General features: G+C 61.8%; 215 protein-coding genes and 8 pseudogenes (2 of these 223 running past the window's edge). 131 read left to right on the top strand and 92 right to left on the bottom strand.

Annotated elements, in window-relative coordinates:
- The 5 genes in view from JJB99_RS24800 to JJB99_RS24780 are tightly spaced (at most 24 nt apart) and all read left to right on the top strand, a layout consistent with a single transcriptional unit that may run on beyond the window.
- Positions 1-6,542 carry the 3' portion of a DUF4082 domain-containing protein gene (locus tag JJB99_RS24800; protein WP_246774983.1) on the top strand. Its footprint begins 367 nt before the window's first position, so 6,542 of the gene's 6,909 nt are visible here — the last part of the coding sequence; the start codon falls outside the window, past its left edge; its stop codon occupies positions 6,540-6,542.
- Between the two features lie 10 nt (positions 6,543-6,552).
- Entirely contained in the window at positions 6,553-6,873 is a 321-nt protein-coding gene (locus JJB99_RS24795; RefSeq protein WP_200494895.1) for a hypothetical protein, read from the top strand.
- Complete coding sequence (locus tag JJB99_RS24790) at positions 6,851-9,070, top strand: peptidase domain-containing ABC transporter (RefSeq protein WP_246774982.1); 2,220 nt, start codon at positions 6,851-6,853, stop codon at positions 9,068-9,070. The genes JJB99_RS24795 and JJB99_RS24790 overlap by 23 nt, the downstream gene beginning before the upstream one ends.
- Positions 9,067-10,494, top strand: coding sequence for an HlyD family type I secretion periplasmic adaptor subunit (locus tag JJB99_RS24785; protein WP_246774981.1), 1,428 nt, complete (start codon positions 9,067-9,069; stop codon positions 10,492-10,494). Before JJB99_RS24790 ends, JJB99_RS24785 begins: the two co-directional genes overlap by 4 nt.
- Before the next feature lie 24 nt (positions 10,495-10,518).
- Positions 10,519-11,691: a hypothetical protein gene (locus JJB99_RS24780; protein WP_246775328.1), complete on the top strand. Its 1,173-nt coding sequence runs from the start codon at positions 10,519-10,521 to the stop codon at positions 11,689-11,691.
- A gap of 16 nt (positions 11,692-11,707) precedes the next feature.
- On the opposite strand, the gene JJB99_RS24775 is transcribed toward JJB99_RS24780, so the two are convergent.
- Positions 11,708-12,595, bottom strand: coding sequence for a glycosyltransferase (locus JJB99_RS24775; protein WP_200494894.1), 888 nt, complete (start codon positions 12,593-12,595; stop codon positions 11,708-11,710).
- Between the two features lie 195 nt (positions 12,596-12,790).
- On the opposite strand from JJB99_RS24775, the gene JJB99_RS24770 reads away from it, so the two are divergent.
- From JJB99_RS24770 to JJB99_RS24715, 12 genes are all read left to right on the top strand, one after another.
- Positions 12,791-13,585, top strand: coding sequence for a WecB/TagA/CpsF family glycosyltransferase (locus JJB99_RS24770; RefSeq protein WP_200494893.1), 795 nt, complete (start codon positions 12,791-12,793; stop codon positions 13,583-13,585).
- Positions 13,586-13,588: 3 nt separating this feature from the next.
- Positions 13,589-14,713 carry a non-hydrolyzing UDP-N-acetylglucosamine 2-epimerase gene (wecB, locus tag JJB99_RS24765; protein ID WP_200494892.1) on the top strand — a complete coding sequence of 375 codons (1,125 nt, stop codon included), beginning with the start codon at positions 13,589-13,591 and terminating at the stop codon, positions 14,711-14,713.
- Positions 14,706-15,968 carry a UDP-N-acetyl-D-mannosamine dehydrogenase gene (gene wecC, locus JJB99_RS24760; protein WP_200494891.1) on the top strand — a complete coding sequence of 421 codons (1,263 nt, stop codon included), beginning with the start codon at positions 14,706-14,708 and terminating at the stop codon, positions 15,966-15,968. Before wecB ends, wecC begins: the two co-directional genes overlap by 8 nt.
- Before the next feature lie 39 nt (positions 15,969-16,007).
- On the top strand, positions 16,008-17,072 hold the full coding sequence (locus tag JJB99_RS24755) for a Gfo/Idh/MocA family protein (protein ID WP_200494890.1): 1,065 nt from the start codon (positions 16,008-16,010) through the stop codon (positions 17,070-17,072).
- A 52-nt stretch (positions 17,073-17,124) separates the two neighbouring features.
- On the top strand, positions 17,125-18,600 hold the full coding sequence (locus JJB99_RS24750; RefSeq protein WP_200494889.1) for an oligosaccharide flippase family protein: 1,476 nt from the start codon (positions 17,125-17,127) through the stop codon (positions 18,598-18,600).
- A 33-nt stretch (positions 18,601-18,633) separates the two neighbouring features.
- Positions 18,634-19,152, top strand: a complete 519-nt coding sequence (locus JJB99_RS24745) for an acyltransferase (protein ID WP_200494888.1) — start codon at positions 18,634-18,636, stop codon at positions 19,150-19,152.
- A gap of 93 nt (positions 19,153-19,245) precedes the next feature.
- On the top strand, positions 19,246-20,418 hold the full coding sequence (locus JJB99_RS24740) for a DegT/DnrJ/EryC1/StrS family aminotransferase (protein WP_200494887.1): 1,173 nt from the start codon (positions 19,246-19,248) through the stop codon (positions 20,416-20,418).
- Positions 20,415-21,413: an NAD-dependent epimerase/dehydratase family protein gene (locus JJB99_RS24735; RefSeq protein WP_246774980.1), complete on the top strand. Its 999-nt coding sequence runs from the start codon at positions 20,415-20,417 to the stop codon at positions 21,411-21,413. Before JJB99_RS24740 ends, JJB99_RS24735 begins: the two co-directional genes overlap by 4 nt.
- Complete coding sequence (locus tag JJB99_RS24730; RefSeq protein ID WP_246774979.1) at positions 21,410-22,549, top strand: DegT/DnrJ/EryC1/StrS family aminotransferase; 1,140 nt, start codon at positions 21,410-21,412, stop codon at positions 22,547-22,549. Before JJB99_RS24735 ends, JJB99_RS24730 begins: the two co-directional genes overlap by 4 nt.
- Positions 22,550-22,646: 97 nt before the next feature.
- On the top strand, positions 22,647-24,017 hold the full coding sequence (locus JJB99_RS24725) for a class I SAM-dependent methyltransferase (RefSeq protein WP_246774978.1): 1,371 nt from the start codon (positions 22,647-22,649) through the stop codon (positions 24,015-24,017).
- On the top strand, positions 24,014-24,745 hold the full coding sequence (locus tag JJB99_RS24720) for a class I SAM-dependent methyltransferase (RefSeq protein ID WP_200494883.1): 732 nt from the start codon (positions 24,014-24,016) through the stop codon (positions 24,743-24,745). The genes JJB99_RS24725 and JJB99_RS24720 overlap by 4 nt, the downstream gene beginning before the upstream one ends.
- Positions 24,742-25,728 carry a glycosyltransferase family 2 protein gene (locus tag JJB99_RS24715; protein WP_200494882.1) on the top strand — a complete coding sequence of 329 codons (987 nt, stop codon included), beginning with the start codon at positions 24,742-24,744 and terminating at the stop codon, positions 25,726-25,728. Before JJB99_RS24720 ends, JJB99_RS24715 begins: the two co-directional genes overlap by 4 nt.
- A 122-nt stretch (positions 25,729-25,850) precedes the next feature.
- On the opposite strand, the gene JJB99_RS24710 is transcribed toward JJB99_RS24715, so the two are convergent.
- The 3 genes from JJB99_RS24710 to JJB99_RS24700 form a co-directional block, all read right to left on the bottom strand.
- Positions 25,851-27,170 (bottom strand): O-antigen ligase family protein, encoded by a 1,320-nt coding sequence (locus JJB99_RS24710; protein WP_200494881.1) that lies wholly within the window; start codon positions 27,168-27,170, stop codon positions 25,851-25,853.
- Positions 27,171-27,204: 34 nt separating this feature from the next.
- Positions 27,205-28,323, bottom strand: coding sequence for a glycosyltransferase family 4 protein (locus JJB99_RS24705; RefSeq protein ID WP_200494880.1), 1,119 nt, complete (start codon positions 28,321-28,323; stop codon positions 27,205-27,207).
- Between the two features lie 494 nt (positions 28,324-28,817).
- A complete protein-coding gene (locus JJB99_RS24700) occupies positions 28,818-29,768 on the bottom strand; it encodes a glycosyltransferase family 2 protein (RefSeq protein ID WP_246774977.1) in 951 nt (316 codons plus the stop codon).
- A gap of 286 nt (positions 29,769-30,054) precedes the next feature.
- On the opposite strand from JJB99_RS24700, the gene JJB99_RS24695 reads away from it, so the two are divergent.
- The gene (locus JJB99_RS24695) at positions 30,055-30,726 is read left to right on the top strand and encodes a class I SAM-dependent methyltransferase (RefSeq protein ID WP_246775327.1); all 672 of its coding nucleotides are present in this window, start codon (positions 30,055-30,057) and stop codon (positions 30,724-30,726) included.
- 112 nt (positions 30,727-30,838) lie between these two features.
- Positions 30,839-31,948 carry a hypothetical protein gene (locus JJB99_RS24690; protein ID WP_200494879.1) on the top strand — a complete coding sequence of 370 codons (1,110 nt, stop codon included), beginning with the start codon at positions 30,839-30,841 and terminating at the stop codon, positions 31,946-31,948.
- A 91-nt stretch (positions 31,949-32,039) separates the two neighbouring features.
- Here JJB99_RS24690 and JJB99_RS24685 read toward each other — a convergent pair whose 3' ends face one another.
- The gene (locus JJB99_RS24685; protein WP_200494878.1) at positions 32,040-32,333 is read right to left on the bottom strand and encodes a hypothetical protein; all 294 of its coding nucleotides are present in this window, start codon (positions 32,331-32,333) and stop codon (positions 32,040-32,042) included.
- 253 nt (positions 32,334-32,586) lie between these two features.
- On the opposite strand from JJB99_RS24685, the gene JJB99_RS36335 reads away from it, so the two are divergent.
- The 4 genes from JJB99_RS36335 to JJB99_RS24665 all read left to right on the top strand — a co-directional run bounded on the left by JJB99_RS36335 (position 32,587) and on the right by JJB99_RS24665 (position 40,191).
- Positions 32,587-35,388 (top strand): Ig-like domain-containing protein, encoded by a 2,802-nt coding sequence (locus JJB99_RS36335; RefSeq protein ID WP_246774976.1) that lies wholly within the window; start codon positions 32,587-32,589, stop codon positions 35,386-35,388.
- Between the two features lie 272 nt (positions 35,389-35,660).
- Positions 35,661-37,418 carry a type I secretion system permease/ATPase gene (locus JJB99_RS24675; RefSeq protein WP_200500282.1) on the top strand — a complete coding sequence of 586 codons (1,758 nt, stop codon included), beginning with the start codon at positions 35,661-35,663 and terminating at the stop codon, positions 37,416-37,418.
- Positions 37,415-38,728, top strand: a complete 1,314-nt coding sequence (locus JJB99_RS24670; protein ID WP_200494877.1) for an HlyD family type I secretion periplasmic adaptor subunit — start codon at positions 37,415-37,417, stop codon at positions 38,726-38,728. Before JJB99_RS24675 ends, JJB99_RS24670 begins: the two co-directional genes overlap by 4 nt.
- Positions 38,729-39,576: 848 nt before the next feature.
- Positions 39,577-40,191, top strand: coding sequence for a transglutaminase-like cysteine peptidase (locus JJB99_RS24665; protein ID WP_200494876.1), 615 nt, complete (start codon positions 39,577-39,579; stop codon positions 40,189-40,191).
- 147 nt (positions 40,192-40,338) lie between these two features.
- Here the strand turns inward: JJB99_RS24665 and JJB99_RS24660 are convergent, their stop codons facing one another.
- The 3 genes from JJB99_RS24660 to JJB99_RS24650 all read right to left on the bottom strand — a co-directional run bounded on the left by JJB99_RS24660 (position 40,339) and on the right by JJB99_RS24650 (position 48,442).
- The gene (locus tag JJB99_RS24660) at positions 40,339-46,023 is read right to left on the bottom strand and encodes a DUF4082 domain-containing protein (protein ID WP_200494875.1); all 5,685 of its coding nucleotides are present in this window, start codon (positions 46,021-46,023) and stop codon (positions 40,339-40,341) included.
- Positions 46,024-46,353: 330 nt separating this feature from the next.
- Entirely contained in the window at positions 46,354-46,596 is a 243-nt protein-coding gene (locus JJB99_RS24655; protein WP_200494874.1) for an acyl carrier protein, read from the bottom strand.
- On the bottom strand, positions 46,583-48,442 hold the full coding sequence (locus tag JJB99_RS24650) for an HAD-IIIC family phosphatase (protein WP_246774975.1): 1,860 nt from the start codon (positions 48,440-48,442) through the stop codon (positions 46,583-46,585). Before JJB99_RS24650 ends, JJB99_RS24655 begins: the two co-directional genes overlap by 14 nt.
- 148 nt (positions 48,443-48,590) lie before the next feature.
- Between JJB99_RS24650 and JJB99_RS24645 the strand changes: the two genes are divergently transcribed.
- Both JJB99_RS24645 and JJB99_RS24640 read left to right on the top strand, forming a co-directional pair.
- On the top strand, positions 48,591-49,214 hold the full coding sequence (locus JJB99_RS24645; RefSeq protein WP_200494872.1) for a GNAT family N-acetyltransferase: 624 nt from the start codon (positions 48,591-48,593) through the stop codon (positions 49,212-49,214).
- Positions 49,215-49,324: 110 nt separating this feature from the next.
- Entirely contained in the window at positions 49,325-49,765 is a 441-nt protein-coding gene (locus JJB99_RS24640; RefSeq protein WP_200494871.1) for a VOC family protein, read from the top strand.
- On the opposite strand, the gene JJB99_RS24635 is transcribed toward JJB99_RS24640, so the two are convergent.
- A complete protein-coding gene (locus tag JJB99_RS24635; RefSeq protein ID WP_246774974.1) occupies positions 49,746-50,846 on the bottom strand; it encodes a hypothetical protein in 1,101 nt (366 codons plus the stop codon). The genes JJB99_RS24640 and JJB99_RS24635 overlap by 20 nt on opposite strands.
- A 439-nt stretch (positions 50,847-51,285) precedes the next feature.
- On the opposite strand from JJB99_RS24635, the gene JJB99_RS24630 reads away from it, so the two are divergent.
- Positions 51,286-51,507 carry a hypothetical protein gene (locus tag JJB99_RS24630; protein WP_200494870.1) on the top strand — a complete coding sequence of 74 codons (222 nt, stop codon included), beginning with the start codon at positions 51,286-51,288 and terminating at the stop codon, positions 51,505-51,507.
- A gap of 60 nt (positions 51,508-51,567) precedes the next feature.
- Here JJB99_RS24630 and JJB99_RS24625 read toward each other — a convergent pair whose 3' ends face one another.
- Positions 51,568-51,912, bottom strand: a complete 345-nt coding sequence (locus JJB99_RS24625; protein ID WP_200494869.1) for an H-NS family nucleoid-associated regulatory protein — start codon at positions 51,910-51,912, stop codon at positions 51,568-51,570.
- Positions 51,913-53,049: 1,137 nt separating this feature from the next.
- On the opposite strand from JJB99_RS24625, the gene JJB99_RS24620 reads away from it, so the two are divergent.
- A complete protein-coding gene (locus JJB99_RS24620) occupies positions 53,050-53,748 on the top strand; it encodes a LuxR C-terminal-related transcriptional regulator (protein WP_200494868.1) in 699 nt (232 codons plus the stop codon).
- 301 nt (positions 53,749-54,049) lie between these two features.
- Here JJB99_RS24620 and JJB99_RS24615 read toward each other — a convergent pair whose 3' ends face one another.
- The gene (locus JJB99_RS24615) at positions 54,050-54,838 is read right to left on the bottom strand and encodes a Crp/Fnr family transcriptional regulator (RefSeq protein WP_200494867.1); all 789 of its coding nucleotides are present in this window, start codon (positions 54,836-54,838) and stop codon (positions 54,050-54,052) included.
- A 179-nt stretch (positions 54,839-55,017) separates the two neighbouring features.
- A complete protein-coding gene (locus JJB99_RS24610) occupies positions 55,018-55,281 on the bottom strand; it encodes a hypothetical protein (RefSeq protein ID WP_200494866.1) in 264 nt (87 codons plus the stop codon).
- 386 nt (positions 55,282-55,667) lie between these two features.
- Between JJB99_RS24610 and JJB99_RS24605 the strand changes: the two genes are divergently transcribed.
- Positions 55,668-55,961 (top strand): hypothetical protein, encoded by a 294-nt coding sequence (locus tag JJB99_RS24605; protein WP_200494865.1) that lies wholly within the window; start codon positions 55,668-55,670, stop codon positions 55,959-55,961.
- Between the two features lie 184 nt (positions 55,962-56,145).
- Positions 56,146-56,436, top strand: a pseudogene (locus tag JJB99_RS36330) (hypothetical protein); the annotation flags it as partial.
- Between the two features lie 2,288 nt (positions 56,437-58,724).
- Here JJB99_RS36330 and JJB99_RS24595 read toward each other — a convergent pair.
- The 3 genes from JJB99_RS24595 to JJB99_RS24585 form a co-directional block, all read right to left on the bottom strand.
- A complete protein-coding gene (locus JJB99_RS24595) occupies positions 58,725-59,231 on the bottom strand; it encodes an NUDIX domain-containing protein (RefSeq protein WP_200494863.1) in 507 nt (168 codons plus the stop codon).
- Positions 59,232-59,554: 323 nt separating this feature from the next.
- Positions 59,555-60,166 carry a protocatechuate 3,4-dioxygenase gene (locus JJB99_RS24590; protein WP_200494862.1) on the bottom strand — a complete coding sequence of 204 codons (612 nt, stop codon included), beginning with the start codon at positions 60,164-60,166 and terminating at the stop codon, positions 59,555-59,557.
- Positions 60,166-61,155 carry a Bug family tripartite tricarboxylate transporter substrate binding protein gene (locus JJB99_RS24585; RefSeq protein WP_200494861.1) on the bottom strand — a complete coding sequence of 330 codons (990 nt, stop codon included), beginning with the start codon at positions 61,153-61,155 and terminating at the stop codon, positions 60,166-60,168. The genes JJB99_RS24590 and JJB99_RS24585 overlap by 1 nt, the downstream gene beginning before the upstream one ends.
- Before the next feature lie 118 nt (positions 61,156-61,273).
- Between JJB99_RS24585 and JJB99_RS24580 the strand changes: the two genes are divergently transcribed.
- Positions 61,274-62,221 carry a LysR family transcriptional regulator gene (locus tag JJB99_RS24580; protein ID WP_200494860.1) on the top strand — a complete coding sequence of 316 codons (948 nt, stop codon included), beginning with the start codon at positions 61,274-61,276 and terminating at the stop codon, positions 62,219-62,221.
- Positions 62,222-62,398: 177 nt separating this feature from the next.
- Here JJB99_RS24580 and JJB99_RS24575 read toward each other — a convergent pair whose 3' ends face one another.
- A complete protein-coding gene (locus tag JJB99_RS24575; RefSeq protein WP_200494859.1) occupies positions 62,399-62,809 on the bottom strand; it encodes a hypothetical protein in 411 nt (136 codons plus the stop codon).
- 308 nt (positions 62,810-63,117) lie between these two features.
- On the opposite strand from JJB99_RS24575, the gene JJB99_RS24570 reads away from it, so the two are divergent.
- The 4 genes from JJB99_RS24570 to JJB99_RS24555 all read left to right on the top strand — a co-directional run bounded on the left by JJB99_RS24570 (position 63,118) and on the right by JJB99_RS24555 (position 68,479).
- Positions 63,118-64,992, top strand: a complete 1,875-nt coding sequence (locus tag JJB99_RS24570) for a caspase family protein (protein ID WP_246774972.1) — start codon at positions 63,118-63,120, stop codon at positions 64,990-64,992.
- Positions 64,993-65,285: 293 nt separating this feature from the next.
- The gene (locus JJB99_RS24565) at positions 65,286-66,596 is read left to right on the top strand and encodes an adenylate/guanylate cyclase domain-containing protein (RefSeq protein ID WP_200494858.1); all 1,311 of its coding nucleotides are present in this window, start codon (positions 65,286-65,288) and stop codon (positions 66,594-66,596) included.
- Positions 66,597-66,754: 158 nt separating this feature from the next.
- The gene (locus tag JJB99_RS24560; protein ID WP_200494857.1) at positions 66,755-67,864 is read left to right on the top strand and encodes an MBL fold metallo-hydrolase; all 1,110 of its coding nucleotides are present in this window, start codon (positions 66,755-66,757) and stop codon (positions 67,862-67,864) included.
- A gap of 15 nt (positions 67,865-67,879) precedes the next feature.
- Complete coding sequence (locus JJB99_RS24555) at positions 67,880-68,479, top strand: SCO family protein (protein WP_246774971.1); 600 nt, start codon at positions 67,880-67,882, stop codon at positions 68,477-68,479.
- 213 nt (positions 68,480-68,692) lie between these two features.
- Here the strand turns inward: JJB99_RS24555 and JJB99_RS36800 are convergent, their stop codons facing one another.
- Positions 68,693-69,100, bottom strand: a complete 408-nt coding sequence (locus JJB99_RS36800) for a DNA-directed RNA polymerase subunit alpha C-terminal domain-containing protein (RefSeq protein WP_200494856.1) — start codon at positions 69,098-69,100, stop codon at positions 68,693-68,695.
- 684 nt (positions 69,101-69,784) lie between these two features.
- Between JJB99_RS36800 and JJB99_RS24545 the strand changes: the two genes are divergently transcribed.
- Together JJB99_RS24545 and JJB99_RS24540 are read left to right on the top strand one after the other, a co-directional pair.
- Positions 69,785-71,092 carry a hypothetical protein gene (locus JJB99_RS24545; protein WP_200494855.1) on the top strand — a complete coding sequence of 436 codons (1,308 nt, stop codon included), beginning with the start codon at positions 69,785-69,787 and terminating at the stop codon, positions 71,090-71,092.
- Positions 71,093-71,426: 334 nt separating this feature from the next.
- Complete coding sequence (locus tag JJB99_RS24540; RefSeq protein ID WP_200494854.1) at positions 71,427-71,642, top strand: hypothetical protein; 216 nt, start codon at positions 71,427-71,429, stop codon at positions 71,640-71,642.
- Positions 71,643-72,027: 385 nt separating this feature from the next.
- Here JJB99_RS24540 and JJB99_RS24535 read toward each other — a convergent pair whose 3' ends face one another.
- Positions 72,028-72,267, bottom strand: coding sequence for a hypothetical protein (locus JJB99_RS24535; RefSeq protein ID WP_200494853.1), 240 nt, complete (start codon positions 72,265-72,267; stop codon positions 72,028-72,030).
- Between the two features lie 624 nt (positions 72,268-72,891).
- Here JJB99_RS24535 and JJB99_RS24530 point away from each other — a divergent pair.
- Complete coding sequence (locus tag JJB99_RS24530) at positions 72,892-73,086, top strand: hypothetical protein (protein ID WP_246774970.1); 195 nt, start codon at positions 72,892-72,894, stop codon at positions 73,084-73,086.
- 287 nt (positions 73,087-73,373) lie between these two features.
- Here the strand turns inward: JJB99_RS24530 and JJB99_RS24525 are convergent, their stop codons facing one another.
- From JJB99_RS24525 to JJB99_RS24510, 4 genes and pseudogenes are all read right to left on the bottom strand, one after another.
- Positions 73,374-73,631, bottom strand: coding sequence for a hypothetical protein (locus JJB99_RS24525; RefSeq protein WP_200494852.1), 258 nt, complete (start codon positions 73,629-73,631; stop codon positions 73,374-73,376).
- Positions 73,632-74,122: 491 nt separating this feature from the next.
- Positions 74,123-74,533, bottom strand: a pseudogene (locus JJB99_RS24520) (hypothetical protein); the annotation flags it as partial.
- A gap of 407 nt (positions 74,534-74,940) precedes the next feature.
- The gene (locus JJB99_RS24515) at positions 74,941-76,596 is read right to left on the bottom strand and encodes a recombinase family protein (protein ID WP_200494851.1); all 1,656 of its coding nucleotides are present in this window, start codon (positions 76,594-76,596) and stop codon (positions 74,941-74,943) included.
- 267 nt (positions 76,597-76,863) lie between these two features.
- Positions 76,864-77,202, bottom strand: a pseudogene (locus tag JJB99_RS24510) (hypothetical protein); the annotation flags it as partial.
- Between the two features lie 545 nt (positions 77,203-77,747).
- Between JJB99_RS24510 and JJB99_RS24505 the strand changes: the two are divergent.
- Positions 77,748-77,858: pseudogene (locus JJB99_RS24505) on the top strand (Ku protein); the annotation flags it as partial.
- Here the strand turns inward: JJB99_RS24505 and JJB99_RS24500 are convergent.
- The 5 genes from JJB99_RS24500 to dctP form a co-directional block, all read right to left on the bottom strand.
- Positions 77,852-78,340, bottom strand: coding sequence for a tripartite tricarboxylate transporter substrate-binding protein (locus tag JJB99_RS24500; protein ID WP_246775325.1), 489 nt, complete (start codon positions 78,338-78,340; stop codon positions 77,852-77,854). The pseudogene JJB99_RS24505 and the gene JJB99_RS24500 sit on opposite strands and share 7 nt — an antisense overlap.
- A 222-nt stretch (positions 78,341-78,562) precedes the next feature.
- On the bottom strand, positions 78,563-79,480 hold the full coding sequence (locus JJB99_RS24495) for an SMP-30/gluconolactonase/LRE family protein (protein WP_200494849.1): 918 nt from the start codon (positions 79,478-79,480) through the stop codon (positions 78,563-78,565).
- A gap of 13 nt (positions 79,481-79,493) precedes the next feature.
- On the bottom strand, positions 79,494-80,801 hold the full coding sequence (locus JJB99_RS24490) for a TRAP transporter large permease (protein WP_200494848.1): 1,308 nt from the start codon (positions 80,799-80,801) through the stop codon (positions 79,494-79,496).
- Positions 80,798-81,325, bottom strand: a complete 528-nt coding sequence (locus JJB99_RS24485; RefSeq protein WP_200494847.1) for a TRAP transporter small permease subunit — start codon at positions 81,323-81,325, stop codon at positions 80,798-80,800. Before JJB99_RS24485 ends, JJB99_RS24490 begins: the two co-directional genes overlap by 4 nt.
- A 33-nt stretch (positions 81,326-81,358) precedes the next feature.
- Entirely contained in the window at positions 81,359-82,357 is a 999-nt protein-coding gene (gene dctP / locus JJB99_RS24480) for a TRAP transporter substrate-binding protein DctP (protein WP_246774968.1), read from the bottom strand.
- A 209-nt stretch (positions 82,358-82,566) separates the two neighbouring features.
- Here dctP and JJB99_RS24475 point away from each other — a divergent pair, with 209 nt between their 5' ends.
- The 3 genes from JJB99_RS24475 to JJB99_RS24465 all read left to right on the top strand — a co-directional run bounded on the left by JJB99_RS24475 (position 82,567) and on the right by JJB99_RS24465 (position 86,099).
- On the top strand, positions 82,567-83,754 hold the full coding sequence (locus JJB99_RS24475; protein ID WP_200494846.1) for a CaiB/BaiF CoA transferase family protein: 1,188 nt from the start codon (positions 82,567-82,569) through the stop codon (positions 83,752-83,754).
- 92 nt (positions 83,755-83,846) lie between these two features.
- Positions 83,847-84,995, top strand: a complete 1,149-nt coding sequence (locus JJB99_RS24470) for an acyl-CoA dehydrogenase family protein (RefSeq protein WP_200494845.1) — start codon at positions 83,847-83,849, stop codon at positions 84,993-84,995.
- 12 nt (positions 84,996-85,007) lie between these two features.
- Positions 85,008-86,099 carry an acyl-CoA dehydrogenase family protein gene (locus JJB99_RS24465; RefSeq protein WP_200494844.1) on the top strand — a complete coding sequence of 364 codons (1,092 nt, stop codon included), beginning with the start codon at positions 85,008-85,010 and terminating at the stop codon, positions 86,097-86,099.
- Here the strand turns inward: JJB99_RS24465 and JJB99_RS24460 are convergent.
- Entirely contained in the window at positions 86,096-86,926 is an 831-nt protein-coding gene (locus JJB99_RS24460; protein ID WP_200494843.1) for an IclR family transcriptional regulator, read from the bottom strand. The two genes, JJB99_RS24465 and JJB99_RS24460, sit on opposite strands and share 4 nt — an antisense overlap.
- A gap of 369 nt (positions 86,927-87,295) precedes the next feature.
- Here JJB99_RS24460 and JJB99_RS24455 point away from each other — a divergent pair, with 369 nt between their 5' ends.
- The gene (locus tag JJB99_RS24455; RefSeq protein ID WP_200494842.1) at positions 87,296-88,501 is read left to right on the top strand and encodes an ABC transporter substrate-binding protein; all 1,206 of its coding nucleotides are present in this window, start codon (positions 87,296-87,298) and stop codon (positions 88,499-88,501) included.
- A 91-nt stretch (positions 88,502-88,592) separates the two neighbouring features.
- The gene (locus JJB99_RS24450) at positions 88,593-89,783 is read left to right on the top strand and encodes a CaiB/BaiF CoA transferase family protein (protein ID WP_200494841.1); all 1,191 of its coding nucleotides are present in this window, start codon (positions 88,593-88,595) and stop codon (positions 89,781-89,783) included.
- Between the two features lie 287 nt (positions 89,784-90,070).
- On the opposite strand, the gene JJB99_RS24445 is transcribed toward JJB99_RS24450, so the two are convergent.
- Entirely contained in the window at positions 90,071-90,877 is an 807-nt protein-coding gene (locus tag JJB99_RS24445) for an enoyl-CoA hydratase-related protein (protein ID WP_200494840.1), read from the bottom strand.
- 106 nt (positions 90,878-90,983) lie between these two features.
- Between JJB99_RS24445 and JJB99_RS24440 the strand changes: the two genes are divergently transcribed.
- From JJB99_RS24440 to JJB99_RS24385, 12 genes are all read left to right on the top strand, one after another.
- Positions 90,984-91,763, top strand: coding sequence for an IclR family transcriptional regulator (locus tag JJB99_RS24440; RefSeq protein ID WP_200494839.1), 780 nt, complete (start codon positions 90,984-90,986; stop codon positions 91,761-91,763).
- 180 nt (positions 91,764-91,943) lie between these two features.
- The gene (locus tag JJB99_RS24435) at positions 91,944-92,648 is read left to right on the top strand and encodes a dienelactone hydrolase family protein (protein ID WP_246774967.1); all 705 of its coding nucleotides are present in this window, start codon (positions 91,944-91,946) and stop codon (positions 92,646-92,648) included.
- An 84-nt stretch (positions 92,649-92,732) separates the two neighbouring features.
- Positions 92,733-93,890: an ABC transporter substrate-binding protein gene (locus JJB99_RS24430; RefSeq protein ID WP_200494837.1), complete on the top strand. Its 1,158-nt coding sequence runs from the start codon at positions 92,733-92,735 to the stop codon at positions 93,888-93,890.
- A 37-nt stretch (positions 93,891-93,927) separates the two neighbouring features.
- Positions 93,928-94,803: a branched-chain amino acid ABC transporter permease gene (locus tag JJB99_RS24425; protein ID WP_200494836.1), complete on the top strand. Its 876-nt coding sequence runs from the start codon at positions 93,928-93,930 to the stop codon at positions 94,801-94,803.
- Positions 94,775-95,842 carry a branched-chain amino acid ABC transporter permease gene (locus tag JJB99_RS24420; RefSeq protein WP_200494835.1) on the top strand — a complete coding sequence of 356 codons (1,068 nt, stop codon included), beginning with the start codon at positions 94,775-94,777 and terminating at the stop codon, positions 95,840-95,842. The genes JJB99_RS24425 and JJB99_RS24420 overlap by 29 nt, the downstream gene beginning before the upstream one ends.
- The gene (locus JJB99_RS24415) at positions 95,823-96,608 is read left to right on the top strand and encodes an ABC transporter ATP-binding protein (protein WP_246774966.1); all 786 of its coding nucleotides are present in this window, start codon (positions 95,823-95,825) and stop codon (positions 96,606-96,608) included. The genes JJB99_RS24420 and JJB99_RS24415 overlap by 20 nt, the downstream gene beginning before the upstream one ends.
- Positions 96,598-97,311 carry an ABC transporter ATP-binding protein gene (locus tag JJB99_RS24410; protein WP_200494834.1) on the top strand — a complete coding sequence of 238 codons (714 nt, stop codon included), beginning with the start codon at positions 96,598-96,600 and terminating at the stop codon, positions 97,309-97,311. Before JJB99_RS24415 ends, JJB99_RS24410 begins: the two co-directional genes overlap by 11 nt.
- A gap of 37 nt (positions 97,312-97,348) precedes the next feature.
- A complete protein-coding gene (locus JJB99_RS24405; protein ID WP_200494833.1) occupies positions 97,349-98,572 on the top strand; it encodes a CaiB/BaiF CoA transferase family protein in 1,224 nt (407 codons plus the stop codon).
- 13 nt (positions 98,573-98,585) lie between these two features.
- Positions 98,586-99,656 carry an acyl-CoA dehydrogenase family protein gene (locus JJB99_RS24400; protein WP_200500277.1) on the top strand — a complete coding sequence of 357 codons (1,071 nt, stop codon included), beginning with the start codon at positions 98,586-98,588 and terminating at the stop codon, positions 99,654-99,656.
- Between the two features lie 11 nt (positions 99,657-99,667).
- Positions 99,668-100,825 carry an acyl-CoA dehydrogenase family protein gene (locus tag JJB99_RS24395; RefSeq protein WP_200494832.1) on the top strand — a complete coding sequence of 386 codons (1,158 nt, stop codon included), beginning with the start codon at positions 99,668-99,670 and terminating at the stop codon, positions 100,823-100,825.
- A gap of 26 nt (positions 100,826-100,851) precedes the next feature.
- On the top strand, positions 100,852-101,628 hold the full coding sequence (locus JJB99_RS24390) for an enoyl-CoA hydratase/isomerase family protein (RefSeq protein WP_200494831.1): 777 nt from the start codon (positions 100,852-100,854) through the stop codon (positions 101,626-101,628).
- Positions 101,629-101,635: 7 nt separating this feature from the next.
- Complete coding sequence (locus JJB99_RS24385; RefSeq protein ID WP_200494830.1) at positions 101,636-102,496, top strand: amidohydrolase family protein; 861 nt, start codon at positions 101,636-101,638, stop codon at positions 102,494-102,496.
- 21 nt (positions 102,497-102,517) lie between these two features.
- Here the strand turns inward: JJB99_RS24385 and JJB99_RS24380 are convergent, their stop codons facing one another.
- The 6 genes from JJB99_RS24380 to JJB99_RS24355 all read right to left on the bottom strand — a co-directional run bounded on the left by JJB99_RS24380 (position 102,518) and on the right by JJB99_RS24355 (position 109,001).
- Positions 102,518-102,973: a PaaI family thioesterase gene (locus JJB99_RS24380; RefSeq protein WP_200494829.1), complete on the bottom strand. Its 456-nt coding sequence runs from the start codon at positions 102,971-102,973 to the stop codon at positions 102,518-102,520.
- Positions 102,974-103,080: 107 nt separating this feature from the next.
- A complete protein-coding gene (locus JJB99_RS24375) occupies positions 103,081-104,250 on the bottom strand; it encodes an NADH:flavin oxidoreductase/NADH oxidase (protein ID WP_200494828.1) in 1,170 nt (389 codons plus the stop codon).
- A 169-nt stretch (positions 104,251-104,419) separates the two neighbouring features.
- Positions 104,420-105,631, bottom strand: a complete 1,212-nt coding sequence (locus JJB99_RS24370) for an ABC transporter substrate-binding protein (protein ID WP_200494827.1) — start codon at positions 105,629-105,631, stop codon at positions 104,420-104,422.
- A gap of 73 nt (positions 105,632-105,704) precedes the next feature.
- A complete protein-coding gene (locus JJB99_RS24365; protein ID WP_200494826.1) occupies positions 105,705-106,877 on the bottom strand; it encodes an NADH:flavin oxidoreductase/NADH oxidase in 1,173 nt (390 codons plus the stop codon).
- A gap of 51 nt (positions 106,878-106,928) precedes the next feature.
- Positions 106,929-108,140, bottom strand: a complete 1,212-nt coding sequence (locus JJB99_RS24360) for a CaiB/BaiF CoA transferase family protein (protein ID WP_200494825.1) — start codon at positions 108,138-108,140, stop codon at positions 106,929-106,931.
- 15 nt (positions 108,141-108,155) lie between these two features.
- Positions 108,156-109,001: an amidohydrolase family protein gene (locus tag JJB99_RS24355; RefSeq protein WP_200494824.1), complete on the bottom strand. Its 846-nt coding sequence runs from the start codon at positions 108,999-109,001 to the stop codon at positions 108,156-108,158.
- A 435-nt stretch (positions 109,002-109,436) separates the two neighbouring features.
- Between JJB99_RS24355 and JJB99_RS24350 the strand changes: the two genes are divergently transcribed.
- On the top strand, positions 109,437-110,174 hold the full coding sequence (locus tag JJB99_RS24350; protein WP_246774965.1) for an IclR family transcriptional regulator: 738 nt from the start codon (positions 109,437-109,439) through the stop codon (positions 110,172-110,174).
- A 388-nt stretch (positions 110,175-110,562) separates the two neighbouring features.
- Here JJB99_RS24350 and JJB99_RS24345 read toward each other — a convergent pair whose 3' ends face one another.
- Positions 110,563-111,150, bottom strand: a complete 588-nt coding sequence (locus JJB99_RS24345) for an ANTAR domain-containing response regulator (protein WP_200494822.1) — start codon at positions 111,148-111,150, stop codon at positions 110,563-110,565.
- Positions 111,147-112,322: a transporter substrate-binding domain-containing protein gene (locus tag JJB99_RS24340; RefSeq protein ID WP_200494821.1), complete on the bottom strand. Its 1,176-nt coding sequence runs from the start codon at positions 112,320-112,322 to the stop codon at positions 111,147-111,149. The genes JJB99_RS24345 and JJB99_RS24340 overlap by 4 nt, the downstream gene beginning before the upstream one ends.
- 409 nt (positions 112,323-112,731) lie before the next feature.
- On the opposite strand from JJB99_RS24340, the gene JJB99_RS24335 reads away from it, so the two are divergent.
- From JJB99_RS24335 to JJB99_RS24295, 9 genes are all read left to right on the top strand, one after another.
- Entirely contained in the window at positions 112,732-114,132 is a 1,401-nt protein-coding gene (locus JJB99_RS24335; protein WP_200494820.1) for an amidase, read from the top strand.
- A 17-nt stretch (positions 114,133-114,149) separates the two neighbouring features.
- A complete protein-coding gene (locus JJB99_RS24330) occupies positions 114,150-115,145 on the top strand; it encodes an acetamidase/formamidase family protein (protein WP_200494819.1) in 996 nt (331 codons plus the stop codon).
- A gap of 33 nt (positions 115,146-115,178) precedes the next feature.
- Complete coding sequence (locus tag JJB99_RS24325; RefSeq protein ID WP_433995730.1) at positions 115,179-116,420, top strand: urea ABC transporter substrate-binding protein; 1,242 nt, start codon at positions 115,179-115,181, stop codon at positions 116,418-116,420.
- 89 nt (positions 116,421-116,509) lie between these two features.
- Positions 116,510-117,376, top strand: a complete 867-nt coding sequence (locus tag JJB99_RS24320) for an ABC transporter permease subunit (RefSeq protein WP_135169740.1) — start codon at positions 116,510-116,512, stop codon at positions 117,374-117,376.
- Between the two features lie 12 nt (positions 117,377-117,388).
- The gene (locus tag JJB99_RS24315; protein ID WP_200494818.1) at positions 117,389-118,456 is read left to right on the top strand and encodes a branched-chain amino acid ABC transporter permease; all 1,068 of its coding nucleotides are present in this window, start codon (positions 117,389-117,391) and stop codon (positions 118,454-118,456) included.
- 2 nt (positions 118,457-118,458) lie between these two features.
- Positions 118,459-119,178: an ABC transporter ATP-binding protein gene (locus tag JJB99_RS24310; RefSeq protein ID WP_200494817.1), complete on the top strand. Its 720-nt coding sequence runs from the start codon at positions 118,459-118,461 to the stop codon at positions 119,176-119,178.
- Positions 119,168-119,893: an ABC transporter ATP-binding protein gene (locus JJB99_RS24305; protein ID WP_200494816.1), complete on the top strand. Its 726-nt coding sequence runs from the start codon at positions 119,168-119,170 to the stop codon at positions 119,891-119,893. Before JJB99_RS24310 ends, JJB99_RS24305 begins: the two co-directional genes overlap by 11 nt.
- Before the next feature lie 46 nt (positions 119,894-119,939).
- Complete coding sequence (locus JJB99_RS24300) at positions 119,940-120,701, top strand: SDR family NAD(P)-dependent oxidoreductase (protein ID WP_200494815.1); 762 nt, start codon at positions 119,940-119,942, stop codon at positions 120,699-120,701.
- Between the two features lie 85 nt (positions 120,702-120,786).
- Positions 120,787-122,190, top strand: a complete 1,404-nt coding sequence (locus JJB99_RS24295) for an amidase (protein ID WP_200494814.1) — start codon at positions 120,787-120,789, stop codon at positions 122,188-122,190.
- Between the two features lie 120 nt (positions 122,191-122,310).
- Here JJB99_RS24295 and JJB99_RS24290 read toward each other — a convergent pair whose 3' ends face one another.
- Both JJB99_RS24290 and JJB99_RS24285 read right to left on the bottom strand, forming a co-directional pair.
- The gene (locus tag JJB99_RS24290; RefSeq protein WP_246774964.1) at positions 122,311-122,754 is read right to left on the bottom strand and encodes a tripartite tricarboxylate transporter substrate-binding protein; all 444 of its coding nucleotides are present in this window, start codon (positions 122,752-122,754) and stop codon (positions 122,311-122,313) included.
- A gap of 225 nt (positions 122,755-122,979) precedes the next feature.
- The gene (locus JJB99_RS24285) at positions 122,980-124,659 is read right to left on the bottom strand and encodes a DNA polymerase/3'-5' exonuclease PolX (protein WP_200494813.1); all 1,680 of its coding nucleotides are present in this window, start codon (positions 124,657-124,659) and stop codon (positions 122,980-122,982) included.
- 186 nt (positions 124,660-124,845) lie between these two features.
- Here JJB99_RS24285 and JJB99_RS24280 point away from each other — a divergent pair, with 186 nt between their 5' ends.
- On the top strand, positions 124,846-125,133 hold the full coding sequence (locus JJB99_RS24280) for a hypothetical protein (protein WP_200494812.1): 288 nt from the start codon (positions 124,846-124,848) through the stop codon (positions 125,131-125,133).
- Positions 125,134-125,492: 359 nt separating this feature from the next.
- Here JJB99_RS24280 and JJB99_RS24275 read toward each other — a convergent pair whose 3' ends face one another.
- The 5 genes from JJB99_RS24275 to JJB99_RS24255 form a co-directional block, all read right to left on the bottom strand.
- On the bottom strand, positions 125,493-126,218 hold the full coding sequence (locus JJB99_RS24275) for a type II toxin-antitoxin system VapC family toxin (protein WP_200494811.1): 726 nt from the start codon (positions 126,216-126,218) through the stop codon (positions 125,493-125,495).
- Between the two features lie 3 nt (positions 126,219-126,221).
- Positions 126,222-126,719 carry a hypothetical protein gene (locus tag JJB99_RS24270; RefSeq protein WP_200494810.1) on the bottom strand — a complete coding sequence of 166 codons (498 nt, stop codon included), beginning with the start codon at positions 126,717-126,719 and terminating at the stop codon, positions 126,222-126,224.
- A 2-nt stretch (positions 126,720-126,721) separates the two neighbouring features.
- The gene (gene ligD, locus JJB99_RS24265) at positions 126,722-128,536 is read right to left on the bottom strand and encodes a DNA ligase D (protein WP_200494809.1); all 1,815 of its coding nucleotides are present in this window, start codon (positions 128,534-128,536) and stop codon (positions 126,722-126,724) included.
- Between the two features lie 331 nt (positions 128,537-128,867).
- Positions 128,868-129,473: a protein-L-isoaspartate(D-aspartate) O-methyltransferase gene (locus JJB99_RS24260; protein WP_200494808.1), complete on the bottom strand. Its 606-nt coding sequence runs from the start codon at positions 129,471-129,473 to the stop codon at positions 128,868-128,870.
- Positions 129,474-129,976: 503 nt separating this feature from the next.
- Positions 129,977-130,174, bottom strand: a complete 198-nt coding sequence (locus tag JJB99_RS24255; protein WP_200494807.1) for a hypothetical protein — start codon at positions 130,172-130,174, stop codon at positions 129,977-129,979.
- 120 nt (positions 130,175-130,294) lie between these two features.
- Here JJB99_RS24255 and JJB99_RS24250 point away from each other — a divergent pair, with 120 nt between their 5' ends.
- Both JJB99_RS24250 and JJB99_RS24245 read left to right on the top strand, forming a co-directional pair.
- On the top strand, positions 130,295-130,477 hold the full coding sequence (locus tag JJB99_RS24250) for a hypothetical protein (protein ID WP_200494806.1): 183 nt from the start codon (positions 130,295-130,297) through the stop codon (positions 130,475-130,477).
- A 113-nt stretch (positions 130,478-130,590) separates the two neighbouring features.
- Complete coding sequence (locus JJB99_RS24245; protein ID WP_200494805.1) at positions 130,591-130,758, top strand: hypothetical protein; 168 nt, start codon at positions 130,591-130,593, stop codon at positions 130,756-130,758.
- Between the two features lie 15 nt (positions 130,759-130,773).
- Here JJB99_RS24245 and JJB99_RS24240 read toward each other — a convergent pair whose 3' ends face one another.
- Together JJB99_RS24240 and JJB99_RS24235 are read right to left on the bottom strand one after the other, a co-directional pair.
- Positions 130,774-131,022, bottom strand: a complete 249-nt coding sequence (locus JJB99_RS24240) for a hypothetical protein (protein WP_200494804.1) — start codon at positions 131,020-131,022, stop codon at positions 130,774-130,776.
- 24 nt (positions 131,023-131,046) lie between these two features.
- Positions 131,047-131,226, bottom strand: a complete 180-nt coding sequence (locus JJB99_RS24235) for a hypothetical protein (protein WP_200494803.1) — start codon at positions 131,224-131,226, stop codon at positions 131,047-131,049.
- A gap of 89 nt (positions 131,227-131,315) precedes the next feature.
- Here JJB99_RS24235 and JJB99_RS24230 point away from each other — a divergent pair, with 89 nt between their 5' ends.
- Positions 131,316-131,555, top strand: a complete 240-nt coding sequence (locus tag JJB99_RS24230; protein WP_200494802.1) for a DUF6894 family protein — start codon at positions 131,316-131,318, stop codon at positions 131,553-131,555.
- Between the two features lie 188 nt (positions 131,556-131,743).
- On the opposite strand, the gene JJB99_RS24225 is transcribed toward JJB99_RS24230, so the two are convergent.
- Positions 131,744-132,625, bottom strand: a complete 882-nt coding sequence (locus JJB99_RS24225; protein WP_200494801.1) for a sigma-70 family RNA polymerase sigma factor — start codon at positions 132,623-132,625, stop codon at positions 131,744-131,746.
- Positions 132,622-133,176 (bottom strand): hypothetical protein, encoded by a 555-nt coding sequence (locus tag JJB99_RS24220; protein ID WP_200494800.1) that lies wholly within the window; start codon positions 133,174-133,176, stop codon positions 132,622-132,624. The genes JJB99_RS24225 and JJB99_RS24220 overlap by 4 nt, the downstream gene beginning before the upstream one ends.
- Positions 133,177-133,487: 311 nt before the next feature.
- Here JJB99_RS24220 and JJB99_RS24215 point away from each other — a divergent pair, with 311 nt between their 5' ends.
- The 3 genes from JJB99_RS24215 to JJB99_RS24205 all read left to right on the top strand — a co-directional run bounded on the left by JJB99_RS24215 (position 133,488) and on the right by JJB99_RS24205 (position 136,851).
- A complete protein-coding gene (locus JJB99_RS24215; RefSeq protein ID WP_200494799.1) occupies positions 133,488-133,943 on the top strand; it encodes a GFA family protein in 456 nt (151 codons plus the stop codon).
- A gap of 800 nt (positions 133,944-134,743) precedes the next feature.
- Positions 134,744-135,343, top strand: a complete 600-nt coding sequence (locus JJB99_RS24210; protein ID WP_200494798.1) for a hypothetical protein — start codon at positions 134,744-134,746, stop codon at positions 135,341-135,343.
- Positions 135,344-135,891: 548 nt separating this feature from the next.
- The gene (locus tag JJB99_RS24205) at positions 135,892-136,851 is read left to right on the top strand and encodes a sensor histidine kinase (protein ID WP_246775324.1); all 960 of its coding nucleotides are present in this window, start codon (positions 135,892-135,894) and stop codon (positions 136,849-136,851) included.
- Between the two features lie 16 nt (positions 136,852-136,867).
- Here JJB99_RS24205 and JJB99_RS24200 read toward each other — a convergent pair whose 3' ends face one another.
- On the bottom strand, positions 136,868-137,047 hold the full coding sequence (locus tag JJB99_RS24200; protein ID WP_200494796.1) for a hypothetical protein: 180 nt from the start codon (positions 137,045-137,047) through the stop codon (positions 136,868-136,870).
- Positions 137,048-137,289: 242 nt separating this feature from the next.
- Here JJB99_RS24200 and JJB99_RS24195 point away from each other — a divergent pair, with 242 nt between their 5' ends.
- From JJB99_RS24195 to JJB99_RS24175, 5 genes are all read left to right on the top strand, one after another.
- Entirely contained in the window at positions 137,290-137,472 is a 183-nt protein-coding gene (locus JJB99_RS24195) for a hypothetical protein (RefSeq protein ID WP_200494795.1), read from the top strand.
- A complete protein-coding gene (locus tag JJB99_RS24190; RefSeq protein WP_200494794.1) occupies positions 137,462-137,869 on the top strand; it encodes a response regulator in 408 nt (135 codons plus the stop codon). Before JJB99_RS24195 ends, JJB99_RS24190 begins: the two co-directional genes overlap by 11 nt.
- Before the next feature lie 508 nt (positions 137,870-138,377).
- Positions 138,378-138,695 carry an ArsR/SmtB family transcription factor gene (locus JJB99_RS24185; RefSeq protein WP_200494793.1) on the top strand — a complete coding sequence of 106 codons (318 nt, stop codon included), beginning with the start codon at positions 138,378-138,380 and terminating at the stop codon, positions 138,693-138,695.
- Positions 138,692-139,177, top strand: a complete 486-nt coding sequence (locus JJB99_RS24180) for an SRPBCC family protein (protein ID WP_200494792.1) — start codon at positions 138,692-138,694, stop codon at positions 139,175-139,177. Before JJB99_RS24185 ends, JJB99_RS24180 begins: the two co-directional genes overlap by 4 nt.
- Positions 139,178-139,211: 34 nt before the next feature.
- A complete protein-coding gene (locus JJB99_RS24175) occupies positions 139,212-139,634 on the top strand; it encodes an MAPEG family protein (protein ID WP_200494791.1) in 423 nt (140 codons plus the stop codon).
- A 36-nt stretch (positions 139,635-139,670) separates the two neighbouring features.
- Here JJB99_RS24175 and JJB99_RS24170 read toward each other — a convergent pair whose 3' ends face one another.
- The 4 genes from JJB99_RS24170 to JJB99_RS24155 form a co-directional block, all read right to left on the bottom strand.
- Entirely contained in the window at positions 139,671-140,786 is a 1,116-nt protein-coding gene (locus JJB99_RS24170; protein WP_246774963.1) for a GGDEF domain-containing protein, read from the bottom strand.
- A 57-nt stretch (positions 140,787-140,843) separates the two neighbouring features.
- The gene (locus JJB99_RS24165) at positions 140,844-141,092 is read right to left on the bottom strand and encodes a hypothetical protein (RefSeq protein ID WP_200494790.1); all 249 of its coding nucleotides are present in this window, start codon (positions 141,090-141,092) and stop codon (positions 140,844-140,846) included.
- 189 nt (positions 141,093-141,281) lie between these two features.
- Complete coding sequence (locus tag JJB99_RS24160; protein WP_200494789.1) at positions 141,282-142,433, bottom strand: YihY/virulence factor BrkB family protein; 1,152 nt, start codon at positions 142,431-142,433, stop codon at positions 141,282-141,284.
- Between the two features lie 129 nt (positions 142,434-142,562).
- A complete protein-coding gene (locus JJB99_RS24155) occupies positions 142,563-142,907 on the bottom strand; it encodes a response regulator (RefSeq protein ID WP_246774962.1) in 345 nt (114 codons plus the stop codon).
- Between the two features lie 222 nt (positions 142,908-143,129).
- On the opposite strand from JJB99_RS24155, the gene JJB99_RS24150 reads away from it, so the two are divergent.
- Positions 143,130-143,351 carry a hypothetical protein gene (locus tag JJB99_RS24150; protein WP_200494788.1) on the top strand — a complete coding sequence of 74 codons (222 nt, stop codon included), beginning with the start codon at positions 143,130-143,132 and terminating at the stop codon, positions 143,349-143,351.
- A 388-nt stretch (positions 143,352-143,739) separates the two neighbouring features.
- Here JJB99_RS24150 and JJB99_RS24145 read toward each other — a convergent pair whose 3' ends face one another.
- Positions 143,740-144,717 (bottom strand): LysR family transcriptional regulator, encoded by a 978-nt coding sequence (locus tag JJB99_RS24145; protein WP_200494787.1) that lies wholly within the window; start codon positions 144,715-144,717, stop codon positions 143,740-143,742.
- A gap of 117 nt (positions 144,718-144,834) precedes the next feature.
- On the opposite strand from JJB99_RS24145, the gene JJB99_RS24140 reads away from it, so the two are divergent.
- The 3 genes from JJB99_RS24140 to JJB99_RS24130 are packed head-to-tail and all read left to right on the top strand — an operon-like array spanning position 144,835 to position 147,259.
- Complete coding sequence (locus tag JJB99_RS24140) at positions 144,835-144,999, top strand: hypothetical protein (RefSeq protein WP_200494786.1); 165 nt, start codon at positions 144,835-144,837, stop codon at positions 144,997-144,999.
- Between the two features lie 14 nt (positions 145,000-145,013).
- Positions 145,014-145,994, top strand: coding sequence for a tripartite tricarboxylate transporter substrate-binding protein (locus JJB99_RS24135; RefSeq protein WP_200494785.1), 981 nt, complete (start codon positions 145,014-145,016; stop codon positions 145,992-145,994).
- 56 nt (positions 145,995-146,050) lie between these two features.
- Positions 146,051-147,259, top strand: a complete 1,209-nt coding sequence (locus JJB99_RS24130; protein WP_200494784.1) for an FAD-dependent oxidoreductase — start codon at positions 146,051-146,053, stop codon at positions 147,257-147,259.
- Between the two features lie 124 nt (positions 147,260-147,383).
- On the opposite strand, the gene JJB99_RS24125 is transcribed toward JJB99_RS24130, so the two are convergent.
- Both JJB99_RS24125 and JJB99_RS36315 read right to left on the bottom strand, forming a co-directional pair.
- Positions 147,384-147,875, bottom strand: coding sequence for a pyridoxamine 5'-phosphate oxidase family protein (locus JJB99_RS24125; RefSeq protein ID WP_200494783.1), 492 nt, complete (start codon positions 147,873-147,875; stop codon positions 147,384-147,386).
- A 138-nt stretch (positions 147,876-148,013) separates the two neighbouring features.
- Positions 148,014-148,181: pseudogene (locus tag JJB99_RS36315) on the bottom strand (DNA ligase); the annotation flags it as partial.
- A 109-nt stretch (positions 148,182-148,290) separates the two neighbouring features.
- Here JJB99_RS36315 and JJB99_RS24120 point away from each other — a divergent pair.
- The 4 genes from JJB99_RS24120 to JJB99_RS24105 all read left to right on the top strand — a co-directional run bounded on the left by JJB99_RS24120 (position 148,291) and on the right by JJB99_RS24105 (position 149,574).
- A complete protein-coding gene (locus JJB99_RS24120; RefSeq protein WP_200494782.1) occupies positions 148,291-148,482 on the top strand; it encodes a DUF3606 domain-containing protein in 192 nt (63 codons plus the stop codon).
- Positions 148,483-148,562: 80 nt separating this feature from the next.
- Positions 148,563-149,048 carry a hypothetical protein gene (locus JJB99_RS24115; protein ID WP_200494781.1) on the top strand — a complete coding sequence of 162 codons (486 nt, stop codon included), beginning with the start codon at positions 148,563-148,565 and terminating at the stop codon, positions 149,046-149,048.
- 89 nt (positions 149,049-149,137) lie between these two features.
- Complete coding sequence (locus tag JJB99_RS24110) at positions 149,138-149,311, top strand: hypothetical protein (RefSeq protein WP_200494780.1); 174 nt, start codon at positions 149,138-149,140, stop codon at positions 149,309-149,311.
- Positions 149,312-149,346: 35 nt separating this feature from the next.
- The gene (locus JJB99_RS24105) at positions 149,347-149,574 is read left to right on the top strand and encodes a hypothetical protein (protein WP_200494779.1); all 228 of its coding nucleotides are present in this window, start codon (positions 149,347-149,349) and stop codon (positions 149,572-149,574) included.
- Here JJB99_RS24105 and JJB99_RS24100 read toward each other — a convergent pair.
- Entirely contained in the window at positions 149,534-150,001 is a 468-nt protein-coding gene (locus JJB99_RS24100; RefSeq protein ID WP_200494778.1) for an MAPEG family protein, read from the bottom strand. The genes JJB99_RS24105 and JJB99_RS24100 overlap by 41 nt on opposite strands.
- Positions 150,002-150,166: 165 nt before the next feature.
- On the opposite strand from JJB99_RS24100, the gene JJB99_RS24095 reads away from it, so the two are divergent.
- A complete protein-coding gene (locus JJB99_RS24095; RefSeq protein ID WP_200500457.1) occupies positions 150,167-150,367 on the top strand; it encodes a hypothetical protein in 201 nt (66 codons plus the stop codon).
- On the opposite strand, the gene JJB99_RS24090 is transcribed toward JJB99_RS24095, so the two are convergent.
- The 5 genes and pseudogenes from JJB99_RS24090 to JJB99_RS36960 form a co-directional block, all read right to left on the bottom strand.
- Positions 150,364-150,633 (bottom strand): hypothetical protein, encoded by a 270-nt coding sequence (locus JJB99_RS24090; protein ID WP_200494777.1) that lies wholly within the window; start codon positions 150,631-150,633, stop codon positions 150,364-150,366. The genes JJB99_RS24095 and JJB99_RS24090 overlap by 4 nt on opposite strands.
- 126 nt (positions 150,634-150,759) lie before the next feature.
- The gene (locus tag JJB99_RS24085; RefSeq protein WP_200494776.1) at positions 150,760-151,482 is read right to left on the bottom strand and encodes an SOS response-associated peptidase; all 723 of its coding nucleotides are present in this window, start codon (positions 151,480-151,482) and stop codon (positions 150,760-150,762) included.
- 6 nt (positions 151,483-151,488) lie between these two features.
- The gene (locus JJB99_RS24080) at positions 151,489-152,028 is read right to left on the bottom strand and encodes a hypothetical protein (RefSeq protein WP_200494775.1); all 540 of its coding nucleotides are present in this window, start codon (positions 152,026-152,028) and stop codon (positions 151,489-151,491) included.
- Positions 152,025-152,507, bottom strand: coding sequence for a hypothetical protein (locus tag JJB99_RS24075; protein WP_200494774.1), 483 nt, complete (start codon positions 152,505-152,507; stop codon positions 152,025-152,027). Before JJB99_RS24075 ends, JJB99_RS24080 begins: the two co-directional genes overlap by 4 nt.
- Before the next feature lie 11 nt (positions 152,508-152,518).
- Positions 152,519-152,919 (bottom strand): annotated as a pseudogene (locus JJB99_RS36960) (hypothetical protein).
- A 135-nt stretch (positions 152,920-153,054) separates the two neighbouring features.
- Between JJB99_RS36960 and JJB99_RS24065 the strand changes: the two are divergent.
- Together JJB99_RS24065 and JJB99_RS24060 are read left to right on the top strand one after the other, a co-directional pair.
- Positions 153,055-153,999 carry a Ku protein gene (locus JJB99_RS24065; RefSeq protein ID WP_200494773.1) on the top strand — a complete coding sequence of 315 codons (945 nt, stop codon included), beginning with the start codon at positions 153,055-153,057 and terminating at the stop codon, positions 153,997-153,999.
- Positions 154,000-154,151: 152 nt separating this feature from the next.
- Positions 154,152-154,634: a LysR substrate-binding domain-containing protein gene (locus JJB99_RS24060; RefSeq protein ID WP_200494772.1), complete on the top strand. Its 483-nt coding sequence runs from the start codon at positions 154,152-154,154 to the stop codon at positions 154,632-154,634.
- Here the strand turns inward: JJB99_RS24060 and JJB99_RS24055 are convergent.
- The 9 genes and pseudogenes from JJB99_RS24055 to JJB99_RS24015 all read right to left on the bottom strand — a co-directional run bounded on the left by JJB99_RS24055 (position 154,563) and on the right by JJB99_RS24015 (position 161,923).
- Positions 154,563-155,338: pseudogene (locus JJB99_RS24055) on the bottom strand (SDR family oxidoreductase). The gene JJB99_RS24060 and the pseudogene JJB99_RS24055 overlap by 72 nt on opposite strands.
- Positions 155,339-155,386: 48 nt before the next feature.
- Positions 155,387-156,247 (bottom strand): VOC family protein, encoded by an 861-nt coding sequence (locus JJB99_RS24050; protein WP_200494771.1) that lies wholly within the window; start codon positions 156,245-156,247, stop codon positions 155,387-155,389.
- Between the two features lie 16 nt (positions 156,248-156,263).
- A complete protein-coding gene (locus tag JJB99_RS24045) occupies positions 156,264-157,130 on the bottom strand; it encodes a VOC family protein (protein ID WP_200494770.1) in 867 nt (288 codons plus the stop codon).
- The gene (locus JJB99_RS24040) at positions 157,127-157,807 is read right to left on the bottom strand and encodes a TetR/AcrR family transcriptional regulator (protein ID WP_200494769.1); all 681 of its coding nucleotides are present in this window, start codon (positions 157,805-157,807) and stop codon (positions 157,127-157,129) included. Before JJB99_RS24040 ends, JJB99_RS24045 begins: the two co-directional genes overlap by 4 nt.
- A gap of 1 nt (position 157,808) precedes the next feature.
- Positions 157,809-158,123 (bottom strand): non-heme iron oxygenase ferredoxin subunit, encoded by a 315-nt coding sequence (locus JJB99_RS24035; protein ID WP_200494768.1) that lies wholly within the window; start codon positions 158,121-158,123, stop codon positions 157,809-157,811.
- A 10-nt stretch (positions 158,124-158,133) separates the two neighbouring features.
- On the bottom strand, positions 158,134-158,895 hold the full coding sequence (locus JJB99_RS24030; RefSeq protein ID WP_200494767.1) for an SDR family NAD(P)-dependent oxidoreductase: 762 nt from the start codon (positions 158,893-158,895) through the stop codon (positions 158,134-158,136).
- A gap of 13 nt (positions 158,896-158,908) precedes the next feature.
- Positions 158,909-159,394, bottom strand: a complete 486-nt coding sequence (locus JJB99_RS24025; protein WP_200494766.1) for an aromatic-ring-hydroxylating dioxygenase subunit beta — start codon at positions 159,392-159,394, stop codon at positions 158,909-158,911.
- A 14-nt stretch (positions 159,395-159,408) separates the two neighbouring features.
- The gene (locus JJB99_RS24020) at positions 159,409-160,680 is read right to left on the bottom strand and encodes an aromatic ring-hydroxylating oxygenase subunit alpha (protein WP_200494765.1); all 1,272 of its coding nucleotides are present in this window, start codon (positions 160,678-160,680) and stop codon (positions 159,409-159,411) included.
- Positions 160,681-160,711: 31 nt separating this feature from the next.
- A complete protein-coding gene (locus JJB99_RS24015; protein WP_200494764.1) occupies positions 160,712-161,923 on the bottom strand; it encodes an NAD(P)/FAD-dependent oxidoreductase in 1,212 nt (403 codons plus the stop codon).
- A 189-nt stretch (positions 161,924-162,112) separates the two neighbouring features.
- Between JJB99_RS24015 and JJB99_RS24010 the strand changes: the two genes are divergently transcribed.
- The 3 genes and pseudogenes from JJB99_RS24010 to JJB99_RS24000 all read left to right on the top strand — a co-directional run bounded on the left by JJB99_RS24010 (position 162,113) and on the right by JJB99_RS24000 (position 165,005).
- Positions 162,113-163,099: an amidohydrolase family protein gene (locus JJB99_RS24010; protein ID WP_200494763.1), complete on the top strand. Its 987-nt coding sequence runs from the start codon at positions 162,113-162,115 to the stop codon at positions 163,097-163,099.
- An 8-nt stretch (positions 163,100-163,107) separates the two neighbouring features.
- Positions 163,108-163,587 (top strand): hypothetical protein, encoded by a 480-nt coding sequence (locus JJB99_RS24005; RefSeq protein ID WP_200494762.1) that lies wholly within the window; start codon positions 163,108-163,110, stop codon positions 163,585-163,587.
- A 207-nt stretch (positions 163,588-163,794) separates the two neighbouring features.
- A pseudogene (locus JJB99_RS24000) lies at positions 163,795-165,005 on the top strand (ABC transporter substrate-binding protein).
- A 53-nt stretch (positions 165,006-165,058) separates the two neighbouring features.
- Here the strand turns inward: JJB99_RS24000 and JJB99_RS23995 are convergent.
- Complete coding sequence (locus JJB99_RS23995; protein ID WP_200494761.1) at positions 165,059-165,961, bottom strand: LysR family transcriptional regulator; 903 nt, start codon at positions 165,959-165,961, stop codon at positions 165,059-165,061.
- A gap of 237 nt (positions 165,962-166,198) precedes the next feature.
- Between JJB99_RS23995 and JJB99_RS23990 the strand changes: the two genes are divergently transcribed.
- From JJB99_RS23990 to JJB99_RS23980, 3 genes are all read left to right on the top strand, one after another.
- Complete coding sequence (locus JJB99_RS23990) at positions 166,199-167,179, top strand: phosphotransferase (protein ID WP_200494760.1); 981 nt, start codon at positions 166,199-166,201, stop codon at positions 167,177-167,179.
- Between the two features lie 65 nt (positions 167,180-167,244).
- On the top strand, positions 167,245-168,540 hold the full coding sequence (locus tag JJB99_RS23985; protein ID WP_200494759.1) for an MFS transporter: 1,296 nt from the start codon (positions 167,245-167,247) through the stop codon (positions 168,538-168,540).
- Positions 168,541-168,708: 168 nt separating this feature from the next.
- A complete protein-coding gene (locus tag JJB99_RS23980) occupies positions 168,709-169,713 on the top strand; it encodes a DUF7064 domain-containing protein (protein WP_200494758.1) in 1,005 nt (334 codons plus the stop codon).
- Between the two features lie 52 nt (positions 169,714-169,765).
- Here JJB99_RS23980 and JJB99_RS23975 read toward each other — a convergent pair whose 3' ends face one another.
- Positions 169,766-170,632, bottom strand: coding sequence for a MaoC/PaaZ C-terminal domain-containing protein (locus tag JJB99_RS23975; RefSeq protein WP_200494757.1), 867 nt, complete (start codon positions 170,630-170,632; stop codon positions 169,766-169,768).
- A gap of 67 nt (positions 170,633-170,699) precedes the next feature.
- A complete protein-coding gene (locus tag JJB99_RS23970; protein WP_200500456.1) occupies positions 170,700-171,080 on the bottom strand; it encodes a hypothetical protein in 381 nt (126 codons plus the stop codon).
- Here JJB99_RS23970 and JJB99_RS23965 point away from each other — a divergent pair.
- Genes JJB99_RS23965 through JJB99_RS23945 form a run of 5 tightly spaced genes read left to right on the top strand, consistent with a single transcriptional unit; the run spans position 171,021 to position 175,512 of the window.
- Positions 171,021-171,827: a branched-chain amino acid ABC transporter permease gene (locus tag JJB99_RS23965; protein ID WP_246775323.1), complete on the top strand. Its 807-nt coding sequence runs from the start codon at positions 171,021-171,023 to the stop codon at positions 171,825-171,827. The two genes, JJB99_RS23970 and JJB99_RS23965, sit on opposite strands and share 60 nt — an antisense overlap.
- Before the next feature lie 41 nt (positions 171,828-171,868).
- Positions 171,869-172,873, top strand: a complete 1,005-nt coding sequence (locus JJB99_RS23960) for a branched-chain amino acid ABC transporter permease (protein ID WP_200494755.1) — start codon at positions 171,869-171,871, stop codon at positions 172,871-172,873.
- Position 172,874: 1 nt separating this feature from the next.
- Positions 172,875-173,573 carry an ABC transporter ATP-binding protein gene (locus JJB99_RS23955; RefSeq protein WP_200494754.1) on the top strand — a complete coding sequence of 233 codons (699 nt, stop codon included), beginning with the start codon at positions 172,875-172,877 and terminating at the stop codon, positions 173,571-173,573.
- On the top strand, positions 173,570-174,265 hold the full coding sequence (locus JJB99_RS23950) for an ABC transporter ATP-binding protein (RefSeq protein ID WP_200494753.1): 696 nt from the start codon (positions 173,570-173,572) through the stop codon (positions 174,263-174,265). The genes JJB99_RS23955 and JJB99_RS23950 overlap by 4 nt, the downstream gene beginning before the upstream one ends.
- Positions 174,266-174,300: 35 nt before the next feature.
- On the top strand, positions 174,301-175,512 hold the full coding sequence (locus JJB99_RS23945) for an ABC transporter substrate-binding protein (RefSeq protein WP_200494752.1): 1,212 nt from the start codon (positions 174,301-174,303) through the stop codon (positions 175,510-175,512).
- Between the two features lie 50 nt (positions 175,513-175,562).
- On the opposite strand, the gene JJB99_RS23940 is transcribed toward JJB99_RS23945, so the two are convergent.
- Positions 175,563-176,582: a zinc-binding dehydrogenase gene (locus JJB99_RS23940; protein WP_200494751.1), complete on the bottom strand. Its 1,020-nt coding sequence runs from the start codon at positions 176,580-176,582 to the stop codon at positions 175,563-175,565.
- Positions 176,583-176,787: 205 nt separating this feature from the next.
- On the opposite strand from JJB99_RS23940, the gene JJB99_RS23935 reads away from it, so the two are divergent.
- From JJB99_RS23935 to JJB99_RS23890, 10 genes are all read left to right on the top strand, one after another.
- The gene (locus JJB99_RS23935; protein WP_200494750.1) at positions 176,788-178,440 is read left to right on the top strand and encodes an AMP-binding protein; all 1,653 of its coding nucleotides are present in this window, start codon (positions 176,788-176,790) and stop codon (positions 178,438-178,440) included.
- The gene (locus JJB99_RS23930; protein ID WP_200494749.1) at positions 178,437-179,198 is read left to right on the top strand and encodes an SDR family NAD(P)-dependent oxidoreductase; all 762 of its coding nucleotides are present in this window, start codon (positions 178,437-178,439) and stop codon (positions 179,196-179,198) included. Before JJB99_RS23935 ends, JJB99_RS23930 begins: the two co-directional genes overlap by 4 nt.
- Positions 179,199-179,208: 10 nt before the next feature.
- Positions 179,209-180,003: an SDR family NAD(P)-dependent oxidoreductase gene (locus tag JJB99_RS23925; RefSeq protein ID WP_200494748.1), complete on the top strand. Its 795-nt coding sequence runs from the start codon at positions 179,209-179,211 to the stop codon at positions 180,001-180,003.
- Positions 180,004-180,024: 21 nt separating this feature from the next.
- Complete coding sequence (locus JJB99_RS23920) at positions 180,025-181,269, top strand: acyl-CoA dehydrogenase family protein (RefSeq protein WP_200494747.1); 1,245 nt, start codon at positions 180,025-180,027, stop codon at positions 181,267-181,269.
- A gap of 5 nt (positions 181,270-181,274) precedes the next feature.
- Positions 181,275-182,324 (top strand): phosphotransferase family protein, encoded by a 1,050-nt coding sequence (locus JJB99_RS23915; protein ID WP_200494746.1) that lies wholly within the window; start codon positions 181,275-181,277, stop codon positions 182,322-182,324.
- A gap of 10 nt (positions 182,325-182,334) precedes the next feature.
- Positions 182,335-182,997, top strand: coding sequence for a nitroreductase (locus JJB99_RS23910; protein WP_246775322.1), 663 nt, complete (start codon positions 182,335-182,337; stop codon positions 182,995-182,997).
- The gene (locus tag JJB99_RS23905) at positions 182,972-184,225 is read left to right on the top strand and encodes a 3-hydroxyacyl-CoA dehydrogenase (RefSeq protein ID WP_200494744.1); all 1,254 of its coding nucleotides are present in this window, start codon (positions 182,972-182,974) and stop codon (positions 184,223-184,225) included. Before JJB99_RS23910 ends, JJB99_RS23905 begins: the two co-directional genes overlap by 26 nt.
- The gene (locus JJB99_RS23900; RefSeq protein WP_246774959.1) at positions 184,222-185,373 is read left to right on the top strand and encodes a CaiB/BaiF CoA transferase family protein; all 1,152 of its coding nucleotides are present in this window, start codon (positions 184,222-184,224) and stop codon (positions 185,371-185,373) included. Before JJB99_RS23905 ends, JJB99_RS23900 begins: the two co-directional genes overlap by 4 nt.
- 174 nt (positions 185,374-185,547) lie before the next feature.
- A complete protein-coding gene (locus JJB99_RS23895) occupies positions 185,548-186,144 on the top strand; it encodes a histidine phosphatase family protein (RefSeq protein ID WP_200494743.1) in 597 nt (198 codons plus the stop codon).
- Positions 186,145-186,222: 78 nt separating this feature from the next.
- Positions 186,223-187,200 carry a Bug family tripartite tricarboxylate transporter substrate binding protein gene (locus JJB99_RS23890; RefSeq protein ID WP_200494742.1) on the top strand — a complete coding sequence of 326 codons (978 nt, stop codon included), beginning with the start codon at positions 186,223-186,225 and terminating at the stop codon, positions 187,198-187,200.
- Between the two features lie 30 nt (positions 187,201-187,230).
- On the opposite strand, the gene JJB99_RS23885 is transcribed toward JJB99_RS23890, so the two are convergent.
- Positions 187,231-188,079 (bottom strand): MaoC/PaaZ C-terminal domain-containing protein, encoded by an 849-nt coding sequence (locus JJB99_RS23885; RefSeq protein WP_200494741.1) that lies wholly within the window; start codon positions 188,077-188,079, stop codon positions 187,231-187,233.
- A gap of 121 nt (positions 188,080-188,200) precedes the next feature.
- On the opposite strand from JJB99_RS23885, the gene JJB99_RS23880 reads away from it, so the two are divergent.
- The gene (locus tag JJB99_RS23880) at positions 188,201-189,487 is read left to right on the top strand and encodes an ABC transporter substrate-binding protein (RefSeq protein WP_200494740.1); all 1,287 of its coding nucleotides are present in this window, start codon (positions 188,201-188,203) and stop codon (positions 189,485-189,487) included.
- Between the two features lie 24 nt (positions 189,488-189,511).
- Here the strand turns inward: JJB99_RS23880 and JJB99_RS23875 are convergent, their stop codons facing one another.
- From JJB99_RS23875 to JJB99_RS23860, 4 genes are all read right to left on the bottom strand, one after another.
- Entirely contained in the window at positions 189,512-189,955 is a 444-nt protein-coding gene (locus JJB99_RS23875) for a MarR family winged helix-turn-helix transcriptional regulator (protein ID WP_210347627.1), read from the bottom strand.
- A gap of 208 nt (positions 189,956-190,163) precedes the next feature.
- Positions 190,164-191,270 carry an acyl-CoA dehydrogenase family protein gene (locus JJB99_RS23870; protein ID WP_200494738.1) on the bottom strand — a complete coding sequence of 369 codons (1,107 nt, stop codon included), beginning with the start codon at positions 191,268-191,270 and terminating at the stop codon, positions 190,164-190,166.
- Between the two features lie 61 nt (positions 191,271-191,331).
- Positions 191,332-192,417, bottom strand: a complete 1,086-nt coding sequence (locus JJB99_RS23865; RefSeq protein WP_200494737.1) for an acyl-CoA dehydrogenase family protein — start codon at positions 192,415-192,417, stop codon at positions 191,332-191,334.
- Positions 192,418-192,427: 10 nt separating this feature from the next.
- On the bottom strand, positions 192,428-193,042 hold the full coding sequence (locus tag JJB99_RS23860) for a histidine phosphatase family protein (protein ID WP_210347626.1): 615 nt from the start codon (positions 193,040-193,042) through the stop codon (positions 192,428-192,430).
- Positions 193,043-193,327: 285 nt separating this feature from the next.
- Here JJB99_RS23860 and JJB99_RS23855 point away from each other — a divergent pair, with 285 nt between their 5' ends.
- Complete coding sequence (locus JJB99_RS23855; RefSeq protein WP_200494735.1) at positions 193,328-194,518, top strand: CaiB/BaiF CoA transferase family protein; 1,191 nt, start codon at positions 193,328-193,330, stop codon at positions 194,516-194,518.
- A 103-nt stretch (positions 194,519-194,621) separates the two neighbouring features.
- Positions 194,622-195,374, top strand: coding sequence for an enoyl-CoA hydratase/isomerase family protein (locus JJB99_RS23850; protein ID WP_246775321.1), 753 nt, complete (start codon positions 194,622-194,624; stop codon positions 195,372-195,374).
- A 75-nt stretch (positions 195,375-195,449) separates the two neighbouring features.
- Here JJB99_RS23850 and JJB99_RS23845 read toward each other — a convergent pair whose 3' ends face one another.
- The 8 genes from JJB99_RS23845 to JJB99_RS23810 all read right to left on the bottom strand — a co-directional run bounded on the left by JJB99_RS23845 (position 195,450) and on the right by JJB99_RS23810 (position 203,289).
- A complete protein-coding gene (locus JJB99_RS23845) occupies positions 195,450-196,664 on the bottom strand; it encodes an enoyl-CoA hydratase-related protein (RefSeq protein ID WP_246775320.1) in 1,215 nt (404 codons plus the stop codon).
- Between the two features lie 138 nt (positions 196,665-196,802).
- A complete protein-coding gene (locus JJB99_RS23840; RefSeq protein WP_200494732.1) occupies positions 196,803-197,732 on the bottom strand; it encodes a 3-keto-5-aminohexanoate cleavage protein in 930 nt (309 codons plus the stop codon).
- 17 nt (positions 197,733-197,749) lie between these two features.
- A complete protein-coding gene (locus tag JJB99_RS23835) occupies positions 197,750-198,991 on the bottom strand; it encodes an acetyl-CoA hydrolase/transferase family protein (RefSeq protein WP_200494731.1) in 1,242 nt (413 codons plus the stop codon).
- Between the two features lie 17 nt (positions 198,992-199,008).
- Positions 199,009-199,803, bottom strand: coding sequence for an enoyl-CoA hydratase-related protein (locus tag JJB99_RS23830; RefSeq protein WP_200494730.1), 795 nt, complete (start codon positions 199,801-199,803; stop codon positions 199,009-199,011).
- 74 nt (positions 199,804-199,877) lie between these two features.
- Positions 199,878-200,639, bottom strand: coding sequence for an SDR family oxidoreductase (locus JJB99_RS23825; protein WP_200494729.1), 762 nt, complete (start codon positions 200,637-200,639; stop codon positions 199,878-199,880).
- A gap of 16 nt (positions 200,640-200,655) precedes the next feature.
- Positions 200,656-201,144 (bottom strand): MarR family winged helix-turn-helix transcriptional regulator, encoded by a 489-nt coding sequence (locus JJB99_RS23820; RefSeq protein WP_200494728.1) that lies wholly within the window; start codon positions 201,142-201,144, stop codon positions 200,656-200,658.
- Between the two features lie 63 nt (positions 201,145-201,207).
- The gene (locus JJB99_RS23815; RefSeq protein ID WP_200494727.1) at positions 201,208-202,380 is read right to left on the bottom strand and encodes an acyl-CoA dehydrogenase family protein; all 1,173 of its coding nucleotides are present in this window, start codon (positions 202,378-202,380) and stop codon (positions 201,208-201,210) included.
- A gap of 30 nt (positions 202,381-202,410) precedes the next feature.
- On the bottom strand, positions 202,411-203,289 hold the full coding sequence (locus JJB99_RS23810) for an SDR family oxidoreductase (RefSeq protein ID WP_200500272.1): 879 nt from the start codon (positions 203,287-203,289) through the stop codon (positions 202,411-202,413).
- A gap of 43 nt (positions 203,290-203,332) precedes the next feature.
- On the opposite strand from JJB99_RS23810, the gene JJB99_RS23805 reads away from it, so the two are divergent.
- Genes JJB99_RS23805 through JJB99_RS23775 form a run of 7 tightly spaced genes read left to right on the top strand, consistent with a single transcriptional unit; the run spans position 203,333 to position 210,505 of the window.
- Complete coding sequence (locus tag JJB99_RS23805) at positions 203,333-204,859, top strand: hypothetical protein (RefSeq protein ID WP_200494726.1); 1,527 nt, start codon at positions 203,333-203,335, stop codon at positions 204,857-204,859.
- Positions 204,860-204,861: 2 nt separating this feature from the next.
- On the top strand, positions 204,862-206,061 hold the full coding sequence (locus JJB99_RS23800; protein WP_200494725.1) for an acetyl-CoA acetyltransferase: 1,200 nt from the start codon (positions 204,862-204,864) through the stop codon (positions 206,059-206,061).
- A 12-nt stretch (positions 206,062-206,073) separates the two neighbouring features.
- Positions 206,074-206,529 carry a MaoC family dehydratase gene (locus JJB99_RS23795; RefSeq protein ID WP_200494724.1) on the top strand — a complete coding sequence of 152 codons (456 nt, stop codon included), beginning with the start codon at positions 206,074-206,076 and terminating at the stop codon, positions 206,527-206,529.
- Positions 206,487-207,389, top strand: a complete 903-nt coding sequence (locus JJB99_RS23790; RefSeq protein ID WP_349628976.1) for an HpcH/HpaI aldolase/citrate lyase family protein — start codon at positions 206,487-206,489, stop codon at positions 207,387-207,389. Before JJB99_RS23795 ends, JJB99_RS23790 begins: the two co-directional genes overlap by 43 nt.
- A 31-nt stretch (positions 207,390-207,420) precedes the next feature.
- A complete protein-coding gene (locus JJB99_RS23785; RefSeq protein WP_200494723.1) occupies positions 207,421-208,599 on the top strand; it encodes an acyl-CoA dehydrogenase family protein in 1,179 nt (392 codons plus the stop codon).
- A gap of 17 nt (positions 208,600-208,616) precedes the next feature.
- Positions 208,617-209,519 (top strand): SDR family NAD(P)-dependent oxidoreductase, encoded by a 903-nt coding sequence (locus JJB99_RS23780; protein ID WP_433995729.1) that lies wholly within the window; start codon positions 208,617-208,619, stop codon positions 209,517-209,519.
- 35 nt (positions 209,520-209,554) lie between these two features.
- Positions 209,555-210,505 (top strand): NAD(P)H-dependent flavin oxidoreductase, encoded by a 951-nt coding sequence (locus JJB99_RS23775; protein ID WP_200494721.1) that lies wholly within the window; start codon positions 209,555-209,557, stop codon positions 210,503-210,505.
- Between the two features lie 98 nt (positions 210,506-210,603).
- On the opposite strand, the gene JJB99_RS23770 is transcribed toward JJB99_RS23775, so the two are convergent.
- The 3 genes from JJB99_RS23770 to JJB99_RS23760 are packed head-to-tail and all read right to left on the bottom strand — an operon-like array spanning position 210,604 to position 213,316.
- A complete protein-coding gene (locus JJB99_RS23770; protein WP_200494720.1) occupies positions 210,604-211,719 on the bottom strand; it encodes a hypothetical protein in 1,116 nt (371 codons plus the stop codon).
- Positions 211,720-211,733: 14 nt separating this feature from the next.
- Positions 211,734-212,219 carry a hypothetical protein gene (locus tag JJB99_RS23765; RefSeq protein ID WP_200494719.1) on the bottom strand — a complete coding sequence of 162 codons (486 nt, stop codon included), beginning with the start codon at positions 212,217-212,219 and terminating at the stop codon, positions 211,734-211,736.
- Positions 212,216-213,316, bottom strand: a complete 1,101-nt coding sequence (locus tag JJB99_RS23760) for a phosphotransferase family protein (protein ID WP_200494718.1) — start codon at positions 213,314-213,316, stop codon at positions 212,216-212,218. Before JJB99_RS23760 ends, JJB99_RS23765 begins: the two co-directional genes overlap by 4 nt.
- Positions 213,317-213,463: 147 nt before the next feature.
- Between JJB99_RS23760 and JJB99_RS23755 the strand changes: the two genes are divergently transcribed.
- The 4 genes from JJB99_RS23755 to JJB99_RS23740 all read left to right on the top strand — a co-directional run bounded on the left by JJB99_RS23755 (position 213,464) and on the right by JJB99_RS23740 (position 216,404).
- Complete coding sequence (locus JJB99_RS23755) at positions 213,464-214,345, top strand: enoyl-CoA hydratase/isomerase family protein (protein ID WP_200494717.1); 882 nt, start codon at positions 213,464-213,466, stop codon at positions 214,343-214,345.
- A 53-nt stretch (positions 214,346-214,398) separates the two neighbouring features.
- On the top strand, positions 214,399-215,556 hold the full coding sequence (locus tag JJB99_RS23750) for an acyl-CoA dehydrogenase family protein (protein ID WP_200494716.1): 1,158 nt from the start codon (positions 214,399-214,401) through the stop codon (positions 215,554-215,556).
- Positions 215,557-215,619: 63 nt separating this feature from the next.
- Positions 215,620-216,060: a hypothetical protein gene (locus tag JJB99_RS23745; protein WP_200494715.1), complete on the top strand. Its 441-nt coding sequence runs from the start codon at positions 215,620-215,622 to the stop codon at positions 216,058-216,060.
- Positions 216,057-216,404 carry a DUF3363 domain-containing protein gene (locus tag JJB99_RS23740; protein ID WP_246775319.1) on the top strand — a complete coding sequence of 116 codons (348 nt, stop codon included), beginning with the start codon at positions 216,057-216,059 and terminating at the stop codon, positions 216,402-216,404. The genes JJB99_RS23745 and JJB99_RS23740 overlap by 4 nt, the downstream gene beginning before the upstream one ends.
- Before the next feature lie 5 nt (positions 216,405-216,409).
- Here JJB99_RS23740 and JJB99_RS23735 read toward each other — a convergent pair whose 3' ends face one another.
- Positions 216,410-217,759 (bottom strand): GSU2403 family nucleotidyltransferase fold protein, encoded by a 1,350-nt coding sequence (locus JJB99_RS23735; protein ID WP_200494714.1) that lies wholly within the window; start codon positions 217,757-217,759, stop codon positions 216,410-216,412.
- Between the two features lie 424 nt (positions 217,760-218,183).
- On the opposite strand from JJB99_RS23735, the gene JJB99_RS23730 reads away from it, so the two are divergent.
- The 8 genes from JJB99_RS23730 to trbL all read left to right on the top strand — a co-directional run.
- Complete coding sequence (locus JJB99_RS23730) at positions 218,184-220,211, top strand: conjugal transfer protein TraG (RefSeq protein ID WP_200494713.1); 2,028 nt, start codon at positions 218,184-218,186, stop codon at positions 220,209-220,211.
- Entirely contained in the window at positions 220,208-220,774 is a 567-nt protein-coding gene (locus tag JJB99_RS23725; RefSeq protein WP_200494712.1) for a CopG family transcriptional regulator, read from the top strand. The genes JJB99_RS23730 and JJB99_RS23725 overlap by 4 nt, the downstream gene beginning before the upstream one ends.
- Positions 220,767-221,750: a P-type conjugative transfer ATPase TrbB gene (gene trbB, locus JJB99_RS23720; protein ID WP_200494711.1), complete on the top strand. Its 984-nt coding sequence runs from the start codon at positions 220,767-220,769 to the stop codon at positions 221,748-221,750. Before JJB99_RS23725 ends, trbB begins: the two co-directional genes overlap by 8 nt.
- 117 nt (positions 221,751-221,867) lie before the next feature.
- The gene (locus tag JJB99_RS23715; RefSeq protein ID WP_246775318.1) at positions 221,868-222,137 is read left to right on the top strand and encodes a TrbC/VirB2 family protein; all 270 of its coding nucleotides are present in this window, start codon (positions 221,868-221,870) and stop codon (positions 222,135-222,137) included.
- A complete protein-coding gene (locus JJB99_RS23710; RefSeq protein ID WP_171711385.1) occupies positions 222,137-222,394 on the top strand; it encodes a VirB3 family type IV secretion system protein in 258 nt (85 codons plus the stop codon). The genes JJB99_RS23715 and JJB99_RS23710 overlap by 1 nt, the downstream gene beginning before the upstream one ends.
- Positions 222,388-224,979, top strand: a complete 2,592-nt coding sequence (gene trbE / locus JJB99_RS23705) for a conjugal transfer protein TrbE (RefSeq protein ID WP_200494710.1) — start codon at positions 222,388-222,390, stop codon at positions 224,977-224,979. The genes JJB99_RS23710 and trbE overlap by 7 nt, the downstream gene beginning before the upstream one ends.
- 27 nt (positions 224,980-225,006) lie before the next feature.
- Positions 225,007-225,759, top strand: a complete 753-nt coding sequence (gene trbJ / locus JJB99_RS23700) for a P-type conjugative transfer protein TrbJ (RefSeq protein WP_200494709.1) — start codon at positions 225,007-225,009, stop codon at positions 225,757-225,759.
- A gap of 11 nt (positions 225,760-225,770) precedes the next feature.
- Positions 225,771-226,592: the 5' portion of a P-type conjugative transfer protein TrbL gene (gene trbL / locus JJB99_RS23695; RefSeq protein WP_200494708.1), read on the top strand. It continues 342 nt past the right edge of the window; the window shows 822 of its 1,164 coding nt (coding positions 1-822); it begins with the start codon at positions 225,771-225,773; its stop codon lies off the right edge, out of view.

Raw genomic sequence — 226,592 nt, 5'->3', positions numbered from 1 at the left:
CTGTGGCAAACGAAGGGACGCCGCCGAGATCATCATCGGTTTCGAGCTCAGGCACCACCCACTGGGCTCATCCGAGCGACGGAATCTGGAATGTCGCTACGAACTGGAGTGCCGGCGTCCCAGGCATCATTGACTCGGCGTTCCTCGATGCAGCCGGAACGTATATCGTCACGAGCACGGCCAGCGTTGATATCGGGAGCCTCGTTCTTGATGCGGGAGCGACGCTTTCGTTCGGTGCCGGGACGCCCTTCATCATCGAAGGCGATGTCCTGAACAATGGGACTGTCGAAGCCGGGACGTTTCTTGGCGATCGCATTGCGACAGGGGACTTCAAGGGCGACGTCAGCGGCACGGGATCTTTCGAAATTTCAGACAAGGCGGTCCTGGAGATCGGAGGCTCGGTTTCCGGCCAGTTCTTGAATGGATCGTTCTCCGGCATCACCGTGTCGTTCGACACGGGGGTTGGCGCGCTTGTCCTCGATCAGTCGGCCAAGTTCCACGGGTTGATCGCAGGTTCGTCGCCGGGGGCACCGCTTTCGCCAGGAAACCTCATCGACTTGAAGGATCTCCCCTTCACATCGTCGATGTCGGCGACCGTCCATTACGACAATAGCTCGAACATCAGCACAGTCGATTTCAGCAATGGTGCGGCCAATGTCACCTTGCTGTTTTCGGGGATGGACCTGAACTGGAATTTCAAAAGCGATGGGCAGGGAGGCACCATTGTCTCCGATCCACCCACGAATTCGATCGTGCTGGAAAACCAGAAGCCGGGCACGCCGAGAAGTGTCTGGGAGATCCAGCCGGGCGACAATTCGACTCTGACCCAGGGATTTGCGACAGCAATCAGCACCAATGTCGGCGGGACAGTCCAGTTCAAGATCAACAACCTGACCGGCAACCCCAACTATCACGTCGATGTTTACAGGTTGGGATATTATGGCGGCAATGGTGCCAGGCTGGTTACGAGCCTGCAGCATCAGGCCGGAGCTGCGGTCGTCCAACCGGCTGCACTAAGTGACCCGTCGACCGGTCTCGTCGATGCCGGCAACTGGAGCGTAACCGATTCCTGGAGCGTGCCAACCGATGCGGCCTCGGGCGTCTACATCGCCAACGTCATCAACGGCACCGAGATTTTCCAGATCCCGTTCATCATAAGAAACGACGCTTCGCACAGCGACGTCGTCCTGCAGACAAGTGATGAGGACTGGCAAGCCTACAACGGCTGGGGAGGCGCCAACCTTTATTTCGGCAACGGCCCGGGCATCAACGGATCGGCCTACGCGGTCAGCTACAATCGCCCCCTCGTGACGCGAGACGGCACCGGAACCTTCTCCGAGGGGGGAGACTCTCCGTTCACGGCTGAGATTGCGGCCATCTATTGGCTCGAGCAGAACGGTTACGATGTTTCTTACATTTCCGGAATCGATGCTGCGACAAATGGCTCGTTGTTGCTCAATCACAAAGTCTTCATGGACGCGGGGCATGACGAGTATTGGACCGAAGCTCAGCGTGCCAACGTAGAGGCCGCAGCGCATGCCGGCGTGAGCCTTGCGTTTCTCACGGGCAACGAGATCTTCTGGAAGACAAGGCTGGCACCCAGCATCGATGGCAGCGGAACAGCCAACCGCACACTCATCAGCTACAAGGATACGCACGCAAATGCGTTGCTTGATCCAACAGGACAAGCGACCGGCAACTACTCCGACCCGCGGTTCGGTTCGACGCCTCTTCCCTCGAATGAATTGACCGGTACATTGTTCGCGGTCAACGCATTTCGGTACGATACGATCACGATACCGTACTCAATGACCCAGTTGCGCTTCTGGCGCAATACGGCCGTCGCGCAAACGGCCCCCGGACAGACCGCCTCGCTCGTACCTGGCCTATTGGGCGTTGAATGGGACGTCGCGCCGGACAACGGATTCCGTCCGGCTGGGTTGGTCAGTGTCTCGTCTTCAACAGTCAATGTGGACGGAAAGTATCTGCTTGATTACGGCAACACGTTCGGAGCAGGCACGGCGACCCACAATCTCGTGCTGCATCGGGATCCCGTCAGTGGCGCACTGATATTCTCGGCCGGCTCAATCAACTGGCCGTGGGCGCTTGCCAGCAACCACGACGGACCTGCGACTCCGGTGGACCCCAATGTCCAGCAGGCGATGGTCAACCTTTTCGCCGACATGGGGGTACAGCCAGCGACGCTGCAAGCGAGCCTGACGGCCGCGATCCAGTCCAGCGACACTACGGCGCCGACTTCTGCGATCACTAATCTCTCGGCTGCCAGCGTTGTCGAGGGGCAATCGATTACGGTGATGGGGACGGCTGCTGACGCGGCTGGAAAGATCGCCGGAGTCGAAATCTCCACGGATGGTGGAACAACCTGGCATCCAACCAACACCAACGTCGGCGCGGCGAACGCGACGTGGTCATATACGTTCGTCACAGGCGCGCAGGGGACATATCGTCTCAAGACTAGGGCGGTCGACGACAGCCTGAACCTGGAGACACCTAGTGCGGGCACGACTTACACGGTCACGCCGTCTTCCAACCTGACACTCTTCAGTCCGACTGATACGCCCGCGGTGATCTCAAACAGCGATTCCGGCGCAGTTGAGCTCGGCGTCAAATTCGTCCCCGCAGTGTCGGGCAAGATCACGGGCATTCGTTTCTACAAGGCATCTGATAATACCGGCACCCACATCGGTGATCTCTGGACCACCAGCGGGACGCTGCTTGCTAGCGCCACGTTTAGCAACGAAACAGCGAGCGGCTGGCAGCAGGTTGATTTCGCGACTCCTGTCAATGTGCAGGCGGGCGTCACGTATGTCGCTTCTTATCACACGAACACTGGCCACTATTCCTCGACCGACTACTACTTCATCGACTATGACGGTCTTACGAAAGGTGCGCTCACCGCGCCCGGCAGCAGCCTCAACGGCGTCTATGCCTATGGCAGTAGCCCGGTCTTCCCCAGCAACGCTTCCTCTATCGACGCCGCGAACTACTGGGTCGACGTCGTTTTCAGCGATTCAGGCCTGACCTCGCCGCAAGCTCACGACGACGGTGGCTTTACGGTTAGCCAAAATGGCGTGCTGAACATTGCGGCATCAACGCTGCTCGCGAACGACACCAACCCGTCCGGGCTGCCTTTCTCGCTTACCAGCGTCGGTAGTCCGCTCAATGGAAGCGTAAGCTACAATTCGCAGAACCAGACCGTGACCTTCACGCCCACCAATGGCTATGCCGGGGCGGCGAGCTTCACCTACACGATCACGGACACGAGCGGCCAGAGCGGATCCGGCCAGGTGTCGCTCAATGTCAACTATCCGGTCTCCGCACAGAGCCTGTTCGGCACCAATGATGCACCGAGCGTCGCCAATTCCGGCGACACCAGCCCCGTCGAAGTCGGAGTCAAGTTCACCGCATCGGTGAACGGGACAATAACCGGCCTGCGCTTCTACAAGGGATCGTTGAATACGGGTCCCCATATTGCGGATCTCTGGAACTCCACCGGAACCCTGCTTACAACTGCCACGTTCACGAACGAGACAGCCAGCGGCTGGCAGCAGGTCAATTTCTCCAATCCCGTTGCCATTACGGCAGGCACCACCTACGTCGCGTCCTACCACACCAACGGCAACTATTCCGGTACCCAGAACTATTTCGCGACGTCGCTCACCAACGGCCAGTTGACGGCTCCGGCTGGCAGCAACGGAGTCTATGCCTACGGATCCGGAAGCGCGTTCCCGACGAATACGTTCAAATCCTCCAACTACTGGGTCGACGTCGTCTTCAACGGATCCGCCGCCACCAGCACGCCGCAAGCTGTCGCCGACAGTGGCTTTACGGTTAGCCAAAATGGCGTGCTGAACATTGCGGCATCAACGCTGCTCGCGAACGACACCAACCCGTCCGGGCTGCCTTTCTCGCTTACCAGCGTCGGTAGTCCGCTCAATGGAAGCGTAAGCTACAATTCGCAGAACCAGACCGTGACCTTCACGCCCACCAATGGCTATGCCGGGGCGGCGAGCTTCACCTACACGATCACGGACACGAGCGGCCAGAGCGGATCCGGCCAGGTGTCGCTCAATGTCAACTATCCGGTCTCCGCACAGAGCCTGTTCGGCACCAATGATGCACCGAGCGTCGCCAATTCCGGCGACACCAGCCCCGTCGAAGTCGGAGTCAAGTTCACCGCATCGGTGAACGGGACAATAACCGGCCTGCGCTTCTACAAGGGATCGTTGAATACGGGTCCCCATATTGCGGATCTCTGGAACTCCACCGGAACCCTGCTTACAACTGCCACGTTCACGAACGAGACAGCCAGCGGCTGGCAGCAGGTCAATTTCTCCAATCCCGTTGCCATTACGGCAGGCACCACCTACGTCGCGTCCTACCACACCAACGGCAACTATTCCGGTACCCAGAACTATTTCGCGACGTCGCTCACCAACGGCCAGTTGACGGCTCCGGCTGGCAGCAACGGAGTCTATGCCTACGGATCCGGAAGCGCGTTCCCGACGAATACTTTCAAATCCTCCAACTACTGGGTCGACGTCGTCTTCAACGGATCCGCCGCCGCCAATAATACGCCGCCAACCGCGGTTGCTGACGTCGCGGACGCCACCGAGAAGGGCGGCGTAAACAATAGCACTGGTGGTTCGCCCGCCACCGGCAACGTGCTGGCCAACGATACCGATCCCGATGCCGGCGACACCAAGACCGTCACTGCAGTCAGCTTCGGCTCGGCCAACGGGACACTCGGTTCAGCTCTCGCGGGCGCGCACGGCACCCTCGCGCTCAGTGCCTCGGGTGCTTTCACCTACACGGTGAACGAGAACGATGCAGCCGTTCAGGCCCTGCGGCAGTCGACCGATACGCTGACCGATGTCTTCAACTATACGATGCGGGACGCCGCCGGCGCCACATCGTCGACCACCCTTACTGTCACCATTCGCGGCGCCAACGACGCGCCGGTGCTGGCGATCCAGACCGGCAGCCAGGCTGCGACCGTGGGCTCGGCGTTCTCTCTGACGCTGCCCGCCGGCACTTTTACGGATGTCGATGCCGGCGACGCGCTCAGCTACACCGTAACTTCAGCTCTTCCCGCCTGGCTCACCTTCAATACTCAGACCCGCACCTTTAGCGGCACGCCGACGTCTGCGGACGTTGGCACGCTCAGCGTTACGGTCTCTGCTGCTGATCTCGGTAATCTCACCAACAGTGAGACATTCAACATCGCCGTGTCGGCAGTGCCTTCAACGGTGAGCCTGTTCTCGAGTTCGGATATCCCCGCAGTTCGGTCGAATGCGGATACGTCTCAGGTCAATCTCGGAGTGCAATTCACATCCTCCATGGCAGGCACGATTGCCGGCATCAAGTACTTCAAGAGTGCAAATGACCTCGGCACTCATACGGGCTCGTTGTGGAGCAGCACCGGCGCGCTGCTGGCGACCGCGACTTTCACCAACGAGACCAGCAGCGGCTGGCAGACCGTCACGTTCAGCAGTCCCGTGTCCATCACGGCCGGCGCCACCTATGTCGCGAGCTATCACAGCAACGGCCATTATGCCTCCACCACCAGCTACTTCACCACCGCTCGCACCAACGGTCCGCTCACGGCTCCTGCGAGCGTCAATGGCCTCTACACCTACGGAACGGGCAATCTGCTCCCGACCAGCAGCTATAGCGCAAGCAATTACTGGGTCGATGTCGTGTTCAACAGCTCGAGCGGCGGCGCCAACCAGTCGCCTGTCGCGGCGAACGACAGCGGCTTCCACGCCACGCAGAACGTCCCCTTCGCGATTCCGGCCACGGCACTGCTTGCCAACGACACCGATCCGGACGGCAATGCGCTCACGATCACGGGTGCGAGCGGCGGTACGAACGGCGTCGCCAGCTTCAACGCCCAAAGCAACAGCGTGAACTTCACTCCCACGACCGGCTACACAGGACCGGCGTCCTTCAACTACAGCATCTCCGACGGCCATGGTGGCACCGCCAGCGCACTCGTCTCCCTCGATGTGAACGTTGCGTCTTCGACGACTGTGCGCCTGTTCAGCGCAAGTGATGAGCCCAGCATTGTGGCGGCCAATGATCCACAGTCGGTGGAACTTGGCGTCAAGTTTCAGACGTCCACCCCAGGCGATGTTGTCGGCATTCGCTTCTACAAGGGCCCATCCAACACGGGCACCCACGTCGCGGATCTTTGGAGCAGCACCGGGACTTTGCTGGCAACGGCGACCTTTACCAACGAAACGGCCGACGGCTGGCAACAGGTCAATTTCGCCACGCCCGTGACGATCATGCCGGGAACGACCTACGTCGCCTCCTATCACACCCCCGGCGATTACGCGTCTGATCCAGGCCTGCTCGCCAACGCGATTACCAACGGACCTCTGACGGCTCCATCCTCGGCATCGATCGGCGGCAACGGTGTGTTTGCGTACGGGACGGATAGCCTATTTCCGACCAATACCTTCAACGCGACGAGCTATGGCGTTGACGTAGTTTTCAGGCCGCAGCTGGCAGCATAGGAGACGTAAGATGCACGCCGAACTCTACACCGATGGAATCGAAGAAATTACTGTCAGCGGCACCATCGTCCGCGTCGATCTGGTCAGTCTTTCACCGACGGAGCGCGACGCGAACAATGCCCCCAAACGCGTGTTTTCGCAGCGGTTGATCTTTTCGGTCGAATCCTTCGCCAATTCGGTCGATGTGATGCAGAAGGCGCTTCAGGGCCTGGTTGACGCGGGCGTGGTCCGGAAGAACCCGCCAGTTCAGTCGCACAACGGTGCGTCGGGAGTACATGATGCGCTCGCGCCCAACACACGGTCTCTGAATGTCTCTTCGAATTTCCGCTGAAGTCGACGCCGCTGGCGGCGCGAAGGACCAGGTTGCGGATGCCCCCGCGCCCGGATTGGCAACGCAGACGGCATTGGAATGCCTGTCCAAGGTTTCAGGTCACCATGGCATAGATCTGCCGGTCGAGCGGTTGAAGCATGCCTACGCGGTAGCCGGGCCGCTCTCGTTGAATCTCCTGTTGCGCATGGCGAAGGATGCAGGCCTGCGCGCGAGAAGCACGAAACTGGATTGGGGCGCGCTGATTCGTCTCGGAGAGGCCTATCCGGCGCTGGCGAAGCTCGCGAATGGCAACTGGATCGTTGTCCTTGGTGCGGGACGGCGAGCCGACGGCACCGAGGTCGTCAGCATCTTCGACCCGCTCGCCGACCGCAAGCACGAGGTCTTGGTTGTCGATCGCGACCGCTTCTGTGCCCATTGGGCCGGCGACACGATCCTGATCAAGCGCGAGCAGTCGACGCAGGACGGTCGGAGGAGTTTCGGTCTGCGCTGGTTCGTACCGGAACTGCTTCTTCAATGGCGCCTGTTCAGGGACGTCGCCATTGCCGCGATCCTGCTCTATGCGTTGGGCCTCGTCGTCCCGATCTTTTTCCAGCTCGTCATCGACAAGGTTCTGGTTCACGAGAGCTTCACCACGCTCTACGTCCTCGCGGCTGGGGCGGCCGTAGCGCTCGTCTTTGACGCGATATTTGGCTTTCTGCGGCGCTACCTGCTGCTGTATGCGACCAACAGGGTTGACATTCGCGTTGCGACAAAGACGTTCGGTCATCTCCTCGGGCTGCCGGTCACGTTTTTCGAGCATATGGCCGCGGGGGTGCTGGTCAAGCACATGCAGCAGGCAGCGCGGATTCGCGAGTTTCTGACCGGGCGCCTATTCTTGACGACCCTCGACGCGCTCTCGTTGTTCGTCTTCCTGCCGGTCCTTGCGCTCTACAGCGTCAAATTGACTTTGATGGTCCTGGCCTTCACCGCCGCGAGCGGCGCTGTTGTCGGCCTGCTCATGGGCCCTTTCCGGCGACGGCTTTACGATCTTTACCAGGCGGAAGGTGCGCGGCAGGCTCTCCTCGTCGAAACAGTCCACGGTATGCGCACGGTGAAGACGCTGGGGATGGAGCCAGCGCAGAGCAGGGTTTGGGATAGCCGCTGTGCGCAGTCCGTGACCATGCGATTCGGTGTCGAGAAGATTTCCGCAGGCGCCCAGGCGCTCACCGGATTTCTTGAGAAGATCATGACGCTTGGAATCATTTCTGTCGGAGCACTCGATGTCTTCGCTGGAGAAATGACAATCGGCGCGCTCGTCGCTTTCAACATGTTGGCCGGCAGGGTCTCCGGACCACTGGTCCAGCTCGTGACCATGGTGCACGAATACCAGGAAGTTGCTCTTGCCGTGAAAATGCTCGGCGAGGTCATGAATCAGAAGCCTGAGCGTGATGGTCGGAAAGATGGGCTGCGGCCCGACCTTGCCGGCAAAATCGAGTTCGACAGTGTCTCTTTCCGATACGGAGCTGAGGGAGCGCCGGCACTTGACGATGTCTCCTTCACCATCGAGCCAGGCTCGATCTTCGGAATCGTGGGCCGGAGCGGCTCCGGCAAGACGACGCTCACAAGGCTGATTTCGGGCATGTATCCGGTGCAGCAGGGATTGGTGCGTATCGACGGATATGATTCGAGAGAGTTCGACCTCGCACACCTGCGTCGAAATCTCGGAATCGTCCTGCAAGACAATTTCCTGTTTCGCGGGACGGTTCGCGACAATATCGCGTGCGTCAAGCGTGACGCGACCTTTGCCGAGGTCGTCGCTGCGGCGCAGCTCGCAGGCGCCGACGAGTTCATCGAGCGGTTGCCCCGTGGCTTCGACACCATGCTCGAGGAAGACGCCTCCAACCTGTCCGGCGGGCAGAAGCAGCGGCTGGCAATTGCGAGGGCTCTGATCGTCAATCCACGGATCTTGATTTTAGATGAAGCGACGAGTGCCCTCGATTCCGAAAGCGAAATGATCATCAGGCGCAATCTCCGCCGTTTGGCAGCTGGGCGTACCGTCATCATCGTCTCGCATCGGCTGTCGATGCTGACCGAGGCAAGCCAGATCCTGGTGATGGACCGCGGCCGAATCGTCGACGTGGATCGCCACGACCATCTCCTGTCGAAATGCACCATCTACAGGCATTTGTGGAACCAACAGATGAAGCAGATTGCATGAAGGAGACAAGGCAATCACGCGCGGATGCGAAGCCGAACGGTCTCGTTCCGGCCAGACCGGTCGAGCGCCGGCGAAAGCTATTCAGGCCAGGGCCGAGGCGCGCGCCAGTCATCGCTGAGTTCCAGTCCGATGCCACCGAGGTGGAGCAGCAAGCGCCGCCGCGGCTCGCGCGTCTCACCCTCTACGGCGTACTTGCGCTGATTGCCTTCGCGGTCACCTGGGCATCCGTTTCGCAGGTGGAGATGATCGTCACGGCGCAGGGGAAATTGACCACGACGCGTCCCAACATCGTCGTGCAGCCGCTGGAAACGTCGGTCATACGCGAGATCCACGTCAAGGCCGGTGATCGCGTCAACCGCGGCGACGTTCTGGCTACGCTCGATCCGACTTTCTCGCAGGCGGATTTCGATCAATTGCGCGGCAGAGTGGCTGGTTTCGATGCGTCGATCGATCGCCTGGGCGCCGAATTGAATGGAATAGAGTACGCCGTCAAGGAGCTGACGAATGCGGATCAGGTCCTGCAAGGCAAGTTGTTCGTGCAGAGGAGAGTTGCCTACGGGGCGCAGATCCAGAACTACGACGCGCAGATCGCCTCCGCTCGAGCCAATCTCAAGACAGCGCAGGACGAAGAGGCGGTTCTCCTTCAGCGGCTCGACACGATGCGTTCGATTGAAGCGATGCGCACCACGCTGATGGACAAGGAGGTCGGTTCGAGGCTGAACTTCCTACTGTCTCGCGATGCACGGCTTGAGGTCGAGAGCAATCTGGCGCGTGTTCGTGGCAGTATCGCCGATACCACGCATCGGCTGGAAAAGGCCCGCGCTGACCAGAAGGTATTCGCCGAGGAGTTTCGTCGCACCACCTATCAAGAACTGGTGGAGACGCTGCCGAAACGCAATAGCGCAGCAGAGGAATTGAAGAAGGCCGAGCTTCGGCGACAGTTGATCGTCCTGCAGGCGCCGGCCGATGCCGTGGTGCTGGATATCGCGAACCGGACAGTCGGCTCGGTGGTTCGCGAAGCGGAAACGCTGTTTGTCCTGGTTCCACGTGACGTGCCGCTTCAGGCGGAGGTCAACGTCGAGGGGCGGGATATCGGTCAGGTGGCGCTTGGACAACCGGTCCGGATCAAGTTCGAAGCGTTTCCTTTCCAGAAGTATGGAACTTCAACGGGAGAAGTCCGCGTCATCAGTCAGGACACGTTCTCGCCGGATACGAAGGCCGAAGGTGCGCGCCGCGCGCCAGCTCCCTATTACCGCGTACTGGTCGATTTGTCTGACACGCACCTTCGGCTGCCGGCTGAGCGCATCCAACTGATTCCGGGTATGGCGGTGACGGCCGAACTGAAAGTCGGCAAGCGCACCGTGATCTCCTATTTCCTCTACCCGTTGCTACGCGGATTGGATGAAAGCATCCGTGAATATTAACCCGGCTTGGGATGGCGATTGACCATGATCATTAGTCCGAATTTTGGGGTGAAGCTTCTGGTGCCCACGGCGGCGAGTAAGCTCTCGCGGAATTCGCCGCTGGTGGACTATGCGCTCAACGGGCTGGAACGTTGTTGGCTACCTGAACATCGCCGGTGGTCCCATATCTACCATCTCGATGGACGTGCTTCACCAAACGAGTCCGTACCTGGCAGCGACGTATTTTATACGCTCAACGTTTTGCTCGGGATGTCGCGCGTCGCCGGAATTCCAAGTGGCATTGATCTGCCCGAAACATTCCGTCGCAATGCTCTGCAACTCACGCAGCTCCCGGTGCGGAAGTACGCCTTCGGTATGGCGCTATGGAGCGCCGCCGAGCTCGGCGTCGAAATACCGGAGCCGGTCAAACACGAGCTGAGAGCCATCCTTTCCGATGAATCCGGGTGGAGAACTTTCCGGGCGCAGGATCTTGGCATGCTGCTCACGGGAGTCGTGGCGCAGGCGAGGGCAGGCGAGAACGAATGGTGGCGCTACGCCAGGCCGCTTTATCGTTTCTTGAAGGAACGCTTCCACAGCGGATCGGGATTGTTCTTCGACGCGCCGTTCGGCCTTCGGCGCCGCTTTTCGTCATTTGCGACGCAGACCTATCTCTCGATCGCCTGCTATCAATATGGCGAATTCGCCGGCGATGCGTCCGCGCTTGTCATGGCCGATACTTGTGTGCGCAATCTGATAGCGCTTCAAGGCCCACAAGGTGAATGGCCCTGGTTTTTCGACGCGATGAGCGGCCGCGTCGTTGATTTCTACGAGGTCTATTCGGTTCATCAGTATGGAATGGCGCCGGCACTGCTGGAATGGGCGGAGCGCTTTGGGCAGAGGGAATCGCGGGACTCCCTGGTCAAGGGATTCAATTGGGTGCTCGGCCAGAATCAGCTGGGCCGGTCCATGCTCGTGCCTGAACTGAGCCTGAGCCTTCGCTCGCAGGTTCGCAAGGGTGAATTGACGACCAAGGCGCCGCGAGTATTGCGCGCACTCAAGAACGCCTGGCTCGGAAACGGTGAGCGGCTGATTGACGGCTCTGACGTGGAAGTCCGGCTTGAGTGCCGTAGCTACGAACTGGGCTGGATTCTGTGGTCGTTCGGCCGGCGTACCGACTTGCCGGAGCTGACCAACAACTGTGCCTTCGGCGGCGCCTGACTGAATTGCCGTTGCACTAACGATTCCAGGCTACTGCCCGCCGGCCACGCAGGTGCGAGAGCATCGTCATGGCGCGGTGCGCCCGGACAGCACATAATACGGCAATAGCTTTGAGGCGGGCGCCGCTACCATGGAGGCGGTCGCTGGTCAGCACAGTCACAGCGTTTGGCGCGAGAGACGCGAAGACGAGCAACGCTTGCGCGAGCCAGCGCAATTGCCACACAGGTTTGCCTTCCGCCATATTGCGATAGTGCGCGATGTGTCGATCCCATTTGGCGTAGAGCTCCTGGAGAGAGCTCCGGGCCGGATGGAAGACGATCATCTCGGGGGTGTATCGAAATCGAAGTCCCGCGCGCAACGCACGCTCTCCCCACTCCATGTCTTCGGCGACCTCAATACCGGCAAAAGGGCCGACGCGATCGAAATCGCGACGAAACACCGCCATATTGCCAGTGCCGGAATAACCGTGGCGCTCAATATAGAGCTTGAACCGATAGGCGAAGACGCTCTCGTAAGCCGCAATGGCGTCGAGCTCCGCACTTTCCGGGTGCCAAATGCGAACGTCGCCCCCGAGCACTGTGCCAGCCGGCGACAAGTTGAACCATTTCATCACGCTGCTCAGCCAATCCGGATGGGCTCTGCAATCGGCATCGATGAAAGCTAGGATTTCGCCGTTGGCCGCGACGACGCCCGCGTTTCGCGCCGGGCCGGGACCCGGATGCGGTTCGTGCTGCAGCCGTACACCAGGATGGCCGGCGACGATGTCCGTTGGGGGCGCTGCCGAGCCGTTGTCCACCACGATGATCTCGAATGCGTGCCGAGGCAGGGCCTGCGCGTCCAGGCTGCGCAAGCAGGCTTCCAGCGCGTCGGGCTGGTTGAGATGCGGAATAATGACCGAAATCATCAGTTAAATCCTCCATTTAATTGGCTCCGGACTTGCCGCCCGCCTCTTGCGCGTAGGGGCCTGATATTCCACTGTCTGGCAGCAGATTCTGCCCCCATTTAAACCTTGCAATTAAATATCCGCTGCGTATTATCTAGATAATAAGCTTAAATGCAAACTTAAATAGGTCGTATTTTTTTTGGGAGGTAGGTTTCAATGCGCGCCTCATTTCTGGGATGTCCCGTCGACCTGCTGACAATGGCAGAAACCGTCGATCTGGCGCGCGGGGCCATGCACAGCCGGAGTAGGCTGCAACATGTGGCGCTGAACGTCGCCAAATTCGTCAATATGAGGTCTGATCCCGTGCTCGCGGCCGATGTCGCCAACAGCGATATCGTCGGCCTCGACGGCATGGGGATCGTTTGGGGCGCTCGAGCGCTGGGACTCCCGGCCACCTCGCGCGTCGCGGGCGTGGATCTCCTCGCCGAGTTGCTCGCGGTATGCGCGCATGAAGGCTTCAAGCCCTATTTCCTGGGAGCGACCCCCGGCGTGCTGCAGCAGGCGATGCAGAGCGCGCGCGAGAGGTATCCCTCACTTGTCTTTGCAGGCTGGCACGACGGCTACTTCAATCGCGAGCAGGAGAAGGACGTCGTGCGGGACATCCAGTCCAGCGGGGCCGATTGCCTCTTCATCGGCATGCCGACGCCCCGGAAGGAGCGTTTTTTGGCCGCTCACCGCGATGATCTCGGCGTACCTTTCATCATGGGCGTGGGTGGCACATTCGATATTCTGGCAGGCGCCGTTCGGCGCGCGCCGGTTCAGTTCCAGAAACTCGGCCTCGAATGGCTGTACCGCATCTACCAAGAGCCGGGACGGATGTGGTGGCGATACGTCAAAACGAACACGTTGTTTGCGGGCGTGCTGGCGCAAGCGCTCATGAGGCAGGCGCTTCGGCACCCGCTTGGTGCGCCCGGCGCCGTTCCCCGTGGTCCGAGCCGGATCGGGGGTTGAAGCGTGCGCGAGCATTTTTTCATCCTTCTGGGAACCCGGCCGGAAGCAATCAAGCTCTTTCCTGTCATCAATCGGCTCAAGGCCGAGAAGCACAAGGACATCGCCGTAACGATATGCGCGACCGCACAGCATCGACAGCTGCTTGATCAAGTCCTCAAGTTGGCCAATGTGGTCCCGGATTTTGATCTCAACGTCATGACGACAAATCAGACACTGGATCATCTGACCGCCCGGCTGCTCGGACAAATCGGCGAGCTCCTCGAAAAGGTGAAGCCCACTAGGGTCATTGTCCAGGGCGACACGGCAACTGCCATGACGGGTGCATTGGCATCCTATTATCACCGCATACCGGTCTCGCACATTGAGGCCGGACTGCGCAGCGGCGACATCTTCGCTCCGTGGCCCGAGGAGGTGAACCGCAAGATCGTCGGCTCGATCGCCGATCAACATTTTGCCCCGACAGAACGCGCGGCCCGTGCGTTGCGTTCTGAAAACGTGGCTGATGACCGCATTCACGTAACCGGAAACACGGTGGTGGACGCTCTCATCCTCGCGAAAGCCATGGTCGAGTCCGATCCGGGACTGGCATGCCGCTGGGACGGCATCAAGAAGCGTCACGGCAATCGGCGCATCATCCTGGTGACCTGCCATCGCAGGGAAAATTTCGGCGGTGGCGTCACCAACATCGTGAATGCATTGGAGACCATCCTGCAGCGGGAGGATGTCGCCGTGGTGCTCCCCGTGCATCCGAATCCGAATGTCCGAGACCTGTTTGCGTCTCGGTTGTCGGATCACCCGCGGGTCGTTCTCATTTCCCCTCAGGAATACACGGATTTTGTGAGTCTGCTCTCGTTGTCATACCTGGTCCTGACGGATTCAGGCGGCGTCCAGGAAGAGGCCCCGACTTTCGGTAAGCCGGTCCTGGTGATGCGCGATACGACCGAGCGTCCCGAAGGGGTGGAAGCTGGCACGGCACGCCTGGTCGGTGCCAACTACGACAGGATCGTTGGCGAGACATTTCGTCTCCTCGACGATGACGAGACTTATGCTGCCATGGCGCGTTCGCACAACCCGTTCGGTGACGGGCACGCGAGCGAGCGGATTGTGAAGGTGCTTCTCGATGCCTGAATTCCAAAAGATAAATGTCATTGGGCTTGGCTATATCGGGCTGCCGACCGCAGCGTTGATTGCGAGCCGTGGGCTGCAGGTGGTCGGCATCGATACAAATGAGCGCATCGTCGACACCGTTGCATCTGGCAAAATTCACATCGCCGAGCCCGATCTGGACGGTCTCGTCTCCAAGGTCGTGTCAAGCGGTGCGCTCACGACGTCGAGAAAGCCGCAGCCGGCGGATGTGTTCATCATCGCGGTGCCGACCCCGATCGACCACGATAACCGCCCGGACCTGGCAAGCGTTCACGCCGCGGTCGACAATATCGTGGATCTTCTCGCGCCAGGCAATCTCGTCATTCTTGAATCGACATCGCCGATCGGGACAACCGAAGCCATCGCAAAGCGGATCGTTGAACGCAGGCCGGAGTTGCACATTGGCGTCAACGGCCGGGAGGATGGAGCGATCTACGTCGCATACTGTCCCGAACGCGTGTTGCCGGGGCGGATCTTGACAGAGCTTATCAACAACGACAGGTGCATCGGCGGAATAACGCCAACCTGCACGCGCCGTGCGCAACGCTTCTACAAGATGTTCGTTCGCGGTGCTTGCGTCGGCACGACGGCGCGCGCGGCCGAGTTGGTCAAGCTGACGGAAAACGCCTTCCGCGACACCAACATCGCATTTGCGAACGAGCTCTCGTTGATTTGCGACAGGTTCGACATCAACGTCTGGGAGGTGATCGATATCGCCAACCGTCACCCTCGCGTAAACGTTCTGCGGCCGGGACCGGGCGTGGGCGGGCACTGCATCGCGGTCGACCCCTGGTTCATCATCGACTCAGCCCCCGACCTTGCGCGCGTGATGCGGACAAGCCGCGAGGTGAACAACGCCAAGACGCAGAAGATCATCGAGCACGCAGAGGCGCTGATCGACGATCATCCCTATGCGAACGTTGCCTGTTGCGGATTGACGTTCAAGGCGAATGTCGACGACGTGCGTGAAAGCCCGGCCTTGGAGATTGCCACGCATCTCGCGGCCAAATACGGCGAACGGATCAAGGTGGTCGAGCCGAATCTGCGCCGTCTGCCGCCTCAGTTGGCCGATTATCGCGTCGCGTTCATGACCATCGATGAAGCCCTGCGCAGCTGCGAAATTGCGGTTCTGCTTGTCGATCATGACGAATTTAAAATGGTGCCGTTAGCGGAGCGCCGGCACCTCGACGTCATCGACACGCGCGGGATATGGCAGGATATGCCGGCGCGCACCTAACGGACGGAATCGTAGTTCCCCGAATGGATCGAGGTCAGTATGCGAGATAGTCAGCTGGGAATCGGGGTCGTGGGCTACGGCTATTGGGGGCCCAATCTCGTTCGCAATTTCTCGATGAATCCGGCCGCCCGCGTTGTCAGCGTGAGCGACCTCGATCCAGGGCGGCTCGGGGCCATAGCACAGCTATACCCCGCGGTGGCAACGACCACGCATTATGACGATCTGCTGAAGGACTCCTCGATCGATGCAATCGCCATCGCTACGCCGGTGCACACGCATTACGAGCTGGCAATGGCGGCGTTGAGAGCTGGCAAGCACGTATTGGTCGAGAAGCCCCTTGCGACGAGCTCAGAGCAGGTGACGCGCCTGATCGACGAAGCGGATCGGCGCGGACTGACTTTCATGGTCGATCACACCTTTCTCTACACGCCGGCGGTTCAGAAGATTCGCGAGCTGTTGCTGAAGAGAGAGCTCGGAGACGTCTATTATTACGATAGCACGCGCTCGAGCCTCGGGTTGTTCCAGAAAGACGTAAATGTGATCTGGGATCTGGCGGTGCACGACATCTCGATCATCCACCATATCCTCGATGAAGAGCCGGTTGCGGTCTCGGCGACGGGCTCGTGCCATGTTGTCGGCTCGCCGGAAAACATGGCCCATATCACCTTGTTCTTTGCCAACGCATGTGTGGCCCACGTCAGCGTCAACTGGCTCTCGCCTGTCAAGGTGCGCCAGACGTTCATTGGCGGCAGCAAGAAGATGATCGTCTATGACGATCTCGAGCCGACCGAAAAGATCAAGATCTATGACAAGGGAATTACGCTCGACAGGCCCCCAGAGAGTGCACATCAATTCCGGATCGGTTATCGCGCCGGCGACATGTGGGCTCCGCATATCTCGCCCAAGGAGGCACTGCAGACCGAGATTGAGCATTTTATCGATTGCGTGCGCACCGGGACGCAGCCGATTTCCAGCGGAATGTCTGGGCTGCGAGTGATCGAGGTGCTTGAGGCTGCTTCGCGATCCATCGCCGAACAGGGCAAACCAGTCGCAATCAGGCAGCTGCCGGGCAGGCTACCGGAGCGGGCTCGGGCCACGGCTTGATGGGCGGTTTGGTCGTGCCTGTTCACCAGCCGCGCCCAGCGACGGAGTCGCGATGAATTCAGTGCAGCGTTCGGTCTTGTTTTCGGCGGTGGACCGCTATGCGGGTCTTGTGCTGTTTTTCGTCTCGACCGCGGTGCTTTCGCGTCTGCTCACGCCGAGCGAGTTTGGGGTCTTTGCGGTAGTCAATGCGCTTACCACCGTCATCGCCTCCGCTTTTCAGGAATTTGGCGGGGCGAATTACCTGATTCAGAAACATGAGCTGTCGCGCGGGACTATTCGCACGGCGTTCACTGTCACGTGGGTGATCTCGCTGGCAGTTGCCCCGATTCTGTTTGCCTCGGCCGACGTCGTATCGCAACTCTTTGGGCAGGACAGCCTGAGGCGAGGTATCCAGGTTTCTGCGCTAAATCTTCTCCTTCTGCCGGTCTCCGGAACGCTAATCGCCTTGTTTCGCCGTGGCATGCAGTTTGGGACGCTCGCGATCTGCAATCTTGCAAGCAACATGGCGGTTGCGCTGGTTTCGATCGGGCTGGCGGTATTGAACTTCAGCTACATGGCTCCGATCTGGGGTGGGGTGGCAGGAAGCATCGTTCTCACCGCCATGCTGCTAATCTCGTATCGGGATTTCGGCGTGCTACGCCTTTCGCTCTCCGAATACCGAGACGTCCTCAGATTCGGTCTGTTCTCCAGCGGTGTCAGCGTCATCAATATCTTCTACAACCTTGCGCCCCAGCTCTTTCTTGCGAAGATTCTCGATTTTACGGCAGTCGGTCTCTATAGCCGCGCGATCAACCTGACCCAGGTATTTGACAGGCTCGTCACGCAGGTGCTGAACCCGATCATCATGCCGGCGATTGTGTCCAGGCGTGCAGCCGGGACGGATCTGAAGGGCGTATATCTGGACGCGGTCCAGCTGCTTTCCGCCGTGCAGTGGCCATTTCTCACGTTCGTGGCGATTATGGCAAAGCCGATCGTTTTGATCTGGCTTGGTGGCGCCTGGCTGGAAGTAGTGCCGTTGGTGCGCATTCTTTGCCTTGCAAATCTGGCGCTGTTCGCCGCGTGTCTGACCTATCCCGTGTTCCTGGCAGTTGGACGCGTGCGCGACGCGCTTGTCTCGTCCTTCATCTCGTTGCCCCCCTCGCTTCTTGCCCTCTTTTGTGCGTCCTTTCTTGGCGTGGAGGCAGTCGCAGCATGCGCGTTGCTGACATTGCCGTTCCAGGCGGCGGTGGCGATATACTATCTCAGTCCGAATCTGGCACTCCGGCCAAGCGAGTTTGGCCGGGCCCTGCTGAAGAGCGGTGTCGTCACGATGGCGACCGCTTCGGGCGTAGCCGCCTGTGCGGTGTTGATCGAGGCAGGAACTCTCAATTTCGTTGTAGGCCTCATATCAGCGTTTGTGGTGGCCGCCTTCTGCTGGTGGTGGGGACTGATCGTGACAGGGCATCCTCTGCTGCAGCACCTTCGTCAAGCGGCAGCGGGTCTCGTCGAGATGGCGCCCAGGCTGCGCCCGTCGCGTTCCGTACTGTAGGGACTTACCTGACTGTGGAAACGGGAAACTGACATGCCAATAAAGGACACCGAGCTTGGTCGCGATGTCCGCATCCTGCACCCGGACCTCGTCAACCTGTATGGTTGCATCGTCGGTGACGAGAGCAGGATCGGAACCTTCGTCGAGATCCAGGCCGGAGCAGAGATAGGTGCGCGTTGCAAGATATCGTCGCACAGCTTCATCTGCGAGGGCGTCACGATCGAGGACGAGGTGTTCGTCGGTCATGGCGTGATGTTCACGAACGACAAATATCCGAAGGCAACGACCGCGGACGGTCGTCCTCAGCAGGCTTCGGACTGGACGCTGCAGCGCACCCGGGTCGGTCGGGGCGCTTCGATCGGCTCGAACGCCACCATCCTGTGCGGGGTGACGATCGGAGCGGGGGCCTCCGTAGGCGCGGGTGCGGTGGTGACGAAGGACGTTCCGGCCGGCGCCATTGTCGCGGGAGTGCCCGCCCGGGTTCTGTCCGCTTCTGAAGCCGCCATTCCGAGCGATCGTGGTCCGTCAGAGGCGCTTCGCAGGCCACTTTAAATGCGATATAATCGAGAATTTAATGCTTGATTAAATATGTAACGCCGATTAATTGTTTTATATAATCCTGATCCAAAACCAAGGTCTCGAATCTTGATACCCTTCCTGGATCTAAAAGCCCAATATAGCCAGATCAAGCCGGAAATCGACGCCGCGGTGGCCAGGGTCATCGGTAGCGGGCACTATGTGCTCGGGCCGGAGGTGACTGCCTTCGAGGGTCGCTTTGCGGATTATTGCCGGACCGCCCATTGCCGCGCGGTGAATACCGGAACTTCGGCGCTCCACCTTGCCTTGCTGGCGGCGGGCGTCGGGCCCGGTGACGAGGTCATCACGGTATCCATGACCTTCGTTGCGACAACCGCGGCCATTCTCTACAGCGGCGCCAGGCCGGTGTTTGTCGACGTTGACCCTGTCACGTGGACGATGGATCCCGGCTTGATCGAAGCTGCGATAACACCTCGAACCAAAGCCATTCTGCCGGTTCATCTCCATGGGCTGATGGCCGACATGGATCCCATCATGGAGATCGCGCGTCGTCACGGCCTGGTCGTCATCGAGGACGCCGCACAAGCGCACGGAGCGGAATACCGCGGACGTCGCGCCGGCTCGATCGGCGATCTCGGATGCTTCAGCTTTTATCCAGGCAAGAACCTGGGGGCGTGCGGCGAGGGCGGGGCCCTCGTCACCGACAGGCCTGAATTCGCGCGCCGCGTGTCCCTGCTGCGCGATTGGGGCCAGGAGGCGAAATACGACCACGTCATCGCCGGATACAACTATCGCATGGACGAAATCCAGGGCGCGATACTGAACGTCAAGCTGGACTACATCGAGCGCTGGACGGAAGCGCGCCGGTCGCTGGCCGAGCGATACGATGCACTGCTGTCTGATCTGCCATTCGCGCGTCCCCGGCCGCCCCGGCACGCCCGTCACGTCTATCACGTCTATGCAGTCAGATTGCAGGGCCGCGATGATGCACTGGCGCGATTGCGTGATGCCGGAATCGGCGCCGGAATTCACTATCCCGTTCCGGTGCATCTGCAGAGAGCCTATGCGGAACTCGGCTATCGCGCCGGTGATTTCCCCGTCACCGAGATGCTTGCGAGCGACTTCCTCTCCCTGCCCATCTATCCGGAGTTGCTGCCGGAGCAGGCGGCCGAAGTTGTCGCCACATTGAGGAGCGCGGTGTGGCCCGGTGTAGCCGACAGCGACCGAGCGGAGCATCCACAAAGCGTCATGACATGGTCCGACAACAGGAGAGCGTCTTGATTGATCTCAAGGGTAAACGCGTTCTGGTCACCGGTGGGGCGGGATTCATCGGCTCCCACATCGTTGATCTGCTCTGCGACGAGGGCTGCATCGAAATCGTTGCCCTCGACAATATGGTCAGAGGCCGGCCTGAAAATCTCCGGCGCGCGCTCGGGCGTGGGCCGGTGAGGCTGGTTCATGGCGACATTCGCGATCGCAAGCTGATGGAAGCATTGGTCAAGGCGGCCGACATCGTGTTCCACCAGGCTGCGCTCCGCATCACGCATTGTGCGGCCGAACCGCGCCTCGCCAAGGAGGTCATGGTGGATGCCACCTACGACCTGCTGGAGCTGTGCATCAAGCACGATATTGAGAAGATCATCGCGGCGTCCTCGGCATCCGTCTATGGCATGGCCGAGGAGTTTCCGACGACCGAGCGGCAGAATCCGTACAACAACCGAACTCTCTATGGCGCCGCCAAGGCGTTCAACGAAGGGCTGCTGCGGGCCTTCAACGATGTAAGCGGCCTCGACTATGTGGCATTCCGGTATTTCAACGTCTACGGCAGCCGGATGGACATCCACGGACGGTACACCGAGGTCCTGATCCGCTGGATGGAGCGGCTCGAAGCCGGATTGCCTCCCATTATCTTTGGTGACGGCCGTCAGTCCATGGATTTCGTCCACGTCCGCGACATCGCGCGGGCCAACATCCTTGCGGCCAGGTCAAAGATCACCGATGAGGTCTTCAACGTTGGAAGCGGCACAGAAACCAGCCTGACGGAGCTGGCTACGGCGCTTGCGACTGTGATGGGACGCCGCGGCCTGACGCCCGAATTCGCCCCGGAACGGTCGGTCAATCCGGTGCCGCGACGGCTGGCATCGACGGGCAAGGCGGAGCGTTTGCTGGGTTTCCGCACTACGGTTTCGCTCGAGCAGGGCCTCGCCGATCTCGTGAAATGGTGGCGATCCGAACGCGAGCTCGCTTCGGATCAGCGGCAGGCGGCGGCATCGTGATCCCGATCGCGACGCCGCTGCTTGCGGACGAAGAGGCTGACGCTGCGCGCGCGGCCGTGCTGTCGGGCTGGGTGTCGCAAGGTCCGCAGGTGGCCGCGTTCGAGCGCGAGTTCGCCGCACTTGTCGGCGCTCCGCACGCCTGCGCCGTCGCGAATTGCACGACCGCCCTGCAGCTCGCCTTGGCGGCATTGGACGTCGGCGCCGGCGACGAAGTGATCACGGTCAGCCACTCCTTTATCGCGACCGCCAACGTCATCCGATACCAGGGCGCCACTCCGGTTTTCATCGATATTGATCCGGAGACATACAACCTGGATTGCGCCCGGCTGGCCGAAGCCATCACCGAGCGCACGCGTGCGATCATCGTGGTTCATCAGATGGGCATGCCGTGTGATATGGCCGCGCTCATGGCCGTGGCGCGGCGCCACGGCATCGCCGTGATCGAGGATGCGGCCTGTGCCGCCGGATCGCAGATCCGGATGAACGACGTATGGGAACCGATCGGCAAGCCGCATGGAGACATTGCCTGCTTTTCCTTTCACCCGCGAAAGGTGATCACGACAGGCGAGGGTGGAATGCTCACCACCGCGGACGCCGAGCTCGATCGCAAGTTCAGGCTGCTGCGCCAGCATGGTATGAGCGTTCCGGATATCGTGCGTCACGGGTCGCAGCGTGTCATTTTCGAGGAATACGTCCTCGTCGGCTACAACTATCGAATGACCGATATGCAGGCTGCGATCGGGCGCAAACAGCTCGAGCGGCTGCCGGAACTGGTGACGCGGCGCCGCTCGGTGGCGGCCAAGTATTCCGAGCTACTCGGCAATCTGGAAGGGCTGCGATTGCCCACGGAAGCGAGTTGGGCCAGATCGAACTGGCAGAGCTATTGCGTGCGTCTCCCAGACCGCCTCGACCAGCGCATCGTCATGCAAAACCTCCTCGACAAGGGAATCGCGAGCCGCCGCGGGATCATGTGCTCGCACCGAGAGCAGCCTTACGCCGAGACGAGGCAACGGCACGACCTTCGTCAATCTGAACTTGCGCAAGACAGGTCGATCTTGCTGCCCCTCTACGCGCAGATGACGGATGCGGACCTGCTGAGCGTTGTCGCGGCGCTGAAAGCCGAGATAGCCAAATGATGAGTGCGGCACATCTATGAGAATCCTGGTCGCAATCGCCAGCTACGGCCATGCAAATGACCGGTACTTGGATCGGGTGATCAATGAATACCGATCCATGAAGTTCGATGTCGACGTGGTGGTTCTCTCAAATATCGAAAAGGCCGTTCCGCCCGCTGTCGAGTGTCTCGTCGGACTCCCAACCAAAGATCCCTGGTCTCTCCCGTTTCTGCACAAGAAGCTGTTCCTCGAGCGGCTCAATTTGTACGATCTGTTCATCTACTCAGAAGACGACATTCTAATAACCGAAGAGAATATCCGCGCGTTTCTGGACGTTGAGTCTGACCTGAACGAAGACGAGATCGCCGGATTCTTGCGGGTTGAATATGGTCCGAATGGTGAGCGCAACTTTCCCGAGGTGCATGGTCATTTCCGCTGGGATTGTGAATCGGTCAGAGTTAGGGGGAGCTATACGCTCGCCCATTTCACGAACGAACACTCAGCCTGCTACATACTAACCCGGCAACAGCTGGCGAAAGCGATTGCTTCAGGCGGCTTCCTGGTAGAACCGCACGAGGGAGAGTACGATCTTCTCTGCAGCGCCGCCACTGACCCGTATACCCAATGCGGGTTCAGAAGACTCATTGCCGTCTCGCACGTAGAGCAATTCTGGGTGCATCATTTGCCGAACAAGTATATCGGCCGTTTTGGTGTCGACCAACACGAACTAGGCTCTCAAATATCGGCGTTGTTGCAGATCGCCTCTCAGGAGCAAAAGCGTTGTTCGCTGCTGAATACCGAGACCAGCTTGTGGCACAAGATGTATTCGAAGGATTACTATGAACCGATCAGAAACGACGTCTTGAGCCTGATCCCCAGGAGTGCCGAACGGATCCTGTCGATCGGGTCAGCTTCCGGCGCTAACGAACTTCGGTTGCTCGAGACCGGAAAACGGGTGGTAGCGGTACCGCTTGATGACGTCATAAGCAGCGAATCGGCCGCACGTGGGCTTCAGGTGGTGTCAGGAGATTTCGATACCGCTCGGGCAAAGATTGGCCCAATGAGATTTGACTGCATCTTGTTTCTCAACGTTTTGCAATTCGTTCATCGTCCTGAGCATTTGCTAAGACTGTTTGCCGATGCTCTCTCGCCAGGAGGGGCAATCCTCATTACGGCACCGAACAGGCCGTATGTCCGTTATCGGTGGCGGCGGAAGGGCGGCAGTGGGCTGCGCCATGGTCGGCTTAGCTTTGAAACGACGAGAATTCACAATACATCGACCTCGGTAATCCGACGCTGGTGTGCCGAGTCGGGACTCTCGATGGAGAGGACATCGAAAGTCGCTTCGACCCGAGCCAACGGATCCAAGCAAAATCGTTTGTTCTCCCTTTTTGCCGCGGATGTCGTCGCTCTGGCAAAGAGAGTGGATGATCCGAATGAACGCAGAGGTTCGACGAGAAACGGTGGAAACGCGGGCGAGCCGCTATGACAAATCGAAGAGACGGTCGCGCTTGTGACTCGGAACGTACCGAATACTACAGGCATTCACGCGAAGAAATTAGATCGCTCTTGCCAGATGGAGCATCGAGGATCTTGGAGGTCGGGCCGGGCGGCGGTTACACGCTGCGTTGGCTGAGATCGATCTATCCGAACGTCACGACCGTGGGGGTCGAGGTCAACCGCGAGCTGAAGGAAGAGTTGGAGGAAAACGCGGATATCGCCGTTATCGGCAATATCGATGATTGTGCATCCGACCTGGGCCAGTTCGACCTCGTCTTACTTCTTGATGTACTAGAGCACCTGCCGGATCCCGGGAGGACACTTCGATCGATCAGCGGGCTTCTAACGGAGGGCGGCCGCATCATCGTTTCGGTGCCGAACGTCGCGCATTTGAGTGTAGCGCTGCCGCTGCTCTTCCGGCGGAAATTTACATATCGGGATTCCGGGATTCTTGACCGTACGCATTTGAGGTTCTTTGTCGAAGGAACGGCCGTCGAACTTCTGAACGATGCTGATCTGATTGTCACAGATGGTTTGCTTGCGGGCATCGAAGGACCAAAATCGAAGCTGATTGACTGTCTCTCACTCGGAGTCCTTCGTCACCACCTGGTCAAGCAATATATCATGGCCGGGCAACGACGCGGCGATGCCCCGGCACAACCCAAGATCGGTTGGAGGAGAGCAGACCACGTGCGCGCAACGGAGGGACGCCGGTGAGCTCCATAGATGTCATCATCCCCTGCTATCGGTATGGGCATTTTCTAAGAGATTGCGTCCAAACTGTTCTGACGCAATCCGGGGTGACGTCGCGCGTGCTGATTATCGACGACGCGTCACCAGACAACACGGCTGAAGTTGCGCAAGAGTTGGCTCGCGAGGACTCGCGGGTCAACGTTCTCAAACACGCATCCAATCGGGGGCACATCGCAACGTTCAACGAAGGAATCGCCTGGGCGGCGGCCGACTACATGGTGCTGCTTTCTGCGGATGACTGTCTGTTGCCTGGTGCCCTCGCGAGATCAGCCCGCCTGATGGATGATCACCCGTCTGTCGGTCTCGTTTTTGGTCGAGCGATCGTACAACAGGATGATCGAAGGGAAGACGTCGCTGCTCCCCCAGGTTTGGGGCGGGGAACACGGATATTATCCGGACTTGAGTTCATCCATCTCAGCCGTGCCAAGAACATCGTGCTCGCGCCTACAGTCATGGTTCGGACGAGCCTACAGAAAAAGGTAGGCGGATATTCAGCGCAACTGACGCACAGTGGGGACATGGGCATGTGGTTGCGATTTGCAGCGTACGCCGAGGTCGGATTTATTGACCAGGCTCAGGCTATTTATCGACGGCATACGGCCAACATGTCAACGACGTACTCGCCGGAGCAGGATCTCGCGCAACGAAAGGAGGCATTTGAAGTCTTCCTTAGCAGTTGCGCTCCCGTGCTTGCAAACGTTGATGAGCTTCGGACCTGGTTCGTCCACGAACTGGCGCTTGACGCGGTGAAAAGTGCGAGCCGTGCCTTCAACGAAGGCGCAACGGGACTTTCCGATCGGCTTTGTGACGCTGCATTGAAAATCGACCCAAAGGTCGAAGGAACGCCGTCGTGGTTGGCTCTGGCTTGCAAACGGCGTTTGGGCCGTCGTGCGTGGCGGCTTCTGCGGCCGGCCGCCGATCGGGTACGGCAGATGATCGTGCGGTAGTTGGTAAAGCCCGCTCGGCCCTTGTGCTGGCGGACGCGCTGCGAGCGCAGTTCTCTCCGATTTGACGGAAGCTTGCGGGCATAGCCCGTCACGAGGGGCCGTCGCGCCTCATTCAGGCGCGCTTATGGTCGCGCGTGAAGTAGGGAAATGTCAGAGGTCATCAACGGCATCGGCTCGTCCGCGAGCATCCGGTATTCGGTCATAGATGCCTCGCGAAGAGACGCGCGAATCCCCAGACAAAGACCCCAGAATATCCAAAGAAAGTGCCAATAATGAACGGTCAGGCCGGTGAGCATCGTCAGTACGAGCGCGGTCGTAAATCCCCAATGTAGCGGATCGCTAGCGACCTTGCTGGCGTTTCGCCTGGCCGGCAGAATAGCTGCAATGTTGGTGAGGACCACTAGCACAATCATGGGAATGCCGAAGCGCAACGCCAGCTGCAGCCACACGCAATCGACGGTGTAGTCTAATATTTCGTTGTGCAATGGGTTAAAGGCAAATCCGGTCCATGGTTCTTGGTCAATTTTCATTAGAGCCAGATCCCAGATCATCAACCTGAAGTAACCTGATACTGGATCGAGTGTCAGATGGGAGATGATCCAGCCGATCGGATGATTGGCAACGAAGAAGATCGCCAGTATGCCCACCCCAACGGCAAACCAGAACACGCTCCAGCGCCATGAATAATTCCTCATGAAGCATTCGTATGTGAAGGCCACTATGCCAACGATGAACGACAGCAAAGGTGCAGAGGACATTGATAATATGCATCCAAGAAGGCACACCCCCACCCACAATGTTCGCTTTGCACGGTTCTGCTCGTAAGACATCAGCAATGCGCCGGTCAGCGTGCAAAACGTGCCGAATAGGATGGGGTGGTCAAAAGTGGATGCAGTCCTCAGCAGGTCCGCGCGAAAATCAGGCTGTAGCAGGGGGGCGCTGTGGAAAATTCCGGCCAGAGTTGTGTGCACCATAAGTCTTCCGGTGATGCTGTCTGCGAGCGCCAGGAGCACGACGACGATCAGGAATTTCTTTAGCACTTGAATGAATGTGGAAACGGCGGGTCCGAAAAACAGCCCTCGGGCTACAAAGTATCCTCCGACGTACTCCAGGCACACTGCCACCGCAGATGACACGCTGCCGTCGCCTCCGACATGAGCCGCAGCCCCGACCATCCAGATGCCGGTTAAGGCCGCCAGATAGTCACTTGCTATGAAATGACGATCAGCCTTTGTAAGTTTAAAAAGGGCCGGGATGAGCAGTATCAAGACGGCGATCCTGCCGACCGTGAGTTTGGCGCCAGCCGCATCGACGGCAACGAGACCTCCAGGAAGCAGGATTGCCAGGAGGGCAATGTAACAAGCGATGGCGCCTTTATTTCGAGGCTTCGGCCGCAGTTGTTCGCGATTGACAGGTGCCGAATAGGATAGCGTTGACTTCATTGCTCTCGCGTCCAAGGTTCTGGATAAGCTGCCATCAGGATGCAACGGCCTGTTCGAGAACTTGCGCGTACCGCTGGATACACGCCTCTGTGTTGAAGCGGACCTTCGCCTCACTTGCGAGAGCCGCGCGAGAAGCCGTCCAATACTCGCGATTTTCGATGATCGAAGTCATCGCTGAGACAAGGGCGGCTCTGTTGCGCTGAGGCCGGAATCTCTCACGCGCAACTCTATCCCATGTTACGGTTTCGGGATTTTCCAGGGGATTGGGCACGAGGTGGCCATGTCTTCCTTCCAGACCAATTTGCTCGCGGGCCCCCCCGACATCGCTCATCACAACGGGGAGGCCTGCGCAAAGAGCCTCCATTGGGGCGAGGGGCCATCCCTCAAAGAAGGAGTTGAGAACGAAGCAATCGGCCGCTGAGAGCAGTGCGGACGGGTTGGAAAGATTGTCGCGAATATGGATTCGATGGCGCTCGGGGATCTTTCTGTGAAGGAGCTGGAGCTGCTTCATATAGACGGGATCATCCGCGCGACCCGCCAGGACAAGATGCGCATGCGGGAACAATTTTGCGACCTCCGCAAAGGCGACCAGCAGGCCGTAGGCGTTCTTCTGCATGACGTGACGGGCCAGCGACACGAACAGAAACTCATCTTGAAGACCCAGCCACTTCCTTGCCGCGGTTCGGTCAGTCATCTGCCGATGGGTAGAGTTGAAACCGTTGGGTATCGTGTGAATCGCATCGGCGCTGAACGCCGGGTTGCCACGCAAGTATTGCCGTCGTACCAGGTCGCTTACGGCAATCAGAAAGCGAATATTGCGACTTCTCGGTTCCTCTGCTTGCCAATTGGTCCCTATCGGGGTCGGAGCGGCGTGCAACGTCTCGACCACCGGTATTCCCAGCTCGTGGGCCGCCTGGAGCAGCCAGTCTGGAGGTGCATGAGCGCTGATAACGTCAGGCCGTTGTTCCCTGAGCCACCCGGGGCTTTCAGATGGGGATTTATGGATGACCTCAATCCCCTCTTCTTGCAGCGCGCGCATGAGGCGCCCTCCGGTCGCAGCCGGCTCCGTTACCATGACCGTGGATCTGATGCCGCTGTCGGGCAGCCGCCGAGCAAGAAATGCCACGAACTCATCAATACCGCCGGCGTCCAAGACGCTCGTCGAAATCAAGCAGGATAGGCGTCGGTCAGGTCGGTTTGGCCGATCAATACGTGAGGGGAGGCACGTGGCGGCCTGGTTCAAGTCAATTGCGTGACGGGCGCTGTTCGAAATCATTCCCTCGCGGACGATCAGCGGCGAATTCCAACCTTCGACAGGTGCAGGACCCCCCTGAAGACGCGAGAGCATGCTGAGTCCTGCTTGCCTCAGGACGCGAGGAATGAGCCAGGAGCGGCGCTGTGCCCAGAGAGCGGTCGTGACCACGGGGGAAAAGCGGGATGCCGAAAATTGCCTCACAATTGGCTCCTGGACCGGGAAAATCCTGCCTCGCCATTTAAAATAGCGTCCGTCGATTTATAGCAAGTATTAAATATTTAATAAATCGACTTTTGGCCGTGCCGCTGGCCGATGAATAAACATGAACAACAGACCTATCGTGACAAAGCTCGCCGGCTGATGCGGAAGCACCTCTCGCGGCAAGCGCCTCGTCAATCGAAGGAGATTTCAGGCCGACCTGTTCTGCCGTTTATTCCATGCCACAAGCCGGCGATCGTCAGCCTGGCAGCCGCCGGAGCACCGAGCAGAAGGTATCTCAGTGCGTACAACATCCAAATCGCGGAGTGGAAGATCCAGCGCCACCCGGCCCGACGCCGAGAATAGAGGATACCGTTCCGGGCGGACAGGTAGACCGACAAATGGGACTGGTCTCTTGGATCGACAGCCGATCCTATGGTCGTGCCTCCCACGTGACGTATCAGCGCCCCTTCAGCGACCCCGATCCGGTGGCTGGCCCGCCGCCGGCCCCAGTCAAGGTCCTCCATATAGAGGAAGTAATCGTCCATCATTAACCCTACATCAGCGATGAAGTCTCTCGTTACCAGCACACAAGCGCCGCTAATCGCATCGATCCTTTCAACCATTTCCGGTGTAAGGCGACGCCCCGCAGGCGAGTTTCGGCCGACGGCTGTCACGCGCCCTGTCAGAGTGGACCATCGAAGCCCATAATTGGCGACCTTGTTCGGGGAATCGTCGAATACCAGAACCCCGCCAACCATTCCGTATCCTTCGGCGGCTTTGGCCACCAACTGTGAGAGGCACGTCTCAACGACCTCGGTGTCCGGATTGAGAACGAGCGCAGCGTGCCATCCGGGTTGGACGAGCAATTTCTCGAGCCATGCGTTAACTCCGCCGCCGTAGCCGAGATTATCAATTGCGAGCGCCACCCTGACCAAATTGGAGCGAGATCGGAATCGACATTTCGCCACGCGGGCCAGTCGCCCTCCCGGTCGGTCCAGTTGATGCGAACAATCTTCGATTTGCTGCAATGTGCCGCGTTCGTCTGCAATGACCTTCATCAAAGACACATAAGCTTCCGGTCCGCCATTCTCACAGATGAAAACATCAAAATTCTCGAAGTCGGACCGGGCAAGTGACGTCAAGCAGCGATCCACGTCGCCAGGGTTTCCGTACGATACGATGAGGACCGCTATCCTTGTGGCGTCGGGCCCGGTATTTGACATCGCTCCCTCGCTCGGATGATGACGGCCGTCGCAAACCTCGACGTGGCCCGTCATGGGTCGAATTGCGGCCCCTGCGCCGCCGGCCACGTTAAATAACTTAATAAATTAAATCCTTTTGGCAATCAATATAATGTTGAAGTGATTAAAGTGACGATTTATAATCACCTGGAGATTGCGCGTCATACGGAACTGGCGATTGATTGAAGTGTCACAGGCCATTGAACATAGCGGGTACGAGAAGGCTGCGTCGAGCAGCTTCCGGCTGGCACGATTTTCGATCTTTCTCGATCTAGTGAACTCGATCCCCAGGACCGAGCGTCCGTTGCGTATTCTCGATATTGGCGGAGTCGAAGCCTATTGGTCGGACAAGCGGCACCTGATGGCCCGACCGACGGAGATAACGCTACTCAATCTGGATGGGGGCGGGCCGCCGAAGGCGGGCTTCACATTTTGCCAGGGCAACGCCTGCCATATGCCGGAATTCCCGGACGACAGCTTTGACGTGATCCATTCGAATTCGGTCATTGAGCACGTCGGTCAATGGTCGAGCATGATGGCCATGGCAAACGAGATCCGGCGCATCGCTCCCAATTATTTTGTGCAAACGCCGTACTACTGGTTTCCGATCGAGCCGCACGCGAGAACGCCATTTCTGCATTGGCTTCCCGAGTCGCTGAAGTTCCGGCTTGTGATGGCTCGGAAGTGTGGTCCTTACTGGTCCAAAGCTGCGACCGTCGACGAGGCGATGAAGACGATACAAAGCTCGTCCCTGCTGGACAGGCGCATGTTCGGCGCATTGTTCCCCGACGCGTCGATCATCCCCGAGAAAATCCTCGGCGTAACCAAATCTCTGATGGCTGTACGAAAGCGCTCTTGACTTGTGAGGGAGCGCAAAAGAGCGGTCATCCTCATCCTGGAGAGGGGCCGCGCTTGGCGCAAGAGAACTTGAACAGCGCCGCGGGGTCTGATGGTCGCTTAGAATGAAATCCTTGCTCTATTTGGTGGCGGCGCTGGTGATGGTCGCATCTTCCGATGAAGATGACGTCCGCGTCGCGCAAGAGAGGAGCGGCAAGGGTGAGTGCACGGCCAACCGCTGCGATGCCAGCGACCAAAGGACTTCACCTGCAGCACCTCAGTATCCGGAATTGCTAAGACGCTATGCCGTGCGGCCGGGCTGGAGCGTCGCCGGCGTCGATTATGCGGTCGGGGCGGCATCGACATCGCTCAAGGATCCGGCATCGATCTCGATGGCGGGCGTTTCGATAGACACGTCGAGCCGCACGGTCGCGATCAGCGGAAACAACCTCACGCTCGATGGGTATGACTTCTCGCTTCACGGCGGATATCAGGTGACCGTCGCAGGAGCGAATGCGACGATCTCGAACAGCAATTTTGCGATTGGCGCCAACCAGGGATCATATTTGATTTACGGGAGCTCGGCGGCGTCCAATCTGACCATCGCGTATAATACCTTTGACGGCAGCGCCATCGGTAACGCGACATCGTTCATCGGCTTCGCCGGTTCGGGCCAGGTCACGATGGAGTACAACTGGTTCAGGAAGTTTCCGCAGCACGTCGTCGAATTCACGCAGGCAAACGGCAGCCCGAGCTTCTCCGTCGTCTACAAATATAATCTAGTCGAGCAGGGGGCGATCCAAGACGGCGCCCATCTGAACTTCCTGCAGTTCGGCGGCGGTACCGCGAGCTCGGTGGATGTCGAGTTCAACACCACCTATCAGACCCCGCAGGCGTCGGGAGGCGAAGGCTTCCAGTTCTACAGCAATACGCAGGGCGGAGTGATCCAGAATGCCACCATGGCATACAACACGATGATCGCGGCCGGCGGATCCGCCGGGTCAGCGATGTCGTATATGGTTCATGCCGATTCCTATAACGACGACAGTTCTGCCCACAGTGGCAGCGTGCATGACAACTTCTTTGATCTGCAGGCGGCGTGGGGGGCGTTCTACTCCGCTCCGAGCGGCTGGTCGTTCTCCAACAATATGGATATGCGCACCGGTCAGGTGGTCAATTCGAACAATGCGAGATCAGCCGCTAAATTAAATAAGGCATCGCGACCGCGGCCAGCTTCTCGCTGATGGTTCGTTTTGCGTGTCTCCGGCAACGACTGCCGAATCCGGTCCGTTTCAAAGTCGCGGCATAGGTTGCACTGCATCCCGCGAGACGAACTTACAGGGTGCTTTTCCGGCTCTTTTTTGGGCCGCCTCGATCCCGGTCGAGCCGGTGCATTGGATCAGCGCCCAATGGTGCGCCTTCCGCCTGTTGTAAGGCCTCTTCTGTCAGCTGCGACATTGTGCGCCAGATGCGAGCTGGTTCGGCTGCCATCATTTCGCTGGGCATAACTAAATTCAGATTCTTTCGCGCGCAGCTTTCGTCAATTTCCGTCCCATGCGAATTCGTAAAACTAACGTCTTGTACTTGAACGCGAATGATCGGAATGGTCGATGTGGAATAGATAATCAAATCCTACCCCAGTATGTTTATATTTTCCGGTGGATAAGTATGAAAGCGGAGTCACTGCTTTAGACCGCTGAATTACCTTTGCTGAGTCGTGTTGTTGTCCAAAAAAAGCCTTCGGTGATGAGCCATACCGATGCCGCCTTGCATCCGGGCTTGGCTCTACATGACCTGCAATCGCTGCGTGACTTCAAATGGGGTTATTTGAGCGCGCAGTGCGTGGCAGGTCAGATTAAACTCGAATAGGGGACCTTCCTTAATGGCAACTTCGCAACTTCCGAACCTGCTTGACGGCTATTCAACCCGGCCGAGCTGGAATGTGGCCGGCGTCGATTATGCAGTCGGGGCGACGTCGACATCGCTCAAGGATCCGGCATCGATCTCGATGGCGGGCGTTTCGGTAGACACGTCGAGCCGCACGGTCACGATCAGCGGAAACAACCTCACGCTCGATGGGTATGACTTCTCGCTCCACGGCGGATATCAGGTGACCGTCGCAGGAGCGAATGCGACGATCTCGAACAGCAATTTTGCGATTGGCACCAACCAGGGATCATATCTGGTCTACGGAACTTCGGGTGCGTCCAATCTGACCCTCTCGCATAATACCTTTGACGGCAGCGACATCGGTAACGCGACATCGTTCATCGGCTTCGCCGGTTCGGGCCAGGTCAAGATGGAGTACAACTGGTTCAAGGAATTTCCGCAGCACGTCGTCGAATTCACGCAGGCAAACGGCAGCCCGAGCTTCTCCGTCGTCTACAAATATAATCTAGTCGAGCAGGGGGCGATCCAAGACGGCGCCCATCTGAACTTCCTGCAGTTCGGCGGCGGTACCGCGAGCTCGGTGGATGTCGAGTTCAACACCACCTATCAGACCCCGCAGGCGTCGGGAGGCGAAGGCTTCCAGTTCTACAGCAATACGCAGGGCGGAGTGATCCAGAATGCCACCATGGCATACAACACGATGATCGCGGCCGGCGGATCCGCCGGGTCAGCGATGTCGTATATGGTTCATGCCAATTCCTATAACGACGACAGTTCTGCCCACAGTGGCAGCGTGCATGACAACTTCTTTGATCTGCAGGCGGCGTGGGGGGCGTTCTACTCCGCTCCGAGCGGCTGGTCGTTCTCCAATAATATGGATATGCGCACCGGTCAGGTGGTCAATTCGAACAATACCGCATCGGCGCCGACATCTGCTCCAGTGGTGGTGCCGGCAGGAGCCGATGGCTCTTCGGGCAGCCCGTCGTCTGGTTCCGGTTCGAGCGGCGGTTCTACTCTGCCGGCCGCTCCCGTCATCGCGTCGTTCTCGACCGACAGCGGCACCGCTGGCGACAAGATCACCAACGACAATACCATCGAGCTCAAGGGTTCGGCTGCCGCCGGCAGCACGGTCAAGGTCTACGATGGTACGACCCAGATCGGTTCGACCACTGCAGACTCGAGCGGCGCCTGGGACTACATCACAAAGGTCCTGACTGACGCCAAGCATACGCTCACCGCAACGGCGACCAACTCGGCGGGGCAGACCGGCGCGGCGTCGTCTGCGTTGGCAGTCACCGTCGACACCCAAGCGCCAGTCGCGCCGACCGTTGCCAGCCATACGGTGAACAGCGCCAATCAGGTGGTGATGTCGGGCAAGGCGGAAGCGAGCAGCGTCGTGAAGGTGTTCGACGGCACGACCCAGATCGGGACCGCGACCGCCGACAGCAGCGGCGTGTGGGGCTATACCACCAGCGCCCTTGCGGCCGGCTCGCACAGCCTCACCGCGAAGGCAACGGACGTGGCGGGGAACACCGGCACGGCGTCCACCGCGTTCGCGGCCAGCATCAGCGGCTCGACGGCTCCGAGCGCACCGACCTCGCCGACGTCACCATCGCCGCCGACCTCGCCGACGTCTCCGACTGCCGGTACGGTAGTCGAGTCGGCTGGTGCGACAACTCTCGTTCAGAGCGGTGGCAAATATTACCTCAACGGCAGCACCGGATCGGGCCCCACGCTGAAGGATAACGGTGTGGAGTTTGTGAACGGGTCGGATGGCACCTGGACACCCATAGCCGCGGAGAAGACGGCGACGGGCTATGAGGTTGCCTGGAAGGAGACCAGCACCGGTCAATACACGGCCTGGAACACCGACAACAACGGCAACTACGTTTCCCATGTCGACACTCTGACCGGGTCAACGTGGGGCGGCTCCGTGTCGGGTACGGACTCCGGCCTGAAATCGCTGGAGACGACCTTCCATCAGGATCTGAACGGTGACGGTCAGATCGGTACTTCCACTGCAACCACACCGACGTCGCCTGCGCCGACCACTGGCAAGGTCGTCGAGTCGGCTGGTGCGACAAGCCTCGTTGAGAGCGGTGGCAAGTACTACCTCAACGACAGCACCGGATCGGGCCCCTCGCTGAAGGACAACGGCGTGGAGTTTGTGAACGGCTCAGATGGCACCTGGACTCCCATCGGCGTGGAAAAGACGGCGACGGGCTATCAGGTTGCCTGGAAGGAGGCGAGCACGGGTCAGTACACGGCCTGGAACGTCGACAGCAACGGCAACTACGTCTCCCATATCAGCTCCCTGACCGGCTCCACGTCGGGCGGCTCCGTGTCGGGTACGGACTCCGGACTTAAGTCACTCGAGACCGGCTTCCATCAGGATCTGAACGGTGACGGGCAGACCGGTACTTCCACCGCAGCTACGTCGTCCACTGCAACCAGCAGCACCGCTGCTGCTGCGGGCAGTACGTTCGTCGCCTCGGCAGGCAATACGACCCTAAAGAGCACTTCAGGCGATGACACCTTCGTTGGCAGCAGCCAAGCCGACACTTTCGTGTTTGGCGCGAACTTCGGCAACGACGTCGTCAAGGGTTTCGTTGCCCGCGGTCCTGCGCACGACACGATCGAGTTCAGCAAAAGTGTGTTCGACAGTTTTGCGAGCGTTCTCTCCCACGCGACCCAATCGGGTACCGACGTCGTGATCGCGACGGGGAGCGATACGCTCACGCTGAAGAACGCCAAGCTCGGCGCGTTGACCAGCAACGACTTCCACTTCGCGTAGGGGACGGGTCAACCACACGGACTAGTACTCAACAACTGCCTCGGGGGATCTCTTGGGGGATCCCCCGACACAGGCATGATTCAAGGGCGGGTGCCATGACTGACGTTGGACGGCGGGGGGTGATCCCTCTGCCTGCGAATCTTTATCGAATCCCACTTATGCATTTGTCAGGACTATTGTCGGCCGGACGACAGTGGGCGGGTGACGCCGAACTGCGGACGCCGCGACTGATCGGCTGGGCAAGGCTCGCGGTCGAAGCCCTTCGGCAACGGATGTTCGCTGGTCGCCCCCGGCCAGTGGATCACTATGAAGAGTCGCAGTCGGAGTTGTCGGCTTTCCTGCGATCTTGCCGCCGGATTTTCTGGGCACTCGCGGCCTTCAGCGGGATGAGCAATCTGCTCATGCTCACCGGCTCGTTTTTCATGTTACAAGTCTATGATCGGGTGCTGCCCGGACGCAGCATACCGACGCTGGTCGCCTTGATGGTTCTGGCCACGGTGCTTTACCTGTTCCAGGGCGGGCTCGACCTCGTCAGGAGCAGGATCAGCGCCCGGGTCGGCCGGTACCTTGATGAAAGTCTGGGCGTTCGCATCTTTGACGCGCTTGTTCGCTTGCCTTTGAAGACCAGAGCGGATGGCGATGGCCTGCAGCCGGTGCGGGACCTCGATCAGGTCCGCAGCTTCCTGTCGAGCGGAGGGCCGACGGCGCTCTTCGATCTGCCCTGGATGCCGATCTATCTTGGCGTCTGCTTCCTCTTTCACTTCTGGATTGGCGTCACTGCGCTGGTCGGCGCGCTGGTGCTGGTCGGCGTTACGATGCTCACGGAAACGCACACCCGAGGGCCGGCAAAGGCGAGCTCGCGTCTCGCCGTTTCGCGAACTGCCCTCGCGCTCGAGGGACGGCGCAATGCCGAGGTTCTGCAGGCCATGGGCATGCGGCACCAGGCGGCCTTGCGTTGGCGAGATGTCAACGCGAAATACCTCGCGGCCCATGAGCGAGCCAGCGATGTCGCAAACGGACTCGGTGGTGCTTCCAAGATTTTCCGGGCGATCTTGCAATCGCTGGTTCTTGCCGTTGGCGCCGTCCTCGTCATCAACCAGGAATCGACGGCCGGCATCATCATTGCCGGATCGATCCTCACCGCGCGGGCCCTGGCGCCCGTCGAAATGGCCATTGCGAATTGGAAGGGATTCGTCGCCGCGCGACAATCGGGACAACGGCTCGATCACTTGCTGAAGCTTCTGCCTCACGAGGAGGAGCGGTTGGCATTGCCTGCGCCTGTTGAAACCCTCACCGCCGAGAACCTCTATATCGGTGCGCCGAACGCCGAAAGGCCGACGCTCAGCGAAGTGTCGTTCCAGCTGCGGAGCGGGCAGGCGGTTGGAATCATTGGTCCGAGCGGATCCGGCAAGTCGACGCTGGCGCGCGCGCTGGTGGGAGTGTGGCCGTGCATTCGAGGCCGGATCCGGCTCGACAATGCCGCCCTTGATCACTGGTCTTCGGACGCTCTCGGCAAGCATATCGGTTATCTGCCCCAGGACGTCGAATTGTTCGACGGCAGCATTGCGATGAACATTGCACGATTCGACCCGCACGCTACCGCCGCCGCTGTTCTGGAAGCCTCGCATGCCGCAGGTGCGCATGACCTCGTCCTCTCCCTTCCGGACGGCTACAGCACGAAGATCGGCGAGGGAGGGTTGGCGCTGTCGGCGGGTCAGCGGCAGCGTATCGGGCTTGCGCGCGCCTTTTACGGCAAGCCCTTCCTGGTCGTGCTTGATGAACCCTCTTCCAATCTCGATGCCGAGGGCGAGGAGGCCTTGACCGAGGCGATCCTGAACGTGCGGCGCCGCGGTGGGATTGTCGCCGTTGTCGCGCATCGGCCGAAGGCGCTGGAAGGCGTGGACCATGTCTTGTGCCTCGGAGAAGGCAGGGTCCAGTCCTTCGGCAAGAGAGAGGAGGTTCTCAAGCGCGTGTTGCGGAATCCGGTACCGCTCAAGGTCGTTGCGGAAGCTCATGGAGGCGGCCGATGAACGGTCAGGTGGCGCCGGCGTTGCAGTCCATTCAGCGTTACATGATCGTGGGAATGATCATGTTCGCCCTGGTGACCTTTGGGGTCGGCGGTTGGGCGACAACGACTCAATTGTCGGGCGCAGTGATCGCCCAAGGCGTAGTCGTGGTGGATTCGAGCGTCAAGAAGGTCCAGCACGCCACTGGCGGGATCGTGGGAGAGTTGCGCGTTCGGCAAGGCGACCGGGTCAATGCAGGGGACGTTTTGATCCGCCTCGACGAGACCCAGACGCTCGCCAATGCGACGATCGTCACCAACAGCATTGATGAGCTGTTCGCGCGGCAGGCTCGACTGGAGGCCGAGCGCGATGGCGCCGAGCAGGTCGTGTTTCCCAAGGTGCTGCTCGATCGGGCCAAGGATAGCAACTCCGAGGCTAATCGTGCAATCACCGCGGAGCGGAAGCTGTTCGATCTGCGTCGTCAGGCGAGGAACGGCCAAAAAGCGCAGTTGCAGGAGAAGAGCGCGCAGCTGGAGAACGAGATCAAGGGCTACACCGGCCAGACCGAAGCCAAGCAGAAGGAAGTCGAATTCATCCGCCAGGAGCTGGAGGGCGTGCGCAGCCTCTGGCAGAAGAATCTGGTGCCGATCACGCGGCTCAATGCCCTTGAGCGCGACTCCGCCCGCATCGAAGGCGAGCGGAGCCAGCTCGCGGGAATGATTGCTCAGTCGAAGGGCAAGATCTCGGAAATCGGACTCCAGAGCATTCAAATCGACCAGGACCTGCGGACGGAAGTCGGCAAGGACCTGATCGAGACGCGTTCGAAACTCTCCGAACTGGGCGAGCGCAAGACTGCGGCGGTCGACCAATTGAATCGGATCGAGATCCGGGCGCCCCAATCCGGCCGCGTCCACGAGCTCAGCGTCCACACCGTTGGGGGTGTGATCTCTCCCGGCGAGCAGATCATGCTGATCGTGCCGGATGCAGACTCGCTTGCGGTCGAGGTCAAGATCGCACCGCGCGATATCGACCAGGTCTATGTGGGGCAGATCGCGACAATGCGGTTCGCAGCGTTTAACCAGAAGACCACGCCCGAAATCGACGGGGAGGTCAGCATGGTCTCGGCAGACATTACCCAGGACCAGCGCGCTGGCACGAGCTACTACACGGGCCGCGTCCTGCTGAAGCCGGCGGAGCTGGCGAAACTCGGGTCGGCCAAGCTGCTGCCCGGCATGCCGGTCGAGGTCTTCATCAGGACGGCAGGCCGGACCGCGCTGTCCTACCTGCTCAAGCCGCTGCAGGATCAGGCGGGCCGCGCGTTCAAGGAGCGCTGAGTCTTCGCGGAAGAAAGCAGCCACGACCGCATGCATTCGGCGCCGGCGCCCTATCTCTGGGCGCTGGCGTTGCGGCCAGCCTCTGAAAGCAGGGCTGGGCGGCCGGACGCATCGGCAGCGGGTGTGCCCGGCCGCCGCGAGCGCATCACGCGCCGGAACGGAGTCTGTGGTCTGGTTTGAACGCCCCACCGCAGCGCTCTGGTGATGATAGGTCGCCGCAGGAGATTTCGTGGGGGGAACGCGAACGTAGCGAGGTCGCCCCACCTCCTGATCAGCCGCAGCAGATCGCGCGGCTTCCGGCGAAGCGACCGTAACGGATGCTTGTTGCCCATGGGCGAGACCACCGATCGCTCGAACGAGCGTCCGCTCAGAACATCCATTCGCCTGGCGTACAGGGTCATCGCGGCTACGAAGGCAAGTATCGTAACTTCAGCCCCCAGAATGACGAGCAACTCATCCTGCATGTGAAATCCGTCCTGCCCGACAAGCGCAATTTGAAGATTGGGCCTCGGTGAATAATTCAATCAACAATCAAAATTATATGTGGCGTTAAGAAGTTGGTTGGCACGCTGATACGCACATGTCCGGCCTTTTCATCGGTACGTCCGAGAGGATCGGAACTTTTCGCTTCATTTCAGTCTCCCCCATTCTTCCTATCGGCCGGCCGCGGCATCCGACGGCTGTCTGCGTGCGACATCTGCGCTGATTTAATGTTCCATTATTATTGCAAGTTAATTTTAATTAGTATTAAATAATATAATGCAGGCGGTTGATCATCCCCACGACCGGGCGGCCGCGCTGAGCAGTGAATCCGGGCCCTGGTTTGGCGTTCGCAGGAGGATCGGCACATGCAGCGAACCTCGGGATCAGTCGTCGCGGCAGCTCTGGCTGTCATGATCGGAGGCGTTCAGTGGGCGGGTGCGGCATTGCTGACCGCACCAGGGACTCCGCAAGCGGCTCTTGCGCATATCGAGCGGGGACGCCCGACGCTTGCGCCCTTCAGCTATACGATGTTTTGCGTGCGCTATGAGGCCGAATGCCGCCCCCGGCGCGCCTTCCGCGGCGGGCCGGTCCGGTTGACGAAGGAACGATGGGCAGAGCTGAAAGCGGTCAATCGCGTCGTGAACCGCGCCATTGCTCCGCAGCCCAATGAACTCGGCCTCGCCGGTGAGCAATGGATCGTCAACCCCGATCGCGGCGATTGCAACGACTATGCAGTGAGCAAGCGTCATGAGCTGCTGCAACGCGGGTGGCCCGCGCGGGCCCTGCTATTGAGCGAGGTGGTCACCGGTTCTGGAGACCATCACCTTGTGCTGGTGGTGCGCGCCAGGACCGGCGATCTGGTGCTCGATAATCTGGCGCCCGAGATCAAGTCCTGGTCGCAAGTGCCATATGGCTGGGTCCGGATGCAGATGCCGAGCGACAGCCGGCTGTGGGCGACGATCGGCCGCCCGGGAGCATGACTCCTGTCATGTGGCCGGAATCATGCTGAGCTGCGCTGGCGGGACGACCTGTCACAATCATGCCAGCGCGCTGAGGGCATCGGCTCTGTCGTGCCCCACTGACGATACAAGTCACAAGTGGGGCTCCTTCTCGCGGCGCACCCGCCGTCATGACGCCGCGAGGCCCACGTTGCCGGCGGCCGAAGGGTCCACCCAACGCCGGATCGTGCCATCATATATATCGGCACCATAGAGCCAGCCGTCGGGGCCCTTCTGCAAGTCCACAATGCCCGATACGTTGTCAACCAACTGAACGCTTGCGACCTGCCGGCTCGCGTTCAATGTCGCCGCGTAAATCGTTCCGTTGTAGACGTCGTCGAAGAACAAGGTGTTCTGATTGTAGAAATCTCCCCCGGTGATCACGTGGGCGTTGTCCGGAGCCCCATGACTTACAGGTAAGATCGGAAACACGGCAGGCGGGTCGGACACGTTGTTGCGGTTGCCATTGTTGTAGAAGGTGATCGCCTGGTCGAGGTTCTGGTAGCTGGCGGTTTTGTCGGGGCCTTCAAAGTAGGGCCATCCGAAGTTGGAGCCGGCGGGGCCCGTATCGATCTCTTCCCAGTTATTCCAGCCAACGTCTCCAAGCACAGGTAGATTCGTGACGGGATCAAAGCTGAAGCGGTACGCGTTGCGAACACCGTAGTAGAACACTTTGGACTGATTGCTGTTGGGGTCGCTAGCCTGATAGTACGGATTGCCAGGCGCTCCCTCGCCCGTCGCAGGATCGATCCGCAAGAGCTTGCCCGAGAGATTGTGGATGTCTTGGACTCGTACTGCGCGCGGATCGACGAAATTGTACGATGTGCCATCCCCGACCGTGAGGTAGAGATAGCCATCGGGGCCAAAATGAACGGCACCTATCGAATGCGAATCGCTATCGGTCGCAAGATAGTCACGGATGTTCTGGTTCTGAATGCCGGGCCGGTCCGGGTCATTGTCCTGCGATCCAACCTCGATCTGACTTGCGGGCGCAGTGACCGTGGTGCCGTTGACGATCCCGGAAGGAACGATGCTGGGATCGCCGCCGCTGTTCGCATCGGGACGGCTGATGTACTCCCAGATGCTGTTCTTGCCGACGAGCACTGTTTCACTGGCTGGGTCGGCGATCATTGTGGTGGGATCGACCGTGACTCTCACCAGACGACACGGCCGATTGCCGCCCTGATCGGCCGCGGCCAGACCGCTCTGTCCTGCCGTCTCGGGCGGATCGTAAGTGTAGAGCAGGTAGACATAGGGATTGCTTGCGAAATTTGGGTTGACGGCGATTCCCAGTAGCCCGCGATCGCCGAAATCGTTCACCTCGCTCGAGAGGTCGATGAGTGGGGTCGACCGCAATGTGCCGTTGTCCACCACGCGCACCACGCCGTCCTTCTCTGCGACGAGCAGGTAGCGGCCGTCGGGAGTCCAGTCCATCGCAGCAGGTTGGTTCAACCCCGTCACGGCTGTCTCGCCCACCAGATTGCCCAGAGCGGGGTTGTCATTATCCAGGATCTTCACGGTCGTTGTCGCCTGAGCTCCGAGAGTGGCGCCTGTCGGATTGCTCAAGGTGACGGTGAAGGTCTCGTCGCTCTCCGGCGTCGTATCATTGATGATGGGCACCGAGATGGTCTGGCTCACCTGGCCAGCAGCAAAGGTTACCGTGCCGGACGAGGTCGTGTAATCGGATCCTGCGAGTGCGCTGCCGTTGCTGGTCGCGAAGTCGACCGTGGCTGCTTGATTGGGGTTCCCGCTACGCAGCAGCGTGATCCTCGCGCTCGGGCTACTCTCCGCAGCGCTCACCACGAGGTCCGCCATTGCAATACTAGCGGGTGAGTCGTCGTCGATGATGGTCACGAGGACGGTGCGTGGAGCTCCGAGGGATCCGGCGCCGGGATTCTGAAGGCCGACAGCGAACGTTTCGTTGCCCTCGGCCAGTTGATCATTGACGATGGGGATGGTGAAGCTCTTGGTGCTCTCTCCGGGCCCGAAGACGATCTGGCCGGTGTTCGTCCGACCGTTGAAAGTGGGTTGGATGAAGTCCGATCCAGCTGTCGCAGTTTCGGCCGTGCCGATTTCATTCGTCGTGTACTCAATGGTGTTTTGAGACTGGAGGTCGCCGGAGCGTGTGACAGTGACGGTGGCCGTGCCGGCCGCTTCACTGACGTAGATCGTAGAAGTGTTAAGGAGCGCGATGACGTTTGATGGGGCGAACACGACGTCGCGGAAATAGTTTGTATTCTGATAGGCGGCGGTGGGGAAGACGCCCGCGGTGTAGTCGAAGACGCCTGCTCCGACCGGAGCGTTCAGGCCGCCGTTGCTGGTGCTGAAGGCGAAGCCCTGGGGGGTGGAGACGTAATAGCTGTTGATGTTGACCGAGACCACGTAGGTCGTGCCGGCCGCGATGGTGAGGGGCGTCGCGAGGGCCTGCTGCTGCCAGCCCGATGCGCCTTCGTTGGTGAACGTGACCGTTGCCAGCTCCTGGCCGGTGGCCGACCAGATGTGGCCGATATGGGTGCCGGTTTCGTTGGAGGCCTTGTAGTAGCGGATTGCCTGGATCACGCCGGACGTGTCGGCGGTGAAGCTCATCCCCAGCTCATAATCCGCCCCGGTGCCGTCGCTGGCATTGGTGATGGAGGGTGTCTGGGTGGTGAACAGAGTGGTGCCGGCATTCGCGGTAACCGCCGCCGTGGCCGTGCTGGTTGTGTTCTCGCTGGCGCCGAGCAGGTCGGTGTAGGTGGCGTTCACCCGGATCTGCTTGCCGAGCAGGCTGCTGTCGAGGGTAAGATTCGAGGTCGTGGCCGAGAGATCCGTCCAGGTGGTGCCGTCGGTGCTGCTCTGCCAGCGATAGGTGATGTTCGCCGGGACACCGTCAGGATCGGCGACGCTGGCAGTCAGCGTCTGGTTCTGGGTCGCCGTGCCGCTGATCGTAACAACACCGACGTCGTTGACGTTGGCCACTGCCGTGCTGGTCGCGGCGCTCACCGGGGTCTCGCTGCTGCCCAATAGGTCCGTATAGAAGGCGGTGGCACGTATGAAGCTGCCGACCTGGGCCTGCGCGAGGGTCAGTGTGCTCGCCGTCGCACCGGTGATGTTGCTCCATGTGGTGCCGTCCGTGCTTTGCTGCCACTGATAGGTGACGGCGGCCGGCACGCCATCGGCATCGGTCACGGTCGCGGTCAAGGTCTGGTTCTGCGTCGGCGTCCCGCTGACGCTCACTGTACCGGGGTGATTGTTGGGCGTCGATGAGCCCGCAGCGAACACGACGTCGCGGAAATAGTTTGCATTCTGATAGGCGGCGGTGGGGAAGACGCCCGCGGTGTAGTCGAAGACGCCTGCTCCGACCGGAGCGTTCAGGCCGCCGTTGCTGATACCGGAGGCGAAGCCCTGGGTCGTGGAGACGTAGTAGCTGTTGATGTTGACCGAGACCACGTAGGTCGTGCCGGCCGCGATGGTGAGGGGCGTCGCGAGGGCCTGCTGCTGCCAGCCCGATGCGCCTTCGTTGGTGAACGTGACCGTTGCCAGCTCCTGGCCGGTGGCCGACCAGATGTGGCCGATATGGGTGCCGGTTTCGTTGGAGGCCTTGTAGTAGCGGATTGCCTGGATCACGCCGGACGTGTCGGCGGTGAAGCTCATCCCCAGCTCATAATCCGCCCCGGTGCCGTCGCTGGCATTGGTGATGGAGGGTGTCTGGGTGGTGAACAGAGTGGTGCCGGCATTCGCGGTAACCGCCGCCGTGGCCGTGCTGGTTGTGTTCTCGCTGGCGCCGAGCAGGTCGGTGTAGGTGGCGTTCACCCGGATCTGCTTGCCGAGCAGGCTGCTGTCGAGGGTAAGATTCGAGGTCGTGGCCGAGAGATCCGTCCAGGTGGTGCCGTCGGTGCTGCTCTGCCAGCGATAGGTGATGTTCGCCGGGACACCGTCAGGATCGGCGACGCTGGCAGTCAGCGTCTGGTTCTGGGTCGCCGTGCCGCTGATCGTAACAACACCGACGTCGTTGACGTTGGCCACTGCCGTGCTGGTCGCGGCGCTCACCGGGGTCTCGCTGCTGCCCAATAGGTCCGTATAGAAGGCGGTGGCACGTATGAAGCTGCCGACCTGGGCCTGCGCGAGGGTCAGTGTGCTCGCCGTCGCACCGGTGATGTTGCTCCATGTGGTGCCGTCCGTGCTTTGCTGCCACTGATAGGTGACGGCGGCCGGCACGCCATCGGCATCGGTCACGGTCGCGGTCAAGGTCTGGTTCTGCGTCGGCGTCCCGCTGACGCTCACTGTACCGGGGTGATTGTTGGGCGTCGATGAGCCCGCAGCGAACACGACGTCGCGGAAATAGTTTGCATTCTGATAGGCGGCGGTGGGGAAGACGCCCGCGGTGTAGTCGAAGACGCCTGCTCCGACCGGAGCGTTCAGGCCGCCGTTGCTGATACCGGAGGCGAAGCCCTGGGTCGTGGAGACGTAGTAGCTGTTGATGTTGACCGAGACCACGTAGGTCGTGCCGGCCGCGATGGTGAGGGGCGTCGCGAGGGCCTGCTGCTGCCAGCCCGATGCGCCTTCGTTGGTGAACGTGACCGTTGCCAGCTCCTGGCCGGTGGCCGACCAGATGTGGCCGATATGGGTGCCGGTTTCGTTGGAGGCCTTGTAGTAGCGGATTGCCTGGATCACGCCGGACGTGTCGGCGGTGAAGCGCATCCCCAGCTCATAATCCGCCCCGGTGCCGTCGCTGGCATTGGTGATGGAGGGTGTCTGGGTGGTGAACAGAGTGGTGCCGGCATTCGCGGTAACCGCCGCCGTGGCCGTGCTGGTTGTGTTCTCGCTGGCGCCGAGCAGGTCGGTGTAGGTGGCGTTCACCCGGATCTGCTTGCCGAGCAGGCTGCTGTCGAGGGTAAGATTCGAGGTCGTGGCCGAGAGATCCGTCCAGGTGGTGCCGTCGGTGCTGCTCTGCCAGCGATAGGTGATGTTCGCCGGGACACCGTCAGGATCGGCGACGCTGGCAGTCAGCGTCTGGTTCTGGGTCGCCGTGCCGCTGATCGTAACAACACCGACGTCGTTGACGTTGGCCACTGCCGTGCTGGTCGCGGCGCTCACCGGGGTCTCGCTGCTGCCCAATAGGTCCGTATAGAAGGCGGTGGCACGTATGAAGCTGCCGACCTGGGCCTGCGCGAGGGTCAGTGTGCTCGCCGTCGCACCGGTGATGTTGCTCCATGTGGTGCCGTCCGTGCTTTGCTGCCACTGATAGGTGACGGCGGCCGGCACGCCATCGGCATCGGTCACGGTCGCGGTCAAGGTCTGGTTCTGCGTCGGCGTCCCGCTGACGCTCACTGTACCGGGGTGATTGTTGGGCGTCGATGAGCCCGCAGCGAACACGACGTCGCGGAAATAGTTTGCATTCTGATAGGCGGCGGTGGGGAAGACGCCCGCGGTGTAGTCGAAGACGCCTGCTCCGACCGGAGCGTTCAGGCCGCCGTTGCTGATACCGGAGGCGAAGCCCTGGGTCGTGGAGACGTAGTAGCTGTTGATGTTGACCGAGACCACGTAGGTCGTGCCGGCCGCGATGGTGAGGGGCGTCGCGAGGGCCTGCTGCTGCCAGCCCGATGCGCCTTCGTTGGTGAACGTGACCGTTGCCAGCTCCTGGCCGGTGGCCGACCAGATGTGGCCGATATGGGTGCCGGTTTCGTTGGAGGCCTTGTAGTAGCGGATTGCCTGGATCACGCCGGACGTGTCGGCGGTGAAGCGCATCCCCAGCTCATAATCCGCCCCGGTGCCGTCGCTGGCATTGGTGATGGAGGGTGTCTGGGTGGTGAACAGAGTGGTGGTGGTAGCCACGTTGGTTCTCTCCCGGGCTAGTCAGCGTACTTGGCGACGACCTAGATTCGTCGGCCGACCGGTGCCGGTTGCAGCGTCAGCCGGCTGCGGTAGTGCTCGTGATAATAATATTAAACCATAAAAATAATTAAATAAAAGAGATTAATTCTGCTGTTGGAGAAGTCACCCTCGTCAACTTCAGTTTGACATTCAAAGGGGGGCGGGGTGGATCAGGGGCCTCGTGCACCAGCTCCGCGTCTTCGACCCACACAACAAGAGCGCCAAAAATTGAAATGAAGCGGACTGCGCAACTCGTTCGCCCCGCCTCGACAAGCTTGCAGCGTGCAGCTCCTATGCCTCAATCCGCTTCGCGATCAAATCGGCGAACTCGCCCAGATTCCGGGCCGCTTCAACTTCGCCAACGCGGAATCGCACCCGAAACTTCTGCTCGATGGCGATCACCAGTGAAATCTGCATGAGCGAGTCCCACTCCTCGACGTCGGCCGGCGACAGCTCGGGCTTGGCCGCGACCTTCTCAAGGAAGATGCCGTCGAACACTTCCTGCATCTTCGCCAGTACTTCAGCTTGCTTCATAAGCCCTCCTGCTCACGCGGATTTTTGTCAAACGCGTCTGATACTTCTCAAGCTCGAGTTCGAATTCTTTTCGAGCGGCGGAGTCTTCCGTACGCTTGAAGCCAAACTCCTCGTAAATTCCGGCGACGATGCCGTTTTTGGCCGTAGGAAGATAAAGGCCGCGCACTTTCGCGCAGCCGGCGGCGCCCGCGAGCCGGAAAATCTCATTCATGATCTCGTCCTCGACCTGGCGTTTAAGCACGCGGCAGCTCATGAGCCATGTATCGACAACGAGGGCGTCGCCCTCGATCTTTGCAATGACCACGGAGATCAGCCCGGAATCGCCGAACCGATCCTCGAGCCGCATCGTGAAGCACAGGTAGTCCGGCCTTGCCAGGAGCCCTTGGAGTTCCGTTTCGGAGCGACGGATTGTCGTCAGGTTGAACTGATTGCTGCGCGCGATCAGTTGGGCAATGCGGGGCAGGTCGAGCGAGTCGAACTCCTTGATCGTGCCCCGCATCTCAAGCGAGGCGAGGTAGGCCGGCATGTCTGTTACGCTCGCCGCGAGCTCCGTGCGTCGCCGTTCCTGCCGATATTGCGCCGTCCGCCCGAGATCCTCCTCGGTGATGTTCCGTGGCTCAAAATGGCGCCCGGCCTGGAGGCGACTGATGAATTCGGCGGGATCCGGCCCGAGGAGCACGCCTTCGACCTGGGGCTGAAACTGGCGCACGATCTCGATCTCCGCCGGGTTGTCGTCGGCGAAGACGAAGCTATCCAGACCGAGGCGGAGTTCATCCGCGATCCGCTGCAGGTTGTCGGATTTGGGCTCCCAATTGGCTTTGAACGCTGCGAAGTGCTCCAGCCGGAGAACCATCTCGGGATGCTTCTCGAATACCTCGATCGCGCGCGCGTGGTCGTTCTTGCTGCATACCGCAAGCAGGACGCCGCGTTCGGAGAGGGCAAGGAGGTACTTCTGGAAGCTCTTGAAGGCCTCGCCGCGAGGAGACGAGTCGCCAAGTTCGATTCCCTCGATGCCGTCCTCCGCGATCACGCCGCCCCAGAGCGTGTGATCGAGATCGAGCACCAGCACCTTTTTGGGCCCCTGCCTACGGGAGGCGATCAGATGGCTTAGCTCTTGCGCGACATCCACCAGAAAATCAGGTGAGCCGAGCTGCTTCGATTCATACCACGCTCGCGCATCCTCTGCGGCCGCGATCCCGCGGCGTGCGGAGAGGAACTCGACGTCGCAGATTTGCACCTCGGCTGGAGCCCGGAGCCCCAGCTCGAGGTTGACCGCTTTGCGGAAACTCCAATCGGCGCCAAGCGTGCGCGAACGGAACGAGCCGAGACCGAGTTCGCCGGGCAGGCCAAGATTGGCGAGAATGACCGCCGCACCTGAACGTACGATGAAGGTCCGCGCCAGGTTGAGGAGGTGTTCCGCGGCGCCAACTGCGGCCTGGCGCTGACGTTCCACGGCATCGAGCAGCGAGCCGGAAAACCGGCAGCGGCTTCCGTTCGGCAGAATGAAGGCGATATCCGGCTTGAAGGCGTATAGCGGGCTGGAGCTGTCGAGGACCTCCGAGACGTAATTATCGTATTCGCCGAGGAAGCGTTCGCACTCGATGCCACGAATGGTAAGGAGATGTTCGACCAGCTCGTGCAACGGATAAAGGTTGTAGCCGCCGACGAAGGCAAGGCGGAGTCTTGGCTGGACGCTCTCGGTCGCCACCCGTCTGGCTTTTTTCCGAAGCGTCGACAGAAAGAACAGTTCGGAAAAGCTCTCCGCGTGTCGCGAGCGGGCGGCGAGATACCCCCAGAACGCGGTGTCGCCGGACAGCGCCAGGGACTTGAGTTGGGCGTCATTCACGGTTCGGTCCGGCAAAACGGGTACAGCAGCGAGAATAGTAGGTCTCCCAGCGAAAGTGGCATCGGTGGATTGCCGCCAAAATTAAATCATGATAAAGCGTGGGTCAATTAAAGATATTTAAATTTTAAAAATTGGATAACGCAGATAAATGACCGACCATGCAGAAGTGAGGCCATCGAAGGCGGACACTCTTTCCACCAAGGCTGAGAATCTCAAACGGCTTCCCGAAGGGAACAACCTGGTCCTCCGCGAAGTCCGGCTGGACGACTCCGCGCAAATCATCGCTTGGCGGAACGACCCCGTACTCGGCAAGTTCATGACCCGAGAAAAGCTGACCTTAGCCCGGCAGGAAGAGTTTTTCCGAAACTATCAAGCCATGGCCGACGACTACTATTTCATTGCCGAGTTCAAGCGTTCGCGAAAACCGGCCGGCTGCATCGCGTTAGCGAACCTGGATTTCGCGGCGAAACGCGGCGAGGTGGCGCGGTTGATCGTCGATCCGGGCGCGCGGCTCTTTCTGGCCGAGATCTTCGACCTGCTTCTTGCATTTGCGTTCGTGCAGCTGGGCCTTTCGGCCGTCGTTGCCAACGTGCAAAGCAGGAACCGGCCCGCAAAGAACTTCCATATTCGTCTTGGATTCCAGATCCAGCAGATTGCGCCGAAGGCTTGGTGGAATGGCGACGACGTGATTACATTTCGCATGTCGCGTGAGGATTATCCGCGGTTGAAGCAGGCTTGGTCGGCGCTGCTCCTCGATGCGCGGGAATGTTGACTCGGGGCGGCTGACCGGAAGCAGTAGCAGTGTATCGCGCTTCCGGAGGCGACGGATTTCGCGCCGGAATTGGACGTTGTCTGTCCTCGAGGGCACCTCAAGGACAGCGCGTGGACCACGGACGCTTGCGGCAAGGGAAAGAGGACTGGCAGATGGAGTTGCATTTTCATCATGTGGGAATGGCGTGCCGGAAGATCGCAGCGGAACTGCCGGAGCTCGCGACAACTGGCTACAGTCCTGAACGACCACTCTTCGACGACCCGATCCAGCAGGTTCGGATTCAGTTCGTGTCGGGCGGCGGTCCCCGCCTGGAACTCATTGAGCCGGCCAGCGCACAATCGCCCGTTGTGGGCATTCTGAAGCGCGGCAGCAAATTCTATCATCTTGCCTACGAAGTGGCCCGCTTCGACGATGCGATCGCTTACTTCAGGGAGCGGCAGTATCTTCCCGTATCGTCACCCGCGCCCGCCGTCGCGTTCGACATGCGTCGCATTGTGTTTCTCGCCTCCGCCACGCTCACGCTCATCGAGCTCATCGAGGCGAAGGCCTAGCATGAATTGGCGGTTGACCGGAATGCTGCGCAACGATTTGCGCGAGTCCGTCAGACGAAACAGTTCCGCTGCGCCGAACCACCCACTCGGCAGCGCGTAGCCCGCCTGCCTGCAGTCTCACGATCGGTTCAGGGCCGATCTCCGACAGCAGAATGCCCATGTGTCCAAGTCCTGGAGGTGCTGTCGGCCAAACGCCCAGGCCATTTGCTGACAATACGGTTCGATCCATATCGCCCCAAAACTGCACGACAACGGCACCAGCGGGCGCGCACGTAGCGAGGTGAGCTGCTTCCGGCGAACCGATACGAGGCTCAGCCGCCGGTCGCAGCGCGACGATTATTGCATCCCACTGGTCGCGATACACGGCCTGGACATCGTTGAAGACTTCCACCCTCGCTCCGGAGCTCGCGAGACCGGAGCGAAGCGAGCCAATAAACTCATTGTCACACAGCAGAGCAATGCGATTCTTGTAAACGGATAAACCGCAATCATGCAGGTGCTTCACGCACAGCGGACCGAGAAACGAGAACACATCGACTGTCGGGTGGCGCTCGTTTACGCCGACTATCGGAATTCCGCGCCGTAAGCATGCTTCCATGTCGAGGTCCTCGGGACGAAATTCCCAAGCCTCAAACATCAGGGCGATGACGGCCTCCCTCGGTAACTCGTCAATGAGCGCAGCGGTAAGCGGCCGAAGATGGCCGCTGTTGGTTACGATATCCGTTTGATGGAGGATATCCGGGGTGATCTGTTCCAAGACATCGATGCGATCGGCCACACCAACCGAATCGGCAAGCTCCAAAGTCTGTTGCCTGGCGTCAGCTGGTGTTCCGTGCCGTGTAGGTCTCGTGAAGGCGTAGACGTGCCTGGCTCCGGCCATCGCTGCGAGGACGGCCGTCACGGCATACGCGCCGGTCGCAGCCTCAGTGAGAACCGTGAGTTCCGAAAGGTCCAAGAGCGTTTCCGAAAGGGCTCGGCGCATCAGGGCTCCCAGACGCGGCAGGGAGAATCCCGGTCGCAAGGCCGCGTCGAAGCCAGACTGCAATTGCCTGAATGCTGCTCCGGCCTCGGTTGCGATCATGAACTGCCCTTTCGCCTTTGCCACTTGGGAATAGCGATGCTTTCGTGCGCCGCATATTTGGTCGAGCTGCCCTGAGCTCGTTGCGCGGTGAACAGACTTATGAAATGAAGCCAATCCTAGCCAATTAAGATATTTAATTATAATAGGTCTAATTTAATGTCAAAGGGGTTTACTGCCAAGCAGGGCGGACCAGCACGCGGTATGCCGAGACGGGATAGGTCGCGGCCGCCGGTTACGCGCCTCAGCGGGACTACGCAAGATAGTGCAGCCGTAATGCTCGTGAAGGGGCTGCGACCGGCGTTTTGTTCAATAGCCGACAGCGAGGGCTGCGCCGCGCCAGACAGGTCGGAAATTTTAAATTTTAGAACTAACATATTTAACTTGCGGCACGTCTATTCTGGCCTACTTTCATCACCCCGACGAGTGCAGGACGATTCCTATGACCCATATAGATACAGACGGCGAAGATCGCCGAGAATTCCTGAAGAGCTGTGGAAAGTTCGCCGTTGTGACGCCTCCGGCGATGACGCTGTTGCTGTCCACCTCTCTGAGCTCGACCGCGATAGCACGCTCGGGCAGCCAAGTTGTGCATGGCAACAATGGCTATGGCAACGGCGGCAACGATGGTAGTCCTAATGGCAAGGATGATAGCAATCGCTGACGGATCGAGCGCCGCCGAAGCGCATTGTGCGGTGCAAGGACATCACTGAATTCGGTCGGCCTAGCCGGTCCGGCGCCGCCTCTGCCCGGATGGTCGTTCGATCAGCAAATCATCCAGCTTTTTGCCCGTTCGAAGCTGGGCTTTGAGCCATCGCGGCTGTTTGCCGCGACCGGACCAGGTTTCAGCTGGGTTCTTAGGGTTCTGATATTTCGGCAGAACCGGCGGGTAGGGGCGACGCACCCGTTCCTCAGGGCGCGGGCTACCGGCAGTTCCCTCTATCTTGCGCAGCCGCTCCTCAAGCTTGGCTTTCTCCGCAGCCATCCTCCGACTGAGGACCTTCGTTATCCCGTCATAGAGCTCCCACAGTTCGGCCGTGCTCTTCGATTCCCAGTCGTCTCTGCCCATGGAAGCCGTCCCCACCACTCCCTATCCGAAGGGCAGGGCATTATCAGGTCGAGCCGGGGTCGGGCAAGCACGATCCACTTGAACCGACCCACTGGGAGGGCGCCCGGCGACAACGCGAAGCTTACCTAGGCTAGCGGCAGGAGTCGCCTTCGACCAAGCCGATGCCTCCCAAGTCCCGTTCGCCTCTTGCCTCGTCTCCTTGCGCCGACGATCCGTTGCTCGGCCTCCAGCACTCGTTGACGCAAATTCTGCAATTCAGTGAATTGAACGACCAGAGCTTGATGCGTGCGGCGCATACTAACTGAAGAATACATGTGGCAACCTACTCGTTACGAACGATCACACGGTACTCACTGAAGTTGGCCTGCTGGCTGAGCGACGATCTTGGATCCAGCTTTGCCGATCATAAATTTCATCAGTGCTAAGGTTGAAGCGGCAATTGAACAAGCTAACGTAGGATGTGTCCGAGACCTCTCTGGCCGGGACAACTTGCAACGGAGCGTCTGGTTGAGAAAGGATCCTGCCGCCTCATTGAGCCTCCCAGCAAAGACGCGATTGAATTGAAACGAGATCGGAGTCCGGCATTTTTGGAGTCCGGAATTTCTATTCTTGAATCACCGTCCACGTTAATGACGGTCCAGGTCTTGTGAATAGTCTTACTTTTCGATCACCTCCTCTACCCAAGAGCGGCGCAAGATTGCTTTCACTGTGTCAAATCTTAGATTCGAATTCAAAATGTCCATATATATCCTTGGTAATAAGTCGATGGACGACCAAGAGATGGATGTCGATCGTAATAACAAGGAGCCAACCGGTACGCCCGCCGCATCCTTTACGTGAATGTTACGAGGTGACTACCAAAAATCGAAGATTGCACCGTCTTTTTCTCGGACGAAATTCGCCTTCTGCACTTTTGAACTGGCCGGATTCTTACGGTGCTGCACGCCTGCTCAAAGCAAGCTACGGTGATGCGGCTATCAAGCGTTGCCGGAAGCAGGCAGCGTAGTATGAAACGTTTTTGATGGCCCGATTTGGTATATGGTTAGTGTGCCCGTGCAGGTTCGAGAAGACGTTGTCGAATTATCGGACTAATCTAGGGGCCTGCGGGGTTTGAGTTGAAAAATGGGCTGAGGAAGCATGCACCGCACGAGAGTGATCATCGCGGACCGACACCCCATCGTGCTGCAAGGCATCAGTAGCATCCTCGCGGCGCAGCACGACTTCACGATCGTTGCGTCCTGCGGCGACGGTGCAAGCTGCATTGAGGCAATCCGTCTTCTTGTGCCCGACGTCGTGCTGCTCGATGTCGCCATGCCTGGCATCAGTGGGCCGGAAATCCTCGCACTTGTAAACGGCGAAAGCCTGGGCACGCGTGTGGTGTTCTTCATTGGTTTAGCCGGAGACCGCGACCTGACAAGGCTGGCTGCGGAAGGCGCTCATGCCGTCCTTACGAAAGACGCGACACTGGATACACTGGTCGGGGTCTTGCGGCAGGTCGCGCAAGGCCAGAGACCGCTGCCGCTCGCGCCCACCAATCACGAGATCGGTCAGCAGGATCCTGCGACTGAGGCGAAATCCCTGACGCAGTTGACGGACCGGGAGCGGCAGATCATGCGGCTCGTGTCTGAGGGGCTATCTAACAAGGAGATTGGGCGTCGCCTGAATACTGCTGACGGCACCATCAAAGTTCATCTTCACCACATCTTTCAGAAGCTCGATATCAGCAATCGCACAGTTCTCGCAGCATTGGCGATTTCGCGGAATGAGGTACGTGCCGCGACGCGCGACGTCGCCGCTCCCGGGCCGCCGCCACGGGATCCGGCTGGCGTGAAATGACGGGGATATTCGCGGTCCAATAGGCCTGCGGGCTTGATCCGCTGGCCTCTCGTCAATCATAGCGTCGAGCGAGGGCTCGGCGATCGGGCCGCCCCCGCGGCCGACTAGTCTGAGCCCATTTTAATTTGGTGCGAGCGGCCGCTGCGACTTTGGGGACGCCGAACTCTCGCGCATCGTGTGATCGAAGAACCGCTTTTGCCCCAAAGCCAACTATGACCGAACTTGCTGGAAATTCGCGGCCGGAACGGCGTTGCAGGATCTGACGGCGAGGCACGAGTGGCTCGCGAAAAAAGTCCTGGGTCTACGAGACCGTCTTGGTGGAGCTGGCATACCGCGCCCGGTGGTCTTCAGCCGAGGCAGCGTGGCGAAGCCGCTCGGTTTCCACCGAAACGATCCGATCGATCCTGCGGCTCATGACGTTGTAGCACTCGCAGGCGACGGCCTCGATCCGCGGCCTGTCAATTTCGAGCTCGCCGCGCCGATTTGATTTCACGGCTCTCGAGGCCCGAAGTGCGCTCACGACATGCGTGACCGTCGTACGCCGGACACCGAGCAATTCTGACAGCGTCTCGTGGGTCAACGGCAGGAAGTCACCGCCTTCCATCCGGTCGTCAATCTGAAGAAGCCAGCGCGCCAGGCGAGCTTCGACGGAGTGCAGCGCATTGCAGGCCGCGACGTGCTGGAATTGCGTCAAAAGCGACCTCGTGAGAATTTGGATCATGGTCGCGATCGCGGAGCTGCGATTAAGCGAGGCGCTGAATCTCGCCGGCGAGATCTGCAGCGCGGTCCCGGGTACGCGGACGATCGCCGTCATGGGCGACCGCGAGGAGCCGAGCGCCGACATCAGCCCGATGGAGCCGTCATTGCCCACAACTGCCGTGGCGACCGTCTGCCCGTTCGGCAGGTCCATGATGAATGCGATCGCGCCGCTGCAGGGAAACAGGAGATGTTCGATTCGATCGCCTGATCGGATCAGTACCTCGTCACGTTCGAGCGGCACTTTCCGGAGATGGGGCGCAAGCAAAGCAAAGTCGGCCGGCGGTAGTGCAGCAAGCAATCGGTTGCCGACTTTGGTTGCGCGCTCCATCATGGGAGCCTTCCCTTGATGGACGGGCAACCGGCTTCGCCAGACATGGTTCCAATGATGGACTGGCGATTGCAACTGCCAGCTTCCCATTCCTTTTCGGGAAGCGCTCCATTGCGCGGGCTTTGCGTGCGGCGGTATGCGGGTGGTCGACTGAGCCGGCTGCGTCCGGCCTTCCCACTCGGCTAGCGGAGCTCGGTTAATGCGGCCAGATGCTCAACGACCTTGTCGCAGGCCTCCTCAGCCTCGGAAAAGGTCCGGAAGGGCGAGCCGCTGACCTTGATCGCGCCCCTGTTCTCATAAAGGGGGCGCCAGGTTGCTAAGTAGCCGGGTCGACCGTGAAAGCCGGGACCGCTTACGCTTTCGAAGCTGATCACGAACGAGAAGCCGTCGCAGTTCGCGCTCCATATTTCCATGTTCTCCAGAGACCGGTGAAATTGTAAGCCCATACGGATGATCCAGTTGCGCGCCGTTGCTCCGGAATATTAAAGTTAAATTTAAACTGAAGTAAACACTCCCAACTCTCGCGCTGTTGGTCAACCCTCGAGCTACAGCTAGCGCAGAAAGCGCGGGGCAGGGCTTGCAAGAAGCGGTTCGCACAGCTAGGCCGCCCCTTGAAAGTGCTGGCGCGCGCTTCTTTGGCTGTTTTAGCCTGCCCCACGGTGGCGCGCGCTGCAATGTAATGGGCGCATCGGGGGCGAAGCGGGACAATTTGGCCCTTGACGTCATAGCTATGATATATTTTAAATCGACGTTGTATTTAATTGTGTGGGGCGCGAACGATTGGTTCACTCGAGCGGTTCGCAAAATTTGAAACTCGATCAGGGGGATTCCGATGCGCGTGTTTCCCATTGCCTTCATCGCATTAATAATCTCGCCCGCCCAGGCTCAACTTGCGGCCCAGGACACGTTCAGAAGACCGGAATCTGGCGTCAATAGCGGCTGCAGCTACACCATCAAAGGGTATCTCCATGAGGTGCCAGGCGGCGTGAATCTTTGTTGGCGCGCGCCGTTCCCTTATTCATCGACGTACGGGTTGCTGCGCTGCGATCCAAAGTTTCTGTTTCAGGAAATCACTTTGGTCACGCGTGGCGACCCTCGCTGCGACCGATACGAGTACCGGCAGTAGCAAGACTATACTGGTCGGATTGAGCGTCGGCCAAGCGCCGCTCGTCCTCTTCGCACCTGCGCGGAAGCAAAAAATCCGGGAGGAGACCGACCATACACGCTCCTGCCGATTAAATCGAAATGGTGGTTGAAATATATTTAATGTGTATTATACATAATATGTAAATTAAATCTGGAGCAGGGCGATGTCCGCCGGGGACAGCAATGAGGACGAAGATCGCAGGACATTCTTGAAATCCTGCGGAAGATTCGCCGCCATCACCCCTCCCGCCATAACCTTACTTCTATCGACGTCGCTGACCTCGAGAGCCATCGGGCGTTCCGGCGGAGGCGACGGAGGAAGGCACGGCGATGACGGGAAGCGGTCATTCTTCGACAATGATCATCCGTCCACGACTTCCGCAGGAACATCTGGCGGTAGTTCATTTGAAGGTCTCAGAGGCCCTGGTGGTCGGGGTGGTGCTACGTCGGGCGGCGCAGGAGGGACATCTGGTGGCGGTTCGCCCCATGGTGGCGGAGGCTCTCCCACGAGCATCGCGAGCTCTGGAACCTTAGGCGCATCTGGAGATGGCGATTGTGCGGAGGAAGAAAATGACAAATGGAGGCGCAAGGTCGAGTGTACACTCGCCGACCTCAAGGCTTCGAGCTCAAGCGAGTCGGAGCATTAACGCCTGCCTCTCGCTGCGCATGGCATGAGAGGCGGAAATCCGAAGTGCCATGGGGAGTCTCTCGGACTACGAGGGCTCATTGTTCGCCGGACGATCGAGAGCGGGCTACTCCGCTCCATAGATGCTGTGTTGGCCTGCGATAAGCCGACATGACGGGCGACAGCGCTTTGGGTTAGTGGACGCTCGAATATGGCGGGTGAGGCGAGACCGTCAGCTTCGGCAGAGCGCGCCGCGCATTAGGTACGTGTTCAAAATGCAACTCGTCATCGGTTTCGGACTCTGAGTGTCGGATACCAGACACTCTTGTGGCGCCGTCCAGGTTACGCTGAACACGCCGGCGTTAGTTGATTGTCAACGGCATTGACTTTCGAATCTGGTCGCCGCGCGTTCTATTTTGTTGCGAGCTGCTCTTCGTTGATGGATATGTCGCTGCGATCAAATTTCTGCAATGGACCGCAATCCGAATTTTGAAGTGCCGCGCTGTATCGCGTGCGATAAGCAGCGAAACTTGATCGGCAGCGAGCCGGCGGCGAAGCGTTACGAGATCCGCTCGTATGAATGCCCGGCCTGCAAGAGTGTGCTGCGGTTGGTAGAGCGCACTGAGCCGAGCATGTTTCCGCGCTGATAACGAGAGCGGAGTCTAGTTACTTGGCGGCTTTGGTCCCCACCGACCATCAAGTTTGACGGGCGTGCCGGTCAATTTGGGAACTGCTGCGAGCTGTTCGATTCTGAAGAAATGGCCCGGCGCTCCAGCAGCACCACAACGGCTCTTCCGAGAGAATCCCGAGCACTCCGCCAACAATCTTTTCGGAAACATCAATCTGCCGTGACGATCCGGCGGCAGCGTTTGCAGGAACTCCAGCACAACAGCGCTGCCCCGAACGAAACTGCAAACAAATCTCATCCGCTTGAGACAAGCTGCCAAAATGCGAGCCTGTCCGCCAATCTTTTTCAATTATCGTGCGCTAAGTGTGCAATGAAAGGGTCAAAACCGGTGTGCAATTTCGGCTAGTTTGGAGGCACGGGTTTTCAGCCTATTGCGGATAGGGTAAATCGTTGAACTTGCAAGACTATCGCTTTTCCGTGGCCCCCATGATGGATTGGAGCGAGAGTTCAGGTTTTTCAATCGGTTAGGATGCGTCGTGTGCATGCCGTGTGCACCGGGAGATCAAGAAAAATCGTGCGACAGCCAAGGTGAGCAAGCCTTGAAGGACGGTGGGGCCGCCGACCAGCTCGCGCACCTGCACGACCAAAGTTTTCGTTTGGCGGGCTTTTTTTCTGCAAATGCGCCCCCTGAGGGAGTACTTGCCAGTTTCAGAATTAACTTGGTCGCGGTCGCTTAACTTTGGACTTGAGAGGCGCCGCCGAAAAGCGGATCTAAAGTTGAGGCACGAGGAAACGTAGTTCGCTCAAAAGCAAAGCGCGGCGAAGCTTTTCGATCCAGAGCTTCATGCTCGATATGCCGAGATCCTTCACTTGCGAGACCAGATCAGGAAGGCGATGAGGGAGCCGAAGAAGCAAACGCGATCCCGATCCCTGAAGTGAGTCGGACGGAATCCTGATCGAGTGGACTTGGAGCCGGTTCCACCCCGAAAACACGCACCGAAGGGCTAGCAACGAATTGCTTTCTCCCCCGTTGCCGCTTTTTCCTGAGTGCGCATGGGGTGTAACGGATGAATGCAGTTAAGCCCGCGGCGAATGCACCACCTAAGGGGAGATCGGCAGAGTTAGCTGTGGGTGTCGCCTACGGTGCGGTCGTGCTGATAGCTATGGCCGGATGGCTGTACTTTTTGCTGCGTGTTCTAATCTGGTCGGCGGCATTGGTCCTATCCTAGGCCGTGTACTCTTAACAGGAATGTCGGCTCCTGAGGGCCGAGCGGAAATCTTCTTATCAGCGAGAGCATTACTGCGTGTGACCCGATTCAGATATGGGCGCCCGATCTTTGCTGTGCGCACAACAAAGCCTCTCATGTAAATGATGTCGTAGAGTAAGGATGTCGCTCCCAAGCCGTGCCAATGACATTCGTACCATCGGCCGCCATCCGCTGCCGTAGGTCGGAAGCTTTCAGCTCATGAACATTGCAGTAGCCTTGCGGTTACTCTGAACGGCAGCCCGGCGCAGTCGTCCTGCCAAGATAGACGCCGACCGGCCCGGTCAGCGCCATGCCGCGCAACTCGCTCGGCGATATCAGCCGTGCGCCGATGATCTCGCGGTTGTCGAGCTGTAACTCGGGCAGCCGATCCAGTCGTAGTTCAAAGAAATGCACTTTATCTTTTCGCCCTTCCCAGAGGCCCCGGGCGTCGCCCACGGCGACCAGCGGGAATGCTCCGGCGAGGCCGATCTCTTCTGCCAGCTCGCGGCGAACCGCTACTTCAGGCGTCTCACCCTGCCGGACAGTGCCGCCGGGGAAGTTCCACTCCATCCTATAGGAGGAGCGCACCAGCAGCAGCGCCTGACCGACGTAGACAGCCACAAGTGCCCCTTCATGCTGCTGGTGCCGCAGTCGCCACCAGATGCGGGCAAGCGGGAAACCGACGCGATATGCTGTCCGCCAGGCAGCGTCGAGAAGCGTGGAACGTCGAGTTTGTCCGAGGTCTGACATGGATCAACCTCTACTACCTTGGCGGCTAAGAGGACAGCTCTTCCCGGTACCTGCTCTAGGGCTGTTGTCCCAGCTACATCGTGCGGTGACCCTGAAGCCGAGCCCTCGACATTCGAACGATGCCCACCTCCATATTGGTGCGAGCCGACCAGGTGATCGAATCGCACCTGCGTGCTGCAGCGCATGAGCCTGCCTTGGCCGTTACCGTCGGAACTCAGTCCGCACCGCGGCGTCAGCTCTCTGGAGAAGACAGGACGTGGTCGCGCTCATCCCAGATCGACGCAAATGACCCATAGCCGACTTGGAGGCCGCCCACACTCTCATCATCCGCTGGCCAAGACTATGTCAAAATGCGCGATCATCGCGTGTTTCTCGAGATGCGGCGGAGGCTCTTGCAAGTTGACAATCAGCCGGTCGGGGTGCGGGGCCGCGTTGAGCCAGCGGTCGGTTAGGTTTTCGGCTTCGCCAGCGAAATAGAGCTGGGTCACCAGGCGATCAAACCGGCCCTCCACGGTAAGGTGAATGTGGGGCGGCCTGATTTCGCCTTCTGCCGTCGGATAGCGGCCCGGTTTTATCGTACGAAAACTGTAGCGGCCGGACGCGTCTGCGGTGAGGCGCGCGAAACCCTTGAAATTGGGATCGAGTGGCGCCGGGTTCATATCGCTCGGATGACGATATTTTCCTGCAGCATTGGCTTGCCAGATATCGATGAGCGCATGCGCCACCGGCTCTCCAGAACGAGTGAGCACGCGGCCCGTGACATAGATGAGCTGACCCTGTGCCTCGGCGGCGCTGCCCAATGGGCGCGCCAGATCGCTTGCCAGATCGGGACGCTCCCGAATTGGATAGAACGGGCCGACGATCTGCGGCGGCGTGATCGCAAATGCTGCTGTATCGCGGCGACCCGTCGGGCCTTTGCATCTGGCATCGCTCATTAGGGCAGCTTAATATCCGCGGCCTTGACGATCTTGGCCCAGTGGGCGACATCGGACCGGATTCCGTCGCCAAATTCTGCGGCGGTGCCGCCGACCGGTACGGCTCCTATCTTGTCGAGCGAAGCACGGATTTTAGGCTCGGCAAGAACCTTGTTGATCGCTTTGTTGAGCTGGGAGGTGATCTCCGCAGGCGTGCCCCGTTTCGCGGCAAAGCCGATCCAATCGGCCGTCACGAGATCTGGAAAGCCTGCCTCGGCTACCGACGGAACGCTCTTGAGAGCGGCGATCCGCGTAGGCGCGGTGACGGCAAGAGCGCGCAGCTTGCCCGTTTCGATGAGATCGATGACCGGAAGCGTTGTGACGAACATGTATTCGACGTTGCCGCCGATCAGATCGGAGATGGCCTGCGAAAACTGCTGATAAGGTACGTGGGTGGCGTGCACGCCGGCCTGCAATGCGAACATCTCGCCGATCAGGTGCGAAGGTGTGCCGAAGCCAGCGGATGCGAAGTTGAGCTTCCCGGGCTTGCTCTTGAGCAGCGCGACCAGCTCGGGCAGGGAATTGACGGGCAACGATGGCGTGGTGACGAGCACGGTGTAGGATGTCGATATCTTGACGACAGGATCGAAATCCAGGTCGGGCCGTGTCTCTGCCTTCGGAAGCAGCGTCGGAGTCACCATCATCGGCAGACTCATGGTGAGCAGCGTATAGCCGTCCGCCGGATGTCCGCTTACGTCGTTCATTGCGATAGTCTGCAGAGCGCCCGGCCGATCTTCCACCATGAGCCGCCAACCTTCGTTGGCCGCAAGTCCATCGGCCACCATGCGGCTGATGATGTCGGGCGGCGTGCCGGCGCTCGTCGGGACGACAATTCGAATGAGGTTAGAAGGATACGGTTGCGCGGCGACCTGACGGGGCGATAACGATGCTGCGAGCGCCCCCAGCAGAAACGTGCGACGGGGCAGGCGGAAGTGCGGTGTTTCCGACATGGTGCTTGCTCCAAATCTCGCCAGTGAGAAATCACTCTCGATTTGCAGCTTGTTCCCGATCCCTATATAAGAAAAGTTCTGTTTTCCGATCCTTCTATTCCATTTCAGAAAGGGTCGCATGCTCGACGCATCCCGGATCAGCCAGCGTATCAAGCTGCGGCAACTGAGTGTCTTCGTCGCCGTCGTCGAGCACGGGAGCATGGCCAAGGCGGCCGAGCATCTCTCGATTTCCCAGCCCGTCATTTCCAAGATGATCACGAGCCTCGAGCAAACGCTCGGTCTTCCGCTCCTCGAGCGAAGTCGTCTCGGGGTGGCACCCACGCTCTATGGCGAGGCGTTGCTCAAACGTAGCATCGCTCTGAGCAACGATTTGCGAAGTGGCGTGGACGAACTGCAAGCGCTGGCCGATCCGGCAACCGGCGAATTGCGCATCGGCAGCACGGAACCTGTGATGGCTGGCCTGCTGCCTGTCATCATCGATCGGCTATCCCGACAATTTCCGAGGCTCGCGCTCCATATCATCGAGGGCGAACCGCCCGAGCTTCAGGACCGGCATCTGCGCAATCACGATATCGATCTGATGATCGGACGGCTGCCGAGCCCGACGCCGGCTGCTGACACCGATGTGCGGGAGCTATTGCACGAAAGCGGCGTGGTCGTTGCAGGCTTGAACAATCCCTGGGTGCGGCGGCGCAAGATCCGCCTAGCCGAGCTGGTCAACGAGCGCTGGTGCCTGCCACCGCGCGAAAGCTTTCCGGGCGGGTGGATCGCCAAAGCATTTCACGCTTCCGGAGTCGAAGTGCCGCGGGCCAGCGTGACGGTGTACTCAATCCTCATGCAGTCGGCATTGTTGTCGTCGGAGCGCTTTCTGAGCTTCCTTCCCGCATCGATGCTGCATTTCAGCGCCAAGCGGCTGTCGATGAAAGTCTTGCCTGTCGAAATGCCTGCGCAGATGTGGCCAATCGGAATCATCACGCTGAAGGGCCGAACTCCCAGTCCCGCGCGGCGGCTATTCATCGACTGCGCGCTTGAAATAGCCAAGCCGCTCGCAGGCCGAACGCCCTGACTGGCGAATCCAACCGATGCACTTCCGCTTTGCCCCTATTGAGACTTCCCCGTCGGGTCTGATGATGCCCGCTCATGAGGGTAGAGCGGAAGGTCTCGAGTGAAGAGCAAACCGACCCGAATGACCCATTGCGGACTTCGAATGCCGAAACAGCGTTAATGCGCTAATCCAGGTTCCTCACTCCTTACCGATCTGGCCGTAGGCCCAACTGCCAGAAAAGAAGGTTTCACCAGCAATCGGCTGAAAACGTCCGGCGATGAAGCCGGTGCGTCCAACATCGCTCTGATTGAGTCCACCGCCGCATGAGCTTCGCTCGGCATAGATATCGACGGTTTGCCCATCCGAAGCACCTCGGACCGATTGCAGGACGCGTGCACGGGCCACATGAAAGGGGCGCAGTCCTGGTAATTCGCGGACGTGCACCTCGAGAATTTCCACCCGAGCGATAACCTCGCTCTCCTTCGCTACTGGCGGGACAGCATCGAGTAGGATCGTCCTTTCATTTATCCAGCCCCGGCAGGCAAAGGCCGGAGCATCGGTAGCCAGCAGCGCAAAAAGAATACCTGCGAGACCTGCTCCACGGATCATAGCCCTGACCTCAAGCTCCATTCTGAGACAGTGGAGGAGGGATGTTAACGGAATACCAAGCTAAACGTAAACGCGTGCTCGGAGGTCGCCTTCTGGCCCTTAGGCGAACCACCGTGTTGCGGACGTGCTGTCGGCCGTCGACGGCAGAGCGGACACGGGAGGGCGCTGGTGCGAACCGCCGCTCGTGACCCAAAGCGGTTCCAAGTGACTTTCCACCTGCCTTGTACTGTAACTCTCGTCACAAACCCATTTACGTGCCAGAAGGCAAGCTCTGAGTCACTCTGACGGCATTGCGTTTTGGGGCTGCGATGGGCGTATTTCGATTCCTGCTCTTCTCACTGTTTCTGGTCTGGTTTGGCTGCGGCTCGGCCTTTGCCGAGAAGCGCATCGCGCTGGTGATCGGCAATTCGGCCTACAAAAGTGTACCGAGGCTCATCAACCCCGTGAACGATGCCGCTCTTGTCGGCGGTATGTTTAAGAACGCGGGATTCGACTGGATCGACATCAAGACGGACCTGAGTGCCTCCGAGATGCGCAAGGCCCTGCGTGAGTTCGGAGGACGAGCGCGAGAGGCCGAGGTGGCTGTTATCTACTACGCCGGTCATGGCATCGAGCTGGACGGGACCAACTATCTCATCCCGACCGATGCCAGCCTGGAGACGGACAGCGACGTTCTCGATGAGACCGTGGGTCTCGACCGTGCGCTGTTCGCTGTCGAGCCAGCAAAGCAGCTTCGGCTGATTATCTTGGATGCCTGCCGCGATAATCCCTTCGCCAAGACGATGAGACGTACTGTTGCTGCGCGGGCGATTGGACGCGGCCTTGCCAAGATCGAGCCGACGAGCCCGAACACAATGATTGCATTCGCCGCGAAGGCGGGGTCAACGGCTTCGGATGGCGATTCCAAGAACAGTCCGTTTGCGACGGCGCTCGTCGAACGGCTGCCGACGCCCGGGCTCGATCTCCGCAAGGCCTTCGGCTTCATTCGAGACGATGTGCTCAAGAACACCGGCTACAAGCAGGAGCCCTATGTCTATGGGTCGCTCGGCGGCGACGACGTGTCGCTCGTTCCTGCGAAGCCGGTGGCAATTGGACCCCCGGCAAACCCCGATAACGAGATCCGGCGGGATTACGAGTTGGCGCTTCAGCTTGGGACCCGAGAAGGATGGGCTGCCTTTCTCAATCTCTTTCCGAGTGGCTTTTATGCCGAGCTTGCCAAGGGGCAATTGAAGAAGATCGCGGCTGAAGAAACCCGCGCCGCTGCCGCAAACAAGGCCCGGCAGGCTGAGGAGGAAAAGACACGGCTCGCGGCGGAGCGAGCTAGGAAGGCCGAGCAGGACAAGGCCGCCGCAGCGGCCAAAGCCGCCGAGGATGCGCGCCTCGCTGCCGAGAAGGCCAAGCAGATCGAGGACGCAAAAGCCGCAGCCGCGGAGCAGCGAAGATTGGATGCCGAGGCGGCCATTGCGAAGGCGCTCGCCGAAAAGCAAGCTGCCGACAAGCTCGCGGCCGACAAAGCGGAGACTGAGGCCGCTGCGAAACAAGCCGCCGAGAAAGAGGTCGGCAAGGGCACGGAGCAAAACGTTGCAGCTGTCGCGCCTGCGTCGACCCCGTCGGCGATGTCACCGCAGGAAACGACGAGGCTGGTGCAGTTGGAGCTCCGTCGTGTCGGTTGTCTGGCCGACGCGGCGGATGGTGACTGGAACGCGGCCTCGCAACGCTCGCTGACGCGCTTCAACAAATATGCCGGTACTAAATTCGACGCCAAGCTCGCGAGCTTGGAGGCGCTTGGCGCGATCAAGGCCAGGACAGGGCGCGTCTGCCCCCCAGTTTGCGAGCGCGGCTTTGAGCCGATCGGCGATCGCTGCGTCAGACTCACGTGCCGTGGCGGACAGACCCGGGACGAGAAGGGCGAGTGCATCTCAAGGGATAGGAACGAGAGGCCAGCGCGAATACCCGACCGTCCGCTTGCCTCCAGGCCGGAGACAATGGATTCCAAGTCGACGGAACGACGCTCGTCCAGTGGGGGGCGCTGTGTCAGCACCAGTCAGCGATGCGCGCTGGAAATCGGTGGACGCTGTGATCCCGCGACCGGCAAATGGGAATATGGGCGTAATGGTGCCGGTGGGAATACCCAGGCTTTCAATGCCTGTCTTGGGCGAACGATGGCTGGCCGTAACCATTAGCTGCTTGGTCCAGAGCCAATATCCGCTTCTGGCCCATGGCTGACTTAGAGCCCGGATCGCGGCGGAGTCAGCTTGGGAGAGATGAGCTGACCAGGTTCATGGAGAGCAGCTTTTGATCCGAAGCCGACTTCCGAAAGGCTCCGGCAGGGGTGCGCCGCGGACCCTCAGCGAACAGGGGCCAGCCTGAGGCGACGGCCACACGCCATGAGCCTCTCGTTAGCCTCTCGCTGCTCGATTGCACTGTGTGGCCGTTTAGCCGTAGGCTACCCAGTGACCCAGAGTGGCGGGAAGCCATGGTTGTCGAGACGCGCTATGTGACCAGCGGCGAGGTCTTCGTCGCGTACCAAATATCCGGACAGGACGGTCCGGATTTGCTCATGACGCCGGGCTTTGTATCGCATCTGGAGCTGTCGTGGGAGAATCCCAACGCCGCGCGGTTCCTTAATGATCTCGGCTCGTTCTCGCGACTGATCCGATTCGACAAACGCGGCACGGGTCTCAGTGATCGTGGCGTCGGTGTCCCGCATCTCGATGAAAGGATCGATGATATCCGCGCCGTCCTCGACGCCGCGGGTTCCAAGAGAGCCTACTTGTTCGGTGTCTCGGAGGGCGGGCCGATGTCGATTCTGTTCGCAGCGACCTACCCTGAACGGGTCGCCGGCCTTATCCTGTTCGGCACGTATGCGCGCACGGTTGGCGCCTCCGTTCCGTTTGACGATTTTGCGGGACTCGAGCGTGATATCCGGTCCAACTGGGGTTCCGGCAAAAGTCTGCCAAGTTTCTCCCCATCGGCAGCCGCAATTCCCGGAGCCATGGAGCGCTTCGCCAAGTTCGAGCGCTCCGCCGCCAGCCCGTCTGATGTGATCAATCTGATGCGTATGAACCGCGAGATCGACGTGACCGCCATCCTGCCGTCGATCCGTGTTCCTACGCTTGTCATGCACCGGTGCGACGACGTACGGATTCGTGCACTCGCCGGGCGCGAGCTTGGAGAGAGAATTTCTCAGGCGCGCTACATCGAACTACCGGGTAGCGATCACCTCGCATGGTCAGGAGATCAGGATCGACTTGTCGAGGAGATCAGACAATTCATGGGTGTTTCCGCCACTGCCTTCGACGTTGATCGCGTCCTCTCGACTGTGCTGTTCACCGATATCGTCGATTCGACAAGGAGGGCCTCGTTGGTGGGTGACCGGCAGTGGCGTTCAACTCTGGAAGCGCATCATGCGACGGTGCGTTCGGAATTGGAGCGGCATCGCGGACGCGAGGTTAAAACTACAGGCGACGGATTTCTGGCGCTGTTCGACGGCCCGGCGCGCGCTGTCCGCTGCGCCCAGAGGATTGTCAGCGCGGTGCGGCCGCTCGATCTCGAAGTGCGGGCCGGCGTCCATACCGGTGAGGTTGAAATGATGGGAGACGATGTGGGCGGCATTGCTGTGCACATCGCAGCACGAGTAGCTCAGCATGCGAAAGCAAGCGAAGTTCTGGCCTCAAGCACGGTAAAAGACTTGGTGGCAGGTGCTGGCCTCAAGTTCGTCGATAAGGGACCCGCTGAGCTTAAGGGTCTCGCCGAGACAATGCGTCTCTTCGCAGCCGTCACCTGAATAAGTTCCGGAGCGTCGATTCCGCCCCGACCCCCGCTTGTGACCCACAACCGACGTCAGCTGAGACGATCCCCTATTGCGTTGACAGCGGAATAGATTGCGCCTGTAATTGAGGGATAATCTTCGCCGGCCGGAAAATGCCGAATGGAGAATTGGTCATGATAAATTTCAGCCGACGTGATGCTTTAAAGTTTTCTGCTGGGCTGACGCTTACGGCCGCGACAGGCAGCTTTTCCTGTTGGGAGGTGGCCAAGGCGGGCTCGATCGAGATCCCAACGGTCGACAAGCTCACCGTCAGGGTTCTCGTCGACAGCGCGAGCGACATCTTCTTTAAGCCGCAAGATGTGAGCGGGGTGAGGACCGAGCCCGGCCGATCGACCGATCCGAAGCGGCCATTGCATAGCGAATGGGGGTTGTCGCTGTACCTGGAGCCGCAGCGCGGCAATGAGAGGAAAACTTTCCTTCTCGATTTCGGTTGGACACCCGAAGCGATCAACGGCAACATGGAGCTTCTCAGGCTCGATCCTTCTAAAATCGACGCGCTGATCATGAGCCACGGCCACTTTGACCATTGGGGCGGCCTGCTCGGCTTCCTGGAGCGGCACCGCAAGGATCTACCGGTTGACCTCACAATGTATGCCGGCGGCGAGGACAATTTTTGCCCGCGCTACGTTAAGATGGGTGCCGGAGGCGACCTCGCCGACTTTGGCACTCTCGACCGCCGGGACATTGTCAAACAAAACGTGAAGGTTGTGCTGTGCGAAGCTCCAGTCGTGATCGGAGGTCAGGCCTTCACCACCGGCAAGATTACCCGCAGCAGCATCGAGAAAGTGCTTCCGAACAGCTTGGTGGGATTTCAGATCAAGGACGGTGCCGGCTGCAATGCCAGCCACTATTTGCCGGCAGAGATGGAAGGCAAGGTCGTGCCCGACGAACATATCCATGAGCACGCGACCTGCTTCAATCTGAGAGACAAGGGCCTAATCGTCATCTCTTCCTGCGGCCATGTCGGCATCGTCAATTCGGTGCGCCAGGCGATGGCAGTGTCCGGTATTGACAAGGTTCATGCCATCATGGGCGGCTTCCATCTCGGGCCGGCACCGGCTGACTATCTCACGAAGGTTGTCGCTGAGATCGCCAACCTTAATCCTGACGTGGTGATCCCGATGCACTGTAGCGGGCTGAACTTCATCCAGGAAGCGCAGCGCCAGATGCCGGGCAAAGTGCTCACTACAACGACGGGCACACGGATAACGTTCGGTATCTGATTAACGGGACGCGCGATGACCAAGCTGGCGGCGTGCGTGTTTGTTGTGGCAGCGTCGGTTATTGGCGCTGCGATGGCGATCGCCGAGCCGCAACCCTCGGCCGCGGAGATGATGGACGATCTGATGTACGCCCGGGGGCCAATCGGTGGAACGTTCAGCCTATCTGACCAGCACGGAAAGATACGCAGCGACACCGAGTTTCGTGGCAAGCTGATGATCATCTATTTTGGATACACCTTCTGCCCTGACGTCTGCCCGACCGACCTAATGGCAATCACGCAGGCGCTGGACGCGCTCGGTTCCAAAGCCGAAAGCATTCAACCGATCTTCATTACGATCGACCCCGAACGTGACACGGACGTGCTTGCGGACTACCTTGAAGCGTTTCACCCCAGCTTCATCGGGCTGACTGGATCTTCCAAAACAATCAAGGAACTCGCCAATTCCTACAAGGCGTACTACGGGAAGATGGAAGACAATCGGAGCGGCGAGTATTCCATCGATCACTCGGGTGTCATTTATTTGATGGGACGGAACGGCGAATACCTCGGCTTCATGCCGCCGCAGACGGGGCCGGATCGGCTCATCGAAATCCTTCGCAAGTATCTCGATTGACGCGCCGGACCTCCCGCTCCTCATTCATGATAGCAGCAATAAGGCGTTCGATGCTCAGTCTGCTGTTGGCCCATCGCGACATACTGTGCTGCTGCACAAACTTGGTCGCTAAACGAGCAATTCGACGTAGGCACCACTCACATGACGCCGCCGGGTTTATAGGTACACGGCCTGATGCGCAGGCAAAAGCTGTCCGAGATAGACTCGCAAGTACTATCGGCAGGGTCTCACTCCTTCTGTCGAAGGCAGGCCGAGGGTGTCGCGCAGCTCCGATACTGACTTCTTACCGAGATCTTGCAAGCTCACTAGCGTTTTGTCAGTCGCATCGCGGACCTCCCCGACCGTTTTGAAGCCGGCGGCCCAAAGCGCGTTTTGTACACGCGATGGCAGACGCACGTTTGCAAGAGGCGTGTCGTCGGGCAATTCGGGAGTTGGGGCCAAATGGGTGGGAGCCACCGCCTCACGGGCAAGCCGCTCGTCCCGGAGCCGCTCCCGATTAGCGCCGAACGCTTGCTGCGCCTTTATGTATTCTGAAACCTCGGGTTCAGCTTGGCGAAACATCTTTTCTGCCGCTAGTTGAGCGGCGCTGGCCGGCTTGGAAATAGAGTTGTCGTTCATCATCACACTAGATCCTGGACGGCTGCCGTGTGCCTTTCGAGGCAATAACGGGCGTTGTTGAAAAAATAAACTCAGTCTCGATTTTCTGACGTCGGATGATGATGCACCTCAGCAACTTGCGGGCCGGCGACCTCGCCCCCTATAAGCAATGCAAGAAGTAGCGCTGCTGCAACCAAGCAGCCAGCCACGAACCCGTAAAAGCGCCAGTCGCTAAAGCTCATCATAACTCCTGAGCATCAACGAGGCTGGAGCCTCCACGTTCCGCCGGGGCGGACCCGATGGGCCTTAACCTCTGTCCTTCTTGGCGAGCTGAACGACCGGGAGCGAGACCCCGCCGAATCCGCATTGGCGATGCTGATGGGCTGCTGGAACAGGCCACCCAGGACAGGCAGCAAGGCGGGATGGCATGAGCGGCCTGCATGCCTGCAGTCCTCCTGCGACTCAAATGCTGTTCGCGCTGAATGAGAAATCCTGATGGCTGCGGCGGTCGCTGCGCCGCCGCGAATCAGGACTCGGCTCCGGGGTGCGCATTCTGCTTTTTCTCAACAGGAGACAGTCATGATGCAACAGTGTCGTCGATGTGAGCAGAACTTACCGCTGTCCAGCTTCGGTTATGGGGGTCGTTCTCGTCCTCGCAAGTTTTGTCACGGCTGCTTTTCCGCAATAGTGAATGGTGAAGTGTTCACCATGAACCCGACCGAAGCTGACACGTTCATGGCGAGGCTAGAAGCCGGCCATTCGCTTCGGATGCTCACGGGCGGCGCCGGCGAACCGCCGATTTGCTCGGCCGATGCGTTCCGCAAGCACTGCGAGTTGAATCCGGAATGGGGCGCGAAAGCACTTGCACTTGTGGAGGCAAACAGCAAGTCCCGAATCCAGGATGGGATCGTCAAACGCACGACAGATCGCACGGCTTGCAATCAAGGGCATCCGCTGTCGCCCGAGATTATCGCTCGTATGCAGGCGGAGCGCAGGTACGACCATCGATGGTGCGAAGCTTGCGCTCGGAGGTGGCAGGGGGTCGGCCGCTATTTTGCTGAGGAAGCAGACGTCATTGCGCCGCCTGCGAATGTTGAGCGGTTGACTTTGTCAAGCGGGTCCCGATTCCTCTCGGCCGACGACATTGCGCTGATCGAATCTTGGCTCATCAAGGGAGCTTCGCTGAGAAAGCTCCTCGGTGCATGGGATGCGATCCGCTTCAGGCTTGCCCTAAAAAACAATCCAGATTTGGAGTCGAGGCTCAGGCCCATCATTGAACGCAATGCCAAGGTTGCCGTCGTGGTCGCGTCTCGAAAGCGACGGATCAGCCATTGCAAATACGGTCATGAGCTCTCCATCGAGAATACCGGTATCAAGCCATCGAATGGTTCTCGATTCTGCCTCACGTGCAATCGCACATTCGCGGGCGCGCCTGTCACGCCTCAAATGCTGGACAACGTGGAGCGTGGGTTGCTGACAGGGATGAGCGTCGGCGATCTGACGACGCCAAGAGACGGCAAGAGACCAACGATTACGTACGCACAATGGAGAACGGTGCGTCGAACTCGACCTGACATCAACGAACGCTTTATGCGTGCCCTGCGGAATCCGGCGACGATACGAAGCTTCATGAGCGGCAACACTATTGCTCGCGTGCCAGGTCTCACGCTCGCCGCCCCAGCCGACTTTGTCCGCAGCGATGTCCCGCTTTACATCCCGCAAGAGGGCGACACTGAGTGGCTTCTTAGCCTCACTCCTCACCACTGGTCGGATGCGGATCGAATGGACGTCGTCGGCAATATCTTTCTGGCTCTTGTGGACCGCAAGCTTCGGCGGGAGGATGTCCCCGTTCGCATGAAGGAGTTCAAGAAGCAGCACAACGATATGTTCTCCGATAAGGACTATGGCAGCGCCCGGGCGCCGCTGTCGCTCGACGTGCCCATTTTCGCTGAGGGGAGGACGACGCGGGGAGAGACGATCAAGACAGGCCTGTGGTCACCGGAGTCGATCTATTAATGACGTTTTCGTTCGCGCCCGCGGTCAGAAACCGCGTCACCGGCGAGACGACGAAATCGCGCGCACGGCGGAAAAGCGCGTGCCATCACGCCCGGCGGTCTGCCGCGAAGGATCGTCCGCTCGCAGGAAAAAGGAGCAATTATTGAGAAGTCGAACGATGAGCACGCGCGTCCGAAGAAATGAAGACCACGCTGCGGCTGATCGGGAAGATCAGGCACAAAGTCAAGGCATCGGGCGCGCAAGAGCCGCGGCTTAACCTTTGCTGCAAGGAGTGTTTGTACCCTCCTGTCGGAACGGCTTACTATAGTGGCGATGTCGCCTTCGGAGATGGGGCATGGACCAATTCGATGATCGCACTCGGGCGAACATGGACGTCGTACTCGAAGAGGTCTGTGCTGAGCTGCCACACGGCGGTGACCACGAAAGCCGCAAATATATTGCGGAGCGGCTGATCGAAGCCGCGCGAGGTGGCAAGGTTTCGCTCGGCGAGCTGACGTACGTCGGCCGGCGAGCTTTGGTTCATCTGCTGAACCGGCATAGATCAGCCTAAGATCTTCGGCAGGTCGTAAAAAGAAGCACGCCTACCACCTTCCGAGGCAGCGTGGCCACGGTATTCGCATCCACAGCGCGTGCGAACTCCGCGCCGATCACGCTGCATCGGGGCGAGGAGCTGCCGGACGAGTGAGGTGGCATGGCATGAGCCAGGCACTGGCCTGTTTCCGACCTCAGTGGCCCTATTTTGTTCTGGAGCGAGATTAACAAAGGTTAGATTCCAAGAAACCAGATGGGCTTTCTTCGGTTGGACATCGATGGATGATGCCGCACTGAAAGCCCGCAGCGAACAAGCCCTTGTCGTAGTGACCTTCAGCACGGCAACGGTGATCGCATGCGTTGCCCTCTTGGTTTCGCAATTGTAGGCGGCCTTAGTCGGTGACTTATTTGCCCCCTGCGATCACACGGAAGCGGGGCGCAGCCAGTTTTTCTGGTGGAACCGAGCGCGATGTGAACTTCGTTTCAGTCCGCTGAGCGCGTTTGCAATTTGGGCAGACGAAGAGGTGAGCGATCATCACCGGCGTGTCTCGCACCAGCTCTGATCGAAACCACCTCATGTTGACGTGGCAGTCGGGACAAATCGGCGCTTCGAGCTCTCCCAGCGCGTTCTTCAGATTCTCCATGCTTTGCCCCCGCGGTCTCGGGAGAGTAGCAGGATCCATGGGCGCGCAACGTATCAAAAGTTACACAACGGCCGAATTTAGACGTCCTCTCGCGCTCAGTCGGTCCTCAGCCATGCCGCGCTCTCTTCCCTAACGAAAAAGTGTATATACCAGATTTTCCCGGAAGGGTTACGATACAACCTGTTTTAGAATTGTGTATTGGGACCTACCCGTTGGCAACAAGCATTGAATCGATCGTTTCGGCTTACGTGCGCCTGAAGAACCGTCAAGCCTTGGAGAATATGCGAGAGCTCCGGCGCCAGTTGCTCGAAGAGCTAGAGTCCACATCGGGCGTTGACCCGGCTCATTCAAGAGATGCTTTACTTGAGGACCTCCGAGTGATCGAGGGTGCACTGGAGCAGCTACAACCGCCGCAGCACGGCTGAGCCACTGACAAGCGGCCCGGCGGTTCACGCTGGGGAGCCTCTGTTCTCGTTTCCCGGAATGTTCCTATGCGCAGGAAAGAGACAGCTTGGCTGCTGTGCTACACTTCGTGATCAAAGCTGCGCATTATTTTATTTATAATCTGGATAAATAGTTTAATTATAAGCCGTTGAAAATATCCAGAGCACATGGAGTGATACCATGTCTGAGATGGAAGACAACGATCGGCGAGAATTTTTGAAGATCTGTGGGAAGTTTGCAGCCGTAACGCCTCCAGCCATGACTGTGCTGCTCTCGACGTCGTTGACGTCAGGCGCGATCGCATCATCCGGTGGTCGCGTGGTGCATTCCGACGGCAATCAGAATGATCAAGGTCAGAATAACAACTCGCAATGAGCCGAGTTGCCAGTTTTTCCTGGCACCGTAGTTTCACGCCGCCTCAGCGGGCGGCCTCTTTGCCTGCTCTGAAGCGGCCGTACTTGATGCTGAACCGAACAGAGGAACGCCGTGATGGCGGGATAAGGTGGCAACGCTTGGCGATCCCATTACCGCCCGAGCACCTCCAACGGCCCTGGCCCTCTCACACGCCCAAGAACCCCCAGGGTCGGGGCCGTCTTTTGGGGATCCAAGCTTGGGCGTGTCATCCTCTTATTGATCTCTCTTCAGCTTGCGGGACCAGGACATCAGCGCCTTGCTGGCCCGATGCTTGAGGGCTTCCCGTGCAGCGCGGTCCGATCCCCGGTGATTTGCTCGGCATAGTCGTCGATCGCATCGATCAGCGGCCGGGTGTGGCCGAGCCCGCCTTGCATGAGGTATCGGCGGAATAGATCCAGCTCGCCGAGCTCTGCCTCGACCGCTTTGGCGCGCGCCTCTTCGCTGATCTTGCGCATCCGCTCCTGGTGATACGCCTTGGCGGCCGCTCGGTTCTCTGCCTTGGTCATGCCGCCATCGAAGCGCGGCGCCGGCGAGAGTCAAATTGTCGATTACTGGTGGCTCAGACCACGCGCGAGCTACTGCATTGTCGGTAGAAAGAGCACAGGTGAGGATTCGCGCTGGCGTCAGGTATCCGAGGAACGGCTCCAGCATCCGTCCCCTGCTTCAGCGCCCCAAGGATGCGGGAGCCGTTTCTTCGAATGGTCGAGGCGCATCATGCAGCCCCGAAGCGACCCGGTGCAACTCTGGATTCGTAGTCGTCGGCCGACCGGCGTGCGACACTGATCCATATTCGCGTTTCGGAGGAGAAGCCCGATGCGCCTAGCATTGCCTTACCTGGGAATTGGTCTTTGCGCGTCGCTGGCGGCGTGGATGTCGCTGATGCTGCTTTACTGAGCGGGCAGCAATCCTGGACCTCGATGCCCGCAGCGAGCTCGATCAGCTTGCGCGCTGCGGCCTCTGGGCTGGAATATGGCCCTTGGTCAGTCAGCTTCATTTGACGCTCCCCCGGCCACCAAACAGAAGGCGGATTGCTGGTGGAAATCTTCGTGGTTCGCAATGCCACAAGATGACTACGCTTGAATGGGCGCTCCTGAAGTTCTGAGCATCGCTTGCAGCGCATATAACGCTCTAGCTCATGGATAGGGGTGGTCTTCGGCCGCCGCACGATGTCCAGCGGGACTGTCTGGTGCGTGTCGCACCCGAGGCACTTTACCTCAAGATAGCGGTAGCCCGCGTTCAGGGCACCGCCAAGGGCTGGGGAGGGCTGGGCAGGTCCCTGGAAGCCAAGCATTCGCGCGTTCCAGGCCTGACAAGCCAAGGTGTCGGCATCCTTGCGAGCGTCCCGCGCACGTTCGGCGAGGATCCGGACCGTCGCCCCGAATAGGTATTCTCGCGACTTGGTGCCCATCTCGGATGATTCCGCGGGAGGAGCGCCGAAGCAAGCCGCTAGCTTTAGAACCGCCTTGTGGAGAAAAGGCCAGCTCTTGGTCAAGGGTCGCGATTGGCCTTGTTGATCGACTACGCGCAACGCTTTCAAAATTAGGAACCGGACGAACTCGCCGGCAGGAGCCCAATACATTGATGCGGCTTGCGTGCTCCGTCCAAACAAAATTTTCGATATACCGAAATTTCCACTTGCTCCGTCGGGCAAAACAGTGGTTCATAGGGTGCTGGCTCTACCCACATTCGAAGGAACCAGCGTCATGGCGGATGAAGTCGAGGTCTCTTCCGAGCTGTCGAAGATTGCGAAACTCAATGGAGACTTTCGAAGAAACTACGGCCCTCTACTCGGTGCATTCCTCTACCTGCGTTCGATCAGTGCCGCGCGGGGCCGTTCTTGGCTTTGGGCTGGGCTACTTTCGGTAGCTTGCTCATCGGGGCTGGCATGGCTCGGGAAGCACGGTTTTTCTTGGTTAGCCTCCGGGTGATTGCGCGCACGAGAGCGTCGGGTGTTTTGAATGAGACAATTGAGCGACGTTCGCGGGCCGCCTCCGAGAATCTGATGGTTCGCTTCACTCTGCCATCTGTCGGCAACAACACATAGTCCAGTACAGCCTCATTATGCTCAGATAGCCTGATGGCAGCAATCCACCCAGCAGGCACGTGCGCGTCGCATTGAATGGTCCAATGCGGCGAATGAGTTTCCTCCTTTCCCGGAGTCCAGCGAGCCGCCCTAACCGAAACACAAGTGGTACCATTCACACGCAACGAATCTGTCCAGCCTCCCGTACTCGTACGACAGCCCGCCTTTCGCACGGCCGCGCCAATCCCAGCCGCGAGTTCTACTTTTTGCCCCGACCAGAGAGGCCGCAATTCCAGAAATTCATAGTTCCGCTTGGGCGTGTAGCCGAGCAAGCGATAGAGATTCCGCATGCTGCCGAAATGGGTCTGACAAGTCGCCACACAGGGTAGGCCCGGCGTACGGTCGATAATGCTGATGCTTAACCGCCCCTCCTTGTGCAGGGTTCGGCGTAACCGCACAAGCATCTCATCCTCGGTCAGATCGACGCGCCGCTCTTGGATGAACTTAGAAACTCTTGTGAAGACAGCGCGCTCGATTATCGGCTCAAGGCAGTTTTCAGCCCTGATCCACTGTTCAGGAGGATTGTACGAGCGGATTTGACGCAGCTTCCATGAGCGGCGGTTGAAAACGAGATTGCCGATGTAACTCTCGTCTCTGAGGATCGCGCCGACCATCACGCGTGTCCACGGCTTCCCCGTGCGAGTTGGCACCTTCCGCTTGTTCAGCTCCCAAGCTACTACCGTCTCACACTTCACTTCCAAGAACCGACTAAATATCCATCTGACAGCAGCCACCTCCTTCGGGGGACCGGGGCGCACTCGGATGTGATCAGTTGCAAGATACTTGCGCTCTCCTTTCTTCAGCGCGCCCTTCGATTGCTCTTTCTCGTCAACAAGCTCCCGAACCAGACCATAGCCAACCTTGCCGCAAGGTTTGTAGCCGAGCCGAGCGAACCGACATTGACCGGCATAGACCTTGGCCGAAAGCTCCCGGCTGTACTCGGCCGCCATGACTCGTTTGATGTTCTTGACGATGCTGGCGAGCATGCTCCCGTCGTTGTCGAATTGCTCAGCACAGTAGGCCACTCTGATGCCGGCTCGTTTGCAGAGAAACTCGTAGTGCGCACTTTCGTCCACATCCTGAAAGCGGCCCCAGCGGCTCACGTCATAAACCAGGACATGAGCAAAATCGGCCTCTCCCGCTTGTACGTCTTCTAGAAGTTGAATGAGACCGGCTCGATTCTTGATCAGGAGACCACTCTCGCCCTCGTCTCTGTAGGTTCGAACAAGCGTCAGATTGTGCGCGTGCGCATAAGCGGCGATCACCGCAGCTTGGTTCTGGATCGAATACTGCTGCCGTTCGGTAGACATACGAACGTACTGGGCGGCTCTACACACTTTTTGAGCCGCTGGAAGGCTGGACTTTCGAACGACGAGTTCGTTGCCCATGGATGCTCTCGAAGCCTGCGCCCGCCACGATCAGACGCCTGTGCGAGTCTCTCAGCAAGCGCGTTGACGGGTTCTCGTCATGAAAATGTGGTGACATCGATCTCGTCCACTCGAACGGCGCCATACAATACGTCCCGGACGCAATCGTACCATCAAGGCCCTCTGTTCGGCGCGACCGGCCGCGATGATGCCTCCAAGCCAGAGATCCAAACATCCTTTCTGAGTGACAATGGACCTGGAGGGCTAAGGACCTCGACGGAAAAGCTAGTGAAATACCAGCGTAATTGGTTGACTCAGCGCAGCCAAGTCCACGTCCCGCTTCGTCTTGCAGCGCGAGCACTCAATCTCGAGCCAGGAGTATCCGCCGTTCACGGCTTGGTCGATGGTGGGGGACGGATCGATCGGTCCTCCATCGGCCCACATCTTTTCGTTCCACGACTCGCAAAGCAGCTTGTCGGCCTGACGGATGAGTGCCTCGCCTTTGGCGCGGGCTTCAGCCGACTGCGAGCCGAGGATCGCGGTCATCACACGGGCTCTGCTGAGCTCCTTCCCGAGAGCCTTTCGGCCGCTCCCGGAAAGGGGTGTTGGATGGTGCTTCGGGGCCATTCGCCGTGCCTAGTCGAACGTTGGCCAACAGCCATCCTCTTCGTAACGCCCTGTCCGATGCGTACAGGTATTGTCCAATAGCCGCCTGCCGACCTCCTTCCAGATCGCGTCTGCACCGTACACACGTGTGGCGTCTACCTTCTGGATCTCGACCAGCCTGCCGCATCGGCGGCATCCCACCCGCAAGACATGTTGAGGAATTTGACTTAGCCGCAGCGCTCCGGGGAAGGGAGGAGCCGGCCCTGTTTCGACGCGAGCGTCTTCCAGAAGAGCCTGCCAGTATTCCGGCGGAAGATCGGCGTCAGGAGCCAATCCAGGGAGCCGCATCGAATGTCGGCGGGCAACAGCGGCCATCTTTTCCATCTGCTTCGGATTGGGCATGCGCCAGCTCGCGGGTCGATCAGACATACCCAATTAGAACATAACAGGAACGAAAGAGTCGATACCCCTTCCGTAGAAAACATGCGGTGGGCTTTCTGGCTTGTCGGAACCCGGCGCCTCCATTCGTCTTGAGTCAGGTATTCCAAGATCGGAGTTCTGCGTACATGGCACCGCGCGCCAATTGGAAGGGCTTTCTGCGATTGTCTCTGGTGACCTGCCCGGTCGCGCTTTATCCCGCCACCTCGGAGAGCGAGAAGATTTCCTTCAATCAGCTCAGGCTGACCATTCCGATATCGAGATGGCTGCCAAGGACGTCGGTCCTCTGTGCCGCAGTTCCGCGGTAGGAAATCTCGTTCGGCTCGACGCCTGCGGCCTTCGCGAGCATGCGGATGGCCAGATGGCCGTTGGTGCCCGCGCCGTTATGGCCAAACGTGACCGAACCCGGCTTCTTGCGCAGCGCATCGAGCACGCTCGCGAGAGTCGTGAACGGGCTGTCGCTGCGAACGACGATCACGCTGGGATCGTCGACCACGCGGGCGACTAGGCGGATCTCGTCCATGGTGTATTGGGTCTTCCGCGTCATCGGCAGAAAGTTGTAGCCGGGCACGTTGACCACGCCCATCGAGTACGCATCGGGAGCGGCGCGCGCGATCGCGGCGAACGCGATCTCGCCGCCGGCACCGGGCTTGTTGAGGACGACAAACCGCGCATTCCCGCCGAGCCGCTTCTCGACGAAGGGAAGCAGCTTGCGGGCCATGACGTCGGTGCCACCACCCGCCGCGAAGCCAACGACGACCTCGACCGGCTTGTCGTCGGGCCATGCGGCCATCGCTGCGCCCGAGGCGGTCAGGCCGAGCATCAATATAACTGTTCGAACCTTCCTCAACATGAAGGTTATCCTTTCATCTTCGTAACAAACAAATTCCGGCCGGTCTGTCGTGATCTGCTGGTTCCGATCCCTCGCCAACCTCTTCTCGTACTATCGATGCGATGCCATGACTCGTCCAGCAACAGGAAGTCGCGCGACCAACACACAGCCGGTCTCGGATTCCGTGATGTAGAGATTCTTGTTGTCAGAGCCGCCATAGGCCAGGTTGGTGGTGGCGAGGCCCTGACAGGACCGTGCCCGATAGAGCGGCTCACCGAGGCGGCTGAAGATCCAGACGGTGCCGAGGCCGGCGTGAGCGATGGCGAGGTTGTCCTGCTCGTCCATCGCAAGGCCATCGGGTCCGCCGAGGCTTCCGGATAGCTGGATGAAGATGCCGACCTTCGATGCCGTGCCGTCGGGCATCAGTGGGATCCGCCAGATCGCATTACCTCGGGTGGCGGCGACGTAGAGGATGTGTTCGCTGCCGTTGAGCACGAGGCCGTTCGGGCTGGGGACGTTGTTGACGATCTGGTCGAGCGCTCCGTCCACGCGCAGGCGATAGACGCGGCCGGTCGGGTCGTGCATGCCGGTCTGGCCCTGGTCGGTGAAATAGACGTCGCCATTGTCGGCAAAGACCAGGTCGTTGACGCCCTTGAAACGCTCCGACCAGCGCCGCTCCAGCATCGAGGTGACCTTGCCGCCGGCCGGATCGAGCGTCAAGAGCCCATGACGATAATCCGTAATGACGATCCGCCCGTCGCGCGCGATTTTCAATCCGTTTGGCTCGCCATCATATTCGGCGACCAGTGTGAACTCACCGGCCGGCGAGATGCGGAAGATTCGTCCGTAAGGAATGTCGACGACATAAAGATTGCCGTCGCGGTCGAACGACGGACCCTCGATGAAGGAATCTGCCACCAGTCCGCGGCGGTTCACCAGCGACCAGGCGTTGTCGGGATCCTTGCGGCGGAACTTGTCAGGCAGGCGGGCGAAGACCTCGGTCTTGATCTCTTCGGGTGGTGCGTACATCGGGGCAACTCGCTCAGGGAACGGCAGTGACTTGTGAAGGCAGCCACATTGCAATTTCAGGGAAGATCACCAGCAGGCCGAGCAGCGCGAACATGATCAGGTGAAACGGGATCGTGCCCGCGACGACGTCGCTCAGCTTGCCGGTCCAGATGCTCTGGATCACGAACAGGTTGATGCCGATCGGAGGCGAGATCTGGCCCATCTCGATGAAGAGCACCAGGATCACGCCGAACCAGATTGGATCGATGCCGTACTGGACCAGAACCGGATAGAGCAGCGGCACCGTTACCACGATCATGCCGAGGCTTTCGACTAGGCAGCCCAGCACCGTGTAAAGAACGAACAGGGCGAAGAAGAACTCCAGCTTGGAAAGCTTCAGATTGACCAGAAATTGCGTGATCTGCTCGCCGACGCCGGCATAGCTGATGGCGTAGGAGAACAGGAACGCGGCGTAGACGATGAACAGAATGTTGCCGCACACGCGCACGGTGGTCTGCAAGGCGTGCCAGAGGATCGCGACGCTGAGTTCGCCCCAGAACGCCGCGATGATCATCGCCAGCACGCAGCCGATCGCCGCCGCCTCAGTTGGCGTGACCAGCCCCGAATAGATGCTGCCGATGGTGCCGCCGATCAGCACCATGAACGGGATGACGTCGAGCAGGGCCGCGAGCAGTTCTCGACCCGAACGAGCGCCAACCTCGCGCGGAGCGGTCCCGGGTCTGAACCACGCATGCATGGCGATATAGCCCATGAACATCGCGGTTAGCAGCAGGCCCGGCATCACGCCGGCCACGAAAAGTTTGGCGACGGAGGTCTCGGTGAAGGTGCCGTAGACGATCATCGCGATGCTCGGCGGAATTAGGATGCCGAGTGTGCCGCCCGCCGCCAGCGAGCCCGCCGACAGGCGCGGACTGTATTTGCGCTTCTGCAATTCAGGCAGCGCGACCCGGCCGATCGAGGCGGCGGTGACCACGCTCGAACCGCTGATGGCCGCGAAGATCGCGCATCCCGCGATGTTGGTTTGCAGCAGGCCCCCCGGGATCCAGGACACCAGCTTGGACAGGCCATGATAGACCCTCAAGCTCAGGCGGCTCTCCTGGAGAATTTCGGCCATCAGGATGAACAGGGGGATCGCACTCAGCGTGAAGCTGTTCATGCTGCCCCAGCTGACGAGGCCGATGCCCTTCAGTCCGGGTAGACCCGCATGCAGGAGCAGATAGAGGACGGATGGCACCGTAATCGCAAACGGGATCGTGGTCCCCACGCACAATAGGCCGATGAAGATCGCCAAGACAAAAATCAGTTCGACCCCGGGCGTCATGGCTGCGTACTCCCGCGAAGGCGGCGAACCTTGGTCAGGATCGTGCGGGCGAGGGCGAGGCAGAGCAGGAACATGCCGATCGCCATGGTGGTCTGCGGCATCCACAGCGGCGTCTGCAGCGGCGTGGGCGCCACGTCCTCCGAGCGCCACGAGTTCATGACCAGGCGCATCAGGTGCCAGGTAATCAACGCGGAGGCGACCAGCGACATCACGTCGAAGACGATCTGCGACGCCAGCCGGGCGGATTGTCCGAGGCGGGCCTGAACCAGTTCGACCCGGTGAAATGCGCCATGGGCTTCGGCGACCGACATGCTCAGGAAGGTCATGGCCACGAGCAGATAGCCGCCAATCTCGTCTGTGATCTGGAGCGATGTCGCAAACAGATTGCGTGCGATCGCCTCGGCTCCGATCAGGATGATCATGGCCATTAGGAAGAGCGCGCAAATCGCTTCCGAGGCGTTCTCGACCGGGCCGGGGCCCGACGAGACGTTGTCGATGAAGTGGACGGTGCCGTCAGGCGCCACCTCCTTGATCTCCATGCTGCCAGCCATGATCGATTACCGGCCAAGCGCCGCACGAACCTGCTTGAGCGCGGCCGCAGCATCCGGCCCCTTCGATTTTGCCCATTCATCCCAATAGGCCGAAATCGCCTTGGTGCCGACGTCGAGATCGCCGGGTTGCGGCTCGGTCACCGTCATGCCGCCTTCGGCGAACTTCTTGCTGAGGCTGTCTTCCTCATCCGCCATCGCCTTGGTGATGAGCGGCATGTTGTCGGCGACGGCCTTGCGCACCTTGACCTGGATCTCCGGCGACAGCTTGTTGAAGCGCTCCTTGTTCACGATCACGACGGAGTTAAAATAGTTGATGCCGAGCCGGTAGTTGAACTTGAGCAGGTCCTTCCAGGTATTGCCGCCCCCGGTGTTCGCGGTCAGCACGCCGTCGACGATGCTGCGGTCGAGCGCGGAGGGAACTTCCGGGGCGCCGAGCGTGACAGGCACGCCGCCGAGCCGCTTGATGAACTCGCCCTGCTCGGGCGATGTCACGCGGATCTTCTGGCCCTTGATGTCGGCCAGCGCAGTCAGCTTCTTGCTTGAGAACGCGACCTGGTAGGGATAGAGGTACTGGCCGAGGACCAGCACGCCCTTCTTCTCGAAGGCTTTCTCCAGGTACGGCGCCATGATGTCCGCCGCCTTCTCGTACTCATCCAGCGAGCGGATCAGCATCGGCAGCCGCAGGACGCCGCCGATCGGCACGTTGCCGAGGAAATAGCCGTCGTCGCCCATCTGCACGACGTCGTCGCTGACGGCCTGGGTGATGGTGGTGGTGTTGATAGGGAGCGAGCCCCCGAGGTGCAGCCGGATCGACAGCTCACCGCCGGTGTCCTTTTCGATTTGTTCGGCGACGGCGCTCATGCCCTTGGCCGCTGCCACCGTGGCCACGGGATTGTAGATATAGAGATCCCATCTCTCGGCGGCTGCGGCTGGCGCTGCAAGGCCCGCCAATGCAAGTGCCCAAGCGATCACGCCCACAAATTGGCGACGGCTCGTCGATATCATTGTTTTCTCCCAAGTCTTTTTGTGGTTGGGCGAAACTATGTTTGATCGCGTTCCCGCCAGCAAGAGAGCGAAGGGGCGTAATCAATCGCATATGTGATAATTGGCGCGATCGTGCCGAAGCGTATTGATCGGATTTCAATCACGTAGAAGTTGGACGTCCCGCGCGGCACGCGCCAGCCGCGGCGGCCAATGAACGAGAGAGCTTCGGGATGGACACAACCCCTGCAGATGGCCCGTTGGGCGGAATTCGCGTCGTCGACCTGACCAACGTGATCATGGGACCGTTTGCGACCCACATCATGGCCGATCTCGGCGCCGACGTGATCAAGATCGAGAGCGAAGAGGGCGATTCTTTCCGGACTTATCGGCCCAATCGCCATGAAGGCATGGCCGGCGGCTTCCTTCATCTCAACCGCAACAAGCGCAGTGTCATGCTCGACCTGAAGCGGTCGTCGGAAATGGATGCCCTGCGCAAGCTGATCGCGACAGCCGACGTGTTCGTCCACTCGCTGCGCCCTAAGGCCATCGCCAAGCTCGGGCTCGGCTATCAGGCGGTCCGCGCCATCAAGCCCGACATCATCTATTGCGGCGCCTATGGATTCAGCGAGAAGGGACCCTACCGCGACAAGGCTGCCTATGACGATATCATCCAGGCCGGCTCCGGGCTCGCTGCATTGCATATGGCTGCGCGCGGCGAACCGGCTTTCATGCCGACGGTGCTGTGCGACAAGCTGTCCGGGCAGGCGATGGCCTATTCGGTGATGGCGGCGCTGTTCCAGCGAGAGCGGGGCGGCGGAGGTCAGGCGATCGAGGTGCCGATGTTCGAGACCACGGCGGAATTCGCCTATGTCGAGCATCTGCTCGGCTTCGCCTTCGAGCCGTCGCTCGGCAATCCCGGCTACAGCCGTGTCGTCAGTCCGCGCCGAAAGCCGTTCCGCACGGGCGACGGATATATGTGCATCCTGCCCTATTCGGATCGCAACTGGCGCGACTTCTTCGACTTCGTCGGCCGCCCTGAGCTGAAGTCGGACGTCCGCTTCTTTCCGCTGGTCGAGCGGGCGGCCCATCTCGAGGCGCTCTATGAGATCATCGAGGAGGAAGCCCCCAGGCATTCCACCGCCGCCTGGGTATCATTCTGCGACGATGTCAGCATTCCCTGCATGCCCGTGCTCGGCCTCGCCGATCTGCCTGACGACGAGCACATGAAGGCGGTCGAAATGTTCAGCAGGGCCGAGCACCCGTCGGAGGGAGCGTACAAATCAATCCGGGCGCCGGTGTCATTCAGCTCGGCACCGTTCCGCCTCCGCCGTCATGCGCCGCGGCTCGGCGAGCACACCGCCGAGGTCCTCGCGGAAATCGGCATGGACGCGGCTTCTGTCAGCAGGAAGAGCAAGTGAGGCAAGTTATGTCGGGCAGCGTAAACTACGAGCAGGATGGCGGGCTCCCTGGAGTTCAGCCGAACGACGCCCTTCGATCGATGGAGGCTTGAATGCACGCATTCCGGTTCGAATCCCTGACCTTGCCACCTGAGGCCGAGGAGATGCGGCGCAAGGTCCGCGCGTTCCTGCAGGAGGAGCGTGACACCGGCCGTTATGCGGCACATCGGACCTCCTGGTCGACATTTGATCCGGAGTTCAGCAAGCGCGCCGCCAAGGCCGGCTTCATCGGCATGACTTGGCCGAAGCAATATGGCGGCGGCGAATACTCCAACCTGCAGCGTTTCGTCGTCACCGAGGAGATGCTGGCGGCCGGCGCGCCGGGCGGCGCGCACTGGATCGCGGATCGGCAGTCCGGCCCGCAGATCCTCAAGCACGGCAGCGAGCGGGCGCGGCAGCTGATCCTGCCGAAGATCGCGGCGGGTGAGTGCTATTTCGGCATCGGCATGAGCGAGCCTGATTCCGGCTCCGACCTCGCGGCGGCCCGCACCAAGGCCGACAAGGTCGAAGGTGGCTGGGTCATCAACGGCACCAAGATCTGGACCTCGAACGCGCATCGCGTCCATTATTTGATCGTGCTGGCCCGCACCGAGCCGCTCAGCGAGAATCGCCACGCCGGGCTGTCCCAGTTCATCGTGGACACGAGCTCGGAAGGTATCGAGATCAGGCCGATCATGAACCTGTCGGGCGGGCACGAGTTCAACGAAGTCTTCTTCAAGAGCTGCTTCGTTCCCGACGACATGATGATCGGAAAGCCCGGAGAAGGCTGGACGCGCGTTACGGGCGAACTGGCGTTCGAGCGCGCCGGCCCGGACCGATTCATGTCGGACATCAGGCTCCTGGTCGAGCTTGTCGACAAGATCGGGCGCGAGCCGAACGAACGGCAGGCGGTCGAGATCGGCCGGTTGGCGGCTCACTTCGCCACGCTGCGCCGGATGTCGTCGTCGATCGCTGGCCTTCTGGAGCGCGGCGAGAGCCCGGTCACGGAGGCCGCGCTGGTCAAGGACGTCGGCACGGCGTTCGAACGGGAGGTTCCGGAAATGGTGCGGAAGCTGTTGCCGATCGAGGCAAGTCTCGATGACGACGACGAATATTCGCAGGCGATGGCGCATGTGTTGCTGCACGCGCCTTCGTTCACCATTCGCGGCGGCACGCCGGAAATCCTGCGCGGGATGATAGCCCGCGGTCTTGGCCTGCGCTGAGGAGGAGACGCCATGGAAGACATGTCCGCCATTGTGCTCGAACAGGCCGATCGCCTGTTTGCGCAACACATCGACAAGAAGGTTCTGTCCGCGGCCGACGCCGGGCAGTGGTCTGATGCGCTCTGGAGTGCGATGGAAGATGCCGGCCTGCCGCTGGCACTGGTGCCCGAAATGAAAGGCGGGGCGGGGCTGGCCCCGGACGTTGCGGCAAACCTGATCCGCCGGTCGGCATTTCATTCCGTCCCGCTGCCGCTGGCAGAGACCATGATTGCCAACGCGCTCTGGACCGACGCCGGCGGCGAGGTGATCGCGGGAGCGGTAACGCTCGCGCCGGTTAATCCGCACGATCGCATCACGCTCGCATCGAACAGAACGGGCGCAACATTGCAGGGCATCGCGCGGCATGTTGCCTGGGGCAAGCAGGCGCCCATTGCTCTGGTCCTCGCGTCCGACGCAAATGGCAATGCCTTCCTCTGCCGCGTGCCGACCGGCAAGGCGCGCTCGAACAAGACACGGCGGAACGTGGCCTATGAGCCGCGCGAAGACGTCGATTTCGGCGGCGTGCAACTGGCCGCGAGCGACTTCTTGCCGGCGCCCGCCTGTCTCGACGCCGATGGCCTGATGCCGTTTGGCGCCGCAATCCGCGTCCAGCAGATGATCGGCGGGATGGAGCGGTGCATGGACTACGCACTGTCCTACGCCAATGAGCGCGTGCAGTTCGGCCGGCCGATCGCGAAGTTCCAGGCGATCCAGCATATGCTGGCGATTGCGGCAGGCCATTTTGCTGCGGCGTCGGCGGCAGGCGACGCGCTGACGGAAACGCCGCGGCTGGGTGATAACGCGCTGGCCGTGGCGATTGCAAAATCCCGGTGCGGGGAATCTGCCGGGCAGGTTGCCGCCCTCTGCCATCAGGTCCACGGCGCGATGGGGTTTACTCAGGAGCATCCGCTGCACTACGCCACCCGCCGGCTCTGGTCGTGGCGCGACGAATGGGGGGCCGAACCGTGGTGGCAGGAAAAGATCGGCCGGATGATCTGCGAGCAGGGCGGCGACGGTTTTTGGCCGCTGCTGGTCGACCCGCCGGCAACCGCCGGTGCGGCCTAGCTCGAGGACGACGGGCGAAGATAGCGCTGCACTACATCGTTGAGCAGCGCGACGATCTCCGTCTGCCGCCGCGTGATATCTTGAAGAGGACCTGATACGGCGACGGCAAGCGCGCGGTTCCAGCCGTCGATGCCCTCGGGCAGGGGCAGCGCGATCGACCCCGCGCCAGGCGTGACGAGCCCCGCCGAGAAGAAGAAGCCGTCACGCCGCGTGCGCTCGACGTTTTCCAGCACCTGATTAATGTCGATCCGCGATATGTCGAGCGCCGCTTCCGCGTTGGTGCGTGTGCACACGCTGCGAATCTCCTTGTCGCTGCTCGACGTCAGCAGTGAAAAACCAGTGGCCGACCACACCACGAGGCGCCTGGATCCGGGTGGGACGTGGAAGCGCATCGTGGCCCGGGCCTGCAAAACGTGAATATATTGCGCGTAAATTCCGCTCCGTGCGGCGATGATGACGGTGTCGCCCGTTTTCTGAGACAGCTCTTCGAGCATCCGCATCAGGCTGCCGTTTCTGACGGGGCCCTTGTCGAGCCAGGTCCCGAGCAGGGTGACGCGCGGCGAGGGCAGGAAGCTGCGGCTTTCCTGCAGATAATCCATGTAACCGAGCTCGACGAGGCAATTGAGCAGGATCGAGGTCGACGATTGCGGAAATCCCAGCCGCTCGGCAACTTCGGCGACGCGCGCGTCGCGCTGGATCTCGTCGAAGAACTCCAGAATTCGAAGCACGCGTCCCGCCGACTTGACCGATCCCGCCGCCGGAGGGCCGTAGCTCGTAGCTTCCGTGATGTGGTCATCTGCCAACGCTTTCTTTATTGTCCTAGGCATGTCTGTACCCATCGAAATCTGATCGCGGCGTTATGATTAGGGCGTAATTAATGCCCTCCTGAAGGTCAGGTCCAGTCATTAGCACGGACTTGTCCATGCCACCTCAGCTAAGCGGATCCGAAGAAAATGCCGTCCGCTTGAGCGACGCTTCATTTAGGTGAATTGTAAGGATGCGCGCCGCAAACAGAGCGGTTGCAAGTTGCGCATAAGCGTCTGACATCTCCGCTACATCTCAAACAGCAAAATGCGAGTATAACGTCACCCGCCGATGTCGAGACTATTGCGGCTTAGGACAAACAAGAACAAACGATACAAGCCGAGTGGCGCATGAACTCGCGGCCATGGTCTTGGCGGGAGGAGAATCTGAAAATGCAGAGAAAACAATTCGTCCTTGGCGCTTTCGCTCTATTCACAAGTTTCTGTGCCGCTTCGGCTGCAATCGCCGGAAACTACGATACGGGTGCGACGGACACGACAATCAAGCTCGGCCAGACAATGCCGTATTCGGGGCCGGCCTCCGCCTATTCCGCGATCGGCCGCGCCGAGATCGCCTATTTCAAGATGCTCAACGACAAGGGCGGCATCAACGGCCGAAAGGTCGAGCTGCTCAGCATGGACGACGGCTATTCGCCGTCGAAGACTGTCGAGCAGGTTCGGCGCCTCACCGAGAGCGACGAGGTGCTGGCGATGTTCTCGATGCTCGGCACCGGCCCGAACATCGCGGCGCAGAAATATCTCAACGCCAAGAAGATCCCGCAGCTGTTCCCATCGAGCGGAGCCAGCCGCTGGAACGATCCGCAGCATTTCCCCTGGACCACCGGCTCGCAGCCGACCTACCGCACTGAGGGCCGAATCTACGCCAAATGGATTCTGGCCAACAAGCCCGATGCCAGGATCGCAGTCATCACGCCGAACGAGGATCCCGGCCGCGACTACCTCGCCGGCTTCAAGGAAGGTCTCGGCGAGCACGTCAACCAGATCGTCTCGGAAGCGGTGTACGAGACGACGGACCCGACCGTCGATTCCCAGATCGTCAAGTTCAAGGCCGCCGGCGCCGACGTTGTCTTCAACGAATGCACGCCGAAATTCGCGGCGCAGGCGATCAAGAAGATCGCCGAACTCGGCTGGAAGCCGCAGATCATCCTTCCCGCCGTCTCCAATTCCGTCGGATCCGTGCTGGTACCGGCCGGGCTCGAAAATTCCGTCGGCATCGTCACCGGCGCCTTCCAGAAGGATCCCGGCGATCCTCGCTGGGAGAATGACGCTGGCATGAAGGCGTGGCGCGAATGGATGAAGACCTACAATTCCGGAGCGGATCCTGCCGACATCTTCAACGTCACCGGCTACACCATGGCGCAGATCATGGAGCTGGTGCTGCAGCGCGCCGGCAATGATCTGACGCGCGCCAATCTGATGAAGCAGACGCAGTCGTTCAAGGATGTCGAGCTGCCGATGCTGCTGCCCGGCATCAAGCTCAACACCTCGGCCGAGCAGGTGACGCCGATCCGTCAATTGCAGATGGCGCGCTTCAATGGCAAGTCCTGGGAGCTGTTCGGCGACGTGATCGGCGAATAGCATCGACGCAACGCAATGGGCGGGCAGGGCGGCAGTCTTGCCCGCTCGAACTTGCCCCCGTGACCGTTCCTCCAACCACAGTGAAGAGACGATGGCACCAACCGGCCCCCTCAGCGGTATCCGCGTTCTCGATCTGACGAGCGTGCTGTTCGGTCCCTATGCTGCGCAGATGCTCGGCGACTGGGGCGCCGATGTCATCAAGGTCGAACCGCCTGGAGGCGACACCTGGCGCTACACCGGGGTGTTTCGAAACCGCGGCATGAGCGGCCAGTTCATGGCGGTCAACCGCAACAAGCGCAGCCTCGCGCTCGATCTGAAGCATCCCGAAGGCAAGGCCGCGCTGGCGAAGCTGATCCCGACCGTGGATGCGCTCGTTACCAATGTGCGGCCAGCCGCGATGGCGCGGCTCGGGTTCGGCTATGGTGATTGCGCAAAACTCAATCCACGGCTGATCTACGCCGCGGCCACGGGCTTTGGCCAGGACGGCCCGTGGGCAGCGCGCCCCGCCTTCGACGAGATCATTCAGGCTGCCTCCGGCCTTGCATCCTCGATCGGATCGGACGAGGAGCCGGAATTCGTACCGAGCCTGATCGGGGACAAGATCTGTGCGATGGCGATGGCTGGCGCCGTCTCTGCCGCCTTGTTCCGGCGCGAGCGCAGCGGGCAGGGGCAGATGGTCGAGGTGCCGATGCTGGAGACCATCGCCGGCTTCAACAGCATCGAGATGCTGGGCGGCCACGCCTTCGATCCGCCGATCGGGCCGACCGGCTACAAGCGGATGAAGAACCGGCGCCCGGTGCGGACGAAGGACGGCTGGCTGACGATGCTGCCTTACTCCGGGGACAATTGGTGCGCTTTCTTCGAGGCCGTCGGCCGGCCTGAATTGAGCGACGAGCTCGGCGTGCGCGATCCCGTGCTGCGCTCCCAGAACATCGACAAGATCTACGACCGCATGAGCGAGATCGGCCGGACCCGCACCACCGCGGAGTGGGAGGAATTGCTGCTGCGGCTCGACGTGCCGCACACCGCCTTTGCCCGCCTCACCGAGATCGGGGAGCAGCCGCATCTTGCCGCCGTTGGGCTGTTCGCAGACATCAATCACCCAACCGAAGGACGCATCCGGCAGGCGCGGCCGGCGACGAAATTCTCGGAGAGCCCGGCCGGCATCCATCGCGTCGCGCCGCACCTCGGCGAGCATTCGCGTGAGGTGCTGCGCGAGGCCGGCCTGAGCGAGGCCGAAATCCAGGCTGCCATCGACAGCAAGGCCGTCACTGCCGCATAGCCATCCAGATCGGCTCAAGCGTGTCCGCTGGCCTTGCGTTTCCGTCGTGTCCGCCTGACGATGGTTGGCCCATTGCGAATGACTCGGAGACTTGCCGACTGCTGTTCGAGTATGTCGAGACAGCAGTGTCCACACTAGCAGCTCACTAGCAGAACATGTGATTGACCAACCGGTCCGCTGCGCTCACAATATTGCCCCCGCCGAGCCGAGCCCGGCCGCCTCGATGATCGGGGGGCAGGCGCTCAGCGCGGACTTCACATCAATTGAAGACGCCCACGACCTCGCGTTTACTTGCCGGTGAAGCGCGGCGCCCGCTTTTCGATGAAATGGGCAACGCCCTCCTTGAAGTCTTCCGTTCCGCGGCAGATCGCGACTTCCCTGTTTGCAAGCTGCGTGGCTTCGGCCAGGGTTTGCCGGGGAGCTGCCGCCAGTTGCTGCTTAATGATGCGCATGGACCGGGGAGAGCAGAAATTGGCGAAATCCGACGCCGTCTGCTGCACGGTCTCGCGGAAAGTGTCCGCCGGCAGCATCCTGACCAGGCCGAGCCGCTCGGCTTCCGCGGCTTCGACCACGCGCCCCGACAGCAGAAGGTCCGCGGCATTCATCGGTCCGATGAGCTGGCGCAACATCCAGGCGCTGCCGTGCTCCGCGATCAGGCCGCGCCGGGCGAAGGACGTGGTCAGCTTCGCACCTGCGGCCATGAAGCGGAGATCGCAATACAGCGCGATGCAAAGACCAACGCCCGCGATCGCGCCATTGATGCCCGCAATGATCGGCTTGGGAACGGCGAGCAGATAGCTGTATCGCTGCGCCAGATCGTCGTCGCTCTCCGGGGGAACGACCGGTGCAGCGGCGGCCGCGCTTCCCAACGAAGCATCGGACAGGCGGCCCATATCGGCGCCGGCGCAGAAGCCCCGGCCGGCGCCGGTGATCACGATCGCGCGCACGTCGTCGTCCTCGGACGCGATCGCCATCAGGCGGCGTAGCTCGCTCTCCATGACCGGCGTCCATGCGTTCATCTTGTCCGGTCGGTCGAATGTGATCGTCGCGACGCGATCGGACACTTCGAACTTCATCTGCTCGGCAGAAACCATGGGCGACCTCTGTTGGCGAGCCTTCTAGCAAACACGAGGATTCCGCGAAATAACTTTCGTCCACGGGAAAACTTTTCTATCTATGTGAAAAAGCGAGCGAGGAAGCATGTCCAAAGAGGTCATCAAGACGGCCAAGCGGCTGTTCGAGATCCTGGAATATTTCGACGAAGTGCAGCGGCCATTGAGTCTCAAGGAGGTCGCGCTGCGCTTCGGCTATCCCGTCTCCAGCGCTTCCGCGGTCCTCAAGAGCATGGTTGTGCTCGGCTATGTCGACTTCGACCGGTATTCGCGGACCTACATGCCGACCATGCGGATCGTTCAGCTCGGGCACTGGGTGCAGGGCGCGCTTTTTGGCGAACGCGGAATTTCGGCGCTAGTCAACCACCTCAACAAGGAAACGGAAGAGACCGTCAGCATCGCGACCCAGAGCGACCTCTACATGCAATACATCCACGTTCAGCCTTCGCCGCGCACGATCCAGTTCTCGATCAGGCCCGGGACGATCCGGCCACTCGCGCGCTCGGGCCTCGGATGGATGCTGCTGAGCGCGCGTTCGGACGAGACCATCGAGAAGCTCGTGCGCCGCATCAATTTCGAGGAGGAAGACCGGCGGAAGAAGGTCGATCTCAAGGAACTGATGCAGAAACTCCGTAAGATCCGCAAGGATGGCTACGTCATCTCCCTTCACACCGTGACGGCCGGGGCTGGTGTCATCGGTATGTTGTTGCCCGAACGGCGCCACGGCCGCATCCTGGCGATCGGCGTCGGCGGCCCAGTCGAACGGCTGGTATCCAAGCGAACGCAGATCCTGAGATCACTTCGCGAAGGCATCGACAAATTTGTTTCGCGAGAGGATCGAGCGCCGGCGACAAAAGCCCGCAATTGAGCAAATTCATTTTCACATATCTGTAAATAGGCACGCATATCTGTAATGCTCTGGCTTTCAGCTTCGGCCCGGCACATTCTCCTGCCCACCCCACGCCAGAAACGCGCGGGGATACAAGATGGCTAAACGGGTGGGGTCGTGCAGGAGAAGGTCGTCGATTTGAAAACCAAGGATGGGGTGATGAACACGTATGTGTTTCACCCGGACCGTCCAAGACCGTTCCCTGTCGTCATCTTCTATATGGACTCGGTCGGTATACGCGAGGAGCTGTCGGACATGTGCCGGCGTCTCGCAACGGTCGGCTACTACGTCATCATGCCGAACATGTATTACCGCATGGTCCGTTGCGTCGATCTCGACGCCAATCGGCTGTGGGATCCCGCTTGCGCAGACAAGCTGGAGTTGATGTGGAAGCTCAACCGCCACCTCACGAACACCATGGTGATGGAAGACACTCAGGTGATGTTCGACTTCCTCGCCAATGAGCCGGCGGCACGGCAGGGCAAGACGGGATGCGTCGGCTATTGCATGAGCGGCCGCTACGTCTATCGCGCGATGGGCGTGTTTCCCGATCGCATGGCTGCTGGTGCATCCGTCTACGGCGCGCGCCTCGTCACCGACCAGCCGGACTCCGCGCATCTCGTCACCGACAAGATCAAGGGCGAGATCTACTTTGCTCTCGCCGAACATGATCACTACGCACCGCCCGAGATGCTCGAGCAGGTGTCGCAGGCGATCAAGACGACCGGTGTCAACGCACGGATGGAATACTATCCGGAAGCCGAGCATGGCTTTGCGTTTCCGACCCGGCGCCTCTACCACAAGGCCAGCACCGAGCGGCATTGGGAGCGCCTCTTCGATCTCTTTCAGCGCAATCTGAATTGAGCTCGAAGGCCTGAGCCGTCCAGCCGATCAAGCGCCGCCGCGGCATTGCCGTATGCCGGCCAGTCACAATGACAGGGGAAACCGATGAAGACGACCAATCGTTGGAAGATATTCGTTGCGGGTGGCGCAATCGTCGCCGCCGCTCTGGGGCTCGCTTGCGCGCCTGCTGCCGCGGTCGACACCATCAAGATCGGCCTGGCGCTGCCGCTGAGCGGCGCCGCGGCCAGCTACGGCCAGGATTCGCAGCGCGGCGCCAATTATGCCGCCGAACTCATTAATCAGCGCGGCGGCATCCTCGGAGGCCGCAAGGTCGAGCTGGTCTATGAAGACGAGAAGGGAACGCCGCAGGGCGGTGTCGCCGCCGTGCAGAAGCTGATGTCGGTCGGGCGCGTCAAGGCGATCACGGGCGGCACCAACAGCTCGGTCGTGCTCGCGGAATCCTCGGTCACGAAGAAGCGCATCCTGCAGGTGAATGCCGCCGCGCAGGCCGACGCCATCACCGACCAAGGAAGCCCCTGGCTGTTCCAGGTCAACAACACGGTCTCGCTCAACTCTGAAGCGTTCAACCACTACATCGTCAAGACGCTGAAGCCGAAGACGGTCGCCTACATGGGCGAAAACTCCGAGTTCAACAAGACCGTTCTGGAGAAGCTCAAGGAAAGCCTCAAGGCCGGCGGCATCGAGCTGGTGAGCGCGTCTACCTACGACGCCGAGACCAACGACTTCACCTCCATTCTCACCAAGATCAAGGCCAGCAACCCGGACATGATCTACGTCGCCGACGCCTATCCGGCGCGCGCGGCGCAGCTGTGGAAGCAGGTACGCCAGCTCGGCGGCTTCAAGATCGAGGTGATGTCGCCGGGCGTGGTGACGCCCGGCATGATCAAGCCATCGGAGGGCGCCATGAACGGCGTCATCACGGGCGAGATCTTCATGGCCTCCGACCCGGGTCCCGAGGGCAAGGAGTTCGTCGAGAACTATCAGAAGAAGTTCAACGTGCTTCCCGGCAAGGGCGAACTGGTGATCTTCGAGTCCGTCAACCTGATCGCCACTGCGATGGACAAGGCCGGCACCGACAGCGACTACGACAAGATCGCCAAGGTCATTCGAGAGAACTCATGGCCGACTCCGCGCGGCATGCTCAAGTTCGACGAGAAGGGACGTGCGCGTGCGCCGTATTTCTACATCCAGCGCATCGACAACGGAGCCCTCATCCAGGTCGAGCGTGTCAGTTCGAACTGACGATCGCGCGGATCAAACCTAGAAGGTACGTACGGCTTTGGAACTTCTGGCTCAAACCCTGGTCAACGGATTGGTGCTGGGCGCCGGCTATGCCGTCATCGCCGTCGGCCTGACGCTGATCTTCGGAATCGTAGGCATCGCAAACTTTGCCCATGGCGCGTTCTTCGCCATGGGCGGCTACGCCTGCTATTTGCTGACGTCGCAAGGCCTGAACTATTTCGTCGCTGTGCCGCTCTCGGTGCTGATCGTCGTGGTCATCGGTGCCGTGACCGAATGGATCGTCATCCGGCGCAGCCTGTATGGTGACTCGCACCACGGCTCGCTCATCGTGACCTTCGCACTTGGGCAGGCCGCGGTGGCCGGCTTGATCCTGATCTTCGGGCCGGATCCGCTTCCCGTGACGTCGCCGCTAGGCCAGACCACGATGCGCTTTCTCGGAATCTTCGTGGCCTCGCAGCGCGCATTCATCTTCGTCTGCTCGGTGCTCGTGCTCGGTGCGCTTGGTCTATGGCTCCGTCTGAGCATCAAGGGCCAGCAGGTCGTCGCCGTGGCCCAGAACGCGCGCGGTGCGCTCTATTCCGGCATCGACGTCCCCTGGATACGCGCGCTGGCCTTCGTGCTCGGGGTTGCCGCTGCGGGCCTGGCCGGCGCGCTGTTGGCGCCGATCTCGACGATCTATCCGACCATGGGATACAGCGCGTTGATCGTTGGCTTTACGGTCGTCATCCTCGGCGGAATGGGCAGTATCCCCGGCGCGATGCTGGGGGCATTGCTGATCGGCGTCGCCAACGCCCTGTTCGAGACCTTTGTCTCGGTGTCGTGGACCCCCGCATTGGGGTGGGGACTCGTAATCGCCACGCTACTGTTCCGCCCTCAGGGACTGCTTGGCCAAGTCCAGCAGCATCGGCATTGATATGGCGATCCAGGATTTCGGCACTGTGATGGACAGGAAGCAGCAGACTGGCGCCATGGCCGGGGACAAGCCCGGGCGCGCGGCGCGAGAGACAATTTATGTCGGATGCGCCGTCGTGGCCATAGTGGCGTTCGCTGTCACATTCACCGACCCGTTCATAGTGACCCTTGCCGGTTATACCTGCGCATTCGCTCTGTTCGCTCTGAGCATCAACATCATCCTCGGCGGTGTTGGCGAGGTGCCGCTCGGCCAGTGTCTGTTCTTCGGGGTCGGCGCTTATGGCGCGGCGATCGGAATGGGCAAAGTGGGGCTGCCCTTCGAGCTCGCGGTGCTCATCGCGCTCGTGTTGTCCGTGGCACTGGCCGCCGCCATCGGCGTCATCACGCTGCGTCTGACCGGCGCTTATTTTTCGATCGTCTCCTGGGGGCTCACCGGCGTCGCCATGGTCGCGGCGGCGAATCTCGAGGAGATCACCGGAGGTCCGCTTGGTCTGTTCGGTTTCCCGCCCATCGAGATCGGCCCGCTTCAGCTATCTGATCCGCAGACCTACTTCGCGGTCACCGCCACCATTCTCCTGCTCGCAATCCTATTCCTTGTAGCCCTGCGCCGGTCTCCGTTCGGCGCCGCGATGGACAGCGTGCGCCAAAATCCTCATCTCGCCCGCTCGGTCGGCGTCGATGTCGCGCGCGTCCGACTGAAGGCTTTCATGCTGAGTGCGCCGTTCGCTGCGCTCGCCGGCGCGCTTGCCGTTCCCTACACCCAGATCGTGACTCCCGAGGTGTTCAGCGTCGCGAACACGGTGGATGGCCTCCTGATGGTGCTGCTGGGCGGCGCACAGCTCGTGGTCGGCCCCGTCATCGGTGCTGCAATGTTCACGTTGATACCGCAGGCCATGAACCTCGATCCGAACGTAAGGATCCTGGTTTTCTCGTCGATCATCATTCTGATCATGATGTTTGCCCCCGGGGGGCTGCATCAACTGGGCGTTGCTCTGCGTGACCGGTTGGGAAGGAAGACAGATGACGATCGCAGTCGCTGAGCGTCCAGCCGTCTCGGCCCGGGATATCGTCAAGCGGTATGGCGGCGTGACGGCCCTGAACGGCGTCAGCCTTGACGTTCAGGAAGGCGAGATTTTCGGCATCATCGGTCCGAATGGCGCGGGCAAGTCGACGTTGTTCGACATTCTCTGCGGCATCACCGTACCGACTAGCGGATCGATCCGCATCATGGGCAGCGAGATCGCGGGGATGCCGCCGCACCTCATCGCGCGGTCCGGCGTCGCCCGGACCTTCCAGAGGACCGCGGTGTTCGCCGAAAGTACGGTGCTCGAGAATCTCCTGTTCGGGCGCCATGCAAGCTTTCACCACGGCGTCCTGGGCCGAATCATCGGCAGCAAAACCTATGCCGGGGATCAGCAGGCCTTCCAGGCTCGCGTCGAGGAGGTGCTCACGCTGATCGGCCTTGACGGAGAGCGGCACCGCAAGGCCAGCGTGCTGGCCTATGGCGTGCAGCGCCGGCTCGCCGTCGGCATCGCCTTGATGTCCGATCCGAAGATCATGTTCCTCGACGAGCCCGCGGCCGGCATGAACGGGCGCGAGACTGCCGATTTCATCGCGCTGATCCGTGCGATCGCGCCGGGGCGGACCATCCTGATCGTCGAGCACGACATGGCCGTCATCCGGCAACTCTGCGGCCGCGCGCTCGTCGTTGTCGACGGCAAGCCTGTCGTGGTCGATGCGCCGCATCACGTTCTCAGCCATCCAGAGGTCGTGACCGCATATCTCGGAGCCGACGATGACGAGTGATGGCACATTGCTGGCCGTCAAGGACGTGTCAGCGGCTTACGGCAAGGTCGTCGCGCTCCGCGGCGTCTCGCTCTCGGTCAATCGCGGTGAGATCGTCGCCATCCTCGGCGCCAACGGCGCTGGTAAGACCACGCTGTTGAACGCGATCTCCGGTGTTCTGCCGATCATGGCGGGCCGCATCGAATTCGCGGAACAGCGCATCGACGGGCGCAAGCCCTGGACGCTCAGCCGCGCGGGGATCAGCCACGTGCCCGAGGGGCGCGAGATATTTCCGTCGATGACCGTCGAGGCCAATCTGAAGATCGTCGATGCGTTCGGTAGTGGCCCCGTGTTCACTGTCGAGGACGTGCTGAACATGTTTCCCCGCTTGCGCGAGCGCTTCCGGCAGGCCGCCGGAAATCTCAGCGGCGGTGAGCAGCAGATGCTGGCGATCGGCCGCGGCTTGATGGCGCGGCCCCGGTTGATTCTGTTCGATGAGCCGTCGCTCGGTCTGTCGCCGTTCTTCTCCAAATTCGTGCTCGGCGCCATTGGCGCGCTGCGGGCCAAGGGCCTCTCGGCGCTTTTGGTCGAGCAAAACATGCGCGCGGCGCTCAAGATCGCCGATCGCGCCTATGTGCTGAGGGTGGGCTCGATCGTGCGCGAGGGATCGGCCGGCGAAATCGCCGACGCGCCCGACATCCAGGAAGCTTATCTCGGCGCTTAGCGGAATGAGCTCGTTGCAAGGGATTTGAGACAGACAAATGCAGGGTCGACGCAATCTTCCGCTCGATGGCCTTACGGTCATCGATCTTGGTCAGGTCTATCAAGGGCCGTACGCAACCTATCTGATGGCCAAGGCCGGGGCCAAGGTGATCAAGATCGAACCGCTCGCCGGTGAGCCGGTTCGTCAGCGCGACAGCGTCAGTCGCGGGTCGGGCGCGCCGTTCGCGATGCTTAATGGTCACAAGCAGTGCATCACGCTCGATCTGAAATCCGCGAAGGGCAAGGAGATCCTCAAGCGCCTGGTCAAGGACGCGGACGTCCTCCTGGAAAACTACGCACCGGGCGTGATGGATCGTCTGGGCATCGGCTGGTCCGTGCTGCACGAGCTCAATCCCCGATTGGTCTACGCTTCGGGATCCGGCTACGGGCTGTCGGGTCCGGACAAGGACAATCTGGCGATGGACGTGACCGTTCAGGCCGTGTCGGGGCTCATGAGCGTCACCGGCTTTCCGGATAGTCCGCCCGTCAAGGCCGGTCCCGCGCTGGTCGATTTCATGAGCGGCATTCACCTCTATGCCGGCGTCATGACAGCCTTGTACGAGCGGCAGATCACGGGCCTCGGCCGGCTGGTGGAAGTGGCGATGCAGGAAGCCGTGTTTCCCGCACTCGCCTCCAACCTTGCCTACATGTACGACATCGGCCGGGCGCCGCCGCGCACCGGCAATCGCCACGGCGGACTCTCCGCGGCGCCATATAATGTCTATCCGGCAAGCGACGGCTACATCGCGATCATTGCTACCAACGACAAGCATTGGAGCAATTTGCTGCAGGCAATCGGGCGGACCGAGCTGGCCGATGATCCGCGCTTCCGGGACAAGGTCACGCGCGTTCGCAACATGGACGAAACGGACCAACTGATCGCGGACTGGAGCTCGAAGATCACCCGCGAGGAGGCCTGCGCGGCGCTGGCGAAATTCAAGGTGCCGTCCGCGCCGGTCCGCGACCTCGAAGAGGTCTGTAACGACCGGCATATGCATGCGCGCGGGATGCTGGAATGGCTCGAGCATCCGCAGTTCGGACGGATCGTGATTCCGGACAGCCCGATCCGCATCCACGGTGCCGACAGGCTGCCGGCCGCGGTCTCCTCCAGATTGGGTGCGAACACCGACGAGGTACTGTCGTCCATGCTCGACATGTCGGAATCCGAAATCGCCGTGCTCCGAACCGAGGGCGTAATCGGCCCGCGCCCTTCATCCACCTAACGAGAGAATGATGATGTCAGCTTCGGAAACCCTCGTCGCCGAAACCGCCGCGCGTGTCCTTGCGGATCTGGCCGATCCGCAGACCATCGTGCAGAAGCGCGACGATGCCTGGAAGGCGCCGCTCTGGTCGTCGCTTCAGGAGATCGGACTGGACCTCGCCTGGGCTTCCGAGACTGCCGGCGGTGCAGGAGCGTCGCTCGCCGACGGCTTCGGCATCATCCGCGAGGCGGGCCGCGCGGCCTTGGCAGTGCCGCTCGCGGAAACGCTTCTGGCCGGGTGGCTGCTGGATCGTGCGGGTCTGACCGCGCCGGGCGGCCCGATGACGGTGGCGCCGGTGCGGCCGAAGGATCATCTCACGCTCGACAAGGCCGGCCGCGTCAACGGCCGGGCCCGCATGGTGCCCTTTGCGAGCGATGTCGAGCATCTCGTCCTGCTGGCCACTGGGGACGAGGGGCCGTCGGTCGCTCTGGTCCGAACAGCCGATTGCAAGCTGCAGCCCGGCAAGAGCCTCGCGGGCGACGCGCGCGACACCGTGGAGTTCGCGAACGTTCTGCCGGTTCACAGTGCGCGCTTGAAGGAGTCGGGAGCACGTGAGAAGGACGTTCTCCTGCTGATGGGCGCAGCGGTGCGAGCGCAGCAGATTGCAGGCGCTCTGGATAGGATTCTCGAACTCTCGGTTCTTTATTCGCAGCAGCGTGTCGCGTTCGAGAAGCCGATCTCGAAATTCCAGGCAATCCAGCACAGCCTCGCGCGGCTCGGCGGTGAGGTCGCTGCGGCAGCATCCGCTGCGGCGTCCGCTGCCGATACCATCGCCAACACCGGCTTCGATGACGCCGCCGCGCTGCTGGAGATTGCTGCGGCCAAGATTCGCTGCAGCGAGGCCGCTGAGGTCGGGACCGGCATTGCCCATCAGGTGCACGGCGCGATCGGCTTCACCGACGAGCATATCCTGCACCGCTTCACGCTGCGTCTGCTGTCGTGGCGCGATGAGTTCGGTGACGAAACGTTCTGGAGCCTCAAGCTCGGTGAGTTCATCACCGCCAGAGGTCCCCGGGAACTCTGGCCCCTGCTGGCCTCTCGCTGAAAGGAGCCGCAATGTCCCTCATTCATTTCGATGCCATGCGCCTGCCGGCTCATTGCCAGGAGCTGCGCAAGGAAGTCCGGGCATTTCTGGAGAGCGAGATCGCAGCCGGCACGTTCGATCCTGACAGGCCGGAGGTCGGCGCGAAGAACGCGGATGAGTTCTCCCGCCGTGTCGGCGCGAAAGGCTGGATCGGCATGACCTGGCCGAAGAAATATGGCGGTCAGGAGCGCAGCTTCCTCGAGCGCTATGTCGTCACCGAGGAGATGCGTATCGCCAATGCGCCGGTGCGGCGTTTCTTCGTGGCGGATCGGCAGAGCGGCCCGACCCTCATTCGTTACGCCCATGAAAAGATCAAGCAGGACGTGCTTCCCCGCATCATCCGCGGCGAGCTGTTCTTCTGCATCGGCATGAGCGAGCCCAACTCCGGCTCGGACCTGTTCGCGGCAAGCACGAAGGCGACCAAGACGGACGGCGGCTGGCTGATCAACGGAACGAAAGTCTGGACCAGCAGCGCGCACATTGCTGACTACATGATCGGCTTGTTCCGGACCTCCGGTTCGACCAAGGAAAACCGGCGGCACGGCCTGACGTCATTCCTGGTCGACATGAAGACGCCCGGCATCACTTGCCGGCCGATCGGCCAGATGAGCGGCCAGCGCGACTTCAACGAGGTCGTGTTCCAGGATGCTTTCATTCCGGATAATCACGTCATCGGCGAGGTCGACGGCGCCTGGAAGCAGGCAACGAGCGAGCTGGCCTATGAGCGCTCCGGGCCTGAACGGTTTCTCGAAACATACGACGCGCTGCTTGCCCTCACCAACGCGGCGGGCGCGAAGCCGGACGTGCGGGTGACCGTCGGCATCGGGCGGCTGGTCGCGCAATTGCATACGCTACGCCGCATGTCAGTCTCGGTGGCGGGGATGCTCGAAGCGGGCCGCGAACCCGTCGTCGAGGCCGCAATCGTCAAGGATCTCGGCACGGTGTGGGAGCAGGGCCTGCCGCACCGGGTTCGCGAGCTCGCTTCGCTGCTCGACCTCCAGGACGACGAGGAAGACGCATTCCGCGACAAGCTGGACTTCGAGCTCAAGATCGCACCGAAGCTGACGATCCAGGGCGGCACTACGGAAGTCCTGCGCGGCATCATCGCGCGCGGACTTGGACTTCGCTGATCAGGACAAAAGGAATCTGACACCACATGAGCACTGATATCGCGGTTACCACGCAAGGTCACGTCGCAATGATCGAGATCCAGCGGCCGCCGCTGAACTATTTCGATCTCCAGCTCATTCGCGACATTGCCGATGCGCTGGACAAGATCGATGCGAACCACGAGATCCGGTCCGTCGTCCTTGCCGCGCAGGGCAAGGCGTTCTGCGCCGGCGCCGATTTCAACACGCCGGCGCAGGGCGCGCAGGACAACAACGACCGGCGGGACGGCGGTCACCTCTATATCGAGGCCGTGCGCATCTTCCGGAACAAGAAGCCGATCGTCGCAGCGGTGCAGGGCGCTGCGATCGGCGGCGGCTTCGGTCTCGCGATGTCGGCGGACTTCCGCGTGACCTGTCCCGAGGCCCGGTTTGCCGCGAACTTCACGCGCCTCGGCTTTCATCCCGGCTTCGGACTGACCGTCACGCTGCCGGAAGCCATCGGCAAGTCGAACGCCGAGCTGATGTTCTACACCAGCCGGCGCGTCACCGGTGAGCAGGCGCTGGCGATGGGATTGGCCAGCGTGCTGGTCGCTCAGGACCAGGTCCGCGCGGCCGCCCTGTCGCTCGCGCAGGAAATTGCCGAATGTTCGCCGCTCGGCCTGCTGTCGACCCGTGCGACGATGCGTGCCGGCCTAGCGGACCGCGTCAAGAAGGCGACGGATCATGAACTCGCCGAGCAGAACCGCCTGCGCGTGACGGACGATTTCCGCGAAGGCGTCAAATCCACGGCGGAGCGCCGATCCGCCAATTTCACCGGCAAGTGAGGGCACCATGACGGAGAAGCTCGATAAATTCCCGGACGGCAGCTGCGATTGCCACGTCCACATCTATGGGCCGTTCGATCGTTTCCCGGTCGACTATTCCGGAAAATTCGCCCCGAGGCAGGAATTCCCGGTCGAGAAGTTGTTCGACGTCTGGAAGTCGATCGGCATTTCGCGCGGCGTGATCGTCCATGCGGGCAATGCCGGCTCGGACAATGAGGTCACGCTCGAAGCCCTGAAGCGCTTTCCGGACAAGCTGCGCGCGGTCGCGATCCTCAATCAGGACGTCACCGACAAACGGCTGGACGAGTTGACCGATGCAGGCTTGAAGGGCGTGCGCATCAATCTCCTCTATCAAGACGGCAAGCCTGTGTTGTCGGGCGGCGGCATGAATTTGGACGACCTGAAAGCCTTGGCGCCACGCATCGCCGAGCGTGGCTGGCACGCACAGCTCTGGATCGAGACCGGCGATCTGCAGCAGCTGGCGCCGGAGATCGAAAAGCTGCCGCTCGACTTCGTCATCGACCATCAGGGCCGCACCATGGCGGACAAGACCGTCAATTACAGCGGCTACCAGTGGTTCTGCGACCGTGGCCTCAAGAGTGGCCGCTATTGGTGCAAGCTATCGGGTGCGGATCGCAACACCCGGATCGGCAGCCCGTACAAGGACACGGAAGACTTCATGAAGGCGCTGGTCGCCGCGAACCCGGACCGGCTGGTCTGGGGCAGCGACTGGCCGCATGTCGGACACGCCGACGATGCGGTCCCAAAGGAGGCCGTGCTGATGGATTTGTTCAGGCGCTGCGTGCCTGACGAGGCCGTCCGCAGGAAGATCCTGATCGACAATGCGGCCCGGCTCTACGGCTTCTGAGAGCCGTAGGCCGCGAAGAGATTACGACGGGCTTGTCCCGGCGGGATTCTTGGGCCGCAGGGCCGCCGTCGAGCTTGCCGTCGCAATGAGTACGTCGTTCGAATCCCGCAGCTCAGCTTCCAGGAAGCCGACGCTGCGTCCCTGCCGGATCACCTTGCCGTAAGCCCGATATAGGCCCGGGTGCGCGGGCAGCAGGAACGCAACCTTGATTTCGAGGCTGGCGACCGTGATCTGGTATTCACCGCGCAACAGGCTCGCGGTGGCCATGGCGCCGTCCAGCCAGCCCGTGACGATTCCACCCTGGACAATGCCGCCTTTCGGGTGCCCTTCAGTGGAATGGCAGTGCCGCGGCTCGGCATGCCACTCGATTATGACGCGGTCGCGTGTCTGATCGTAGGAGACGGCGCCGACGCCGAGCAAGTCCCACGCGGCCGGGCGTCGCGCCTCGGTCTGCTTGATCAAGTCTTCGTACGACATGTTTGCTGATGGCTCGCAATTGCTAAACATTCACGAGGCGTACTGCGGCACGCCTCGTAAACAATCAGCACAGGCAATGTCGCTGCGCAACCGGCACCCGGCGGAGATCAGCTATCCGCCGCGATGCCCTTTTGCCACGTGGAGGGATTTCCGCCAAAGCCGCGGCGGGCGCGCTTTTCGAGCCAGTAGCCCATTTGCGGCGGGACCGCACTGAAAGTCGGATCGACGCCGAGCTTCTGTGCCGCGTCCATCGCCCAGTTCGGGTTGTGGATGAACTCGCGGCCGACAGCGACGAGGTCGGCCTTCCTGTCCTGAAGGATCACTTCGGCCTGATCGCCGTGAATGATGAGACCGACCGCCATCGTCATGATGTCGGCCTCGCGGCGGATATAGTCCGCGAACTGGACTTGGTAGCCGTATTCGTTGAGGCGGAAGAAGTTCGGCACCTTGCTGTTGAGGCCGCCGGTGCTGCAGTCGATGACGTCGACGCCCTTCGTCTTCAGGATGCGCACCAGCCTGGCGTTCTCCGCCGGACCCCAGCCGGCCTCGTCCTCGATCGACAGACGGACGAACAGCGGCTTCGACGCCGGCCAGTGGGCGCGGACCGATTCGGCGACCTCGATCGCGAACCTCATGCGGTTGGCTTCGCTGCCGCCATAATCGTCCGTGCGCTGATTGGCCTCCGGCGACAGGAACGAATGGATCAGATAGCCGTGGGCGGCGTGCAGCTCGACGACATCGAAGCCGGCCTGATCGGCGCGCGCGGCCGCCTTGCCCCAGGCGTCGATCGCATCGGGAATCTCGCTGCGCTCCAGCGCCCGCGGCGTGAAATAGCCGTTGCCGAACGCAAGGGCGCTCGGGCCGATCAGGTCCCAGCCGTCCACGTCATCGACGTCAGCAAGCTCCTGGATGGAGAGTGTCCCGTCACCCTCCCAGGGACGCCGGGCCTTGCCCTTCCGGCCGGTATGCCCGAGCTGGATGCCGGCTGCGGCGCCGTTCGACTTGATGAAGCTCGCGATGTCGCGGAGGGGAGCGATGAACTTGTCGTCCCAGATGCCGAGGTCTCCGACCGTTCCGCAGCCGCGGCGCTCGACCTTGGTCGACTCTACGATCACGAGACCGGCGCCGCCCGCCGCGAATTTGCCCGCGTTGGTGATGTGCCAGGGTGTCGGAAAGCCGCGCTTCGCAACGTATTGCAGCATCGGTGGGACCACGATCCGGTTCTTGAATGCGACATCCCGAATGCGTAGCGGCGAGAACAGCAGCCTTTCGTTCATCCCGGCCTCCCTTGTTTCCGGCAAGATTAGAGGGCCGGTCCGCGCGTGCCAATGCGCGTCAGCGACGAAGTCGCATTTCTATGGATGTGAAAAGAGGTTATGACGATATGCCGAGCGGCGGCATTGCAGCTGCCGCTCGGGCTTCCGGTTCATCGATAATGCCTGGAGATCAGGACTTCTTCATCAGCGAGCACTTGCTCTGGTCGCGGGGGATGTTGGCGTCTTCGGCCGGGACGGTCGCGACGACGTCGTAGAAGTCCCACGGCGTCTTGGACTGCTCCACCGTCTTTGCCCGCAGCAAATAGTAGTCGTGGATGTGCATGCCGTCCTCGCGCACGTAGCCCTTCTCCGAGAAGAAGTCGTTCACGGGGATCGAACGGAATTTTGCCAGGACGGCGGCGGTATCGAGCGTGCCGGCCGCTTCGACCGCCTTCAGATAGTGCATGGTCGCCGAATACATGCCGGCCTGAACCATGGTCGGCATGCGGCCGACCTTGTCGAAGAATCGCTTCCCGAACGCCCGCGAGGCGTCGTTGCGATCCCAGTAGAAGGCTTCCGAGGTGTACAGACCCTGCATGTTTTTCAGGCCGACCGACTTGGCATCCGTGATCTGAAACAGCAGCGCTGCAACTTTCATCTTGCTCTTGAGACCGAGCAAGCCGAATTCGTGAGCCTGCATCAGCGAATTGGAGGTATCGCCGCTGGCATTGGCGAGCGCCAGCACATTGGCGCCAGAGCTCTGGGCCTGCAGCAGAAACGAGGAGAAGTCGCTGGTGTTGAAGGGGTGGCGTACCGAGCCGACGACCTTGCCGCCGTTCGCCTTGACCACGGCCGAAGCATCCGCTTCGAACGCATGACCGAAGGCATAATCGGCTGTCAGGAAGAACCATTCGTTGCCGCCCTGGCTGACCAGCGCCTTCGCCGTGCTGCGCGCCAGCGTGGCGGTGTTGTATGTCCACTGGAACGTGTTGGGAGAGCACTTTTCGTTGGTGATCGTCGATGCGCCTGCCGACGACACGATCATCATCTTGTTCTTGTCGCGGACGAGGTCCGCCAGCGCGAGCGCGACCGCGGAGTTGCCGATATCGAGAATGACGTCGACGTTTTCGGTATCCATCCACCGTCTGGCGATGCCCGAGGCGATATCCGTCTTGTTCTGGTGATCGGCGAAAATGAGCTCGATCGGCTGTCCCAGCAGCTTGCCGCCGAAATCGGCGATCGCCATTTTGGCGACTTCGACTGCCGCAGGACCCGCGGCATCCGCATACTGCCCCGACTGATCGTTGAGCACGCCGAGCTTGACCGGCTTCGATGCAGGCGCCTGCGCATGCGCCGAAGCAAGGCTCAGGAAAACCATCGACGCTGCCAGCACACTTCTCATTGTTTCACTCCCTTTGGAAATTTTAATGCTTGAAGTCAGGATTGATCTTGCGGGTTATCGCGCGGGTGAGGCTCTATTCCGCCGCCTCGCGGTATCGCTCCACCGCGTCGAGGCTTTCGCCACTGGCACGAAGCGCGCCGCCCCATTTGGCAAGCCACCAGCCATATTGCTCGGGCCACTTCTCGAAATTGCCGGTCAGCCCGAAATGCTCTGCGGCATGGAGCGCCCAGAACGGATCGTAGAGCATCTGGCGCGCAAGGAAGATGAGGTCGGCCCGGCCGTCCTGCAGGACCTTCTCGGCGAAGTCCGGGGTTCGGATCATGCCAACGGCGCCGGTGGCAATGTCGGTCTCACGGCGAATGCGTTCGGCGAACGGGACTTGATACCCCGGACCGCGGCCGAGATTGGCGTTGGTCGATCCGGCGCGCAGATTGCCGCCCGTCGAGCAGTCGACGAGATCGACGCCGAGCTCCTTCAGTTTGCGGGAGAAGACGACGCTGTCCTCAATCTCCCAGCCGCCGTCTATCCAGTCGGTGGCCGAGATGCGCACGAACAGCGGCGTGGACGAGGGCAGTGCAGCCCTCACGGCGCGCGTCACTTCGAGCGGAAACCGCATCCTGTTTTCGAGGCTGCCGCCATATTCGTCGGTGCGGAAATTGGCGAGCGGCGACAGGAACGATTGCAGCAAATAGCCGTGCGCCATGTGAAGCTCGATGACGTCGAAACCCGCAAGCATGGCCCGGCGCGCCGTCGCGACGAAGGCGTCGCGCACGCCGACGAGACCATCCTTGCTGAGCGGAATGGGCGTCTGGAAGCCATCGGAGAATGGGACATCCGAAGGCCCCGTGGGCACCCAGGTTTCCTCGCCCATCTCGATGTCGCGGTCCGTCAGGTGGCTGTTGCCCCGGAACGCGCGCTGCTGGCTGGATTTGCGTCCGCCGTGATTGATCTGGATCGCCGCCTTCGACCCGCCGGATTTGATCACGTGAACGATCTGGCGCATGCCGTCGATCTGGCCGTCTTCCCACAATCCGGGATCGCCGTTGGTGATGCGCCCCTTCCGGGTGACCGATGTCTGCTCGACGAAGACCAAGCCGGCCCCGCCCTGGGCAAACTTGCCGTAGTGAACCAGATGGAACGGCGTGACGTAGCCGTTCACGGCCGAATACATCCCCATCGGCGAGACGACGATCCGGTTGCTCAGCTCGACGCCGCGGAATGCAATGCTTTCAAACAGCTTGACCATTGTAATCTTCCTCTGAAATCGCCGACTGGGACATTCGCGTCTCAACGTTCGTCATGCTTGTGCGATGGCGCCGACACGGCGCAACGCATCGATCTCGTCTTCGGACAGGCCGAGATATTGCGACAGGACCTCGCCATTGTGCTGACCGAGACGCGCGGACGGGACGTAGTCTGGCGCCGCCGTGTCGTGGAGCACCAGCGGGCTGCGATGGACCAGGATGTCGCCATATTCCGGGTGGGCGATCTCGCGCAGCATGCCGCGTGCGTGGAGGTGCTTGTCCTCGGTCACCTCACGCAGGTCGCGGACCGCGGCGCAAGGCACCCGGTTGATTCGGCAGAGCCCGGTGATTTCGTCGCGCGTGAGCTGCGAGGACCAGTCGGACACGATTTGGTCGGTCTGGTCGATGTGCTTCAAACGGTCAAGCACGGTCTTGAAGCGCACGTCGTCCGCCAGCTCCGGCTGTCCCATCGCGCGCGTCAGTCCGGTCCAGTGGGATTCGTTGACGCTGATGATGGCGACATAGCCGTCGGACGCGGGATAGACATTATAGGGAGCCTCGGCCAGCCCCCCGTGACGATTGCCGGTGCGGGGAGCTGCCGCCTTGCGATTGAAGACGTCGGCCAGGTTCGAGGCCATCGCCGGATAGACGGTCTCGACCATCGCGATCTCGACCAGTCGGCCGCGGCCGCTCTTCTCGCGATCGTAAAGTGCGGTGAGAATGCCAGCGTAGAGATGCACGCCGCTGATGAAGTCGGTGATAGCCGGTCCGGCCTTGACTGGCGGACCATCGGCAAAGCCTGTTACACTCATAATACCCGACACGGCCTGGACGGTCAGATCCATGGCCAGATTGTCACGGTTGGGACCGGACAGGCCATAGCCCGTAGCCGAGCCGTAGATCAGCATCGGATTGATGGCGCTGAGTGCGGCATAGCCGACGCCCAGTCGATCGAGCACGCCCGGGGCGTAGTTTTCGATCAGCACATCAGCCTTGGCCGCGAGTTCCTTCAGGACCCTCACTCCATCAGGCGACTTCAGGTTCAGGCTGACGTTGCGCTTGTTCGCGTTCAGCATCGCGAACGGAACGGCGTTGCCCCTACTGATCCGGGCGCGATGACGCACCGGCTCGCCGTTCGGCGGTTCGACCTTGATGACGGTCGCACCGGCCTGTGCCATCAGGAAGCCGGCATACGGACCCTGGTAGACTTGGCCGAGATCGATGACGATCACCCCGTCGAGCGGCAATGACTTGTTATTGTCCAAAAGTGTCCTCGGTCGTCAGAAATTGTAGAGCCGCGCCGGATTGGCGATCAGGATCTTGCGAAGGGTGGCTTCGTCGGGAACGCAGTCGTGCAGCAGCCGGAGCAGGTCCTGGAGGTCTGGCATCGTCTCGGCGCTGTGACCGACGTGGGGCCAATCGCTGCCCCACACAACCTGATCGGGCGCCGCCTGAACGATGGCGCGCATGAAAGGAGCCGTGTCTGCATAGGGCCGGCCGACACGCGTGTTGCGGTCCGCGCCCGAGATCTTTGTCCAGTAGCGGCCGGTCTTCAGCCGATCGGTGAAGGCTCGAAAATCCGGGTGCTCGTGTCCCTTGTCAGCCATGGTGCGCGACATGTGATCAATCACATAGTTCAGCGGCAATTTCTCGAGCTCGGCCGCGGCGGCGGCCAGGTCCGAGCTCTCGATCCAGAGCTGGGCGTGCCAGCCGCGCTCCGCTATGCGAGGTGCGAGCTTGACCAGATCGTCGTAGCTGGTGCCGAGCGTCGAGACCGGTTTGCCGTCCTGCCGGATCATGGTCACGCGCACCGCCTTGAAGCCGGCGTCGGTGAGTTCATCGAGCCGCCGATCCGAGACGTCGGGCCGCAGGATCGCGACGGCACGAAGCCGGTCGGGGTAGCGGCGCAGCGCGTCGTAAGTGACGGCATTGTCGTCTCCCGATCCCACCGCATGGACGATAACGCCGCGCGTGATGCCGAGCCTGTCCCAGACGGCAAAGGCGTCTTCGATCGTGAAGGGCTTTACGGCAGTGAAGCGTCCCTCGTCGCCCTGCGGAAAGCGATCGAAGGGGCCGTAGATGTGAAAATGACAATCGCAGCTGCCTTCAGGCAATCGATAGTCCATGCAAGCAAATCCTATTCAGTTTTGAGAGGCGTTACCGCCGCTGTCCACAGTGCCTAGCCAGGGTCGCGGTCGTGAACGAGATGAATGATCTCCAGGAGAATGGCCGCGGACGTGCCGACGGAGAGCCTTGCACCACCTGTCGAGATCAGCTGATCGCAGGGGAAAATTTCATTCTCGGCTCCATGACGTCTCCCTGCAGCGCCCACCTGTGGTGGGACGTCTTATCTTTGAGCGGCTATGGCGCCGCAGCCGTGCCGGCCGGCGAGAACATTAGGAGCGGTGGGGCCCGATGTCCACTAGTTACATATATGTGGTTCTATTTCCATGTATATAGAATGCCTCATTGCCGAGGACGCCAAACGTAGGTAGTACTGGGTCCATCGCGCGAGGCGGCTTGTCGAGCGTGCGGAATTATTTTCCACATACGTGTAAGTGATGGATTCCAGCATCAAGTCGGCGAAGCGGATCTTCGAAGTCCTCGAGTACTTCGAGGATGTGAAGCGCCCGATTTCACTGAAGGAAGTCGCGACGAAGTGTGACTATCCAACGTCGAGCGCCGCGGCCTTACTGAAAAGCATGGCGATGCTCGGATACCTGTTCTACGACAGCTACAATCGCACCTATATGCCGACGATGCGCATCGCGCAGATGGGCCGTTGGCTGGATACCGGGCTCTTCGGCGATAGCGCCATCCTCGCCTTGGTCGATTTCGTGCACGGGAAACTCGACGAGCTTGTCAGCATCAGCACACAATCTGATCTGCATGCTCAGTACATTCACGCCCTGCAAACCAGCAAGCGCCTGCGCTTCGAAGTTAAGCCAGGTGATGTCCGGCCGCTTGCAATCAGCGGAATCGGACGCACGCTGCTCAGTGGTCATACCGATGTGGAGATTGAGCGGCTCCTGCGCCGCATTAATGCCGTTTGCCCCAACGAAGAGCACTTTGAACTGGATGCGCTGATGAAGATCGTCAACGGCATCCGGCGCGATGGTTATATGTTCTCGAAACACATCATCGTTCAGGACGCCGGCGTCATCGCCGTCCTGCTGCCAAAGCGTGACTTCGGGCGCCAGCTGGTCCTCGGCATAGGCGGCCCGGTCTCTCGCCTCGAGGAGCGACAGGAGGAGATCCTCGCTTGTATCCGCGAAGGCATCACGCGGTTCCTGCCCTGACTTGACTGTTTGGCAGAGCACAGCTTGTTCCATGCCTCGGAAAATCTGTCGGCCTTAATGGCCGATGGCGCTAAGAGGGCATCAAGGAAGCAGAGAGTTTCATCGTCTATCACATCGAGAGCTTTGGCGCGGGCTGACGACTGCAGCAAGGGCAGAACTACCGTTCTCGGCTTGAAGGCGGACACTTCTCCGCGCTTTACCGGAACAGCTTCGGGCCAGAAGCGGAGCGAAATCTTGGCCGAGGGTAGCAATCAGTCGAGGCGCCAGCGCGCGTTACGCGTTACGCGATGCGCGTGCTGCGGCCCATCTCGTACCCGACAATACAGCGGCAACGATGGCAGCACAGCATAGACCATTGCGGCCTGACCTCCATCTGACGGAAAGCGTTCTAGCCTGCTGCACGCGGGAGCATGCCTTTTGCCGTAATCTCCGCAGAAAGCTCTTCGATCGTCTTGCGTTGCTCCATCGCAGTCTTCCGGATCAGCGCAAACGCCGCCGGCTCGGCGAGTGCGTGCAAATGCATGATCTGGAGGACGGCGGCAAGCACGACGCGACGAGACTTCAAACGGTGCTCCAGCTTGAGAATTTGTTGCTTCAATTCGCTTGTGCGCTCGTTGCGCTCGAATGCCATGACGAGGGCTGCGTAGATGCCGGCGGACCGGAGCGGCTTAATCAGGAACGAGGCCGGATCGAGTTCGAACACCAGCTTGAGGCGGCTTGGCGTCTCGGTGCCGAGCAGGGCGATGACAGGGGATCGCGCCAGGAACGCGCGTTGCGCCGGTTGCAGCAGAGGCAGGAATTCGTCATCGATCAGTGACAAATCTGGTGCGAAGTCGACCGGCTCCGTCGGCGTCCATGCGACACCCTCGATCCCGAGACGCTCAAACTGACGCCGCACGATGCTTGCGTCGCGTTCGTCCTTGATGGCGACGAGAGCCTTGCGGCCGCGTAGCGAAAATGAAGACGGTCTGCTCATTTCACAACCCGCAGATGCGGCGCATTCGGCAATGCGCCGCCCGCCGAGGTTTCCCGCGACGGGCTGACGGCAACGTCGAGTTGCGTCAGGTAAGGATCAGGTTTAACAGGCGCGTCAGCTTCCCAGAAGATATCAAACTGTCCCTGCGGATTGGATACCGCAAGCCGCGGTGTAAGGACGCAATGATTGTTGCCGCCGTCGATCCACACCGGTCCTTGCGGCGAGTTGTAGCGATACCCGGCCGCGGCGCGCCGCACCTCGGCAATGTCGGACGAGCCCGCGCGTTGCAACGCGCGCGCCAGCAGATAGACTGCGACATAGGCGGATTGCCCATCGACGGAAGGGCTGCTGTCCTCGCCATAGCGCGCCTTCCAGCGCGCGACGAAAGCGCGGTTCTCCGGCAGGCGGATGCTCTCGAAATAGGCCGACGACGTGATGCATCCGGCCGATGCCGGCCCGACAATCGCCAGTTCCGGCTCGCACAGGCTGCAGCTCAGCATGGGAATCTCCAGCCCCGCGGCCTTGGTGCCGGCGTGAAATGCGCGGATGAAGTCGTAGCTCGAGCTTCCGACCAGCGTATTGAACACGATCGGCGGCTTGCGGCGAACGATCTCGTCGACGATGTGACCGACGGCGCTCTCGCCGAGCTCGAGCAGCCGCTCGGCAAGGATGTGGCCATCCGCCGCGCTGACCAGTTCACGCGTGACGCGATTGGTCTCCCAGGTCCACACGTAATTGGAGCCGACGCAGAAGATTTCCCGCGACAGATTGTCGAGCACATAGCGGACCAGCGGCAGCACGTTGTGATTGGGCGAGGCGCCGACATAGATCACGTTGTCCGAGCACTCGAAGCCTTCATAGCGGGCCGGATACCAGAGCAGGCGATCCGTACGCTCCACGATCGGAAGCACCTGCTTGCGCGAGGCCGAGGTGTAGCAGCCGATGATGTGCGCGACGCCGACGTTGCGGATGAGGTCGTCGCAGACCGTGTGATACTCGGAGACGATGCCGCGGGGGTCGCGGACATGCGGCGCGATCGAGAAGTCGAACTCCGTTTGCGTGTTGATCTCGTCGACCGCCATCATCGCGCTCTTGAGGATCTCGCGTCCCATGGCCTGATAAGGCCCGGACTGCGAGCAGATGATGCCAACGGGAACAGACGGCTTTGTCATTGACGGCTTTCGGTCGCGTAACGCGAAGATGAAATCATCATCGCCGATGACAGCGCAAGTGACTTGCAGTTTTGCTGCGCAGCACTCTCGAAATTTAGGCAGACAGCATCGTTGACAACGCGATAGGCAGTTACTTAGACTTTTCTCCTACAGGGCGACCTGTCGAACCTCGCGTGCGCCGATCTGGCCGATGACGTCCAGCTCCTTGCACTAAGTGCTTCGTTCGATCACGGACCCTAAAGCGACAGATCATAGCCGCGGCATTTGAGCCATTCGTCACCTCATTCGGGAGGGACGGGTGGCTTTTTTTCGTTTGCCGCCGAAGAAGCTGGCGATGCGTCCGCGTCGCCAGAACGGTGACGCATGCGCGAGGCGGCGGTGTGTCATGAGAGCGGGAGAATGAAGAGCGATGGCGGAAACAGATCTCCACTATCTCGGGCTCGTCGACATCGGGCGAAAGATTCAGGCGAAGCAGCTGTCGCCGGTCGAAGTGACCAAGGCGATGCTCGGACGGATCGAAAAGCTCGATGGCAAGCTCAAGAGTTTTGCCTATGTGATGGCTGACGCGGCTCTCGCCGATGCCGCCACGGCCGAAAAGGAGATTGCGTCCGGCAAGATCAAGGGGCCGCTGCACGGCGTGCCGGTGGCGGTGAAGGATCTCTGCTGGGCGAAGGGCGCGCCTGCCGCGCATGGCATGACGATCCATCGCGACTTCGGCCCCACAGAGGATGCAACGGTCGTGGCGCGGCTGAAGGATGCCGGCGCGATCATCCTCGGCAAGCTGCAGCAGACCGAGGGCGCTTACGCCGACCATCATCCGAAGATCGATCCGCCGAAAAATCCGTGGAACGCGGATCTCTGGCCCGGCGCCTCTTCGAGCGGGTCCGGCGTCGCTACCGCCGCGGGCCTCTGTTTCGGCTCGCTCGGCACCGATACCGGCGGGTCGATCCGCTTTCCGTCCGCCGCCAATGGCGTCACCGGACTCAAGCCGACCTGGGGACGGGTCAGCCGTTATGGCGCATTTGAGCTCGCGGCGACGCTGGACCACATCGGCCCGATGGCGCGGAGTGCGGTCGATTGCGGCGCTATCCTCGGCGTGATCGCGGGGCAGGATCCGAGGGATACGACAGCGGTGCCGCTGGCCGTGCCCGATTATCTCGCCGGCCTGACCGGCGATCTGCGCGGCGCGACCGTTGGCGTCGATCGGCGCTGGACCAGCGAAGGCACCGATGGCGATGCGGCCAAGGTGCTGGCCGAGAGTTTGCGGGTGGCGGCCGATCTCGGTGCGAAGATCAAGGAAATCACCTTTCCCGATCCCAAGGCGATCATTGATGACTGGTTCCCGCTCTGCGGCATCGAAGTCGCGGTGGCGCACGAGGAGACCTATCCGGCGCGCAAGGACGAGTATGGCCCGGCACTTGCGGGTCTGCTCGATCTCGGCCGGCAGCAGTCCGGCATGGATTATCAGAAGATCGTGCTCCGGCGCGAAGCGTTTCGCGGCGCTGTGCGTGCGCTGTTCGAGGCGGTCGATCTCCTCGCGATCCCGGCCCAGGCGTTCGCTGCGCCGACGCTTGCCAAGATGGCGGCGCTCGGTGAGGACGCCTCGCTGATCGGAGGCCTGCTCCGCTTCACATGCCCGTTCGACATGACGGGAAGTCCGACCGTGACGTTGCCCGGCGGCTTCGCGGCGAATGGTGGCCCGGTCGGCTTCCAGTTCGTCGGCCGTCATTTCGACGAGGCCGGCCTCGTTCGCGCGGGCGATGCGTTTCAGCGCGTCACCGAGTGGCATAAGCGTCATCCCGCGATCTGAGCCGAGGAGCCGAACTCATGTCCGAAGACTGGTTGAACACGTCCATCATGGCCAAGCGCGCCGTCGCGAAGGGCGCGGCCGGCGCGACGCATAGTCTGACGATCGAGCAGCAGGGCGGCTTCCACTACGTCTATGGTCCTTATGCCAAGCCGACCCTATCGATCGATCCGGGCGGGGTGGTCGTCGTCGAGACCGAAGATGCCTTCGGCGGCGTGCTGACCAAGGACACCGACAGCCCCACTGCCAAGCTCAACTTCCCTTATCTCAATCCGCAATGCGGGCCGATCGCGGTGAAAGGCGCTACGAAGGGCGATTGCCTCGCGATCTACATCCGCGACGTCGAGACCCGGGGCGAGCAGCCGGCCGGCACGACCTGCATCATTCCGGAATTCGGCGGGCTGGTCGGAACCGGCTCGACCGCGCTGCTCAATCCGCCGCTGCCGGAGCGCGTGAAAAAGCTGCATGTCGACCGGAATGGCGTGCGCTGGAACGACAAGCTCACGCTGCCCTACGAGCCGTTCATCGGCACCATCGGCGTCTCGCCGGAGATCGAGGCGATCTCGTCGCTGCAACCGGACTATCACGGCGGCAACATGGATCTCCCCGATGTCGCTCCGGGCGCGATTATCTATTTCCCGGTGCATACTGACGGGGGAATGCTCTACGTCGGCGATTGCCATGCGACGCAGGGCGACGGCGAGCTCTCCGGCGTCGCGCTCGAGCAGCGCGCGACCGTCACGCTCCAGGTCGACCTGATCAAGAACTGGAGCTTCGCCTGGCCGCGGCTCGAGACGAAGGACTTCATCATGACGATCGGCAGCGCGCGTCCGCTCGAGGACGCGGCGCGCATCGCCTATCGCGAGCTCGTGCGATGGATGGCCGCCGACTACGGCTTCGGCGAGATCGACGCCTACATGCTGCTCAGCCAGGCCGGCCGCATGCGCCTCGGCAACATGGTCGACCCCAAATACACGATGGGGGCGTCCATCCTGAAGAATTACCTCAAGCCATGACACCCAGCCGCTTTCAATAGAGGGGACATCACGATGAATTCGGGACGCAAGTTACGGATGGTTTTGCTCGGCGTCATGCTCGGTACCGCAGCGTCGATGAGTGTTGTGCGCGCGGCGGAGCCGCCGCTGAAGGTCGGCCTGCTCGAGGACGTGTCCGGCGATCTCGCCTTCATGGGCATGCCGAAGCTGCACGGCTCGCAACTCGCCGTCGAGGAGATCAACAAGAGCGGCGGCATTTTGGGCCGGCAGATCGAGCTGATCCATCTCGATCCGCAGGGCGACAATGCGCGCTATCAGGAGTTCGGCCGGCGCCTGCTCAATCGCGACAAGGTCGACGTATTGATCGGCGGCATTACCTCGGCTTCGCGCGAGGCGTTGCGTCCGATCGTCGACCGCACCACGACGCCCTATTTCTACACCAACCAGTATGAAGGCGGCGTCTGCGACGCCAGCATGATCAGCATGGGCGCGGTGCCCGAGCAGCAGTTCTCGACACTGATTCCGTGGATGGTGGAGAAGTTCGGCAAGAAGGTCTATGTCATCGCCGCCGACTACAATTTCGGTCAGATCTCGGCGGAATGGAACCGCAAGATCATGAAGGATCTCGGCGGCGAGGTCGTCGGTGAGGAGTTCATACCGCTGGGTGTGTCGCAGTTCGCGCAGACTATCCAGAATATCCAGAAAGCCAAGCCGGACTGGCTGCTGACGATCAATGTCGGCGCGGCCCAGGATTCGTTCTTCGAGCAGGCGGCCGCGGCTAATCTCAACCTGCCGATGGGCTCGTCGATCAAGGTCATGCTCGGCTTCGAGCACAAGCGGTTCAAGCCGCCGGCGCTCAACAACATGCACGCGACCGCGAACTGGTTCGAAGAGATCGACACGCCGGAGGCGACAGAGTTCAAAAAGCGATGGCACGCAAAATTCCCCGACGAGCTCTACATCAATGACATGGGGTACAACGCCTATAACGCGCTCTACATGTACAAGGCACTGGTCGAGAAGGCGAAGTCGATCAAGCTTGAGGACATGCGCAAGGTCATCGCTACGGGCGATGCTTGCATCGACGCTCCCGAAGGCAAGGTCTGCATCGATCCGAAGAGCCAGCACACGTCGCATCGCATGCGCCTGATCTCGGTCGGGCCGAAACACGAGGTGAAGATCGAAAAGGACTACGGCACGATCCAACCTTATTGGCTAGGCGAGATCGGGTGCGATCTGACCAAGAAGAACGACAAGGATCAGTACACGCCCAGCCATCTCCCCAAGAAGTCCTGACACGGGCACAGATCTTGCTCGTGATGGCGTGATGATTTCAAAGCAAGCCGGCGCCGCGGCGATGCGGCGCCGCCATCGAGGGGATCGAGATGTCGGCTGAATTGTTCTCGCTGTTCTATCAGTTTGCCGACGTCTTTGCGTTCCTCATTCTGTCGGCCGCAGGCCTCGCCATCGTGTTCGGCATGATGGGTGTCATCAACATGGCGCATGGCGAGTTCATCATGTGCGGAGCCTATGTCACGGTTGGCTTGGTCAATCTGGGGGTGCCGCTCGCCGTCGCGCAGATCTTGGCGGCGCTGACGGCGGGCCTCATCGGTGTCCTTGTCGAGTTTCTGGTGGTGCGGCGGTTCTACAAGCGCCCTCTGGACTCGCTGCTCGCGACCTGGGGACTGAGCCTGATCGTGACGCAGTCGATGCTCTTGATCGTCGGCTCTGCCGTGCGCGGCATCGGAACACCCGAGGGCAGCTTCGCGATCGGCGGCTATACGTTCTCGACCTACCGCCTGGTGCTGTTCGGCTGCGCCGTGGCGGTGCTGGCCGGTCTCTATATCATCTTCATGAAGACGCGCTTCGGCGTGATCGCGCGCGCGACGATGCAGAATGCGGCGATGGCCAAGGCGCTGGGCGCACGCACCGGCCGCATCTATGCGATCAGCTTCGGGATCGGAACTGGCCTTGCCGGGCTTTGCGGAGCGCTCTACGCACCGACCATGACACTGATCCCGACCATGGGCGCGACCTTCGTAGTCGAGAGCTTCGTGACGGTGGTGATCGGCGGAGCGAACGTGCTGCTCGGAACGGCGCCGGCCGCCGTATTCCTGGCGATGATCCGGATGGCCTTGAATGCGAGCTACGGTCAGATCATCGGGCAGATCGGCATGCTGGTCGCCGTCATTCTCATCATCCGGGTGCTGCCTGAAGGGCTATCCAGCGTGCTGGTTCGCCGTGGCCGCTAAGGGGAGACTGTGATGTTAAAGCTGCTGGAAGGGCCGCAGACGCTCGGACGCGGCAAGATCTTCTGGTCCTGCTTCCTGACGGTGCTGGCGGCTGCGCTGGCCTATCCGCTGTTCGCCGATTCCTACGATGTCGGCAATTTCGCCTACTTCCTGATCTGGATCTTCATGGCGCTCGGCCTCTGCCTGATGTGGGGGTATGGCGGCATGCTGTCGTTCGGCCAAACGCTCTTCTTCGGTATCGCCGGTTATGGCTACGGCGTCTTGGCGATCAACATGGGCGGCGGCACTGCGACAATCGCCGCGCTCGTGCTCGCTGTCGTCCTGGCGATGATCGCGGCCGGCATCCTCGGCTATTTCATGATCTGGGGCGGCATCAACGGCATCTTCTTCGGCATCGTGACGCTGTCGGCGACGCTGGTGCTCGCCTTCTTCCTCGGACAAACGGCCGGACCGGAATGGCACATCGGGCCGGCGCGGCTGAACGGCTTCAACGGCATGAAAGGCATGGATCCGCTGACCATAGGCGACTTTTATGTCGAGGGCTCGGCGCTTTATTACGTCATGATCGCCCTGATCGTGATCGTCTACCTTGCGCTGCGCATGCTGGTGAATTCGGGGATCGGCAACGTCATCGTGGCGACGCGGGAGAATCCCCAGCGCGCGGAGATGCTGGGCTACGACGTTCGGAAATATCAGCTGTTGACCTTCGTGATCGGCAGCGGCCTCGCAGGCCTCAGCGGCGCGCTATACACGTCCTGGGGACAGTTCATCACGCCGTCCAGCGTCGGCTTGCCGGCGGCGGCGATGCCGATCGTGTGGGTGGCATTCTCCGGACGCAGCGATCTGACCGCGACGCTGGTCGGGTCGTTCCTGCTGCTGTTCGGCTTTCAGACCATCACGGTCTACAGCCAGCAGGCGGCGCTGGTGCTGATGGGGGCGCTGCTGCTCGCTACGGTGATGCTGGCTCCGCAAGGCTTCGTGCTCGGCATCGGCAAGCTCGCGGCCGACAGGTGGCGGGGAGGCCGGCGGCGTGGCGAAGTGGTGGCTGAGGCCGGCCGCTTGCAACCGGAAGAGCCCTGATCATGGCGCTGGTCGAAGTCAAAGGCCTCTCGAAGCGCTTCGGCGGATTGACGGCCGTTTCCGGCGTCGACCTCACGGTCAATGCCGGCGAGATCCACTGCCTGATCGGACCCAACGGCGCCGGCAAGAGCACGCTGTTCAAGCTGATCGTCGGGCTCTATCCGCCGACCGAGGGCAGCATTCTGTTCGACACCGTCGATATCACGGCTGAGCGGCCCTACGCGCGCGTGCAGCGGGGCATGAGCATCAAGATGCAGGCCCCGAGCGTCTTCAAGGAACTGCCTGTCCGGCAGAACATCCAGACAGCGCTGCAGGAGCGATTGTCGGGGTCGGATCGCCTCGCAGAGGAAGATCGCCTGCTGACGCTGCTCAATCTTGCGGCGGATTGCAACAAGCTCGCGGGCGCGCTGTCGCACGGTCAGCAGCAATGGCTCGAGATCGGGATGGCGCTGGCGTTGAAGCCGCAACTCCTGCTGCTGGACGAGCCGACCGCCGGCATGTCGCCTGAGGAAACTTTCAAGACCGGCGAGCTGATCAGGTCGTTCAATGCCGAGGGGATGACGGTGCTCGTGGTCGAGCATGACATGGCCTTCGTGCGCCAGGTCGCCCAGCGCGTCACGGTGCTGCATCTCGGCAGGATTTTTGCGCGCGGCACGCTTGAAAGCATTCTGCAGGACGAGAAGGTCGCGGAAATCTATCTGGGTAAAACCCATGCTCACTAATGTTTCGTCTTCCGAGTGGATTATCGACGTCGCCGACTTGTGGGCGGGATACGGTGCGACGCCGATCTTGCAGGGCGTCACCATGTCGGTTTCACGCGGCGAGATCGTCGGCGTGATCGGGCGCAACGGCGTCGGCAAATCGACCCTGATGCGTTGCCTGATCGGCCTGCTGCAAACCTGGCGTGGGACGATCCGCTTCATGGGGCAGGACGTCACGGCGCTGGAGGCAGACGCACGGGCGAGGGCGGGCTTTGGCTATATCCCGCAAGGGCGCGACGTGTTTCCGCAAATGACCGTCGAGGAAAACCTTCAGGTCGGCGAGCTGATCGGCGGTCCCGGCGGCAAGAAGCTGCCGGAACTGGTCTATGAGTATTTCCCGAGGCTGAAGGAGCGCCGGCGGCAGGCCGCGGGCACCATGTCGGGCGGCGAGCAGCAGCAGCTCGCCATAGGCCGCGCGCTGATCGGAAATCCGTCCCTGATGATTCTGGACGAGCCCTCCGAGGGCATCCAGCCCTCGATAGTCCAGCACATTTGCGAAGCGCTACGGTCGTTCCGCAACGAGCTCGGAACCACCATCATCTTCGTCGAGCAGAACCTCGACACGATCCTCGCGATCGCCGAGCGCTGCTACATTATGGAGAAGGGTAAGATTACGTGGTCGCTTGCAGGCGGCGAGGTCAACGAGAACACCGTGCGCGAACAGCTTCTGCTCTGAACGGCCTCTGGCGTGCTTTCAATTCGTCAATAGGGAGGGAATGAACATGGATCTCGGACTCAAGGGAGCGAAGGTTCTCGTCACCGGCAGTACCAAAGGTATCGGCAGGGCGATCGCCGATACCTTCGCGGCCGAAGGCGCAAATGTCGCCATCTGCGCGCGCAACCGGGCCGACGTCGACAGCGCGGTCACTGCGATCAAGGCGATGGGCGTCGCTGCGTTCGGCAGCGCGGTCGACGTCTCCAACGGTCCGGCGCTCAAGGCATGGGTGGAGGATATGGCCGCCAAACTCGGCGGCATCGATATTGTCGTCGCCAATGTCAGCGCCTTGTCGATCGGGCAGGACGAGGAGAGCTGGGAGAAGGAGTTCTCCACCGACATGATGGGCACGGTGCGGCTGGTGAATGCGGCGATGCCGTATCTGGAGAAGAGCAAGGCCGCCGCGATCGTCACAATTTCCAGCGTTTCGGGTCGCGAGGTCGATTTCGCCAGCGGTCCCTACGGCACATTCAAGGCCGCGATCATTCACTACACGCAGGGGCTCGCCTTCCAGCTCGCCGGCAAAGGCATCCGCGCCAACTCGGTGTCGCCGGGCAATACCTACTTCGAGGGCGGTGTCTGGAACCAGATCAAGGACGGCAATCCCGAGCTGTACAAGACCGCGCTGGCACTCAACCCGACCGGCCGCATGGGAACGCCGCAGGAAATGGCGAACGCCGCGGTATTTCTTGCAAGCAAGGCTGCGAGCTTCATCACCGGGACCAACCTGGTGGTCGATGGTGCGCTCACGCGCGGGGTCCAGTTCTAGGCGGATCCCGAGCCGTGTAGCGACGAACCCGGCCGTACGCGGCGCCGGTGGGCAAGGTCTTTTCCGACAACAACAGGGCTGTCAGATGTCAGCAGATCCAATCCACTACAAGTCGATCACCGAGCTCTCCGAACTTTTCCGTCGCGGCGAGCTTCTGCCCTCGAAAGTGACAGAGGCCATGCTGAGCCGGATCGCCAGGCTCGACGGCAAATTCCACGGCTATGCGCTCGTCCTTGCCGAGCGCGCCATGGCGCAGGCGAAGCGCTGTGACGCCGAGCTTGCCAAGGGAATCAGGCGCGGCCCGCTGCACGGCGTGCCGATCGGATTGAAGGACCTCTGCTACACGACCTTTGCGCCGACGGCGGGCGGCACCACGATGCACGCCAGGTTCGTCCCGTCCTTCAACGCGACGATTGTGGACCGGCTCGAGCAGGCCGGCGCCGTCACGCTGGGCAAGCTGAAGATGACCGAGGGCGCCTACACCAGCCATCATCCGAACGACCAGGCGCCGGTCAATCCCTGGGGCGTCGATTACTGGGTCGGCTCGTCCTCGAGCGGATCGGGCGTGGCGTCGTCGGCGGGGCTCTGCTTCGGCTCCATCGGCAGCGACACCGGCGGCTCGATCCGGTTTCCGTCGGCAACCTGCGGGTTGACCGGGATCAAGCCGACTTGGGGCCGCGTCAGCCGCTATGGCGTCTTCCCCCTGGCCGACTCGCTCGATCATGTCGGGCCGATGTGCCGGAGCGCGTCCGATGCGGCCGTCATGCTCAGCGTCATCGCAGGGGCGGATGTCAACGATCCCACGGCCCTGCAGGCGCCGGTGCCGAACTATCTTGCAGGGATCGGTGACGGGGTCCGCGGCCTGCGGATCGGCGTCGACCGCAGCTACACTCAAAATGGGATCGATCCGCAGGTGGTCGCCGCGTTGCTGGAAGCCGAGCGGACGCTCGCGGCGCTCGGGGCCGATATCCGCGAGGTCAGGTTCCCGGCCTACGAGAAGCTCGTAAGCATGTGGATTCCGATGTGCTCGATCGAAACCGCAGAGGCGCATCTCGAAACCTATCCGGCGCGGAGGTCGGAATACGGCCCCGATCTGGCGCGGCTGATCGAGCAGGGCAGGTCGATGACCGGCGTCGAAATCGCGCAGATTCATCACGAGAGGCTTAGGTTCTGCGGCAGCCTGGCCGCCCTGTTCGGCGATATCGACATGCTCCTGATTCCCACCATGCCCGTGCCGACTCCGACGCTGACCAAGATGGGCGAATACGGCGCCGATCCGAGCGTCCTGCTCAGCATCTTGCGCTTCACCGCGGTATTCGACTTCTCGGGCAGTCCGACCATCACGCTGCCGAATGGCATGGCATCGGACGGTCTTCCGCTCAGCATGCAGCTTGTCGGCCCGCACCTGTCGGAGGATGTGCTCGCCCGCGCCGGGCATGCGTTCCAGTCGGTGACGGACTGGCACACCTTGCGCGCGCCCATCGAATAATGAGCGGGATCTCGGACAGACTGCATCGCCTGTGGCAATCTCCTGACGCGGGGCCACGACCGAACATCGGCGCAATCTCGAGCGCGATCAGAGCCGGCGTGCGCTCCTCACCGCTGATCTCTACTGCGGAACAATTCCTGCCGCCTTTATGATCGATCCCCATTTGCCGATCTCGGCTTTCAGGAAGGTTTCGAGAGCTTCCGGAGTCGCACGCGCGGGTTCGACTGGAGTCATGCTGAGTTCAGCAAAGCGGTTGACCAGCGTCGGTTCTCTGAGTGCGGTCTGGAGTGCGTCCACGATTTGGTCGAGCACGCGCTTCGGCGTGCCGCGCGGCGCGTAGAGGCCGTACAAGGTCGTGACATTGAATTCGGGAACTCCGGCTTCCGCCGAGGTCGGCACATCGGGCAGCGTCGCGACACGAGTCTTGCTGGTGATGGCGTAGCCCTTGATCGTCTTCGATTGGATGTAGGGCGTCGGCCCGGTCGCGGGATCGCAATAGACGTCGATATGTCCAGCGATGACGTCGTTCAGCGCCGAGCTATTGGCCCAGGCACAGAGGCGCACGCGAGACGCGAGACAGTAGCTAGTGACGGGTAGGGAGCCGCGAGCGCGCGCTCCTTATGCCGCCACCGATTATGCCGCCACCGAAAGAACGGGTCGATCGCGGTTTAAGAACGAGTCGGTTGGTGCGAAGGCACGCCTACAACCGATAGTCGGTCCGCGGCGAGAATAACGTTCTCGGGGGCGCGCGCTTCTGCGCGTGCGGAAGAATGTTTTGCTAAGAATGAATTAGGCTGCGCGGGCGAGCGACCGTCGCTTCTGCCTGAGGTATCGCGTGATGTCTGCGAGCGGCATCGCGTTGAGCACGCGATCCGGCGGGACGCCGCCTTTGCGCGCCATCTCCACACCCCAGTGCATGTGGTCCAGCTCGGGAATCGAGTGGGCGTCCGGATTGATGCTCATCATACAGCCGAAGTCGAGCGCCGCCTGGTGCCAGCGCCAATCCAAGTCGAGCCTCCACGGATGCGCGTTGATTTCGACCGCGACGTCGTTCTTCGCGCACGCCTTCAGCACCTTCTCGATGTCGATCTCGTAGCCGGGCCTGCGCTGGAGCTGACGACCGGTCATGTGCCCGATGATGGTGGTACAAGGATTGGAGATCGCTCTCAGCAAACGCTCGGTCTGTGCCTTGCGGTCGAGCTTGAATCGTCCGTGGATGCTGGCGACGACGAAGTCGAAGCGATCGAGCACTTCGTCGTCGTAATCGAGCGAGCCATCCGCGAGGATGTCCGACTCGATACCTTTGAGGATCCTGAAGTCCTTGCCGAAGCGCTTGTTCAGCCGGTCCGCCTCGCGCTGTTGCTGAACGATCTCTTCGATGGAGAGACCACCGGCGTAGTGCGCGGACTTCGAATGGTCGGCGACTCCGAAATACTCGAAGCCGCGCTCGCGCGTGGCTTTCGCCATCGTCTCCAACGTCTCGGTGCCGTCGGAGGCATCGGTGTGGCAGTGAAGGATTCCGCGCAGATCCTTGTCCGCGACCAGCTTCGGCAGTTTGCCTTTGAGTGCCAGTTCGATTTCGTCGCGTCCCTCCCGCAGTTCGGGTTCGATGAAGGGCAGGCCGAGCGCGCGATAGATGTCGGCCTCGTCGCCAGCGACGAGTGAACGGCCATTGTGTAGGCCGTCGTCTTCCAGTCGCATCCCTTTCTCCGCCGCCAATGCCTGGAGCTTCTCGATGTGAGCGGCCGAGCCGGTCGAGAAGAGAAGGGCGGCGCCGAAGTGCTTGCGATCGGAAATGCGGACCTGCAGGCCGTCCGTTTTCGACGCTTTCGATGTGCCGACCTTCGGGGCTTCCGCGACGATAGCGAGGTCGGCGACGAGCTCGCAGCCGCGACGGAAGTCGCCGGCGATCGTCACGCGCTTGAGCTCGGGCCGGGTCTTGCGGACCGAGTCCTTGGCGTGCGCGAGCAGGGCAGCGGCACGGTGTAGATGCAGCCGACCTTGTCCGCTCTTCGCGATGGCGAGGTTCTGCAGGATCTTGGTCTGCAATGCCGTGCCGAGCCCCTTCGCCTTCTTGATGCGGTCCTCCTTCGCCGCCGTCTCGAGTTCGGCGAGCGAGGTGACGCCCAAATCCTTGTACAGACGCATCACCTTGTCCGCGCGCAGACCCGGCACCGCCAACAACTCGAGAACGCCGGCCGGGACATCCTTGCGCAACTTCTCGAGGCTCGGATGCGTGCCGGTCCGGTGGAGCTTGGTGATGATGTCGCCGATGGCCTCGCCTACGCCGGGCAGTTCGGTGAGGCGCCCTTCGTCGATCAGGACTTCAAGGGGCACGGCGAGGGCCGCCAGGCTGTCCGCCGCGCGCGCATACGCCTTCGAGCGGTAAGGATTCCCGCCTCGCAAAGCGGATCGCTCCGCGTATTCGCGCAGCAGTTTCGCCACCTCCTGCGTTTCGGCTTTGGGCATCTTTCTGATCAGCTCGCCTTCTCGCGTCGTACGCCCTTGAACTTCTTCTTGTCCGGCGCCTTCTCAGGAACAACGGCACCCGGACGGTCAGGTTCCGTCGCCTCAAGGAACGCGCCTTGCAGCCCGACGTTGGCAGCCCGCGGCAGGATGTAGCTGCACGCTCAACATACTGTCCGGAGGATGGCCATGAAATGTATCGTAAGTGCTCTTGCAGTCGCGTTCGTTCTGTCGGCATCCGCAGCGACCGCCCAGAACACTCAGCCGAACGTCACTAATGCGCCCAGCGCCCAGAATTCAGGGACGGGTATCGCCGGTCAGCCGGGGAACAAGAACGGCCCCGCCGCCAAACCCGGCGATACGGTCGGCTCGTCGAGCGGCACGAATTCGACGGTGCAGCAGCAGGACACGTCCAACGTCAAGGGTCTGCCCGGGAACAAGAGTGGCCCTGCCGCCAAGAAGCCCGATCAGAAGTGACGACGGAGGAACGGCTTCGGTGAAGGCACGTTGGCGCGCCGTGGGGCGCGGCTGAGGAGCCTTCGCGATGATCGAGACCGATGACCTGCTGGTGAAGTGTCCAAGATGCGGTGCTTGGCCGATGGCCGTCGGCTCACATACGAGCACATTGGCGGAGCGCGAGGTGACCTTCAGATGCACCAGATGCGGAAGCGAGGAAGGCGGTAGACTCCGCCGCTCCGCCAGCTCGCGCATCGACGAGCATCGCGGCCTGGACGCTGCCTGAGCAGACGAGTGCCCGCAGGCCTGCTGGCGCTGAGGCAAACTTCACCTGCATCGCAGCTTTCCTCGCCGTGCGCAGGCGCGCCGGCGTCCTTGCCCTACAGCTGGCGCACGTCCAGATGCACCTGATCGACACATCGCTGAACCGGCCCGGGAAATGCCCGGTTGATCCAGGGGCCGTCGATGGTCTCGATGTTCTGGATCTTGGCTACTCGCAGGCAGATCCAGTTTCCCCGTTTTGATTCCTTCCGCTCGCCGGTCCCATTCACGACCAAGACGAATGCCCGCTCTTCCCCGACAGCGTGGCCGAGGACGTACGGGCAGACCACGAATTCTTTTCTCCCATAGGTCAGTCGAACCGGCCTCCGGTGAAGCATGGCTTGCCTCAGGGCCGCGAACGTAGAGCTGTGACCTGAGCGAACGATCTGGAAAGCTTGCTTGCGGCGGCCGTAGCGATACGTCGAGAAGGAGGGATTGAAGGATGCGGCCCGTGTGATGCCGAGCCGTTCCATGACGGCGAAGCTGGTGCGGTCGACGAGCGAATACTCTCCGTCAGTAGAAGTGGTCCCAATCCGCGAAGCCGCTTCCAGATCGCTGGCCGTGACGGGCTCGATGACGGCGCCGGACTGCCGCAGGCGCTCCCAAAACGTGTCCGCCGCTTCTCTGCCGAATCTTGCCGAAAGCAGTTGCCAGGTTTCGGCGAGCACGTGGTCCGTTAGCCTCCATCCATCGAGGCTGAGCAGAATGGACTTGGCGAGCCCGTTGTTGCTGTCGCGCGCAACGGCAGCGGCGAACCAGACCGAGCTGTCCACGAACGTGCTCACGTCTCACTCCTCGACCGGATATTCCCAAGACTGGCGGGTCGGAGCGTTCTGCTCAAGCCATTTCTCGGAGGCCCGTTTCGTGGCGAACAGCTTGATCCAGCCCGGGTCGCCGATTTCTCTGGAGCCTTCGCCGGAGAGGAAGATCCAGACGGACGCTTGCCGCGGTCCGCCTTCGATCTGGTACTCCCACGCAACGCCTTCCGGATCGTGCTTATCGAACCATCTGTCGGCGGCTTCGGCGGACGCGAAGACCTTCACCCATGCAGGATCGCCGATCGTCCGCCGTATTCCGCGGTCGAAGTCGTCGAGATAGATCCAGGCGGTCCGTCCCGTTCGACGCAACTCGGCCCGATGTTCGACGGCGGCATTGACCTTTTGCCGGTCGGTACGATCCTCTCTGTCCAGAGACATCACGCTGGCGTGGACGTCGGAGGGAAGCCCAGGTCTTTGGCCGGGCGGGTTGTTGGCCCACTCGATCCAGCGGTCGAATGCGTCCGCCATGGTCACCTCCTCTTTGCCCGGAATGGGTTCTCGATCGTGAATGCGTCCGGCCTGATCCCTCGTTCGATGCGCGCCCAAGTCACCGGCGCGGCGATCGGAAAGTGTTCACGGGCCCGCGGCGAATAGGTGCCGATAGCGGTCGTCCCGCGTCCGTTGCGCAGGTAGTCGAGAAAGATCCGCCCCCTGCGCCGGGCTTGCGCCGAGAGGATGAACCGATCGGCGCCGCGTGCGGCGAACTCGGAGCAGAGGCTGCGCGCGATGCGATGCGCCCGGTCGTGCAGCATCGGCTCGTCGAGCGGCGCCATCAGATGGACGCCCTTGCCGCCGGTCAGTTTGGGCCAGGTGTCGAAGCCCTCGCGCTTCATGAGCGCGCGCAGTTCGAGCGCGGCCTCGGCTACCGCCTCCCATTCCACGTCCTCGCCGGGATCGAGATCGATGACGATGCGGTCGGCGTGCTCGAAGTCCTCGACCGTCGAATTCCACGGGTGCAGCTCGACGGCTCCGATCTCGACGAGGCCAAGCAAGCCGTCCAGACTGTCGACCCACAGCCGCGTGCCCAGGCCGCCCTCGCGCTTTTCGATGCGCAGCTGGTGCACCGCCTCCGGGATATCCTTCGGCAGCGGACCCTTGTGATAGAACGTGGTGCCGTGGACGTGCCGTACCAGCTTGAGCGGGCGATGCTGCAGATGAGGCAGCGCCTTCCTCCAGACCCGCTTCCAATAGGCCGCGAGCTCTTCCTTGGAAGGCACCACCGCATCCGGAAGAAGCTGGAGAATGTTTGCCGCAGGCACCCCGAGCTTCCGCTGCCCTCCGGAACCGGGCGCCAGCCGTGGTGCCTTGACCTTGCGCACAGCAAGGTCTTCGCGGAGCCCTTTGAATACGGCTTCGCGCAGCAGCCCGTCGTCCGTCAGCGCGCCATACTCCACCTCGGCCGGCACGGTCGGCTCGACCCAGGTCGCCTTCGGCTTCTTGACCCGCACATCGAGCGGCGATGTCCGCCGGATCAGCGGATCCAGCCGCTCGCGCAGTTCGCGCGCGGTCGTCTCCGTGTACCCGGTCCGGACCTTGCCCGCGTAGAGGAGCCTGCCGTTCTCCCGACGGCCCACGTAGAGCGAGGCGATCTTGCGCGGACTCGCTCCCAGTTTTTCCACGAAGGCGACGACCGGAAAGGTCTCGCTCTTCTTGCACTTGAGCTTGATCCAGGTCTCCTGCCGCCCGGAGCGGTAGGGGCGGCCGAGCCGTTTGGCAACGAGTCCCTCGAGGCCCAGTTTGCAGCCCTTCTCGAAGACCACCTTACCGTCGGCCTCGAGCGCCTCGACGTAGATGAAAGTCTCGGGTGCGCCCTTCAGCAGGTCCTGCAGCAGACGCTTGCGGTTCTCGTACGCCGCGTCGCGCAGATCGTACCCGTCGAGGTACAGGAGATCGAATGCATGGTAGCGCACGCGCTCGCTGCGCTTCGACCCGAGCTCGCGCCTGAGCTGCTGAAAATCCGGCAGGCCGCCGCTGCCGTAGACGACAGCCTCGCCGTCGATGATCGCGCTCTTCGCCTTCAGCTTAGGAGCCGCGGCTGCGATCGAGGAGAACTGCTCGGTCCAGTCGAGCCCGGTGCGCGAATAGACCTTGATATCCCCATCATCGAGATGCAGTTGCGCGCGGTATCCGTCGGCCTTGATCTCGTAGACCCAGTCGGTCCCGCGCGGCGGACTCTCGCGCAGCGTGGGGTCGCAGGGCTCGATGTAACCTGGAATCCCTGCTTTGCGCGCGCCGGCGACGCCCGATACTCCCGAACCAGACTGACGCAACGCCACGGCGCACATGCGGATTCAACGCGTCGACGGCGATTCGTTCCGTGAAGCGGCGCCGGACACAGTCGCGGTCCTCGGAACGAAGGCGCAGCGCGTCCGTTGGTCGGAATCGTTTGCGAGGTCGGCCAAATGTGGACGGTTCAGACGCAGCGGCGCGCACGCGGTCACGTCGAGATATCGGCGGGAACGTTTCTGATCGCACTTGCCCTCGGTCTCGTGCTCGTGTGCGCCACTTCCCGCAGCGCGGCAGCTGAATGACGGAGGATGTGCGGGGCTTGGGGACCGCGAGCCCTGGCCTGACGTGCTGCACGCGAAGTTGGGCGGCGCTCGGATCGGCAGCCGCTCAACCGGACACGAGAGGAACGAAACGCACCTCCTCGATCTCCTCCTCTACGAAGCGGCCATCCGACGCGCGCACCAGCTTCGTCAGCCGCTGCACGCCGTCGGGGTTGCCGAGTGGAATGATCAGTCGTCCCGAGGGAGCTAGTTGAGCCCTGAGAGCCGTGGGTATCTCCGCGCTCGCGGCCGACACCAGGATCACGGCGAACTCGCCACCGTCCGGCCATCCCGCGGTGCCGTCCCCATGGCGCAGATCCACATTCCGGCAACCGAGATGCCGAAGGCGCGAACGGGCGCGCTGCACCAATGCCTCATGGCGCTCCACGGCGCAAACCTCCCGGCCGAGATTGGCGGCGAGGGCGGCCAGATAACCTGAACCTGCGCCGATCTCCAGCACTCGGTCGGACTTCGCGATCGCAGCAGCCTCGAGCATCTTGCCGACGATGTAGGGCTGAGAGAGGGTTTGTCCCTTCGGGATCGGCACGGCACTGTCTTCGTATGCTGCCTCGGCGAACCGCCGCTCGAGGAAGATTTCGCGGGGGACCTGCCGCATGGCCAACAGGACCCGCCTGCTGCGGATGCCGCGGCTGGCAATCTGGACGTCGACCATCGCATCGCGGAGGAAACGGGACCTTCTGGACCGTCTGCTCTCCCTGATCGATCGCATGACCTCTCCGACCATGAGTGATTTCGCTACGAGGGATGGAAAACGCGGACGTCTGCGACTTGCTCCATGGCGCGAAGGATCGGAAGCCGTGTCTCCCGCCGACGAAGGCCGACTTCACTGCCGACAGCCAGGAGCGTACCCCCAGCGGGGCTGCGAGCGCCGCCATTGGCTTCTCGGCCCCCGGGGATAGTTGCTCTTGCAGCGACCGACTTTGCGCCCCACCGCGTCACCCCGCCGAGCGGCCCCGGTGATCTTTGCAACCGCGGCGGTCATCAACGACGTTCGGCCGCTGAATTCGGAGGGTCACTCCTGCTGCGGCATCCGTCCACGGCCGCGGCACTTCGTGCAGCGGCCAGGAAAATCCTGCGACCGGTTCGGTCTCGCACGCCGGCTGGCGCCCGCGCCGTTGCAGCTGTCGCATTTGAGTTCGGCGGAGCCGGCTTCCCTCATGCCTCCCCCGGGCCGGCATGGAGGCTCGCCGGCGGGGTGGTGCGCGGCGGCGGCGAGGGCCGGGCGCTGCCGCCTGGTTTGCTCTTCGCGTCGTACCTTTTGGCCAAATCGAGCAGCCGCCTTCGTGTGAACGGGTCCGCCTTCTCGGCCAGATCGCGTGCCTGCTGCGCGAAGCCCTTGTAGAACTCTTCCACGACGCCACCCCCACAACATCACCGAACGCCGATCTTCGATGGTCAGCATGGCTCACGTCAAGAGATCGCTTGTGCCTGCCTGGCAAACGGCCCTACGCTGGTCGCGGCGGGGGAAGCCAGATGTCGCTGCTGCACCATATCCGGAAGCCGTGCCCTCACTGCGCGCGGGCGATGAAGCTCGTCCGGGACGAGGCCGCCAGAGGCGGAGAGCGCTACGTCTGCCCCGACTGCGACGATGATCCGCTGCACGATCCCGCCGCCCTGAAGTGGGTGGACGGCCCGCTGCGCCCGCCGGCGAAATAGCGGGCCGGGAAAGCGACCCGTACGTACGGGGCCCGGACCTCGCAGAGCCAGGGCTGGCAGGTTTGTCGTGGGCGCACCACCTCGTTTGGAGATGTCAAACAAGGGGAGGCGCGATGTCGACGGTCGCAAAGCTGCTCGCGCGGAAGCAGGCGCTCCTGGAGCGACTGGAGCGCGATCCTGGGCCGAACGAGCGGGACGAAATCCAGGCGCTGCTCGCCCAGATCGAGACCGCGCTGAACCTGCTCGAGCCGGGAGACGCCGGCGGTCCAAGCGACGAGTGAATGAAGCCGCCGCGGTCAGAGCGCGCTCAGGTCGTCCGGCACGTCGCCGAACTTCCGGATCAGCTTGGCGTCGCCGAACTCGCCGCTGGACGGATCGCCGGTCCGCGAGAACGCGATGGCGCCGGCGTGGCCGGGCTTCCGGGACAGCGCCTCGGCCCGCATAACCGCCGCGTTGGCGCTGAGACACTCGGCAGCCTCGCCGGCGGCCACGCCGTCGTCGGAGAAAACGAACGGTAGAGCGACGTAATAGGTCACGTCAGTCATCTGGCTCACCCTCTGTTCGCGCGCTCATGAGGGCCGTCCCCGCGCATAGCCAGTCGACACCTTGGACCGGAGCTCGTCGAGCTGGGCTTCGAGGAAGTCGTTCGCCACGATGAGCGCCTTCACGGCTTCCCGCGCGATCGCCTGGTCGGCGGCCGAATCAAGGTCGCCCTCCGCGGGCGCGGCAAGTTCGGGTGCAGCGGGCATGCTCTATGTTCACTGTTCGTTCGATTGGAGTCAAGCGCTACGGCGGCGCGGACCCTAGGAACGGTGGCAGCCGCAGCCGGTTTTGGTGAATGCCCCGTTATTACTTCGATACCTCCGATAGCGAGAAGTTGGTCTCCGACGACGTCGGGGTGGAGATCGCCTCGTTCGAGGACGTGAAACGCGAGGCCTCCCGGGCCATTGCGGACCTCGCCAAGGACGTCCTGCCCGGTTCTGAGGTTCGCACTCTCGCGATTCAGGTGCGCGACGCCGTGGGACCTGTCCTCAGGCTCAGCCTCCGCTTCGAGATCGAACACGTCGCGGTGCGCTGACACCACCATGCGGCTTCGGACAACATCGGGCCCCGCGCGCCAACTGGAAAGGGTTTTTCCGACTATCAAGGCGCCGCTGCAGTCGCTGTTCGTCGCGTTGCTCCCAGGAGTTTGGTTCACCCGCCGGCGAAAAGCCGCGAGCCTCCACGCTCGATTGCCCGTCGACGTTCGTGCCCACACCGAGCTGCTCAGAACCGTACGTGCTGCAGCTTATCGGGATTGCGGGTCAGATAGATGGCGACGATCCTGCCGTCGCGGTGTTCGATAGCCATGGTATCGATCGATCCGTCGCTCTCGCGCATCACGAATCCGGGGGAGCCGTTGACCACGGCCGGCCTGGCCGTGATCGCGGCAAGTGCAGGATTTTTGCGAGCGATACCCTCGAGGAAGCGCAGTATTCTGTCCGCTCCGCGGATGGGATTGAGAGCTGCGGTGCGTTTCCCGCCGCCATCGGAATAGAGCACGGCGTCTTGGGCCAGGAGCTCGGCGAGGGCCTGCATGTCACCGGCCGAAGTCGCGGCTTGAAACGCGGCGGCAAGGCGAAGGCCCTCTTCGCGCGAGGCGGTGAAGCGCGGCCGGCCGGCTTCGATATGGATGCGGGCGCGCGCTGCGAGCTGACGGCAGGCAGCTTCGTTGCGGTCCAGCGCCCGTGCTATTTCGGTGTAGTCGAGACCGAACACGTCGTGCAGCAGAAAGCTCGCCCGCTCCAGCGGCGACAGCCGTTCGAGCAGCAACATCAGGGCGACCGAGATGTCGTGCGCCAGCTCGCCGGCGTGCTCGTTTTCCGCGAGTTCGTCCACGACCGGCTCCGGAAGCCACTGCCCGACGTACGACTCCCGCCGTGCTCGCGCCGATTTCATCCGGTCCAGGCAAAGCCGCGTCACGACCGTCGCAAGATAGCGGTAAGAGTCCTTGATCTCGGTACGGTCGGTCGCGTGCCAGCGCAGATAGGCGTCCTGCACGACGTCCTCGGCCTCGGCGCGCAACCCGAGCATGCGGTAGGCAAGCCTGGTCAGCGCGCGCCGATGGGTCTCGAAGGCCGCCGCGCCGTGGTCGAGGGTTGCCGTCATGCGGCCGATGCCCGTTTCGTCGGTGTCACGTCGCGCATCACCGGAACCGTTTCCCCGCCGATCGCCAGCCGCGTGCAGGCGCGGCCGTGACCGAGCGCATATTTGATCGTCGGGTACATTCTGCCGGCCAGGATCGCGAAAGACAACGCGACCAGCGCACGCTTTCCGAACTGCCGGATCACCTCTTCGCGCAGCTCGTCGGCCTCGGGGGCATGGCGCAAGGTGGCCTCCGCGAAGCGGGCACCTAGCGCCGCTTCGGGGGGCATCGCCGCGAAGTCGCGGGTGACGATGGCGCGCAACACCTTCGGGTCCACACCTTCGCTCTCGGCCATGATGATGCCGAGTTGGGTGCAGGGGCCGCAGTCCTCCGCCATGACCGCGACCAGGCCGGCAGCCGTATAGGCGTTCACCGGCGCGCCGCCGCGGTAACGGCCCAGGGCCTGCAGCTTGCCGAACGCCAGCATCGCCCGCGGATCGATCTCGACCAGCTCGTGCATGTAGCTGGCATCGTAGCCCCACTTGCGTTCGAAGGCGGTGATCTGCCGCTTCAACAACCATCGCAACATACGTCTTCTCCTCTGTTCGCTACGCCGCAACCGAGCAGCTCGCGCGAGCCGTTCCCCATTGGGCACCCCGTGCTGCACAGCCGTCGGTGGTCCTTCCCCGTCTAGGACGACGCAGGCATTCGATTTGTGACACGGCGTTGGAGGAAATTCGCGTTCGTCGGAAGGGCGGACTGGCGCAAAAGTCGCGCAGCCTTGTCACACAGGCGACGCCCTGCTCGTCAGTGCTGACAAGCCCGCGTGTCGGGACGGGATCGGAAGGACGCTAGACGGGCTTCAGAACGAAAGGAAACAACGAGATGCTGACCGGCGGCTGCGCCTGCAGAAATGTTCGTTACGAATGCATGGAAGAACCGATCGTCCAGTTGATGTGTCACTGCCGAGATTGCCAGCGATCGACCGGTACGGCGTTCTCGGCGATGATGATGGTCGCGAGCGACAAGTTCAACTACGTCCATGGACTTCCGACTTTCTACGAGACCATCGCCGAAAGCGGACGACCGATCCGGAGAGGCTTTTGTGGCAAGTGTGGCAGTCCGATTTCGGCGCACTGGCCGACGAGACCGCAATTGCTGATCGTCGCCGTCGGCAGCCTCGATGATCCTTCTTTGTTCGGGCCCACTGCGGAAACTTGGCTCTCGCGCGCATGGTCGTGGCATCCGCTTCATCCCCGGACCGCTAAGTTCGGCGAGGCTCCCGTTGAAGGCGTAAGGGAGAAGATCGAGGCATATTTCGCCGGACGCGCTGAGTTATAGCTTTCAAGGAGCGGCCCGCACCGACCAACTCGTCGGTACGAGGCGACGCGCCGATCCCTCGGCGAGAAGGTCGCGTCGCGGGAGCGCGCCCGCCATTGACGCTAAGTTGCTGCCGTACCGGTTGACACCCCGGAACAGCGCTGGCCGCTTTGTTGGTGGGATCGAACGGAAAGCGCACACGAAAACAGCCGTTGACCGCCTGTCGGTCAGTGACGGCCTCTCTGACCCGTTCGCCATCTTCCCGTCGCCGCAATGGTTGCTCGGACAGCCGAGCTCTCGCCAGCTTCAGAGCAGCGCGAAGACCCTGATCGCGACCAGCCCTGCCACCATTATGGCCCAGCACGACAATTCAAGGACTCGCATGAAGCGCCCCTGGTGCACGGTCCCTCTTACCGCGGACGCTACACGGGAAGCCGGGTGGCAGGAACCGAAACTTTTCGTGACTTCGTGACTTTTCCGCAGGGGCATCAGACTCGAGGCACATCATGCCCCTCATGCCGCTCGGTGAGATGTTTTCTACGGCCGCGATTATGGTCGTAACGGTCCTGGCGGAAATTGCCTTTTTCGTGCTCGTCGGCATGATCTGAGACATGATCGGCCAGCCGAACTGGCCAGCTGTTACTCTCGGAAGCGCGATGCCGTGGATACGCAGCAGCTTTAGGCGCGGCTTGGCAACGATCCGGGTCCGAACGAGCGAGAGGGTGCGAGAGGCGCCCCGGGGGAGGTGAAAATCTTCGAAGAGACAACAAACGTGGCCGTTCCATAGCGTGCTGCATGTCCTTTAGTGCGGAGCTGAGACGATGGACTTCCAAAGCACGACCCCAGCAATAGTCAGGGCTATCAGGCAACGTGATCTACTCAACACCTGGCTGCGGCTCTATTCCCGTGAAAAAAAGCTACCTCGCATCGAGGACTACGAACCAAGTCGGTTGAAAGAAGAGCGTGACGACCTTGTGTACTACGACGTTGACAACGCCGGAGCGTCGCCCGTGTTCATCATCCAAAGCGAGGGTACTCGGATGTCACGAGCATATGGGCAGGTTGGCAAAGGACGTGCTCTGCACGAATACATCGGACCGCGGTTAGCGGCCCTTGTGCTCCCGATATACGAGCTGTGCCTGTCCAGGGGCCGCCCGGTCTATACCGTGGACCAGCTTCAAGATGCAGACGGGCGCCCTGTCGAATATGAGCGGCTGCTTATGCCCTTCGGACGGCATCGTGAAGTTCGCCAGATCATCGGATCGCTCAAGACGATCAGCGTCGACGGCAGCTTCGAAATTCGCGATTTGCTGAGCCGGGCGGATGTTGTGTCTAGACCCGCCGTGCGCGCCCTCATTGATAAAGAGCTTTTTCATCGCGCGCCAAATCGGGTAGAGGACAACGATTTGGACTTCCAGTGAAGCTGATCGACCTGCAGGAGGACTTGCCTTGCCGGCGCTTCGCCGAAATCATGACCGCAGGCCTGCCGGACCCGTCCGGACGCAAATTCCCGCCGAGCAGGGACGTGTGCTCGCGCCGTTGCGATGCGTGTTGTTTCTCGACAGCGGCGCTATATGGCGGGGAGATCTGGATCTGTGAGAAGAGACGTCGATGCTCCTGCTGATAGAAAAATAGCAGATGGACGTGAAATTCTTCAGTGCCAAATGGGGGCCTTTCGCGGACGATCCGAACTCGCCGTTGCTGGACATGGGGAACGAACCCGCTTGGGACCGCGTGTATCGGCGTGAGTTGGAGGATTTCCGTCGACGGCAGCGCGCGAAAATTGCCGGCCGACCGCCTGAGATCCCGCGACACCGGGCCGCGCATTTCACTGCGCTAATGTTCGGTAGCCCTGGACGGAGCGGCCGTTTTTTCTCGCGGCGCGATTGTTCCGGGATCCGGCGGAAATACGCGGAATACGCGGAGCCTTGACGAGGGAACGCTTGCCGGAGGCGGGTCATTGACCCTGATGGACAAGCTCTATCCGCTCTTGTTCGAACACAGTATTCCCACGCCCGTTCGCTACCTTCTGGCTGCTTCGGTGATGTTCGTGTGCGCCGCGCTTCAGGCGGGTCTGCAGGCGCAAGCGGGATTCACCGGGTTCTTCCTGCTGCTGCCGGGGGTGTTCGTTTCGGGCCTGCTGTTCGACCGCGGCTCCGGTCTCTTCGCCGCCTGCATCGCGGTCGCCTGCGTCGTCTATCTCAGCTACTCCGGCCAGTACGGCATCGATTTCCTTCTGCCGTGCGCGCTGTTCGCGATTACCGCGGCCGGCGTCGCGGTGGTCGCCGAGATCGTGCGCGCGGAGACCAAGCGCGCGCTGCAGGCGCAGCAGACCCAAAGGCTGCTCCTGGATGAGATGGCGCACCGGACCAAGAACAACCTGGCGATTCTCGGCGCGATGGTCAGGATGCAGGCCAGGAACGGAGAGCCCGCCGTCGCGGCCGCGCTGGAAGGCACGGCCCGCCGCATCCAGGTGATGGCGGAGGTCTACGATCATCTTTCGCCGAAGGAGGACTCGCGGCTCGTCGACATGCGACGCTTCCTCTCCGACGTGGTGGAGAAGGTCTTCCAGTCGCTCGCCGCGTCCGGACCCGTGGCTTTCCAGGTCGCTTGCGAGGAAGTGCATCTGCCCAACCAGCAGGCTCTGGCGATCGGTCTCATCGCCAACGAACTGGTCACGAACGCGCTCAAATATGCATTCCCGGACCAAAGGTCCGGGCAGATCGCCGTCGAGCTGACGGTGGCGGGGGAGATCGAGCTTTCTGTTCGCGACAACGGCATCGGAGTGGCCGGGGATCGGCACCCGAAGGGCGTGGGCTCGCGCATCGTCGCGCTGCTGACGCAGCAACTCGGCGGAACGCTTTCCTACGAACGCCGCGATCCGGGCGTGATGGTGGTTCTGCGCGCGCCCCTTCCCGTGCAAGCCTGATGCGAGTCCAGGCGTTCTATTTTCCGTCCTCGGAGTTCGTGCGGGGGCGTCCGTCCAGGTCGCGGAGCCGGTGCAACTGATCGCGGATGCGTGGAGGCGGCTCCCGGTCCGGCTTGTAAAGCGTACGGAGGCTATCGCCGATCTCGCGAACCATCGCGCGGCTGTGGACTTTGTCGATATCGACGGAGTTGCGCATTGCTGGTGTCGCTCCCGATCCCACTTGCAGCGACAACATGGGACGGCGTCGAATGTTGCGACTTCACCTGCATGGCCACCACGCGCCTGAATGGGACGAAGCCAACGGTCGACTTTGTTCTGTTCGCCGGAACATGTCCGAACGCGTTGGAACCGAATCCTTCCGTCCACTTTTGGACATTTCCTGGAACAAAGATCGCCGCCACACGTCTACGCCGGGGCCCAAAGACCGGATGATAGAACGTGGCTGGTAGAGAGTATTTGACGCGTCAGGCCGCGACCCTGCTGAGGTTCGCCCAGGCCATCACGGATCCGGACGTCACCCTGGGTCTGGTCGACAAGGCGAACGACCTCAAAGCCAAGGCGGAGGCGGCTCCGTCGTCGGAAACGGGTCCTGAGGCTCCGGATGACGGACATGGGGAATGAGGGGCCTTCCAATACGCCCGAGCTTCTCGTCCTCGTCGTCGAGGACGAGGCACCCATCCAGGACCTGGTTCGTGATGCTCTATCGGACGGCGGATTCCAGGCGGAACTAGCCCGAACCGGCGAAGAGGCTCTCGGCGCGCTTCGCGAGCGGCCGAAGAGCTATCGCGCGTTGGTCACCGATATCAGGCTCGGCCAAGGCATGGACGGTTGGGAGCTCGCCCGGCGGGTCCGCGAGATCGACCCGAACTTTCCCGTGGTCTACATGACGGGAGACAGCGGCGAAGCGTGGAAATCGAGGGGAGTGCCCGAGAGCATCCTGCTGCAGAAACCGTTCGCGCCGGCGCAACTGCTGACGGCCGTTTCCCAGCTTCTCAACATGGGAACACCGCCCGTCTAGGATTCGTCCTACGCCCGGTCACCCAGGGAGAAAGTGCGCGCACGACGACGCTCGCCGCTCTTCGCGCCAAGACAGGACCTGCTCGACGGATTGCGGCAGGTCCGGCTCCGCATGAACGCGAGGAGATCAGGCGCGGTCCTAAGCGCAGCGCACGCTCACCGTGAGGATCTTGGGTTCGGTGCCTGAGGCATCCGGGGACGATCATTGTCCCCTTTTTTCGAATTATAAGCGACAACTTCGGGATGCGGAAGAGAAAGACCTCCGCCACTAGGCCATCCGATCGGGTTTTACCTGGTTGCCTTAGAAGCAATGTCGGCTCCTGAGGGACAAGCGTAAATCTTCTGATCGGCGACACGTGCTGCAGCAGGCGATGCAGTGGCCCGAGGACCTCGCTCCATTTGTTTGACCAGATCATAAGTATGTGCTAATCAACAGTCATGACTTATGATATAGCTCAATTCGGTGATGATCGGGCGAGACCCCGAAGCGCTGGAGGGCCGACGTAGCCATGGCCAAGGATAGCTTGCAGTTGGCTGCTCTAGGAGATCCGACCCGGAGACGGATTTTCGAACTGGTGGGGGCCCGGCCGCGCACGGTAGCGGAGATCACTCGCGAGCTGACGGTCTCCCAGTCCGCCGTCTCCCAGCATCTCAAGGTGCTGCGGGAATCTCGTCTGGTTCGCGCCGAGCCGAAGGGTGCCAGCAACGTTTACCACATCGATCCGGCGGGGCTCGGCCAGATGCGCGCGTGGCTCGACCGGTTCTGGAGCACGACGTTGGCGGCGTACAAGGTCGCCGTCGAAAAACCACGAAAGGACCAGCAATGAGCAGACGTGTATCGGCCGCGCCCGTCAAACAATCGATCGTGGTCGAGGCGCCGATCGAGCGCGCGTTCAAGGTCTTCACGGAAGACTTCGGCAGCTTCAAACCGCGCGAACACAATTTGCTCTCCGTCCCGATCGCGGAGACGGTGTTCGAGGCTCGGGTGGGCGGTCACGTCTATGATCGCGGCGTCGACGGCAGCGAATGCCGCTGGGCGCGTGTGTTGGCGTATGAGCCGCCGAATCGCGTGCTTCTAAGCTGGGACATCAGCCCGCGATGGCAGATCGAAACCGATCCCGACAGGACCAGCGAATGGGAGGTGCGGTTTATCGCCGAAACGCCTAGCCGGACCAGGCTGGAGCTCGAGCACCGTCACCTCGAACGGCATGGCCAGGGCTGGGAAGGCGTGCGCGAGGGCGTCGAGGGCGATCAGGGTTGGCCGCTCTATCTGAAACGGTTCGCGGATCGGATTGCCCGCGAGGCATGAGGCTCGCGCATGTATCGTAATTGCGGAGGCCGGTATGGCAACCTATTCGCTTAGCATCGTCGGAGTGCTGGTTCTCTGCCTTTTGTCCATTTTGCTGGCGATCCATTCGGGATCCTCAAAGGGCAGGGCGGGCGCGCTCTCCGGACCTGTGCTGCCCGCGGACGATGACAATTTGCTGTACCGGATTGATCGCGTCCACATGAATGCGGTGGAAGCGCTGCCGCCTTTCGTGGTCCCGGCCGTGCTGGCGATGATGGTGGGGGTCGGACCCGTTGCGCTTGCGACGCTGGTCTGGGGCTACATCGCGATTCGTCTGATCCACGTTGCGGTCTATTTGCGCGGCGGCAAAGCAGCTAAAGGCGGCAGCGTCAGAACCATTCTCTACGTTTCAGGGGCGCTCGTGACGATCATTCTCATTGCCACGACGGCCGTCGCGGCCCTCCAGGCGACGAATTGATCGAGGCGGCCGCCCTGCGAAACGTGGACTATAGCCTCAAGTGCTAACGCGATTCCTTCCGGCATCCTTCGCCCGGTACAGGGCCATGTCCGCTCGGGCGAGCACATCGTCAGGTGCTTCATCCGACCTGAGTTGGCTGACGCCCGCCGACATGGTCACCTTGAGCCCGCCGCCGATCGCGTCCCAGTTCGTTTCACCGATGATTTCTCTGATCCGGTCCACGACTTTGACCGCATGATCTTGAGGCGCGTCCGGCAGGATCAGGAGGAACTCCTCGCCGCCGTAGCGGCCCAGCTTGTCGACGGTTCGGATATTGGCGGCCACCGATATGGCGAAGCTCCTCAGCACCTCGTCGCCGATCGGATGTCCGTAGCCGTCGTTGATCCTCTTGAAGAAGTCCAGGTCGATGATCGCGACGGAACAGGGCGTCCCGCTTCGCGAGGCGCGCGAGATCTCTTCGTTCAAGGCCCGCATAATGTAGCGGCGGCTCAGCAGACCCGTAAGCTCGTCGACCTGCGCCAGCTCCTCAATCCGCGCGTGCGCCTCCTTCAGCTCCTTGCCTCTCTTGTACAGCATCTCGCGAAGCGAACTGCCGTAGAGCCCGGTGAAGGCGCAGCGGCCTAGCGCCGTCACGAAGCACAGCAGAGCCAAATGGCGCTCCGCGGGCGTGGCCATCGGCATCGCGATCGGCTCGTCGGTGCAGGCGAACAGAAGCGTCAAACCGACCGAAGCGAAGGTCCAAACCGATGCGGCTTGTCTAGCGCTCATCCGAAGCGCGCCGAAGCCTTGGACGATGAAGAGGATGCTGACGAAGTAGAAGCCGACCTCCGGCGCCAGGTATACCGCAATCAGTTGGATCGTGACGCTTCCGAGGCTCTGAGGCACGCTCAGGTAGTGGTCCCTGAACCGATCCGTGAGATGCACCTCGGAGGCCGCCCACATCAGGCCGGTCCAGCCGATGCCGGCGGTCGCATATGCCACGGCGACCCGGGCATCGGTCGTGCCGGCAAGGTGGTAGAGACACAGTATCGCGGAATCCAAAAGGAAGCTGACGGCTTGCGCGAAGTACATCGGGCGCCGCTGGCGCGCACGTTTGGCCGCTTCCTTCGCGGCTTGAACCGGTACCGAAAGCTCGGCGAGCGCCTGTGCCATTTCAGCGTTTTCCAGGCGTATAGGAAAGCGCATTCCGGTTAAGAATCGCTTCTCCGATCAGAACCGGGCCAAGGAGGCACTCGGCCTTTTGCGGGCGCCTACGCTGTCCTCGCGCGTGACCGGCGCCGTCGGCATGAGCCACAACCTTCTCGCGGGAGAAACGAAGGATTCAGTCACGAAATACCCGTCGGACGCTCGGCCGGCCAGGTATTGCGATGCCGCTTCGAAAGTGTCGAACGGACCGGCGGCGTCCCAAATCCGGCCGGACAGGTGCTGGCTGATCATGAACTCACGTTTCAGTTTCATTAACCGTCGTCCTGATGTCGCATACTGTAGCCGCCGATCGTGAACGATCAGGTAAATTGCCTGCGGGCACTCCACGGCCTGCAATGTAGCGGAGCTCAAGGCGTCAGGACGGCCTTATCGAAACCACGGCCGGGCGTTCCGCTCAGTGCGGCAAGCCAACGCAATCACGGCAGGTTTGTGGGCGCTGGATCACGAGGCGCGGGCCTCTCCCACCGTGTCCGCCATCTCGGCGCCGCGAACGCCCAGCGGTTTGGGCGCGCCGGTGGTGGTGTCGCGCGCGGTCTGATGCTCCATCTCGGCGTCCAGCTCGGCGCCGAGCAGGATGACGATCGCCGAGATCCAGAGCCAGGTCATGAAGCCGATGACGGCCCCGAGAGAGCCGTACGTCTCGTTGAACTTGCCGAAACTGGCGGCGTACCAGGAGAATAGTCCGGAAGCCGCCAGCCAGCACAACGTGGCGGCGGCGCTTCCCCACGTGATCCACTTCCAACGCGGCGCCCTTCGGCTCGGTCCGTAGCGGTAGATGCAGGCGAGGGCGAGCGTGAGCACGACGAACATGGCCGGCCATCGTGCGATCCGGACGAGAAGGTCCGCGAAGTCCGACAGGTGCAGGAAGTTGAGGACGACCGGTATGACCACGACGGCGCCGAGGGCGACGAGAACGAAGACGATGGCCGCCACCGTGAAGGTCAAGGACACCGCGTTCAGCTTGACGAAGCCGCGCTTCTCTTCCTCGCCGTAGACGATGTTCAGGGTGTCGAAAAGCGACTTCATGGCGGCGTTGGCGCTCCACAGCGAGACCGCGAGACCGATGACGAACGTCGCGCCGAGCGCATGGTCGCCCTTTGAGGACACGCGCGTGAGCTGTTCGCGCGCGACTTCGATCGCGCCGCCCGGGACGAAACCGGAGATCTGGTCCAGATGCTTGGCGATGCTGGCGGGATCGGAGAACAGGCCGTAGACGGCGACGAGAGCCGCCAATGCGGGAAAGATGGCCAGGATGCTGTAGTAGGTCATGCCGGCCGCCAGCGCCATGACGCGATGCCGGCCGATGTTGCCGTAGACGCGCAGCAGGATGTCCTTCCAACCCTTCGCGGGAATCTCGGACGGCGATGCAGCCTCGCGCCCCCGCTCCGCGCCATCGGTAACGAGGCCTGCCGCCGAAGTCTCGCGATCGGCGTTCCGCTCGCGTGGAAAGGACTTGCCTTCTCCGGGCGAGGGGTGGTCCGGCGGGAACAGGCGATCCCACAGCACTGCTGCCGCAACGAGGCCCAGCGCCGTAGCGACGGTCCATCCGCTGGTATGGGCGCGTTCGGCGCCTGACGTTTCGATTTGAGCCATCGACTCGCCTCCTCCGCGGCTTCAATCGCACTGCCCCGCATGTGTTCCTGCTGGCGGCACCACGTATCGTCTGTCCGTAGCGATCGGCTGCCGCCCGCTCGGGATCAGCGTTGAGGCTGCCGCTGTCCTTCAGCACAGCCCGGTGGTCTGGCTCATCGTCCGCGCGAGATCCTCTTCGAGAAAGGGCTTGCGCAGGAGCGGTAGGCCATGCCCGTCGGTCTCGCCGCCCGAGAGCAGCAGGATCCTAAGATCGGGCCGCAGCCGTGCCGCCCGGTCGGCCAGTTCATAACCGTCCATCTCCGGCATGTTGAGATCGGTGATCAGGACCTCTATCCGCTGGTCGCCGGAAAGCGTGGCCAAGGCCTCGCCGCCGCTCCGGGCGGTCACCACCTCGCATCCGAGATCCTCCAGCATGGCCGCCGTGACCTCGAGCACCGGGGGATCGTCGTCGACAATCAGGACCGTACGCGACACGTGTCTACCTCTGGCACCTGCCGTCTGGCCAACGCTGGTGCAATCCCGCCGTTTCAGCTCACTCGGCCAACAACGGAGCGTATGAAGCAGCCCCCCGCGAATCCATTCCCCCCCGATGGAACAGCGGCCATGACGCTGAAGGTAGACGTAGGCCTGGCTCGCGGAACGCCGGCCGCCCCGGCGACTTGATCCGCACGAGCAATGGGAATTCGGAGAGGGATCATGAAAGCAATTCTCGCCGCAACGTGCGTTGTCGCGCTCGCCTCGATCTCGCCGGCGCAAGCCAAGGGCTGCATCAAGGGCGCCATCGTAGGCGGCATCGCGGGCCACATGGCCGGACACGGAAAGCTCGGCGCTGCGGCCGGCTGCGCGATCGGGCATCACGAAGCCAACAAGCAGAACCCGAACAATTCGAACGCGCAGGCGCCGGCCCCCCGGAAGTAGCACCGGAGCTGCCGGTGGCCGCCGCGAGACGCCGGGCGCATTGGAGAGCCACAGCGTCGAACTCGACGGCGGCTCGGCACTGGCAAATCTTTCCGGGCGATTTCGACTGACGCTGAAGTGGAAGCCGAGACGGACATCGTCGTGGCTCCGGCCGAAGACGATCTCCGCTTCCACGTGCCGGTCGGCGGCGGTGCCGGCACGGCGTCGCATCAGGACAAGATCATCGTTCGGTGTGTCGGCCGTGACCCCGCTGTAAGGCCGCAGCCGGGCTGGGCTGCCGAGCGGACGGAAAGGAACGTGCGCAATAGGCGGACGCTGCTCGCCCGCGGCAGGACTACCTGCACGCTCAAGAGGACGACCGGCCGCCGACAATCGGGCGACCCGATGCTCAATCCGGCCGAGCGACGGCCGGGTAGTTCGAAGCCGTGAATTGGCGAAGATGATCGAGAAAGACTCCTGCTACCGGACTCAGCATTCGATTCTTCAGCGTCAGGATTGCCACTGGCCAAGGTCGAGGGGGCAATTCCACGTTGAGGACTCGCACCCCGAACGGACCCGCGAAATAGTTCGCGACCGATCTCGGAAACGTCGCAATGTAGCGGCCTGAACCGAGCATGCTGGCCCGGATGTGCGAAGAAAAAGTGCTCAAGACCACCTTCGGCATCGGAATGCAGCGCGCCTGACACGCCTCGGTGATGACCTTGTGGTTCCAGCTGGGAGGCGAGGCCAATATCCATGGCTCGTCGATGAGCTGCGCGAGGTCAATCTTCTTCTTGCGACTGAATCGGCTGTCTGCGCCGGCAACGATGACCAGTTCGTCCTCGAAGAGAATCTCGACGTCCAGATCATCGGCGGAGTGGTCCTCGGGCCGTGGACGCCCGTGCAGTCGCTGAAGTACGAAATCCAAGCTGCGACTGCGTAGCTTGCCGGCGAATGACGCGAACTCCTCCTCGTGGATGTCGAGGAGGATGCCGGGATAAAGCCTCGAAAAGCTCTCGATCACCGGTGGCAGAATTTGCGAGAGTCCCTCCGGGCAACCAAACTTCACCTCACCGGTGTGAGGGTTGGACAGGTACTCGATTTCCCGAACGCCCTGCTTCAGCTCGTCGAAGGCTGACCGGCCGCGCCCGAGCAAGGCGCGGCCGTAGATCGTCAGCGTCACTCCCCGAGAGCTGCGGTCGAAAAGCCTTGCACCGACGGAATGCTCGAGGTCTGCGATCAGTTGGGAGACGGCCGGTTGCGAGACTTGCAGCTGCGCGGCCGCCTTCGCCAAGCTGCCCTCCTGGGCGACGATGAAGAACACGTGGAGGTCGCGCAAGCTCAGGCGACGACCGATGTGGCTGTCCCAATCGATGATTTTGGCCATAAGCTAGGACTTTGGTGGATCAAGGAAAATAGAGAATATTGCTTGTACCGGAGGGGAGCTAGTGTCGCAACGTTCTCAGCCGATTATTGGCGTCGAGACCACGCGGAGCGCAACACCATGAACACCCACGTCCTCCCCTCGCTGGGCACGGTCCGACCCACGCGCGACACCGCCTTTCTCGTTTTGTGCCTCTGGTCCGTGGGTGGATTGATGCTCAGCGCGCTGCTGTTCGTTGCCGGCTTCGGCAGCGAGATCGCGGATATCCTGGTCGCTGCCGGATAGCGGGGAGAAATAGAATGACAAGTCTCACCCACCTCGCGTGCTCGATCATGGCCGCCGCCTGGCTGGCCGCCGGCAATGCCTCCGCCAAGGAATTCCCTTCGCGTCCAATCACCGTTGTGGTGCCATTTGCGGCGGGCGGACCAGCGGACGTGCAGGCGCGCATTATGGCCGACCGGATGAGGGTCACGCTCGGCCAGCCGGTCATCATCGAAAATGTCGTCGGAGGAGCAGGAAGCGTGGCGGCAGGCAAGGTCGCCCGCAGCGCAAACGATGGCTACACCGTGAGCTACGGCTATTGGGGCACGCACGTCCTCAACGGGGCGATTTACCCGCTGCCCTACGACGTCGTGCAGGACTTCGAGCCGATCTCGCTGCTCGGGAACAATCCACTCCTGATCCTGGGACGGAGCTCATTGCCTGCTGAAAACTTGCAGCAACTCGTCCAGTGGCTGCAGGCGAACCCGGACAAGGCTCTACAAGGCACGTCGGGCGTGGGCAGCGCCTCCCACGTCGCCGCGATCCTGTTTCAGCATTTGACCGGGACGCACTTTCAGTTCGTGCCGTATCGCGGCGCGGCGCCTGTCATGCAGGACCTGATCGCGGGACGCCTCGATGTGATGTTCGATCAGGTGTCCAGCGCGTTGCCGCACGTACGCAACGGCGAACTCAAGGTGTACGCGGTCACAGCGAAGAAGCGCTTGGCGTCCGCGCCCGAAGTGCCGACCGTTGAGGAGGCTGGACTCCCGGGCCTCCAAATCTCGGTTTGGCACGCTCTCTTCGCGCCAAAAGCAACCCCAGGAGCTGTCATCGCCAAGCTGAACGCGGCGGTCGTCGACGCGCTGGCCGACCCCGTCGTCCGTCACCGGCTGGAGAGCCTCGGTGTCCAAATCCCGCCACGCGAACAGCAAACGCCTCAGGCCTTGGCAGAGCTGCAAAAAGCCGAAATCCAGAAGTGGTGGCCGATCCTCAAAGCGGCAAACGTCAGGGCCGAATAGGCTCTGGCAGGCCGACCTCTCCCGGTTTCTCAACCAGGCACAAAGCACCCACCGACATGATGCCGAACCAGCGCATATTGATCGCCGGCGCAGGACCAGTCGGCCTCACCGCAGCCGCCTGCCTGGTACGGCGCGGTATTCCGGTGAAGGTGTTCGAAGCGTCCGTGGCGCTCGCCACGGAATCGCGGGCGACCACCTTCCATCCACCGACGCTCGATATGCTCGACGACCTCGGCTTGGCCGAATCGCTGGTCCAAGGCGGTTTGATTGCGCGCCGGCTGCAATATCGCTCCGGACGCGATGAGGTGATGGCCACGTTTGACTATTCTGCTATCGCCGACTTGACACGGCATCCGTACAGATTGCAGTGCGAGCAATTCAATCTCACGCGCATCATTCACGATCAACTGTACGGCAATCCGAACTACCAATTCGAGTTTGGAACGCGCGTTAGCGGCGTTTCGCAAGATCGGACCGGCGTCACCGTCAAGCTCTCATCGGTCAGCTCCGCTCCGCGAGAGGAACGCGGCAGCTGGCTGATCGGTGCCGACGGCAGTCACAGCGCCGTGCGCAAGGCGCTGGGCATTCCGTTCCAAGGCTTCACCTGGCCCGAACGCTTTCTGATCGTAGACACGTCTTTCGATTTCCATACCGCGCTGGCTGGCTTGGAATCGCTGACCTATGTAGCGGCACCGACGAACTGGCGCTTTCTATTGCAACTCCCGTCCAGGTGGCGCGTGATATTACCGCTCGCGCGAGATCTGCCAGATGCTACGTCGACCAGCCCCGCCTTTGCCCGAGCCGCGCTGTCAACGCTTGCTTCCGGAGTTGACGACGACAAGATCGCACGCATCGCCCTCTTCAAAGTGCACCAGCGTGTCGCGGCGGCATTCCGCGCCGGGCGCGTCTTTCTCGCCGGCGATGCTGCTCACATCAACAATCCGCTGGGCGGGATGGGATTGAACGGAGGAATCCACGATGCGGTGAATCTGGCGGAGCGACTGGGCGAGGTTTGCACAAGACCGGCTCCAGACACCGATTTGGACCTTTACGATCTGCAGCGCCGCGCGGTGGCAATCGAGCATGTGCAGAAGCACTCCATCCGCGCCAAGCACAATCTGGAAACCAGTGACCCTGACGAGCGAGATGGTTTCCGCGACGAGCTGAGACGGACGGCGAATGACCGGCACTTGACTCGCGAGTTCCTACGAAGAGTGTCGATGATCGCGAGCCTCGATCGAGCCAAAGAGCTGGGCGTCCCCTAGCGTCTCCTTCGGGCCCCTTAGTCGACTTCTCACCAACCGACGGCGAGTTTAGCCAGCTAATTCGAACGCGCAGGCGCCGGCCGGAAGTAGGCGCGCCGTCTTCCTGAAGTTGTCGAAAGCACCCTCACATCTTGAGGGTCGTCTTGCGATTCTGGCCGAGCTTCGGCTCCTGGCCGGTCAACCTCGCCTTGACGAACTCGAAGGCGGTGACGGCTGCGCTCGCCGGTCCGTCCCACAGTTCGGCCGTGACAGGTTCGATCCGGAGCAAGCTCACGTCCGGGCTGGCCGGACCGTCGGGCCACCACACCTCGTCGGTCTTCCGCCAGACCGCCTTCGTCTTCTCGACATCCCGCAGGATCGAGGCGCGGCCGGTGATCGACAGGTAGGCCTTGTCGTCCGGATCGATGAATACGAGGCCGACGTCGGGAGCGGACGCGATCTCATCCTCCTTGGGGCTGTGGAGGCCGGTCACGAAGTAGATCAGGCCGGCTTCGCGGTCGGGCCTTGCCTCGAGCGGGCGCGCGCGTAGCCCGCCCGCGAATCGCGTCGTCAGCATGCACACGCCGACCTTTTCGATGATATCCCAGACGCGACCGATCTCGCTTTTCTCGTTCATGTCGTACCCATCCTCGTGATAGTCGCTCCATGCACCGTCAGAGGTCCTCCCGCAGGCCCTTGAAGAACGGGTGCCGGACCTTTCCTTCCGCCGACTTGGCGCGGTACTCGATCTCGGCGAGGAGCTTGGGTTCACGGCTTGGTTGGCCAGATGGACCTGGACGCGGTAGCCGTCGAACTTGATCTCGTGAATCCACCGCTGTCCGCTCGGCACCCGCTCGATAGAGGATGCAAGGGCCGGCTCGATGAACCCGGGAAACGGCACTTTGAGGCCGATTATCGCCGGTTTTGCACGAGGCAACGCCACTCACGAACTCCACGCAACAAGCGATTCAAACAGGCGCGGTACGAATCGTTCCGGAACCCCGGAATCCTTCGCGGCGTTGGATTTTGTGAATTCCCACAGGAGAACGACAATGGCGACGACGAAGAAGACGGCCAAGACGCCCCGAGGACGCAAGCAGGACCGGGCGCGCGTGGCCGGCGGGCAGGGCCATGAGGTGCGCTATGAAGCCAGGAAGACCGGGCGTTCGGCGTCGGCGGTGAAGAAGGCCGTGAAGAAGGTCGGCAAGTCGCGCAAGCGGGTGGAGAAGCGCTTGGCTCGCTGAAGATCCCGCCCTGGGCAGGTTGGGAACAAGGCGTCTGCGCTCCGATTGAATCCACGAGTTCAGTTGCGTGGAGTAGGCCGATGAGTGCCGAGAAAGAGGTGCTGGCCGCGGTCGAGCGGGCGCAGGCGATCCTGGCGAGCTACGTGGAACCGGGCGAGCGCGACTGCGAGCGGACCATCAACGATCTCCTCGATGTTCTCGATCGCGATCAGGTCGTCGCCGCCGTCGACGAGCTCGAAAGCCGTGGCGAGGCGGTCGCCGAGCTCCGGCGCCTTCTCGATCGCGGCGCATCGTCATGGAGCTCTCCGCCGGTGCAGCCCGAAGAGCCCGACCTGCCGCCGATGGCGCCGGAGAAGCGGCCGCAGGATCCCGGAATGGACGGCAGCGACCTGCGCTTCGAGGGCTATCATGTCGAGACCAAGGAACATGCCGGCGAATACCCCGACACCATGCCGCAGGTCATCGAAGTCACGGATGCCGAAGGGCGGAAGGCCGCCTACGTGCCGCTCAGTCGCGACGGCAAGGTGGTCGACAGCGCGGCCGTCGTGGAGAAGCTGAAAGACTGACTGCGAAAGCAGCGGCTAACCGAGCGCAACTGAAGCCGGCGTGGGGATGCGCCGATGCGCGGCGGCGCGGTGGCAACGAGGAGCAAACAATGAGCGTGCTCTTGCCGGAGGAATCTTCGACCAGGTTGACCGATGTCGGCCCCTTCGTCCTCGTCGAAGGCATGCCGCCCCGCGATCCCAATGAAGACGACGACGAAGATGAGGAAGACCAAGAGGAAGAGGACGAAGGTGATGCGGTCGTGCGGGAGCCGGACGACGGCTAGACCGCCGGGGCTCTTTGCGATCGAAGGAGGAGCAGATGAGCAATCGGACGTCCGGGAAGACGCCGACCGCGGCCGAGCGGGAAGCGCAGAAGTTCTTCAAGAACGCGGCGCCAGAGGTGTCGGAATACGAGCAGGGGCAGCAGGATTTCCGCGCGAACCGTGAGAGATTGAAGGCGGAACGGTTGGCCCGCAAGACGGCGTCGGCCGAAACCTCCGGCGAGGTCACGCGCCCCAAGCCGCCGAAAGGGTCCAGCACGTCATGAAGATCAAGATTGCCGAGCCCACCGTCCAGAGCGTGGCGCGGGTGTCGTGTGTCCTGGCCGTGAAGTAGGCCGCGAAATGCAATAGGCGCGAAACGACGTAGCCATATAGCAGCCACTGGGCGAGCCGCAGCGAAGGCTGCGTCAGGATGAAGAGAAAGCCGGCGATCAGGAAGTACGGCAGGTTCTCGAGATCGTTCAGCTGGATTCGCCGGATGCGATCCACGTATTCGTTGGGCGCCAATTGTTCGGGGCTCGGGTTGGGATTGAGGACCGTCTTCCTGACGTCCTCGGGCGAGCGAAAGCCGCCTTTGACCTGCATCATCCGGACGACCGTCAGCCACGACATCAAGACCGCCTTGAGGATCATGATCGAGGCGGCGACGGCATAGGTGGCGAAGAGGGGATTCTGGAAACTCAGCTTGTCCATTGCACCTGCCCTCGCGTCCGCGATCATTCAATCATGCGGCGGTACCTGCTGGCTAGGCAGCCAGGCGGCTCGGATGGGCGGCCAGAAGCGCTGCGAAGGAGACGGGCGCGAATAGGCGGCGGTGTCGGTGGTCTGTGTCCGGATTCCTACGGATCCGACCGCCACTTGTCATTTACCGGTCTCAGCTACGATATCGAGCACATGGACAGCGACTACGACCCCGAGCGCGAAGCGGCAGAGGCGATGAGGCTCGCCGCGGCGGCCGCTGGGCTTGAGCGGCAACGCTGGATCGGCCTCGCGATGGCCTGGCAGGAGCTCGCCCGTGTGCGGGCGCCTTCGAGGCCCGGTGCCGAGGAGGCGGCCTAGCCGCGATCCGGCCCGCACTCGGGGCAGGTGTCGCCGATCGAGTCCAGCACATCCCGGATCTCCGCTGCCGCGCCCTCCGCAGAGACACCGGCCGGCGGATTCTGACGGGCGCTGGCGAAGGCGCGCTCTCGGGCGTGCGGGTCGGCGCGGTCCTGCATCCAGCCGTGCTCTTCGCATTCGCGTATTGCGCCGGCCTCCTGCAGGACGGAGATCGCCCATCCGCGCAGCGTCCGGATCGCTGGCCGTCTTTCTTTCGTCATCAGCATCGAGATCGCTCCTGCCGGACGAATCCTTGTGTCCCGCCGTTCGTTCCGGGCGGTTAGCACGGGTCAGGGATTCGCAATCGGCAGAGCCGAGGCTTGTCCACCTGTTCCGTGAGGCTGTGCAGAACGCTAGGCTGCTGGCGCCGGATCTTCCTTCACGCCGCGGGCCACGATCCGCAACGTCCCGTTCGGAAGCGGCCGCTGTAGCTTGAGCGCTTCTTCCGCCGGCGCAGTCATCCAGGTCTCGACCTCGTCGGGCGTCGTCAGGATCACCGGCATCGCCTTCGGGTGGATGGCGAAGACCTCCGTGTTGGCCTCCGTCGTCAGGAATGCGTAGAGATCGTTGGTCGTCTCGCCTTCCTTGACCTTTCGGACCGAGGTCCAGTTTGTCCAGATTCCGGCGAAGCAAGCGAGTGGGCGTGTCTCGTCGAGCGCGAACCAGACATCGCCGCCCTCGGCCTTGTTGTACTCGCTGAACGAGTTGAACGGCACCACGCAGCGGTTCTCGACGCCGAGCCAGCGCGTCCAGTGCTTCGACTTCACGTTTCTGATGTTGGTGGTGCCACCGTCGGGCTCCATGCGGAGCAATTCCTTGAAGTCGACGGTCTTGCCCTTAGCTTGCAGCTTCTCCGCCCGCTTCTTCGTGGCGTCCATGAGCGCTTTGGACGACGACGGCATGCCCCAGCGCGCGGTCGCGAGCTCGCGACCGTCCGCACCGGTCCGGGCGATCGGCGCCGTGTAGTCGGGAAAGACACCCGGCATCGGCGCGAGGTTGCCGACGTACCGATTGACCACGCGGAAGAGCGCGCTGATGGCGGCCTGATTGGTGGTGATCGAGTAGAGATTGCACATGGACTGCTAACCAGGATCCTCACCGTTCTTGTGGCTGCCGATCCAGACGGTCTGGATGGCGTCAGGTCGCTTGACCTTGTACTTCGCGAGGTCCTCGTCGGCCAGTTGCAAGGCGATGTGATGGGCGAAGATGCGATGATTGCCATCCAGCGGGCTCAGGCCACTGGCGATCGGGAACAGCACGGGAGGCCGTTCGAATTCACCTGTCGTCGTCAAGATGCTCAACTGGCGTTGAAACCGAGCGGGACTGTTGTCGCCGCCGAAGCCGTTGTCCTGACCATCTATCAACGCATCGTACATGTTGTTCATCGTCTTGCGGCCGTCGATAGACAGCTTGTCGAAGCTGCAGTCGCGCTTCTGCTGCGTCCAAGTCACCTCTTTCCACCACGACACCGGGTGCGTGAGCAGTAGCTTCCAGCGTCCCGCCAGCGGTTCGGACGGAGGCCAGCCCATGCCGGTTTGGTTGGCGAGCTTGAGAAGCCACTGGTCGATAACGTCGTCGGGCCAGTCGGGCAGGTCCTTCTTGATGTCTTGCAACGTTGTCATGCGTCGGATCCGTATTTCGAGTCCTTATGTGGCTGCTCGTTGTCGGGGTGCCGCGGTCGTTGCGCCAACTGTAGCAGCGTCGCCGACGGCCTACGATTGGCCTTGGCGCATTTGCTGCAGCGGAGCCTGCTTGCCAGGTCGTGAACGAAGGTGGTCGGTGGGTGCCGCAGCGCGGCGAGATCGACGTCCCGACGCGTCTTGCATCGCGAACATTCGATCTCGAGCCACGGGTAGCCGCCATTGATCGCTTGGTCGATCGTCGGCGACGGATCGATCGGCTCGCCGTCAGCCCACATGCGCTCGTTCCAGCTCTCGCAAAGGAGCCGGTCGGCCTGCCGGATGAGTGCCTCGCCCTTGGCTCGGGCCTCGGTCGCCTGTGTCGCCAGAATGTTCGTCATGGCCCGGGCTCGGCCGAGCTCCTTCTGCAGCGCCTTGCGGTCCCCTCCGGACAGCGGGGTAGGGTGATGTTTCGGGGCCATCGGCCGGCCGCCTATGGCATGTCATAGGACGGCCAGCAGCCGTCCTCCTCATGGCGGCCCGTCCGCTGCGTGCAGGTGTTGTCCAGCAGACGCTGGCCGACGTCTTTCCAGACGGCGTCCGGACCGTACAGCCGCGTGGCGTCAGCCTTCTGGATCTCGACGACGCGCCCGCAGCGGCGGCAGTTCACCCTGAGGAGATGCTGGCTTATTTGGTTCAGCCGCAGCGTCGGTCCGGAGGGGGCCGGCCGAGCTCCGGCGCGGGGTCTTCCAGGAGCGCCTGCCAGTATTCCGGCGGCAGGTCGGCGTCCGGAGCCAATCCCGGATTCGGAGGCGCATTTCTGCCGACGGCGGCGGCCATCTTTTGCATCTGCTTCGGGGTCGGCATGCGCCAGCTCGCGGGTCTGTCCGTCATGCTTCATAGAACACACCAAGAACAAAAGAGTCGATACACCGCGAAAAAGATTCCGTTGGAGGAGGGCGCCGTGTCGGAACCGGGCAACCTCGTTCGTCTTAAATCCAGGCCGCCTCGAACCGGAGTTCTGCGTGCATGGCCCCTCGCGCCAACTGGAAAGGCTTCCTTCGACTGTCCCTCGTCACCTGTCCGGTGGCGCTATACCCCGCCACCTCCGAGAGCGAGAAGATCTCGTTCAACCAGCTCAACCGGCAGACCGGCCACCGGATCAAGTACCTGAAGGTCGACGCCGACACCGGGGACGAGGTGCCGAACGAGGACATCGTCAAGGGCTACGAGGTCGAAAAGGGCCAGTACATCGAGGTCACGAAGGAGGAGCTCGAGGAGGTCGCGCTCGAATCCACGCGCACCATCGAGATCGACGAGTTCGTCGACCGCAGCGACATCGACCCCCGGTACCTGATCCGGCCGTACTACCTCCGCCCCGACGGCAAGGTCGGGCATGACGCCTTCGCGGTGATGCGCGAGACCATCCGCGAAATGGACAAGGTCGCGATCGGCCGGCTCGTGCTGACCAGCCGCGAGCACATCATCGCGCTCGAGCCGCGCGACAAGGGCCTGATCGGCACCCTGCTGCGGTATCCCTACGAGGTCCGGGACCCGGCAGAGTATTTCGACGAGATTCAGGACGTGAAGGTCACGAAGGACATGCTCGAGCTGGCCAAGCACATCGTGAACCAGAAGGCCGGCCGGTTCGAACCCGACAAGTTCGAGGACCACTACGAGACGGCTCTGGTCGACCTCATCAACCAGAAGAGGGCTGGCAAGGTCATCCGGCCGAAGGAACGGCCGAAGGGCGAGAACGTGGTCGATCTGATGGACGCGCTTCGCAAGAGCGTGGGCGGCGCTACAGCCGTAGCAGCGGCCGAGAACCAGGCGGCTCCGAAGAAATCGGCCAAGAGGCCGCGCAAGGCCGCTGCCGGCCAGAAAGAGATGCTGATGCCCATCGCCGGCAAGAAGCCGGCGAAGGAGGCCGCGGCGAAGAAGCATGCGGCCAAGCCGCAGCGGAAGTCGGCCTGAGGCGGAGTAGGAGAGCCACATGGACGTGAAAGAAGCCTCGGCAATGACAGAAACCTCCGGGTGGTCGGCGAGCAGGACACTCATCCCGGGCATGCGCAGAAGGAACTAATTATTGCCGCCATCGGCTCTGAGGCCGAGCGAGGCTTGGCTGCGTGCTTCCGATCGGTCACCGGCTTGCAGTCAAGGCTGCATTGAGCGCGCCCGATCTTGCGGACGAGCCAGTGATCTGTCCCGGTCCGCATTTGTCGATCGGGGCCGCAATCGTCATCGCCTTTGCTGAAGCCAATCTACGCTTGCGCATCGCCGTCGAGGCGTCGCAGTCGAGTATCGCCTGCGAACTCGTGCAGCCCGGTGCCGGCATCGCGATTCTTGATGGCCTCGGCCTGCTCAGTGCGCGAACCAATGATCTCGTGAGGCGTCCCTTCGCGCCAAGCCTGCAAGGTGTCGCACGGTTGCTGAAGGAACAAAACGGCCGGTTTCTTGTCTGGTGGAAGAGTTTGCCGGCGTCGTGCAGAGGGTTACGGCTGAGAGCGGCTTGTAGGGAGCAGTATCTCTTGCCGAGATCAGAACGTCCCGGGATAGGCACCGCCATCGATCAGGATGTTTTGACCGGTGATGTACCCGGCCTGGGCTGAGCAAAGAAAGGCGCAGGTTGCCCCGAACTCGTTCGGATGACCGAACCGTTTCGTCGGGTTTGCGGTCCTGATTTCCTCGGTCAGTTCCGCGACGGTGCGCGATGAATTTTCTTTGCCACCGCCGCCAGATTGGATTTCAGCCGGTCAGTATCGAACGTGCCTGGCAACAAATTATTGATGGTCACATTGTGCTCGGCAACCGAGCGGGCCAATCCGGCAACAAAGCCGGCAAGACCTGTGCGGGCGCCGTTAGATAGCGCAAGCATGGCGACAGGCGCCTTCACTGCATGAGACGTCACGTTAACGATGCGTCAAAATCTGCGCTCAATCATGCCATCGAGCGTCGCCTTGATGATCGCAATAGGCGCAAGCATGTTGGGGTCGAGCGCCTTGATCCAATCCCCGCGCTCGAATTTGCGGAAATCGCCCGGCGGTGGCCCGCCCGCGTTGTTGACGAGGATGTCCGGGGCAGGACAAGCTGCCAACAGCGCGTCCGGTCCTTCCTTTGTGGTGACGTCCGCTACGATGGTGCGTGGTCGATTTCCTGTCGCGGCGGCGATCTCGTCGGCGGTGACCTCCAGCACCTCGCGTCGCCGCGCGGCGATGAAGAGACCTTCACGCGCCAGTGCCATTGCGCTCGCCCTGCCGAGCCCCTGGCTTGCCGCGCAGACGACGGCGTTGCGGCCTTCCAAACCCACATCCATTGTCCCTCGCCGATGTTGCTTCACTCGTTCTTGAAGCGCCCGTGTTGTTCAGTTGTTTGGCAGCGTCATGCCAGCGGGTTTGGCGCCCCACATGCAGAAGCTGGTCGGCTCGAAGCCGAATTGCCGCGGCCGGTGCGTCGCTTCATCCGCGATTTCGACGACGCCGACCGAATACTCGAAGATCATGCCGTCCGGCCCCCTGAAATAGAGAAACCGGGCGCCCGAGGTCGGATGCCGGCCGGGGCCGAACACGATTGGCACGCGCTTCTCATTGAGGAAGTAGTAGGAGCGCAGTACGTCGTCGCTGCTCTCGACCTGATGGTTGATGTGCTGGATGCCGGCGCTCGGCGCCCGGACCAGCGCAATGGTGTGGTGGATGGCGTTGACGCGCATCAGGGGAATATCGCCGATGCGGTCGCTGACGCGGGCGTTGCAGACCTGGGTCCAAAATCGCTCGTCGCGTGCCGGATCGGTCGAGTTCAGCCCGATATGGCTGAAGCCAGTAATACCGGCGTCGCGGCTGGCGAAATAACGCCGTCCGCTGCGCTCCGGCCGCACCACGAGCTCGATGTGGTTTCCGGTCGGATCACGGAAGCCGATGAAGGTCCTCACCTTGCGCTGCTCGGCCTCCTGGGCGGTGCCGGCATGGACGGCGTGGCCGAGCGATTCAAGCGTGGACGCCGCTTCCTGCAGGCTTGCCTCATCCTCGACCTCGAAGCCGACGGCCTGGCTGCGTGCATCGCCTTCCGAATAACACAGGGTATGTGCGCGGTCGTCGGAGCGGAGATAGAGCTCCTTCTTGCCTCGCTCGGCGATCTGCAGGCCGAGACAGGCGATCGCAAAGTTCTCGGCCGATTCCAGGTCGGGGGAGCCGAGACGGACGTAGCTGACATCCTTGAGCTGGATCATGTGTTCTTCCCTACTGTTAGACAGGTGCGCTCAATTCCGGCACGTCACTGCTTTCGCTGCCCCAGTCACAGAGCGATGTCGCCGTCAGCGGGAATTGCCGCGCCAGCCGCGGCTTGTCGCCATATTCCGCCATGCCGTTGACATAGGAAAGGATCAGGCCGTCCGGACCTTCGACGTGCAGGAAGATCTGGCGCGATGCGGCTTCGCGTCCGGGGCCTTGCACGATCCTGATCTGGCTCTCCTGCATGAAATAGCTGTTCTGCATGATCTGATCGAGCGCCTCGACCTCGAACGCCGCATAGAGCAGCCCATTACGTTTCGACGGGTACAGCGCGATGCGGTGATGCATCCCGTCGATCCGCAGATAGGCGATGTCGCCGACCCAGTCGCTGACCCCGGCGCCAATGGCTTTCCAGAAAGCCATATCGCGGACGTGGTCGGTGGTGCGAAGCCCGACGCTATGAAATTGCACGATGCCGGCGTCACGGCTGGGAAAATAGCGGCGGCCGCTGTGGCTGGGACGCACCACGAGGTCTATCCGGTTCTTCGAAGCATCTTCGGCTAGCAACGCGGACTGGACATACCGTCGCCGGCATTCGGCCGGCTCGGCGTCCTTCACTGCAAAGCCGAGATCACGCAGACGTTTGCCGACGGTCTCTAGTGCCTCGTCGTCCCATACCTCTATGCCAACGCTCTCGTGGCTCCCGAGGCTTACGGTGCGGTAGCGGTGGTCCGAACGAAACGCGATCTCACCGTCCTGGTCCGCCACGCGCTGCAGGCCGAAGATGTCCGACATGAAGCGCGCGCTGCCGTGCAGTTCACTGACCGCCAGCCGGACGTAGCAGACCGATGTAATCAGCGGTGTCGCGTGGCCGTTGTTCATCTCGCCCGCGCCCTTGATTGCGATTCCAGGAAGATCTTGATCATCCGCCGCCACACCGAGAACAGCTCGTCGAACCATTTCGGGTCGTTGTCCCAGAGCGTGCGCAATGCCATGCCGCGGACGAGGCTCAGCGTCAGGGCGACGATGTCGGCCGCGAGCGAGGCGTGCACTCCGCTGGCCACTAAGGCCTCGGTCCAGGCCGTTTCAACGGGGCGCCGCGCCTTCCGGGAAATTTCGAGAATCTGCTTGCGGACGGCTTCGTCCGTGGAGGTCGACAGCACGATGTCGATGGCAACCATGAAATGCTCGCTGAAGAAGAACTCGCGAGCGTCTTCGATGACGGATTCGATCAGGTCGCGCGGACGGTTGACGGCAGCGGCGCGCTTGCGGCTCATGATCTGCGCCTGCTCGAATACGTATTCGAGCGTGGCGACGACGAGCGAATCCTTAGTTGGGAAATGATGCAGCTGCGCGCCGCGCGACATTCCGGCTTCGGCAGCGACGTCCGCCGTCCGGAACCTGGCATAACCGCGACGGCGAATGAGATTGGCAGCCGCCTTGAGCAGCTGCGTGCGCGTGGCTTCCGTGCGCTCGGCCTGAGTCCGCCGCCGCGTCGGGCTGAGCGGCCGGCGCGTGGATTTTCGCGGGGAAGAGAGATGGTCGGGGCGATTTGGCATCTTAGACCTCGATCTGGACCTGTCCGTCGACGATCGTCACCGGATAGGTCTTCAACGGAATTTCGCAGGGCATACCGGTCGGTGCGCCAGTGGTCACGTCGAAGGTCCCGAAATGGAATGTGCATTCCACTATTTTTCCCGTCAGGAGACCCTCGAGCGACAGTGAAGCTTCGCCATGCGTGCACATATCTGCCGTGGCGTAGATCGCTCCGTCAACGCGATAGAGCGCAACGTTGGAGCCATCGGGCAGGGTAGCCTGCTTGATTTCGCCTTCGACGACTTCGTCTGCAGCGCAGAGAAGAATTGTTCCGCCCATTCGAATGGACCTATAGCATCGTGCTTCCGCCGTTGACGCTAATGACCTGGCCGGTCACGAACGAGGCCTCGGCGGAGGCTAGGTAAGAAACCATGGAAGCGACTTCCTCCATCTCCGCGGGACGGCCCATGGGGATGACGCTGACGAATTTGGCGGCGAGTTCCGGACTGCTCTTGGTAATCGCAACCATCTGGGGTGTGTTCACCGCGCAGGGGGCGACCGTGTTGACGGTGATGCCGTCTTTGGCAAACTCGCGCGCCAATCCGGTGGTCAAGCCATGCACGCCGCCCTTGGCCGCGTTGTAGGCGGCATGATCCCATAGGCCGTTGCGCACGGAATCAGCGCCGAGATTGACGATGCGGCCGTAGCGTTGTGCCCGCATCCTCGGCACGGCGTACCAGGAGCACCACAGCACGGTCCACAAATTGCGGTCGATCGTGGTTCGCAATGTCTCCGGCGAATGCTCGGCGAAAGCCTTGATGATGCCGCCGCCTGCGTTGTTGACGAGGATGTCTACTCTTCCGAAGACTTCGCTCGCCAAGTTGATGGTCTTCTCCGCCGTGCCTTGATCGGAGAGATCGCCGGCGCGGCTCGCGACTTCGGCCCCATACTTCTCCTTCAGATGGGTCGATGCCTGCTTCAGCCCGCCCTCGTCGAGATCGGCGATGACGAGCTTGGCTCCGTCCCGCGCCAACCGCTCTGCGATGGCCAAGCCGATACCCTTGGCTGCGCCGGTGACAATGGCCACATTGTGGTGAAGCTTCCTGTCCATTGCTGTCATGTCTCTAGAGAATGATGCTGACGCGGCCCTGCGTGCGCAGGCCCTCGCTGTCGAGGAGACAGCGCTTCTCCTTGATTCGCAGGCGCCCGTCCTCGACGACAATCCGGTAGCGATTGCTGCCGAAGTAGGTATCGGTCATGCCATCCTTGGTGCGATACGTGATGAAGGCTGAGCCGACCTCCAGCTCGGAGTCGCTGCGGCCGCGAATGCGGACATTGCTGACCAGATGGCGGGTGCGGGAGTGCGGAAATTCGGCGTGTGCGGTTCGTTTCATCAGTCGCTTGACGCGCTCCGAAAGGCGGAAGCGGTCATCGGCCACGTAGAACAGGTTCTTGTCGGGTGAGGAGTCCGGCGCAACGTCGGTCGACGGGACGTAGTAGATGGCGTCTTCGGTGAACAGTTCGAGCCACTCGGGCAGCCGCCATTCGTCGAGTAACTCGGCTTCGGCGAACAGGAAGTCCTCGATATCGGCACGGGAGATGTTTTGCATATCCTGTTGCCCCCTCAGATTGACGCCTGGAAAACGCGCTTGTTCCAGTTCGACCAGAACGCGCGCATCTGCAATTCGTCATCGTAAGCCGGGACTTCCTTGCCCATCCCCTTCGAGATGTCGTTCCACTGCGCCTCAGCCGAGTTGCGGAAGCCACGCTGGCACTGTTCCAACGCCTCGACGTCGTCGGGCGTGGCGAAGCCGCCGGGCCCCAGGAATTCGAGGAAGTTGAACAGGCGGTACTTGCGGGCCCAGTCGGTTTCGTCCTTCGGCGCCAAAGCCCAGGCGCTGACGTTCATGAAGTCGGGCGCCACTGGATAATAGGTGCGAACCGTCACCGCCATGATGTCGTTGACGACGAGGTTCGGAAAGACGAACAGATTGCGGTTGAATAGCGCGATGCGCCTAGCGCGCTCCTCGCCGTGCCGCGCGACGAGCCCCTGATACAGGCGGTCGACCTCCTTCTTGCCATCTTCGCCCCACATCGGAACCCACTGCGCCACCGGACGCCCCCAGGGCGCCTTGTACTCCAAAACGGCGTGGCCATTCCCGAGGTCGCGGGCGGCGCCTTCAAGCGGCACCGGAGCGAGGCCGCCATTGGTTGCTTTCAGATAGTCGAAGTAGGTCGCATGCGTGGTGAGCGCGTGATAGCCGTCGATCGAGTTCTCGGTCAGCAGCTTCCAGTTGGCGCGCATGGAGTATTCCTGCGTGCCACCGACGATTGTCATGCCGGCTTCGGCCTGATCGGCGATGATGTCGAGATATTCCTTCACGGCGCCGAGATAGGTCTCGAGACTCTCGGCATTCTTGTCGAAGCAGATGAAGTTGAAGTCGCGGTAGCCCTCGAAGCGCGCGACCTGCTGCATGTTCGATGTGCTGCGTTCCTTGAAGTCCGGCGCGTAAGATGCCTCGCCCGGCTGGCTCCGCAGGCCTCCGTCGAGGCCGAACACCCAGCCGTGGTAGAAGCACTGGAATGATTTGGCACTGCCATGCTTTTCGCGACAGACCTGCGCACCGCGGTGCGGACAGGTGTTCAGCATGGCGCGCAGGGTTCTCTTGGCGTCCCGTGCGAACAGGATGTTGCGGCCACCGACCTGGCGCGTGACAAAGTCGCCGGGCTTGGGGACCTCGGAACTATGGCCGAGATACAGCCAGCATTTGTCGAAGATCCGGCTCCGCTCGGCCGCGAGAATGTCGGGGTCGACAAAGGCCTGGCGCGAGACCTTGAAGATCTGTTTGGACTCATCGACCATGAGCGCCGTATTCATCCGCTCGCGCGCGTTCATTGGCGGTCTCTCCCTGGAAGAGTCTTGTTTGTCATTTCAGCGCTGTTCGTAGATCGAAGCTGGGGGATTCAAGGTCGGCACGGGCGGGGCGCTTGTTGGCTGCGAGCAACCTGCGCAGCATCGCCATGTCCTTGGCGGCATTGACCGACAGCGCTCCGACCAAGTGGGCCCCGCGCATCGCGATGACTGAGAAACGGCCGGACGCCGGCTCGCCGCGGAGAACGTGCTCGCTGTCCAGCATATCGCCGGCGACCTGGATGTTGAGGTCGTATTGGTCGGTCCAGAACCATGGCGGATCGAGATATTCGTTCTGCTCGCCGATCATATTGCCGGCAACCGCGATGGCCTGGTTCTGGGCATTGGCCCAGGTTTCGACGCGGATGGTGCGGCCGTGACAACGGCTCCATTGCAGGGCTGCATCGCCTGCGCAGAAGACGTCCGGCGCCGCCGTGCGTCCGCAGGCATCGACCGCGATGCCGGCAGTGACGGGCAGGCCGAGCCGCTCCGCAACGGTCGGCACCGGTTCGACACCGATGCCGATCAAGACGAGATCGGCCTGGATTTCCGCGCCACTGCTCAGTCGGACGCTGCGCGACGTCCCGCCGCTCACGGTCACTCCGAAGACGAATTCGACACCATGGCTGCGGTGCTTTGTCGCGACGATGTCGCTGACAAGGGACGGAAGCGCCCGCGCAAGAAGCCGTGGCTCGCTCTCGATCACGGTGACGCTGCAGCCGTGCTTTGCCGCAGCACAGGCCGCCTCCAGTCCGATCACGCCGCCGCCGACAATGACGATGCGGGACTTGTCTCGGATCGACTTGCGGAAGCGGAGCGCGTCCTCGACATTGCGCAGATATTGCACGTCAATTCCGAGGTTCTCGAGCAGGGTGAGGCGGCGAGGGCGGGTCCCGGTTGCGATCAGCAAGCGATCGAATGCATAGACGCGGCCGTCGGCAGTCGCCACGGTGCGGCGGGCAGCGTCGCAGTCCGTCACCGGAGCGCCAGTCTCGAGCCGCACATCGAGAACGTTGCTCCAGTCGCTGGCCAGCTTGATGTAGGTGACGGGCGTGTCTGCGATTCCCAGCATGTCCTTTGAGAGCTGCGGCCGCTCATAGGGCGGGTGGGGCTCATCCCCCAGCATCGTGACCATGCCCTGGAAGCCGCGTGCGCGCAGTGCTTCAGCCGCTCGCCCGCCGGCCTGTCCTGCGCCTGCAATCACGATATGCCTTGGTACGGCTGACAAGTCGATCTTCGCTCCCTTTTGGCTTGGCGAGCCGGCCTGTCGAGGTCACAACAGCCGTCCACGATTATTGTTTCGATTGCATCCATATTAAAAACAGTCCAACCTGCTTGTAAAGTAGAAACGCAGTCGCTGCACGCCGAATTGGCGGAGGTCACCCTGCGGTGCATAAGAAATCAGAGGAAACGAGCTTTGGCTCTGGCCATCGATACCCACACTCATTTTGTGCCGCGCAGCTTTCCGGCGGAATCCGGACGCAATCCGCTATGGCCATCAGTCGAGCTCAGGGGCAGTGGTGGCGCTGCTGCGGTGATGGTGGGCGGAAGAGTATTTCGCGTGATCGATTCCAGGAGCTGGGATGCTAGCTGTCGCATCGATGATATGGCTGCGGACGATGTCGACGTGCAGGTCATCTCGCCGATGCCCGAATTGCTGTCGCACTGGTTTCCAGCCGAAGATGCCGATGCCCTGGGCCGTCACCTCAACGAGGAAATGGCCCGCCTTTGTGATGCTCACTCCCGGCATTTCATCGGCATCGGAATGCTCCCGATGCAGGACACGAGACTCGCCGTGAAGCGGCTGGATGAGCTGAAATCACTCGGACTGCGCGGCTTCGAGATCGGCACGCACATCAATGGCATTCCGCTCGGCGACGAGCGGCAGCACGAGGTCTATGCGGCTGCGGAACAATCCAATCTCGCGATCATGATCCATCCCCTACACCCCGCCGGGCTCGATCGCATGGGAGGAAGGCCGGAACTGGCCGCTGTCGCTGCCTTCCCGCTGGAGACTGCGCTTGCGGCCGTCTCACTGATGGCGAACGGCGTGATGGAGCGATTCCCAAAACTACGGATCATGCTCAGTCATGGTGGGGGGGCGCTGCCGTGGATCTTGCCGCGGCTCGGGCACGCACGAAGGGTAGGGCCGCCTCTGGACAGTCTGTTTGCCCGGGATCCTGCCGAGGTCGCGAGGGCGTTCTACTTCGACAGCATCGTCTATGACCAGGCTGCCCTCGAGTATCTGGCGATCAAGGTCGGCCGGGATAGCCTCCTTGTCGGATCCGACTACCCATTCACAATCAAGCAGGACCGGCCGGCGCAGTTTGCCGAGCAGGCTTTGGCGATCCCGAGACAAACTTTCACGGCGAATGCCAGGCGCTGGCTGGGATTTGAAACGTGAGGGATGACATGACGAATTGCTATTCTTACCCCCAGTTCTGCTCGCTCGGCCCGTTGCCCCCGCGGACTCCCGCGCGCCCGGACGCCCAAGTGCCAAAGGATCGTAAACTCGGCGCGTGCGCGCATGGCAAGATCGGCGCGTTCTATTTTTATGCCAATGGGTCGGATGATGATCCGGCGTTCGGCTTCTGCGACATCGAGCTGTCGGTTCAGCACGTCGCCCGGCGCACCGTGCGGGTCGAACTATACTGCATTGCGGATGGCTATCAGAGCGCCCGTGGTGTTGGCGCCGATCACCCCCTGAAGATCGCGGTCCTCGCCAAGGAGCGGGTCCTCGGGATCGCACACTGGCATTTTGCCGATGTGATCTGCGGTCATGCTGATCCGATGCATTTCGCCGCCGACCTCGAGATCGAAGACGACATGTTTGGCTTGATCGATCGGCTTGAGCTCCAGAAGACCGGGGGCCGGTCGCGGCCATGCGAATGACGCCGATGACGCGATCGCCACGCGCAAGAGGAAACGCGGACGGCGGCCGCGACAAAAGAAACAGGTCATCCGACTTGTAAGTAAAAAATACCGTCTGTTAGCGTTCGCGCGCGCTGAAGGCCCTTACAAATGGGGCGCGCGACAGTGAAGAGAGATGCCGCCGGATGCCGCGCTGAAACGTGCGGGAAGGCTGCAACGGAGGAAGTCATGAGGACGGCGATGACGACGCTGGTCGCGGGCGTAGCGCTGCTGACAGCGGGGACTGCCTGCTCGGCTGACAAGAAGTACGGACCTGGTGTGACCAACACCGAGATCAAGCTTGGTCAAACCGTGGCGTATAGTGGTCCGGCTTCGGCCTTCGCGAGCTACGGTCGCACCATGATGGGCTACTTCGCGATGATCAACGAAGCAGGCGGCATCAATGGACGAACGATCAACTTGATTTCCCTCGACAACGCGTTCAGCCCGCCCAAGGCCATCGAGCAGAAGAGAAAGCTCGTGGAGGGTGACGAGGTCCTGACCGATGTCGGCACCGTGGGCACGACGCCTAACGTCGCAATCCAGAAATACCTCAACGGCGCGAAGGTGCCACACATCTTCATCTCCGCCGGCGGGCGCCGCTTCGCCGACAAGAAGAACTTCCCCTGGAGCGTGCCCATGTATCCGGGCCTCGAGATGGAGGGGCGGACGTTCGGCGAGTACATCATCAAGCACAAGCCCGATGCGAAAATTGGAGTGCTTTATCAGAACGACGACTACGGCAAGGACTTTCTGACGGGCCTAAAGGCCGGGCTCGGGGACAAGAACAAGCCGGTCGCGGAAGTCTCCTATGAGATCACGGAGCCCACGATCGATTCCCTCATCGTTCGCCTGAAGGACGCGGGCGCGGATGTCGTCCTTCATTTCTCGACTCCGAAATTCACGGCGCAGGGGCTGCGGAAGATCAAGGAGATCGACTGGGCGCCGCTTCAGTTCCTGGTGAGCCCGTCGAATTCCATCAAGGCGGTCATCGAAGCGGCGGGCTTCGAGAACGCGCAGGGCGTGGTCACGACGCAATTCACCAAGCAGGCCGGCGATCCGGCCTGGGAGAACGACCCCGAGGTGATCGAATATGTCGCCCTCATGAAGAAGTGGGCGCCGAACGACAACCCCCGCGATTTCATCGCGTTGTCGGGTTACGTGATCGCACAGGGCATCGCGCAGGCGCTCAAGCATGCGGCGACGACCTGACGCGCGAGAACCTTCTGAAGCAGGCAACTAGCATGAAAGGCCAGCGCTTCAAGATGATGCTGCCCGGCATCGCGCTGAGCACGACGCCGGACGACTATACGCCGTACGAATCCCTGCGGCTTGCGAAGTTCGAGGGAAAATCCTGGAAACTGCTGGACGGCACCGGAACGTCGGCGAGCGCGAAGTAGATCGATAGCGAGCCGGTGCGCGTGCCGGTCCGGACGGAGCGCCCTCCATTTCGCTAGTTGACCTCGCAGCCGGTCATCTCGCGCGCGATCGTCACGAAGCGGTCGACTACGAGATTGTGGGGTTCGCTCCGCCAGGCCAGGGAAAACGGAACGGTCAGCGTTGGCGGCGCGACGGGACGGGCTGCGACGCCGTTCGGAACGAGGCCCGCCAGGGACACCGGAATGAAACAGACCCCGGCCTCGGCGGCGACCAGCGTCAACATGGCGGAAACGCGCGTGAGCCGCGTGATGACGCTTGGCCGGATGTCCGCCTGAGCGAACGCGCGCATGATGCGTTCGCTGAACCGACTGCCTTCGTCCGGAAGGATGAGGTGCGCTTCCCGAAGCTGCTCGATCCGCACCGTGGCTTGCTCGAGCAGATGCGACGTCTCGGGAAAGCACACCAGGATGACCTCTTCGCCGATGGTCAGGTTGGATATCCGTGGATTCGCTTGAAGCGTCGGCACGAAGACGCAGTCCAGCGTTCCCTTCAGCAAGGCATTCTCCGAACCGTTCGATGACTGCTCGAGCAGGACGGTATCGGTGTCGGGATAGCACTTGCGGAAGTGTTGAATGATTCTCGGCATCGGCGAACTGATCGCCATCTCGGAATAGCCGATGCGAAGCGTCGGCCTGGCACTGCCTGCCGCATCGCGGGTCCGTTCGACCAGCGTTTGCACCCGATCGACCAGACCGAGCGCCTCGGTTCGCAACATCTCTCCGGCCGCGGTGAGGCGAACGCTATGACGATTGCGATCGACGAGGTGAACGCCGAGCACGTCTTCCAGACGCTGGAGCTGCGTCGTCATCGATGACTGGGAAATATTGGCTTTCCTTGCAGCGCGGCTGAAATTCAGCTCGGCGGCAAGCTGCAGGAACAATTGTAGCTGACGCAGTTCGATCGGCGACTTCAGCACCTACCAAACCTCTTATTGGTCTAGCCGATAACCGTAACATCCAAGATTCGATCACGTCAACAACAGCAGCTGTGCTATCGCGCAGCGAAGAGCGAATTGCTCATTGAAGACAAAGGCCTATTGGGAGGAACCATGGCTTGTTCTTTTCCTGCGTCGCCAGACGCAGTGAACGCTGCTTGGCTAACTGACGTTTTGCGGAGCAGAAAAGTTCTGTCAAACGGCCAGGCGGTTGCGAAAGTGGAAGTCCGTCCCGTTGGCGCGGGGTTCGGTCAGACCGGCGACTCCGTACGATTGAAGCTGGAATATGCGAGCGGTGATGCGGCGCACCATGCGCCCGCGAGCCTGTTCGCAAAATTCGCGACGACGGACCCGACGCGCCGGGCGGCATCGAAGACCATCGGGCTTTATCAGCGGGAGATCAACTTCTACAACGTGCTCGTGAAGTCGGTACGGGTGAGGGCGCCGACTTGCCATTTCGCCGACATCAGCGCGGATGGAGAGTTCTTCGCGCTGATCCTCGAGGATTTTCCGGATCACCGCGCCGGCGACGAAACGGTCGGGCTCAAGCTTCAGGAAGCTGAGCTGGCGGTCGATCTGATGGCGCAGCTTCACGGTCCCTACTGGGGGAAGATGAAGCAGGTCGAACTTGCTCCGCTGCAGATGCCACCTCGGGCCAAATTCGAAGCCGCTTGGCAAGAGATGGAGAGCCGCTTTGGCGATCACGTGCCGGACAAGGTCCGTCGCGTGAGAGAGGCCTATCTCGACGCTATCGGTCCCCTGCAGAAGTGGCTCTTCGCGCAGCCGGCGACCCTGGGCCACGGCGACCTGCGGCTTGACAACCTGCTTTTCGGGCCGGATGAGCGTGACCCGATCGTTGCGGTCGATTGGCAGGCTGTGCGTCCCTCCAAAGGGATCCGCGATTTTTCTTATCTGGTGAGCCATAGCATGGACGTCGATGCACGTCGGGCTCACGAAGGTGATCTGATCCGTCGCTACACCGAACAGGTCTCACAGTTCGGAATCCCATACTCGGTGGCCGAGGCGACGGAGGATTACCGGCGCGCCATGCTCTTCGATTTCTGCACGGTCATCTACATCGTGGGGATCAACATCAATACCCATGAAAGGGCGGTCCGGCGGAAGAATGCGCTGATGAAGCGGTCGATCACGGCGATGCTCGACTGGGATGTCTTCGGGCTGCTGCCGGAGTTTCGGTAAGGTCCGGGTGATGGCGGCGTTTCGCCGGATGCATGAACAAATCAACAAGAGGAAGGATCGGGGGGATGACTACGATAACGACTGTCTATACGACCGAAGATGCCGGCCAGCTCTACACCAAGATCGCCTGGCGCATCATTCCGATCCTGATTCTGATCTTCTTCTTCGCCAATCTCGACCGAGCGAACGTCGGCTTCGCGGCGTTGCAGATGAAGCAGGAACTCGGATTCAGCAACGCAGCCTACGGCTTCGGGGCCGGGATATTCTTCCTTGGCTATTTCATCTTCGAAATTCCCAGCAACATCGCCCTGGAGAAGGTCGGCGCACCGATCTGGTTTACGCGGATCGTGCTGACCTGGGGCATCGCCACCTCGGCGCTGGCCTTCGTACACGACGCCACGCTTTTCTACGTCTTGAGATTCGTGATCGGAGCCGCGGAAGCCGGAGCCGCACCGGGCGTGATGTTGTTTCTGTCGCAGTGGGTTCCGGACAGTCAGCGGGGGCGCTTCAACGCGCTGTTCTGGGTCTCCGCCCCCATTGCGTTCGTCGTGTCCGGCCCGTTGTCCGGGTTCATTCTGACGCAGCTGAATGGGACGCTGGGCTATTCCGGCTGGCGCTGGCTGTTCCTGGTCGAAGGATTGCTGACCATCGCGGTCGCTCCGCTGATCCTGCTCGGCCTGTCGAACAGGATCCAGGACGCCCCTTGGCTGACCGCGAGCGAGAAGAAGGCGGCTCAGGACGCGGTCTCGCACGTCGCGGAAGGCGCCGACGCGCATACGTACAAGGACGCGCTGCGCAAGCCTGAGACGCTGTTGTGTTGCGGCGCCTATTTCCTGCTTTTGATCGGCTATTACGGGATCGCCTTCTGGCTTCCCCAGATCATCAAGCAGTCGGGCATCTCCGATACATGGACGATTGGCTGGGTGTCTTCGCTGCCGTGGCTGGCGGCCGGAATCGCGGTTCTCTTTGTCGGTCCGTTCTCGGATTCGCCCGGTCGGCGAAAAGCTGTCCGGATCGCGTCGGTTTCGATCACGGCGATTGGCTTCTGGATAAGCGCGTATTTCAGCGCCAGCGTAGGTCTCGCGTTGCTAGGGCTGACGTTGGCTGCTGTAGGCATTCTCGCGACATCGACAGTGTTTTGGGCGATCCTTGCGCGGATCTACGCTGGAAGCGCCGCAGCGATCGGCTTTGCGACGATCAACTCGCTGGGAAATCTGGGCGGCTTCGTTAGCCCGTACATGCTCGGCGTGGTCACGGACTTCACCGGGGCCACCGTGCTTGGGATGTATTTGATCGCGACGTCCATCGTCTTGTCCGGCGTGGCCATGTCGGTGGCCTTCAGGAAGATGCCGTCCGCCTGACGTCCTGATCGGCGGCCGACCGGTCCGCCGGACAGGCAACAATCGGGAGGAGGGGTAGCCGGGTTTGCTTCAGCCCGGAGACGGAAATCGATGCGGGGAGCGCGTTCACGCGGCATGCCGCGCTCCTTGCTCAGGGGGCGCGAGAGTCGAAAGCTAGGGAAAGACAACATGATTACTGCTCAAGATCTGGAATACCACCACACCGACAAGGATGATTATACCTGGGCCGAAACCTATTATTTGCCGGTCTCCATCCCGGAGGAGCGCATCTTCGGTCACGTCTATGTCTGTGTCCGGCCGGTTCTTGGCTGCATGCAGAACGACGTCCGCTTCATCGGCTCGGTGAGCGAAACGGAATTCGAGGCGCTCTATGTCGACACGCGCTTCCACCTTCCGGCGCCTGCGCGGTTCTCGCACCTTCACGGACCGAATGGATTGAGCGTCAAGGCAGTCAAGCCGCCCCGCGACTATCTGATCGAGTATCGCGGGCGGGACGGCGTCGAGCTGGAGATGAAGATCGTGGGCATCATGGACCCATTCGACATCCACGATCCCCGGCAGAACCCGCTCGCCGGTGCCACCGAGGAGGAGCGCCTGGCGCGGACCTCGATGGGTAGCGGCTACAAGGGACATTTCGACATGCACGGCCGCTTTACCGGCCGGCTCAGGCTCCGTGGCAAGGACCACAAGATCGACATCGTCGATCGGATGAACCATAGCTGGGGACCGCGTCCCGAGCTGGAAATTCCGCCGATGAATTCGCTGTGGGCGCAATTCGGCGAGGAACTCGGCTTCCGCTTCCACATGCACCTCGATCCCGAGAAGGCCACCGGTGTGGACCAGCGGTTCGCCCACGGCTATTTGCTCGACAAGGGAGAGGTCATGGCGATCATGAACGTCGAGATGACGACCTCCAGGCTGGGTGTGACGCCGATCGTCATTGACGCGCTGGTGACCGACCAGCGCGGCCGCAAGCATCAGCTCCGCGGTGTGCCGCTGGCTGGCGCGCCCTGGCGGGCGTATGGAAATGCCATCTGCTGGTATGGGCTGATGCGATGGGAGCTCGACGGGCGCATTGGACACGGTTCAGCGCAGGAGAACCATTCTCTTGCCGTGGAGGCGCGGCTGCGCGGTCGCCGGTGGACCGACAGGATACCGGCCATCACGAGCTAGACCCAGCGGGGGCCATACTTGGCCCATACCTGGCCAACACCTGGAAGGCTCGTCACACATCAGAGATCTCACAGTGACCGCGGTCGAGCACAAGGATTTGCCGCTCGATCGCCCAAGCGCGAAAGCGTATCCCCTCGGGTCTCGTGAACAGCTCAACCCGAATGGTGTCGCCCGGGAATGCCGGCGACACGAAACGCACGGCCATCGTTCGGAGACGGTGAGGCTCGCGCGGCAGGACTAGCTTGAGGATCGCGCGGCAGGCGATGCCAAGCGTGTTGAGGCCGTGGGCGATGGGACGGTCAAAGCCCGCGCTGCGCGCGAGCTTGGGATCGGCGTGAATCGGCATGTAGTCGTGGCTGGCCAGCCGGTATAGAAGGGCCGCCTGTCCCGACGTGGAATATTCGATCCAGCGATCAGGGCAGTCCTGAGAGGGAATTGCTGATAAGGGGGCCGGCGGGTCCCCAAAATCCCCGCAGCCGCCGTCGTCTCGCAAGAAATTTGCGGCCCTCATGCTCGCCAAGGCTGTTCCGGTCGCCGTGTCCTCGATCTCCGTCTCGAAATGTAGCACCGCGCCGCGGCCGGGACCCTTGTCGGCCACTGCTCTTACTCGATGAGAGGCCCTTATCGTTGCGCTAACGGACAGTGGGCGGTGGAGCTGAAACAGTTGCTCGCCGTGAAGGACGCGGGGCCAGCTGATCTCCATAGCTGGTTCGGCTATCCAGAGGGGCGGCCAACCGAGAATGACGCACATGCTCGGCACGGCCCGTTGTTCGCGGCCTTCGTAGACGTAGGGTAGCTCCTCCTCATCCGTTGGGTCCTTTCCCATTCCCAGGCTCAGCGCATAGAGCGCGGCGGACCGCCAGTCATAGGCTTGGCAGAGCGGCGGGAATTGGCGCGCGATAACATTCTCGAGGTTCATCTTGTCGTCCTCTGGAAGGCCGGTGCAAGCCCGCCGGATATTGGTTTATATGCGTACCGGTTTGCATTCATCGGTCTGTGTTGTGCTGCGATAGATCGTCAATGCATTGCAAAAACGGCAGATAATGCAACAAAACATCGTTTGCGTGGAACGCCAAGATATAATAAAGAAGTGTACCAGTTTTGGGGTGACGCCTTAAACTGACGTATATAACGACGGTGCCGGTCCGGTTCGACATGGCGCAAAGGGAGGCCAAATTGCGAGAGGAAAAGCGCGCGCCTTCGGCGCGGGCAGCGTGCATGCGCGAAGGTGTCGCCCAGCGTCCTGAGGCTTCGCTTTGATCGCGCTTCTCATCGCCAATTCCTTGGCGCTCGCCTCTCTCCTGATCATGCTCGCCAGCGGTCTGGCATTGATCTACGGATTGCGCGACGTCATCAATTTCGGACATGGGGCGCTTTATATGTTGGGCGCGTACCTTGGCTACACTGTCGCCAAGGTGACGGGGTTCTGGCTCGCGCTGCTGATCGTTCCGATCCTGCTGGCCCTCGTCGGGGTCGTTTTCGAACTCCTGGTGCTGCGACCGCTGAAGAGTCGTTCGCACATCGAAGTCGCGCTGGTGACGCTCGGTCTTGGCATCATTCTCGGCCAGATCATCATCTTCATCTATGGCGGCGAGGCACGCAGCATCGAGGCGCCGGCAATCCTGTCGGGATCGGTGACCGTGCTGGGCCTCTCCTATCCTGTGTATCGCCTGTTCCTGATCCTGATGGGGCTGGGGTCCTGCGTGTCGCTGGCAATCTGGCTGAGGTTCACTTCATCGGGCCTGTTCGTTCGGGCCGTCAGCCAGGATCCGAGCGTTGCCCGCATGATGGGGATCAATTCTGATCAGCTGAGCTTGCTTGTCACCAGCCTGAGTGCAGCCTTCGCAGGCATCGCCGGCGTGCTGGCCGGTCCCTATCTGTCGATCGATCCGGGTATGGACGTCGTCATGATCGTCGATTGCCTTATCATCGTGGTGATCGGCGGCACGGGGAGCATCGCGGGAGCGATCATTGCCGCTCTTCTGTTCGGCTTCGTCCAGGTTGCGGGATCGGTGTTCCTGCCGAATGTGGCAGCGCTGGTCCCTTATGTGCTGCTCATGGTCGTGCTGCTGATCGCGCCCGGAGGGATCGGTCGGGGAAGGGTGCTGAGTTGACCAGCGGAACCCCCGTTCAGAAGAATCTGCGTGAGGTCACGATGTCTGGACGCACGAGTACGTCCTTTCGTGTCCCGGCTGCAATCGTCGCAGGCGCGATCCTGTTCGGCCTAGGTGGCGTGCTGCCGGGATACCTGGCGAGCGATTTCACGCTCAAGCTGGCCAATGAAGGCATGCTTCTGGGCCTGCTCGCATTAAGCGTCGCCTTCCTGATGAGCGAAGCCGGCCTGGTGGCGCTCGGCGCGGCGAGCATCTACGGCGGCAGCGGATACCTGTTCGCGATCGCGATGAACGACTGGGCCATGAGCCCGACCGCTGCGATCGTGTTCGCCTTTCTCGCCATCATCGCATATTCCGGCGTGCTGGGCGCGCTGATCGTTCGCACCAATCCGCTCGCGTTCATGATGCTGACGCTGGCTGCGGGAGAAATGATCAGCCATGTCGTGATGCTGGAGGCCGTGCACGACTATACCGGCGGCGCCGATGGCCTAGTCGTCAGCTTCAAGGGGACGATCCTGGGGATGCAGGCGGCCGACTTCGCCAGTCCGCAGCATTTCTGGCCGATCGGCTGGACCGCAGTGTGGTTGATCGGCGTGACGCTCTGGAGCGTCTCGCGGTCGAAGCTCGGTGCGACGCTGCGCGCGGTCCGCCAGAACGAAGAACGCATGCGCTTCTCCGGGTTCGGCACCTATGTCCCGAGAGTCGTCGCCTACGTCCTGGTCAACGCTGTCGCTGCGGTTTCCGGCCTGCTCCACGTGCTGAACACCGGCTTCGTGTCGCCGGAAAGCCTTGGCCTCGGGGTGAGCACGAATGCTCTGGTCGCGGCGCTCATGGGCGGTACCGCCGGATCGATCGGGCCTTTGGCCGGCGGACTGATCTTCGCGTTTGCGCAGGACGAGTTCGGAGCGCGGGGCGCGACGCAATTGCTGACCGGCGTGGCGATCGTGCTCTTCATCGTCGTGTTTCCGCGCGGCGTCGTGGGCGGCCTCGTTGCGACCGTGCGACGCATCGTGCCGGGTGTCGATCGGAAGCAAGGGAAGTCCTGAGATGCTGAAGATCGAGGGCCTATCGGTCAACTATGGTTCGCTTCGGGCGCTTGCGGACGTCGATCTCGACGTGCACGACCAGGGCGTCCTGCACGGCATCATCGGTCCGAATGGGGCGGGCAAGTCCACCTTGCTCGACGCGGTCTGCGGCCGCCGCTATCCAACCGCCGGCTCGGTTCGCTACCGGGGAGAGGACATCACAAGGCGATCGGTAGCCTGGCGGCGACGCAATGGCATGTCACGGTCGTTCCAGCGCACGAGCATCTTTCCCGACCTGACCGTCCGCGAGCAGCTCGAGCTGGTCGCAGCGCATCTCGTCGACGATCGCCTGGACGACATCATCCGCCTCATGGATCTGGCGTCCTATCTCGATCAGCAGGCCGGGCGGATCGCATACGGCGTGCAGCGCAGGGTCGATGTCGCCCTCGCGCTGCTCGGTCGGCCCAACATCCTTCTTATGGACGAGCCGGGAGCCGGTTTGTCGGCCGTCGAAACCTTGCGCCTGTTCGAACATCTTCGCGAGCTCGTCAGCGATCAGAAGATTGTCGCCGTGGTCGTCGAGCATGATGTCGAGGCCGTGTTTGCCTGCTGCGGCATGGTCACGGTGCTCGACCTCGGACGGCATTTGGCGACCGGGACGCCCGCCGAGATCCGCAAGGACAGCCGCGTGATCGCTGCGTATCTGGGGAGCGCGGCATGAGCCTGCTCCGGATCGAAGCGCTGTTCGCGGGCTATGGTGCATCGACGGTGCTGCACGGTGCCGACTTGACGATCGAATCCGGAGAGTCGGTTGCGGTCGTCGGCCGCAACGGAGCCGGAAAGTCCACTCTGCTGCTCTCGCTGTTTCGGGAAACGAACATCACCGGCGGCGCGATCTGGGTCGGCGACACCCGGATCGAGCGGATGCCGGGATATGCGGCGGCCAAACAGGGCATCTCGATCGCGCCCCAGGGACGCCGGCTCCTGCCAAATTTGACGGTCAGGGAAAACCTGCTTCTGGGCAAGGCCACCGGACGGACCGGGCCATGGGACCTGCGCAGCATCTTCAAGCTGTTTCCGGTTCTGGAGGAACGGGCTGGCCAGATGGGAACGATGCTCAGCGGCGGTCAGCAGCAGATGCTGGCGATCGGCCGCGCATTGATGGCTAACCCGAATCTGCTTCTGCTCGATGAGCCCTCGGAGGGACTTTCACCGGTCCTGGTCGACGGCTTGGTCGAGACCTTGATCGACATCCGCAAGGCCGGGACGGGCGTTCTCGTCGTCGAGCAGCATTTGAGCCTCGTGAAACGGGCAACCGAGCGCTTCGTGATCCTCTCCAAGGGAGAGGTTGTCGGGACGGGACCGATCGGACTGATCGGCGCCGCTGAAAACCAGGCGCTTATGGCCTTGTAAGGCGAGCAATCAATCATCAGAAGAGGAGGGGAAATATGAGAAGTTTCGGTCAATCTGTCCTGCGATCGCTCCAACTGGCGACCCTCGGTGCCACCTTCAGTCTCGTCGCTGGGGCGGTATCGGCGCAAGAGTCCGTCAAGGTCGGCGTCCTCTTGATCGACAGCGGTCCACTGGCAGGTCTGAAGGAAAGCCAGACCAACGCCGTCAACCTCGCGATCGAGCATGTCAACGCGGCGGGCGGCGTCATGGGAAAGAAGCTCGAGGCTGATTTCATCACCTATCCCGGCACGCCCGATACGGCCATCGATGGCGCGACGAGAGCGATCCAGAAGAACGGGGCCGTCTTCATCACCGGCATGGATACCTCGGCCGTTTCGCCGGCGCTCGCCGCCAAGCTGCCGGCGCTGAAGGCATTGATGCTGGAGGTGTACGCTCAGGCGGACGGACTCACGGGAAAGGGATGCTCGACCAACCTGTTCCGCGTCAATGTCAACGACTCCATCATCATGGGGGCGGTCAAGGACTTCCTAAAGACGCAAGGCATCAAGAAGTGGGACATTCTCGCGCTTGACTACGCAGCCGGACGCGACGCCGCGGACAAGTTCAAGACGCTGGTCGCCGGCCTCGGCGGTTCGGTCGGGAAAGTTCTGTTCACGCCGTCCGGAACGGCCGATTTCGGCGCGAAGATCTCCGAGTTGGGCAATGATCCGGCGGAAGGGCTCTTCGTCACGATCTTCGGAAGCGATGCGATCAACCTTGCGAAGCAGCAGCAACAGTTCGGCCTGTTCAAGAAGTACAAGATGGTGCTCGGCAACTCGTTCGTGATCCCGCAGGTGCTTCCGGCGATGGGTGAAACCGTGCTGGGCGTCTATCAGCCTCTCGGCTTCGTGCCGGGCTTTCCGGGCGCGAACGCGGAAGCGTTCGTCAAGGCCTGGAAGGAGAAGTACAACGGCCAGTTGCCTCCCTATACCGCAGCCGACCAATACGCGGCGATCGAGTTGATGGCTGCCGCCCTCAATAAGGCGAAGTCGACCGATGTCAATGCCTTGCGATCCACGCTCGAAGGTCTGAAGGCCACGACGGTCCTGGGCGATGTCGAGATCCGGGCAGGGGACCATCAAACCATACGTCCGATGGCCATCAATCAGATCGTCACCGGCTCTGATGGCAAGCCCACCTATGAGATCAAGAAGATCGAGGCGGGCGCCGATATCATCCCGGCGGTCGATCCTGCCTGCAAGATGTGACCAGCGACGGAAAGCCCGCGGTGTGCAGCCGCGGGCTTTCATCAACGGCTTCAAGTCTGGAGCGAGATCTTTCCAAACTGAGAGCCGGCCGCAAGGCGATCGCAGGCGGAGCGAATGTCTGCCATCTTGAAGGTCTCATCGGTGACAGGCTTGATCAGCCCCCGGTTGAAGACGTCAAGCAACTGACGAAACTCGCCGGCGCTGCCGCCCGTCGAGCCGTACACCTCGAGCTGGCGAATGAACAGGCGCTGCAGGTCCGCGGACGGATTTGAGCCGCTGGTCGCCCCGCAAGTGACGATCCTGCCGCCCCTGCGAAGGGACTTCAGAGACTCACCCCAGCTCGACTGCCCGACGGAGTCGATCACCATGTCGACGCCGCCGCCGCTGAGTTCCAGAATGCAGCTGGAAACCGGGTCTCTGGTGTAGTTGACCCCGCCCGAGGCTCCCAAAGACATCGCGCGCGCGATTTTCGCATCGCTCGACGACGTGACGTAGACGCGAGCCCCCACCAGCCGGGCAAGTTGAAGGCAGGCGACCGCGACCCCTCCGCCGATGCCGACGATGAGAACGCTTTCGCCGGGCTGAAGCGCGCGCTTGCCGAAGATCATTCGCCATGCCGTCAGGTGCCCGACCATCAGCGACCCGGCCGAGGCCAGGTCCGCTTCGTCCGGCAATTCAAAAAAGCACCTGTTGGGCATGGCCACGTATTCGGCGAAGCCGCCGTGGCGATGCTCTCCCATCAATCGCGCGCTGACGCAGAGCGGCTGGTCGCCGGTCTCGCAATAGCGGCATTTGCCGCAGAATGCGACGGAGTACAGGATCGCTTTTGCGCCTTTGCGCAATCCGCTGTCGGGCTCCGTCTCGACGATTTCGCCCGCGGCCTCGACGCCCAGGACCTGCGGGAGCGTATGCGTAATGCCAGCGCCATTGTCGCGCATGTAAAGATCCACGCGGTTGAGCGACGACGCCGCAATCTTCAGGATCGACTCGCCCGGTTTCGGAGCGGGGTCGGGAAACTCGCGCCAGCTCAGGCCATCCGCGCCGCGTCGCTCTAGAACTGCTGCCTTCATTTGCGTCTTCCCTGTCCGGCTTTCGAAATCTTCTTCGCATTAGGATGCTAGTGTACCAGAAATGAAAGCACGAAAGTGACCGCGCCGCCACTGCAAGCACGCTGCACGGAATAATCGCACTTGCGGGCCAAAGAAAAAATAGTAAACTAGCACATCAAATAAACCCGTAGTCGCGGGGGCCTCGGTTTGGCTAAGGGAGGACAGCATGGGGTTCGATGCAGCGAAGCACGCGCAGTCGATGCGATCGCAGGGCTTCTGGATTGACAAGAGTTTCGACGAGTTTCTCCAGGCCAGCGTAATCTCGACGCCGAACAAGCTTGCGCTGCTGGCTTACCGGACGGATCGTCCCAATGCGCCGGTCCGGCTGTCTTATCGGGAGTTGGCGGACCGGATCGCGCGCGCGGCGGCTTCGCTGAAGCGGCTGGGGATTGGGCGGGGCGACGTGGTCTCCGTGCAGTTGCCGAACTGGTGGGAGTTTGCCGTCGTCGCGCTGGCTGCATTTCGGGTCGGCGCGGTCGTGAACCCACTGATGCCGATCTTTCGCGAGCATGAGCTCAACTACATGCTCGGATTTGCCGAGACAAAGCTGCTGGTAGTCCCCAAGTCGTTCAGGGGCTTCGATCATGAGGAAATGGCGGAGGCCCTGAAGGCGGCCCAGCCGAAGCTCGAGCATGTGCTCGTCGTCGACGGAATGGGGATCAACAGCTTTCATCAAGGGCTGCTTGCAACGGATGACCGTCTCGAGCCGCCGCCTGCTGGTGACGTCGGCGCGCTTCCGCCGGACCAGATGGCGGTCCTGATGTTCACGTCGGGAACGACTGGGTCTCCCAAGGGCGTGATGCATTGCTTGAATACGCTTCTGGCTTGCAACGTCGCCCTCGCCGGACGATTTGGGCTCGGCAGCGACGATACGATGCTGGTGTGCTCGCCGCTCGGGCACATGACGGGCTTCGCGGCGGGGATGTTGCTGGGTCTGAAGATCGGTGCGTCCGTGATCTTCCAGGACATCTGGGATCCGTCGCGTGGTGTGTCGATCATGTCGGAGAACGGCGTCACCTATTCGGCAGGCGCCGCGACGTTCCTGGCTGACATGTGCGAGGCCGTCGGAGCAGGGGCGCCGAAGCCGGAGAAGCTGCGCAAATTCCTCTGTGCCGGCGCGCCCATTCCTCCTGCCTTGATCGATCGCGTCTACCGTGAGCTCAACCTGAAGGTCTGTTCGCTGTGGGGTATGACGGAGTCGCTGTCGAGCACGCTGACCGAGCCCGAGCGTGCACTCGAGAAATCCTCCAAGACCGATGGTCGTCCCCTGGATGGTGTCGAAGTCAAGGTCTTGAGGCTGGACGGCTCTCCAGCGTCTGTTGGAGAGACGGGACAGCTCAAGGTGCGCGGCGCCCAGATGTGCCTTGGCTATTACAAGCGCGAGGACCTCGATCCTTTCGATGCGGAAGGCTGGTTCGACACCGGTGATCTGGCCTTCATGGATGAGGAAGGCTACATCCGCATCAACGGCCGCAGCAAGGATATCATCATCCGTGGCGGCGAGAACGTGCCGGTTCTCGAAATCGAGAACCTCCTGTTCAAACATCCGTCCGTGCTGTCGGCCTCGATCGTCGGATATCCGGACGAGCGGCTGGGTGAAAAGGCCTGCGCGTTCGTGGTCCTGCGGCCAGGACAGACTCTCGATCTTCCGGGTCTTCAGTCGTACATGGCTGGAAACAAGGTCGCGAAACAATACTGGCCCGAACGCATCATTTTCGTCGACGACCTGCCGCGGACGCCCGCCGGCAAGGTTCAGAAGTTCCTGCTGAAGGAAAAAGCCAAGGAGTTCGTGGACGACGCTCAGAAGGCGAGCGCATGAGCGGGCGCTTCTCGGGCCGCGTCTGCGTCGTGACCGGGGCGGCGCGGGGAATCGGGTTGGCCATTGCCGAGCGCTTCGGGAGCGAGGGAGCGCGCCTCGCCTGCCTCGATGTCAGCGCGCACAGGCTGGGGCCCGCGGTCGAGGAGCTGCGGGCCAAGGGCTTAGAAGCCCGGGCCTACGGCGCCGACGTCGGAAAGCGCGACGAGGTTCATGCCGCGTTCGAGGCGATCCAGCGCGATTTCGCATCGCCGATTGCGTCGCTGGTCAACAACGCTGTGTTTGCCAGGTTTCAGCCGCTTGATCAGATCGATGCCGAGACGGCCGGGAAGATGATCGGGGTCGGCCTGCTTGGCCTGATCTGGACCACCCAAGCGGCTGTTCCGCAGATGTTGCAGCGAGGCGGAGGATCGATCGTCAATCTGAGCTCGATCGCAGCCGAGCATCCGACCAAGGATGCGATCGCCTATGCCGCCGTGAAGGCCGGCGTGGTCGGGCTGACGCGAGCTTCGGCCATCGAGTTCTGCGCGCAGAACATCCGCGTCAATGCGATCGCGCCGGGAATGATCGGTACGCCTGCCTCGATCGCTCAATACGACGACCAGACGATCGCCAAGAGGCGTGGCGAGATGCCCATGGGCCGCTTCGGCGAGCCGGAGGAGATCGCGGCGCTCGCCGCTTTTCTCGCCAGCGACGAGGCGAGTTACGTCCAGGGAGCGTCAGTCACGGCCGACGGCGGGTGGACTGTTCCCAGCAGATAGGAGCGCTACGATGAAGCGGCTGGAAGGCAAGCGTGCGGTGATCACCGGGGGCGGCAGCGGTATCGGACGCGCCAGCGCCATTCGTTTCGCGCACGAGGGCGCCTCGGTGCTGGTCGTCGGGCGTGCCGGCAATGCGGGAGAGACCGCGGCCTTCATCAATGCAAATGGCGGAAAGGCAGCGGCGATGATCGCGGACGCCTCGGTCGAGGCGAACGTCGAGGCCATCGTGTCGCGTTGCGTTTCCGATCTCGGCGGACTTGAGGTCTTCTTCGCTAATATCGGCGTGACCGGAACGAACACGCCGCTACTCGAGCAGACCACGGAAGAATGGAGCGAAGTCTACCGGATCAACGCCATCAGCTGTTTCCTGGCGGTCAAGTACGCGGGCAGGCATATGGTGGCGCAAGGCTATGGATCGATCATCCTGACGTCGTCGGCGGCCTCTCTGCGCGCAAATGCCGGCGCGATCTCCTACAGCGCCAGCAAGGCGGCCGTGAACAATCTTGCGCAAACGGCTGCCAACGCCTTTGCCGGAACCGGCGTGCGCGTGAATGCCGTGCTGCCGGGACTCGTGGAGACCAAACTGACCAGCAAGGTCTTCGAAGACGCGCGGTCGCGCGGCATTGAGGGCAAGCTCGGCCACGTCACGCCGCTGAAGCGTCCGGGGCGCGCGGAAGAGATCGCGGCCGCTGCCGCGTTCCTGGCGAGCGACGATTCATCCTATGTCGACGGCCAATTGCTGTCGGTCGACGGCGGCGTCAGCAGTACGCATCCATACGGGCGGATCGCACTCCCGAATAAATAACACATAGGAAGGAAGCACGCCGTGGATTTCGAATTGCCGCAGAAGATTACCGATAAGCTCGCGGAGCTTGATGCGTTCATCGAGGCCGAGATCAAGCCCCTTGAGCGTGACAACATGCAGTTCTTCGACCATCGCCGCGAGAACGCGCGGACCGATTGGGACCAGGACGGCCGTCCTCGTGCCGAGTGGCGCGCGTTGATCGGCGAAATGGAGCGCAGGGCAGACAAAGCAGGGCATCTGCGCTACGGGCTTCCCAAATCCTGCGGCGGGCAGGCCGCTTCCAATCTGGCGATCGCTGCCATTCGCGAGCATCTCGCGGCGCGCGGGCTCGGCTTGCATAACGATCTGCAGGATGAGTCCTCGATCGTCGGCAACTTTCCGATCATTCCCGCGCTCGCCGATTACGGCAGCGAGGAACAGAAGAGCTATATCGAAGGAATCATAAGCGGAAAGAAGCATCTGTCCTTCGGCCTAACCGAGCCCGGACACGGCAGCGATGCGACCTGGTTGGAAACCACCGCGGTGAGAGACGGCGTGCACTGGATCATCAACGGGCGCAAGCGCTGGAACAGCCAAGTTGCGAGAGCCCACGCCAATCTGATCTTCGCGCGAACGTCGGGAAAGCCGGGCGATGCCAAGGGTATCACCGCGTTCATCGTCCCCACCGACGCGCCCGGCCACAATGTCCTGTACAACCATTGGACATTCAATATGCCGAGCGATCACGCGGAGACCGAGCTGAAGGACGTGCGCGTGCCCGACAGCGCCATCCTTCACAAGGAGGGCGAAGGTCTCGTGGTCGCTCAGCGCTTCGTGCACGAGAACAGGATTCGGCAGGCGGCCGCCAGCGCCGGCGCCGCGCGCTACTGCATCCAGGAAACGGTCAAATACGCAAACACGAGAGTGGCCTTCGGTGAGCCCCTCGCCAAGAAGCAGGCGGTTCAATTCCCGCTCGTTGAGCTGTGGGCGGAATACCAGATGGTGCGGAATTTCATCTTCCGTACGGCCTGGCAGATGGACAGGCAGAATCCGCTGCAGATCAGCGACATGGTCTCGATCTGCAATTTCCGGGCAAATCGCTTGTGCTGCGAGGCGGCGGACCGTGCCATGCAAGTCCATGGGGGCATGGGATATAGCCGTGCCCTGCCGTTCGAGCACATCTATCGTCACCATCGTCGGTACCGGATCACGGAGGGGACGGAGGAGGTCCAGATGCGGCGCGTGGCCCAGTACTTGTTCGGCTTCAGCGGCAAGCGCGCGAACTAACCAGCATGAGCGCCCCAGTCGCAGATCGCAATGTCGATTTTGATATCGGCCGCCTGGACGACTACCTGAAGTCCTGGTTCGGCGGCACGGCTCGCACGGAAGTCGAGCGGACCAGCGGCGGCATGTCAAATCCGACCTATTTCGTCACGCGGGGCGACTGGCGCGGTGTGCTGAGGAAGCAGCCGGGGAGTGTCCTCATGCCCTCGGCGCACGCCATTGATCGTGAATATCGGGTGCTGACCGCTTTGCAGGGCAGTGACGTGAAGACGCCCAGGCCCTACCGTTACTGCGAGGACCGCGAAGTCCTCGGCACGCCGTTCTATCTGATGGAGTGGCTGGACGGGCGTGTCTTTCAGGAATTTGCCCTCAACGGCCTCACTCCGGCTGAACGTACCGAATGTTATCGCTCGATGTGCGCGACGCTGGCTGCGATCCATCGTCTCGACTATCAGAAGCTCGGGCTTGGCGACTTCGGTCGGCCGGGAAACTACTTCGCTCGCCAGTTCACGCGTTGGTCGTCGCAATGGCAGCAGTTCCGGCGCGGTGACGACGATAATCCGGACCTGGACAAGATCGTCAGGTGGCTGGGAGAGCGCGTTCCGGAGAGCCAGACACTTGCACTGTGCCACGGCGATTTCCGCATCGCCAATGTGATGTTCGACGCAAAGGAGCCGCGCGTCATCGGCGTCCTCGACTGGGAGCTGTCGACGCTGGGTCATCCCCTGGTCGATTTGGCATTCAACAGTCAGGCCTATCAGATGGCGCCCGATGAGAACGGCGGCCTGCTCGGCCTTCCACTGGATGAGCTCGGGATTCCCGCCGAGCAAGACTATCTCGAGCGCTACTATGAATTGTCGGACGCACGGGAGCGGTTGGGGCGGTTTCACCAGGTGTTCGCGATGTTCCGTGGAGCTGTCGGCAGTGCGGGCGTCGCCGTACGCGGTGACCAGGGCAACAACGTCTTGCCCGACGCGGCGCGGATTGGGCGCAAGCTAGCGCGTGCCTATGCCAAGCGAGGGCTCGACTTGATCGAGGAGGGTGGCGACCGTGAGTGAGCAAGGCGCCATGAGCGTTGAGGAAGCGATCCGGACGAGGCGCTCGGTCCGGGGCTTTCTCCAGCGTGAGGTTCCGGACGATGTCCTGCGCAAGATCTTTGCGCTTGCGCAGTGGTCGCCGTCAAACTGCAATGTCCAGCCCTGGACGCCTCACGTCGTCTCGGGGCAGTCGTTGAAGCGGCTTCGTGAGGTCCTGACGTCGGCAGGGATGCGCGACGAGCCGATCAAGCCAGACTGGCCGGCCGACGGCGTTTACACCGGCATTTATCGTGAGCGTCAGGTCGATGCGGCGAGGACGTTGTACGGGGCCATGGGCGTCGAGCGTCACGATGCCGTCGGCCGGAAGATGGCCTATATCCGCAACCACGCGTTCTTCGACGCGCCCCATGCGGTGTTCATCTTCATGTCCGAGCCGTTCGATACGCGTGAAGCGACCGATATCGGCATGTATGCGCAGAGCGTGATGCTTCTGCTGACGGCGCATGGAATTGCGTCCTGCGCGCAAGGGGCTCTCGGCCTGTTTCCGGATGTGGTTCGCGACCATCTCGGTGTGCCCTCGAATTTGAAACTGCTCTTTGGAATATCGTTCGGATACGAAGATCCAGACGTGAAAGCGAACACGGCTCGTGTCGGCCGGGCAGAGATCAATGACGTGGTCCAATTCCATCGCTGATCGGGCGAACCCGCTCGGGATCGTCGGAGCCGGCCTCATGGGGGGCGGCATCGCTCAGGCCATCGCGGCCTCCGGGCGGCAGGTCGTCCTTTGCGCGAGGAATGCGGATCGGGCGTCAGACACGAAAGCGCGCATCCGAACGTCGGTCGAGCGTCAGGTCAGCCGAGGTCGGATGTCGGAGGACAAGGGCCGTCGGATTGTGGACCTGATCGCAGTCAGCCCCTTCACGCCTCAAGAGTTGAGCCGCTGCGGCCTTGTCATTGAAAGCGTGGCAGAAGACCGGCCCACGAAAGAGGACGTGCTGCAGCAGATCGAACGGGCGGTCACCATCGACACGGTCGTGGCGACGAATACGTCGGGGCTCCCGGTGTCAGGACTCGCTACGGCGCTGCGCTGTCCGGAGCGGTTCTTGGGACTGCACTTCTTCTCCCCGGCCGAACGCATGCCCCTGGTCGAGGTCGTCCGGGGAGAGCGAACCTCGGGGCGTGCCTTGCGGGACGGCCTTGCCTTGGTGAAGGCGATCGGCAAGGTGCCGATCGTCGTCCGCGATGGTCCATCCTTCTTCGCGACACGCGTCTTTGCCGCCTATCTCGATGAGGCGGTCTGCATGCTGCAGGAGGGCGTCGAAGCCGAGCGTATCGATATGGCCGCGATCGCCGTCGGCCGTGCAATCGGCCCGTTGGCAACACTGGATGAGACTGGGATCACGCTGAATTTGCAGCAGGCGAAGCAGGCCCGCGCCGACGGCCAGCAAGCCCGCTTCTGTCGGCCTTTGGCCGAGCCGGTGCTCAAAGTCCTTGCCGAGAGCGGGCGATGCGGTCGCGGTCGCGGCGGCGGTTTCTACAATTGGCCGGCAAGCGGCGAACGCGCCCCATGGGCCGGTCTCGGTTCGCTTTATCCGCGAGCAGACGGTCAGCCGGACGGCCGGGCCGTGGAACTGCGCCTGCTCGCGGCAGAAGCGCGCGAGGCCATGCGCTGTCTCGAGGAGGGCACCATCTCCAGCGCGGATGACGCCGATACGGCCTCGGTTCTCGGTCTCGGATTCCCAAAATCCTCGGGAGGAATTGCGAGCTGGGTCGAGACATTCGGGATCAGCCAATTCGTCGAATTGTGCAGCAGGCTCGCGGCTGCTCATGGCGAACGGTTCGCGCCAAGTCCTTGGCTGCACGAACTCGCGCGCGGTGGCACTGGATTGTCGAAATATCGAAAGACGGAGAGTGAATCGTGACGGGACCGCTCGATGGTTTTCGGGTCGTTGAAATGGGAGGCATCGGCCCCGCGCCGTTCGCTTGCGCGCTGCTGGGAGATCTCGGAGCGGACGTGTTGCGGATCGATCGCATTCTTAAGCCGGGAAGCGAGCCGGAACTGCCGCCGCAGTTCGACTTCTACAATCGGAGCAAACGCTCGATCGCGTTGGACGTGAAGAAGCCGGAGGCGGTCGCGACGATCCTCAAGCTGCTGGGGCAAGCGGACATCCTCGTGGAGGGATTTCGTCCGGGCGTGATGGAACGACTGGGATTGGGACCGGAGACGTGCCACGCCGCTAATCCGTCGCTGGTCTACGCACGCATGACGGGCTGGGGGCAGTCCGGACCGCTGGCGAGGGAGGCCGGCCATGACATCAATTACCTGGCGCTGACGGGTGCGCTGCACTGCCTCGGCGACGATGATCGGCCGCCGCCGCCGCCGCTCAACCTGGTGGCCGATCTGGGCGGAGGCGCTCTTTATCTCGTCGTCGGCGTACTGGCGGCGGCATGGGAAGCGAAGCGATCAGGACGCGGGCAGACGATCGACGTCGCCATGATCGATGGGGTCACCCATCTCATGTCGGCATTCCAGGCCTTTCGCCAGCAAGGCACATGGTCGGAGAAGCGTGCCGACAACATCGTGGATGGTGGAGCGCCATTCTACCGTACGTATGAGACCAAAGATGGGAGGTACGTCGCTGTCGGCGCGATCGAGCCGCACTTCTACGCCAATCTCGTCGAGGTCATGGGTCTGGATCCGCAGCAGATGCCCGCGCAGAACGATCGACCGGCCTGGCCCATGATGCGAAGCGTGTTCGCGCGCGTCTTTGCGTCGCGGACGAGGGACGAATGGGCTGCGGCAGCCAGCGGGCGTGACGCTTGTCTTTCGCCGGTGCTGACTATCGACGAAGCGCCGTCGCACCCGCAGATGAAGACGCGCGACGTCTACGCTATGTTCGACGGTGTCCGTCATCCGAGTCCGGCGCCCCGGTTTTCGCGCACCGTATCCGAAATCGCGCGACCGGCGTCTCGCCCCGGCGCGGACGGCTACGCTGCCTTGGCGGACTGGGGGATTCCCCCAGGGGATCGTCAGGCGTTGGTGGCTGCCGGCGCGATGGCCGATCTCTGAGACGATTTGGGGTTTTTGGAATGAGAGGTCCGCTGGCAGGCCGGTACGCCTGCTCTCCTGTGACTTGGCCGCCGCTTGATTGCGGCGGCCGATTTTCGGAGCGCGAAAGGCTCGACGATTGACGGAGCGAACCATTCTCAGAACCTGCCGATGCGCCTCGAGCGGAGAACGAACATGGCTGAAAAGCTTCTTGGTGCGACCCGCCTCATTCTCGTCAGGCACGGTGAGCCGGATGAGGGAAATCCGCTGGATCCAGGCGATCCTCCCTTGACCAGCGAGGGAGCGTTGCAGGCGCGCCGTGTGGCCGAATTGCTCGCCGGCGACGGCATCGATCGGATCGTGTCGAGCCCGCAGCGGCGGGCGCGTCTGACGGCGCAGCCATTGGCGTCCCTGACTGATCTGCCGGTCGAAATTATCGAGGAGATTGCCGAGGTCGACTTGCATACCGACCGTTACCGCTCGCCCGAGACCATCAAGCGCGAGTATCCGGAACGATGGACAGAGTTCCTGGCCTCGCCCGCGGCGTTCTTCGGGAAAGATGAGGCCGAATTCAATGCCGCTGTGCTTGGCGCATGCGAGGATCTGCTGGCATCGCGAGCGCGCGCCATAGCGGTCTTCAGCCACGGCACCCCCATCAAAGTTCTGGTGCAGCACGCCCTCGGGCTCGAGAACAGGAACAAGTTGCGGATCAGTCATTGTTCCCTGACACGCATATCCGGCACGACGCTTGCGGACCTGGCGGTCGAATGCATCAACGACGAATATTGCTAGCGTGGCGTTTGCCGATCACGAGCCGCGCGGCGAGCCAATGTCGTCTGTGTTGAAAATGTCCTCCGGGAGCCGCCTTTCATGACAATTCGCATCCTCACAATGGCCTGTCTTGCCGTAGCCGTGACCTTTGCGACGGTGAGTGCGCGAGAGGCCTCGGCGCAGCCCTTTCCTTCACGGCGCGTGACGTTGACGGTGCCGTTTCCGGCCGGCAGTGCGACCGACGGCGTGACCAGGCGCCTCGCCGAGAGCATCCAGAACCAGGCTGGCGTGACGGTCCTGGTGGAGAACAAGCCCGGCGCCGACGGCAATCTCGCGGCGCTGTCGGTGCTGAGGGCGGACGCCGACGGTTACAACGTGTTTGTCACCACGAACTCGACCCACGCCGCCAACGTCAATCTGTTCAACGAGATGCCCTTCGACCCCAAGGCGGATTTTGCGCCGGTTGCGGGTATCATGAGCATACCATTGCTGCTCACCGTCAAGAACGACTTCCCGGCGCGAACCGTCGCAGAATTCGTCGCACTCGCAAAGACGCGCGCGCAACCCTTGTCGTTTGGAAGTGGAAACACCTCGAGCAGGGGCGCCGCCGAACTGTTTCGCTATGACGCCGGCATCAAGATGCAGCACGTGCCCTATCGCGGCATGCCGCAGGCGCTGACGGATCTGCTGAGCGGTCAGATCGACTGTGTTTTCGCCGACCCTGCCAGTGCCCAGGGGTTGATTCAGGATCATCAGCTCCGGGTGCTCGCGGTCACCAGTGGTGAGAGGATTGCGAGCCTGCCGGATGCGCCCACGATGACGGAGATCGGGTTGCAGAGATCGGAGCTGACCGCCTGGGTCGGCGTCTTCGTGCGGTCGGGGACGCCGGCTGAAGTCATCGATCGACTCAACCGGTTTGTGCGCGCGTTTTTGGAGACCGCGGACACACGCGTCTATCTGGAATCGGTCGGCGCAAAACCGTTCCTGACGACGCCGGCCGAACTCGGCTTGTTCGCCGACGCGGACACCAGGCGATGGGCGCAGATCGTCGAGATCGCGAAGATAGAAAAGAAGTAATTCTACGAGGGCGCCGCACGCATAGCGGGCTCACATCGTCAAGCGAGCCGTACCGCGATCGAGCACAATAACATTGCGCTCGACGGCGATCGCGCGAAAACGGATTTCGCCGCGGGATGGGAAAAACTCGGTACGGATCGTCTCGCCCGGGAATACGGGGCGGCTGAAACGAACTGAAAGCGATTGGAGCCGCTCCGGAGCGTTGCTGGCGAAGGCGGACAGGATGGCACGGGTCGCGATCCCGAATGTGCAGAGGCCGTGCAGGATGGGCCGCTCGAACCCCGCCTTGCGGGCAGCCTCCGGATCGGCGTGAATTGGATTGTAGTCGCCACTGAGCCGGTAGATTAGCGCCGACTGCGGCAGCGTCGGGATTTCCAGTGTGAGCGACGGCGGACTGTCCGGCAGCGGCGCGACGGACCGGACCGGGTCGCCAAAGCCGCCGCAGCCGCCGTCGCCGCGAAGGAACAGGACCGAGCGGACGGTTGCGAAGCGGGTTCCCGTCACTGCGTCGCTCAAGGTTTTCACGAGGTGAAGAATAGCTCCCTTGTCCACGCCCTTGTCCTCGACCGCGGCGATTTCGTAGTCGCCTCTGACGGAGCCTTCGGGCGGAATCGGATGGTGAATCTCGAAGGTCTGCTCGCCGTGGAGCAATCGGATCCAATCGATGGCCAGTTCGGGCGCCGCGACCCAGCGACCGGGATGCGCAAGAACGCAGCAAATCGACGGGACGGTTTGGAGCCTGTCTTCCAGCACGAAGCGCAATTGCTCGGGATCGAGCGCATCGCAGCCGAAGCCGAGACCGAGCGCGTACAGGATCGTGTCGCGGCGGCTGAAGTCTTGCGAGACGGAGTTGAAGCGGAAATTGCGGACGGCTTCCAAGTTCACGTGATGCTCCGGATTGCGCGGGTTGGCGGTTGCTCTCAACAGAGGCACATTATAGTACGATAGCGTACTAAATAGAATGGCGGATGTACCCGCACCTGCGGATGGGAGCAATGTCATGCGAGGTCTCGATCAGCAGTCGGCGCCGGACGAAGAGTCATGCGGCCGTGGAACGAAGGGGGGAATCCCCAGACGAAATCTCGTAGCTGCCACCTGTATTGCTGTGGCCACGATCGCTTCCTGCGGATGGGGCTCGGCCGCGGACAGGACATACGGACCCGGCGTCAGCGACACCGAGATCAAGATCGGAAACACATCGCCCTACAGTGGACCGGCGTCTGCCTTCAGCATGGTCGCGAAGACGGAGGCGGCCTTTTTCAGGAAGGTCAACGAGGAGGGCGGCATCAACGGCCGCAAGATCACGTTCCTGTCGTACGATGACGGCTACTCGCCGTCCAAGACGGTCGAACAGACCCGTCGGCTGGTCGAGAGCGACGAGGTGCTTCTGGTGTTCAACGCCATGGGGACGGCAACGAACTCCGCCGTCCAGAAGTACCTCAACGCGAAGAAAGTGCCGCAACTGTTCGTGTCGAGCGGCGCCGCGAAGTGGAACGATCCCAGAAATTTCCCGTGGACGATCGGCTTCACGCCCAGCTACGAGACCGAGGCGGAATTCTACGCGAAGTATCTTCTGGAACATCGATCCGATGCGAGGATCGCGATCTTGTTTCAGAACGATGATCTCGGCAAGGATTACGTTCGGGGACTGAAGCGAGGGCTAGGCCCTAAAGCGCAGTCGATGATCGTCACCGAAGAGCCGTTCGACGTGTCGGAGCCAACCATTGACTCCCATCTGGTCAAGCTCAAGGCGACGGGCGCCGACGTGCTCCTCGACGTCGCGACGCCGAAGTTCGCCGCCCAGGTCCTCAAGCGACTGGCGGAAATCGGCTGGCGGCCGTTGCACATTCTGAGCTACGTATCCGCGTCAATCGGTAGCGTGATAAAGCCGGTGGGTATCGAGACCGCCCAGGGAGCGATCTCAGCGGCCTATTTCAAGGACCCGAACGACCCGGCGTGGAAAGCCGACGCCGGGTTTGTCGCATTCAGCGCATTCGTGGACCGGTATATTCCTGCCGCGGACCGTAGCGATACGCTGATCGTCAACGGCTACAATACGGCGCAGGCACTGGTTCATGTGCTGAAGGAGTGCGGCGATGATCTCTCGCGAGAGAACGTCATGAGGGTTGCGGCGAATCTGAAGGATGTCGACCTGGGAATGCTGCTGCCCGGAATTCAGCTGCATACGTCGCCGGACGATTTCGCTCCCATCAAGGACTGGCGGTTGATGCGGTTCGAGGGATCGACGTGGCATCTGCTCGATGCCGGAGGCGGTCCGCCACGCTAGGCTGGCGCCGGGCTGGGGGCGAGACTAGGCGGCGCGTCGTCGCCGTCGCGGCTTCGACTTGGCGACCGGCTCGCCCTTTGTTCCGTCGGACGCGTTGCCGTCGGACAGGGCGAGCAGGTTGTGCTTCATCGCCAGCAGGGCGTGAGAGGCCGCCTCCAGCTCCTTACGGTCGATGCCCTTGGCGATGCTGGCGTTGAACTTGTCGGTCTCCTTGCGGATTCGTTCGAGGAAGCCCTTGGCTTGCTTGGTCACGAAGACACGTTTGACGCGCCGGTCGATCGGATCGGCGTGACGGATCACGAATCCCGACGATTCCAGACGGTCGATCAGGGCCCCCACCGCAACCTTGCCGACATCGAGCTCGTTGGCCAGCTGGACCTGGGGCAAGCCGTCCTTTCGGGAAATGAACGCCAGCACCCACCATTGCGAACGGGTAATTCCGAGCGGGGCGAGGGCGCGATCGAACATCATCCTCCTCAGCCGCGATACGTCATGAATGAGGTATCCGAGTCGCAGATCCCAGGCGGGCTGATCAACCATCCAGTGTCCCTTGGAGCAGGCCCGATGGACCGCTGAGTTCATACCATACACTAGCGTATTTTAAGGGGCGATCAAGACACGGGCCCTTAGCCCTCCGGGGCGAGGCTGGAGGGTATAGCGATGCGCGCGCTGCTCGTCAGTTGAGCTCTTTGGGCGAATAACCGAGAATATGGCGGGCGATGATCAGCCGCTGGATTTCCCCGGTCCCCTCATAGATGTCGAAGATGCGCGCATCGCGAAACAGCTTTTCCAACGGACCGGCAGCGGAGAGACCCGCGGCGCCGAGGACGTCGATGCAGGCCTGGGTGACGCGGCGTGCCAGCATCCCGCCCATGGCTTTGGCCATGGAAGAGTTGACCTTGCCCGGCCCCTCTCGCTGCTCGATCCACTTGGCACGGACCACGGTGAGCCAGGTCGCCTCCCATTCGGCCTCCAGGGAGAGCAGGCGGCCGGCGGCCATCGGTTGCGTGGCCAGCCGCGCGTTGTAGTCGGGCTCGATGCCGGCGTTGCGAAGCTGGGTCCAAGTGTAGTCGAGCGCGGCCCGCGAGACGCCCAGCGCGTAAGCCGCGACGACCGGACGGGATTCGCTGAATGATTGGAGCGTTTTCTTCAGGTCACCGTCGACATGATTGAAGGCCGGAACCTGGCAATCGACGAAGGAAAGCGCCGCAGTATCCTCCCAGCGGATACCCATCTTGCGGATCTGAGGGCCGACATTGAATCCCGCTGTGCCCTTTTCGACGATGAAGGTGGACAGGCGATGCGGCTGCTCCGGGTGCAGCACACGCGCGAGGACGAGGACTGCGTCGCATCCTTCGGCATAGGTGATGAAAATCTTTTCGCCGTTGATGATCCAGTTGCGGCTGACCGGGTCATACCGGGCCGTGGTCCTCACCGAAGCCGGATCGGAGCCGCCAACGGGCTCGGTCAATCCGATGGCGATGGTCCAGTCGTGCCAACGGTCATACTGCTCGGCCGTTCCGGCGATCTTCAGCACGGTGTTACCCAGCGAATATCTGTGCTCGCGGAGTGGAACGCCACCATACCAATCCTCGAGGTACAGGAGCGCGTTGATGATCTTCTGGCCACTGGTCTCATGGACAAAGGCCTCGAGCAGAGCCCGCACGTTGGGGCATCCATCCGCTTCGGGGTAGGCGTGCGGCAGAAGGCTGTCCTCGGCGTTCTCGAAATCGCGGGCGTATTTGGCCGCCAACTTTGCCTGACGACGCGCCTCTTCGATCAATTGGCGGTCGCGCTCGGTGAACTCAAAGCTAATCATCAGGGGTGTCTCCGAATTCCGGCAGTCATGCGCCGACTAGACCATCGAGAACCGACAGGGAGCGGGCGTTCCGGTACCACATCTCCAGCGGAAGGTCCCGGACGAAGCCGTGGCCGCCGAACACCTGCACGCCTTCGTCGGCGATGCGCATCGCGGCATCACTCGCATAAAGCTGCGCCAAGCGCGCGCTGCGCGGCGCTGCGGGATTGCTATCCAACTCGGCCGCCGCTTTCAGTCCCATCCAGCGCATTGCATCGATCGCGACATGCATGTCGGCCAGTTTGAACGCGATGGCCTGCTTGCGAGCGATAGCCTCGCCGTGGACGATGCGGCTCTTAGTGTAAGGGAGAGCGAAATCGAACACGGCGCGTGATAGGCCTGAAAGCATCGCGCAGAGGGCGATCCGGGACGCGTCGCGGATACGTTGGACGTTGGCGCCGGCAGAGCCGCCGAGGCGCATTGATGCGGGAACCGTGACGCCGTTAAACGTGACGGACGCCCAATCGAGGCCGCGTAGCCCAAGTGTGCCTTCGATTTTCGAGACGCGCACGCCGGCGGTATCGAGTGGCACAATGAGCGCCTCGTCACAGCCATCGTACCTGACAAGTGCAAGCAGGTGGCTGCTCTGCTTTGTGAGCAGCACCATCGGCGCGCCGCCTTCCAGCCGAAATCCATCGGCTGTTCGCGTGACGCTGGCTTTCGCCGCAGTGTTCTCAGGCAAGGCGGCGTCGAGCTCGATCACTGCGGCGAACCGCGGGGTATCCGAGACGAACGATGGGAGCAATTCATCGCGCTGCCGATTGGATCCCTGCTCGGCGACGGCCTTGGCGAAGCCGACGGACGCGGCGATGGCAGTCGCCACGGTTGCGTCGCCGGTCGCGAGTTCCTCGAGGACCAGCGCGTTCAGGACAGTCGGCTGCTCCATCGTCCGAAACGCGGGGTCGGCAATCGCCTGCACGATGCCCAGCGCCCAAGCGTCCTTGAGGGTGGAGGAATGGATTTGCGCGGCTTCATCGGCGGCGCGGGCCGCAGGCGCGAGCGAGGATCGCGCCAGGCCGGAGGCGGCGGAGCGGGCGATCTCCTGTTCCTCGCTTAGTTCGAGCGAAATCACGTGAAACTCCTCATGGGCCTGTTAATGCCATTGGCGTCGCGAGTGCGTGGTGACCGCTCTCGTTGATGCTGATGATGCCGATGCTTCCGTCGCTGCGCAGGCGCAGGCGGGTGACCGAGCCGTAACCTGGAAGGAAATGCACGAAGCCGTTCAACGCGAGTGCCTGCGAGAGCACGAGGTTGATGGGCATGCCGTGAGTGAAGATCGCGACCTTCTGCCTTGCGTGGCCTTCGGCTGCGATGGTCCTGAGGGCGCCCAGGACCTCGGCCTGGAAACGATCGGGATCTCCTCCGAGGTAGCGGATCGGGTCCGTCAGGAAGCGCTTCCATTCTGCCTGCCCCAAACTGCGCAGCGTTTCGATGGAGCGATATCGTGCGCCGAACCGGTCAGCCTCGGCCCAGCCATCGACAACGTCGACTGGCCGGGCGAGGCGTTGCGCCAGCGGCTCCGCCGTTTGCCGTGCGCGCTGCAACGGGCTCGCGACGATGCGGTCGATGGCTTCCAGACTGAGAAGATCGGCGATGGCGTCCGCCTGCCGCCGTCCATCGTTGTTCAAGGGCGGATCGCCGGGGTTCGTGGAATCGTTCTCGTCCGGCCGGCCGTGGCGCACAAGAATGATTTTCATAGTCGTCCCAGATGCGCTTCTGCGGCAGCAACCCGCGAGCTGCAGGCTGGGCCGTCATTGTTTTCAAAGATGGTATAGTAGTGAACTAATGTGTCAAGCGAGCGGAGGTACGGCCCTGCTTCCGGTGCGTGGCCGACTATCTCGATATTTCGAGACCATTTGCGAATTACCGACACTCTGCGGCCCGCTGTGCGGACATCGCATGTATGCGTTCCCTGATGTGCGATTTACAGGCTAAGTACGCCAGCGTATCAATTCAACGGCGCGGATCATCGAGGACATGCCATGTCGAAGCCTCTCGCAGGGATTAAGGTGCTGGATTTCTCCAAGGTGCTGGCGGGCCCGCTGTGCAGCCAGTATCTCGGCGACCTCGGGGCCGAGGTCATCAAGGTCGAGATGAAGGGGCAGGGCGACGAAACCAGGGGATGGCCGCCATTTCCTGCGCCAGGCTTCGGAACAGTGTTTCTTAGCGCGAACCGCAACAAGCGCAGCATCGCCATCGATCTCAAGACCGAGCGCGGTCGAGAAATCGCGCACGAACTGGCGAGGACGGCCGACGTTGCGCTCGAGAGTTTCGGCTCGGGCGTCGCCGAGCGTCTCGGAATCGATGCTGCGACACTGCGTCCGCTGAACGAGCGACTGATCCATTGCAGCATCTCGGGCTTCGGCCGGAGTGGTCCTTTGAAGAATGCGCCCGGCTATGACGTGATCCTTCAGGCCTTTTGCGGCGTCATGGCGATGACCGGCGACGAGGGCGGGGGATACATCCGCAGCCCGATCTCACCGATCGACCAGATGACGGGTGTGCATGCCTTCAGCGGGATCCTCGGGCTGCTCTATGCGCGGGAGAAAACCGGGCAGGGCGGAACGGTTCAGGTGTCGCTGTTCGAGACCGCGATGGGGCTGCTCGGTTACAACCTGCAGACCTTTTGGGAACGCGGCGTCCAGCCGGCAAAATGCGGCTCGAGCCACGAGTCGCTGTGCCCCTATCAGGCCTTCGAAACCGGCGATGGGCCGATCATGATCGGCGTGGCGAACGACAATCTGTGGCGGAAGTTCTGCGGCGTCGTGGGGCTCACGGAGATCGTGGACGATCCGCATTTCCGAACCAATGCCGACCGGGTTCAAAACAGGGCGGAAACGCTCCGTCGGGTGCAGCAAGCGCTGATGTCGCGCTCCGCCGTGGCATGGAACGAGGCGCTGGCGGCCGCCGGCGTGCCCTGTTCGCCGATCAACTCCCTTGCCCAGGTGCTGAGACATCCTCATACAGACGCCAGCGGGATCATCGTCGAATATGATCATGCCGCGGCCGGGCATCTGAAGGGCGTGGGACACCCCGTCCGCATCAATGGCCAGGCGCGGACCGCGGGAAGGCCGCCGCCTGCGCTCGGCCAGCATACGGATGAAGTGCTGTCCGAACTCGGCATCCCGTCGGAGCGGATCGAGTCGTTGCGCGGCGAGGGCATCATCGGATGAGCCGTGCGCGCACAAGGATGAGCGAGGGAGGATATCGATGAGCGAGCCAACGGCGAACAGTTTCACCACGATCATAGTCGAGGAGCGAGCCGGGATCGACATTGTGTCGTTGAACCGGCCGGAGACGCTGAATGCGGTGACGCCGGCGATGGTCGGAGAGCTGACCGCGTACTTTTCGTCGCTGCACGACAAGCTTAGGACACGTGTGGTGATCCTTCGTGCCAACGGCCGCGCATTTTGCGCCGGCGCGGAGCTTGGTTCAGAGGCTTTCGCCAAGCCTGGAGAGGGGCGGCCGCAGCGCCAACTGCGAATGCAGCAGCAATACTCCGGCGTCATTCGCCTGATGAGGAGCTGTCCTCAGCCCATCGTCGCACTGGTTCAGGGTGCGGCGTGCGGGGCCGGCTTTTCCCTGGCGCTCGCCGCCGACGTCCGCTTCGCCTCCTCGCATGCGCGGATGAACGCCGCCTATATTCGTGTGGGGGTCGGCGGCTGCGACATGGGATCGGGCTATCTGCTGCCGCGATTGATCGGATTGTCAGTGGCTTCGGAGCTGCTGTTGAGCGGCCGATTCATCGCGGCCGAAAGAGCCAAGGCGGTGGGATTGGTCAGCGACGTCGTCCCTGCCGACCAATTGATGGCGACGGGTCTGGCCTATGCCGCCGACCTGCTACGCACTGCCCCGATGGGCTTGCGCATGACAAAGCAGACGCTCAACGCGCTGATCGACGCGCCGGGCCTGGAGACCGCGCTCGCCATGGAAGACCGTCAGCAGGTGATGCTGCTCGAAACCGCCGATCACCGCGAAGCGGTGGCCGCGTTCCGGGGGAAGCGGGAGCCGAGCTATCGCGATCTCTAGAATGGGACGCGAGCTTCGTGCTTCGCGCCCGCCGGCAACGCCTGAGGCGTTGGTCCGGCGGGCGCTGAGCGACCGTCAGTATGCGGATGCTTCGCGTAGGCCGAAAGCACCGGGGCCGCCCAGATAGGCGGGATAACCAAGCTCGCGTACGACGGCGTAGTCCGCCATGCGAAGCTGCTCCGCGGTCAAATCGAATGTCAGCGGGAGGACCGCCTGGCTCAGGCGCTGCATCAGCGCTAGCGCGGGGTGGCGCCGAGAATCCTGATCCGATTGGTCCAGCCAATAGCCCGCGCCTGCAGTGCGCCGAAGCGCCGGAACGCTCGGCAAACCGGGACGCGCGAAACCGAGCGTCGCGAGGAGTTCGTCACTGGGGTGCGCCTCCTCGAGCGCCGATTTCGTCGTGGTCACGAAATCTGCGATGAAGGCAGGCAGTTCGCCGGACTTTGCCATCCGATCATGATCGGTTCGACCGAGGAAGAGGGTCTGGATCATGTTGCGAGCTTCCGCCCGCTGGATCAGATGGGAGAAGATCGCCATTTCGCTGCGAATGGCGCCATCGAAACATTGCGGCAGGCCGAACTCGACGCAGTCGAGGATCGCAAGGGGCGCTGGATAGTGCCCCAGCGTCTCCGAAAGCACGCGCTCGCGGACGGGGCCGAGAAGCTTGCTCACGTCGAGCGGCGACGGATCCTTCCAATCCGCGCGATCCCACGGTTGCTGCGTCGTTGGCGTCGAGAGCAGCCAGGATTCCGCCGCCGCGACTTCTTCGCCGGCGGCGACAAGGGCATCGACGAGGCCGCCTTCTAGAGCTGCAGTGCCTGACAGCCTCGCTCCCTCCAGGAGCACCGGGAGAGCGCGCTCGACGCCGATCAGCCGCGGCAGGCGCTGAGTACCGCCCCCGCCCGGCAAGAGGCCGACCAGGGATTCAGGCAGACCGAGCGCGGCCCGCGGATCATTGGTCAGCACGCGGTAGTGGGTACCGAGCGCAAGCTCGCAGCCGCCGCCGAGGGCGAGGCCCGTGATGGCGGACGCGACGGGCTTGCCACAGCTTTCCAGGGCGCGGATGGCTAGGCTCAGGCGAAAGAAATGATCGTAAGCGACATTGAAGCGAGCGTGAGCAGGCTTCGCCATGATCATGTCGTAGGCGACGCCGAGCTCGGCGAGGTCGGCGCCGGCGCAGAATGCGCTGCTCTTGCCGGATCGAACGAGGACGCCTCGTACGTCGCTCTGCGCGAGCCAGCGGGCAAACGCGGCAAGCTCGACGATGGCGGTTTCCGAAAACACGTTCATCGTGCGGCCGGGCGCGTCGAATATGAAGTGAACAAGGCCGTTGTCTTTCAGTTCTAGCCGGAACTGTTTGAGCTTGGGCGCAGCCAGCGTCATGGAATATCCTTTGTCTTCTTGAGGGGAGCGAGGCGTACGGAGCGGTCAAAATCCGACCCGGTCGCCACCCTTGAGCGAGAGGATTTCGCGAGCGTCGTCGGCGGTCGCCGCTTCCAGGCCGAGCCCTTCGATAATCTTGCGAACCTGATGCACCTGCGTCGCGTTCGAGGTGGCGAGCTGACCGGCGCCGACCCACAAGCTGTCTTCGAGACCGACACGGACGTGCCCGCCCATGGACGCAGCCATCGCCGCGACGGGCATCTGGTTGCGGCCTGCGCCAAGCACGGACCAGCGGTAGGAATTTCCGAACAGACGATCGGCCGTACGCTTCATGTGCATGACGTCGTCGGGGTGCGCGCCGATGCCGCCGAGCAGGCCGAAGCAGGTCTGGATGAACAGGGGCGCCTGAACCAGGCCTTCGGTGAAGAAGTAATGCAGATTGTAGAGATGGCTGGTGTCGTAACACTCGAACTCGTAGCGCGCCCCGGTCGCGTTCAACGTTTCAAGGGCATAGCGAATGTCCTTGAAGCTGTTTCGGAACACCAGGTCGTGGGAGCCTTCAAGCATGGCCGGCTCCCAAGCGTGCTTGAACTCCTTGTAGCGCTTCAGCATCGGGAAGAGGCCGAAATTCATCGAGCCCATGTTCAAAGAAGCAACCTCGGGCCGCCACTTGGCCGCGGGACGAACGCGTTCCTCGACGGCCATGTACGGCGAGCCGCCCGTCGTGAGGTTCACCACCACGTTCGACGACTGCTTGATCACGCGCAGGAACGGCTCGAATGCCTCGGGGCTCTGATCGGGCCGGCCGTCCTCGGGATTGCGGGCATGCAGATGGACGATGGCGGCGCCGGCGTCGGCCGCCTCGAGGGCTGAGCTCGCAATCTGTTCTGCGGTCACCGGCAGATGCGGCGACATCGACGGCGTATGGATGGAGCCGGTGATGGCGCAACTGATGATGACTTTGTTCTTCGCCATGATGTGTATCCTCCCACTTAGAATCTGGACTCGAAGGCGGTCCAGCTGTTCGACAAAGTGTCGCGATGATGTTCCGCGGCAATCTTGATGAGGGCCTCGGCCCGGTCGCGATGAGAGAGCCCGCGGAGGTCGGCCGCGCCGTTCTCGGTGACGATGATGTCGGTGTCCATGCGCCCGAGCGATACGGGACCGGCGCCGCCATTCGGTCCGACGATGCGGCTGATGGCACCTCCGGCGGCAGTCGCCGGAAGTGCGATAATCCGCAGACCGCCGCCGCACCAGGCGCCGCGCGCAAAGTCCGAGGCGCCGCCCGGGCCCGAGGTGAGGCCTTGAGCCGTCATCTCGGCATAGACCTGACCAAACAGGTCGACCTCGATCGCGGAATTGACCGCCACGAACCGATCGATATCGGCGACGACCCTCGGATCATGGGTGCTGGAGACGGGCGTGAACGCGAATGAGGAGCTGGAGACGGCGGAATAGAGCCGTTGAGAGCCGATGGCGACGCCGCCGGTGACAGCGCAGCCGGGGGCGAGGGCACCTGCGTCAGCGAGATCGAGGACAGCATCTCCGATCAGTCCGGAATGGATCCTGATGTCGCGGTGGCGGGTCAAAGCGTGCAGCACTGCGGTCGGGATCTTTCCGAGGCCGGTCTGCACAGTCCCGCCGTTCGGAATGAACCCAGCGACCTGGCTGGCGATGGTTTGGGCGACCGGGTCCGGAGTGCCCTCGGTGAAACCGAGCAGGCGCTGTTCTGCCTCGATCACCGCTTTCAGCTCGGAGAAGGGAATCCCGTGATGGCCTCGCGTTCTCGGCATCAGCGGATTGATGTGCGCGATCCGAACGGGGATGCGAGGCCATACGTCAACAAGAAAGTCCGCAATCGGGCCAAAACTGCACAGCCCATTTTCGTCCGGCGGGGCCACCATGAAAAGCGCGGCGTCAATCTGGATAGTTCGCAAGCGGGTGAGAATATCGCCATAACAAAGCGGAAAGAATGAAACCGCTGCGCCCGCGGCCTTGAGCTCGGGCGTCATGAAGAACGTCTCCACCCGACAGCGTGGATTGGCGAGGTAGGTCCGGGTGTTGAGGTTGGGGACGAAGATGCCGGTAAACGTCATTGCCCCGAGGGCTTCGCCGGCGCGCATGACCGCGTCGGCGAGAAGGAGAGATTCACCGGAACACGCCGCGACCAGGGTGCGCCCGGCCGGGGGCAGGACGGAAGCGAGCGAAGCAGAGTCAATGTAGCGCGGCGCCACGCTCGCTCTCCCGCCGATCACTTTACGTATTTATGGAAGTCGGGCTTGCGCTTCTCGTTGAAGGCACGCACACCTTCCTTTGATTCTTCGGTCTCGTAGAATAGCTTCACGGAATAAAGCGCGGCCATGCTGATGCCGCGAATGTTCTCGCTGTCGGCATTGAAAGAACGCTTGGCGAGAGCGAGAGCCGTCGGCGAACGCTCCGCAAGTGTGTCCGTCCAGATCTTGACCGCGGCATCCAGCTCCGCCGTGGGGACCACCTTGTTCACAAGGCCCATTTCGTAGGCTTGCTGTGCGCTATAGCGCTCGTTCAGGTACCAGATCTCTCTTGCGCGCTTATCGCCGACATGCCGGGCGAGCAGGGCGGTGCCCCAACCCGGATCGACCGATCCGACCTTCGGTCCCACCTGGCCAAAAACGGCGGTGTCCGCCGCGATCGTGAGATCGCACAGAGTCGCGAAAACATTGCCGCCGCCGATGGCAAAGCCGTTCACGCGGGCGATCACCGGCTTCGGAACATCGCGGATGATCGACTGGAATTCGTCGATGGGGAGACCTACGATGCCACGGCCATCATACTGCCCTTCATGGGCGCTTTGATCGCCGCCGGTGCAGAAGGCCTTGTCGCCAGCCCCGGTCAGAACGATGCTCGACACGCCCTTGTCGTCGCCGGCGATCTGGAACGCGCGGATGAGCTCATCGATCGTCTTGGCGCGGAAAGCGTTGTAGAGCTTCGGGCGATTGATGATGATCCAGACGGCGCGATCGCGCTTTTCGTAGATGATGTCTTCGAAGGTCGGCAGATCTGTCATGGTTTCCTCTCTTGCGCGCACGACAGGGCGCGCTGCTGCGTCGAAGGTCAGGATGGTGAGGGCCGCGGTCGCGGTCAGATCATGTTCATGCCACCGGCGACGGAGATGGTCTGTCCGGTCATGAACCCGGCATCATCGGAGGCGAGAAATGCGACGATACCTGCGTAATCCTCGGGTTCGCCCATCCGCTTGAGCGGGATGCCGCGAACCATCGCGTCTTTCCATTTCACGGCCTGCTCGCCTTCACCAAGAACGGCCGCCATCATGGGCGTGTTGGTCGGGCCGGGGCAGACTGCGTTGAGCAGAACGCCCTTGCTTGCGAGTTCTCGCGCCACCGACTTGGTGAAGCTGATCAGCCCGCCCTTGCACGCCGAGTAGACGGCTTCGTTGCTGGTGCCGACGCGGGCCGCATCGGATGCGATATTAATGATTCGCCCGGCACGGCGTTCGACCATCAGCGGTGCGACGATGTGATGAGTATTGAGCGGGCCAAGCATATTGATGCGAATAATCTTGTCCCAAAGTGCCTGGTCGGTCGCGAGGAAAGGCATCGGCTTGTCCCAGCCGGCGTTGTTGACCAGGGCCCAGATCGGACCTAGCTCGGCCTCCACTTTGCCCACGGCAACCTTGACCGCAGCATAGTCGCCAACGTCTAGCGCGTAGGTCTTGATGATGGTTCCGGCACCCGCCAGCTTGGCAGTCTCGGCACCGGCTTCGGGCTTGAGGTCGAAAACCGCGACCTTGCACCCTTCCTGCGCGAGGCGCAGGCTGAGGGCCCGGCCAATGCCTTGTCCGCCGCCCGTTACGATCGCTACCTTGTCCTTCAACCCACGCATCGCATGTCTCCGTGTTTCATCCCATGAGGTCCAATTCGGCGCCTTCGGCCTCTTCAGCTTCACCGCCCAGCATCTCAAGCAGCGTATCTTTGAGCGTGCGCAGCGTATCCGCTGCCTGGTTCAACTGCTCCTCCGGTACGCGGTTGAGAATTTCGAGTTCGACGGTCTCGACGTGCTCGCGAATTGTGTTGACCATTTTGGCGCCGGCGCGGGTCAGATAGACGCGCCGGGCGCGTCCATCATTCCGGTCAGCGCGGCGTTCGATGAAGCCAGCACCTTCCATGCGATCGAGCAGACCGCCGATCGCCACCTTTGTCAGATCGAGATCCGCCGCAAGGGCGGTTTGCGTCATGCCGTCGCGACGCGAGAGGAAGGCGAGCACCCACCATTGGGAACGGGTAATGCCGAGCGGTTTCAGCGACCGGTCAACGACGACTCGCCGCAGGCGAGAAACGTCGTGAATGAGGAAGCCGAAGCGGAGGCTTGAATTGAGATCTCTAGCCATCGAAGGTCCTTACGGATGCGACCGCTGTTGCGTCGAGCTACGATGCGGAGCGCCGTTCCGTCGTCATTCGTGCCGCGCTCTCGACTTTGAGCGGTCTTTGAACATTTCCCTCGCGATGATGGTCTTCATCACCTCGATCGAGCCGCCGGCGATCTTGACGACGCGTGCGTCGGCATAGGCCCGGCAGATCGGATACTCCCACATATAGCCCCATCCGCCGAAAAGCTGCAGGCATTTGTCCACTGTCTCGCAATGCAGCTCCGATGTGACCATTTTGGCCATCGCGGCGTCGACGGCGTCGAGCTTTCCGAAGATGAACAAGTCGATGCACCGGTCGGTAAACACCCTGGCCATGGTGGCCCGGGCCTTCAGATCGGCGAGAACGAACTGCGTGTTCTGAAAGTCGGCGATGGTCTGGCCGAATGCTTTGCGCTCGCTCGTGTAATCGACCGTCCATTCGATCACGGTTTCGGTGACCGTCGCGGAGCGGATTGCCTGAGCGAGACGTTCCTGCGCCAGTTTGGTCATCATGTGCTGAAAACCGCGACCTTCCGAGCCGAGCATATTGGCCGGGGGCACCCGAACGTTATCGAAGAAGAGCTCGGACGTGTCCTGCGCCTTCATGCCGAGCTTTTCGAGGTTGCGTCCTCGCTGAAAGCCCTCACGGTTGGATTCCACGAGAAACAGAGTAATTCCATTTGCGCCGGCCGAAGTGTCGGTCTTGGTCGCCAAAACGATCACGTCGCAGAGCTGGCCATTGGAAATGAAGACCTTCTGGCCGTTGATGACGTACTCGTTGCCGTCTCGCACGGCTTGCGTCCGGACTGCCTTCAAGTCGCTGCCGGCGTGCGGTTCGGTCATTCCCAATGACCCGATCGCTTCGCCTCGAACCATTTTGGGCAGCCAGTGGCGCTTCTGCTCGTCCGTGCCGAACGAGAGGATGTAGGTCGCGACGAGATCGGTATGGATGAGGAAGCCGGGACCGCTCGCCCCGACGCGCCACAATTCCTCGAACACGACCACGTCGAACAGGTAGTCGAGGCCGGCCCCGCCGAACTCTTCAGGCACCGTGCAGCAGAGGAGGCCAGCCGCGCCGGCCTTCAGCCAGAGGTCCCGAGGTACGATACCGTCCTCTTCCCACTTGGCGTGGAACGGCACGATCTCCTTCTCGACGAAACGACGAACCGTCGCGCGCCAGATCTCATGTTCTTCGCGAAAAATGGAGCGCTCGATCATTGTTGCTCTGCCCGACTGCCTGTCTCTGCCTTAGGACCGTTGTGACTTGTCGCGCTCGGTCGACTTGATGATCGTATCCCGCGCGACCTTCCACTGCTCGTCGGTGAGTGCCGACAGATCGGCGAAGGTCCCCGGTCCGGCGAGATGCTGCCCGCCGTCGATCGCGATCGTTTGCCCGGTCAGGTATTCGCAGGCGTCCGACATCAGAAAGATGATCAGGCTTTGCAGTTCGCGCATCTGGCCGAACCGACGCATCGGAACCGTATCGGCACTGGTCGCGCTGGATTTGGTGTCAGGTATCGGATTGAGCTTTTCCCATGCGCTCTCCGTTGGAAACGGTCCCGGTGCGGTGGCGTTGAGCCGAATGCCGTAAGGGCCCCATTCCACCGCAAGGGACATCGTCATTGCATGGAGCGCGGTTTTCGCCATGGCTGAGGGGACCACGAAGGCAGACCCGGTCCAGACCCACGTCACGAGATTGCTGACCACGGAGCCTTTGAGGCCGGCCGCGATCCATCGCTTGCCGGCCGCCAGAGTGACGTGGAAACTGCCATCCATGACGGTGGAGGTGACGGCGCGGAATCCGCGCGGGCTCAGCTCCTTGGTCGGCGCGATGAAATTGGCGGCGGCGTTGTTGAGGAGACCGGTGAGGGGGCCGACGCTCCAGATGGCCTCCATCATCTCGTCGACTTGGTCTGCATCACGGATGTCGCAAACGTGCGTGTGAACCTTTGCCTTGTCCGACGACGCGATCTCGCGAGCCGCAGCTTCCAGCACTTGGGCGCGTCGCCCGCAGATGTGCACGGTGGCTCCCCTGTCCGCCAGCGCCTTGCTGATCTCCTTGCCGAGACCGCTGCCCCCGCCGGTAACCAGGATCGACTTCCCGGCCAGCGCATCCGGCCGAAAGATATCCATGCTCATAATAGGGCAAAGCCTCCGTTTATAGCCTTTTGTGACGCTGACCCAAAAAACTCGTAAACCTATTTACAAGATTGGGCATTGCTGTCAAGTTGCGCCAACCAACGAGGGACGGAAATTGCCCACCACGCCAAGTCAATCTCAGACCAGCCGTTTCATTGCGGCAGTCGGAGCCTACGCGCCGCTGCTGCGACTGGAACGAGCCGCCGCCGCCAAGGCTCTTACATTTTCAGGTTTGGGCGGCAGGCCGTCCGGTCGGCGCGCAGTCGCGGGTTGGGATGAAGACGCCTTAACGCTTGCCGTCGAGGCGTCGCGCGCGTTGCCGCAGCCGGAGGCCGTGACCTTTGCATCGACCTCCGCACCCTTTATCGAGCGGTCGCAGGCCACACTGCTGGTCGATGCTCTCGCCCTCGATCCCAGCGTGCGCACTGGCGACGTTGCCGGCTCGCGCCGATGTGCGGTCTCGGCGCTTCGCGATGCCTTGCTGGGTCGTGGCGATACGCTCATCGCAGCCGGGGAGAAACGGCCGGCGACCGCCGGCAGCTCGCAGCACCTGTTCGACGGCGACGGCGGCGCGGCGGCTTTTGTCTCTGATCGCGGCGCCGCGCAATTGCTCGGCCACGCGAGCCTGTCTCATGACCTCGTTGACCTCTACGCGTCCCCGGAACGTCCGCAATCCTATGCGTATGAGGAGCGATTCGTCCGCGACACCGCAATCGGGAAAGTGATCGCGCCGACCATCAAGGCCGCGTGCGCCGCGGCGGGAGTCGCGCCGTCGGAGATCGCGCGCGCGGCAGTGCACGAGCCACTCGCGGGATGCTGGCGCGAGATTTCGCGGCTGACGGGGGTGACTGCTCCAAATATCGCGGCCGATCTGGCGCAAGCCGTCGGCGATCTCGGAGCGGCGCACGCGCTATTCGCGTTTGCCGTGGCTTGCGCTGGCGCGCGCAAGGGAGATCTCGTTCTGCTGGCCGGATTCGGCAGCGGCTGCGATGCCATGGTGTTCCGCCTCACGGGAGAGATGCCAGGCGCGCGCGAAGCGGCGGCGCTGCTGAGCAAAGGCGTGGCGTTCGACGACTACATGCGCTTCCTCAGCCTGACGGGGGCCGTCCAGCTCGACTGGGGCGTGCGATCCGAATTCGAGCAGAAGGCCCAGGCGACGGTGCTGGAGCGCTACGGCCGTGACATGATCGGATTCGTCGGCGGCCGCGACGCCGACGGCAATGTCCAGTTTCCGAAGAGCCGGATTCCGGTGCGGCCGGGCGCCACTATGCCCGAGCAGCTCGAGGACGTCCGGCTGGCGGACTGCGCCGCCAGGATCGTCTCGGTGACCGCCGATCGGCTCAACTTCACGCCCGACCCGCCGTTCTGGTTCGGACTTGTGCAGTTCGACAACGGTGCACGCGTGATGATGGAGTTCACGGACGGGGACGGCCGCGGATTTTCGGTCGGGGACGCGGTTCGACCGCTGTTGCGCATCAAGTCGCGCGATGCCCGGCGCGGCTTCAGGACCTACTTCTGGAAGGCGGCTCCCGCGGACCGTCCCACCATCGAGGGATAGACATGGCCACAGGCATCAAGGATAAGGTCGCCGTCATCGGCATGGGGTGTACGTCGTTCGGCGAGCATTGGAACAAGGGCCCCGAGGACCTGATGGTCGATGCCTTTGTCGAGGCTATTGCCGACGCCGGCATCGAGAAGAGTCAGATCGAGGCTGCCTGGATGGGCAATGCCCTCGATGACATCAATGTCGGCAACAGCGCCTTACCGCTCGCGCACGCCCTTCGCCTAAGAGGCATCCCTGTGTCGCGGGTCGAGAACATGTGTGCGACGGGTTCGGAAGCATTGCGGGCGGCGAGCTATGCCGTGGCCGCCGGAGCGGTCGACATCGCACTCGCGGTCGGGGTCGAGAAGCTCAAGGACACGGGCTATGGCGGACTGCCGCTTCGGACCAAGGGCCTCGCTAACGATCTGTGGATGCCCTACGGCTCGGCGCCGGGATCGTTTGCGCAGTTGGCCGGGGCCTATGCGGCGCGCCACGGTATCGAAAAATCCGATCTGAAGCGGGCGATGGCTCATGTGAGCTGGAAGAGCCACCAGAACGCGGCCCTGAACCCGAAGGCGCATCTGCGCAAGCCCGTCGACGTGGAGACCATCCTCAAGGCGCCGATGATCGCCGATCCACTGGGTCTGTTCGATTGCTGCGGTGTGTCGGATGGCGCAGCCTGCGCCATCGTGACGACGCCCGATATCGCGAAGGGCCTGGGCATCGGCAATCCCGTCACCGTAAAGGCGATTCAGTTGTGCGCCAGCCATGGCTGGGAGCTGCAGTACGGCGAATGGGACGGAAGTTACGTCGCAAACACGCGGCAGGCTGCGAAGCGCGCCTATGCCGAAGCGGGCGTCGAAGCGCCGCGCCGCGATCTGTCGGTCACCGAGGTGCATGACTGCTTCTCGATCACCGAACTCGTCACAATGGAAGATTTGAATCTCTCCGACGAGGGGCGCGCGCCATTCGATATCCTGGACGGTCGTTTCGATCGGGCCGGGGCGCAGCCTTGTCAGATCGATGGCGGACTTAAGTGCTTCGGTCACCCCGTCGGCGCTTCAGGCCTCCGAATGGCTTACGAGGTCTACACCCAACTGCTTGGGCGCGCCGGAGATCGGCAGCGCGGCACGGTCGATCTTGGATTGGTGCACAATCTCGGAGGGGCCCCCTTCAACAGCATCGCGGCGGTCTCGATTCTCGGGCGCCTGCAGTAGGAGGATCCGCACGTGGCGGGAAAATATTTCGAACAGTTCGCGGTCGGCCAGAAGTTCGTGCATGAGGTGCGGCGTACGGTCACCGACATGGACAACATTCTGTTCTCGACGCTGACGCACAATCCGGCGGCGATCCACATCGACCACGAATACGCGAAGACCACCGAGTTCGGACGTCCACTCATCAATTCAATCTTCACTCTGGGCCTGATCGTCGGTCTGTCGGTACAGGAAACCACGCTGGGAACCACCGTCGGCAATCTCGGCTGGGAGGAAGTCGCCTTTCCGAAGCCTGTCTTTGCCGGCGACACCATCCGCGCAGAGACGACGGTGCTCGCCCTGCGCGCCAGCAAATCGAGGCCTCAGCAGGGCATCGTCACCTTCGAGCATCGCGGCTACAACCAGCGGAACGAGCTCATCGCGACTTGCAAGCGGGCCGCGCTCATGTTGCGGGTGCCCCAGCAATGAGGCTGCGCTCGCTATTGTTCGTACCCGGCGATTCCGAACGCAAATTCGCGCGGGGACGGGAGTCGGGCGCCGACGCGCTGATCCTCGACCTCGAGGACTCTGTAGCGCCTCCTCAGAAGCTAGCGGCCCGGGGTCATGTCGCCCGGCTTCTCGAAAGCCAGGAGTCCCGTGACTGGGCGTTCTTCGTGCGCGTCAACGCACTCGATACCGGCTTGACGCTTGACGACATGGCCGCAGTGGTCAAACCCGGGCTCGACGGGCTGCTGATTCCGAAAGCCAACGGTGCTGCGGACATCGAGCGCATCGCTCATTACCTCGATGCCTTCGAAGTGCGGTCTGGCATGGAGCGCGGTTCGGTGCAGATTGCCGTGGTTTGCACCGAGACCCCGCGGGCGATGTTTGCGCTGGGCTCTTATGCGCCGGCACATCCGCGGCTTGCGGCGCTGACCTGGGGTGCCGAAGATTTGTCTGCGGTGATCGGTGGAACCGACAACAAGGAAAGCGACGGTAGCTGGACCTGGCCGTATCAGGTGGCGAGGACGCAATGCCTGTTCGCAGCGGCCGCCGCGGAGGTTGCGCCGATCGATACCCTCTTTGCGGATTTCAGGGATTCGGAAGGGCTCGAACGCGACTGCCGACGCTCGCGACGAGACGGCTTCGTCGGGCGCGTGGCGATTCATCCCGACCAGGTTGGCGTGATCAACCGGTGTTTTGCGCCATCCGAGGCCGAGATTGCGCAGGCGCGCAAGATCGTCGCGGCGTTCGAGGCCCATCCCGGCGCCGGAACGCTCGGGATCGACGGCAAGATGTACGACATCCCCCACCTGAAGGCCGCGCGAAAGACGCTGGCTTCTCTCTAGATACAGCCGGTTTGCGAAGAGCATACGCCCCATGACGGAAGTGAGACCATTACCCACGGACGACGAACGGAATGCGATCCGCGAAGGCGTGCGCGCCGTGGTCGCCCGGTTCGATGACGAGTACTGGCTCGCGCGCGACGAGGATGGCAAGTTCCCGCATGAATTCCATCGCGCCATGGCCGAGGCCGGCTGGTTGGGCATCACCATGCCCGAGGCGTACGGCGGATCCGGGCTCGGGGTCACCGAAGCCGCCATCATGATGCATGAGGTGGCAAGCCATGGCGGGGGAATGGCGGCGGCCTCGACCGTGCACATCAACCTCTTTGGGCCGCATCCGATCGTGGTGAAGGGCACATCTGAGCAGAAGGCGCGATGGGTGCCGCAGCTCATCGCCGGCAAGGATCAGTGCTGCTTCGGCTTCACCGAGCCCGACGCGGGCTTGAACACGACACGGATCAAGACCTTCGCCGAGAAGGTCGAGGGAGGCTACATCGTGCGTGGCCAGAAGGTCTGGACCTCGACGGCACAGGTCGCCAACAAGATCATGCTGCTGACGCGCACCACGAAATACGAGGATTGCGCGCGGCCGACCGACGGGATCACGATCTTCTACACGGACCTGGATCGGAGCAAGATCGACGTCCAGCGCATTCCGAAGATGGCGCGCAAGGCGGTCGATTCGAATGCCATCTTCATCGACGGGCTGTTCATTCCCGAAGAAGACAGGATCGGCGAGGAAGGCAAGGGCTTCTCGTACATCCTGCATAGTCTCAACCCGGAACGCGTGCTGATCGCCTCGGAAGCCGTCGGTATCGGACAGGATGCGTTGCGTCGGGCGACCCGCTATGCCCAGGAGCGTGTCGTGTTCGACCGGCCGATCGGGCAAAACCAGAGCATCCAGCATCCGCTTGCCGAAAAATGGATGTATCTCGAATCCGCTTGGCTCATGGCGGTCAAGGCTGCAGAGCTTTACGATCAGGGACTGCCGTGCGGGGCCGAGGCGAATTCGGCGAAGTTCCTCGGCGCGCGAGCTGGGCACGAGGCTGCCTGGCAGTCGATCATGACCCATGGCGGCTTCGGCTATGCCAAAGAATATCACGTCGAGCGGCTCTATCGCGAGGTCTCGCTCACGCGGCTCGCGCCGATCACAGAGCAGCTCATCCTCTCGTTCGTGGCCGAGAAGGTTCTTGGCCTGCCAAAAAGCTATTGAGGCGCACTATGGGAATCATGGACGGAAAGGTCGCACTGGTCACGGGCGCGGGCCGCGGGGTCGGGCGAGGCATCGCGTTGGCGTTCGCCAAAGCGGGGGCGGCCGTGGTGGTCAACGATCTCGGGGTCAATCTTGCCGGCGAGGCAAGCGAGAGCACGCCGGCCAAGCAGGTGGCCGAGGAGATCAATGCGGCCGGAGGCCGGGCCGTCGCCAACACGGACAGCGTCACGAGTCCAAAGGGCGCTCAATCGATGGTGCAGATGGCGATCGACACATTCGGTCGGATCGACGCCGTCGTGAATAATGCCGGGAATCTGCGCGATGGGCTGTTTCACAAGATGACGGAGGAGGAGTTCGAATCCGTCATCAGCGTCCATCTGCGAGGCAGCTTCCATGTCAGCCGCGCCGCGGCGCCGTTCTTCAAGACACAAGCATCAGGTGCTTACGTGCACATGACGTCGACATCCGGGCTGGTGGGCAATTTCGGGCAGGCCAATTACGCGGCGGCCAAGCTGGGTATCGTCGGCCTGTCGAAGTCGATTGCTCTCGACATGCAGCGCTTCAGCGTCCGTTCGAATGCCGTGGCACCATTCGCATGGACGCGAATGATCGTTTCCATCCCGACCAATACGCCCGAGCAGCAACGGCGCGTCGACGGCCTGAAGAAGCTCGTTCCAGAGAAGATCGCCCCTTTCGTGGTCGCGCTCGCGAGCGATGCGGCGGCACACGTCACCGGACAGATCTTCGGAGTTCGCAACAACGAGATCTACCTGTTCTCGCAGCCGCGTCCGGTCCGGACCGCGCACACGGCGGAAGGGTGGACACCGGAGACGGTGATCGACCGGGTGTTTCCGATGTTTGCGAACGATCTCTATCCGCTGCATCGCTCGGCCGACATCTTTAGCTGGGATCCCGTCTGAGGAACGTGGAAGCCCGCGTGCAGGAGAGAAACAGCATGAAGTTCGATCAGGATGTTGCAAAGCGGTTGCGCAGCGGCCTGAAGATCCCGGTCATGGCCGCGCCGATGTTTATCGCATCAACCCCCGACCTGGTGATCGCGCAATGTCTTTCCGGCATCATCGGCTCCATCCCGGCGCTGAACGCGCGCACTAGCGCGGAGCTGGACAATGATCTGACGCGGATCGAGCAAGGGCTGGAAGGATGCCAGATTCCCTACGCGGTCAATCTGGTGGCGCACAAGTCGAATGACAGGCTCGAGGCCGATCTGGAACTGACGATCAAGCACCGGGTGCCGATCGTGGTCCTGGCGCTGGCGGCGAGTGCGAAGATCGTGGAGGCCATTCACGGTTACGGCGGCATCGTACTCAACGATGTAATCAATGATCGCCAGGCGCGCAAATGTGCTGATCTCGGGGTTGATGGCATCATCGCCGTCGCGGCCGGTGCCGGCGGCCACACCGGCAATGTGTCACCATTTGCGCTGATGGCGGAGATCCGCGAATGGTGGCACGGGCTCTTGATCCTCTCGGGCTGTATAGCTACGGGAAGCGCCATATTGGCAGCTGAAGCGCTCGGGGCGGATCTCGCTTATGTCGGTTCGCCCTTCTTGGCCTCGACCGAGGCCAATACTCAGCCCGCTTTCAAGCAGATGATCGTGGATTGCGCGGCCAAGGATGTCGTGATCGCGAATTGCTTCACGGGGGCCAATGCCTCCTTTCTGCTGCCGTCAGTGACGGCCAATGGACTGGATCCGGCATCATTGTGGCGCCCGGATCGAGGGGCGGTGAACATCTCGGGCGGTGGATCCGATCGGAAGGCCTGGCGCGATATCTGGAGCGCGGGGCAGGGCATCGGTGCGGTCAAGCGCGTCGAACCTGCAGCCGACTTCATTGCATGGCTGGCCGAGGATTATGCTCGGGCGCGGCGCGCGATTGCCGCAGTCTAGAGCTCCACCCTGCCCGCAGTACCCTTGGAATCGAAGACGGCAGAGCGTGAAAACGCTCCATCTGTTCTTTTGATTTGCAGCTCTCTGGTTCGCGCCGATCAGATCGGCGGATGGTGCTGGACCTCGGCGTACTTCTCGTAGCCTTTGCCGACGCCATACTCGATGATGCCGTATCCGACCTCGTCGCCATCGACGACCTCGATCACGTGGTCGGCAAGCGTGCGCACCAACCGCCGCGTCGCCGGGTCGGAGAGGGTCCAGACATCATGTTCCGAGTAGAATTTGCCCTTGTCGTCGCCGTGGAACCAGCCGCGCAGGCCGCCGTACAAGCCGCCCTTGAGGAAGTAGCGCGCCGGCAGCGCGCGGACCTTCACCTTCCGGTGCGTTCCATCCGAGAACACGGCGTCGAACACGGCGCGCTCGACCGTTTGGCCGTGAGCATCGTCGGCCCAGACGACGTCGTGAGCGATGCCGGCCAATTTCCGCGTCGTCTTCGACCGCTCGCCGATGGTCGTCACCTCCTCGCCGGAGATGTAGATGAGGTCACCGGGGGCGCGCTCCTTGAAGAACAGGTGCAGGCCGCGGTTTGCGAATTGCGCCGTCGTCCAGCAGTAGAAGAAAGGCGGATAGAACGTGACGGGCGGGCTTGTCTCGTCGGTGCGCATCTCGCCGCGAATCCCCCACGAATGATCCCGCTGACCGATCCAGCGCGTGGCCTCGATGTCACGCCGCTTGCCGTCGACCTCGATCCAGCCACGATAGGCGCCAAGCTGTTGGGCGCGCGCCATGTGCTCGGTAACCCGGCCATTACGGCGGCGGAAATGCTCTTCTTCCTCGTGCGGGTTCATGGTGGCGATGAACTCGAGGTCGAACGCGAGGCTGGACTCATTCGGCTCAAGCAGCAGGCGATGACGCCGCAGCCCTTCGAGTATCTGGATGTGAAGCGGGCCGATCGAGGTGGTGAGCGGATTCGGCCGCATCCTGCGGGAGACCCTGAAGTTGTGCTGCCGGCCGTCGACGGTGACGCCGGCGAAACCATCCATCACGTTGCGGTTCGGGTGCCAGCCGAGCCCGACGTCGAAGATGAAATCGCCGTCCGGCTTCGGATGACCGGTGTACCAGTAGCGCTCCATCCAGCTCGGATCGCTGTTCATGACGTGGTCGAACGTTGTGGGAAGCTGGTGTCCGATAAAGTCGTCTTGAGCCGATAGCATGCCGGTATTCCTCTTCAGTCTTCGCGGCCCCGCGAAATCTCAGTGAACATAGGTTTGGCGCTGGTTTCGATGTCCCACTTGAGCTGGCGGTTGAGACAATCGCCCAGGATGGTCTCGACTCGGGCGACGACGCTGCCGGGCAGGCTGCCGCGGCGTTCGGCCAGCCAGTCGATCATGTGGCAGAGCTGTTCATCGCCAGCGTTGCGCCTGGCCTCCAGCGCGCCCTCATCTGGTAAATCAGGAACGTCCGTGACACCCGGCAACGGCGCGCCGGGCAATTCTCCCGCCATGGCCTGAAGTTGCTTGCTGGCCTTGCTGAAGGCGAGCAGCTGCTCCTGGAAAAAGCGGTTCGACCAGCTGGCGCGGCGCTGGATGCTGTTAAGCATGTAGATGATGCCGATAGCTTGGCCGCGCGCAAACTCCCCTTCGAGATTGGGAATGACTTCTCGCCGCAACGTAGCGATCATCCCGTCGATCAACCTGGGAAGCGAGTTGTTCACGAGCTGCGCTCCATGATCTTGGCAATCTGGCGAAATACCGGGCCGATTTGCGTCGCCATCGCGGGCATCCGCATGTCGTTGAACAGCCCATCCTCGAAGCACCGAGCTGCCGCCATGTGGGTGAGGGCGAGCTTGAGCAGCGAGAATACGATGTAGAAGTGGAGCGCCCCGCGGTCGATCTTATAGCCCGCCTTGTCCTGATAGCGCGCCAGGAAGGCGTCCTCGTCGGCGAGGGCGCAGACCATGCGGGTGCCGGCGCGGTATTGCGGTAGAAAGGCCCAGCCAAGGTCTTCGGTCGGGTCCCCGAGATGGACCAGTTCCCAATCGAGAATGGCGGAAATCCGCTGATCCTGTTCCAGGAAGTTTCCTAGCCGATAGTCGCCATGGACAAGCGTGACGCGGGGAGCCCGCGGCTTATTGCGGCGCAGCCAAGCGAAGGTTCGATGTGCCATCGGGTGTGCGCGCAGGGCCCAGCGGCGGTACCGTTCCCACCAGAAGTCCAGTTGACGATCGGCGGCGTTGTCGACGGTAATGCCGGGGTCCCACTGCGCCAGTTCGGTGCGCCGCCAATCGAAATTGTGGAGCGCGGCGAGGGAGTCGATGAAGTCCGCTGCGAGGCTCTCGCGACGGGCATCATTCATCGCGCCATCGCCACCGCCCCAGGGGAGCGGTGTATCGCCGGCGACGCGCTCACAGAAGAAGAACGGAGCGCCTAAGATGGAATTATCGTCGCTGGCCGCGAACGCTTGGGGCACGGGCACGCCGCTGCCCTCCAGCGCGGATAGCGATTGAAACTCGGGCATCGCGCTGTAAGGCGCGAAGAGGCCATAGGGGGGGCCGATGCGCAGGATCATGTCGTCGGCGCGCGGATGGCCGCGCAGCTTGACGCCGTAGGTGATCCAGGAAAAGCCGGCAGGAAATTTCTGAAGCCGATCGATGACGACGGGATATCCCGCGTCTTTGCTGAGGAAGTCCCCGACTGCGGCCTGCAGCGCCAACGGATCCTCGAAAAGCGCGAGACCGCGTTGTGCTGTCTGCGGCGGGGGGCCCGCCGGACGTTGAATATCTTCGTGCTGCCGCGTCACGGCCTGATCCATGCTCCCTCTGGGGTCCGGGATGAAAGATGACGATGCGCCGTCTACCGGGACTTATGATAAACTAGCACACCAAATTGTCCAGCCGCGCATGAGGTCGCGATGTCCGCCGATTGAGACTGCGTTTTTCGTAATCGCACCAAAGGCTTTATGCAGCGTGAAAAAAGAGCTTGGCACGATGTGCAAGAAAAAGGTAATGTAGTTTATCAAATAAGCAAGGGTGTCGGGCATTCGGAGGCAGAAATGAAGCTCACCGCATTTGAGTTTGCGATCAAGGACGGTGTTGCGCACATCACCTTCAATCAAGCCGAGCGCGGCAACCCACTGGACGGACAGTTCGCGGAGGGTCTGAACAAGCTTGCGACGGAATGCACGGTCAATCCGGACGTCAGGTCCGTGCTGATCGATGCGAAGGGCCGGTTTTTCAGCGTGGGGGGCGATCTCAACTCGCTGGCGCGCGACCGGCGTGATCTGGCGAATTTCGTTTCGACTGCGACGGCGGACCTGCACATGGCGATTTCGCGCTTTGCGCGGATGAACGCACCTGTCGTCATGGCGGTCCATGCCCTGGCCGCGGGCGGAGCGGTGGCGCTGGTCGCAGGCGCGGATTTCGTGTTGGCGTCGCCGGCGGCGAAGTTCTACGCGGCCTTCGCCGGGATCGGTATCGTAAGCGACAGCGGCGGCTCATACTATCTGCCGAGGCGCATGGGCAGCCGGCGGGCGTCGCAATTTCTGATGTTGAACGAGACGCTTTCGGCCGACGAAGCCGCCGCGGCGGGATTGATCAACCGGGTCATCGCCGCGGAGTCGCTCAACGACGAGGCCTGGGTGCTCGCCAGGCAATTGGCCGTCGGCCCCACGCTGGCCTATGGCGAGATCAAGAATCTTCTGATCAGCAGCGAGACCGAAGGGCTGGAGGGGCAGCTCGAGAACGAGGCGAGAGCCATGGCGCGCATCACACGGACCGAAGACGCGTGGAACGCCATGCAGGCCGTTCTCGGGAAGCGAAAGCCGACCTTCGAGGTGCGTTAGGCAACCTGCCCGCATGTCGATGTCTGTTGAAGTGACCGGAAGGACTAGATCGAATGCTGTTCACTGAGGATCAACTCGCAATTCGCGATCTGGCGCGTCGTTTCGCGCGGCAGCGGCTTGCTCCCAGCTATCAGGCACGCGAAAGAGCGGCTGTCATGGATCGCGACCTCGTCCGGGAGCTGGGTGATCTCGGACTGCTGGGAGTGGATCTACCAGAGCAGTTCGGCGGTCTGGCGGCGCCCGGCGTCACCGCGGGCGTGATCGCCGAGGAGCTGGCCTATGGCGATTTCAACATCAGCACCGTGCAGGTCAACGTCTCACTGCTGGGTGCCATCCTCGCCAACAGCGGTTCCCCGGATCTCGTGCAGGAATGGCTGCCGCGCATGATCAGCGGCGAGAAGCTGCTCGGCATTTGCGTCACAGAGCCGGGCGGCGGGTCGGATGCGGGTAATATGAAATTGCGCTGCCGCCGCGAAGGCGATCACTACGTCCTGAACGGTGAGAAGACCTCGATCACCTTCGCCGATTGCGCCGACGCCTTCATCGTTTTCGCGCGCACCGGCACGGCCGAAAGCGGCGCCGGCGGCATCACGGCGATAGTCGTTTCCGCCGACAGCCCGGGTCTGTCGCGTACGCGCTTCAACGACGTCGGAAGCCGGATCATCGGCCGCGGGTCGGTGTTCTTCGACAACGTCCGTGTCCCCGCGGCCAACCGTCTCGGCGCGGAGAACCAGGGCTTCACGCATGTGATGCGCGGGTTCGACTACAGCCGCGCGCTGATCGCGCTGGAATGCATCGGCTGCGCGCAGGCATCGCTCGACGAGGCCTTTGAGTACACCAAGACGCGCAATGCCTTCAACGCGCCGATTGCCCAGTACCAGGGCGTGACGTTCCCGCTCGTCGAATATGAAAGCCAGTTGGCGGCGATTCGGCAATTGTCCTACCACGCGATCGAATTGCGCGATGCAGGGCAGCCCCACACTGCGGAGGCGGCGATGGTGAAATGGATGGGCCCGAAGACTGCTTTCGACGCCATCCATCAGTGCCTGCTGACCTTCGGTCATTACGGCTGGACGCTGGACTCGCCGCATCAGCAGCGGATGCGCGACGTGATGGGGCTGGAGATCGGAGACGGCACCGCCGGCATCATGAAGCTGATCGTCGCCCGAGAACGCATCGGCCGCGCGGCCGTGCAATACGCCAAGCGATAACGTCGATAGATGGGTCTTGGATGCTAGGACCTTCCCAGGCCCGATATCCGGAAGGTAGGCGAAATGACGCAGACCGTGAACCTGCAGATGCGGCTCGTTGCCCGTCCGACGGGAGTGCCGCGGCCGCCGGACTTCGCGCTGGTGCGCGAACCGGTCAGGCGTCCCGGGGAAGGCGAGATCCTCGTGCGCAACCATTATCTGTCGGTTGATCCGGCGCAGCGCGGATGGGCCAATGAGGAAGGCAACTACAGCGCACCTGTGCCGCTCGATACGCCGATGCGCGCGCTCGCGGTCGGCGAAGTCGTCGAGAGCCGGAGTCCCGGCATCGGAGAGGGCGACTTCCTGTACGGATGGTTCGGATGGCAGTCACATTGTACGACGACGCCCGATGCGATCCTGCGGCGGGTGACGCCGTCGACGTTGCCGCTCAGCGCCAATCTCAGCCTGCTCGGCATCAACGGCCTGACGGCCTATCTCGCGTTCAACGGTCTCGGCAATGGCTGATCGAGCAGGGGCTGGCGCGAGAGGAAGGCGGACAGGTACGTTTCGCGCGGAACATGCTCGAGACCCTCGAGGGACGCGAACTGGCACGGACCGCGGCGGATATTTCCGCGCGCACCGGCCTTGAACACCTCGACGCGAAGGCCGGGGACAAGATCGACGGCCTCTATCGGCGCATGCTGACGCTGAACAGCGGGCGGTTCGCTCTGATTGAGCGATCCCATGAGTTCGTGCTGGTGCCGTGGCGGCCGGTGCTGGAGCGGGCGCGCGGGCAACTGGTCACCGGTCAGGTCGGCGGGGAGGGCATATCCTGGTCGATCGGCATCAAGCGCGGGATCGGACGATGAAGGGCTTACTTCCGCTTGGTTGCTCCTTGCGTCGAAAAGCGATCGACGTCGGACGTCTTGACCAGGACGGCGCCGGGCTCGTCGACCGGCGAGGCGAGATATTTGGCGCGAGCGATCTCCTCGATCCTCGACCTGTTCTTGAGGAACGCTTCTACGCGTCCCTCTTGCCCGAGGCCGTCGGCACCAAAATGGTCGTCCAGCGCCTCGCGGCTGACCGCGCAGTTGACTGCTCCGCCGAGTGCTTGGCCCTGGAACGTCACGACGTCGCGGCTGAAGTCATAGCGCGCAGGTGGATTTTCGAAGGAGAGATCGATGCCTGGAATGACCGAGCGAGGCGCACCAATGGTCTTGAGCACCACGTCACGAACGGACTCCGAAAGCAAAGCAAGCCCTTCGAGCATCAGCTGGCGCCATTTGGGGCCGCGGCCATGGGCCTCCTCCCACGCAGATTTCAGTTCCTGGGGCCGCTTTTCAGCGAGAACCGCGAGCAAGGCCTCGGACTGCTGCAGGTCCTTGTCGCGTTTTGCAAACCCCTCCGGGCGCCGGCGGGAGACGATGAGCTTGTGGACAGCGTAGCGCGCCGGAGCCGGCACGTGCACGTAGATGCCGGCGCCATGCAGGATCACGGCGGGCTCAGGATCGCGGATCAGGAAGTCCAGGAAGCGCAGCGGCTGGGCGTCGGTGTTCAGGGCAGGTAGCTTTTGGGGACGGCCGGTCTCCTTGCCTTCGTGGGGCGTGAGAAAGTCGACGCGCAAGCCGCCCTTGGCGGCATAGCTCGTCACGCGTCGGCCGTCCGAGACATGAGGAACGGCACGAAAGGTTTTGTCGACTTCCTTCAGCACCTCCAGAACGGGCGGCGTGGAGTCCTCGACCGCCACCGAGACATTCTTGAATTGGGCAATGTCGACGTCGCCGGTTTGCAGCGAGCCGGCGGACAGGCGAACGCCAAGCATCGGAGCATAGGTTTGGTAGGCGATCGTTCCGACCAGCACGCCGCGAAGGCGAAATACGCCAGCCTTGGCAAGCGCTGCGATGATATCGCCGATCTCGGGAATGGGACGAGGAAAACTGAACGACCGGACCAGGGTAGACACAAGCGCCCGGCGCTCGCGCTCGTCTTCGCGAACTTCCTTGTGGTGGGCGATGCGCTCCAGAAGCTCCGGCGTCTCCGGTCCGACATAGCGCTGCGACCGATCGGCGCCGGTGCCGGTCTGGAAGTACCAATACTTACGGCCATTGATGCTCTTGGCCGTGAACGATCCGTCGTCCGTGAACGCGTCCTCGAAGGCAGCGTTGGCGGTGCGCTCAAGGAGCTCGGCATAGGTCGTCTGGGCGACGAGGGTCGGGGCAGGCATGGTCGTTTCCCGAGTTATACTCAGTTTGCGGATTGAGTATAATTGAGGTGGAACCGATCGTCCAGCGCGTTTATACTCACTTCGCGAAGTGAGTATAAACGGGATTAACCCTGATTTCGTGCCGAATCGGCGCGCCTGGCCCCATCAATTGGGTTGTTTGGCTAGTTCCGCTCTGACCGTCGCAACCTGCGCCCGGCGCGCCGCTGTCCGTGTCAAGGATCATCCAACTTGAGCCAATAGCTCACCTTTTGTTGAGGCGTTGGATCATCGCGGCCGAGACTTGACGTAAATCCTTCCCGCCTTCGCACGCCTGATCGACATTGCTCTCACTTCCCGGAGACGATTTTTATTTCGATTGAACGCCAAGCGCATTCGCTTCTTTCATCGCGCCGCTCACGTGGGGTGAGTGAGTGGGGCGAGCCGGATGTTTCCAGCAAAAATCTACGTCGGTCAGATCGCCGTCGTGCTCGGCATCGTTGCCGCGTCGACCTGGGGCGCGACGCAATGGACCGCCGCAGCTCTCGGCTATCAGCAGCGCCTGGGTGAGCCTTGGTTCTTGATCGTCGGCTATCCCGTCTATCTGCCCTGGCGAGTGTTCGAATGGTGGTTCGCCTACGAGGCCTATGCGCCCGAGATATTCGAGGAGGGCGGCGCCATCGCCGCAGGCGGCGGCATCGCGGGCGCGCTGTTCGCGATCGTCAATTCGGTGTGGCGCGCGCGCCAAAGCCAATTGGTGACGACGTACGGTTCGGCCCGGTGGGCCACGCCGAAGGAAATCAAGACGGCTGGCCTGTTCGCATCCAGAGGCGTGTTCCTGGGACGCCTCGAGAACAACTATCTGCGCCACGATGGACCGGAGCACGTCATGTGTTTCGCGCCCACCCGGTCGGGCAAGGGCGTGGGGCTGGTGTTGCCCACGTTGCTGTCGTGGACCTCGTCGGCGGTGGTCCACGACATCAAGGGCGAAAACTGGGAATTGACCTCCGGTTGGCGTTCAACGTTCTCGCATTGCCTCCTGTTCAATCCAACCGATTCAAGAAGCGCCCGCTACAATCCGCTGCTTGAGGTGCGCAAGGGGGCCGCCGAAGTCCGCGACGTCCAGAACATCGCCGACATCCTGGTCGACCCCGAAGGGGCGCTCGAACGCCGAACCCATTGGGAGAAGACCAGTCATTCCCTGCTGGTCGGCGTCATCCTTCACGTCCTTTACGCGGAAGAGAAGAAGACGCTCACCCGCGTCACCGAGATCCTGGCCGACCCTGCGCAGTCCTTTGAGAAGACGCTCAGGATCATGCTGGCAACCAATCACCTCGGCACAGAGGCGGAGCCGAAAGTGCACCCCGTGGTCGCCGCGACCGCACGAGAGCTGCTCAACAAGTCCGAGAACGAACGCTCCGGCGTTCTGTCGACTGCCGTGAGCTTTCTTGGACTCTACCGCGATCCAGTCGTCAGCCGAAACACCGAGAGCTGCGACTGGCGCATCGCCGACCTCGTGAGTGCCAATAAGCCGGTCACCCTCTATCTCGTCGTTCCGCCGTCGGACATCAGCCGCACCAAGCCGCTGATCAGGTTGATCCTCAACCAGATTGGCCGCCGGCTGACCGAGACCTTGAACGTCAATGTGGTTGGTCGCAGGCAGCGCCAGCTCCTGATGATGCTGGACGAATTTCCCGCTCTCGGCCGGCTCGACTTCTTCGAAAGCGCGCTCGCCTTCATGGCCGGTTACGGTATCCGCGCCTACCTCATCGCGCAGTCGCTCAACCAGATCGCCAAGGCGTACGGCGAGAACAACGCGATCCTGGACAATTGCCACGTCCGCATTGCTTTTGCCGCCAATGACGAGCGCACCGCCAAACGCATCTCGGACGCCCTCGGCACCGCGACCGAACTACGCGCACAGCGCAACTATGCGGGCCATCGGCTGGCCCCTTGGCTTGGCCACGTCATGGTTAGTCGTCAGGAGACCGCGCGTCCTTTGCTGACGCCCGGCGAAGTGATGCAGTTGCCGCCCGACCAGGCGATCGTGCTGGTTTCGGGCCTTGCGCCAGTCCGGGCGCTCAAGCTGCGGCACTATGAGGACGCAAACTTCGTCGCTCGTCTGCGAAAGCCGCCATCTTTGGTGGGCGACGAATATGCCGATCGGCCGGCGGCGCGCACGGACGATTGGCGTGGCGAGGTGCGCGCCACCCATCTTCGCCTGGCGACCCTGCCGTACCGCGAGCTCATGCAGGCGGGCGGCGAGGAAGGCGGCCTCAAGCAGCAATTGCCGTTGTTCGACGAGGCCGCACCGGCTGTAACCGATGTTCGCGCCATCGAGGAGCGATTGCTCGACGACGAGTCCGACGTCGCCGCCGACCGCCGCCAGATGCAGCAAGCAGCAAACGCATCAAGCACCGTACGCCGAGCCCATGCCGTCACCCGCGACGACGACGACCTTCTTCCCTCGTTTTGAAGAGCTTCCCGATGAAACCCAAACTATCGGCCTATGTCTCCGACAGCGTGGCGCAGCGGCTTGAGCTCGCCGCCAAGCGCCCCGGAGCCAATAAATCAGCCATTGTCGATGCCGCGCTGGATCGCTTTCTCAACCCCGAGCGAGATGCCAGCGGCGATGCGGCTTTGATCCGAAGGCTCGACCGGATGAGCCGGCAATTGGAACGCGCCGACCGCGACGGGAGCGTTCTGGCGGAGACCATCGCACTGTTCATCCGCTACTACCTGACCATCACCCCGCCGCTGCCATCGCAAGATCAGGACGCCGCGCGTGCGCTGGGGCGTGAGCGGTTCGAGATGTTTGTCGCCCAGGTCGGCAAACGCGTCGCCTCCGGCGGCCGGCTTGTCGCTGATGTCATGGACCGAGTCAGCGCCTCGAAGCCAGATCTCTTCATGCGGAGCCTCGAGGAAGGTGCCCCTCTGGGCGCTGCCCAAACCAGCGATACTGGGTCCCGCGCGCCGAGCGCGACGGGTGAGCCGCCGGAGCATTCTCCGGCAGGGCGAGAGGAGGTTGGCAATGTCTGATCTCCTCTCGCCAGAGACCCGCGAACGACGCCGCGGCATGCTGCGGACCGCGATGGGACCTGCGATCGCGCTCGCTCTGGAAGAGCCTGATGTCGTCGAGGTCATGGTCAATCCCGATGGGAGGCTTTGGCTTGACCGGCACGGGACGGGACGAGCTGACACCGGCGTCGTTCTGACGCCGCAGGAGTCGGAGCGGATCATCCGGCTTGTTGCCAGCCATGTGCGGGCGGAAGCGAGCGGTTCGTCTCCAATCGTCTCGGCGGAACTCCCCGAAACCGGTGAACGCTTTGAGGGCATCTTGCCGCCTGTTGCGCTGGCGCCATGCTTTTCCATCCGCAAGCCGGCAACGACAACGTTCCGCCTGTCCGACTACGTCAAGGCGCAGATTGCCTCGCCGCTGATGGCGAAGGTGCTGACATCAGCGGTCACCGAAGCGCGCAGCATTCTGATCGCCGGCGGCACTGGGTCCGGCAAGACGACGCTTGCGAACGCGCTTCTTGCGGAAATCGCCGGCCTCGAGGAGAGGGTGGTCATTATTGAGGACACCCGCGAACTGCGCTGCGACGCCAAGGATGCCGTGACGCTCCGGACCAAGCCGGGCGTGGCGAGCCTGGCCGATCTGGTGCGCTCCACGCTGCGCTTGCGCCCCGACCGCATCATCGTCGGCGAGGTCAGAGGGGCCGAAGCCCTCGACATGCTGAAGGCCTGGAATACAGGGCACCCCGGCGGAATTGCCACGGTCCATGCCAACTCGGCACGAGCTGCGCTCTACCGGATCGAACAACTGATCCAGGAAGCGGTCGCAACGGTGCCGCGTCGGCTCATTGCCGAGGCGATCGACCTGATCGTGTTCATCAAGGGGCGAGGTCCCGCACGGCGCGTCGAGACCGTCGCCGAGCTCAAAGGGCTCGATCCGTCGGGCGATTACCTGCTCGAAACCCCGCCCGGACTTCCAAACACCTCCCATCGCCTCTGACCTGAAGGAGACTGCAATATGTCCATTCGTCTGCGTCTAAACATGCGTTCGCGCCTGCGCAGCTGCTGTTCGGTCAGCGGTTTGCCTCTGGTCGAGCTCAGTGTGGCCTCGGCCTGCATGCTCCTCAGTGTCACGGCGGCACAGGCCGCTGGTTCGGGCATGCCATGGGAAGCGCCGCTCGAGCGCGTCCTGGAATCCGTGCAGGGACCGGTCGCCAAGATCGTCGCCGTCATCATCATCACGGTAACAGGCATATCGCTGGCCTTCGGCGACACCTCCGGTGGATTCCGCAAGATGGTCCAGGTCGTGTTCGGCCTCTCGATCGCCTTCGCCGCGAGCTCGTTCTTCTTGTCGTTCTTCTCATTTGGTGGCGGAGCACTGATCTGATGCGCCCGGATGGTTTTGAACTCGTGCTCCACCGCTCGTTGACTGAACCCATCCTGATCGGTGGCGCCCCGCGTGCCGCCGCCATCCTGATCGGGACCCTCTCGGCTGTGCTGGCGCTCGGCTTGCGGCTTTGGCTCGCGGGCCTGGTGCTCTGGGTGATCGGCCATAGCGCCGCCGTTTGGCTCGCCAAACGCGACCCGGCTTTCGTCGAGGTCGCCATCCGTCACACCAAGCACAAAGGGCGGCTCGCATGCTGAACTTGAGAGAATTCCGCGGCAATGCCTATCGGCTGGCTGATTGGCTGCCATGGGCATGCCTGGTTGCGCCGGGCGTCATCCTGAACAAGGACGGCAGCTTTCAGCGAACGATACGCTACCGCGGACCGGACCTCGACAGTGCCACCGAGGCCGAGCTGATGAGCGTCGCGTCCCGCGTCAACAACGTTTTGAAGCGTTTCGGCTCAGGCTGGGCTCTCTTCTTTGATGCCACGCGCATTCCGGCCTCCGAATACCCGCGGTCAGAGTTTCCGGACCCGGTGTCCTGGCTGGTCGATGAGGAACGACGCGCCGCCTTCGAAGGCGCCACTGGGGTAGCATGGGAGGATCCTTCACGCCCGGGCGGGCAGCATTTCGAAAGTGTGCTGCATCTGACCCTGATGTACTTGCCGCCGGCCGAGAGGATCTCGCGCCTCGAGGGCCTGTTCCTCGAGCGTCCGAAACAGAGGGATCGCGCGGTGAGAGGAGGTCGGCGGATTCGTCGGGATCAATCGACCGCCGATGCTGATCGACGCGAGAATATAGCGCCGGCCGACATTCCCCACGCCGATAATATCGACGGCCGGGAAAGGCCCGAGAGAAGCGAGCAGGGCTATCGGGAGCATCTCCAACGGTTCATCCAGGAAACCGACCGGGCGATCGATCTGCTTTCGTCGGTCTTGCCCGAGATTTGGCCCCTCAACGATGCGGAGACGCTCACCTATCTCCATAGCTGCGTTTCGACCAAGCGCCATCCGGTCCGCGTTCCCAAGACTCCGGCCTATCTCGATTGCTTCCTGAGCGATGAGCCACTAACCGGCGGATTATCCCCGGCAATCGGGCGGAGCCATCTGCGTGCGCTGACCGTTCTTGGGTTTCCGCACGTCACGTTTCCTGGCCTGCTTGACGAACTGAACCGGCTTGGCGTTCCCTACCGCTGGGCCACCCGGTTCATTCCGCTCGACCGCACGCAGGCAAATGCGACGCTGTCTCGTTACCGGCGGCAGTGGTTTGCCAAGCGGAAGTCGCTCGCAGCGATCCTCAAAGAGGTCATGTTCAACGAGCAGGCGGCGCTGCTCGACACCGATGCCAGCAACAAGGCTCTCGATGCCGACGCGGCTCTGTCCGAGCTTGGCGACGATCTGGTTGCCTTCGGCTACATCACGACGACGGTCACCGTAAGCGACGAGGACTCGCATCAAGCGGACGAGAAGATCCGCGCGGTCGAGCGGGTGATCAATAGCCGCGGGTTCACGGCGATCCGCGAGAGCGTCAATGCGGTTGAGGCTTGGCTCGGCGGTCTGCCGGGGCAAGCTTATGCCAACATCCGCCAGCCCATCGTTCATACGCTGAACCTGGCCCACATGTGCCCATTGTCGGCGGTATGGGCCGGACCCGAACGCTGCGAGCATCTCGATGGACCGCCACTTCTGATCGCCAAGACCAAGGGCGCGACTCCGTTCCGGTTGTCGCTCCACGCCGGCGACGTCGGGCATACGATCATCGTCGGTCCTACGGGCGCGGGCAAGTCGGTCCTGCTATCGATGCTTGCCCTTCAATTCCGGCGCTATCCGAACGCTCAATTGATCACATTTGACAAGGGTCGGTCGGCACGGGCTACCACGCTCGCGCTATCTGGAGCCTGGTATGAGCTGGGCGCCAAGGGCGGCATTGCATTCCAGCCGCTCAAGGATGTCGCGGAGGAGGGAGCGAGGCTCTGGGCGCTCGACTGGCTTTGCGGCGTACTCGCTCATGAGCGCGTGACCGTAATGCCCGAAGTCAAGGAGACGCTCTGGTCGGCGTTGAAGAGCCTCGGTTCGGCGCCCGTCCCGCAGCGGACAATGACAGGGCTCGTCGCGTTGCTTGCGCGCGACGCGCTTCGGCAGGCGCTACAGCCTTACACGCTCGAAGGACCCTACGGTCGGTTCCTGGACGCAGACGCCGACCGTCTTTCCGGTGCGGACGTGCTGACCTTCGAAATGGAAGAACTGGTGGCGTTGCCAGGCTTGGTCGCGCCGGTTCTGACCTATCTCTTCCACACCCTGGAAGACCGCTTCGACGGCCGGCCCACCTTGCTGGTGCTTGATGAAGCCTGGGTGTTTCTGGACGATCCGCTGTTCTCAAGCCGTATCCGCGAATGGCTGAAGACGCTACGCAAGAAGAACGTCTCGGTCATTTTTGCGACCCAGTCGCTCGCCGATATTGCGGACAGCCAGATTGCTCCTGCGATCATCGAATCCTGTCCAAGCAGGGTCTTCCTGCCGAACCCCCGTGCGCTGGAGCCGACCCAAACCGAGACTTACCGCCGGTTCGGCTTGAACGACACACAAAATCGCCTGATCGCGGAAGCATTCCCCAAACGTGACTACTATTTGCAGTCCCGTGCCGGCAATCGCCTGTTTGAGCTGGGCCTAGGACCAGTCGCGCTCGCGCTCGTCGGAGCCTCCGCACCAGAGGATCAGCGCGCCATTGACGCCGTCCTTGCCCGCACCGGGCCTCGTCATTTCGCCGAGCGCTACCTCGCCGAACGCGGTCTGAACTGGGCCGCCAATCTCATCAGCACCTTCGAACAGGCTCATAAGGCCTGACCTCAATCTCAATCCCTGGAGTCTTCCATGCTCGAAAGTACAGGTCGCATGTTCATGGGCACAACCTCAAGAGTTATTCTGACAACGCTACTATCGTTCGTGATCGCGGTGAATGGGTCGCGGCGGCTCGGCGCGTTCGATATCGTCTTCGATCCCACGAATTACGGTCAGAATCTTCTGACGGCCGCGCGCGCGCTCGAGCAAATCAACAACCAGATCAGGAGCCTCGAAAACCAGGCGCAGTCGCTGCTGAATCAGTCCAAACATCTCGCGAGCCTGCCTACAAGCGTGGCTGGCCAGCTCACATCGACGATCGCTCAGATGAACGGCCTGATTGCTCAGGCGAAGAACCTCTCGTTTGATGTTCAGAAGACCCAGCAGGATTTTGAACGGCTTTATCCTCGCCAATATGCGGCAGCCGTTTCGTCTGACAAGCTCGTCTTGGATGCGACGTCGCGATGGGACAATAGCTACGATGGTCTGAAACAGTCGCTCACCATCCAGTCGGCTATCGTCAGTTCTTTGGACCAGGACGGCCAGACGCTTCGAACGCTGATGGCGAATTCGTCTGCTGCGGTCGGCTCACTACAGGCCCAACAGTCCGGCAACGAGCTGCTTGGCCTCCAGATCAAGCAGTCGTTGCAGACCCAGGCGCTCATGGCAACGCAGGCGCGCGCTGAGACGTTGCGCGCCGCCGAACAGCAAGCGTCGTCAGCCGCCGCGAAGGAGCGATTCAATCGCTTCATAGGCGATGGCCATGCCTACACCGCCGGCAAGTAGGTGAGGGCGCCATGGCTGATCTCTCCGTCATCGACCGGTTCACCGACACCTTTTCGCGCTACATCGACTCTGGATTTGGTCTTCTGTCCGGCGATGTCTCATTCTTGAGTTCAACGTTGATCGGCATCGACCTGACGCTTGCCGGTCTAGCCTGGAGCATGCGCGCGGACGACCACATCATGGTCACGCTTGCCAAGAAGGTGCTTTATGTCGGCGCTTTCGCGTTCATTATCGGCAACTTCAAGAGCCTCGCCGATATCGTGTTCGCGTCGTTCTCCAGCATCGGGCTGAAGGCATCCGGCGGCAGCTTAAGCGCAGCTGACCTGGCGCGGCCGGGCTTTGTCGCCTCTGCCGGGTTTACGGCGGCTCATCCTCTTCTGGAGGAGACAAGCCAATACTCCGGCTTTGATGTCCTGACCAACATGCCGACTATTCTGATCCTGCTCTTCTGCTGGATCCTGATCGTGCTCGCGTTCTTCGTGCTCTCGATTCAGCTCTTCGTCACGTTGATTGAGTTCAAGCTGACGACGCTTGCAAGCTTCATCCTCGTGCCGTTCGCCTTGTGGGGAAAGACCGCATTCCTCGCGGAAAAGACGCTCGGCAACGTGGTCGCCTCGGGGGTGAAGGTGATGGTGCTCGCGATCATCATCGGCATCGGTTCGACCATCTTCGGCCAGCTCGCGAGCACGCTGACGCGGCCGGTCGACATCGTGTCGGCCATGAGCTTGTTGCTGGCGGCCCTTTCGCTGTTTGGGCTTGGGATCTTCGGCCCGGGAATCGCGGCGGGATTGGTCTCTGGCGCGCCTCAGCTTGGCGCCGGCGCGGCAGCAGGA

The sequence above is a fragment of the Bradyrhizobium diazoefficiens genome, assembly GCF_016616235.1.
GTDB lineage: Bacteria > Pseudomonadota > Alphaproteobacteria > Rhizobiales > Xanthobacteraceae > Bradyrhizobium > Bradyrhizobium diazoefficiens_H.
Note: the sequence above shows the minus strand (reverse complement) of the source record. Positions and strands in the feature narration are given on the sequence as shown.

What these genes read in the sequence shown, in the direction of transcription:
- JJB99_RS24795 (WP_200494895.1), top strand. Translation starts at nt 6,553, where the DNA reads ATGCACGCCGAACTCTACACCGATGGAATCGAAGAAATTACTGTCAGC.
- JJB99_RS24790 (WP_246774982.1), top strand. Translation starts at nt 6,851, where the DNA reads ATGTCTCTTCGAATTTCCGCTGAAGTCGACGCCGCTGGCGGCGCGAAG.
- JJB99_RS24785 (WP_246774981.1), top strand. Translation starts at nt 9,067, where the DNA reads ATGAAGGAGACAAGGCAATCACGCGCGGATGCGAAGCCGAACGGTCTC.
- JJB99_RS24780 (WP_246775328.1), top strand. Translation starts at nt 10,519, where the DNA reads ATGATCATTAGTCCGAATTTTGGGGTGAAGCTTCTGGTGCCCACGGCG.
- JJB99_RS24775 (WP_200494894.1), bottom strand. Translation starts at nt 12,595, where the DNA reads ATGATTTCGGTCATTATTCCGCATCTCAACCAGCCCGACGCGCTGGAA.
- JJB99_RS24770 (WP_200494893.1), top strand. Translation starts at nt 12,791, where the DNA reads ATGCGCGCCTCATTTCTGGGATGTCCCGTCGACCTGCTGACAATGGCA.
- wecC (WP_200494891.1), top strand. Translation starts at nt 14,706, where the DNA reads ATGCCTGAATTCCAAAAGATAAATGTCATTGGGCTTGGCTATATCGGG.
- JJB99_RS24755 (WP_200494890.1), top strand. Translation starts at nt 16,008, where the DNA reads ATGCGAGATAGTCAGCTGGGAATCGGGGTCGTGGGCTACGGCTATTGG.
- JJB99_RS24750 (WP_200494889.1), top strand. Translation starts at nt 17,125, where the DNA reads ATGAATTCAGTGCAGCGTTCGGTCTTGTTTTCGGCGGTGGACCGCTAT.
- JJB99_RS24745 (WP_200494888.1), top strand. Translation starts at nt 18,634, where the DNA reads ATGCCAATAAAGGACACCGAGCTTGGTCGCGATGTCCGCATCCTGCAC.
- JJB99_RS24725 (WP_246774978.1), top strand. Translation starts at nt 22,647, where the DNA reads ATGAAGTTCGATGTCGACGTGGTGGTTCTCTCAAATATCGAAAAGGCC.
- JJB99_RS24720 (WP_200494883.1), top strand. Translation starts at nt 24,014, where the DNA reads ATGACAAATCGAAGAGACGGTCGCGCTTGTGACTCGGAACGTACCGAA.
- JJB99_RS24710 (WP_200494881.1), bottom strand. Translation starts at nt 27,170, where the DNA reads ATGAAGTCAACGCTATCCTATTCGGCACCTGTCAATCGCGAACAACTG.
- JJB99_RS36335 (WP_246774976.1), top strand. Translation starts at nt 32,587, where the DNA reads ATGGCAACTTCGCAACTTCCGAACCTGCTTGACGGCTATTCAACCCGG.
- JJB99_RS24675 (WP_200500282.1), top strand. Translation starts at nt 35,661, where the DNA reads ATGTTCGCTGGTCGCCCCCGGCCAGTGGATCACTATGAAGAGTCGCAG.
- JJB99_RS24670 (WP_200494877.1), top strand. Translation starts at nt 37,415, where the DNA reads ATGAACGGTCAGGTGGCGCCGGCGTTGCAGTCCATTCAGCGTTACATG.
- JJB99_RS24665 (WP_200494876.1), top strand. Translation starts at nt 39,577, where the DNA reads ATGCAGCGAACCTCGGGATCAGTCGTCGCGGCAGCTCTGGCTGTCATG.
- JJB99_RS24655 (WP_200494874.1), bottom strand. Translation starts at nt 46,596, where the DNA reads ATGAAGCAAGCTGAAGTACTGGCGAAGATGCAGGAAGTGTTCGACGGC.
- JJB99_RS24645 (WP_200494872.1), top strand. Translation starts at nt 48,591, where the DNA reads ATGACCGACCATGCAGAAGTGAGGCCATCGAAGGCGGACACTCTTTCC.
- JJB99_RS24635 (WP_246774974.1), bottom strand. Translation starts at nt 50,846, where the DNA reads ATGATCGCAACCGAGGCCGGAGCAGCATTCAGGCAATTGCAGTCTGGC.
- JJB99_RS24630 (WP_200494870.1), top strand. Translation starts at nt 51,286, where the DNA reads ATGACCCATATAGATACAGACGGCGAAGATCGCCGAGAATTCCTGAAG.
- JJB99_RS24625 (WP_200494869.1), bottom strand. Translation starts at nt 51,912, where the DNA reads ATGGGCAGAGACGACTGGGAATCGAAGAGCACGGCCGAACTGTGGGAG.
- JJB99_RS24620 (WP_200494868.1), top strand. Translation starts at nt 53,050, where the DNA reads ATGCACCGCACGAGAGTGATCATCGCGGACCGACACCCCATCGTGCTG.
- JJB99_RS24615 (WP_200494867.1), bottom strand. Translation starts at nt 54,838, where the DNA reads ATGATGGAGCGCGCAACCAAAGTCGGCAACCGATTGCTTGCTGCACTA.
- JJB99_RS24610 (WP_200494866.1), bottom strand. Translation starts at nt 55,281, where the DNA reads ATGGGCTTACAATTTCACCGGTCTCTGGAGAACATGGAAATATGGAGC.
- JJB99_RS24605 (WP_200494865.1), top strand. Translation starts at nt 55,668, where the DNA reads ATGCGCGTGTTTCCCATTGCCTTCATCGCATTAATAATCTCGCCCGCC.
- JJB99_RS24595 (WP_200494863.1), bottom strand. Translation starts at nt 59,231, where the DNA reads ATGTCAGACCTCGGACAAACTCGACGTTCCACGCTTCTCGACGCTGCC.
- JJB99_RS24590 (WP_200494862.1), bottom strand. Translation starts at nt 60,166, where the DNA reads ATGAGCGATGCCAGATGCAAAGGCCCGACGGGTCGCCGCGATACAGCA.
- JJB99_RS24585 (WP_200494861.1), bottom strand. Translation starts at nt 61,155, where the DNA reads ATGTCGGAAACACCGCACTTCCGCCTGCCCCGTCGCACGTTTCTGCTG.
- JJB99_RS24580 (WP_200494860.1), top strand. Translation starts at nt 61,274, where the DNA reads ATGCTCGACGCATCCCGGATCAGCCAGCGTATCAAGCTGCGGCAACTG.
- JJB99_RS24575 (WP_200494859.1), bottom strand. Translation starts at nt 62,809, where the DNA reads ATGATCCGTGGAGCAGGTCTCGCAGGTATTCTTTTTGCGCTGCTGGCT.
- JJB99_RS24570 (WP_246774972.1), top strand. Translation starts at nt 63,118, where the DNA reads ATGGGCGTATTTCGATTCCTGCTCTTCTCACTGTTTCTGGTCTGGTTT.
- JJB99_RS24565 (WP_200494858.1), top strand. Translation starts at nt 65,286, where the DNA reads ATGGTTGTCGAGACGCGCTATGTGACCAGCGGCGAGGTCTTCGTCGCG.
- JJB99_RS24560 (WP_200494857.1), top strand. Translation starts at nt 66,755, where the DNA reads ATGATAAATTTCAGCCGACGTGATGCTTTAAAGTTTTCTGCTGGGCTG.
- JJB99_RS24555 (WP_246774971.1), top strand. Translation starts at nt 67,880, where the DNA reads ATGACCAAGCTGGCGGCGTGCGTGTTTGTTGTGGCAGCGTCGGTTATT.
- JJB99_RS36800 (WP_200494856.1), bottom strand. Translation starts at nt 69,100, where the DNA reads ATGATGAACGACAACTCTATTTCCAAGCCGGCCAGCGCCGCTCAACTA.
- JJB99_RS24545 (WP_200494855.1), top strand. Translation starts at nt 69,785, where the DNA reads ATGAACCCGACCGAAGCTGACACGTTCATGGCGAGGCTAGAAGCCGGC.
- JJB99_RS24540 (WP_200494854.1), top strand. Translation starts at nt 71,427, where the DNA reads ATGGACCAATTCGATGATCGCACTCGGGCGAACATGGACGTCGTACTC.
- JJB99_RS24535 (WP_200494853.1), bottom strand. Translation starts at nt 72,267, where the DNA reads ATGGAGAATCTGAAGAACGCGCTGGGAGAGCTCGAAGCGCCGATTTGT.
- JJB99_RS24530 (WP_246774970.1), top strand. Translation starts at nt 72,892, where the DNA reads ATGTCTGAGATGGAAGACAACGATCGGCGAGAATTTTTGAAGATCTGT.
- JJB99_RS24525 (WP_200494852.1), bottom strand. Translation starts at nt 73,631, where the DNA reads ATGACCAAGGCAGAGAACCGAGCGGCCGCCAAGGCGTATCACCAGGAG.
- JJB99_RS24515 (WP_200494851.1), bottom strand. Translation starts at nt 76,596, where the DNA reads ATGGGCAACGAACTCGTCGTTCGAAAGTCCAGCCTTCCAGCGGCTCAA.
- JJB99_RS24500 (WP_246775325.1), bottom strand. Translation starts at nt 78,340, where the DNA reads ATGGCCCGCAAGCTGCTTCCCTTCGTCGAGAAGCGGCTCGGCGGGAAT.
- JJB99_RS24495 (WP_200494849.1), bottom strand. Translation starts at nt 79,480, where the DNA reads ATGTACGCACCACCCGAAGAGATCAAGACCGAGGTCTTCGCCCGCCTG.
- JJB99_RS24490 (WP_200494848.1), bottom strand. Translation starts at nt 80,801, where the DNA reads ATGACGCCCGGGGTCGAACTGATTTTTGTCTTGGCGATCTTCATCGGC.
- dctP (WP_246774968.1), bottom strand. Translation starts at nt 82,357, where the DNA reads ATGATATCGACGAGCCGTCGCCAATTTGTGGGCGTGATCGCTTGGGCA.
- JJB99_RS24475 (WP_200494846.1), top strand. Translation starts at nt 82,567, where the DNA reads ATGGACACAACCCCTGCAGATGGCCCGTTGGGCGGAATTCGCGTCGTC.
- JJB99_RS24470 (WP_200494845.1), top strand. Translation starts at nt 83,847, where the DNA reads ATGCACGCATTCCGGTTCGAATCCCTGACCTTGCCACCTGAGGCCGAG.
- JJB99_RS24465 (WP_200494844.1), top strand. Translation starts at nt 85,008, where the DNA reads ATGGAAGACATGTCCGCCATTGTGCTCGAACAGGCCGATCGCCTGTTT.
- JJB99_RS24460 (WP_200494843.1), bottom strand. Translation starts at nt 86,926, where the DNA reads ATGCCTAGGACAATAAAGAAAGCGTTGGCAGATGACCACATCACGGAA.
- JJB99_RS24455 (WP_200494842.1), top strand. Translation starts at nt 87,296, where the DNA reads ATGCAGAGAAAACAATTCGTCCTTGGCGCTTTCGCTCTATTCACAAGT.
- JJB99_RS24450 (WP_200494841.1), top strand. Translation starts at nt 88,593, where the DNA reads ATGGCACCAACCGGCCCCCTCAGCGGTATCCGCGTTCTCGATCTGACG.
- JJB99_RS24445 (WP_200494840.1), bottom strand. Translation starts at nt 90,877, where the DNA reads ATGGTTTCTGCCGAGCAGATGAAGTTCGAAGTGTCCGATCGCGTCGCG.
- JJB99_RS24440 (WP_200494839.1), top strand. Translation starts at nt 90,984, where the DNA reads ATGTCCAAAGAGGTCATCAAGACGGCCAAGCGGCTGTTCGAGATCCTG.
- JJB99_RS24435 (WP_246774967.1), top strand. Translation starts at nt 91,944, where the DNA reads ATGAACACGTATGTGTTTCACCCGGACCGTCCAAGACCGTTCCCTGTC.
- JJB99_RS24430 (WP_200494837.1), top strand. Translation starts at nt 92,733, where the DNA reads ATGAAGACGACCAATCGTTGGAAGATATTCGTTGCGGGTGGCGCAATC.
- JJB99_RS24415 (WP_246774966.1), top strand. Translation starts at nt 95,823, where the DNA reads ATGACGATCGCAGTCGCTGAGCGTCCAGCCGTCTCGGCCCGGGATATC.
- JJB99_RS24410 (WP_200494834.1), top strand. Translation starts at nt 96,598, where the DNA reads ATGACGAGTGATGGCACATTGCTGGCCGTCAAGGACGTGTCAGCGGCT.
- JJB99_RS24405 (WP_200494833.1), top strand. Translation starts at nt 97,349, where the DNA reads ATGCAGGGTCGACGCAATCTTCCGCTCGATGGCCTTACGGTCATCGAT.
- JJB99_RS24400 (WP_200500277.1), top strand. Translation starts at nt 98,586, where the DNA reads ATGTCAGCTTCGGAAACCCTCGTCGCCGAAACCGCCGCGCGTGTCCTT.
- JJB99_RS24395 (WP_200494832.1), top strand. Translation starts at nt 99,668, where the DNA reads ATGTCCCTCATTCATTTCGATGCCATGCGCCTGCCGGCTCATTGCCAG.
- JJB99_RS24390 (WP_200494831.1), top strand. Translation starts at nt 100,852, where the DNA reads ATGAGCACTGATATCGCGGTTACCACGCAAGGTCACGTCGCAATGATC.
- JJB99_RS24385 (WP_200494830.1), top strand. Translation starts at nt 101,636, where the DNA reads ATGACGGAGAAGCTCGATAAATTCCCGGACGGCAGCTGCGATTGCCAC.
- JJB99_RS24380 (WP_200494829.1), bottom strand. Translation starts at nt 102,973, where the DNA reads ATGTCGTACGAAGACTTGATCAAGCAGACCGAGGCGCGACGCCCGGCC.
- JJB99_RS24375 (WP_200494828.1), bottom strand. Translation starts at nt 104,250, where the DNA reads ATGAACGAAAGGCTGCTGTTCTCGCCGCTACGCATTCGGGATGTCGCA.
- JJB99_RS24370 (WP_200494827.1), bottom strand. Translation starts at nt 105,631, where the DNA reads ATGAGAAGTGTGCTGGCAGCGTCGATGGTTTTCCTGAGCCTTGCTTCG.
- JJB99_RS24365 (WP_200494826.1), bottom strand. Translation starts at nt 106,877, where the DNA reads ATGGTCAAGCTGTTTGAAAGCATTGCATTCCGCGGCGTCGAGCTGAGC.
- JJB99_RS24355 (WP_200494824.1), bottom strand. Translation starts at nt 109,001, where the DNA reads ATGGACTATCGATTGCCTGAAGGCAGCTGCGATTGTCATTTTCACATC.
- JJB99_RS24350 (WP_246774965.1), top strand. Translation starts at nt 109,437, where the DNA reads ATGGATTCCAGCATCAAGTCGGCGAAGCGGATCTTCGAAGTCCTCGAG.
- JJB99_RS24345 (WP_200494822.1), bottom strand. Translation starts at nt 111,150, where the DNA reads ATGAGCAGACCGTCTTCATTTTCGCTACGCGGCCGCAAGGCTCTCGTC.
- JJB99_RS24340 (WP_200494821.1), bottom strand. Translation starts at nt 112,322, where the DNA reads ATGACAAAGCCGTCTGTTCCCGTTGGCATCATCTGCTCGCAGTCCGGG.
- JJB99_RS24335 (WP_200494820.1), top strand. Translation starts at nt 112,732, where the DNA reads ATGGCGGAAACAGATCTCCACTATCTCGGGCTCGTCGACATCGGGCGA.
- JJB99_RS24330 (WP_200494819.1), top strand. Translation starts at nt 114,150, where the DNA reads ATGTCCGAAGACTGGTTGAACACGTCCATCATGGCCAAGCGCGCCGTC.
- JJB99_RS24325 (WP_433995730.1), top strand. Translation starts at nt 115,179, where the DNA reads ATGAATTCGGGACGCAAGTTACGGATGGTTTTGCTCGGCGTCATGCTC.
- JJB99_RS24320 (WP_135169740.1), top strand. Translation starts at nt 116,510, where the DNA reads ATGTCGGCTGAATTGTTCTCGCTGTTCTATCAGTTTGCCGACGTCTTT.
- JJB99_RS24315 (WP_200494818.1), top strand. Translation starts at nt 117,389, where the DNA reads ATGTTAAAGCTGCTGGAAGGGCCGCAGACGCTCGGACGCGGCAAGATC.
- JJB99_RS24310 (WP_200494817.1), top strand. Translation starts at nt 118,459, where the DNA reads ATGGCGCTGGTCGAAGTCAAAGGCCTCTCGAAGCGCTTCGGCGGATTG.
- JJB99_RS24305 (WP_200494816.1), top strand. Translation starts at nt 119,168, where the DNA reads ATGCTCACTAATGTTTCGTCTTCCGAGTGGATTATCGACGTCGCCGAC.
- JJB99_RS24300 (WP_200494815.1), top strand. Translation starts at nt 119,940, where the DNA reads ATGGATCTCGGACTCAAGGGAGCGAAGGTTCTCGTCACCGGCAGTACC.
- JJB99_RS24295 (WP_200494814.1), top strand. Translation starts at nt 120,787, where the DNA reads ATGTCAGCAGATCCAATCCACTACAAGTCGATCACCGAGCTCTCCGAA.
- JJB99_RS24285 (WP_200494813.1), bottom strand. Translation starts at nt 124,659, where the DNA reads ATGCCCAAAGCCGAAACGCAGGAGGTGGCGAAACTGCTGCGCGAATAC.
- JJB99_RS24280 (WP_200494812.1), top strand. Translation starts at nt 124,846, where the DNA reads ATGAAATGTATCGTAAGTGCTCTTGCAGTCGCGTTCGTTCTGTCGGCA.
- JJB99_RS24270 (WP_200494810.1), bottom strand. Translation starts at nt 126,719, where the DNA reads ATGGCGGACGCATTCGACCGCTGGATCGAGTGGGCCAACAACCCGCCC.
- ligD (WP_200494809.1), bottom strand. Translation starts at nt 128,536, where the DNA reads ATGTGCGCCGTGGCGTTGCGTCAGTCTGGTTCGGGAGTATCGGGCGTC.
- JJB99_RS24260 (WP_200494808.1), bottom strand. Translation starts at nt 129,473, where the DNA reads ATGGTCGACGTCCAGATTGCCAGCCGCGGCATCCGCAGCAGGCGGGTC.
- JJB99_RS24250 (WP_200494806.1), top strand. Translation starts at nt 130,295, where the DNA reads ATGTCGCTGCTGCACCATATCCGGAAGCCGTGCCCTCACTGCGCGCGG.
- JJB99_RS24245 (WP_200494805.1), top strand. Translation starts at nt 130,591, where the DNA reads ATGTCGACGGTCGCAAAGCTGCTCGCGCGGAAGCAGGCGCTCCTGGAG.
- JJB99_RS24240 (WP_200494804.1), bottom strand. Translation starts at nt 131,022, where the DNA reads ATGACTGACGTGACCTATTACGTCGCTCTACCGTTCGTTTTCTCCGAC.
- JJB99_RS24235 (WP_200494803.1), bottom strand. Translation starts at nt 131,226, where the DNA reads ATGCCCGCTGCACCCGAACTTGCCGCGCCCGCGGAGGGCGACCTTGAT.
- JJB99_RS24230 (WP_200494802.1), top strand. Translation starts at nt 131,316, where the DNA reads ATGCCCCGTTATTACTTCGATACCTCCGATAGCGAGAAGTTGGTCTCC.
- JJB99_RS24225 (WP_200494801.1), bottom strand. Translation starts at nt 132,625, where the DNA reads ATGACGGCAACCCTCGACCACGGCGCGGCGGCCTTCGAGACCCATCGG.
- JJB99_RS24215 (WP_200494799.1), top strand. Translation starts at nt 133,488, where the DNA reads ATGCTGACCGGCGGCTGCGCCTGCAGAAATGTTCGTTACGAATGCATG.
- JJB99_RS24210 (WP_200494798.1), top strand. Translation starts at nt 134,744, where the DNA reads ATGGACTTCCAAAGCACGACCCCAGCAATAGTCAGGGCTATCAGGCAA.
- JJB99_RS24205 (WP_246775324.1), top strand. Translation starts at nt 135,892, where the DNA reads ATGGACAAGCTCTATCCGCTCTTGTTCGAACACAGTATTCCCACGCCC.
- JJB99_RS24200 (WP_200494796.1), bottom strand. Translation starts at nt 137,047, where the DNA reads ATGCGCAACTCCGTCGATATCGACAAAGTCCACAGCCGCGCGATGGTT.
- JJB99_RS24190 (WP_200494794.1), top strand. Translation starts at nt 137,462, where the DNA reads ATGGGGAATGAGGGGCCTTCCAATACGCCCGAGCTTCTCGTCCTCGTC.
- JJB99_RS24185 (WP_200494793.1), top strand. Translation starts at nt 138,378, where the DNA reads ATGGCCAAGGATAGCTTGCAGTTGGCTGCTCTAGGAGATCCGACCCGG.
- JJB99_RS24180 (WP_200494792.1), top strand. Translation starts at nt 138,692, where the DNA reads ATGAGCAGACGTGTATCGGCCGCGCCCGTCAAACAATCGATCGTGGTC.
- JJB99_RS24175 (WP_200494791.1), top strand. Translation starts at nt 139,212, where the DNA reads ATGGCAACCTATTCGCTTAGCATCGTCGGAGTGCTGGTTCTCTGCCTT.
- JJB99_RS24170 (WP_246774963.1), bottom strand. Translation starts at nt 140,786, where the DNA reads ATGGCACAGGCGCTCGCCGAGCTTTCGGTACCGGTTCAAGCCGCGAAG.
- JJB99_RS24165 (WP_200494790.1), bottom strand. Translation starts at nt 141,092, where the DNA reads ATGAAACTGAAACGTGAGTTCATGATCAGCCAGCACCTGTCCGGCCGG.
- JJB99_RS24160 (WP_200494789.1), bottom strand. Translation starts at nt 142,433, where the DNA reads ATGGCTCAAATCGAAACGTCAGGCGCCGAACGCGCCCATACCAGCGGA.
- JJB99_RS24150 (WP_200494788.1), top strand. Translation starts at nt 143,130, where the DNA reads ATGAAAGCAATTCTCGCCGCAACGTGCGTTGTCGCGCTCGCCTCGATC.
- JJB99_RS24145 (WP_200494787.1), bottom strand. Translation starts at nt 144,717, where the DNA reads ATGGCCAAAATCATCGATTGGGACAGCCACATCGGTCGTCGCCTGAGC.
- JJB99_RS24140 (WP_200494786.1), top strand. Translation starts at nt 144,835, where the DNA reads ATGAACACCCACGTCCTCCCCTCGCTGGGCACGGTCCGACCCACGCGC.
- JJB99_RS24135 (WP_200494785.1), top strand. Translation starts at nt 145,014, where the DNA reads ATGACAAGTCTCACCCACCTCGCGTGCTCGATCATGGCCGCCGCCTGG.
- JJB99_RS24130 (WP_200494784.1), top strand. Translation starts at nt 146,051, where the DNA reads ATGATGCCGAACCAGCGCATATTGATCGCCGGCGCAGGACCAGTCGGC.
- JJB99_RS24125 (WP_200494783.1), bottom strand. Translation starts at nt 147,875, where the DNA reads ATGAACGAGAAAAGCGAGATCGGTCGCGTCTGGGATATCATCGAAAAG.
- JJB99_RS24120 (WP_200494782.1), top strand. Translation starts at nt 148,291, where the DNA reads ATGGCGACGACGAAGAAGACGGCCAAGACGCCCCGAGGACGCAAGCAG.
- JJB99_RS24115 (WP_200494781.1), top strand. Translation starts at nt 148,563, where the DNA reads ATGAGTGCCGAGAAAGAGGTGCTGGCCGCGGTCGAGCGGGCGCAGGCG.
- JJB99_RS24110 (WP_200494780.1), top strand. Translation starts at nt 149,138, where the DNA reads ATGAGCGTGCTCTTGCCGGAGGAATCTTCGACCAGGTTGACCGATGTC.
- JJB99_RS24105 (WP_200494779.1), top strand. Translation starts at nt 149,347, where the DNA reads ATGAGCAATCGGACGTCCGGGAAGACGCCGACCGCGGCCGAGCGGGAA.
- JJB99_RS24100 (WP_200494778.1), bottom strand. Translation starts at nt 150,001, where the DNA reads ATGGACAAGCTGAGTTTCCAGAATCCCCTCTTCGCCACCTATGCCGTC.
- JJB99_RS24090 (WP_200494777.1), bottom strand. Translation starts at nt 150,633, where the DNA reads ATGCTGATGACGAAAGAAAGACGGCCAGCGATCCGGACGCTGCGCGGA.
- JJB99_RS24085 (WP_200494776.1), bottom strand. Translation starts at nt 151,482, where the DNA reads ATGTGCAATCTCTACTCGATCACCACCAATCAGGCCGCCATCAGCGCG.
- JJB99_RS24080 (WP_200494775.1), bottom strand. Translation starts at nt 152,028, where the DNA reads ATGACAACGTTGCAAGACATCAAGAAGGACCTGCCCGACTGGCCCGAC.
- JJB99_RS24075 (WP_200494774.1), bottom strand. Translation starts at nt 152,507, where the DNA reads ATGGCCCCGAAACATCACCCTACCCCGCTGTCCGGAGGGGACCGCAAG.
- JJB99_RS24065 (WP_200494773.1), top strand. Translation starts at nt 153,055, where the DNA reads ATGGCCCCTCGCGCCAACTGGAAAGGCTTCCTTCGACTGTCCCTCGTC.
- JJB99_RS24050 (WP_200494771.1), bottom strand. Translation starts at nt 156,247, where the DNA reads ATGATCCAGCTCAAGGATGTCAGCTACGTCCGTCTCGGCTCCCCCGAC.
- JJB99_RS24045 (WP_200494770.1), bottom strand. Translation starts at nt 157,130, where the DNA reads ATGAACAACGGCCACGCGACACCGCTGATTACATCGGTCTGCTACGTC.
- JJB99_RS24040 (WP_200494769.1), bottom strand. Translation starts at nt 157,807, where the DNA reads ATGCCAAATCGCCCCGACCATCTCTCTTCCCCGCGAAAATCCACGCGC.
- JJB99_RS24035 (WP_200494768.1), bottom strand. Translation starts at nt 158,123, where the DNA reads ATGGGCGGAACAATTCTTCTCTGCGCTGCAGACGAAGTCGTCGAAGGC.
- JJB99_RS24030 (WP_200494767.1), bottom strand. Translation starts at nt 158,895, where the DNA reads ATGGACAGGAAGCTTCACCACAATGTGGCCATTGTCACCGGCGCAGCC.
- JJB99_RS24025 (WP_200494766.1), bottom strand. Translation starts at nt 159,394, where the DNA reads ATGCAAAACATCTCCCGTGCCGATATCGAGGACTTCCTGTTCGCCGAA.
- JJB99_RS24020 (WP_200494765.1), bottom strand. Translation starts at nt 160,680, where the DNA reads ATGAACGCGCGCGAGCGGATGAATACGGCGCTCATGGTCGATGAGTCC.
- JJB99_RS24005 (WP_200494762.1), top strand. Translation starts at nt 163,108, where the DNA reads ATGACGAATTGCTATTCTTACCCCCAGTTCTGCTCGCTCGGCCCGTTG.
- JJB99_RS23985 (WP_200494759.1), top strand. Translation starts at nt 167,245, where the DNA reads ATGACTACGATAACGACTGTCTATACGACCGAAGATGCCGGCCAGCTC.
- JJB99_RS23980 (WP_200494758.1), top strand. Translation starts at nt 168,709, where the DNA reads ATGATTACTGCTCAAGATCTGGAATACCACCACACCGACAAGGATGAT.
- JJB99_RS23975 (WP_200494757.1), bottom strand. Translation starts at nt 170,632, where the DNA reads ATGAACCTCGAGAATGTTATCGCGCGCCAATTCCCGCCGCTCTGCCAA.
- JJB99_RS23965 (WP_246775323.1), top strand. Translation starts at nt 171,021, where the DNA reads ATGCTCGCCAGCGGTCTGGCATTGATCTACGGATTGCGCGACGTCATC.
- JJB99_RS23970 (WP_200500456.1), bottom strand. Translation starts at nt 171,080, where the DNA reads ATGTCCGAAATTGATGACGTCGCGCAATCCGTAGATCAATGCCAGACC.
- JJB99_RS23960 (WP_200494755.1), top strand. Translation starts at nt 171,869, where the DNA reads ATGTCTGGACGCACGAGTACGTCCTTTCGTGTCCCGGCTGCAATCGTC.
- JJB99_RS23955 (WP_200494754.1), top strand. Translation starts at nt 172,875, where the DNA reads ATGCTGAAGATCGAGGGCCTATCGGTCAACTATGGTTCGCTTCGGGCG.
- JJB99_RS23950 (WP_200494753.1), top strand. Translation starts at nt 173,570, where the DNA reads ATGAGCCTGCTCCGGATCGAAGCGCTGTTCGCGGGCTATGGTGCATCG.
- JJB99_RS23945 (WP_200494752.1), top strand. Translation starts at nt 174,301, where the DNA reads ATGAGAAGTTTCGGTCAATCTGTCCTGCGATCGCTCCAACTGGCGACC.
- JJB99_RS23940 (WP_200494751.1), bottom strand. Translation starts at nt 176,582, where the DNA reads ATGAAGGCAGCAGTTCTAGAGCGACGCGGCGCGGATGGCCTGAGCTGG.
- JJB99_RS23935 (WP_200494750.1), top strand. Translation starts at nt 176,788, where the DNA reads ATGGGGTTCGATGCAGCGAAGCACGCGCAGTCGATGCGATCGCAGGGC.
- JJB99_RS23930 (WP_200494749.1), top strand. Translation starts at nt 178,437, where the DNA reads ATGAGCGGGCGCTTCTCGGGCCGCGTCTGCGTCGTGACCGGGGCGGCG.
- JJB99_RS23925 (WP_200494748.1), top strand. Translation starts at nt 179,209, where the DNA reads ATGAAGCGGCTGGAAGGCAAGCGTGCGGTGATCACCGGGGGCGGCAGC.
- JJB99_RS23915 (WP_200494746.1), top strand. Translation starts at nt 181,275, where the DNA reads ATGAGCGCCCCAGTCGCAGATCGCAATGTCGATTTTGATATCGGCCGC.
- JJB99_RS23910 (WP_246775322.1), top strand. Translation starts at nt 182,335, where the DNA reads ATGAGCGTTGAGGAAGCGATCCGGACGAGGCGCTCGGTCCGGGGCTTT.
- JJB99_RS23905 (WP_200494744.1), top strand. Translation starts at nt 182,972, where the DNA reads ATGACGTGGTCCAATTCCATCGCTGATCGGGCGAACCCGCTCGGGATC.
- JJB99_RS23895 (WP_200494743.1), top strand. Translation starts at nt 185,548, where the DNA reads ATGGCTGAAAAGCTTCTTGGTGCGACCCGCCTCATTCTCGTCAGGCAC.
- JJB99_RS23890 (WP_200494742.1), top strand. Translation starts at nt 186,223, where the DNA reads ATGACAATTCGCATCCTCACAATGGCCTGTCTTGCCGTAGCCGTGACC.
- JJB99_RS23880 (WP_200494740.1), top strand. Translation starts at nt 188,201, where the DNA reads ATGCGAGGTCTCGATCAGCAGTCGGCGCCGGACGAAGAGTCATGCGGC.
- JJB99_RS23875 (WP_210347627.1), bottom strand. Translation starts at nt 189,955, where the DNA reads ATGTTCGATCGCGCCCTCGCCCCGCTCGGAATTACCCGTTCGCAATGG.
- JJB99_RS23860 (WP_210347626.1), bottom strand. Translation starts at nt 193,042, where the DNA reads ATGAAAATCATTCTTGTGCGCCACGGCCGGCCGGACGAGAACGATTCC.
- JJB99_RS23855 (WP_200494735.1), top strand. Translation starts at nt 193,328, where the DNA reads ATGTCGAAGCCTCTCGCAGGGATTAAGGTGCTGGATTTCTCCAAGGTG.
- JJB99_RS23845 (WP_246775320.1), bottom strand. Translation starts at nt 196,664, where the DNA reads ATGAACGTGTTTTCGGAAACCGCCATCGTCGAGCTTGCCGCGTTTGCC.
- JJB99_RS23840 (WP_200494732.1), bottom strand. Translation starts at nt 197,732, where the DNA reads ATGGCGAAGAACAAAGTCATCATCAGTTGCGCCATCACCGGCTCCATC.
- JJB99_RS23830 (WP_200494730.1), bottom strand. Translation starts at nt 199,803, where the DNA reads ATGACAGATCTGCCGACCTTCGAAGACATCATCTACGAAAAGCGCGAT.
- JJB99_RS23825 (WP_200494729.1), bottom strand. Translation starts at nt 200,639, where the DNA reads ATGCGTGGGTTGAAGGACAAGGTAGCGATCGTAACGGGCGGCGGACAA.
- JJB99_RS23820 (WP_200494728.1), bottom strand. Translation starts at nt 201,144, where the DNA reads ATGGCTAGAGATCTCAATTCAAGCCTCCGCTTCGGCTTCCTCATTCAC.
- JJB99_RS23815 (WP_200494727.1), bottom strand. Translation starts at nt 202,380, where the DNA reads ATGATCGAGCGCTCCATTTTTCGCGAAGAACATGAGATCTGGCGCGCG.
- JJB99_RS23800 (WP_200494725.1), top strand. Translation starts at nt 204,862, where the DNA reads ATGGCCACAGGCATCAAGGATAAGGTCGCCGTCATCGGCATGGGGTGT.
- JJB99_RS23785 (WP_200494723.1), top strand. Translation starts at nt 207,421, where the DNA reads ATGACGGAAGTGAGACCATTACCCACGGACGACGAACGGAATGCGATC.
- JJB99_RS23780 (WP_433995729.1), top strand. Translation starts at nt 208,617, where the DNA reads ATGGACGGAAAGGTCGCACTGGTCACGGGCGCGGGCCGCGGGGTCGGG.
- JJB99_RS23775 (WP_200494721.1), top strand. Translation starts at nt 209,555, where the DNA reads ATGAAGTTCGATCAGGATGTTGCAAAGCGGTTGCGCAGCGGCCTGAAG.
- JJB99_RS23770 (WP_200494720.1), bottom strand. Translation starts at nt 211,719, where the DNA reads ATGCTATCGGCTCAAGACGACTTTATCGGACACCAGCTTCCCACAACG.
- JJB99_RS23760 (WP_200494718.1), bottom strand. Translation starts at nt 213,316, where the DNA reads ATGGATCAGGCCGTGACGCGGCAGCACGAAGATATTCAACGTCCGGCG.
- JJB99_RS23755 (WP_200494717.1), top strand. Translation starts at nt 213,464, where the DNA reads ATGCAGCGTGAAAAAAGAGCTTGGCACGATGTGCAAGAAAAAGGTAAT.
- JJB99_RS23750 (WP_200494716.1), top strand. Translation starts at nt 214,399, where the DNA reads ATGCTGTTCACTGAGGATCAACTCGCAATTCGCGATCTGGCGCGTCGT.
- JJB99_RS23745 (WP_200494715.1), top strand. Translation starts at nt 215,620, where the DNA reads ATGACGCAGACCGTGAACCTGCAGATGCGGCTCGTTGCCCGTCCGACG.
- JJB99_RS23735 (WP_200494714.1), bottom strand. Translation starts at nt 217,759, where the DNA reads ATGCCTGCCCCGACCCTCGTCGCCCAGACGACCTATGCCGAGCTCCTT.
- JJB99_RS23730 (WP_200494713.1), top strand. Translation starts at nt 218,184, where the DNA reads ATGTTTCCAGCAAAAATCTACGTCGGTCAGATCGCCGTCGTGCTCGGC.
- trbB (WP_200494711.1), top strand. Translation starts at nt 220,767, where the DNA reads ATGTCTGATCTCCTCTCGCCAGAGACCCGCGAACGACGCCGCGGCATG.
- JJB99_RS23715 (WP_246775318.1), top strand. Translation starts at nt 221,868, where the DNA reads ATGCTCCTCAGTGTCACGGCGGCACAGGCCGCTGGTTCGGGCATGCCA.
- JJB99_RS23710 (WP_171711385.1), top strand. Translation starts at nt 222,137, where the DNA reads ATGCGCCCGGATGGTTTTGAACTCGTGCTCCACCGCTCGTTGACTGAA.
- trbE (WP_200494710.1), top strand. Translation starts at nt 222,388, where the DNA reads ATGCTGAACTTGAGAGAATTCCGCGGCAATGCCTATCGGCTGGCTGAT.
- trbJ (WP_200494709.1), top strand. Translation starts at nt 225,007, where the DNA reads ATGCTCGAAAGTACAGGTCGCATGTTCATGGGCACAACCTCAAGAGTT.